This is a genomic window from Flavobacterium sp. 38 (assembly GCF_057799715.1).
In genome coordinates this window covers 1-230,686 of the sequence record NZ_JBYNWZ010000006.1, presented here as the reverse complement: position 1 = coordinate 230,686, position 230,686 = coordinate 1, and the positions used below count along the sequence as shown (strand labels likewise).

General features: G+C 33.8%; 208 protein-coding genes, 3 tRNA genes and 1 pseudogene (1 of these 212 cut by a window edge). 84 read left to right on the top strand and 128 right to left on the bottom strand.

What is annotated here, in order from left to right; genetic code table 11:
* The 3 genes from AC3E9W_RS16465 to AC3E9W_RS16455 form a co-directional block, all read left to right on the top strand.
* A protein-coding gene (locus tag AC3E9W_RS16465) for a metal-dependent hydrolase (protein WP_488769183.1) crosses the window boundary here: on the top strand, positions 1–79 show its end. It extends 599 nt beyond the left edge of the window; only the last 79 of its 678 coding nucleotides appear in the window; its start codon lies beyond the left edge, outside the window; it ends in the stop codon at positions 77–79.
* A 223-nt stretch (positions 80–302) separates the two neighbouring features.
* Positions 303–1,529, top strand: a complete 1,227-nt coding sequence (locus AC3E9W_RS16460; protein ID WP_488769182.1) for a tetratricopeptide repeat protein — start codon at positions 303–305, stop codon at positions 1,527–1,529.
* Between the two features lie 80 nt (positions 1,530–1,609).
* Positions 1,610–2,644, top strand: a complete 1,035-nt coding sequence (locus tag AC3E9W_RS16455) for an o-succinylbenzoate synthase (protein ID WP_488769181.1) — start codon at positions 1,610–1,612, stop codon at positions 2,642–2,644.
* A gap of 237 nt (positions 2,645–2,881) precedes the next feature.
* Here the strand turns inward: AC3E9W_RS16455 and AC3E9W_RS16450 are convergent, their stop codons facing one another.
* Both AC3E9W_RS16450 and AC3E9W_RS16445 read right to left on the bottom strand, forming a co-directional pair.
* Positions 2,882–3,427 carry a hypothetical protein gene (locus AC3E9W_RS16450; RefSeq protein ID WP_488769180.1) on the bottom strand — a complete coding sequence of 182 codons (546 nt, stop codon included), beginning with the start codon at positions 3,425–3,427 and terminating at the stop codon, positions 2,882–2,884.
* 21 nt (positions 3,428–3,448) lie between these two features.
* Positions 3,449–4,357 (bottom strand): OmpA family protein, encoded by a 909-nt coding sequence (locus AC3E9W_RS16445; protein ID WP_488769179.1) that lies wholly within the window; start codon positions 4,355–4,357, stop codon positions 3,449–3,451.
* A 221-nt stretch (positions 4,358–4,578) separates the two neighbouring features.
* On the opposite strand from AC3E9W_RS16445, the gene AC3E9W_RS16440 reads away from it, so the two are divergent.
* Positions 4,579–5,052 carry a CYTH domain-containing protein gene (locus tag AC3E9W_RS16440; RefSeq protein WP_456892753.1) on the top strand — a complete coding sequence of 158 codons (474 nt, stop codon included), beginning with the start codon at positions 4,579–4,581 and terminating at the stop codon, positions 5,050–5,052.
* 1 nt (position 5,053) lies between these two features.
* Positions 5,054–6,022: a YpdA family putative bacillithiol disulfide reductase gene (locus AC3E9W_RS16435; protein WP_488769177.1), complete on the top strand. Its 969-nt coding sequence runs from the start codon at positions 5,054–5,056 to the stop codon at positions 6,020–6,022.
* 201 nt (positions 6,023–6,223) lie between these two features.
* Here AC3E9W_RS16435 and AC3E9W_RS16430 read toward each other — a convergent pair whose 3' ends face one another.
* Both AC3E9W_RS16430 and msrA read right to left on the bottom strand, forming a co-directional pair.
* Positions 6,224–7,792 (bottom strand): protein adenylyltransferase SelO, encoded by a 1,569-nt coding sequence (locus AC3E9W_RS16430; RefSeq protein ID WP_488769175.1) that lies wholly within the window; start codon positions 7,790–7,792, stop codon positions 6,224–6,226.
* Positions 7,793–7,906: 114 nt separating this feature from the next.
* The gene (gene msrA, locus AC3E9W_RS16425; protein ID WP_488769174.1) at positions 7,907–8,440 is read right to left on the bottom strand and encodes a peptide-methionine (S)-S-oxide reductase MsrA; all 534 of its coding nucleotides are present in this window, start codon (positions 8,438–8,440) and stop codon (positions 7,907–7,909) included.
* Between the two features lie 185 nt (positions 8,441–8,625).
* Between msrA and AC3E9W_RS16420 the strand changes: the two genes are divergently transcribed.
* On the top strand, positions 8,626–10,113 hold the full coding sequence (locus AC3E9W_RS16420) for an aminotransferase class V-fold PLP-dependent enzyme (RefSeq protein ID WP_488769173.1): 1,488 nt from the start codon (positions 8,626–8,628) through the stop codon (positions 10,111–10,113).
* An 883-nt stretch (positions 10,114–10,996) separates the two neighbouring features.
* Here AC3E9W_RS16420 and AC3E9W_RS16415 read toward each other — a convergent pair.
* The 6 genes from AC3E9W_RS16415 to AC3E9W_RS16390 form a co-directional block, all read right to left on the bottom strand.
* Positions 10,997–12,739 (bottom strand): APC family permease, encoded by a 1,743-nt coding sequence (locus tag AC3E9W_RS16415; RefSeq protein WP_488769171.1) that lies wholly within the window; start codon positions 12,737–12,739, stop codon positions 10,997–10,999.
* Between the two features lie 108 nt (positions 12,740–12,847).
* Positions 12,848–13,318, bottom strand: a complete 471-nt coding sequence (locus AC3E9W_RS16410) for a nuclear transport factor 2 family protein (RefSeq protein WP_306154993.1) — start codon at positions 13,316–13,318, stop codon at positions 12,848–12,850.
* Between the two features lie 47 nt (positions 13,319–13,365).
* Positions 13,366–13,890: a hypothetical protein gene (locus tag AC3E9W_RS16405; RefSeq protein ID WP_306154995.1), complete on the bottom strand. Its 525-nt coding sequence runs from the start codon at positions 13,888–13,890 to the stop codon at positions 13,366–13,368.
* 12 nt (positions 13,891–13,902) lie between these two features.
* Positions 13,903–14,379: a hypothetical protein gene (locus AC3E9W_RS16400; protein WP_488769169.1), complete on the bottom strand. Its 477-nt coding sequence runs from the start codon at positions 14,377–14,379 to the stop codon at positions 13,903–13,905.
* A gap of 6 nt (positions 14,380–14,385) precedes the next feature.
* Entirely contained in the window at positions 14,386–15,063 is a 678-nt protein-coding gene (locus AC3E9W_RS16395; RefSeq protein WP_488769168.1) for a peptidoglycan DD-metalloendopeptidase family protein, read from the bottom strand.
* A 4-nt stretch (positions 15,064–15,067) separates the two neighbouring features.
* Entirely contained in the window at positions 15,068–15,733 is a 666-nt protein-coding gene (locus AC3E9W_RS16390) for a spermidine synthase (RefSeq protein WP_488769167.1), read from the bottom strand.
* Between the two features lie 64 nt (positions 15,734–15,797).
* Between AC3E9W_RS16390 and AC3E9W_RS16385 the strand changes: the two genes are divergently transcribed.
* The gene (locus AC3E9W_RS16385) at positions 15,798–16,349 is read left to right on the top strand and encodes a 1-acyl-sn-glycerol-3-phosphate acyltransferase (RefSeq protein WP_306155003.1); all 552 of its coding nucleotides are present in this window, start codon (positions 15,798–15,800) and stop codon (positions 16,347–16,349) included.
* A gap of 84 nt (positions 16,350–16,433) precedes the next feature.
* Here AC3E9W_RS16385 and AC3E9W_RS16380 read toward each other — a convergent pair whose 3' ends face one another.
* Positions 16,434–16,889 carry a helix-turn-helix domain-containing protein gene (locus AC3E9W_RS16380; protein WP_488769166.1) on the bottom strand — a complete coding sequence of 152 codons (456 nt, stop codon included), beginning with the start codon at positions 16,887–16,889 and terminating at the stop codon, positions 16,434–16,436.
* A gap of 312 nt (positions 16,890–17,201) precedes the next feature.
* Between AC3E9W_RS16380 and AC3E9W_RS16375 the strand changes: the two genes are divergently transcribed.
* From AC3E9W_RS16375 to AC3E9W_RS16360, 4 genes are all read left to right on the top strand, one after another.
* Positions 17,202–18,356, top strand: a complete 1,155-nt coding sequence (locus tag AC3E9W_RS16375) for a M14 family metallopeptidase (RefSeq protein ID WP_488769165.1) — start codon at positions 17,202–17,204, stop codon at positions 18,354–18,356.
* Positions 18,357–18,433: 77 nt separating this feature from the next.
* The gene (locus tag AC3E9W_RS16370) at positions 18,434–18,913 is read left to right on the top strand and encodes an Lrp/AsnC family transcriptional regulator (protein WP_008468989.1); all 480 of its coding nucleotides are present in this window, start codon (positions 18,434–18,436) and stop codon (positions 18,911–18,913) included.
* 92 nt (positions 18,914–19,005) lie between these two features.
* On the top strand, positions 19,006–21,591 hold the full coding sequence (locus AC3E9W_RS16365) for a phosphoenolpyruvate carboxylase (protein ID WP_306155045.1): 2,586 nt from the start codon (positions 19,006–19,008) through the stop codon (positions 21,589–21,591).
* 9 nt (positions 21,592–21,600) lie between these two features.
* On the top strand, positions 21,601–22,116 hold the full coding sequence (locus tag AC3E9W_RS16360; protein ID WP_488769164.1) for a DinB family protein: 516 nt from the start codon (positions 21,601–21,603) through the stop codon (positions 22,114–22,116).
* Between the two features lie 213 nt (positions 22,117–22,329).
* Here AC3E9W_RS16360 and recQ read toward each other — a convergent pair whose 3' ends face one another.
* The 6 genes from recQ to AC3E9W_RS16330 all read right to left on the bottom strand — a co-directional run bounded on the left by recQ (position 22,330) and on the right by AC3E9W_RS16330 (position 31,356).
* Positions 22,330–24,438 (bottom strand): DNA helicase RecQ, encoded by a 2,109-nt coding sequence (gene recQ, locus AC3E9W_RS16355; protein WP_488769163.1) that lies wholly within the window; start codon positions 24,436–24,438, stop codon positions 22,330–22,332.
* Positions 24,439–24,587: 149 nt separating this feature from the next.
* Positions 24,588–25,001, bottom strand: coding sequence for a DNA primase (locus AC3E9W_RS16350; RefSeq protein ID WP_306155051.1), 414 nt, complete (start codon positions 24,999–25,001; stop codon positions 24,588–24,590).
* An 8-nt stretch (positions 25,002–25,009) separates the two neighbouring features.
* Positions 25,010–25,978 (bottom strand): deoxyhypusine synthase family protein, encoded by a 969-nt coding sequence (locus tag AC3E9W_RS16345; protein WP_095931202.1) that lies wholly within the window; start codon positions 25,976–25,978, stop codon positions 25,010–25,012.
* A 101-nt stretch (positions 25,979–26,079) separates the two neighbouring features.
* Positions 26,080–27,483 (bottom strand): type III PLP-dependent enzyme domain-containing protein, encoded by a 1,404-nt coding sequence (locus tag AC3E9W_RS16340; protein ID WP_306155055.1) that lies wholly within the window; start codon positions 27,481–27,483, stop codon positions 26,080–26,082.
* A gap of 303 nt (positions 27,484–27,786) precedes the next feature.
* Positions 27,787–28,854, bottom strand: coding sequence for a 3-dehydroquinate synthase (gene aroB / locus AC3E9W_RS16335; RefSeq protein WP_306155057.1), 1,068 nt, complete (start codon positions 28,852–28,854; stop codon positions 27,787–27,789).
* Positions 28,855–28,980: 126 nt separating this feature from the next.
* Complete coding sequence (locus AC3E9W_RS16330) at positions 28,981–31,356, bottom strand: O-antigen ligase family protein (protein ID WP_488769162.1); 2,376 nt, start codon at positions 31,354–31,356, stop codon at positions 28,981–28,983.
* A 107-nt stretch (positions 31,357–31,463) separates the two neighbouring features.
* Between AC3E9W_RS16330 and AC3E9W_RS16325 the strand changes: the two genes are divergently transcribed.
* Positions 31,464–32,633 carry a proline dehydrogenase family protein gene (locus AC3E9W_RS16325; protein ID WP_488769161.1) on the top strand — a complete coding sequence of 390 codons (1,170 nt, stop codon included), beginning with the start codon at positions 31,464–31,466 and terminating at the stop codon, positions 32,631–32,633.
* Positions 32,634–32,798: 165 nt separating this feature from the next.
* On the opposite strand, the gene AC3E9W_RS16320 is transcribed toward AC3E9W_RS16325, so the two are convergent.
* Positions 32,799–34,589, bottom strand: a complete 1,791-nt coding sequence (locus AC3E9W_RS16320) for an ABC transporter ATP-binding protein (RefSeq protein WP_488769160.1) — start codon at positions 34,587–34,589, stop codon at positions 32,799–32,801.
* 263 nt (positions 34,590–34,852) lie between these two features.
* Here AC3E9W_RS16320 and AC3E9W_RS16315 point away from each other — a divergent pair.
* The 3 genes from AC3E9W_RS16315 (at position 34,853) to AC3E9W_RS16305 (ending at position 35,857) form a co-directional block, all read left to right on the top strand.
* Positions 34,853–34,930: transfer RNA gene (locus AC3E9W_RS16315), tRNA-Val, on the top strand.
* 63 nt (positions 34,931–34,993) lie between these two features.
* Positions 34,994–35,054 (top strand) — tRNA-Leu (locus tag AC3E9W_RS16310).
* A gap of 167 nt (positions 35,055–35,221) precedes the next feature.
* Positions 35,222–35,857, top strand: a complete 636-nt coding sequence (locus AC3E9W_RS16305; protein WP_488769159.1) for a hypothetical protein — start codon at positions 35,222–35,224, stop codon at positions 35,855–35,857.
* Positions 35,858–35,932: 75 nt separating this feature from the next.
* On the opposite strand, the gene AC3E9W_RS16300 is transcribed toward AC3E9W_RS16305, so the two are convergent.
* Entirely contained in the window at positions 35,933–36,574 is a 642-nt protein-coding gene (locus AC3E9W_RS16300) for a hypothetical protein (protein ID WP_488769158.1), read from the bottom strand.
* 21 nt (positions 36,575–36,595) lie between these two features.
* A complete protein-coding gene (locus tag AC3E9W_RS16295) occupies positions 36,596–37,525 on the bottom strand; it encodes a DUF2268 domain-containing putative Zn-dependent protease (RefSeq protein WP_488769157.1) in 930 nt (309 codons plus the stop codon).
* A gap of 151 nt (positions 37,526–37,676) precedes the next feature.
* On the opposite strand from AC3E9W_RS16295, the gene AC3E9W_RS16290 reads away from it, so the two are divergent.
* Positions 37,677–38,261 carry an HD domain-containing protein gene (locus AC3E9W_RS16290; RefSeq protein WP_488769156.1) on the top strand — a complete coding sequence of 195 codons (585 nt, stop codon included), beginning with the start codon at positions 37,677–37,679 and terminating at the stop codon, positions 38,259–38,261.
* Between the two features lie 15 nt (positions 38,262–38,276).
* On the opposite strand, the gene AC3E9W_RS16285 is transcribed toward AC3E9W_RS16290, so the two are convergent.
* Positions 38,277–38,795, bottom strand: coding sequence for an endonuclease V (locus tag AC3E9W_RS16285; RefSeq protein ID WP_488769155.1), 519 nt, complete (start codon positions 38,793–38,795; stop codon positions 38,277–38,279).
* Positions 38,796–38,810: 15 nt separating this feature from the next.
* Positions 38,811–39,383, bottom strand: coding sequence for a hypothetical protein (locus AC3E9W_RS16280; protein ID WP_488769154.1), 573 nt, complete (start codon positions 39,381–39,383; stop codon positions 38,811–38,813).
* Between the two features lie 192 nt (positions 39,384–39,575).
* Between AC3E9W_RS16280 and AC3E9W_RS16275 the strand changes: the two genes are divergently transcribed.
* A complete protein-coding gene (locus AC3E9W_RS16275; RefSeq protein ID WP_488769153.1) occupies positions 39,576–39,971 on the top strand; it encodes a VOC family protein in 396 nt (131 codons plus the stop codon).
* A 9-nt stretch (positions 39,972–39,980) separates the two neighbouring features.
* Here the strand turns inward: AC3E9W_RS16275 and AC3E9W_RS16270 are convergent, their stop codons facing one another.
* Positions 39,981–40,568, bottom strand: a complete 588-nt coding sequence (locus tag AC3E9W_RS16270) for a hypothetical protein (RefSeq protein ID WP_488769152.1) — start codon at positions 40,566–40,568, stop codon at positions 39,981–39,983.
* Between the two features lie 93 nt (positions 40,569–40,661).
* Between AC3E9W_RS16270 and AC3E9W_RS16265 the strand changes: the two genes are divergently transcribed.
* The 3 genes from AC3E9W_RS16265 to map all read left to right on the top strand — a co-directional run bounded on the left by AC3E9W_RS16265 (position 40,662) and on the right by map (position 42,929).
* Positions 40,662–41,231 (top strand): Crp/Fnr family transcriptional regulator, encoded by a 570-nt coding sequence (locus tag AC3E9W_RS16265; RefSeq protein WP_488769151.1) that lies wholly within the window; start codon positions 40,662–40,664, stop codon positions 41,229–41,231.
* Between the two features lie 79 nt (positions 41,232–41,310).
* A complete protein-coding gene (locus tag AC3E9W_RS16260; protein WP_488769150.1) occupies positions 41,311–42,048 on the top strand; it encodes an SDR family oxidoreductase in 738 nt (245 codons plus the stop codon).
* Between the two features lie 116 nt (positions 42,049–42,164).
* Positions 42,165–42,929, top strand: a complete 765-nt coding sequence (gene map, locus AC3E9W_RS16255; RefSeq protein WP_488769149.1) for a type I methionyl aminopeptidase — start codon at positions 42,165–42,167, stop codon at positions 42,927–42,929.
* Between the two features lie 53 nt (positions 42,930–42,982).
* Here map and AC3E9W_RS16250 read toward each other — a convergent pair whose 3' ends face one another.
* On the bottom strand, positions 42,983–43,378 hold the full coding sequence (locus AC3E9W_RS16250; protein ID WP_488769148.1) for a VOC family protein: 396 nt from the start codon (positions 43,376–43,378) through the stop codon (positions 42,983–42,985).
* Between the two features lie 134 nt (positions 43,379–43,512).
* On the opposite strand from AC3E9W_RS16250, the gene AC3E9W_RS16245 reads away from it, so the two are divergent.
* Positions 43,513–43,863 carry a DUF2200 domain-containing protein gene (locus AC3E9W_RS16245; protein ID WP_306155094.1) on the top strand — a complete coding sequence of 117 codons (351 nt, stop codon included), beginning with the start codon at positions 43,513–43,515 and terminating at the stop codon, positions 43,861–43,863.
* 38 nt (positions 43,864–43,901) lie between these two features.
* On the opposite strand, the gene AC3E9W_RS16240 is transcribed toward AC3E9W_RS16245, so the two are convergent.
* From AC3E9W_RS16240 to AC3E9W_RS16215, 6 genes are all read right to left on the bottom strand, one after another.
* Positions 43,902–44,459 (bottom strand): DUF4256 domain-containing protein, encoded by a 558-nt coding sequence (locus AC3E9W_RS16240; RefSeq protein WP_488769147.1) that lies wholly within the window; start codon positions 44,457–44,459, stop codon positions 43,902–43,904.
* Positions 44,460–44,470: 11 nt separating this feature from the next.
* Complete coding sequence (locus AC3E9W_RS16235; RefSeq protein ID WP_488769146.1) at positions 44,471–44,848, bottom strand: DoxX family protein; 378 nt, start codon at positions 44,846–44,848, stop codon at positions 44,471–44,473.
* A 7-nt stretch (positions 44,849–44,855) separates the two neighbouring features.
* Complete coding sequence (locus AC3E9W_RS16230; protein ID WP_306155100.1) at positions 44,856–45,323, bottom strand: SRPBCC domain-containing protein; 468 nt, start codon at positions 45,321–45,323, stop codon at positions 44,856–44,858.
* Between the two features lie 3 nt (positions 45,324–45,326).
* Positions 45,327–45,644 (bottom strand): ArsR/SmtB family transcription factor, encoded by a 318-nt coding sequence (locus AC3E9W_RS16225; RefSeq protein ID WP_488769145.1) that lies wholly within the window; start codon positions 45,642–45,644, stop codon positions 45,327–45,329.
* 143 nt (positions 45,645–45,787) lie between these two features.
* Positions 45,788–47,164, bottom strand: a complete 1,377-nt coding sequence (locus AC3E9W_RS16220) for a hypothetical protein (RefSeq protein WP_488769144.1) — start codon at positions 47,162–47,164, stop codon at positions 45,788–45,790.
* Positions 47,165–47,250: 86 nt separating this feature from the next.
* The gene (locus AC3E9W_RS16215) at positions 47,251–48,303 is read right to left on the bottom strand and encodes a linear amide C-N hydrolase (RefSeq protein ID WP_488769143.1); all 1,053 of its coding nucleotides are present in this window, start codon (positions 48,301–48,303) and stop codon (positions 47,251–47,253) included.
* A 231-nt stretch (positions 48,304–48,534) separates the two neighbouring features.
* Here AC3E9W_RS16215 and AC3E9W_RS16210 point away from each other — a divergent pair, with 231 nt between their 5' ends.
* Entirely contained in the window at positions 48,535–49,509 is a 975-nt protein-coding gene (locus tag AC3E9W_RS16210; RefSeq protein ID WP_488769142.1) for an alpha/beta fold hydrolase, read from the top strand.
* Positions 49,510–49,535: 26 nt separating this feature from the next.
* Here AC3E9W_RS16210 and abc-f read toward each other — a convergent pair whose 3' ends face one another.
* From abc-f to AC3E9W_RS16165, 9 genes are all read right to left on the bottom strand, one after another.
* Positions 49,536–51,122: a ribosomal protection-like ABC-F family protein gene (gene abc-f / locus AC3E9W_RS16205; RefSeq protein WP_488769141.1), complete on the bottom strand. Its 1,587-nt coding sequence runs from the start codon at positions 51,120–51,122 to the stop codon at positions 49,536–49,538.
* 205 nt (positions 51,123–51,327) lie between these two features.
* Complete coding sequence (locus AC3E9W_RS16200; RefSeq protein WP_306155111.1) at positions 51,328–51,696, bottom strand: hypothetical protein; 369 nt, start codon at positions 51,694–51,696, stop codon at positions 51,328–51,330.
* Between the two features lie 216 nt (positions 51,697–51,912).
* Complete coding sequence (locus AC3E9W_RS16195) at positions 51,913–52,845, bottom strand: transglutaminase-like domain-containing protein (RefSeq protein WP_306155113.1); 933 nt, start codon at positions 52,843–52,845, stop codon at positions 51,913–51,915.
* A 19-nt stretch (positions 52,846–52,864) separates the two neighbouring features.
* The gene (locus tag AC3E9W_RS16190) at positions 52,865–53,716 is read right to left on the bottom strand and encodes a substrate-binding domain-containing protein (protein ID WP_488769140.1); all 852 of its coding nucleotides are present in this window, start codon (positions 53,714–53,716) and stop codon (positions 52,865–52,867) included.
* Between the two features lie 246 nt (positions 53,717–53,962).
* Positions 53,963–54,439 (bottom strand): DUF4265 domain-containing protein, encoded by a 477-nt coding sequence (locus AC3E9W_RS16185; protein WP_306155116.1) that lies wholly within the window; start codon positions 54,437–54,439, stop codon positions 53,963–53,965.
* 3 nt (positions 54,440–54,442) lie between these two features.
* Positions 54,443–54,829 carry a VOC family protein gene (locus AC3E9W_RS16180; protein ID WP_488769139.1) on the bottom strand — a complete coding sequence of 129 codons (387 nt, stop codon included), beginning with the start codon at positions 54,827–54,829 and terminating at the stop codon, positions 54,443–54,445.
* Between the two features lie 72 nt (positions 54,830–54,901).
* Entirely contained in the window at positions 54,902–55,771 is an 870-nt protein-coding gene (locus tag AC3E9W_RS16175; protein WP_488769138.1) for a nucleoside phosphorylase, read from the bottom strand.
* Positions 55,772–55,858: 87 nt separating this feature from the next.
* Positions 55,859–56,191, bottom strand: a complete 333-nt coding sequence (locus AC3E9W_RS16170; RefSeq protein ID WP_456892844.1) for a translation initiation factor — start codon at positions 56,189–56,191, stop codon at positions 55,859–55,861.
* 102 nt (positions 56,192–56,293) lie between these two features.
* Complete coding sequence (locus AC3E9W_RS16165) at positions 56,294–57,244, bottom strand: isopenicillin N synthase family dioxygenase (RefSeq protein ID WP_488769137.1); 951 nt, start codon at positions 57,242–57,244, stop codon at positions 56,294–56,296.
* 189 nt (positions 57,245–57,433) lie between these two features.
* Here AC3E9W_RS16165 and AC3E9W_RS16160 point away from each other — a divergent pair, with 189 nt between their 5' ends.
* Positions 57,434–59,410, top strand: a complete 1,977-nt coding sequence (locus AC3E9W_RS16160) for an alpha-ketoacid dehydrogenase subunit alpha/beta (protein WP_488769136.1) — start codon at positions 57,434–57,436, stop codon at positions 59,408–59,410.
* Between the two features lie 518 nt (positions 59,411–59,928).
* Here AC3E9W_RS16160 and AC3E9W_RS16155 read toward each other — a convergent pair.
* Entirely contained in the window at positions 59,929–60,330 is a 402-nt protein-coding gene (locus tag AC3E9W_RS16155; protein WP_488769135.1) for a glyoxalase, read from the bottom strand.
* A 101-nt stretch (positions 60,331–60,431) separates the two neighbouring features.
* Here AC3E9W_RS16155 and AC3E9W_RS16150 point away from each other — a divergent pair, with 101 nt between their 5' ends.
* A complete protein-coding gene (locus AC3E9W_RS16150) occupies positions 60,432–60,851 on the top strand; it encodes a hypothetical protein (RefSeq protein WP_488769134.1) in 420 nt (139 codons plus the stop codon).
* A gap of 260 nt (positions 60,852–61,111) precedes the next feature.
* On the opposite strand, the gene AC3E9W_RS16145 is transcribed toward AC3E9W_RS16150, so the two are convergent.
* Both AC3E9W_RS16145 and AC3E9W_RS16140 read right to left on the bottom strand, forming a co-directional pair.
* Entirely contained in the window at positions 61,112–62,359 is a 1,248-nt protein-coding gene (locus AC3E9W_RS16145; RefSeq protein WP_488769133.1) for a mechanosensitive ion channel family protein, read from the bottom strand.
* Positions 62,352–62,636 carry a DUF3817 domain-containing protein gene (locus AC3E9W_RS16140; protein WP_306155133.1) on the bottom strand — a complete coding sequence of 95 codons (285 nt, stop codon included), beginning with the start codon at positions 62,634–62,636 and terminating at the stop codon, positions 62,352–62,354. The genes AC3E9W_RS16145 and AC3E9W_RS16140 overlap by 8 nt, the downstream gene beginning before the upstream one ends.
* Positions 62,637–62,833: 197 nt before the next feature.
* On the opposite strand from AC3E9W_RS16140, the gene AC3E9W_RS16135 reads away from it, so the two are divergent.
* From AC3E9W_RS16135 to AC3E9W_RS16120, 4 genes are all read left to right on the top strand, one after another.
* Entirely contained in the window at positions 62,834–63,367 is a 534-nt protein-coding gene (locus tag AC3E9W_RS16135) for a DUF6155 family protein (RefSeq protein WP_306155135.1), read from the top strand.
* A gap of 109 nt (positions 63,368–63,476) precedes the next feature.
* Entirely contained in the window at positions 63,477–65,015 is a 1,539-nt protein-coding gene (locus tag AC3E9W_RS16130) for a DEAD/DEAH box helicase (RefSeq protein WP_095929316.1), read from the top strand.
* 185 nt (positions 65,016–65,200) lie between these two features.
* Positions 65,201–66,535, top strand: a complete 1,335-nt coding sequence (locus tag AC3E9W_RS16125) for a DEAD/DEAH box helicase (protein WP_488769132.1) — start codon at positions 65,201–65,203, stop codon at positions 66,533–66,535.
* Positions 66,536–66,615: 80 nt separating this feature from the next.
* A complete protein-coding gene (locus AC3E9W_RS16120) occupies positions 66,616–67,881 on the top strand; it encodes an NAD(P)/FAD-dependent oxidoreductase (RefSeq protein ID WP_306155141.1) in 1,266 nt (421 codons plus the stop codon).
* Between the two features lie 147 nt (positions 67,882–68,028).
* Here the strand turns inward: AC3E9W_RS16120 and AC3E9W_RS16115 are convergent, their stop codons facing one another.
* A complete protein-coding gene (locus tag AC3E9W_RS16115) occupies positions 68,029–69,258 on the bottom strand; it encodes a multidrug effflux MFS transporter (protein WP_488769131.1) in 1,230 nt (409 codons plus the stop codon).
* 143 nt (positions 69,259–69,401) lie between these two features.
* On the opposite strand from AC3E9W_RS16115, the gene AC3E9W_RS16110 reads away from it, so the two are divergent.
* The 4 genes from AC3E9W_RS16110 to AC3E9W_RS16095 all read left to right on the top strand — a co-directional run bounded on the left by AC3E9W_RS16110 (position 69,402) and on the right by AC3E9W_RS16095 (position 73,363).
* The gene (locus AC3E9W_RS16110; protein WP_456892862.1) at positions 69,402–69,818 is read left to right on the top strand and encodes a hypothetical protein; all 417 of its coding nucleotides are present in this window, start codon (positions 69,402–69,404) and stop codon (positions 69,816–69,818) included.
* An 87-nt stretch (positions 69,819–69,905) separates the two neighbouring features.
* Positions 69,906–70,328, top strand: coding sequence for a hypothetical protein (locus AC3E9W_RS16105; protein ID WP_488769130.1), 423 nt, complete (start codon positions 69,906–69,908; stop codon positions 70,326–70,328).
* 521 nt (positions 70,329–70,849) lie between these two features.
* Positions 70,850–72,763: a DUF294 nucleotidyltransferase-like domain-containing protein gene (locus AC3E9W_RS16100; protein ID WP_488769129.1), complete on the top strand. Its 1,914-nt coding sequence runs from the start codon at positions 70,850–70,852 to the stop codon at positions 72,761–72,763.
* A 3-nt stretch (positions 72,764–72,766) separates the two neighbouring features.
* Entirely contained in the window at positions 72,767–73,363 is a 597-nt protein-coding gene (locus AC3E9W_RS16095) for a 3'-5' exonuclease (protein ID WP_306155151.1), read from the top strand.
* Between the two features lie 184 nt (positions 73,364–73,547).
* On the opposite strand, the gene acs is transcribed toward AC3E9W_RS16095, so the two are convergent.
* The 7 genes from acs to AC3E9W_RS16060 form a co-directional block, all read right to left on the bottom strand.
* Entirely contained in the window at positions 73,548–75,455 is a 1,908-nt protein-coding gene (gene acs, locus AC3E9W_RS16090) for an acetate--CoA ligase (protein ID WP_306155153.1), read from the bottom strand.
* Positions 75,456–75,945: 490 nt separating this feature from the next.
* On the bottom strand, positions 75,946–77,415 hold the full coding sequence (gene ilvC / locus AC3E9W_RS16085; RefSeq protein WP_306155155.1) for a ketol-acid reductoisomerase: 1,470 nt from the start codon (positions 77,413–77,415) through the stop codon (positions 75,946–75,948).
* A gap of 62 nt (positions 77,416–77,477) precedes the next feature.
* Positions 77,478–77,999 (bottom strand): acetolactate synthase small subunit, encoded by a 522-nt coding sequence (gene ilvN, locus AC3E9W_RS16080; RefSeq protein ID WP_456892883.1) that lies wholly within the window; start codon positions 77,997–77,999, stop codon positions 77,478–77,480.
* Positions 78,000–78,086: 87 nt separating this feature from the next.
* Positions 78,087–79,775 (bottom strand): biosynthetic-type acetolactate synthase large subunit, encoded by a 1,689-nt coding sequence (gene ilvB / locus AC3E9W_RS16075; RefSeq protein ID WP_488769128.1) that lies wholly within the window; start codon positions 79,773–79,775, stop codon positions 78,087–78,089.
* A 154-nt stretch (positions 79,776–79,929) separates the two neighbouring features.
* On the bottom strand, positions 79,930–81,603 hold the full coding sequence (gene ilvD / locus AC3E9W_RS16070; RefSeq protein WP_488769127.1) for a dihydroxy-acid dehydratase: 1,674 nt from the start codon (positions 81,601–81,603) through the stop codon (positions 79,930–79,932).
* Between the two features lie 270 nt (positions 81,604–81,873).
* The gene (leuB, locus tag AC3E9W_RS16065; protein WP_488769126.1) at positions 81,874–82,992 is read right to left on the bottom strand and encodes a 3-isopropylmalate dehydrogenase; all 1,119 of its coding nucleotides are present in this window, start codon (positions 82,990–82,992) and stop codon (positions 81,874–81,876) included.
* 93 nt (positions 82,993–83,085) lie between these two features.
* Positions 83,086–84,261, bottom strand: a complete 1,176-nt coding sequence (locus AC3E9W_RS16060; protein ID WP_306155165.1) for a 2-isopropylmalate synthase — start codon at positions 84,259–84,261, stop codon at positions 83,086–83,088.
* A gap of 155 nt (positions 84,262–84,416) precedes the next feature.
* Between AC3E9W_RS16060 and AC3E9W_RS16055 the strand changes: the two genes are divergently transcribed.
* Positions 84,417–85,961 (top strand): hypothetical protein, encoded by a 1,545-nt coding sequence (locus AC3E9W_RS16055; RefSeq protein WP_306155167.1) that lies wholly within the window; start codon positions 84,417–84,419, stop codon positions 85,959–85,961.
* A 316-nt stretch (positions 85,962–86,277) separates the two neighbouring features.
* On the opposite strand, the gene AC3E9W_RS16050 is transcribed toward AC3E9W_RS16055, so the two are convergent.
* On the bottom strand, positions 86,278–87,933 hold the full coding sequence (locus tag AC3E9W_RS16050) for a M1 family metallopeptidase (protein ID WP_488769125.1): 1,656 nt from the start codon (positions 87,931–87,933) through the stop codon (positions 86,278–86,280).
* A gap of 225 nt (positions 87,934–88,158) precedes the next feature.
* Complete coding sequence (locus AC3E9W_RS16045; RefSeq protein WP_488769238.1) at positions 88,159–89,814, bottom strand: M1 family metallopeptidase; 1,656 nt, start codon at positions 89,812–89,814, stop codon at positions 88,159–88,161.
* A 234-nt stretch (positions 89,815–90,048) separates the two neighbouring features.
* On the opposite strand from AC3E9W_RS16045, the gene AC3E9W_RS16040 reads away from it, so the two are divergent.
* The gene (locus AC3E9W_RS16040) at positions 90,049–90,747 is read left to right on the top strand and encodes a carbohydrate-binding family 9-like protein (protein ID WP_488769124.1); all 699 of its coding nucleotides are present in this window, start codon (positions 90,049–90,051) and stop codon (positions 90,745–90,747) included.
* 153 nt (positions 90,748–90,900) lie between these two features.
* On the opposite strand, the gene hisIE is transcribed toward AC3E9W_RS16040, so the two are convergent.
* The 11 genes from hisIE to AC3E9W_RS15985 all read right to left on the bottom strand — a co-directional run bounded on the left by hisIE (position 90,901) and on the right by AC3E9W_RS15985 (position 101,637).
* Positions 90,901–91,503 (bottom strand): bifunctional phosphoribosyl-AMP cyclohydrolase/phosphoribosyl-ATP diphosphatase HisIE, encoded by a 603-nt coding sequence (gene hisIE / locus AC3E9W_RS16035; RefSeq protein ID WP_488769237.1) that lies wholly within the window; start codon positions 91,501–91,503, stop codon positions 90,901–90,903.
* A gap of 82 nt (positions 91,504–91,585) precedes the next feature.
* Complete coding sequence (hisF, locus tag AC3E9W_RS16030; protein ID WP_488769123.1) at positions 91,586–92,341, bottom strand: imidazole glycerol phosphate synthase subunit HisF; 756 nt, start codon at positions 92,339–92,341, stop codon at positions 91,586–91,588.
* Between the two features lie 86 nt (positions 92,342–92,427).
* Positions 92,428–93,150: a 1-(5-phosphoribosyl)-5-[(5-phosphoribosylamino)methylideneamino]imidazole-4-carboxamide isomerase gene (gene hisA / locus AC3E9W_RS16025; RefSeq protein ID WP_488769122.1), complete on the bottom strand. Its 723-nt coding sequence runs from the start codon at positions 93,148–93,150 to the stop codon at positions 92,428–92,430.
* A gap of 94 nt (positions 93,151–93,244) precedes the next feature.
* A complete protein-coding gene (gene hisH, locus AC3E9W_RS16020; protein ID WP_488769121.1) occupies positions 93,245–93,835 on the bottom strand; it encodes an imidazole glycerol phosphate synthase subunit HisH in 591 nt (196 codons plus the stop codon).
* A gap of 78 nt (positions 93,836–93,913) precedes the next feature.
* Complete coding sequence (gene hisB / locus AC3E9W_RS16015) at positions 93,914–95,050, bottom strand: bifunctional histidinol-phosphatase/imidazoleglycerol-phosphate dehydratase HisB (RefSeq protein ID WP_456892901.1); 1,137 nt, start codon at positions 95,048–95,050, stop codon at positions 93,914–93,916.
* 37 nt (positions 95,051–95,087) lie between these two features.
* Positions 95,088–95,837 carry a hypothetical protein gene (locus AC3E9W_RS16010; protein ID WP_488769120.1) on the bottom strand — a complete coding sequence of 250 codons (750 nt, stop codon included), beginning with the start codon at positions 95,835–95,837 and terminating at the stop codon, positions 95,088–95,090.
* A 27-nt stretch (positions 95,838–95,864) separates the two neighbouring features.
* Positions 95,865–96,914, bottom strand: a complete 1,050-nt coding sequence (gene hisC / locus AC3E9W_RS16005; RefSeq protein WP_488769119.1) for a histidinol-phosphate transaminase — start codon at positions 96,912–96,914, stop codon at positions 95,865–95,867.
* A gap of 68 nt (positions 96,915–96,982) precedes the next feature.
* Positions 96,983–98,281, bottom strand: a complete 1,299-nt coding sequence (hisD, locus tag AC3E9W_RS16000; protein ID WP_488769118.1) for a histidinol dehydrogenase — start codon at positions 98,279–98,281, stop codon at positions 96,983–96,985.
* A gap of 118 nt (positions 98,282–98,399) precedes the next feature.
* Positions 98,400–99,257: an ATP phosphoribosyltransferase gene (gene hisG / locus AC3E9W_RS15995; RefSeq protein ID WP_306155188.1), complete on the bottom strand. Its 858-nt coding sequence runs from the start codon at positions 99,255–99,257 to the stop codon at positions 98,400–98,402.
* Positions 99,258–99,569: 312 nt separating this feature from the next.
* The gene (locus AC3E9W_RS15990) at positions 99,570–100,970 is read right to left on the bottom strand and encodes a sensor histidine kinase (protein WP_488769117.1); all 1,401 of its coding nucleotides are present in this window, start codon (positions 100,968–100,970) and stop codon (positions 99,570–99,572) included.
* A 4-nt stretch (positions 100,971–100,974) separates the two neighbouring features.
* A complete protein-coding gene (locus AC3E9W_RS15985; RefSeq protein ID WP_306155191.1) occupies positions 100,975–101,637 on the bottom strand; it encodes a response regulator transcription factor in 663 nt (220 codons plus the stop codon).
* Between the two features lie 197 nt (positions 101,638–101,834).
* Here AC3E9W_RS15985 and AC3E9W_RS15980 point away from each other — a divergent pair, with 197 nt between their 5' ends.
* Complete coding sequence (locus AC3E9W_RS15980) at positions 101,835–103,973, top strand: LTA synthase family protein (protein WP_488769116.1); 2,139 nt, start codon at positions 101,835–101,837, stop codon at positions 103,971–103,973.
* A gap of 596 nt (positions 103,974–104,569) precedes the next feature.
* Here AC3E9W_RS15980 and AC3E9W_RS15975 read toward each other — a convergent pair.
* Positions 104,570–105,568: a zinc dependent phospholipase C family protein gene (locus AC3E9W_RS15975; protein ID WP_488769115.1), complete on the bottom strand. Its 999-nt coding sequence runs from the start codon at positions 105,566–105,568 to the stop codon at positions 104,570–104,572.
* A gap of 107 nt (positions 105,569–105,675) precedes the next feature.
* On the opposite strand from AC3E9W_RS15975, the gene AC3E9W_RS15970 reads away from it, so the two are divergent.
* Positions 105,676–106,692: a hypothetical protein gene (locus AC3E9W_RS15970; protein WP_488769114.1), complete on the top strand. Its 1,017-nt coding sequence runs from the start codon at positions 105,676–105,678 to the stop codon at positions 106,690–106,692.
* A gap of 2 nt (positions 106,693–106,694) precedes the next feature.
* Here AC3E9W_RS15970 and AC3E9W_RS15965 read toward each other — a convergent pair whose 3' ends face one another.
* The 21 genes from AC3E9W_RS15965 to AC3E9W_RS15865 all read right to left on the bottom strand — a co-directional run bounded on the left by AC3E9W_RS15965 (position 106,695) and on the right by AC3E9W_RS15865 (position 131,193).
* Complete coding sequence (locus tag AC3E9W_RS15965; RefSeq protein ID WP_488769113.1) at positions 106,695–107,675, bottom strand: YeiH family protein; 981 nt, start codon at positions 107,673–107,675, stop codon at positions 106,695–106,697.
* A 59-nt stretch (positions 107,676–107,734) separates the two neighbouring features.
* Entirely contained in the window at positions 107,735–108,631 is an 897-nt protein-coding gene (locus tag AC3E9W_RS15960) for a LysR family transcriptional regulator (protein WP_488769112.1), read from the bottom strand.
* A gap of 8 nt (positions 108,632–108,639) precedes the next feature.
* Entirely contained in the window at positions 108,640–109,488 is an 849-nt protein-coding gene (locus AC3E9W_RS15955; protein ID WP_488769111.1) for a BRO-N domain-containing protein, read from the bottom strand.
* A 74-nt stretch (positions 109,489–109,562) separates the two neighbouring features.
* Entirely contained in the window at positions 109,563–111,590 is a 2,028-nt protein-coding gene (locus AC3E9W_RS15950; RefSeq protein WP_488769110.1) for a hypothetical protein, read from the bottom strand.
* Positions 111,591–111,669: 79 nt separating this feature from the next.
* Positions 111,670–112,416 (bottom strand): 3-oxoacyl-[acyl-carrier-protein] reductase, encoded by a 747-nt coding sequence (gene fabG, locus AC3E9W_RS15945; RefSeq protein ID WP_488769109.1) that lies wholly within the window; start codon positions 112,414–112,416, stop codon positions 111,670–111,672.
* Between the two features lie 203 nt (positions 112,417–112,619).
* Positions 112,620–112,802 (bottom strand): hypothetical protein, encoded by a 183-nt coding sequence (locus tag AC3E9W_RS15940; protein ID WP_488769108.1) that lies wholly within the window; start codon positions 112,800–112,802, stop codon positions 112,620–112,622.
* A gap of 103 nt (positions 112,803–112,905) precedes the next feature.
* Positions 112,906–114,267, bottom strand: coding sequence for a DUF4302 domain-containing protein (locus AC3E9W_RS15935; RefSeq protein WP_488769107.1), 1,362 nt, complete (start codon positions 114,265–114,267; stop codon positions 112,906–112,908).
* Between the two features lie 30 nt (positions 114,268–114,297).
* A complete protein-coding gene (locus tag AC3E9W_RS15930; protein WP_488769106.1) occupies positions 114,298–115,155 on the bottom strand; it encodes a zinc-binding metallopeptidase in 858 nt (285 codons plus the stop codon).
* 20 nt (positions 115,156–115,175) lie between these two features.
* Positions 115,176–116,663, bottom strand: a complete 1,488-nt coding sequence (locus AC3E9W_RS15925) for a RagB/SusD family nutrient uptake outer membrane protein (protein ID WP_488769104.1) — start codon at positions 116,661–116,663, stop codon at positions 115,176–115,178.
* 13 nt (positions 116,664–116,676) lie between these two features.
* A complete protein-coding gene (locus AC3E9W_RS15920) occupies positions 116,677–120,387 on the bottom strand; it encodes a SusC/RagA family TonB-linked outer membrane protein (RefSeq protein ID WP_306155208.1) in 3,711 nt (1,236 codons plus the stop codon).
* A 219-nt stretch (positions 120,388–120,606) separates the two neighbouring features.
* Positions 120,607–121,722 (bottom strand): FecR family protein, encoded by a 1,116-nt coding sequence (locus AC3E9W_RS15915; RefSeq protein ID WP_488769103.1) that lies wholly within the window; start codon positions 121,720–121,722, stop codon positions 120,607–120,609.
* A 90-nt stretch (positions 121,723–121,812) separates the two neighbouring features.
* A complete protein-coding gene (locus AC3E9W_RS15910) occupies positions 121,813–122,418 on the bottom strand; it encodes an RNA polymerase sigma factor (RefSeq protein ID WP_488769102.1) in 606 nt (201 codons plus the stop codon).
* 488 nt (positions 122,419–122,906) lie between these two features.
* Complete coding sequence (locus tag AC3E9W_RS15905) at positions 122,907–123,335, bottom strand: hypothetical protein (protein WP_488769101.1); 429 nt, start codon at positions 123,333–123,335, stop codon at positions 122,907–122,909.
* 153 nt (positions 123,336–123,488) lie between these two features.
* Positions 123,489–124,361 carry a succinate--CoA ligase subunit alpha gene (gene sucD / locus AC3E9W_RS15900; protein WP_057118027.1) on the bottom strand — a complete coding sequence of 291 codons (873 nt, stop codon included), beginning with the start codon at positions 124,359–124,361 and terminating at the stop codon, positions 123,489–123,491.
* 86 nt (positions 124,362–124,447) lie between these two features.
* A complete protein-coding gene (locus tag AC3E9W_RS15895) occupies positions 124,448–124,810 on the bottom strand; it encodes a nuclear transport factor 2 family protein (RefSeq protein ID WP_306155222.1) in 363 nt (120 codons plus the stop codon).
* Position 124,811: 1 nt separating this feature from the next.
* A complete protein-coding gene (locus tag AC3E9W_RS15890; protein WP_488769100.1) occupies positions 124,812–125,741 on the bottom strand; it encodes a UDP-3-O-(3-hydroxymyristoyl)glucosamine N-acyltransferase in 930 nt (309 codons plus the stop codon).
* A gap of 208 nt (positions 125,742–125,949) precedes the next feature.
* A complete protein-coding gene (gene efp / locus AC3E9W_RS15885; protein WP_306155226.1) occupies positions 125,950–126,516 on the bottom strand; it encodes an elongation factor P in 567 nt (188 codons plus the stop codon).
* 123 nt (positions 126,517–126,639) lie between these two features.
* A complete protein-coding gene (gene lpxA, locus AC3E9W_RS15880; protein WP_306155228.1) occupies positions 126,640–127,425 on the bottom strand; it encodes an acyl-ACP--UDP-N-acetylglucosamine O-acyltransferase in 786 nt (261 codons plus the stop codon).
* A gap of 74 nt (positions 127,426–127,499) precedes the next feature.
* Complete coding sequence (locus AC3E9W_RS15875; RefSeq protein ID WP_306155230.1) at positions 127,500–128,888, bottom strand: bifunctional UDP-3-O-[3-hydroxymyristoyl] N-acetylglucosamine deacetylase/3-hydroxyacyl-ACP dehydratase; 1,389 nt, start codon at positions 128,886–128,888, stop codon at positions 127,500–127,502.
* The gene (lpxD, locus tag AC3E9W_RS15870) at positions 128,881–129,924 is read right to left on the bottom strand and encodes a UDP-3-O-(3-hydroxymyristoyl)glucosamine N-acyltransferase (RefSeq protein WP_306155232.1); all 1,044 of its coding nucleotides are present in this window, start codon (positions 129,922–129,924) and stop codon (positions 128,881–128,883) included. Before lpxD ends, AC3E9W_RS15875 begins: the two co-directional genes overlap by 8 nt.
* A gap of 39 nt (positions 129,925–129,963) precedes the next feature.
* Positions 129,964–131,193: an HD domain-containing protein gene (locus tag AC3E9W_RS15865; RefSeq protein WP_488769099.1), complete on the bottom strand. Its 1,230-nt coding sequence runs from the start codon at positions 131,191–131,193 to the stop codon at positions 129,964–129,966.
* A 224-nt stretch (positions 131,194–131,417) separates the two neighbouring features.
* Between AC3E9W_RS15865 and porX the strand changes: the two genes are divergently transcribed.
* From porX to AC3E9W_RS15845, 4 genes are all read left to right on the top strand, one after another.
* The gene (gene porX / locus AC3E9W_RS15860; RefSeq protein ID WP_306155236.1) at positions 131,418–132,971 is read left to right on the top strand and encodes a T9SS response regulator signal transducer PorX; all 1,554 of its coding nucleotides are present in this window, start codon (positions 131,418–131,420) and stop codon (positions 132,969–132,971) included.
* Between the two features lie 102 nt (positions 132,972–133,073).
* On the top strand, positions 133,074–133,481 hold the full coding sequence (gene tsaE, locus AC3E9W_RS15855) for a tRNA (adenosine(37)-N6)-threonylcarbamoyltransferase complex ATPase subunit type 1 TsaE (protein WP_488769098.1): 408 nt from the start codon (positions 133,074–133,076) through the stop codon (positions 133,479–133,481).
* Between the two features lie 148 nt (positions 133,482–133,629).
* Entirely contained in the window at positions 133,630–134,829 is a 1,200-nt protein-coding gene (locus AC3E9W_RS15850) for an alanine dehydrogenase (protein ID WP_306155242.1), read from the top strand.
* Between the two features lie 36 nt (positions 134,830–134,865).
* Positions 134,866–135,240 (top strand): DUF4258 domain-containing protein, encoded by a 375-nt coding sequence (locus AC3E9W_RS15845; protein WP_456892946.1) that lies wholly within the window; start codon positions 134,866–134,868, stop codon positions 135,238–135,240.
* 131 nt (positions 135,241–135,371) lie between these two features.
* Here the strand turns inward: AC3E9W_RS15845 and AC3E9W_RS15840 are convergent, their stop codons facing one another.
* Entirely contained in the window at positions 135,372–136,037 is a 666-nt protein-coding gene (locus AC3E9W_RS15840; protein WP_488769095.1) for a uracil-DNA glycosylase, read from the bottom strand.
* Positions 136,038–136,219: 182 nt separating this feature from the next.
* Here AC3E9W_RS15840 and AC3E9W_RS15835 point away from each other — a divergent pair, with 182 nt between their 5' ends.
* The 3 genes from AC3E9W_RS15835 (at position 136,220) to AC3E9W_RS15825 (ending at position 139,441) form a co-directional block, all read left to right on the top strand.
* Complete coding sequence (locus AC3E9W_RS15835) at positions 136,220–138,385, top strand: endonuclease MutS2 (protein ID WP_488769094.1); 2,166 nt, start codon at positions 136,220–136,222, stop codon at positions 138,383–138,385.
* Positions 138,386–138,679: 294 nt separating this feature from the next.
* Positions 138,680–138,985 carry a GIY-YIG nuclease family protein gene (locus tag AC3E9W_RS15830; RefSeq protein ID WP_488769093.1) on the top strand — a complete coding sequence of 102 codons (306 nt, stop codon included), beginning with the start codon at positions 138,680–138,682 and terminating at the stop codon, positions 138,983–138,985.
* A 12-nt stretch (positions 138,986–138,997) separates the two neighbouring features.
* Positions 138,998–139,441, top strand: coding sequence for a thiol-disulfide oxidoreductase DCC family protein (locus AC3E9W_RS15825; protein ID WP_456892954.1), 444 nt, complete (start codon positions 138,998–139,000; stop codon positions 139,439–139,441).
* Between the two features lie 516 nt (positions 139,442–139,957).
* Here AC3E9W_RS15825 and ettA read toward each other — a convergent pair.
* From ettA to holA, 3 genes are read right to left on the bottom strand one after another with little or no spacing between them, the layout of a single operon-like run.
* A complete protein-coding gene (ettA, locus tag AC3E9W_RS15820; protein WP_306155250.1) occupies positions 139,958–141,649 on the bottom strand; it encodes an energy-dependent translational throttle protein EttA in 1,692 nt (563 codons plus the stop codon).
* Between the two features lie 45 nt (positions 141,650–141,694).
* Positions 141,695–141,877 (bottom strand): CAL67264 family membrane protein, encoded by a 183-nt coding sequence (locus AC3E9W_RS15815; RefSeq protein WP_125720634.1) that lies wholly within the window; start codon positions 141,875–141,877, stop codon positions 141,695–141,697.
* 60 nt (positions 141,878–141,937) lie between these two features.
* On the bottom strand, positions 141,938–142,942 hold the full coding sequence (gene holA, locus AC3E9W_RS15810; protein WP_488769090.1) for a DNA polymerase III subunit delta: 1,005 nt from the start codon (positions 142,940–142,942) through the stop codon (positions 141,938–141,940).
* A 94-nt stretch (positions 142,943–143,036) separates the two neighbouring features.
* Between holA and AC3E9W_RS15805 the strand changes: the two genes are divergently transcribed.
* The 3 genes from AC3E9W_RS15805 to AC3E9W_RS15795 are packed head-to-tail and all read left to right on the top strand — an operon-like array spanning position 143,037 to position 145,399.
* The gene (locus AC3E9W_RS15805) at positions 143,037–143,489 is read left to right on the top strand and encodes a type I restriction enzyme HsdR N-terminal domain-containing protein (RefSeq protein ID WP_456892959.1); all 453 of its coding nucleotides are present in this window, start codon (positions 143,037–143,039) and stop codon (positions 143,487–143,489) included.
* A gap of 24 nt (positions 143,490–143,513) precedes the next feature.
* Positions 143,514–144,533, top strand: coding sequence for a glycosyltransferase (locus AC3E9W_RS15800; RefSeq protein WP_488769088.1), 1,020 nt, complete (start codon positions 143,514–143,516; stop codon positions 144,531–144,533).
* 32 nt (positions 144,534–144,565) lie between these two features.
* On the top strand, positions 144,566–145,399 hold the full coding sequence (locus tag AC3E9W_RS15795; protein WP_306155254.1) for an OmpA/MotB family protein: 834 nt from the start codon (positions 144,566–144,568) through the stop codon (positions 145,397–145,399).
* Between the two features lie 188 nt (positions 145,400–145,587).
* On the opposite strand, the gene AC3E9W_RS15790 is transcribed toward AC3E9W_RS15795, so the two are convergent.
* From AC3E9W_RS15790 to AC3E9W_RS15780, 3 genes are all read right to left on the bottom strand, one after another.
* Entirely contained in the window at positions 145,588–146,208 is a 621-nt protein-coding gene (locus AC3E9W_RS15790; RefSeq protein ID WP_306155255.1) for an L-threonylcarbamoyladenylate synthase, read from the bottom strand.
* 76 nt (positions 146,209–146,284) lie between these two features.
* Entirely contained in the window at positions 146,285–148,621 is a 2,337-nt protein-coding gene (locus AC3E9W_RS15785; RefSeq protein WP_488769085.1) for an ATP-dependent helicase, read from the bottom strand.
* A 625-nt stretch (positions 148,622–149,246) separates the two neighbouring features.
* Positions 149,247–150,014 (bottom strand): sulfite exporter TauE/SafE family protein, encoded by a 768-nt coding sequence (locus AC3E9W_RS15780; protein ID WP_488769236.1) that lies wholly within the window; start codon positions 150,012–150,014, stop codon positions 149,247–149,249.
* A 124-nt stretch (positions 150,015–150,138) separates the two neighbouring features.
* Between AC3E9W_RS15780 and AC3E9W_RS15775 the strand changes: the two genes are divergently transcribed.
* Entirely contained in the window at positions 150,139–150,663 is a 525-nt protein-coding gene (locus tag AC3E9W_RS15775; RefSeq protein WP_488769084.1) for a DUF7935 family protein, read from the top strand.
* Between the two features lie 85 nt (positions 150,664–150,748).
* Here AC3E9W_RS15775 and AC3E9W_RS15770 read toward each other — a convergent pair whose 3' ends face one another.
* The 3 genes from AC3E9W_RS15770 to AC3E9W_RS15760 all read right to left on the bottom strand — a co-directional run bounded on the left by AC3E9W_RS15770 (position 150,749) and on the right by AC3E9W_RS15760 (position 154,845).
* Positions 150,749–151,657 (bottom strand): patatin-like phospholipase family protein, encoded by a 909-nt coding sequence (locus AC3E9W_RS15770; protein WP_488769083.1) that lies wholly within the window; start codon positions 151,655–151,657, stop codon positions 150,749–150,751.
* Positions 151,658–151,873: 216 nt separating this feature from the next.
* Entirely contained in the window at positions 151,874–153,934 is a 2,061-nt protein-coding gene (locus AC3E9W_RS15765) for a M1 family metallopeptidase (RefSeq protein ID WP_488769082.1), read from the bottom strand.
* An 8-nt stretch (positions 153,935–153,942) separates the two neighbouring features.
* Positions 153,943–154,845, bottom strand: a complete 903-nt coding sequence (locus AC3E9W_RS15760) for a transposase (RefSeq protein WP_488769081.1) — start codon at positions 154,843–154,845, stop codon at positions 153,943–153,945.
* A gap of 87 nt (positions 154,846–154,932) precedes the next feature.
* On the opposite strand from AC3E9W_RS15760, the gene AC3E9W_RS15755 reads away from it, so the two are divergent.
* Positions 154,933–155,676, top strand: coding sequence for a Dph6-related ATP pyrophosphatase (locus AC3E9W_RS15755; RefSeq protein ID WP_488769080.1), 744 nt, complete (start codon positions 154,933–154,935; stop codon positions 155,674–155,676).
* Positions 155,677–155,737: 61 nt separating this feature from the next.
* Here AC3E9W_RS15755 and AC3E9W_RS15750 read toward each other — a convergent pair whose 3' ends face one another.
* The 4 genes from AC3E9W_RS15750 to AC3E9W_RS15735 all read right to left on the bottom strand — a co-directional run bounded on the left by AC3E9W_RS15750 (position 155,738) and on the right by AC3E9W_RS15735 (position 159,044).
* The gene (locus AC3E9W_RS15750) at positions 155,738–156,130 is read right to left on the bottom strand and encodes a hypothetical protein (protein WP_488769079.1); all 393 of its coding nucleotides are present in this window, start codon (positions 156,128–156,130) and stop codon (positions 155,738–155,740) included.
* Positions 156,130–156,669, bottom strand: a complete 540-nt coding sequence (locus AC3E9W_RS15745) for a DUF1697 domain-containing protein (protein WP_488769078.1) — start codon at positions 156,667–156,669, stop codon at positions 156,130–156,132. The genes AC3E9W_RS15750 and AC3E9W_RS15745 overlap by 1 nt, the downstream gene beginning before the upstream one ends.
* A 33-nt stretch (positions 156,670–156,702) precedes the next feature.
* Complete coding sequence (locus tag AC3E9W_RS15740; RefSeq protein WP_488769077.1) at positions 156,703–158,469, bottom strand: hypothetical protein; 1,767 nt, start codon at positions 158,467–158,469, stop codon at positions 156,703–156,705.
* Between the two features lie 143 nt (positions 158,470–158,612).
* On the bottom strand, positions 158,613–159,044 hold the full coding sequence (locus tag AC3E9W_RS15735) for a hypothetical protein (RefSeq protein WP_488769076.1): 432 nt from the start codon (positions 159,042–159,044) through the stop codon (positions 158,613–158,615).
* Positions 159,045–159,383: 339 nt separating this feature from the next.
* Here AC3E9W_RS15735 and recG point away from each other — a divergent pair, with 339 nt between their 5' ends.
* Complete coding sequence (recG, locus tag AC3E9W_RS15730) at positions 159,384–161,492, top strand: ATP-dependent DNA helicase RecG (RefSeq protein WP_488769075.1); 2,109 nt, start codon at positions 159,384–159,386, stop codon at positions 161,490–161,492.
* 204 nt (positions 161,493–161,696) lie between these two features.
* Here the strand turns inward: recG and AC3E9W_RS15725 are convergent, their stop codons facing one another.
* The 4 genes from AC3E9W_RS15725 to AC3E9W_RS15710 all read right to left on the bottom strand — a co-directional run bounded on the left by AC3E9W_RS15725 (position 161,697) and on the right by AC3E9W_RS15710 (position 164,320).
* Positions 161,697–162,302, bottom strand: a complete 606-nt coding sequence (locus AC3E9W_RS15725) for a PAS domain-containing protein (RefSeq protein WP_306155269.1) — start codon at positions 162,300–162,302, stop codon at positions 161,697–161,699.
* A 64-nt stretch (positions 162,303–162,366) separates the two neighbouring features.
* Positions 162,367–162,711 (bottom strand): hypothetical protein, encoded by a 345-nt coding sequence (locus AC3E9W_RS15720; RefSeq protein WP_456892988.1) that lies wholly within the window; start codon positions 162,709–162,711, stop codon positions 162,367–162,369.
* Positions 162,712–162,834: 123 nt separating this feature from the next.
* Positions 162,835–163,689 (bottom strand): hypothetical protein, encoded by an 855-nt coding sequence (locus tag AC3E9W_RS15715; RefSeq protein ID WP_488769074.1) that lies wholly within the window; start codon positions 163,687–163,689, stop codon positions 162,835–162,837.
* A 31-nt stretch (positions 163,690–163,720) separates the two neighbouring features.
* Positions 163,721–164,320, bottom strand: a complete 600-nt coding sequence (locus tag AC3E9W_RS15710; RefSeq protein ID WP_488769073.1) for a TlpA family protein disulfide reductase — start codon at positions 164,318–164,320, stop codon at positions 163,721–163,723.
* A gap of 465 nt (positions 164,321–164,785) precedes the next feature.
* On the opposite strand from AC3E9W_RS15710, the gene AC3E9W_RS15705 reads away from it, so the two are divergent.
* The 6 genes from AC3E9W_RS15705 to AC3E9W_RS15680 all read left to right on the top strand — a co-directional run bounded on the left by AC3E9W_RS15705 (position 164,786) and on the right by AC3E9W_RS15680 (position 173,546).
* On the top strand, positions 164,786–165,844 hold the full coding sequence (locus tag AC3E9W_RS15705; RefSeq protein WP_306155276.1) for an efflux RND transporter periplasmic adaptor subunit: 1,059 nt from the start codon (positions 164,786–164,788) through the stop codon (positions 165,842–165,844).
* Between the two features lie 91 nt (positions 165,845–165,935).
* Positions 165,936–169,034 (top strand): efflux RND transporter permease subunit, encoded by a 3,099-nt coding sequence (locus tag AC3E9W_RS15700; RefSeq protein WP_306155278.1) that lies wholly within the window; start codon positions 165,936–165,938, stop codon positions 169,032–169,034.
* Positions 169,035–169,071: 37 nt separating this feature from the next.
* Entirely contained in the window at positions 169,072–170,382 is a 1,311-nt protein-coding gene (locus tag AC3E9W_RS15695) for a TolC family protein (RefSeq protein ID WP_306155280.1), read from the top strand.
* Between the two features lie 26 nt (positions 170,383–170,408).
* Complete coding sequence (locus tag AC3E9W_RS15690) at positions 170,409–171,272, top strand: bestrophin family protein (RefSeq protein ID WP_306155281.1); 864 nt, start codon at positions 170,409–170,411, stop codon at positions 171,270–171,272.
* 181 nt (positions 171,273–171,453) lie between these two features.
* Positions 171,454–172,446 carry a hypothetical protein gene (locus AC3E9W_RS15685; RefSeq protein ID WP_488769072.1) on the top strand — a complete coding sequence of 331 codons (993 nt, stop codon included), beginning with the start codon at positions 171,454–171,456 and terminating at the stop codon, positions 172,444–172,446.
* Positions 172,447–172,622: 176 nt separating this feature from the next.
* Positions 172,623–173,546: an AraC family transcriptional regulator gene (locus AC3E9W_RS15680; protein WP_488769071.1), complete on the top strand. Its 924-nt coding sequence runs from the start codon at positions 172,623–172,625 to the stop codon at positions 173,544–173,546.
* 99 nt (positions 173,547–173,645) lie between these two features.
* Here AC3E9W_RS15680 and AC3E9W_RS15675 read toward each other — a convergent pair whose 3' ends face one another.
* The 3 genes from AC3E9W_RS15675 to AC3E9W_RS15665 form a co-directional block, all read right to left on the bottom strand.
* Complete coding sequence (locus AC3E9W_RS15675; RefSeq protein ID WP_488769070.1) at positions 173,646–174,017, bottom strand: DUF779 domain-containing protein; 372 nt, start codon at positions 174,015–174,017, stop codon at positions 173,646–173,648.
* A 69-nt stretch (positions 174,018–174,086) separates the two neighbouring features.
* Entirely contained in the window at positions 174,087–175,121 is a 1,035-nt protein-coding gene (gene adhP / locus AC3E9W_RS15670; protein ID WP_456892996.1) for an alcohol dehydrogenase AdhP, read from the bottom strand.
* 62 nt (positions 175,122–175,183) lie between these two features.
* Positions 175,184–176,689 (bottom strand): aldehyde dehydrogenase family protein, encoded by a 1,506-nt coding sequence (locus AC3E9W_RS15665; protein ID WP_488769069.1) that lies wholly within the window; start codon positions 176,687–176,689, stop codon positions 175,184–175,186.
* A 273-nt stretch (positions 176,690–176,962) separates the two neighbouring features.
* Between AC3E9W_RS15665 and pheT the strand changes: the two genes are divergently transcribed.
* Positions 176,963–179,383, top strand: a complete 2,421-nt coding sequence (gene pheT, locus AC3E9W_RS15660; RefSeq protein WP_306155290.1) for a phenylalanine--tRNA ligase subunit beta — start codon at positions 176,963–176,965, stop codon at positions 179,381–179,383.
* A gap of 367 nt (positions 179,384–179,750) precedes the next feature.
* Here the strand turns inward: pheT and AC3E9W_RS15655 are convergent, their stop codons facing one another.
* The 3 genes from AC3E9W_RS15655 to AC3E9W_RS15645 all read right to left on the bottom strand — a co-directional run bounded on the left by AC3E9W_RS15655 (position 179,751) and on the right by AC3E9W_RS15645 (position 184,815).
* Positions 179,751–180,575, bottom strand: a complete 825-nt coding sequence (locus AC3E9W_RS15655) for an N-acetylmuramidase domain-containing protein (protein WP_488769068.1) — start codon at positions 180,573–180,575, stop codon at positions 179,751–179,753.
* On the bottom strand, positions 180,575–182,722 hold the full coding sequence (locus AC3E9W_RS15650) for a hypothetical protein (protein WP_488769067.1): 2,148 nt from the start codon (positions 182,720–182,722) through the stop codon (positions 180,575–180,577). The genes AC3E9W_RS15655 and AC3E9W_RS15650 overlap by 1 nt, the downstream gene beginning before the upstream one ends.
* A gap of 77 nt (positions 182,723–182,799) precedes the next feature.
* Positions 182,800–184,815 (bottom strand): hypothetical protein, encoded by a 2,016-nt coding sequence (locus AC3E9W_RS15645; RefSeq protein WP_488769066.1) that lies wholly within the window; start codon positions 184,813–184,815, stop codon positions 182,800–182,802.
* Positions 184,816–185,071: 256 nt separating this feature from the next.
* Here AC3E9W_RS15645 and AC3E9W_RS15640 point away from each other — a divergent pair, with 256 nt between their 5' ends.
* Genes AC3E9W_RS15640 through AC3E9W_RS15625 form a run of 4 tightly spaced genes read left to right on the top strand, consistent with a single transcriptional unit; the run spans position 185,072 to position 187,547 of the window.
* The gene (locus AC3E9W_RS15640) at positions 185,072–185,497 is read left to right on the top strand and encodes a hypothetical protein (RefSeq protein WP_306155296.1); all 426 of its coding nucleotides are present in this window, start codon (positions 185,072–185,074) and stop codon (positions 185,495–185,497) included.
* A gap of 7 nt (positions 185,498–185,504) precedes the next feature.
* Entirely contained in the window at positions 185,505–186,152 is a 648-nt protein-coding gene (locus AC3E9W_RS15635) for a hypothetical protein (RefSeq protein ID WP_488769065.1), read from the top strand.
* Positions 186,125–186,907, top strand: coding sequence for a sensor histidine kinase (locus AC3E9W_RS15630; RefSeq protein WP_488769064.1), 783 nt, complete (start codon positions 186,125–186,127; stop codon positions 186,905–186,907). Before AC3E9W_RS15635 ends, AC3E9W_RS15630 begins: the two co-directional genes overlap by 28 nt.
* Positions 186,897–187,547: a response regulator transcription factor gene (locus AC3E9W_RS15625; protein WP_306155300.1), complete on the top strand. Its 651-nt coding sequence runs from the start codon at positions 186,897–186,899 to the stop codon at positions 187,545–187,547. The genes AC3E9W_RS15630 and AC3E9W_RS15625 overlap by 11 nt, the downstream gene beginning before the upstream one ends.
* A gap of 1 nt (position 187,548) precedes the next feature.
* Here the strand turns inward: AC3E9W_RS15625 and AC3E9W_RS15620 are convergent, their stop codons facing one another.
* Complete coding sequence (locus tag AC3E9W_RS15620) at positions 187,549–188,061, bottom strand: adenine phosphoribosyltransferase (protein WP_488769063.1); 513 nt, start codon at positions 188,059–188,061, stop codon at positions 187,549–187,551.
* A gap of 116 nt (positions 188,062–188,177) precedes the next feature.
* On the opposite strand from AC3E9W_RS15620, the gene AC3E9W_RS15615 reads away from it, so the two are divergent.
* Positions 188,178–188,251: transfer RNA gene (locus tag AC3E9W_RS15615), tRNA-Arg, on the top strand.
* Between the two features lie 419 nt (positions 188,252–188,670).
* Here AC3E9W_RS15615 and AC3E9W_RS15610 read toward each other — a convergent pair.
* The 5 genes from AC3E9W_RS15610 to AC3E9W_RS15590 form a co-directional block, all read right to left on the bottom strand.
* On the bottom strand, positions 188,671–188,850 hold the full coding sequence (locus AC3E9W_RS15610; RefSeq protein ID WP_488769062.1) for a hypothetical protein: 180 nt from the start codon (positions 188,848–188,850) through the stop codon (positions 188,671–188,673).
* Positions 188,851–188,873: 23 nt separating this feature from the next.
* Positions 188,874–189,206 (bottom strand): OsmC family protein, encoded by a 333-nt coding sequence (locus AC3E9W_RS15605; RefSeq protein ID WP_488769061.1) that lies wholly within the window; start codon positions 189,204–189,206, stop codon positions 188,874–188,876.
* Positions 189,207–189,217: 11 nt separating this feature from the next.
* Positions 189,218–189,970 (bottom strand): SDR family NAD(P)-dependent oxidoreductase, encoded by a 753-nt coding sequence (locus tag AC3E9W_RS15600; RefSeq protein WP_488769060.1) that lies wholly within the window; start codon positions 189,968–189,970, stop codon positions 189,218–189,220.
* A gap of 64 nt (positions 189,971–190,034) precedes the next feature.
* Positions 190,035–190,322, bottom strand: coding sequence for a hypothetical protein (locus tag AC3E9W_RS15595; protein ID WP_488769059.1), 288 nt, complete (start codon positions 190,320–190,322; stop codon positions 190,035–190,037).
* Between the two features lie 97 nt (positions 190,323–190,419).
* A complete protein-coding gene (locus tag AC3E9W_RS15590; protein WP_488769058.1) occupies positions 190,420–191,316 on the bottom strand; it encodes a helix-turn-helix domain-containing protein in 897 nt (298 codons plus the stop codon).
* Between the two features lie 175 nt (positions 191,317–191,491).
* Here AC3E9W_RS15590 and AC3E9W_RS15585 point away from each other — a divergent pair, with 175 nt between their 5' ends.
* Both AC3E9W_RS15585 and AC3E9W_RS15580 read left to right on the top strand, forming a co-directional pair.
* Positions 191,492–192,550 (top strand): flavin monoamine oxidase family protein, encoded by a 1,059-nt coding sequence (locus AC3E9W_RS15585; protein ID WP_488769057.1) that lies wholly within the window; start codon positions 191,492–191,494, stop codon positions 192,548–192,550.
* A 973-nt stretch (positions 192,551–193,523) separates the two neighbouring features.
* Positions 193,524–194,855: a S41 family peptidase gene (locus AC3E9W_RS15580; protein WP_488769056.1), complete on the top strand. Its 1,332-nt coding sequence runs from the start codon at positions 193,524–193,526 to the stop codon at positions 194,853–194,855.
* A 154-nt stretch (positions 194,856–195,009) separates the two neighbouring features.
* Here the strand turns inward: AC3E9W_RS15580 and AC3E9W_RS15575 are convergent, their stop codons facing one another.
* The 4 genes from AC3E9W_RS15575 to AC3E9W_RS15560 form a co-directional block, all read right to left on the bottom strand.
* The gene (locus tag AC3E9W_RS15575) at positions 195,010–195,462 is read right to left on the bottom strand and encodes an Lrp/AsnC family transcriptional regulator (RefSeq protein ID WP_047775354.1); all 453 of its coding nucleotides are present in this window, start codon (positions 195,460–195,462) and stop codon (positions 195,010–195,012) included.
* 203 nt (positions 195,463–195,665) lie between these two features.
* Positions 195,666–196,658, bottom strand: coding sequence for a bile acid:sodium symporter family protein (locus AC3E9W_RS15570; RefSeq protein WP_488769055.1), 993 nt, complete (start codon positions 196,656–196,658; stop codon positions 195,666–195,668).
* 165 nt (positions 196,659–196,823) lie between these two features.
* On the bottom strand, positions 196,824–197,855 hold the full coding sequence (locus AC3E9W_RS15565) for a methionine synthase (protein ID WP_456893024.1): 1,032 nt from the start codon (positions 197,853–197,855) through the stop codon (positions 196,824–196,826).
* 30 nt (positions 197,856–197,885) lie between these two features.
* A complete protein-coding gene (locus AC3E9W_RS15560; RefSeq protein ID WP_488769054.1) occupies positions 197,886–198,938 on the bottom strand; it encodes a DUF1852 domain-containing protein in 1,053 nt (350 codons plus the stop codon).
* Positions 198,939–199,206: 268 nt separating this feature from the next.
* On the opposite strand from AC3E9W_RS15560, the gene AC3E9W_RS15555 reads away from it, so the two are divergent.
* Positions 199,207–199,836 carry a nitroreductase family protein gene (locus AC3E9W_RS15555; protein WP_488769053.1) on the top strand — a complete coding sequence of 210 codons (630 nt, stop codon included), beginning with the start codon at positions 199,207–199,209 and terminating at the stop codon, positions 199,834–199,836.
* 156 nt (positions 199,837–199,992) lie between these two features.
* Here the strand turns inward: AC3E9W_RS15555 and AC3E9W_RS15550 are convergent, their stop codons facing one another.
* Together AC3E9W_RS15550 and AC3E9W_RS15545 are read right to left on the bottom strand one after the other, a co-directional pair.
* On the bottom strand, positions 199,993–200,313 hold the full coding sequence (locus AC3E9W_RS15550) for a nuclear transport factor 2-like protein (RefSeq protein ID WP_306155424.1): 321 nt from the start codon (positions 200,311–200,313) through the stop codon (positions 199,993–199,995).
* Positions 200,314–200,356: 43 nt separating this feature from the next.
* Positions 200,357–201,151, bottom strand: coding sequence for an SDR family oxidoreductase (locus AC3E9W_RS15545; RefSeq protein WP_488769052.1), 795 nt, complete (start codon positions 201,149–201,151; stop codon positions 200,357–200,359).
* A 123-nt stretch (positions 201,152–201,274) separates the two neighbouring features.
* Between AC3E9W_RS15545 and AC3E9W_RS15540 the strand changes: the two genes are divergently transcribed.
* From AC3E9W_RS15540 to AC3E9W_RS15530, 3 genes are all read left to right on the top strand, one after another.
* Positions 201,275–201,646: a winged helix-turn-helix transcriptional regulator gene (locus tag AC3E9W_RS15540; RefSeq protein ID WP_488769051.1), complete on the top strand. Its 372-nt coding sequence runs from the start codon at positions 201,275–201,277 to the stop codon at positions 201,644–201,646.
* Between the two features lie 182 nt (positions 201,647–201,828).
* A complete protein-coding gene (locus AC3E9W_RS15535) occupies positions 201,829–202,029 on the top strand; it encodes a hypothetical protein (protein ID WP_488769050.1) in 201 nt (66 codons plus the stop codon).
* Between the two features lie 180 nt (positions 202,030–202,209).
* Entirely contained in the window at positions 202,210–203,157 is a 948-nt protein-coding gene (locus AC3E9W_RS15530; RefSeq protein WP_488769049.1) for a hypothetical protein, read from the top strand.
* Between the two features lie 17 nt (positions 203,158–203,174).
* Here the strand turns inward: AC3E9W_RS15530 and AC3E9W_RS15525 are convergent, their stop codons facing one another.
* Positions 203,175–204,206, bottom strand: coding sequence for an SDR family NAD(P)-dependent oxidoreductase (locus AC3E9W_RS15525; protein WP_488769048.1), 1,032 nt, complete (start codon positions 204,204–204,206; stop codon positions 203,175–203,177).
* 259 nt (positions 204,207–204,465) lie between these two features.
* On the opposite strand from AC3E9W_RS15525, the pseudogene AC3E9W_RS15520 reads away from it, so the two are divergent.
* From AC3E9W_RS15520 to AC3E9W_RS15505, 4 genes and pseudogenes are all read left to right on the top strand, one after another.
* Positions 204,466–205,470, top strand: a pseudogene (locus AC3E9W_RS15520) (SDR family oxidoreductase).
* Positions 205,471–205,490: 20 nt separating this feature from the next.
* Complete coding sequence (locus tag AC3E9W_RS15515) at positions 205,491–205,682, top strand: DUF2188 domain-containing protein (RefSeq protein WP_456893039.1); 192 nt, start codon at positions 205,491–205,493, stop codon at positions 205,680–205,682.
* Positions 205,683–205,684: 2 nt separating this feature from the next.
* Positions 205,685–205,927: a hypothetical protein gene (locus AC3E9W_RS15510; RefSeq protein WP_488769047.1), complete on the top strand. Its 243-nt coding sequence runs from the start codon at positions 205,685–205,687 to the stop codon at positions 205,925–205,927.
* Between the two features lie 43 nt (positions 205,928–205,970).
* Complete coding sequence (locus tag AC3E9W_RS15505; protein ID WP_488769046.1) at positions 205,971–206,342, top strand: hypothetical protein; 372 nt, start codon at positions 205,971–205,973, stop codon at positions 206,340–206,342.
* Between the two features lie 103 nt (positions 206,343–206,445).
* Here the strand turns inward: AC3E9W_RS15505 and AC3E9W_RS15500 are convergent, their stop codons facing one another.
* Together AC3E9W_RS15500 and AC3E9W_RS15495 are read right to left on the bottom strand one after the other, a co-directional pair.
* Positions 206,446–206,883, bottom strand: a complete 438-nt coding sequence (locus tag AC3E9W_RS15500; RefSeq protein WP_306155442.1) for a hypothetical protein — start codon at positions 206,881–206,883, stop codon at positions 206,446–206,448.
* 173 nt (positions 206,884–207,056) lie between these two features.
* The gene (locus AC3E9W_RS15495) at positions 207,057–207,347 is read right to left on the bottom strand and encodes a hypothetical protein (protein ID WP_456893045.1); all 291 of its coding nucleotides are present in this window, start codon (positions 207,345–207,347) and stop codon (positions 207,057–207,059) included.
* 248 nt (positions 207,348–207,595) lie between these two features.
* Between AC3E9W_RS15495 and AC3E9W_RS15490 the strand changes: the two genes are divergently transcribed.
* The 3 genes from AC3E9W_RS15490 (at position 207,596) to AC3E9W_RS15480 (ending at position 211,451) form a co-directional block, all read left to right on the top strand.
* On the top strand, positions 207,596–208,276 hold the full coding sequence (locus AC3E9W_RS15490) for an SRPBCC family protein (protein ID WP_306155448.1): 681 nt from the start codon (positions 207,596–207,598) through the stop codon (positions 208,274–208,276).
* 176 nt (positions 208,277–208,452) lie between these two features.
* Positions 208,453–209,109 carry a DUF6766 family protein gene (locus AC3E9W_RS15485; protein ID WP_488769045.1) on the top strand — a complete coding sequence of 219 codons (657 nt, stop codon included), beginning with the start codon at positions 208,453–208,455 and terminating at the stop codon, positions 209,107–209,109.
* Positions 209,110–209,270: 161 nt separating this feature from the next.
* Positions 209,271–211,451, top strand: coding sequence for a hypothetical protein (locus AC3E9W_RS15480; protein ID WP_488769044.1), 2,181 nt, complete (start codon positions 209,271–209,273; stop codon positions 211,449–211,451).
* A 61-nt stretch (positions 211,452–211,512) separates the two neighbouring features.
* Here the strand turns inward: AC3E9W_RS15480 and AC3E9W_RS15475 are convergent, their stop codons facing one another.
* Entirely contained in the window at positions 211,513–212,682 is a 1,170-nt protein-coding gene (locus AC3E9W_RS15475; protein ID WP_456893053.1) for a zinc-dependent alcohol dehydrogenase, read from the bottom strand.
* Positions 212,683–212,880: 198 nt separating this feature from the next.
* Here AC3E9W_RS15475 and AC3E9W_RS15470 point away from each other — a divergent pair, with 198 nt between their 5' ends.
* Positions 212,881–213,054 (top strand): hypothetical protein, encoded by a 174-nt coding sequence (locus AC3E9W_RS15470; RefSeq protein WP_306155456.1) that lies wholly within the window; start codon positions 212,881–212,883, stop codon positions 213,052–213,054.
* A gap of 164 nt (positions 213,055–213,218) precedes the next feature.
* Positions 213,219–216,482 (top strand): CheR family methyltransferase, encoded by a 3,264-nt coding sequence (locus AC3E9W_RS15465; RefSeq protein WP_488769043.1) that lies wholly within the window; start codon positions 213,219–213,221, stop codon positions 216,480–216,482.
* Positions 216,483–216,838: 356 nt separating this feature from the next.
* On the opposite strand, the gene AC3E9W_RS15460 is transcribed toward AC3E9W_RS15465, so the two are convergent.
* The gene (locus AC3E9W_RS15460) at positions 216,839–217,099 is read right to left on the bottom strand and encodes a hypothetical protein (protein ID WP_488769042.1); all 261 of its coding nucleotides are present in this window, start codon (positions 217,097–217,099) and stop codon (positions 216,839–216,841) included.
* A gap of 136 nt (positions 217,100–217,235) precedes the next feature.
* On the opposite strand from AC3E9W_RS15460, the gene AC3E9W_RS15455 reads away from it, so the two are divergent.
* The 5 genes from AC3E9W_RS15455 to AC3E9W_RS15435 all read left to right on the top strand — a co-directional run bounded on the left by AC3E9W_RS15455 (position 217,236) and on the right by AC3E9W_RS15435 (position 224,387).
* Positions 217,236–220,496: a CheR family methyltransferase gene (locus AC3E9W_RS15455; RefSeq protein WP_488769041.1), complete on the top strand. Its 3,261-nt coding sequence runs from the start codon at positions 217,236–217,238 to the stop codon at positions 220,494–220,496.
* Between the two features lie 455 nt (positions 220,497–220,951).
* Positions 220,952–223,096, top strand: coding sequence for a catalase (locus tag AC3E9W_RS15450; RefSeq protein WP_488769040.1), 2,145 nt, complete (start codon positions 220,952–220,954; stop codon positions 223,094–223,096).
* Positions 223,097–223,115: 19 nt separating this feature from the next.
* Complete coding sequence (locus tag AC3E9W_RS15445; RefSeq protein WP_306155466.1) at positions 223,116–223,718, top strand: YciE/YciF ferroxidase family protein; 603 nt, start codon at positions 223,116–223,118, stop codon at positions 223,716–223,718.
* A gap of 173 nt (positions 223,719–223,891) precedes the next feature.
* Positions 223,892–224,017, top strand: coding sequence for a hypothetical protein (locus AC3E9W_RS15440; RefSeq protein ID WP_488769039.1), 126 nt, complete (start codon positions 223,892–223,894; stop codon positions 224,015–224,017).
* Between the two features lie 19 nt (positions 224,018–224,036).
* Complete coding sequence (locus AC3E9W_RS15435) at positions 224,037–224,387, top strand: hypothetical protein (protein ID WP_488769038.1); 351 nt, start codon at positions 224,037–224,039, stop codon at positions 224,385–224,387.
* Between the two features lie 22 nt (positions 224,388–224,409).
* On the opposite strand, the gene AC3E9W_RS15430 is transcribed toward AC3E9W_RS15435, so the two are convergent.
* Positions 224,410–224,877: a hypothetical protein gene (locus AC3E9W_RS15430; protein ID WP_488769037.1), complete on the bottom strand. Its 468-nt coding sequence runs from the start codon at positions 224,875–224,877 to the stop codon at positions 224,410–224,412.
* A 449-nt stretch (positions 224,878–225,326) separates the two neighbouring features.
* Here AC3E9W_RS15430 and AC3E9W_RS15425 point away from each other — a divergent pair, with 449 nt between their 5' ends.
* The 3 genes from AC3E9W_RS15425 to AC3E9W_RS15415 all read left to right on the top strand — a co-directional run bounded on the left by AC3E9W_RS15425 (position 225,327) and on the right by AC3E9W_RS15415 (position 229,813).
* Positions 225,327–225,524, top strand: a complete 198-nt coding sequence (locus AC3E9W_RS15425) for a hypothetical protein (protein WP_306155475.1) — start codon at positions 225,327–225,329, stop codon at positions 225,522–225,524.
* An 835-nt stretch (positions 225,525–226,359) separates the two neighbouring features.
* Positions 226,360–229,023, top strand: coding sequence for an outer membrane beta-barrel family protein (locus AC3E9W_RS15420; protein ID WP_488769036.1), 2,664 nt, complete (start codon positions 226,360–226,362; stop codon positions 229,021–229,023).
* Between the two features lie 4 nt (positions 229,024–229,027).
* Entirely contained in the window at positions 229,028–229,813 is a 786-nt protein-coding gene (locus tag AC3E9W_RS15415) for a GLPGLI family protein (RefSeq protein ID WP_488769035.1), read from the top strand.
* Positions 229,814–229,937: 124 nt separating this feature from the next.
* Here the strand turns inward: AC3E9W_RS15415 and AC3E9W_RS15410 are convergent, their stop codons facing one another.
* A complete protein-coding gene (locus tag AC3E9W_RS15410) occupies positions 229,938–230,321 on the bottom strand; it encodes a response regulator (RefSeq protein ID WP_456893118.1) in 384 nt (127 codons plus the stop codon).
* Between the last annotated feature and the right edge of the window lie 365 nt (positions 230,322–230,686).

The window sequence follows — 230,686 nt, the reverse complement described above, 5'->3', positions numbered from 1 at the left end:
CGAAGATGCAATCCGTAAATTTTTCGATAAAGGAAAAGATTTGATGCTTTTACCAATCGGAGAATCTATAGAACTATAATATTTATTCTAAGATAAGTCTAAATTGTCATCCTGAGCGGAGTCGAAGGACTATACTCCCGATTTAGAAAAACAAGGCTTTTTAGCCGTAGTTTTTGTTAATCGGGAGATACTGCCTCTATCGGGGCTAGGGCACTCGATTTCATAAGAAAGTTATTTGGCATAATCTATGTTAATTGAATTTTGAGTTTTAAAAGTAAAAATCATTTTAATCTGTAAGATCCGTGGCACTTAAAGCATCATCACGAAATGTAACTTTCAAAATAATTTTATCCTTACTTATTACAGTTTCCTTTAATGCCTTTGCTCAAAAAGAAGGCTATTGGGACAAAGAGCGAGCGACAACCAAAGAAATTATGGTTCCTGCCCGCGATAGAATTTCTATACCAACAGAAGATTTACCCGTTGGAACTACAGAAATTGTATATCGAATTACACTTTTAGATAAAAATCAAGAAATGGCCAATAGTCTGGTCTCTTTATTAAAAGCGATTCCAGACCCGACGGGGGTAAGCCAAGGTTCTGCAGGAGCTGTTTTCCTGATGTCTAAAATCTCTGGTGATGATGAATGTACGTATTCGATTTTTACATCAAATGAAAATGCTAAAAAATACGTTGCAGATGGTAAAATTGACAAAGCGTGTTATTCTCAGGCAGAACCAGTCAGTAAAGATGCTAAACGTTTGTCTGTCAATAAATCTTCCTGTTTAAAAGAAAACATTAGTACTATTTGGTTTGGTTTCGAGAGTAAAAACTGGCTATTGAGTCAGAAAGTAGTTTTGGAAGTCGTGCCTTGGGTAGATACAAAATTAAACCGAGGATGGAACCAAGACAATAAAAACGAAATTATCAGTTTGTGCAAAACTTCTACAATGGCACAAAAAATGGCCAATTCAGATGATTTCTGCGTTTGTATTTTGAATAAAATCATGAAACAATATCGCTATGATGAGTTTCAAAAATTATTGGCTGTAGAAAAAACAAAAGTGTATAAAGACTTCGGAAACAGCTGTTACAAAGACGCAGACATTTCTAAAAATGTATTTAACGATTTAAGAACGCAAGCCGCATCTTTAATTAAAACTCAAAAATACAACGAAGCAATTCCGAAATTGAATACGATTGTAAACGAAGGCAAAGCAACAGCTCTAGATTACAGTTCGTTAGGATATTGCTACATACTTACCAAACAATATGCAAAAGCCTTAAAAGTGCTTCAAGAAGGCGAAAAAATAGATGATACAGAATTATTAGTAAAATTAAATCTGGCTCATACATATTTAGTTAGTGACAATTATAGTGCAGCCAAAGCCATCTATAAAAAATACCAAACTCAAAATGTAACAGACAGTTTAAGCTGGATTGCTAAAACAAAACTTGATTTTCAGGTTTTTGAAAAAGCTGGTTTACCATCAAAAGATTTTGAAAAAATCTTAAAATTATATAATTAAATTTCTCAGATACAAGTGCTTTAATAATCTATCTAAAACTTAGCACCTCAGAACCTTAGTAGCTTAGCTCCTTCAAAAAAATGATCGCATCTTATCAAAAATATTTACTAGAATTCAAACGCCCTTCTGGAACTTCTAGAGGAATTATGACCGAAAAAGAAACCTGGTTTATAATTCTCGAAGAAAATGGAAAAAAAGGAATAGGCGAGTGCGGAATATTACGTGGCTTAAGCGCAGATGATCGTCCAGATTATGAAGAAAAACTAAAATGGGCTTGCGATAACATTCATTTAGGAGAAACAGCACTTTGGAATGCCTTTTTAGAATTTCCATCCATACAATTCGGAATAGAAATGGCTTTTCTATCACTAAAAAGTGAGAATCCCTATGTTTTGTTTCCGTCTGATTTTACCCGAAATTCAAGTTCAATTGCCATTAATGGTTTAGTTTGGATGGGAGAAGCAGCTTTTATGAAGGAGCAAATAGAAGAGAAATTGGCTGATGGTTTTAACTGCATAAAACTTAAAATTGGAGCGATTGATTTTGCTAAAGAATTAGAACTGTTGCAATTTATAAGAAGCCATTTTTCGCCAGAAGAAATAGAAATCAGAGTTGATGCGAATGGGGCTTTTTCTTCAACAGAAGCTTTAGATAAATTAAATCAATTAAAACAATTTCAACTTCATAGTATAGAACAGCCAATAAAAAAAGGTCAAGTGGTTGAAATGGCAGAATTATGCAGACAAACTCCATTTCCGATTGCTTTAGATGAAGAACTTATTGGCGTATTTTCGTTAGAAGAAAAAGAGCAACTGTTGCAAGACATTAAACCGCAATACATCATATTAAAACCAAGTTTTATTGGTGGTTTCCGCGGTACGCAAGAATGGATCACATTAGCAGAAAAATATAATATTGGCTGGTGGATTACTTCAGCATTAGAAAGCAATATCGGACTAAATGCTATTGCACAGTGGACATTTACCTTAAATTCGGATATGCCACAAGGTTTAGGAACAGGAGCATTATATACGAATAATATAGATTGTCCTCTTGAAGTAAAAAAAGGCCAGCTTTGGTATAATGCTTCAAAAGATTGGAAATCTTTCTTTTGAAAGTGACAAAGTAACAAAGTAACAAAGTGGCAAAGAAACAAAGATTTAGAATATAAAAACTCTGCACCTTTGTCACTTTGCCACTTTGTATCAGTCTTAGAAACTTAGTATCTCAGGAGCTTAGAAGCTAACGAGGTTGAAGAAACAAAGATCTAGAATATAAAAACTCTGCATCTTTGCCACTTTGTATCTTTCTTAGCATCTCAGAACCTTAGCATCTTAGAAGCTTAAAAAAAATCACTCTTTCCCTCCTAAAAGACTTTCTTGCCAATCTTTTAATTCTTTCCATTTTCCTTGATAAGCCATTAACGCTTGTCTCGCCCAAGTACTAGGATTATGGATGGCATAATTTTCACCTCCAGCATCTAAAATAGATTGCAATTTTTCTGTAGAAGCCTCGGAAAGCTCATACCATGTTTTAATTCCAGCTTCATTAAACAAAGCTTCTATTTTTGGTCCGATTCCTTCTACTATTTTTAAATCATTTTCTTTTATTTTTCTTCCTAGCGCACTTGTAGCCAATTCACTGTCAAAAAGAAAAACAGGAGCGGCTGTAGACGCAAAAGATTGAGCTGATGCATTAACTTTTGCAGCAAGATCTGCTTCTAAAGTAGCAATTCTAGCATTTAAGTTTTTAGTGTTAGCTCTGCAGGCATCCAAATCTGCTTGAAGTGAAGCTGTTAGTGAATCATCATTTTTTGAGTTCATTTTCCCTAGTAAGTAGCCTAAAATTCCACAGATTAGCCCCACTAGTATTGGTATTAAAATACAAGGTATATTCATGATTATATGTTTTGAAATTAATTATTTAATTGTAATGACAGTTCTTCTGTTAGAAGCTTTACCCTCTTCAGTTTGATTATCTCCAATAGGTTCATCTGGACCTTTAGACATGGTCTCAATTCTTTCTGCACTAATTCCGTTTTTAGAGAGATAATTTTTAGAAAACTCAGCTCTTTTTTGCGCCAAAACGATATTAGAATCCCGATTTCCAACATTATCTGAATGCCCCACAGCCACAACAGTGGCGTCTTTTACATGCTCAGCATATTTAGCAATATCAGCAACTTTCTTTTTATCGGCGTCACTTAATGTTTGGCGTGACTGATTAGTATTAAAGTGCAGAATTAACGGATCAGCATTTATTTTCTCTTTTAGCGAGCTCCATTCATCAGTTGTCGTCGAAGTGGAATCTATGGTTTCGAAGGCATAATCTGCTGGCCCGATTAGTGTATCTGCACTCATTTTCCACTTATCTATTATTTCGCCTTTTGTCGTAAATTGATTTTCAGCCAAGCCATTCGATACAAAATAATTCATAACGTCATTTGCCCTAGCAAGACCTAGATTTTCAAAAGAAGTAGAATTGGTTTCGTCAGATGTTGCATAACCAGTTATGGTTATTTTCTGTTTCGGATTCGACGCTAAAAAGGCTTTTAGCTTTTCGATTCCAGTTGTTACAGAATCACTTACAGGCACTATAAGTTTAGCGCTGTTTTTAAGGAATTTCAAATTATCGCTGGTACGATATTCAATACCTTGACCATTTAATACAAACGGAACATCAGGCTCTTCGACAGTAGTAGAAACTGTTTTTGGAGTATCATCCGTTACTGTTTTTTCGCAGCAGTTGCAGCAGAATTTTTGGTACAAAAAGGTGCCTAAAATAATGGTTATTGCAATGCCTAATAGATAGAGTGTTTTTTTAGACATAATTTAGGTTTTAATTCCATCAAATTTAGCAAAAAAAAGAAAAGCTAATTATTTAATAATCAGATTATTGAAAATTTATTATTTTCATATCATTTTAAAAAGTAAGATTAGGATTACTTTTTAAATTAACACTTTAGCTAGCAAATAGATTTAAATTATGATAAACTTTTAAATCGCTAAATTGACTAACTTGCAGTAAATTTCAAATAAAGAAAGAAAAAATGGTCGAAATTGAAAGAAAATTTTTGGTAAAATCAGAAGAATTCAAGAATCTGGCATTTACTCAAAACAAGATCGCTCAAGGATATTTGAGTTCTGCACCTGAGCGTACGGTTAGAGTCAGAATCAAAGGGCATAAAGGCTATTTAACTATAAAAGGAATAAGCCATAGCGGCGGTATGTCCCGTTTTGAGTGGGAAAATGAAATTCCGCTTGATGAAGCGCAAGAACTTTTAAAATTATGCGAAAAAGGCAAAATTGAAAAAACGCGTTACGAAGTGAAATCTGGAAATCATGTAATTGAAGTTGATGAATTTTACGGTGAAAACGAAGGTTTGGTAATGGCTGAAATAGAATTAAATTCTGAAGATGAAGTCTTTGAAAAACCGGATTGGCTTGGCGAAGAAGTAACGAACGATGAAAGATATTACAATGCTTATTTAAGCAAAAATCCTTATAAAGACTGGCAAAAATAAAATGACAGAATCTAAATATGACCTTATTATTGTAGGTGGCGGACCAATTGGCCTTGCCTGTGCAATAGAAGCCGAAAAGAAAAAATTAAACTATTTGATTATAGAAAAAGGAGCGATCGTTAATAGTATTTTTAACTATCCATTATATATGACCTTTTTTTCTACCGCAGAAAGATTAGAAATAGGCGAAATTCCGTTTAACTGTTTGGCACCAAAACCTGGACGTCAGGAAGCTTTGGAATATTATCGAAATATCCATCGTTATTTTAAATTCAATATTAATCTGTTTGAAAAAGTTCTTGATGTTCAGAAGAATAATAGAATTTTCAAAATCAAAACTGATAAACAAAATTACGAATCTAAGAATGTCGTTATTGCCACGGGCTTTTATGATATTCCGATTGAAATGAATGTTTTAGGCGAAAATCTTCCAAAAGTTCGCCATTATTACAAAGAAGCTCACGAGTATGCTTTTAGAAAAGTTTTGGTTGTGGGAGCCAATAATTCTTCTGTAGATGCAGCTTTAGAATGTTGGAGAAAAGGAGCAGAAGTAACAATGGTGATTCGTAAAAATGAAATTAACAGCCGTGTAAAATACTGGGTAAAACCAGATATCGAAAATAGAATTGCTGAAGGAAGCATTAAAGCTTATTTTGAATCGAATATTACTGAAATTCGAGAAAATGAAGTAGAAATTCAGACCCCAAACGGTAAAATTACAATCGAAAATGATTTTGTTTTAGCTTTGACTGGCTATAAACCAGATTTGAATTTTCTTGAAAACATTGGAATTCAGCTTTCTGAAGATGAATTAAAAATTCCAGTTTATAATCCTGAAACTATGGAAACCAATGTTGAAGGTTTATTTCTTGCCGGTGTCGTTTGCGGCGGCATGCAGACGCATAAATGGTTTATCGAAAATTCTAGAATCCATGCCACTATGATTGTAGATCGTATTACGGCTAAATAGTTTATTTGCTACGAATTATGGCAATCTATATGTTTTTTATAGCCACAAATTACACAAATTTCCGCTAATTTTTTTTAAAAGATTGCTAAAATAAATTTGTGCTAATTTGTGCAATTCGTGGCAAAAAAAACTTAAGAATTATGATGCTACCGCGCACTTTTTAATTGGCGGAATTCGTGTAATTCGTGGCAAACAAAAAACTTAAGAACTACAAGACAGCATAGAACATCCTACTTTGGTTCGTGCCCAATCGGGACGTTTGGCAAACCATTTTTCAGATTCAGGCTGCTCGTCGTATGGATTTTTTAAAAGTTGAAATAATTCATCTACTAAAGTATAATCTTCTTTATCTGCGGCATCAATGGCTAATTGTGCCATATAATTTCGCAGTACATATTTTGGGTTTATTTTATTCATTTTTTCCGAACGCTCTTCATCAGATAAAGATTCAGTATTTAATCTTTTCAAATAAACCGTAAACCACTTTTGCCAAGCCTCGAGAATATTTTCTTTTATTTCTTCAGGGATGTAAAATGCATTTTCAATTTTTTCGAATGCTTGTTCTAAAGAATCTTCTTTTTTGATCGGACTTAAATTTCTAAAAAATATAGTCATATCAGTTTCCGACAACTTCAAAATTTCTTCTAAACCTTTAATGATTTTATCGTCAGCTTCGCTTGAAGTAAATAATCCTAATTTACTTAAAAACATGGTTTTATAATCATATTCAAATTCTGTAATAAATGAATCTAGGATTTTTTCTAAAGGCGCAGCCTCATTAATCAGGGGATAAAGCGCATTGGCCAATTGAAACAGATTCCATTGTGCCACCTGAGGCTGATTTCCGAAACGATATCTTCTGTTTTGGCTGTCAGTTGTATTAGGTGTCCAATCTGGATCATAGTTTTCCAGCCAACCGTACGGGCCATAATCAATCGTGATTCCATGAATCGACATATTATCGGTATTCATTACGCCGTGAACAAATCCGACGCGCTGCCAGTGCAGAATCATTTCGCGAGTTGTATCGGCAACTTTTTGAAAGAATTGTAAATATTGTTCTTTTGGCTCGCCTTTTATTTCAGGAAAATAGTGCTGAATGGTAAATTCTACAAACTGTTTCAGGTTTTTTAGCTCATTTCTAGCTGTTAGCATTTCGTAACTTCCAAAACGAATAAACGAAGGGGCAACACGACAGACCACGGCTCCCTTTTCATAAGCGGGATTTCCGTTATACAAAATATCTCTCAAAACTTGATCTCCAGAAAGAGCAAGCGAAAGTGATCGAGTAGTGGGAACACCTAGATAATGCATGGCTTCTGCGCACAAATATTCTCGTATAGATGAACGCAAAACAGCCAAACCGTCTGCAGTTCTAGAGTATGGAGTTTTACCAGCTCCTTTTAATTGCAGTGTGTAAAACTGCCCATTATTTTCAACTTCCGTTAAATTAATCGCACGTCCGTCTCCCAATTGTCCCGCCCAGTTTCCAAACTGATGTCCCGCATAACACATAGCATACGGCTGTGTCTCTGGAAGAATTTCTTTTCCAGTAACAACATTCAAAAATTCTTCTGACTGAATTTCATCTTTAGAAATCCCAACCAATTCAGCCACTTCTTCAGAAACGTGAATCAATTTCGGATTGGAAGGTTTTGTTGGATTTACATATGAAAACAGCGTATTCTTAACCTGACGAACTTCGTTTGTGAAGTCTGGATCTGCTGGTAATTCGAAAGTAAAACGATTTTTTATTTTTAGATTTTTCATTTTTTTTAGTTTTCTAGTGGCTAGTCCTTAGTCCTTAGACTTTAGCCCATCATTTGTTAGATTTTCTTGGTGCTTGCTTAGCTATTTTTTCGTAAAAGATGAAAATACTAAGTATTATTTCACCAATTTATCGGCATACATTTTTTTTAGTTTTTGAATTTTTGGATCGATTACAAGTTGGCAATATTGTGCGTCTTGATTTTCATTATAATAATTTTGATGGTCTTCTTCGGCTTTGTAAAAAACTTCAAAAGCTTTTAATTCCGTTACAATTGGATCTGGATAGGCAGGCTGCACTTCTTCAAATACTTTTTCTGCTATTTCTTTTTGTTCCTCATCATGATAGAGAACAATAGAACGATATTGTGTTCCGCTGTCAGCGCCTTGACGATTTAAAGTTGTCGGATCATGACTTGTCATAAAGATAAAAATTAAGTCATGATATGAAATTATGTCAGGGTTAAAAGCTACTTGAATCACTTCGGCATGTCCTGTTCTTCCTGTGCGCACTTCGCGATATGGTGGATTCTTTATAAATCCGCCAGCAAATCCCGATTGTATTGATTCTACACCTTTTAAACGCTGAATTACCGCTTCTATACACCAAAAACATCCGCCGCCAAAGGTAGCTATTGATATGTTCTTCATAAATAATGCTTTCTTTTACTTTACAATGCCTATTAATTCGATAGGATATTATGATAATTTATTAAAAAAAAGTTCTTTTAACTAAAAATACCAAACAGTATTCTAGTGTTTGAAGTTTAGTATTGATAAATTCGCAATTTTATAAAAAAGACTATATATTTGCAGTCAAACACAAGGCACAACTAATGGATAGCAAAAATAGTACCATGACACTGGAAACTTATTTTCAGGAATTTAGAAAGAATATTGTCGGTATAAACCAAGAATTTACTTCGCCGTATGGCAGAAAATCAATAATTTACACAGACTGGACTGCCAGCGGAAGATTGTATCGTCCGATTGAGGAAAAGTTGCTGAATGAGTTTGGTCCTTTTGTAGCCAATACGCATACTGAAACGACTGTATCTGGTACGGCGATGACAAAAGCATACCATCATGCAAGACATATTATTAAGCGTCATGTAAATGCAAATAACGACGATGTTTTGATTACTGATGGAACTGGAATGACGGGAGTTATCAATAAATTCCAACGTATTTTGGGATTAAAAGTTCCAGAAAACTTAAAGAGCTTTACGAATGTTCCTGCTGAGAAAAAACCAATTGTTTTTATTTCGCACATGGAGCACCATTCTAATCAGACTTCTTGGTTGGAGACGATTGCAGACGTGGAGATTATTCCATCTTGCGAGAAAGGGCTTTTTAATTTAGAAAATCTTGAAGTTTTATTAGAAAAATATAAAGATAGAACTATAAAAATTGCTTCTATTACGGGCTGTTCGAATGTTACGGGGCTAAGAACTCCATTTCATGAAGCAGCGAAATTGATGCATCAGTACAATGGTGTTTGTTTTGTAGATTTTGCTTGTTCAGGACCTTATATAGAAATTGACATGCATCCAGCAGATCCAGAAGCTTATTTGGATGCTATTTTTATGTCTCCACATAAATTTTTAGGCGGGCCTGGAACTTCTGGCGTTTTGATTTTTAATAAAAAATTATACAATAATATGATTCCGGATTGTCCGGGCGGAGGAACGGTAAGCTGGACAAATCCGTGGGGCGAGCATAAATATATTGATAATATTGAGGATCGTGAAGATGGAGGAACTCCTGGTTTTCTTCAGGTTATTAAAACGGCCTTGGCTATTGAACTGAAAGAGGAAATGGGAATTGAAAACATCATGGAACGTGAACATGAAATTGTTGATTATGTTTTCTCTGAGTTGGAGCCTGTTGAAAATATTAAAATTTTAGCGGGACAGCACAAAGAGCGTCTTGGTGTGGTTTCGTTTTTTATTGATGATCTTCATTTTAATCTTGGTGTTAAAATTTTAAATGATCGTTTTGGAATCCAAACTAGGGGTGGATGCAGTTGCGCGGGTACTTACGGTCATTATTTATTGCATGTAGATCAGGAAACTTCTAATAAATTGGTTAACGAAATTACAATTGGCGATTTAATCAAAAAACCGGGATGGATTAGAATGTCGATTCATCCAACTACTACTGATGAAGAAATTGCTTTTGTTTGTAATAGCATTAAAGAGTTAGCTACGAATCATAAAACGTGGGCTTTGGATTATTCTTATGACAAAATGCGTAATGAGTTTATTCATAAAGATGCGACTTCGTTTGAGGATGAGTTGGTAGAAGGGTGGTTTAAGTCTTAATATTTTTTTTAACGCAAACAGCACTAAGTTTTTTTTTAACGCAAAGAGCGCTAAGTAATTTTATAAAGCTTGTGTTTATCGTTGCGTTGAATAAGCTCGCAAAGCTGGGATAGCTAACCCTACAGGTTTTTAAAGCTTGTAGGGTTTATTTTTTATATTTTTTGTCTGGCTAACGCAATTGCCAATTGGAACACCCTTCGACTTCGCTCAGGGTGACATAGCTTTGATTGATATTTTTTTCTTAAATTTTATTAATTAACGTAGAACTTTGACTTTTTTTAACGCAAAGAACGCTGAGGAATTTTATAAAGATTGTGTTTGTTTTTGTGTTGAATAAGTTCGCAAAGCTGAACTTGATAAACCCGACAGGTTTTAAAAACCTGTCGGGTTTGTATTTTTACACTTTTTGTCTGGCTGAGCGGAGTCGAAGCCCACGTGTTAATTGGAACGCCCTTCGACTTCGCTCAGGGTGACATAGCTTTGATCGATATTTTTTTCTTAAATTTTATTAATTAACGTAGAATTGTGACTTTTTTTTAACGCAAAGTACGCTAAGGAATTTTATGAAGCTTGTGTTTGTTTTTGTGTTGAATAAGTTCACAAAGCTGGATTTGGTTAAACCCGGCTGGTTTAATGTTGACGCCTTTTGTCTGGCTGAGCGGAGTCGAAGCCTACGTGTCAATTGGAATGCCCTTCGACTTCGCTCAGGGTGACATATCGGATTGAAGATTTTTTAGTTATGTTTCTTTTGAAAAATATACTTGTGGTATAGCCCCGATAGAAGTGGAAATCCTTTTTTCTCGTTTCTTTAACGAGAAAAAAGATTGAAACGGATAGCGGGACTGATGTTCTTGAAAAAACGAAAATTTCTGCTGCTAATAAATTACATAATTAATCGAACTCCTCCAAGATCGGAAACGCGATAGGAAAATCTATTTCCTGGAGAGCCAATAAACATAAAGTTTTTAGGGATTTTCCATTTTTGGGAGAGTTCATCGATAATTTCTGGGCCGAAAACGCCTTCGACTTCAATGTATTCTATATCGAGCTTGTCGTAGGCGCGATCTAAAACTTCTAAATCTTTTTTTAGCGCTTCGTTGTCTATAGGATCTTTTTTGACATAAACAATTTTCAATTTCTTGGTTGTTTCATTGGCTTCAACATACTGCAAAACTTTGTTCAAAATGGTAATGTCGTCTCCTTTGGTAAAGAAAACAAACTCCTGTGAATTGATTTTTGAACTTAAGCTTTCTAGATAGCGATTACTTAGCACCACCATTTTTCGAAGTGGTTGGTAAAAATATTCTAAAGCTTCGATTAATAATCGTATTAAAGCGACTCGATTGAGCATAATGCCAACAAATAGTAGGGCTGGAATCATATACTGCAAAAAGGTGTAAAACGAATTGATATTCAATATCATATTTCCGAAAAAGGCTGCAATTACAAAAGCTACGGCTGCAACAACTGCAATACCTCTTGCACGTTCAGGTCTTGGAAGTTTTTTGCGTTTGTATTTTAAAAGTAAATTTCCAATTCCGAACAGTGCCATTACTGCTAGGAAAGAAAAAGTATAGACTCCTGCCAACGATTCTAAATGTCCATTGGTAGCGAAAAGTACAGAAAGACAAAGTATTAAAAAGCTTATCACGATTCTGTAATGTGAACCTCTTTTGTTTTGTTTTAAAAAATAATTGGGCAAAATTCGATCTAATGTCATTCGGTTTAAAAGTCCAGAAACACCGACAAAGGAGGTTAAAACGGCTCCACAAAGTACCATAACGGCATCTATAGAGATAAGCCAGGCGAGCCATGAGCCGCCGGTTGTTTCTCCTAAGTGCGCTAGAAGCGATTCTTTGTTTTCCCCAACTTCTGTTAACGGAATTACACTAATTAACAAAATAGCAATAACGGGATTAAAGAAGCTTACAATTCCCCACATGTTACGAAGTGTTTTAGGAAAAACGCCATGTTCTTGCTCTTCGACAAAATTGGCGGAGCTTTCAAAACCAGAAATTCCAAGCATGGCAGCAGAAAAACCGAGAAAAAGCGCAGTTCTGATGCTTCCTGAAGCTATTGGAGTTTGCCAATTAATATGAAAAGTGTCTAATCCGCTATTTAAAACGAACCAAGCTGATGCTAAAACGAGCAATGTCAAAGTTCCAATATGGGTCAAAAAGATAACCACTGCGACAAATGCCGATTCTCCAATTCCTAAAATCGCTAAACCTGTAAACAAAACTAAAACAATGACTGTTGCAATGGTAACATTCAAACCTTCGAAAATTCCGTGCAGATAATGCATACCTTCAGAAGCGGAAATTACGGCGGTTGCCATATAGGATAGTACTGTAAGGGTCGCGGCCAGAGATGCCAGGCGTTTTGTAGAAGTATTCAGCAAAACATTGTAAGCGCCTCCATTTAAAGGAATTGCCCCAACAACTTCTGCATAAATTTTTCTGAACAGAAATAAGACAACAGCGACAATTAGAAGAGAAATCCAGGCGTATTGTCCTGCGTATAAAATGGTTAAAGCTGAAACATACAGGCAGGAAGAACTAATATCGTTTCCGCAGATCGCGGTTGCCTGTAATTGATTTAATTTTTTGTGTACGATTTCTTTCATAAGCATTTAGAATTAATACTTTTAATACTGAAGCAACAAAATAATTATAATCGGTAAGAAGGCAGATATTGAATTTAAATCTAAGATATACTTTGCGTATAGCCAGATTTATTTGGCATTCTGAAATTGTTTAAGCGATAATAGGGCTTGTGTCTGTACTTTTTTCTGAAAAAATCCTGTCCAGCCTAGCAAATAACCAGTAAGTCCAAAGGCTTGTTTGGACCATTTCCAAACATCGAAATTGTCGGTATGTTTAATAATCAATCCGTCTTGAAAGATAAATTCCGCCGAAATTTTATTGACAACTTTTCTATTTGTTTTACTAAAATTATAAGTGGCAGTCCACTTTGCGCTACCGGTAGAAGCATCGGCTTTTACATCTGAGAATTCAATTTTTAAATTGCCTTTGCTTTTTAAAAGAAGCATTTCCCACATTTTAGAAACCTGTTCTTCTTTTAATAAACCAAAAGCTGGATCAATAAAATGAACTTTCGGATGATAGCACTCGCTCATTGTTTTGGCGTCTGCATTCGCGAAAGCGGTATAGAATTTTGTAATCAAGGTTTCATTTGCATTCATAAAAAAATATTTATGTTAAATATAAGATTTATTATATTAAATAATCATTATAAAACACTAATTTCTTTAGCGGTGTCAAATGTTTTTTTTGATTTGTCAAATGCTGTTGAAAAATATTTGACTTTACTGTAAGCTGTAAAATGCCCAGTAAGATTTCCTGATATATCTGGCCCGCCAGCAATAATAAATCTTACGGCATAAATGTCACTCTTTTTAAGTTTGAGCCATTCAGCAGGTGTAAAATAGTAATAAGCAGTTGTTTTACCGTCTGCAGATTCTTTTACATTTTTGTCTGTGCAGGCAATAACATCGGCATTTGTTAAATCGACGTAAACGCCGCCGGCAATTTTTGCTTTGTCGCTTGCAGTAGAAATGGTTAATTTTAAAATACCACCTTTTTCTGTTTTCGCTATTTGAACATTAATTTCGCCAGAGTAAGCATATTTATCACAGATGAAAGTATATTCTTGTGTTGCAGGATATGGTGCAGATCCTTTTACGCTAATAGTTTGCTGTGCTGAAGCAAATGTTGAAACAAATAATAAAAGAAAAAGTGGTAGTTTAAAATTCATAGGTATCTTAATTTATTGATCGGCTAATTTGGCATCAAATTTTTCATCCCAATCCATAGATTTTATGGCCGAAATGAGATTGTCTTCATTTACAAAAATGCGCAATTCTTTATTGGCTACTTTTTTGGTATACAATGCATGATAGCGGTAAATGACTTCTTGTTTGGTTTTGTAAACTCCGTCTAATTTTAAATCTATAAAACTTCCATAATACTGTCTAAATCTTTGGCAGGTCTTGGTTAAACGCTCTTCTGTAGTGTTTTCCATAACCGACTTAGTAACTTCAGTTTCGTTAAAAAGTTTAAATTTTGAAGTGTTACAAGTTTCGAGAACTCTCTTTCCTAAATCATACGCTTTTCGCTGCTGATTTGCATCTACTTCTGCTCCAGAAACTTTTTTAATTTTTAAATCTTCTGTATCTCTGCTTACTGTTTTCGATTTACATCCAATTAATAACAACAAACATATAATCAATCCTGCTTTCTTCATAACTATTTAAGTAATTTTTAATAATAAGTTTGGATCGGGACAATTTTCGATATAAAAGTTTAGGTCTTTTGTATTGCAGACACCTGGATAATCTCCCCAGTAATCACCAATATTATGGATAATCTGAAAATGGACGTGAGGTGCGTAATCGCCATTTACTGAGGCATTTCCGAGAGTCGCAATTTTTTCGCCTTTCTTAAAATGGTCTCCGATCGTTAAGTTTTCTATACTTTCTAACGACAAATGTCCGTATAAAGTATAAAATTTTTCATTTTCTACTTTGTGTTCCAATATAATTGTCGGGCCATAATCGCCCAAACCAATATTGTTTTTAAAACTATGAACTGTTCCGTCAAGTGCGGCAAGCACAGCAGTTCCGGCTTCTGCCCATAAATCTAAACCAATGTGAATATTGCGTTCTGGTTTTGAAGCATCCAAAAAAATCGGGCTTCTTTGATATAAAAATCGGCCTTCTATATAACCGCCAAAGGCCACTTTAGCGTTTTTTTCTTTTAGAAAATTTGAAATGTACTTTTCAAAATCTTCCGAAGTATCTAATTTCTGATTGACTAATTCTTGATTTGAAACCGATAAATTTAACGGCGTATATTCAGAAATAGTAATTGAGGCGTCAATAACTTTAGCAGGTGGTAAGGCATTTAAGATGGAGGCAAGGGGTTTCATAAAATTAAGCAACTTTATTAATAATTATTAATTCATTATGTAGTTCAATTCGCGGAAGCATTTTTGTTTGGAACAATTTCGGATTCACTTCTGCAACATATTTTCTATTTCGAACATTATGCGCTTCGTCTAGAATCATAGTATTAAACAGAACAAAACCATCATTATTTAAGATCGTGCAGACTCTATCGACAAAAAACTTTTCAAACAGAAAGTTTGGCATGTGCGTGTCTTCAAAAATGTCTATAATTATAAGGTCGTATTTTTCTTTTGTTTTTAGGACAAATTCGAATGCATCATCAATAACTACTTCTAGTTGTTTAATTTGATTAAGATTGAAATACTGATTAGCAATCTGAATCATATCGGGATCAATTTCAACTCCCGTTATTTTTTCTTTGTACGCAATCTCATCTACTAATGTTTTTACGACGCTCCCGCCGGCAACTCCCAATAAAAGAATGTGTTCCATTCCTAAAATTTTATCGTAACCAATATTTCGAAGTCCGTACCTTAATATACGTTGCAGACTTCCGTACGAATAATTTGTGTTTTCAGTATCCAATACTAATTCGCCATTTGCCCAAGTGACTTCGATCGTTTTGCTTCTGGCCGATTTTTTCTTAAATATTTTTATTGGAATTATATAACTGAAAATTTTTCGAATCATTTCTTATGCTTTTACTCAAATTTACCATTAAATCTTTTATTTTGCACGAAATATTGAACCTTTAATGAAAAAACTATTATACAAATTCATATTTTTTAAGCTAATGGGCTGGAAAATAGTAGGAATCGAAAATGCGGAAGTTAAAAAATGTATTCTAATGGTGATGCCTCATACGAGTAATCATGATTTTTATATCGGACTTTTCACTCGCGGAATTTCGGGACTTCAAATGAATTGGGTCGGAAAGAAAGAATTGTTCCGATTTCCGTTTGGGTATTATTTTAGAAATGTTGGAGGAGAACCTTTAGACCGTTCTGGCGGATTAAATAAGGTAGATTCAATTGCTGCAATTTTTGATCGAAAAGAAATCTTTCGTTTGGCTGTTGCTCCAGAAGGAACACGAAAAAAAGTAAACGAATTGAAAACCGGATTTTATTTTATAGCGCTTAAAGCGAAAGTGCCAATTGTTCCCGTAGCTTTTGATTGGGGTAAGAAAGAAGTAAATCTCGGCGAACCATTTTATCCAACTGGAAATTATGAAGCTGATTTCGAAATTTTGAAGAAACATTATAAAGGAGTAGTAGGCAAAATTCCAGAAAATGGAGTTAAACTCTAATTTCTGAGATTTTTTGCAAACGCGCGAGAATCGCATATTTGAAAATTTTCTGAACCAAGAGTCAAATACGCGCTAATTTTTGAATCACGGAGAATAAGCTTTAAAAGTTCCGTTTTTGTAAAACAAGACAATTTTTTCAATTTCATCATCTTCCAAATCAAAATTTACATTTTTTGGAGTTGATGATTTTTTTGTTTCTGATTTTTCTTCTTTTTCCTTTGTCTCAAAAGTTGAGAATAAATTTTGATCTGAATTTTGAATTGGCAAAATAGGAGCAGAAGGCTGAGCTATTTTCTCTTCCAATTCATCACTCGCTTTTGGAAAATTTCCTCTCCCAATTAAAATCCAATACAGATCTACATCGGGAAAAACTTCTAAAATTTTCATTACAAAATCTAAGCTTGGTTTGTTTCTGCCAGATAGGAGATGAGACATACTAGAACGCTGCACACCAATTTTATCGGCAAAAGCAGAAGCATTCAAACCATAATAATCTAATACAGTTTCAAGCCTTTTAACAAAATCATCTATGTTTACCATTGTGAATTCTTGTTTTTCATTATCTCATTTACAAATGTAAACAAAAAGATAAACTACTGCAATATTATTGTTGCGTTTTTAATACTGGGTTAGTTTTATGTTAAATTTAAAATTGAATTAGATTACGCTAATGAATTGAAATTTATATATTTATAAAGTTGTATACATTCTAATTCATTGTATTGAAATAAGTTGTATCAAATAGTAACAAATTGTCCCAAATATTGTTTACAATTCTAAATTTTCAATTTTTTTAATAGTTTACAATTGTAAAAATAAAGATGTTTACTTTTGTAAACTAATCGAAATGCAATGAATTTAGAACAGTTATTTACACAATACAAAGAACAGTCTATCTCTGGAAGATATCTTACTTTAGATCATATTAAACCTCTTTTAGATAAACTAAACACCAATGGTCAAGTACAGATTATTGGAACATCTGTTTTAGGAGAACCTATATATAGTTACCAAATTGGAACAGGAAAAACACGCGCGTACTTATGGTCGCAAATGCACGGTAACGAAAGCACTACTACAAAAGCTTTGTTCGATTTTATTAATTTATTGAATGATGATACTGATTTTGCTAAGCAAATGCTAAATACCTTCACTTTTTTATGTATTCCGATACTCAATCCAGACGGAGCAAGGCTTTATACTAGAGCAAATGCAAATGAAGTAGATTTAAATCGTGACTCACAAGACTTGACACAGCCAGAAAGTAAAGTTTTACGCGAAGTATTTGAGCAATTCAAACCTGATTTCTGTTTTAATCTTCATGACCAGCGTACTATTTTTGGAGCTGGTACAACTGGAAAACCTGCAACAGTTTCTTTTCTAGCGCCTTCTTATAATGAGGAAAGAGAAGTAAACGATAACAGATTAAAAGCCATAAATATCATTGCAGGCATTAATGAAGAGCTTCAAAAATACATTCCAGGACAAGTCGGACGCTTTGATGACTCCTTTAATATTAATTGTATAGGAGACACTTTTCAATTTTTAGGAGTTCCTACCATATTATTTGAGGCAGGACACTTTCCAGACGACTATGAGCGCGAAATTACTAGGAAATTCATATTTTTCTCGTTAATTTTAAGCTTTAAATTGATTTCCGAAAACGATTTAGTTGATAATAGATTTGGTGAATATTTGAATATTTCACAAAATAATGTCGTTTTTTATGATTTTATGTATAAAAATGTCAAAATAAATTATGATGGTATCGAAATTATTACGAATTTTGTCGCACAATACAAAGAAGAATTAATCGAAAATAAGATTCATTTTAATGCCTACATCGCAGAAGTAGGTGAATTGGAAAATTATTTTGGACATTACGAATACGATGCAAAAGGCGCAGAATATTCGGACGATTTCCAAAATCTTCCAAAAACGGGTCAAAAGGCAAATTTTTATTTAAATAAAAATGTTAAATTTGTTAACGGATTAATAAAAAGTTAATTTTTATGTGAATTTGTTGTTTTTTATATATAATTTTATACTTTGTAATAGCAATTAGTAATATTAATTAAACAATTATGAGTAAATTTCGTTTAGATGAAGTAGATCACCAGATTTTAGATATGTTAATAGACAACACGAGAGTTCCGTTTACTGACATTGCAAAAAAACTATTGATATCTGCTGGTACAGTACACGTTAGAGTTAAAAAGATGGAGGATGCCGGTATTATCATGGGATCTTCATTAGCCTTAGATTACGATAAATTAGGTTATTCATTTATTGCTTATGTAGGGGTTTTTCTTAATAATACATCTCAAACTAAATTTGTATTAGAGCGAATCAATCAAATTCCATTCGTTACTGTGGCTTCTGTAACGACAGGAAAATTCAACATCTTTTGCAAAATTAGAGCAAAAGACACTAAACACGCGAAAGAAGTTATCTTTATGATTGACGATATCGATGGTGTTTACAGAACAGAAACAATGATTTCATTAGAGGAAAGTATAAACGATAAGAAGCGTTTGATGCATACTATTTTCAAAAATATGTAAGAACTTTTCTTGAATGCTATATTAAAATATAACCTCAAGTTTATTCTTGGGGTTTTTTTATGACTAATTAACCAACCAACTATAACACAATTATGTATACGTTGCCGAAAATTGAGCGTTTTAATCAAGATGTTCTCTCAAAATACCACATTTATAATAGTGTTTTTATAACATTACCATTTGATTCTATAGATAATACGGGAGTTTTACTTCCTTTATTTACAGAAACTTGCGAAACAGGCTTTAAAAAACAAGAAACACCAAAAGAAATCGTTGATTTCTTCTCAAATAAATTCTTAAATAACACCTCTGAAGAAGAAAAAATCGATCTTATGTTTCGATTTATTCAATATATCGAACGCCAGATTGTATTATTTGATGCTATTGAAGACGCTGCTTTTCCTGAGGTTAACAACATGGAAGGACGCGGTTCTCTTCGTGACATTAAAGAGAAATCTGATGCTAAAGAGAAAGATGAAGAATTAAGCGAATTCTTAGAAAACTTCAATGTGCGAACAGTTTTAACAGCGCACCCAACTCAGTTTTATCCTGGTCCGGTTTTAGGAATTATAAATGATTTGACAGAAGCAATTCGTCAAAATGATTTGTTGCAGATTAAGCAATTATTGGCGCAGTTAGGTAAAACTCCTTTTATTCAGAAAGAAAAACCAAATCCTTACGACGAAGCAGTAAGTTTAATTTGGTATCTGGAAAATGTATTTTATGCTACAGCTGGAGAAATTGTACATTATCTGCAAAAAAATATTATGGATGGAAATCCAATCCAAAATCAATTAATTAAACTTGGTTTCTGGCCAGGAGGTGACCGTGACGGGAATCCTTTTGTAACTACAGATATTACACTTAAAGTTGCAGATCGTTTGCGTACTTCAATTTTGAAGTGCTATTACGTAGAAATGAGAAACCTAAAACGCAAGCTAACTTTCTCAGGTGTAGATACTTTAGTATCTGAACTTGAACATAAACTTTACCGTTCTGTATTCTATTCTAAAGGAGATATTTTCATCACTTTAGAAGAATTATTAACGCAATTAAACAAAGTTCGTACTATAATTATTGAAAAACATCAATCTTTATATTTGGACGAATTGGAAGCACTTTTAGTAAAAATCAACTTATTCGGATTCCATTTTGCGTCTTTAGATATTCGTCAAAATAGTAAAATTCACAATGTAGTTTTCAAAGATGTTGTAAATTATTATTTGAATTCTGGTTCTGATATTTTTCCTAAAAATTATTTCGAATTAACAGAAGATGAAAAAATCAATGTTTTATCGAAAGTTAAAGGAAATCTTGACCCAAGCAATTTTGAAAACGAAATTACTAGATATACTTTAGAATCTGTACACGCTATTAAAACTATTCAGGAAAATAATGGTGAAGAAGGAGCGAACCGCTATATTATCAGTAACAACGAAAGTGCGCTGAATGTAATGGAGACTTTCGCTATGATTCGTTTAAATAACTGGGAAAAACCTACTGTAGACATTATTCCACTTTTTGAATCTGTAGACGATTTGCAAAATGCTCACGCTGTTATGGAGCAATTGTACACGAATCCAGAATATGCAAAACATCTTAAATCGAGAGGAAACAAGCAGACTATTATGCTTGGATTCTCAGATGGAACTAAAGATGGTGGATATTTAATGGCAAACTGGAGTATTTATCAGGCTAAAATTTCGCTGACAAAAATTTCTAGAGAATACGGAGTTAAAGTCATTTTCTTTGATGGACGTGGTGGACCTCCGGCTCGTGGCGGTGGAAAAACACATAAATTCTACGCTTCTTTAGGACCAAAAATTGAGAACAACGAAATTCAGATCACAGTTCAAGGTCAGACAATTAGCTCTAATTTCGGAACTTTAGACTCTTGCCGTTACAATATCGAAAACTTATTAAGTGCTGGTGTTACCAACCAAGTATTTAGCAAAGAGAAAAACGAGCTGACTGCTGATGAAACTCAGATTCTGACAGATTTAGCTAATTTAGGCTATGAGAAATATTTGAGTTTTAAAAATCACCCAAAATTCATTCCGTACTTAGAAAAAATGAGTACGCTAAAATATTATTCTAAAACAAACATTGGAAGCCGCCCTTCTAAAAGAAGTAAATCTGAATCTTTAGATTTTGCTGATTTAAGAGCCATTCCGTTTGTGGGTTCATGGAGTCAGCTAAAACAAAACGTTCCTGGGTTCTTTGGAGTAGGTTCTGCTTTGAAACATTTTGAAGAAAGTGGACAATGGGATAAAGTAAGCGATTTATACCACAATTCATTGTTTTTCAAAACCTTACTTGAAAACAGTATGATGTCATTGGCAAAATCATTCTTACCGTTGACAGCTTATATGAGAAAAGATCCTGAGTTTGGCGAATTCTGGCAGATTATTTATGACGAATTCTCAGAAACAAAACGTCTTTTATTGAAAATTGCGGGACACAAAACCTTGATGGAAAACTATCCTGATGGTATTGCTTCAATTCAGATTAGAGAGCGCATTGTTTTACCATTATTAACCATTCAGCAATATGCTTTATTGAGAATCAATGAGTTGAACAAAGAAGAAGTTCCAAATGAAGAATTGGTGAAAGTATATGAAAAGATTGTAACAAGATCTTTATTCGGAAATACGAACGCAAGTAGAAATTCAGCTTAAAAATAAAAAATGAGAGCAGCAGAATTATTAGATAATGAATATTCAGGGCATTTTGGCAATTATGTCAAAGCGGCCGGCGACGGAATTTTAATTGAAGAATTAGAAATTTCGCTTCATGAATTTATCCGATTTGTTCAAAATATCCCGATGGATAAATTTGACTATCGTTACGCGGAAGGGAAATGGACAATAAAAGATATTATTCAGCATATTATAGATACCGAACGAATTTTTGCTTATCGCGCTTTGCGTTTTTCTAGAAATGACAAAACACCTTTGCCAAGTTTTGAAGAAAATGATTATGCAGAGAACACCGATTCAAACAAAAGAAGTATTCAAGATTTATTAACTGAACTTTCAGCTGTAAGACATTCAACTTTATTGTTTTATAAAAGCTTATCTCAAGAACAGCTTAAGAGAATCGGCACTGCATCAAACAATCCGATTTCAGTTCGCGCTTTAGGTTTTGTTATGATAGGACATCAGAGACATCATCAAAAAGTTTTTGAAGAGAGGTATTTGTAAAGTATAAATTATTCTAAATGTAAAAATCCTGTGAAAATTAATTCACAGGATTTTTTTGTTTTTTTTCATTCTGTTTGTCATCCTGACGAAGGAAGGATCTCTGTAAGTAGCTCGACAAAGATTGTAGATTATACTTGCGGAGTTTCTCGCGGAGATCCTTCCTTCGTCAGGATGACAAAATTGATGAATAAATATTTTATTAAAAAAAAGAAATTACTTATTCCTCTCCACAATAGCCAAACCTAAACGAATTTTATCATAAGATAATTTTTCTTCAAAATGATCGAAATAAGGTTTTAGTGCTGTAGGATATTCTAATTCGACTTGTGCTTTGTGCAAAAGCTTAACTTCTTCGTCAGAAATAAACGGACTCAAATCGATATCATTTCCATCACTATACAATTTAGCCAAATGTGAAATAATGGTCGAAACTCCAAGTTTTCGTCTTTCAGCAATTTCTTCTACTGAAACACCATTTTGATATAATTCTAAAGTTGCTTTATAGGTGTTGCCTTCTTTCTTTTTCTTAAAATTTTCGTTCTTTACTTTTTCATAATAAATTATGGCGTCAATAAATTCAGTTCCATACTTTTCTAATTTTGCTTTTCCGACTCCATCAATCGTAAGGAATTCCTCTTCACTCATTGGTCTTACTATTTCCATCTGCCTTAATGCAGCATCACTAAAAATTACATAAGCGGGAACTTCTTCATCTTTTGCAATTTCATAGCGTAATTTTCGAAGTATTTCAAAAAGAGAGTTTTTCGCTGGTTTAGCTTTTGCTTCTTTGATTTCGTTTTTATCAATTACTTTTTTAACGACAGTGGTTAATTTTACTTTTTCGCCTTCAAACAAAACTTTCTTTGCAAAAGGAGTAAGGAGAATTTTATTGTGTTGATGAAAAGCAATTTCGCAATAGCCTAAATTAATAAGCTGAATAAGATACTGATTCCAATCGTACCAAGAAACGTCATCGCCAATTCCGTAAGTTTTTAGCGTTTGATAATTTTTTTCGTAGATATATGCATTTTTGGAACCTCTCAAAAAATCAACAATTACTGCTAGAGGTTCAGATTCTTTTAAACGCACAATAGCAGACAAAGCTTTTTGCGCGAGAATCGTCCCATCGAAAAATGTTGGAGGATTTTTGCAAATATCGCAGTTTCCGCAATTCTCCGTAACCAGTTCACCAAAATAAGAAAGCAGAATTTTTCTGCGACAGCTCACAGCATCGGCATATTGCTTCATACGATCCAATTTTGCCAATTGAATATCAGAATTGAGTCCTTCAGAGGCAAATTTCTGCAACTGAATTACATCGGCATAACTTTCAAACATAACTGTTTCGGCTGGAAGACCATCACGGCCGGCACGTCCAATTTCCTGATAATAGCCTTCAATATTTTTAGGAAGATTGTAATGAATCACCCAACGGACATTCGATTTGTCAATTCCCATTCCGAAAGCAATTGTAGCGCAAACTACCTGGCAATCGTCATTTATAAACTGATCCTGAGTTTTAGCACGAGTTTCATTATCCAAGCCTGCGTGATAGGCTTTTGCTACAATACCGTTTTTTCTTAATTTATCAGCAAGTTCTTCTGTGGTTTTGCGACTTAAGCAATAGACTATTCCCGATTCATTAGGTTTCTTTTCAATAAAATCTATAATTTGCTTTACACGATCCAAAGCGGGACGAACTTCTAAACTCAAATTTTTTCGATCAAAAGAAGCTATAAAAGTTTTAGGATTTTTTAGCTTTAATTGTTTAGTTATATCTGTTCTTGTCGCCTTGTCGGCTGTAGCAGTTAAAGCTAAAACTGGAGTAGAAGGGAAGCGGCTTTTTAAATAACCAAGATTTGTATATGCAGGTCTAAAATCATGTCCCCAAGAAGAAATACAATGCGCTTCGTCAATGGCTATCAAACTAATATTCAATTCATTGAAAGCCACATCTAAATAAGAAAGACTTTCTGGTGCAATGTAAACTAATTTAAAATGATTTGATTTTAGGTTATCTATATAATATTGCTGCTCTTGAGAGGATTGTGTGCTATTGATATAACAGGCAGAAATCCCATTGGTTTTCAAACTATCGACTTGATCTTTCATTAAAGCGATCAAAGGCGATATTACAATGGTAATTCCGGGCAGAATTAAAGCTGGAAGCTGAAAGCATATTGATTTTCCCCCACCAGTAGGCATAATCGCTAAGGTATCTTGACCAGATAAAATAGTATTGATTATAGTTTCTTGATTTGGTCTGAATTTTTCAAAACCAAAATTTTCTTTTAACGTGGTGTGTAGTAATTCTGAATTCATTAGGCTGATAATTTATAAAATCATTAGTAAAACCGAAAATAGATATTTAAAAATAATCTTACAAATTTTAAATAGTTTTGTTATAATTTATAACAATTCATAAAAAAAGGAACTCTAAAAAGAGTTCCTTTATATTTTAAAGAAATGAATTAATCTTCATCATCTTCATCTTCTTCGTCATAATCAGTATCTGCTTTATCATCGTCGTCATCGTCATCATCACCGCCGTCAGTATCAGGTTTGTCTAGATTTTCGTCTTCATCATCGTCATCATTACTAATATCGTCATCAAGATCCATTCCTTTAACTGGTGCAATTGCATCTACATCAACATCTAAATCGTCATCTTCATCGTAGTTTTCAATTCTGTCAGCAAGTTTAGTACTAATTTTTACCAAATAAATAGTGTCTTCAGTACGAACTTCTACAGCTTCGACCAATTCGTTTTTAGCATTTCTAAAACGGATTACATCCGAATCATCATAACCATCAGGAAATTTTTCAACCAAAAGGTTTAAAATTTCGTTGGTAAGTTTGGCGTAGTCTACTATAACTCTTTTCATAAATTATCTTATAAATCTAATAAGTATGCAAAAATTAACGGAGCAACAATTGTAGCATCCGATTCAATAATAAATTTAGGGGTTTTGATGTCTAATTTACCCCAAGTGATTTTTTCATTTGGAACTGCCCCAGAGTAAGAACCATAACTAGTTGTTGAATCTGAGATTTGGCAGAAATAACTCCAAAATGGAACATCGTGCATTTCCATATCTTGGTACAGCATAGGAACAACACAAATAGGGAAGTCACCAGCGATACCACCACCGATTTGGAAGAATCCAATTCCGTTTGAACTGTTTTTAGAATACCAATCCGCAAGGAAAGTCATGTATTCGATACCAGATTTCATGGTAGATGCTTTTAATTCACCTTTAATTACGTATGAAGCAAAGATATTACCCATAGTACTATCTTCCCATCCAGGAACGATAATTGGCAAGTTTTTCTCTGCAGCTGCATACATCCAGCTATCTTTTAAGTCAATTTCGTAATATTCTTCTAAAACGCCAGACAATAACATTTTATACATAAATTCGTGTGGGAAGTAACGCTCACCTTTGTCGTCTGCGTCTTTCCAAATTTTGTAAATATGTTTTTGTAAACGACGGAAAGCTTCATGCTCAGGAATACAAGTGTCAGTAACACGGTTTAATCCTCTTTCTAGTAAAGCCCATTCGTCTTCTGGTGTCAAATCACGGTAGTTAGGAACTCTTTCGTAGTGAGAATGAGCTACTAAATTCATGATATCTTCTTCTAAGTTTGCTCCAGTACATGAAATAATATGCACTTTGTCTTGTCTGATTACTTCGGCAAAAATTTTACCAATTTCTGCTGTACTCATTGCTCCAGCCATACTTACCAGCATCTTAGCACCATCAGCTAATTGCTGCTCGTATGCTTTTGCAGCATCTACCAATGAAGCAGAGTTAAAATGCAAATAGTGTTTTTCAATAAACTGACTGATTGGTCCTTTCATTTTTTTTTGTTTTTTTTTGAATTAAAAAGTTTAACCTTTTTGGATGTTAATGCAAATTAAGAATTTTTAACAAAATTCTATCACTTAATCTGCCGTTTTTTTTACAACTTTTTTTTGTAGCCTAAAATCTTTAAAACATCGTCTGAAGTCTGCTGTTCTGAGAAAACCTCAGTTGCCAGAATTCCATTTTCATCACGATCAATTAAAATGTGTTTAGGCTGCGGAATCAAGCAGTGGTGCAGACCACCGTATCCTCCAATTGTTTCTTGATAAGCGCCAGTATTAAAGAATCCGATATATAACGGCTTTTCTTTGTTGTACTTAGGCAGGTAAATTGCATTCATGTTTTGCTCAGAGTTGTAATAGTCGTCACTATCACAAGTCAGACCTCCCAACAGTACCCGCTCGTAAGTATCATTCCAGCGGTTAATAGCCAGCATGATAAAACGTTTATTTATAGCCCAAGTATCTGGTAAAGTGGTAATGAAAGATGAGTCAATCATGTTCCATTTTTCTCTATCATTTTGCTGTTTTTGGTATAAAACCTGATAGATTGCACCACCGCTTTCACCTACAGTAAACGATCCAAATTCCGTAAATATATTTGGAACATCAACTTCGGCTTCATCACAAGCAATTTTAATCTGATTGATAATTTCATCAATCATATATTGATAATCATATTCAAAAGCAAGTGAGTTTTTAATAGGGAAACCACCGCCAATGTTCAGTCCGTCTAGTGTAGGACATTCTTTTTTAAGAGCAATGTAAACTTTAATACACTTTACAAGCTCGTTCCAATAGTATGATGTATCGTTGATTCCGGTATTGATAAAGAAGTGAAGCATTTTCAGCTCTAATTTATCGTTTTCCTGAATTTGTTTTTTATAGAAAGAAACAATGTTTTTGTAACCAATACCTAATCTAGAAGTATAAAACTCAAATTTAGGCTCTTCTTCAGCAGCAATACGGATTCCGATTTTGAATTTTCCTTTGATTTCTGCCTGAAGCAAATCCAACTCTTCGTAGTTATCAATAATCGGAATAGTATTTTTATGTCCGTTATTGATTAACCTCGCGATATTACTGATGTATTCGTCTCTTTTGAAACCGTTGCAAATTACAAACGTACTTTTGTTGATTTTTCCGTTTTCTAATAAATTCTCCACAATATTAACATCAAAAGCAGACGATGTTTCGATGTGAATGTTATTCTTGAAAGCCTCATTCATAATATATTCAAAATGAGAGCTTTTCGTGCAATAACAATAATAATATTTTGCGTCGTATTTATTCTTCTCCATTGATTTTCTGAACCAAGCTTTTGCTTTGTTGATGTTTTCAGAAATCTGAGGCAGATAAGTAAACTTTAATGGCGTACCATATTGTTCAACCAATTTCATCAAATCGATATTGTGAAACTGAAGGTTGTCTTTGTTTAGTTTAAATTCCTCTTGAGGGAAGTAGTATGTTTGGTTTATTAGATCAGAATATTTTGTATTCATTTATTTGTCAATGTTTAGAGATTGTAATTATAATTTAATTTAGGTTTTTGGGGACTAAATCTTAAATTCAAACTCTAATATTGGCGAATATAATAGGCAGTTTTTCGTGCTCCGCTTTTGTACATTGGAAAACATCGATACAAAAAGGGCTTTTGCTATTGTAGAAACGGTTCAACATTCTTAATAAAGAACTGCTGAGTCTGTTTCTGTAAGAGCTAAAGTGCCTTTGCTGCTTGTTTGTTTTCATGGGGCAAATGTAAAAAATAATATATACCAAATGCAATGCTTTTGATTAAAAAAAGTTTAAGATTTATAATCCTCAAACGCTTCTAGAATCAATTTATTTTCAACGGATTGGTTAATTTTTATTTTTCCGATTCCTTCAATTAATGCAAATTGAATTAAACCGTATTCATTTTTTTTGTCATGAATCAGCAATTCTAAGATCGGATCGATGTCTTTTTCTTCAAAAATTACATCGTCATAAATGTCTTTAATAATAGTTTTGATTTCTCTGTATTCTTCTTCAGAAATTAATCCTTTTTGAAGCGAAATATAACTTTCCAAAATCATTCCGACAGCAATCGCTTCTCCATGCAGTAAAGTCGTTTTTTCTTCACTTTCTAAGAAGTATCCTTCTATAGCGTGTCCTAAAGTATGTCCGAAATTTAAAGCTTTACGGATATTTTTCTCCGTTGGATCCTGAATAACGATTTCATTTTTAATTTCAACAGAACGATAGATCAACTGATCTAATTCATCAAAAACAATTGATTTTAAATCTGAGAACTGTCTCCAGTACGGAGCATCATATATTAAACCATGTTTTAGCATTTCTGCCAAACCAGAGCGCATTTCGCTTTGCGGTAAAGTTTCTAAATAATTGGTATCAATTAAGACCATTTGAGGCACATTGATAACTCCAATCTGATTTTTAAGATTTCCTAAATCAACTCCAGTTTTTCCTCCAACGGAAGCATCAACCATAGATAATAGAGTAGTTGGGATATTGATAAAATCGACACCTCTTTTAAATGTAGAAGCCACAAAACCTCCTAAGTCTGTAACAACGCCACCACCTAGATTAATGATAAGCGATTTTCTGTCGGCACCAAGTTCTGTCAAAATATTCCAGATCTCAATACAAGTTTCTATATTTTTATTGGCTTCACCAGCTTCAAATTCAATAATTTCAATTGCCAATTCTGTTTCTAGAAGCGGAATAAACTTAGACAAACAATACTCATTGGTCTGATCATCTACAATTATAAAAATATTCGAATATTTACTTTCTCTTAAATGTTTATTTAAAGCTTCGTAAGCATTCTCATTAAAATGCACGAGATAATTATTGGCTTGAATAGATTGCATAATTCTTTTGTTAATTGAAAGCGCAAAATACGGTATTTTTAACTAATTAATCCCCAAACTCTTTCTATATTTAAAGAAAAAAAATGTTCAAAATAAGCAAATCAGTGTCATATGTAACTTTTAGGATTAGCCGCAATTTTGAATCGCAGAATTATTTCTATCAATAAACTTTTTATCAAGCGCTATTCTATAATACTTGCATGCATTTGTTTTGTCTTTTACGAGTTGATAGCTCATACCAAGATAATATTCTGTTTTGCCATCATTCAAACCTGGTTTTCGGAGTGCTTTTGTCAAATTAAGAATAGCTTTGTCGTACTGGCCATTTTTCAAATAATAAAAACCAATATTCTGCAATACATAAATATTATCAGGATCGATTTTCAATGCACTTTGGTAAGTTTTAAGTGCCAAGTCTGATTTTGATTCAGATTCATAACGCTGGCCTTTAATCAAATAATCGGTAATGAGGAAAGCATTTTTCTGTGACAGAAGTGTACTGTCTTTCGGCATTTTTCTTAATCCAGAATCTAGGAACTCAACAAGTCTATTATATCCTGCACCTGCATTTTGCAAAGATTTTGCTGTTTTAACCCATTCTTCAGGAATATTTCTATAAGTAGAAAACAGAGCGTGATTTTTTAATAATTGAACAGTATCTTTTTTTAGAGTAGCATAAATAGAAGCGGACTTATATAAGTCGTAGTTTCTCGGGCGAGTAGAAAAAGCTTTTTGGGCATACACATAAGCACTATCTAGATTTCCTTTTTTTGATGAAATAACCTGTTTGTAAAAATCAATTCTTCCTACATATGGATTTATTTTTTCTGCTTTAGAAAAACATTGTAAGGCTTTCTCAAAATTATTTTCACGAATAAAATAAATTCCAGCATATTCATAAAAAGACTCAGAAGAACTAAAAACGTTTGGATAATCTGGCATTTGCTTCAAAACTTCATCTCCCGTCAAAACTCCTTTAGTATTGTTGTTTATATCATCAGACAAAATCATATATTGAAGGTGCGAAGCTTTGCAAATATGATAGGCTGTATAACTCGTAAGCAATGAAAGTGCTATTAATGCAATAGCAATAGTTTTGGTATTTAATCTTGTTGCATTTAAAATTTCAGAAGTCTTAGAATTATTCAAAATCGTCAATGCAAGGATTAGAGCAAAAAATATTGACATAGTTGGTCTGTACATCGGGAAATTGAAAAGAGAGTCAATTCCGTAAACCAAAACCAGCATCAAAGCTAATACAGCAATGTTTTTTGTCTGTTCTGAAGATGATTTTATTGTGTTTTTTAAATTAATAAAAAACAATATTGTCAATAAGGCAAAATAAAGCAAACCGTTTAAAATTCCAGTTTCTGAAGTGATTTCTAAAAAATCGTTATGTGTGTGCAATGAAACAGTAGTGTCATCTGAAATGTATTTCTCGTAAGGAATCGATTCTATTCGATAATTTCCTAAACCAATTCCGAGTACTGGATTTTTTTGTGCTAGTTTTAATGCATTTTCCCAATACAGCAATCTGACATTTGCAGAAGCATCATTTGTATTGATTTCTCCAATTCTATTTTGTAAAGAAACATAACGGCCACTGTCTTTCGATTTTTCAAAAATAGAGTTCGCAAATAATACTGAGATTAATGTCGGTATAATTAATAATAGGATTTTGGTAAAAGTAGTTCTGACAGCTTTGTATTCTCTTAATAAATAAATGATATACACAGTATATATTGCAAACAAATCTAAAAGTGCAGTTCTCGCGCCTGTTAAAAAAATGACAGCTGTTGCCGAAAAAAGTGCGAATAGTAAAAAATATTTTCTCAAACCATTATAATGTACAATACCGAGAAGTAAAAATGGTACTTTAATACTAAGACTCGCTGCAAGGATATTGATATTTCCAGTATTTCCTTTCATATTCGTAAGGAGATCTATTATAGAGGCTCTTTTAGGAATAATTATAAAATGACACAGTTCGTGCCAAGATTGTAAAAAGGCGAAAATACCAACTATAAAAACAATTTTGAAAAACAGCTGAAGTTTGTCTTTTAGTAATATAGAAAGGTTTAGAAACAAACAAAACACAACTAATAATTGCGTCATTTTTGTAATAACTAAAGAAGTATTTTTAGCTACAAAGAAACTAGCAGCACAGAGAACTAAAAATATAATGTAGACTTTAAGAAATTGGCTTTTTTTCCAGATTGAAAAAAATGTTGGGGGGATTAAAGCATTGTTTAAATACAAATATATCCCTGCCAATAAATTAAGAAAAGACAAATACAGAAATTGAATATTGATAATTTCTGTAGTCTTAAAATAAGGCATAAAATCTATCAACAGAAGTAAAATAATAAAAAAATAAATCAGAAAATCGGGTATATTTTTACCTGCTTTTGTTTCATCTATAATCTCATTTACTGTCATTCCTTTCATCGTGATATAGTATTTTTTGCAAAAATAATCAAAATTAGGGATATTTTCTGTCATTTTAAGCCAAACTTTCATTTTGCCAGATTGATAATTTAAAAAAATATGCTATGTTTTAGTGAACAATATTCAAAACAGTCTATATATTTGCATAAAAAATAAACTTAATGGAAAAGATATTCGATAACACGCAGGTTGCATTTTCACTTAAAAGTGACACAGAACTTGACAGAGCTTACTTTCTTTTTAAAATGATTGACAGCGAACCTCTTGTGAGAATTGGAACTGCTGTTACTAATTTTGCTATCAAAGCACATTTGCCTGTAGAAGGTTTAATACGCGCTACTGTTTTTGACCATTTTTGTGGTGGTGTAAACGAAAATGACTGTCTTACTGTGGTAGACAAAATGTTTACAAAAGGTGTTTCTTCTGTATTGGATTATTCTGTTGAAGGAAAAGAAGAAGAGGAGCAGTTTGATGCTGCTTTGGAAATGACATTAAGAACAGTAGAATTTGCTAAAGAACGTCTTGCGATTCCGTTTGCTGTTTTTAAGCCAACTGGTTTAGGCCGTTTCGAATTGTATGAGAAATTGGGCGAAAAACAAACACTTAATCCTGCTGAACAAGCGGAATGGGATAGAGTAGTAGCTCGTTTTGATAAAATCTGCAGTGAAGCTCATAAAAATGATGTTGCCTTATTAATTGATGGCGAAGAAAGCTGGATGCAGGACGCTGCTGATGATTTGGTTACTGAAATGATGCGCAAATACAACAAAAACAAAGCAATTATATTCAATACATTACAAATGTACCGTTGGGATCGTTTGGATTATTTGAAAAAGCTTCATGAAATTGCAAAATCAGAAGGTTTCTATATCGGAATGAAATTGGTTCGCGGGGCTTATATGGAAAAAGAAAACAAAAGAGCGGAAGAAAAGGGCTATGTTTCTCCAATTTGTGTTTCTAAAGAAGCTACTGACGTGAACTACGATAATGCGGTACAATATATGTTGGAGCATATCGATAAAATGGCCATTTTTGCAGGAACTCACAACGAATTAAGTTCATACAAATTAATGGAAATGATGGCACAGAAAGGAATTACTAAAAACGATTCTAGAATCTGGTTTGGTCAATTATACGGAATGAGTGATAACATTAGCTACAACTTAGCTGAAAACGGTTATAATGTTGCTAAATATTTACCATTCGGACCTGTAAAAGATGTTATGCCTTACTTGATTCGCCGTGCTGAAGAAAATACTTCGGTTGCTGGTCAAACTAGCCGTGAATTATCTATGATTAAAGCGGAGCGCAAACGCAGAAAAGGGAAATAAATCTAGATTTTAGATTTTAGATTTTAGATTTTAGATTTTAGATTTTAGATTTTAGATTTTAGATTTTAGATTTTAGATTTTAGATTTTCCATCATAAAAAAGTCCAATTGCAAAGCAATTGGACTTTTTTGTTGGAATTTGGAATTTTAAAAAATTGGAATTTATTTAAGAATTGCTAAACTGCAAATTACTTAAATTCTTGTAAATACCATTTTCTAAGTTTATTAATTCCTGGTGCGTTCCTTCTTCTGAAATTTTTCCGTTATCTAGAACTAAAATTTTATCTGCATTTCTAATGGTAGAAAGTCTGTGCGCAATAATAATGCTTGTTCTTCCTTCCATTAAAACTTCAAGAGCTTCCTGAACCAGTTTTTCGCTTTCACTATCTAAAGACGAAGTGGCTTCGTCTAAAATCAAAATACTCGGGTTTTTAAGCAATGCTCTTGCAATTGCAATACGTTGGCGCTGTCCTCCAGAAAGTTTAACGCCGCGTTCTCCCACTAAAGTTTCAAATTTCTCTGGAAATCCGTCAACAAAATTAAAAGCATTAGCTTGTTTTGCAGCAGCGATAATTTCTTCTTCTGTAGCATTTGGATTTCCGTAAGCAATATTTTCTCTAATGGTTCCTCCAAATAAAATTACATCTTGAGGAACAATACTCATATTTCCACGAAGATCTTCCAAATCATAATCTTGAATCTTTTTACCGTCTACTACTATTTCTCCAGAAGTGATGTCATAAAAACGTAAAAGAAGTGAAGAAATAGTCGATTTACCAGCGCCACTCGGACCAACGATGGCAATTTTCTGTCCGAATTCCGCATTGAAATTAACATCTTTTAAAACTTGAATTTCTTTTCTTGAGGGATAACTAAAAGCAACGTTTTTAAAAGCCACATTTCCTTTTATTTTTTCTACAGCAGTAGCTCTTGGCTTAGCATTAATTTCTTCTGGAGTTTCTTCTAATAATTCAAAAACACGTTCTGTCGCTCCAACTGCTTTTTGAATCTGAGCATACATTTCGGCAATTCCGCCAAAGGAAGCACCGATAAATGTTGTATACAATACAAAAGAGATCAGATCGCCAACGCCTTCAACTTCTCCTTTAATCGTTAAGGTGATTCCGTACCAAACTACAGCAACAACGCATCCAAAAAGGCATAGAATAATAAACGAAGCAAAGTAACCTCTGTATTGACCGCCTTTGATGGCAATTTTCACAATTTCTCTAATCTTGTTTTTGTAACGCTGAATTTCGTACCATTCGTTTGCAAAAGCCTTCACATTGCTGATTCCTTGTAGAGTTTCTTCAACAATAACTTGGCTTTCGGCTACTTTATCTTGAGTTTTTTTTCCGTATTTACGAATAAATCTTCCAAAGATTACAGCCGCAACTGCTACAAGAGGAACAATTGCCAACATCATTAAAGTCAGTTTTGGACTAATACTTCCTAAAATTACAAAACCTCCAATAATCAAGATAAATTGACGCAGAAACTCCGCTATCGTTGTACTGAAAGTATCTTGCAATTGCGAAATATCAGCACTAATTCTACTATTCAATTCACCAACACGTTTTTGAGAATAAAACGACATTGGCAACTTTATTAAGTTCTCATATAAGGCAAAACGAATATTAGAAAGAGAGTTTTCTGTAAAATTTACAAATAATGAAATTCTAAAGAAAGAGAAAACAGCTTGCAGAACCAAAATCGCCATCAAACCAAGTGCTATTTCGTTGGCTCTAGAAAGGTCTTTATTAGTAACGCAATCTACCAGCATTCCCATCAATTTAGGAAAGGCTAGGGCAGTGGCGCTGGTTAAAAAAAGGAAAATCAAACCTAGGAAAAATTTCCATTTGTGGTTTTTAGCATATTTAAAAATTCGAAGTGCTTTTTGAATGGAGTTAGAGTTTAATTTAGCTTTCGGTAAATCATTTTCTTGAAATCTTGCCATTTGAATATACAATTAAGGTACGCAAAGGTATGACTATAGCAAGTGAATACAAAAAGATTATGTCGAATTACCCTTGAAGGATATGATTTTTAACTAAATTTAAGAAAATCGTATTTTCTTTTATTTTTTAATTCCTTGATAAATAGATTTCTAAATGTTTTATCAAAATTATTTTTCACATTTTTCAAAAAAAGGCTTGGAAATATAAAATCTAGCTGTATATTTGCACTCGCAATCACAAACGATAGCAACCTAGTAAAATAGGGCGATTAGCTCAGCTGGTTCAGAGCACCTCGTTTACACCGAGGGGGTCGGGGGTTCGAACCCCTCATCGCCCACCAAGAAACTCCTTAAGAAATTAAGGAGTTTTTTTTATGTCTTTTTTTTTCAAAAACTAATATATTAGCTCAGCTGGTTCAGAGCATTCCGATTAACATCGGAAGTGGTCGGGGGTTCGAACCTTCCGATGAATCGGAACAAGCTATCATCGCCCACCAAGAAACTCCTTAAGAAATTAAGGAGTTTTTTTATGCCTAATATTTTTCAAAAACTAATATATTAGCTCAGCTATTTCAAAGCATTCCCATTAGCATCGGATTTTAAAACAACCAAAAAAAGCAACAACTAAAAAAATGAAGTATAACATCGGTAATTATTCTATTGAAAAATTTGAGAATGGAAATTTAAAAATTGATTATAGAAGAAGCCTAAATGATTATTACTATATTTTTTGTTATTTACTCATTTCAGTTGCTATTTTCTATATTTGTTACCAATTGTCAATTAATCTACTTGACAGAGAATTTAATCTAAATACAGGTTTAGCTTTTTTATTTTCAGGTATATTATTCATTGTAGGCCTATATTTTGCATCTGTTTCATTTGAGACATTCATTAAGCCAACATCGAATGTTTTTTATATAGAAAATACTAAAGAAGTTTTAAAAATAAAATTGAATCTTTTTAGGAAAATTCAAGTTCAATTTTCTGAAATAAAAAATTTTGAACTTGGAGCAAATGACATTACGATAGTTTCACATAATAACGGAAGAACATATAAAAGGCAACTATATATTAATAGGCTATATCTAAAATATACAAACAATAAAGTTGTAAAAATACACCAATTTGAAAAGCCTAATTTACTTATTTCGTTCTCTGAAAAGAAAAACAACAAATCTTTAAAAGACACAAGCAAACATATAACCGACTTGATATCAAAAGAATGTAATAAAAATTATTTTTGGACAGGGACTAAAAAAGAATAAAAATCGTGGTTCACAAATAAGAAACCTCCAAAGTCATTTGATTTTGGAGGTTTTTATGCATTTTACTTTAAGAACTTATTTTATTATGCTACCACAGCTAATTTCTTTTCCATTAATTCTATAAAAAAGATTTTGTTCTTTTAAATAAAGTTCTGTTCGTAAGGTTCCTTTGGCGCCTTCAGCCATGCATAACATTACAACATAAAAACCAGTTGATTGTTTAAGAGCTATGGTTCTTTTTAACGAAGATGGTTTACTTATATTAGTATCTAAGAAAGATTCTAAGTTTTCCAATCCATAATTAAACTTAGAAATTTTATCAAGTGTCATTTCATCTGAAGGAATTACTATTTTAAAGTATTGACCAGGCAAAGAAGGTATTTCGTATGAGTTTACAGGAATGCTAATTTTCAACTCAAAAGCATTATTTGTTTCATTTATAATTCGGGTCCAAAATACTGCATAAATATATTTTTTACCATCAGGAGCAGCATATTGCATTCCGCCTCTAGGTAAACTGTTTTGTATGGTTATTTCTCCACCTTCAGGATTGGGATATTTATACTTTGTATAAACTGATAGCTCTTTATTTTTTAATGTTTTAGCAGCATCATTTGTTGTTTTTGGTATTGATTTATCACCTTCTTTACAAGAGAAAGTTATTATTACAACCAAAAAAGATATAATCTTTCTGCTCATTTTTTTTGATAAGTTCATTTCTAACTTTTATAAGATTCATTATCTAAAAAATGCAACATAGTTTTCTTTGTTAGCTTTCTGATAGTTTGCAATATAAACATCTAAAAAACCGCTTTGTTTTAAAAATTGCAATGGATCTTTTATATTCAATATTTCATCAATTGCTTTTCGTTTGTCTTGCTGATTGTTGAAGTAGGCTTCTGTTATTTTGTAGCCAATCCAATATCCTAAATCATTGGGTCTATCGTCTTTTTTTGAGGTTCCGTACAGCCAATCTTGGTTATCTGTATTTTTCAATCTTGTTACAAACTCTTGGCATAATTTATCTTTATTCTCATTTCCATACTGGTACGAAAGCTCATTAATGGCATCTCCCGAAATAAGTTCTCCAATAAAGTCTGCACCGCCTTCTAGCAAGCACCATTTTAAGAGCATGTCTGTGCTTTGTATATTTTGCTGATAATGTATCAATTCATGTGCAATTAAACCAGAAATTCCGTCCAGATTTTGAAGTTTTTCAGTTCCAATAATAATTCCTTCGGGAGCAGAAGTTCCGCCCGAATTAAATCTTCCGTAAACAAAATAGATAGGAGGGAACTTTGCATTTGGATACCAATATTTTAATGCACTATAAATAGCTCTAACTCGCTTTTCTTTAGCAGAAATATTGTCTAACACATGTCTAGAAAGCTCATAATCAGCTTTTCTTTTCTTGACAACAGCAAAAAGAGAATCAGCGTTGATTATTCTGTTTTCTGTAAAAGCTTTGACACCTGGAGAGCCTTTTTGCATGTATTCCAAAAATGGATTTTCTTTTGATTTGTCCATTTTATCAAAAGCTATCCAGAAACTTTTTGTATCTGCTGTTTCAAAAACGGCATCCAAAGGATTTAAGGAGAAATTATTCTGCCCAAAAACAGAATTTTGAATATAAATGATGCTAAAAAGAATAATATACTTTAGTTTCATGTTTTTTTCAGATTATTAAATAAGGTTGGTAAATCTGAGTTAGATTAAATTCTCTCATAAATATATTTTAAATATAATAAAAAGCTTTAGCTCTTGTAAATCTATAGAAAAATCAATAAATTACAGTCAATAAAAAACTTAAAAAATATAGATGAAAGAGCAGAAAGATTGGTCAATAGATGAAATACAAAAAATATGGCAATTGGTTTCTAGACTGCACAATAGTCAGAAATATGGAGGGTCAAAAGATGGAGAACAAGTTGAATATATAAATCATATTGGGAGTGTTGTTTTTGAAACTATAAAAGCAATTCAATTGACGCCTTCTATAAATGCCGATTTGTCCATAAAATGCGCTATGCTGCATGATACCATTGAAGACACTGATATATCTTATGAAAAAATAAATGATCTTTTTGGAAAAGAAGTGGCAGATGGAGTTTTAGCATTGACTAAAAACAGCCAAATTGAAAGCTCATCTGAAAAAATGCTGGACAGCTTAAGAAGAATAAAACAACAGCCAAAGGAAGTTTGGGCAGTTAAAATGGCCGATAGAATATGTAATCTCTACGAACCGCCATTTTATTGGAATGATGAGAAAAAGCTCATATATATTGAAGAAGCAGAAACGATTTACCGTGAATTGAAAGATGCAAATGACTATTTAGCAGAAAGATTAAAAAACAAAATCAAAGAATATCATCGTTTTGTAGAATCGCCTAAAGTTGAATCATAGCAAAAAAACTCCTCATTAAATTGAGGAGCTTTGTTCTTCCTTCGTCAATCTATCCAATTCTTTAAGCAAAGTAGGAAATCTAAATTCTCCCGCCATGCTTTCTACTTTTTTATAAGCTTCATCCAAATCAATTCCGATAGAAGTAATGTAAAGCGCTTTTTTGCTGTCTCCTCTATAAAGTGCTTTTTTATTCTTTTCTATAGAAGCAAAATTCGTTTTGGCAACACCAATAATCGGAATTTCTTTGTTTAGTTTTTCATATAAATAACCGCCTAAACCATATTTGTTTTCATCATCTAAATAAACAAATCCGTCGACTACAATAACTTCAATAGTAGAAAGGTCAATTTGTTTTAATAAACTTAAAATGCATGGCAATTCTCTTTTATAAAATTCACCTGGAATATATTCTTCCACATTGTCTATTGTTTCAGAATGAATTTTAAAGTTTTTATCTTCATTCCATTCTGCAAATTCAAGACAGATTGTTTTTGCTTTTTGGTCAAAATAATACGTATCAAAAGCTAAGATCATGTTGTTATGGTATATTTATTTGGGATTTACTTTCTGCAATTCGGCATACATTTCATTTAAAAAGGACTGCTGCTTCATATCGTCTTTAAAATAACGCTGATTGTTGACGCTACAGTCTTCTATATCAGCAATATTCAGTTTATTAAAAGACCAATCGTCAGTGTTTCTTATTGTAATTCCTAAATCATCATTACAGCTTTTCCAAAGTTCTGAGAATTTAGTTTTTTTATCTTCACTCAATTTGCTAAAGTCAGCCGTAACGGTATAACCGTGCATTTCTGAATTGAAAAATTTATCAATAGATTTCACAGGAACACCGCCCCAAATTAATTCTTTTCGATCAGGAAATTCAATTGCAGTCAATTTTTCTTCGCTTAATTTATGTTCCATTTTTCCTTCATTAAAAAAGCTTTCTTCATAAACCAATTTTGTTCCTACTGGAACTTGAATTTTCTTTACTATTAAAGGTTCTGTGGTTATAAAAAAGGGATAATTTGGCGCTGAATTTCCACCGGTCGGATTCATGTTTCCGACGCAGCCTGTTAAGAGTATCGTAAGCAAAAAAGAAAAAGGCTTAAAAATTTTCATAGAGATCTATTTTTTCTTTCAATACAATATTGAGAGTCTAAATTTAGAAAAACCTTACAAAGAATAACGCTTTCAGCTAAAATTAATTTAAAAACTTTTATACAAGAAAATAAATCAATAGCGTAAAGATTCTCTTGCCAACATTTAAGGAATTTATTTAGTAACTTAGTTACAAATCAAAAAACTAAAATTATGATCACTAAAATGATATGGGCCAATTTGGTTTGTAACGATATACAGAAAACAATTCAATTCTATACCGCTCTAGGTTTTAAACAAAACGGAACCGAAACAAAAGAATTGGTAAGTTTTGTTTTTGGAGAAAATGATTTTGTAATTAATTTTTTCGCTCCAAAACGACTGGAAGATGCTGTAAAAGGAAAACTCTCCAACACAGCAATCGATAACGAAATTGTATTTTCTTTGTCTGCAAGCAGTGTAGAAGAAGTAGATCTTTGGTATGAAAAAATAAAAGAAATAAACGGAACGATTTACTCCGAGCCAGAAAACTTTGAAGTCGGCTATACTTTTGGCTTTGCAGATCCAGATGGACATAAATTTAATTTTTTGTATTGGCCAGGAATGTAGTTTAATCAATTATTCGTCGTCTGAACCACAATATTCATTATAGAAAAAGACCATATCTTTAATGTTTTTTTTGGTAAATTTCTTGTTGTTAATTCTTTCTATGACTTTTTTACAATCGCCAAAGTATTTTTTTGCTCTTATATTAAAACTAAACTCAATATCTGTAGCATATGGTTCATTTTTTCGTTTTACATATAATGCTTCTGTCGTAGCCCAAACAATATCTTCATCAGAAGGTAATTTTCCAATTGATATATTTGTATCTCTGCCGCTATAATAAGCTTTTGCATATCGATAAAGATTTACATTTCCTTCTTCAATAACTTGAAGTAACTTGGGTTTTGAATGTTCAAATTCAACGTATTCATACTTTTCAGAAAATCCATAGGCAGAAAAAACTAATCCTTTTGCAAAGTCATAACTCCATTTATCTGCTTTATCTTCTTGTTTTACTTTAAAATAAATGGCATTATTTTTAATTTCAGCAAAGCCCTCAATAGAACTGTTGTCATTAAAAATTATTGATGCCTCTCTATAATCCTGACTAAATCCAAGATTGATAAAAAATAAAAATAGAAGCTGTAGAATTAATTTCATTGTTTGTTTTTATATCCGCTAATATAAATATATCTATAGTATTTTTTGCCATAAGACAAATTCTCAATAAAAACTTATGACTAACTTTCGTGCATGAAAGAATTAGTAAATTACATATTACAGTTTGGCAATTTAAATCAGCAGCAGATTGATTTGATTTTGACGAAAGCCAAAGAAAAAGAAATCAAAAAAGAAGACTATTTTTCTGAGGCCGGAAAAATAGCTGCTGAAGTTGGTTTTATCGTAGATGGCATAATGCGTGTCTGCTACTACAACAACAAGGGCGAAGAAATTACAAAATACTTTATCGACGAAAATAATTTGGTTGTTGACTTAGAAAGTTTCGACAACAATATCTGCTCGTCTGCTTATGTGCAAGCCGTTACAGATTGCAAAGTTATCGTGTTTTCTAAATCCGATTGGCAAGAATTACTTAACACGATCGTAGGCTGGGACACAATTGTACATAAAATCACTTCAAAAGCTTTGATTCAGAAAGTGGCAAGAAGAAGTCCGCTGGTTTCAGAAGACGCTACAACACGTTATTTATCTTTTATGGAAATGTTTCCAAAAGTAATTAATCGAGTTCCGCTTTCATATTTGGCTTCTTATTTAGGAATTACGCAATCTTCTTTAAGCAGAATTCGAAAAAATATTCGTTAAAAATCGCTTTTTGCCATATGGCAAATGTTTTTGTTTTTAATCGATGCAACTTTGCCTCAGATAATTTAAAAAGATAAAAATGAAAACAGTATTAATTACAGGCGCAAATAGAAGCATTGGTTTAGAAACGGCTAAACAGCTTTCAGCAAAAGGATTGTTCGTTTATTTAGGAACGCGTGATCTTGCAAAAGGAGAAGAAGTTGTAAAAGAATTGAATGGAAATGGATTTCAAAACATTCAAGCCATTCAAATTGATGTTACCAATGCAGAAAGCGTTTTAGCAGCAAAAAATACAGTAGAAAAGGAGCAAGGCAAATTGGATATTCTGATTAATAATGCTGGAATTCTGGGAGATACTCCGCAAGATGCATCTACAACTTCGGTAGAAAGCATTCAAAAAGTTTTTGATACGAATTTCTTCGGGGTGATAAGCGTTACGCAGGCTTTCATGGAATTATTGAAAAAATCTGATAGTCCTAGAATCAGCAACATTACTTCGGGATTAGGTTCTCTGACTTTGCACAGCGATCCAGCTTGGAAATATTATGCCATAAAAGCCGTTTCCTATGTTTCTTCAAAAACGGCTCTAAACGCATTTACGGTTACTTTAGCTCATGAACTGAAGGATCTGAAATTCAAAGTAAATTCAATTGATCCTGGCTATACAGCAACCGATTTTAATCATCACAGTGGACCGCAAAGTGTAGAAAAAGCTGCCACTTTTATTATAAAACATACTTTGGTTGACGAAGATGGACCAACTGGAAAATTTTTCAGTCCAGATATTGAAGATGAAAGCGAGGAAAGTCCATGGTAAAAAACAAAAAACCTTTCAAAGTCATTGATTTTGGAAGGTTTTTATCATTTTAATAACTATTGTTTTACTAGAAAAGTGGTAAATTTAGCCTGTTATTAATTTCAAGATACAAAACAATGTCAATTACTACAGAAGCCGAATTAGCAGGAATGAAAAAAGCAAGTGAAGCAGTCGCTTTTACTTTAAAAGAAATGAGAAAATTTGCCCAACCCGGAATGTCTACAAAAGAATTGGACGATTATGGAGGTCAAATTTTGAATGATCTGGGAGCGAAATCTGCGCCATTTCTAACTTACGGATTTCCTGGTTGGACTTGCATTAGTGTTGATAACGAATTTTGCCACGGAATTCCATCTGAGAAAAGAATCTTGAAGGAAGGCGATTTAATTAATATTGATGTTTCTGCAGAGTTAGACGGATTTTGGTCAGATAACGGAGGATCTTTCGTAATTGGTTCTGATGTAAATGAACACCAAAAACTGGTTGAGGCTTCTAAAGATATTTTATATAAAGCAATTCATAGCATAAAAGGCGGAGTCCGTATTTCTGATATCGGATTTTTAATTGAAACTGAAGCGAAAAAACGAGGCTATAAAGTCATTAAAAATTTAACGGGACATGGAGTAGGGAGAAGTCTTCACGAAGCGCCGCACGAAATTGCGAATTACAGAGATCGCTTTAACCAAACGAGATTTAAGAAGAATTCTGTAGTGGCTATTGAAACTTTTATTTCTACGGCTTCAACTTTTGCCGAAACCTTAAAAGATGGCTGGACAATGGTTGGAAACAAAGGCGGTTTTATGGCTCAGCACGAACATACCATCGTAGTTACAGAAGGAAAACCAATTATTTTGACCGAAATGAATGAAATTTGGAATTAAAAAAAACGTATAAAACCAAAACTCCATTAGAAATAATGGAGTTTTTGATTTTATTAAACCGCTTCCCAAAGTTCAATTTTATTGCCTTCAGCGTCCATTATATGTACAAACTTACCATAATCGTAAGTTTCGATATTATCAAGAATAGTAACGCCATTTTCTTTTAATTGAGCTACAAGTCCTTCAATATTCTGAACACGGTAATTGATCATAAAATCTTTTTTGGAAGGAGAGAAGTAATCGTCTCCTTTTGGAAAAGGACTCCACTGCAATGAATTTACCTGATCAGGATTTTCTAAATCTCTCGATTCAAAAGTCGAACCCCAATCGTTTACGTCTAATCCCAAATTTTTAGAATACCAATTTTTGGTTTCACTTGGATTATCCGAAAAAAAGAAAATGCCTCCAATTCCAATTACTTTTGGTGTTTTATCATCTTGATTTTCCATAGAAATAACTATTTAAAATTTCTAAAATTGATCTTTTTTAGTTGAATCTAAGGTATTAAATAAATGCTTGCATTTTCATTTTTTATGGTTTTAAGCTATATTTACACAACCGACTTAAGTAAAATCATATTGTCATGAACACAGAAAGAATTTACAAAATACTATTTTCTAGCGTATATCCATTATACATTCAAAAAGTCGAAAAGAAAGGAAGAACGAAAGAAGAATTAGATACTGTAATTAAATGGTTAACAGGTTATAGCGACACGCAAATTAAAGAACAAATTGAAAAGAAAGTAGATTTTCAGACTTTCTTTGCTGAAGCTCCAGAACTTAATCCGAATGCTTCTAAAATTACGGGAGTTATCTGCGGCTATCGTGTAGAAGAGATTGAAGATCCATTAATTCAAAAATTACGCTATCTAGACAAATTGGTCGATGAAATTGCGAAAGGCAGAAAAATGGAAAAGATTTTAAGAGAATAAAAAAAGACCTTCAAAAATAATTTGAAGGTCTTTTACTTTTAAACTCGTAGTAAACCTCGAAAACCTCTCGCAGCGTAATAAGAATCGGCACCGTTATGATATACAAAAACGGTATTGTATCGGAAATCGGAGAATATCGCGCCTCCTAATTTTCGTATTTCTGGCGGAGTTAAAATCCAACTCGAAGTTTTGGCATCAAATTTTCCTAGCTTTTGCAATTCTTTGTATTGCTCTTCATTTAAAATTTCAATTCCCATTTCTTGTGCCATATTTATAGCGCTGTCAGCGGGTTTATGTTCTTTTCTTTTCTCGAGCGCTTCATGATCGTAGCAAATACTCCTGCGCCCTTTCGGACTCTCAGCAGAACAATCTACAAAAAGATATTCATCTGTGTTTTTATCGTAACCAATAACATCGGGTTCGCCTTCAGTTTTTTCCATTTCGTCAAGCGATCCTAATTTTGCTGGATTTGCTTTTAGTTTGGCTTCAATTTTTGCCCATTCCAGATTTTCATGGCGGTTTTTATTATTCTCAAAACGTTTTTCAAGAATACTTAAAAGTTCTTCTTGCTCGTTTGCTGTCAGTTGTTTTTTCATGTTCTTTAGTTTTAATTAGAAGTGCATTTTCTGTTCTCTGGCCTGAAATACCAAGAAGTTACAGTTAAAACAATTAATAAACTTGGACCGAAAAGGGCAGATACGCCATCTCCGACCGCTAAATGCGAAACAACCGCTCCAGACATGGCAAAAAAGAAACCGGCATAAGCCCATTCTTTTAATAAACCAAATTTCGGAATTAAAATGGCAATAACACCCAAAAGTTTCCAAACGCCTAAAAGCGTTAAAAAGTAAAGCGGGTAGCCCAAATACTGTATCATTTCAGCTTCTTCTTTTACAGGTATAAGCTGTACAATTCCGGTTGCTGTCATTCCTAGTGCCAGCCAAAGCGTGGCAATCCAATAAATAATTCTATTTCTTTTTGACATGATTATTTTATTTTAGGTTAGTTACAATTTCTTCTAGTCTGTTATGTGCCATATTTAAACCTTGAGCAAATGGCAGTTTCATTTGCGTTGTTCTGTGCTCAATCGATTTGTATATGATCTGCATCGTCAATTTGCTGGTGTCATCGGTTATTTTTTCGAACTCTAAAAACTCCAACTGAGGCGCAAAATTGATATTGTCCATTTCAAAAGTGCGTACTATTTTTTCGTTTGGAACAAAATCATGAATAACACCATTTGCTTTAAAAACGACATTTCCGTTAGCATCGCTGGTTTCAAACTCCCATCCGCCATGTTTCTTATTTTCAAGCTTCAATACTTTTGTTCCCATCCATTGTGCCACAATTTCAGGTTCAACATAAGCTTTAAATAGCAATTCTACTGGCAGATCAAATTCTCTTGTAATCACAAGATCATGCCTGTTGTCTTCTGCGTGAATTTTGGTTTTCTTTTCCATGGTTTATTTTTTATAGTTTTTCATGATAGCTTCTAACTTATTAAAACGATCGTCCCACATTTTTCTAAATGGCTCGATAAATTGGTCAATTTCTTTCATTTTTTCTGGATTTAAATGATAATAAATTTCTCTTCCGCTTTGTGTTTGATGTAATAGTTCGCATTCGTTAAGAATTTGAATATGTTTTGAAATCGTCTGTCTCGACGAATTAAAATTCTCTGCAATTGCCCCAGGAGTCATGGCCTGAACAGCAACTAAACTTAAAATAGCTCTTCGTGTAGGATCGGCTATAGCTTGAAAAACATCTCTTCTAATTTCCATTATGCAGTTATTTGACTGCAAATATAATGCAATCATTTGACTGCGCAAAATAAAAAATGGAGAAACTTCAAAAAAGAAATTCCAAACTCCAACACTAAAAGAATTGGAATTTGGAATTTCAAAAATTGGGATTTTCCTTATTTTTAAAGCTTAATTTGATAAGATTCAGTTAAATATTCATTTTCAGAATATCCATTTGTTTTCCACAACAACAAATCATTTAATAGATCTAAAGTTGGGTTTTCTGAAGGTCTATTATCGTAAACTTGCGCGTAATCTCCAATAGTCCATTCTACTTTATCTACTTCTTTATATTTAGAATGTTTTTCCAATAATGTATTAGGAATTTTGAAAGGTTTTATTGTTGAGCTTCCTGCACTTTCTTTACCATTAAAATTGAGAATGTAAGTAAAGCTATTAGCAGCATATTTGTTTTTATAAAATGAAACACAAGTTCTCGAAAGTGTTTTGTCTGGAAAAACTGAAGCATGTTTAAATGTATATTGATCTCCAGTTTTGCTTACACTTTGCCCTTGAAGTTCTTTTATTACAACAGAAGAAGGAATCTCTTTTTTATTACTTTCAGCGACGTAAGAAGTACTTCCAGCTTTTGCCGAATAAGCCAATCTCCAAAAACTCATAGGCACTTCTTGATTATTACTTATGTACCAAATGTTTTTCCCTTCATTAATATGATTAAAAGATCTAACAATATCCCTTCTATCAGCTTGTTTGTTGTAGGTATACAAAAACATGTTTTCATACGGAAGATTATTTGCATTTACTTCCACAGCTTTAATCTCTGTAGGTACAAAATCACTTTTATTTAAGGTAATAACATCATTGTCTCCAGGATAATTCTGAATAAGCGTATCTAAATCTAAATACTTCACGTACGGTTTGTTGGTGCTCTTGTCGAAGATTAATAACTGATATCCATATTTCTTTTCTTGAGCATCATTTCCTTTCGTAAGAGTAACATCAGCATAAGTGTATCCATTTTCGACTTTATTCCATTTTAGGCTGGTAAAAGTTACGTTACCGCTATAGCCAAAATAAGCCGTACTCATGAATCCATTTTCCATTGGCGCATTATCATCTCTTTTTCCAAAGTCTTCTACTTTAATCTTAAAAGTTTTACGATATGTTTCTTTATATAACTCAAAATTCTGTTTATTAGAAAAAGTTTTGCCTACAGGAACACTTTTTATATGCTGAATCGTAATACCATTAACTATCTGAAAATACAATATATCAATCTTATCTCCATTATATTTTCCTTTTAAATTCCATTTTAATGAATCACCTAAACTGCCGTAATTCAACAATTCGCCTTCAGGAGTATAGGCTGCAAGATAACCTTTGATATCGCCAGTGTAGGCATTACCAAAATCTACAGAGAATAACACCTTAGATTGCTGGTCAGGAGTTGGTGTTTCTGTCGCTTCATCATTTTGACAGCTATAAAGAAATAATGCAAAAAATGCACTTAATGCGACCTTACAGTAAAAATGTTTCATAATTAGGAAAGATTTAGGATTATTTTTCAAATATATAAATTTATCTGAATTTAATTACAAGTTAGAATAAATTGCTCTTTTCAAGATTAATCTAATCCTGCAAACTGAAAAGGCTTAGTTTCTTTGAAATTTATCAGCGAATCTCCAGAATAGTTTTCATTATTGGCTAGACTAAGTTTCTTAATTTTTCCCTTTTCGCTAAAATCAATCTTACTGAATTCGACCCAAATCACATTCGGATTCAAAACATTGTCGAAATAATACACTAGATTTTTTTGGTCTGCAACCGTTCTCCAGCGGGTAGAAGAGATGTTTGGTTCTGTTTCCGATGAAATTCCCAAAGGAACAGAGCAATTTCTTATAACACCAAAAACACTTGCCAGAGCCGTTCTAGTGTTATCAGTTTTCGGAATCGCATCTATATAGTAAGAAGCTCTTACAAAACGGTCTGCCGCGCGGTTGGTTCCAGGAAGCATAATCGTACCAGGAATTCCTTTCCAATACGCATTAATAGCCAATTGCTGATCGAAAATTGGAGAATTGGTCATTGCAACATATTTTCTATCGTGGTGAATTACTAGCTTTCCATTTATATACTCAAAAATAGCATTGTCACCGCTAGAATCAGAAATGGAAAGATGTACGGTAGCAAAAATATTGGTTCCCGGAATATGCGATGAAGTAATTACAAAATCGTTCTTTTCTAATGCCGCTACGGTTTCTGCTACTGTCGAAAAATTATCTAAAACATATTGCAGCCATAAAGAAACGGCCAAACCTTTCACTTTTCCATTCTTTTCAAATGCAGGATATTGCGATTCTACAAGCCATAGAAGATTGCCCACAAGTCCCTTTTCGTTCATTCCGTCTGAAGAAGCGATATCCCACGAACTGGTTACCACGCTTCCGTACTTAGACTTCCATTTAATAGAACTAGTTCCAACTTCTCCAGATCTTTCAATTCCTCGGGGAAAAATCCACAAATTGGCAGGAATCTCTCCGCGCCAGTCCATTGATCGTGCGGTAATAATAGTACCGTTCAATCCTTCGTAAACAATTCTTGTACAAGGCAGTACAGTTTCGGTTATTAATAATGTTAAAGCTAATAGGGCAGGAAAAAATCTGTTTTTTGGTTTCATAGTTTTAGACATTTAATTAAACGTTAAGTTCTGATTTTCAACAGTTTGTTTTGGAGGAGAAATAGCTCTCAAAAAGCCTCTCTGCAATTTACAGCTTTTATGTAAAAAATTGGCTATAAATTAAAAGTTATAAAAGTAAAAATATTATTTAGAATAATTATAAATAGTTTTGAATTTTAATAAAATAAAACTATTTTTGATGCCTTCAGAATATATTTTAAACACAATATAATGGCAAAAAAGCTACTCAGAATATTTAAAAGATTATTTATTGCACTTTTAATTCTAATTCTTATCGGATTTCTATTTGAACAAATTGCCCGTTTTTACTTTGATAATAAAAGTCCCGATGAAAAAGAATTTGTAGAAATTAACGGAAGAAAAATTCATTATAAAAAGCTAGGAAACGGTCCTTGCACCATAATTTTTGAATCTGGTTTAGGAGGAGATCATTTGCATTGGCAGGATATTCAGAAGAAACTTTCTAAAAAATACACTACTATATCTTACGATAAAGCTGGAATTTTGTGGAGCGATCCTTCTAAAGATATCTCACTAAAAAGATATTCGGATGATTTAGAAACGATTTTGAAACAAACCAATTGTCCCAAGCCGTACATTTTAATCGGACATTCTTTTGGCGGAATCACGCCAAGATTGTTTATTCGAAAAAATAATAAAGATTTGGCAGGAATTGTTTTTGTTGATGTTTCGCATCCTAAACAGCTCGAAAAATCATCAGAAGCCTTAAGAAATTCTGTTCAGCCACCGCCAAGAAAGTTTTTAAGTTTTTTAAATGAAATTGGGCTTATTAGAATTTTATATAGCAGTACTGCTTTTACAGGCGCTGTTCCAAAAGAACATTGGTTCAATCAAAACGTTAAAAACTATTTCTACCGCATTTTTGACGGAATGATGGCAGAGCTTGAAAATGACGATAAATTGATGAAAGAAGCTTCTGAAATCAATGACTTTGGTTCAATTCCGTTAACTATAATTACTGCTAAATACCCAGTTGGAGTAGAAGGTGCTAGAGACAAAAAACTGGAAAAAGAATATTTAGGTATCCATAATGCATTACAAACCGATTTATTAAAGCTATCCACAAACAGCAATCAAGTTTTTGCTTCAAAAAGTGGACACTATATCACGCTTCAAGAGCCCGATTTGATTTGCAACGAAATTGAAAAACTAGTGCCAAGATAGGTCTGACGCTAGTTTTTTCTATTTTTTTAAAGTAAAATACTTTTTTGGATATTGATTTGCTCCAGAAAGGATTGATCGTGTGAAATCACGATTAAAGTTCCCTGATATTCATTGATTGCCGCCGTCAGGATTTCAATATTTTGAATGTCTAAATTGTTTGTCGGTTCATCCAAAATTATAATCTCTGGGGAATCGTTGCTAATGGTCAGACAGCAAAGCATTAAACGCATTCTTTCGCCTCCGCTTAAAGCATTGCAAGGTTTACCCCAATCATTTCTGGAGAATAAAAAGCGATTCAATCTCATTTTTATTTCATGTTCTTCCAAACCACAATCATTAAAAACCTGAGCTTGCTCGTAAATTTTAAGATTCTGATTTAATAAAGAATAATCCTGATCGATATAAATTGCTTTTTTTGCTAATGAAGTCATTTGCCCTTTCGTTGGACTCAACTCTCCTAGAATAATTTTGATTAAAGTTGTTTTTCCCGAACCATTCAATCCTTTTATCACGAGACGATCGCCCGATAGAATTTCAAAATTGAGATTTTCATTCCAAAGAAATTTTTGATCATAATTATAATTGAGATCCGAAGCTTTAAAAAGCGTTTTCCCTTTTACAAAAGAAGCATTATTAAACCCAAACTTCATTTGATCGATTGCGGGTAGAGAAGAACGCAACTGTCTTAAATCTTCAGAAATGCCATTGATTTTTTCGGTATGAACATCTTTAAGTTTTGAACTGCTGTTTTCGGCTTTATTTCGAAGCGTATTCATCATAATTCTGGCGACACCCGATTTTTCCTGTTTCTTTTTGCCTCGAGCATCTAATTTGTTCTGACGTTCAATCGTTTCTCTTTCTTTTTCTTTGGCTTTCCGCAATGCCTTTTCTTTGCTTTGAACATCTTGTTCTAAAGCATTGTTTTCAATCTTTTTTTGTTCGCTGTAAAAATCATAACCTCCGCCATAAACCGAAATTTCATTTTTAGACATTTCTAATGTCTTATTTAAAAGATTGAGCAAAGTTCTGTCATGACTTACAATTAAAAGCGTACTTGTTGTCGATTTTATAAAATCATATAGCAATGTTCTGGCAGCGAAATCTAAATGATTGCTCGGTTCGTCTAGCAAAATTAAACTCGGTTCATGAATCATAATTCCTGCCAGAAAGACTTTTGTTTTTTGTCCACCGCTTAAGGTTTCCATTTTCTGGTTCAAATCCAAATCATGTAGTTGCCAATACGACAAAGCTTCAGTACAGCGATCTTCTATAGTCCAGTCATCATCTAATAATTGAAGATTTTCTTCGGTTACAATACCTTCAAGTATTTCTTTAAGTGAAGTTATTTTTTCTTTTATACGTAAAGCTTCAGCAACGGTAAGATCATTAAACTGACCAAACAATTGCGGAACAAAATAGGGCTTTGAATCTTGGATAATCTGCCCTGAAAAAGCAGTTAAGTCGCCTGCAATAATTTTTAATAAAGTTGATTTTCCAACACCATTATTGCCGACTAAAGCGGTTTTGTCTTGATTGTTGAGTGTAAAACTAATGTTTTGAAACAGCATGTCTTTATTCTCATGCTGATAGGAGATATTTTGAAGAATAAGCATAATTCCTTTCTTTTATAGATAAATATTCTAGCCTCCACATATTGTAGATGCTTCTAAATTTTCCTGAAAGAAATTATTTTTCACATAAAGCGCTGCTTGTTTTAAGAGTTGCAAAGGTATTTATTTTCGCTTAAAAAATCAAAAAACCATTCTCTACAATTATAAAGAATGGTTTTTTGTATCGAATTAGAATATAATTCTTCGTTTAAATTTTATCAAATGTTAGTTTGGCTTCTTTGGTATCTAAAATTAATTTATCCTCTGTTATAGTACTTTCGCAAGGATAAGGAGTACCAACTTCATCTTTAATAACAAGGCTTTTTCCTTTTTTTGTTAAAGCATAAGTTCCGTCGGTAATTTCACGAAGCAGGAATCCTGTAACATGCCCATCTTCTGTAAAAGTAAGCATTCCATTGGTTAGAATTGCGTTTTTAGCAGAATCCGAAAGAGGCATTTTAGCTTCGACAGCGCTAACTTTCCATGAATTTACTAGTTTGTTTCTTTTATTATGACATGAAACCAATAGTACGACAGCAATGGCAATTACGAGAGTAAATAATTTTGAGTTTTTCATGATTTTGAGATTAAAAGTTAAACAGGAAAAAGTTACAAAAAAAAATGATATTAAAATATTAGGTATCAAATATTTATAAAGATTTTTTTTACTTCTTAATTTGAATTGCTTTTAATTCGGAAAGTCTCTGTTTTCGGTACTTTAACTGATAACCAGCATTTTATAAACAAACCTAAAATGGAGCTAAAATTTGTCTAATATGCTTTTTAAGATGGATTAATTAAGAGTCAAAGCTCCTAAAATTTCCTCATACATGAACGGTCCTCCAGGATAAGTTGCTGTATAATCTAAATTCATCCAGACTTGACCGCGCTCGTCTATGTGATAATGCAGTTTTTTACCGTAGCTTTCTTTTGTAAAAAGAACATTTTTGATCAGATAATTGACTTTTTCCAAATCAATCATCGAACCAATTAAAATTTCTGGATAAATATGCCCTTTGGTATGAATAAGGCGCGGAGTTCCGCCGATAGAGCGTATGGCGGCGGCCATCAAGATAGAGTGATCGTCGCAATCGCCAGAGAAATACTCTAAAGATTCGCTGGCGGTTGCGATGTAATCACCTTCTTTTGGATCGTTAACATAATTCCATCTGCCGTTTATTTCTTTAAAAACAGCAAAACACTGAATAATGGTTCGATAATCTGAATAGCCTCTAATTCCTTTAAAATGTTTGGTTGTTGCCATAATAGCAAAGTTTCGCACTTTGGGATTTTGGTATTCTATAGCATTAATAATCTTTGTTTTATTGGGAAACGGAAGCAGTTTTGCTACAATAATATCTTGCGGATACGGATTGTCTGACATTGTATAAATCATCGAATTGTAATCTTCTGAGATTTCGCTAAAACCATAATTTCCAATCACAGATCCGTAAAAGAGAATTAAAAGATAAACGGCAACGCACAAAATAATTATCGTTCTGAGATACATCAGAAGAAAAAATACTGCGGTAAAAACAAAAATAAAGATGAATACGCGATCTAGATTGAATGCCCATTCTAAATCGATTAAATTTTGATGCAGTATGATGAAAATCGGTATGGTAATTAAAAGGCTCAACAGCATTATAATAATCCTGTCCCACGGTGATTTCACCTGCAGCTTGGATTTTAAATACGGTAAGTCAATTTTAGGGAATTTCATCATACGAATCAAAAAGCAGTATTTACAATGCTTTTACTGTTTCTACAAAAATACTTTTTTTATCAATAATTCCCAGATCAAATAATTGATTTTGAATTTTATTAAATGATTTTTCTGTCAAATTTTTCTGTGACCACTGCGTCAGTTTCAGCCATTCTTTAATATCTTCGGCTTTCTGGTTAAACAGCTTCGATAATTTCTTGTCAATCTCTGGAATCTCTTTAAAATCAACGGTTGTTTTGTTGATTATTTTAAGAATGGTTTCTACCGTTTTAGCATTCTTTTTTAAGAACTCATCGCGCACGACAATGATAAAAGAAGGCCAAGGAGTAGGGCAGTCGTCAATTCTTCTAAAAATGCCTTTGTCTACAAGAGGTTTCGTCATAAAACGTTCCCACATAAAATAATCGGCTTTTTTATTGGTCAAAGCATCAACAGCGCCATCGATCGTGTTTACGATTTCAAATTCAAGATCGTCCATTTGCCAGCCTTGCTCATTGGCATTTACATAAGCCATTAATTGCGATCCTGAACCAAGTCTAGAAATAGCCGCTTTTTTGTTTTTAAGATCTTTAAGTGTCTGAAAATCAGATTTTGCATCAACGTGAATTCCCCAGATTAAAGGAGATTGCACATAAATCTGAACAATTTTACTCGGATTGCCGGCCGAGATATCTTTTAGAATTCCTTCGGTCAGTATAACAGCTAGATCTGTTTCTCCGTCGCGAAGCATTTGACACATTTTTCCTGTGCCTTCAGGAACATTTGTCCATTGTAAGTCGATGTTCTCTTCTTCAAATTCGCCGTTTTCAATACAGAGATGCCACGGCAAATTGAAGTGTTCCGGAACACCCGCAATTTTGACAGTTTTCATTTATTTTAAGTTTAAGTTAAGTTGCTTGGTATGCGTATGCGTAATCTAAATATATAAGGTATGGTTAGTCTTGTTTTGTTACTCAATTTTTTTAACACATAGAAACATAGTTTTAGCAAACTGAAAAAAGGTGTTTCACTCATTTGAATGCACATAGCAAACTATGTGAAAGAAATATTTTTCTCTCTGTCTTCTTTTTTAGTAAATAGACACTATGTTTTTATGTGTTAAATTAAGCTTTTACTTTTAGTTTTTTAATAAATCTGCCCTATGTTTTTCTGAAAGGCAAGGTTCTGCAAATTCGATAATTTCTTGAGATTCATATTCGTTCAAAAGACTTCTTACCAAAGAATAATCTACATCTTTGGCTATTTCTGCAGCAAAAAAAGTTTCATTCAAACCTTCCGACAAACAATTAATTGCCTTTAATTTGTCTCGGATAATTTCTTTGTCAAACCCTTTTTCCAGAATAGCAATTTGAACAATTGAGTTTCCAGAATTCTGAATTGTTTTTCGATGCATAAAACGCTCTTCTTTTTCATCGTATTCTGCATAAAAAATGTCGTCTGTAGCAATCAAAGGCCCGAAAAATGGAATATTATCCAGTTTAAAAAGACCTTTCTCCAAATCTATAATTTCTGCCCACATGGTTTCAGATACTACTTCGTCTAGATAATCACTATAGTATTTAAATAGTATTTTTTTATGAGTTTCCTGTTCCATTCTTTAATTTAATTTTGTTGCTTTTAAAGGCGAAATTACGATGCGATAACCGTCTGGATCAAGAAACATTCTTCCATTTTCATTCCAGTAAGGATTTACAGCTTTAATAAATTCAATATTATGATCCATAATTTGAATGTACAGCAAATTGTATTTTCGAATTGTATCTGGATAAAGAACCAATAGGTCATCTTCATCAAAAACATGAACTGCCTTCGTTTCAGATTGCGTAAATTCAAAATGCCAGTCTAAATCTGGTCGCCCGATAAACACGCCGTCATAATTATTATGATTCTGAAAACCTCCTAAACGTTCAAATCCTAAAACATTGACGTAGAAATTTTCAATTTCTTTTAAATTATTTGTGTGTCGCGCAACTCTTAAATGCATTTGAATTTATCGTCGGTTTTAAAATCATTTAATTTATAATTGACTAATTTTCTAATTAACTCAATTATCTAATTATTTCTCTGCCAGTTTATTTAATGTATACGCAATCAATTCATCTACTGCTTTGTACGGATCCTCACTAAAAGTTCCGCTGGCACGATTTGCAATGATAGCATTAAGCGATAAAGCATTGTGTCCTAAAAGCGCAGAAAGCCCGTAGATTGCTGCTGTTTCCATTTCTAAATTAGTGATTTTAGTTTCATTAAAACTAAAATTATCCATTTTATTATTCAATTCTTCATCTTGAATATTCAGACGCAAAACTCTACCCTGCGGACCGTAGAATCCGCCGGCTGTTGCTGTAATTCCTTTAAAAATTCGATCAGATTCGATTAATTTTTCTAGGGTTTCAGAACATTTTATAACATAAGGTTTTCCTTTTTTAGGATCCCAATTGGTATGTTTTACAAATGCATCTTCAATTTCTGCAATAGAAACGTCATCAATTAAGTAGGAGCGAAGCATATTGTCTAATCCTAAACCAAATTTAGACATTACAAAACTATCAACTGGAATATCTTCTTGTAACGAACCCGAAGTTCCAATTCGAATAATATTCAAAGAAGTCAATTTTTCTTTTGGTTGGCGCGTTTTCAAATCAATATTGACTAATGCATCAAGTTCATTCAACACAATATCAATATTATCAGGGCCAATTCCTGTAGAAACAACAGAAATTCTTTTGCCTTTGTAAATACCGGTTTGAGTTTTAAATTCTCTTTTTTGAGCAGAATGTTCGATTGAATCGAAAAACTGAGTGATTTTTTCTACTCTATTTTGGTCACCAACAAAAATAATGTCGTGTGCTATATGTTCTGGACGAAGGTTTAAGTGGTAAACGCTTCCGTCTGGATTTAATATCAATTCTGAAGATTGTATCATTTTTTTCTTTTTAAGGTTCTGAGGTTCTAAGAAACAAATGTTCAAAGGTTTCTAATCTAAAATCTAAAATCAGAAATCTAAAATTTCTCACCCTCCGACTCTTTTGGTTTTAAATCCTTTTTCTTTTAAGATTGCCATAATTTTATCGCGGTAATCGCCTTGAATTATGATCGAAGCGTCTTTAAAAGTTCCGCCCACGCTTAATTTGGTTTTGATTTCTTTGGCTAAGATTTTGAAATCTTCGTCTGAGCCTTCATAACCTTCAATTATGGTTGTTGCTTTTCCTTTTCTTTTTTCAAATTTACAGATCATTGGCTCTTTCTGAACATAAAGAACATGTTCTTGTTCTTCAATCTGCTCAGGTTCATTCGATTCTTCGTGATCTGGAAATAAATTTTTTAATTGATCTTTTAAATCCATAAAATTTTATGCTAAAAATAAATTCGAATAAATATAAAAAATTAAATTCCAAATCCCAATACGAGTTTGGAATTTGGAATTTATAATATTGAATTAAAAAGTTTATTTTTTAATTAAACCTAATTCTACTAAACGTTCGTACAAGAATTCACCCGCAGAAATATCTTCAAATTTCTTTGGATTTTCTGCATCAATACAGTTTTCTAGACAGTCCAGACGCATATCGCTTACTGGGTGCATGAAAAACGGAATTGAATAACGTGAAGTTCCCCACAATTCTCTCGGCGGATTTACCACTTGGTGAATTGTAGATTTTAGTTTATTGTTTGTGTGTCGAGACAACATATCTCCAACATTAATTACTAATTCATCGTCTTCAGCAATAGCATCAATCCATTCACCATCGTGATTTTGAACCTGTAATCCTTTACCTTGAGCTCCCATCAGCAATGTAATCAAGTTGATATCGCCGTGAGCCGCTGCACGAATTGCATTTTCTGGCTCAGAAGTAATAGGAGGGTAGTGAATTGGTCTTAAAATAGAGTTTCCTTCTTTTGCATATTCATCAAAATAAAACTCATCCAAACCTAAATGTAAAGCCAAAGCTCTTAAAACATAAACACCCGTTTTTTCTAGTTTTTGATACGCTTCTTTACCAACTGCATTAAATCGTGGTAATTCGGTAACTTCAACATTGTCTGGGTATTCAGAAGCCCATCTTGAATCTTTGTCAACGTATTGACCAAAATGCCAAAATTCTTTCAAATCTCCTTCTTTACGGCCTTTAGCATGTTCTTTTCCAAAAGAAACATAACCTCTTTGTCCGCCAATTCCAGGGATTTCATATTTATGCTTAGTTTCTATTGGCAAGGCGAAAAAATTTCTAATTTCACCATAAAGTTCGTTCACCAATTGATCATCAAGGAAATGACCTTTTAAGGCTACGAAGCCAATGTTTTCAAATGCACTGCCGATTTCATTTACAAATTTTTGTTTACGTTTCGGGTCGTCCGAAAGGAAATCACGTAAGTCTACACTAGGAATGTTTTGCATACTTTACATTTTTTATTTAAAGAAAGAAAGGTGTCATAAGTACCTTTCGCTAACAAAGGTATAGAATATTTTAGAAAATAATCTTACGCTCAGGCATTAAAAGCTAGCTTCGAATTAAAATTTTATTTTCAAAACCAATAAAATTAACGCAAATTGTTATATTTGAAACACTAAAAAACAAAAAATTACATGATTTTTTACCGACAAAACCTCACTGACGCTCAATTATTAGATTTATATAAAAAAATATTAAAACCAAGACTGATTGAAGAAAAGATGCTCATCTTGATTCGTCAGGGAAAAGTCTCCAAATGGTTTTCAGGAATAGGGCAAGAGGCTATTGCTGTTGGTGTTACTGCTGTTTTAGACCAATCAGAATACATACTTCCAATGCATCGAAATCTTGGAGTTTTTACAACAAGAGAAATTCCGCTCCATCGTTTATTCTCGCAGTGGCAGGGAAAAGCAAATGGTTTTACAAAAGGCCGCGACAGAAGTTTTCACTTCGGAACCCAAGAATACAATATTATTGGAATGATTTCGCATTTGGGTCCGCAGCTAGGAATTGCTGATGGAATTGCTTTAGCGAATAGACTACAAGACAATAAAAAAATCACTGCCGTTTTTACGGGCGAAGGCGCAACAAGCGAGGGAGATTTTCACGAGGCTCTAAATATTGCAGCCGTTTGGAAATTGCCTGTAATGTTTATTGTTGAAAATAATGGTTACGGACTTTCGACACCAACAAACGAGCAATACGCTTGCGAAAATCTTGCTGATAAAGGAATTGGCTACGGAATTGAAAGCTGGATTATTGACGGAAATAATATTGTGGAAGTTTACAATAAACTGTCTCAGCTGAAAAAGGAAATGCAGGAAGATCCGCGTCCGGTTTTATTGGAATTTAAAACTTTTAGAATGCGAGGGCATGAAGAGGCGAGTGGTACAAAATATGTTCCTCAAGACTTAATGGATCAATGGGAACTGAGAGATCCAGTGACCAATTACAGAAAATATTTGACCGAAAACGGAATCTTAACTGCTGAGTTCGACGAACAGCTTCATGCTGAAATCAAAAAGGAAATCGATGAACATTGGGCAATGGCAAATGCCGAACCTGAAATTGAACCAACTTACAGCGGAGAACTAGATGATGTTTACAAACCTTTTGACTATGAAGAATATACTCACGGAGAAGAAGTAGAAAACATCCGTTTTATAAATGCTATTAGAAACAGTTTAGAGCAATCTATGTGGCGCCATAAAAACCTTGTGATTATGGGGCAGGATATTGCAGAATATGGCGGTGCTTTTAAAATAACGGAAGGTTTTGTAGATGCTTTTGGAAAAGACCGTGTTCGAAATACACCAATCTGTGAAAGTGCTGTCGTTTCTACCGGAATGGGATTGTCTATAAATGGATACAAAGCTATTGTAGAAATGCAATTTGCTGATTTTGTTTCTACAGGATTTAATCCGATTGTGAATCTTTTGGCGAAATCACATTACCGCTGGGGCGAAAATGCTGATGTTGTGGTTAGAATGCCTTGCGGCGGAGGAACTCAGGCGGGACCATTTCATTCGCAAACTAATGAAGCTTGGTTTACCAAAACTCCAGGTTTAAAAGTGGTTTATCCAGCATTTCCTTATGATGCAAAAGGACTTTTAAACACTTCAATTAACGATCCGAATCCGGTATTATTTTTCGAACATAAATTATTGTATCGCAGTGTTTATCAAGATGTTCCAAAAGATTATTACACTATTCCTTTAGGTAAAGCCGCTTTGGTTAAAGAAGGAAAATCGGTCACTATTATTTCGTTTGGAGCGCCAGTTCATTGGACTTTAGAAACATTGGCAAACAACCCAGAAATTGATGCCGATTTAATTGACTTAAGAACTTTACAGCCTTTGGATACTGAAACTATTTTTGCTTCGGTTAAAAAGACTGGAAAAGCGATTATCTATCAAGAAGACACCATGTTTGGTGGAATTGCAAGTGATATTTCAGCTTTAATTATGGAAAATTGTTTCGAATATTTAGATGCTCCAGTAAAACGTGTAGCGAGTTTAGATTCTCCAATTCCGTTCACTAAAGCTTTGGAAGATCAGTTTTTACCGAGAGATCGATTTAAGCAAGCTCTGCTTGAGCTTTTAAAATATTAAGCTTTTGTGTGTATTTTTTAACGCAAAGTGCGCTAAGATTTTTTTTTAAAAGCTTGCATTTATTTTTGCGTTGAATAAGTTCGCAAAGCGAGATTTGTTAAACCCGACAGGTTTTGAAACCTGTCGGGTTTATATTTTGGAATATTTTTAATATTATAACCTGTGTTTTTTTAACGGAGAGAACGCTAAGTTTTTTTTTAGCTTTTGCGTTTATCATTGCGCTGAATGAGATCGCAAAGCTGGATTTGTTAAAACCCGTCAGGTTTTTGAAACCTCTCGGATTTACATTTGAAATCCTTTAATCTTTATAATCTGTGGCTTTTTTTACGCAAAGAACGCTAAGTTTTTGCGTTTATCATTGCGCTGAGTAAGATCGCAAAGCTAGATTTTAAACCCGACAGGTTTTAGAAACCTGTCGGGTTTATATCTTGAAATCCTTTTAATCTTATAATCTATGGCTTTTTTAAACGCTAAGCATTATGATTCAGAGCAGAAAAAAGCTCAGTAGCTTAGTTCCTCTATTTAACTTCTACCTCAAAAAGCTGAACCTGACTTTTAAGTCTTTCAATAACCAAATTCATCATTCGTTTATTCAAATTAGATGAATTTTGGATATAAGTATCGTATTCATCAATCGTAAAAAGAGCCATTATGATTCCTTTTAATGAATTTCTGAATTTAATATCTTTTTGAATGGAGTTTTCAATCGTCTGGAGTTTCTTTTCTACTGAATAAGAATAAAAATCTCGTTTGTTTTTATTGATATAATTTATAAAAACGGCTATAAACAAATCGTTTTGCAATTTCAGAATAGGCCTAATCGTTTGGTTTTGAAAGATCTCATCTGGTGAAGATTGAGCACTTACGGTTCCTAAAGTTTCGCCTCTGAATTCTCTTAAAAAAGTATCTCTATCTTCCATGGGGTTTTTATTTAAATTTAGCGAAAAATAAAATACTAAAAGTCTATTTTTGTTTTAAATGTAAAATACTTATAAACCATTATTGGTTGAAAAAATATATTATGAAGGCTTATTTTATTCTCATTCTTTCCAGTTTATTCCTGATCATTTCTTGTACTTCAAAAGAGAACAGTTATAAAGAGGTGCATTATCAGTCCGTAAACGGAAAAGATAGCGCGGTTTTAGCTTTAAAAATCAGCGTAAAACGTTTTTTTGGGCGCTATGAAATTTTCTACAATAAAATTGGAAAGGATTCTGGAGATGTTCGCGGCAATATAAATGGTGATACTTTGCGAGGAGATTATCATTTTATTTCGCAAGGCGGAAGCTGGAAAAGAATTCCATTGGCATTATTAAAAAAAGACAAACAGCTCATTCAAGGAAAAGGCGCAATCGGAACGTATATGAATCTTCCTTGCTTTTATCCAGGAACATTAAACTATAACAACCCAGATTTCGTTTTTGAAGAAGTGAAAGAATAATTCAGGCTGTTGTTTGCGTAGATTTTACCGCAAAGCTCGCAAGTTTTTTTGATATACTTAATCTTATAAAAACGCAAAGTTCGCAAAGCTTTGCGCTTAATATTTGCCACAGATTATTTAGATTAAAAGGATTTAAATCTGTGTTAATCTGTGAAATCTGTGGCTAATTTTAGCGCAAAGTTCACAAAGCTTTGTCTAAAAAACTTTTCGAACTTTGCGTTCCCGATAGCTATCGGGATTGCGTCTTTGCGGTTAAAAATTTAGCCTATACTAGACGGCAATTCAAATATTTCAAGATCGAAATATCTTACTGAAGCCATAACATGATCAAAAATATCGGCCATGATATATTCATAATTGGCCCAACGTTTATCACTTGAAAAGACATAAATTTCTAACGGAACTCCATGTGCAGTCGATTGCAACTGTCGGCACATGATGTGCATATTCTTATTCAAGCCTGGATGGTCGTGCAGATATTGCATGATATATTTTCTAAACAATCCTAAATTGGTCATGTTTCGGCCATTTAGCGAAAGCGTTTTATCAATTCCTCTAAGATCATTATAGCGATCAATTTCCGCTTGACGGCTTTCAATATAAGAGCTAATAAGCTGTACTTTTTTCAATTGATGCAAATCTTCGTCATTTAAAAAACGAATTGTGCTACTTTTTATCAAAACATGTCTTTTAATACGTCTTCCGTCAGAATTCTGCATTCCGCGCCAGTTTTGGAACGAATCAGAACTTAAAGCATACGTTGGAATAGTAGTAATGGTATTGTCGAAATTTCGAACTTTTACAGTCGTCAAATTGATTTCGATAACATCTCCATCGGCACCAAATTTATCCATTGTAATCCAGTCACCAATACGAACCATGTCGTTTATGGCAACTTGAACACTTGAAACAAAACCAAGAATAGTATCTCTGAAAATTAAGATGATAATAGCCGAAAGCGTTCCTAAAATCGTTAGCAATTCGCCTTTCTTGATTCCGAATAAAGTCGAAATAATCATGGCAACACCAAAAATCCAAAGCACAATCATGATAACCTGAACGAAACTATCGATTGGTTTATCGCTGTATTCTGGTTTCTGCTTTAAATAATCGCGTAACGAGTTGAAAACCGTTCGAACAATCCATAGTCCCAACAATACAATATAGATGCCGACAATTTTTCCGAACATGGATTCCCAATATTCGTATTTATCTAAAATAACGGGAACCGCTTTATAGATAAAGAAAAACGGAATTAAATAAGCCGTATATCTGGTGGTTTTGTTTTGAATTAAATAATCGTCAAACTTGGTTTTAGTTCGCTGAGCAAAAACAGCAGTCAGTGTAACTAAAAGAAATTTGGCTGCGTAATAAATAATGTAAGCGAGCGCTATTAAAATAGCAATATTAAAGATCAGGCTGGTATAAGACGCAAAATTGCGGCTCATTCCCCAATCTCTAAATAGAGGGTATAAAAAATTGAATATTTTCTCCAAAAGCTTATGCATTTTCCAGATACTTTTTCTCTATATAAAAAGTTCCGAACGGAATAAGAGAAGCTACTAAAATGATGGCAAAAGTTTTTAAATCCCAATTCATGGATTTTTTCAATAAAAAGGCTAAAAGAATGTATCCGATAAATAGAACACCGTGTGTCATTCCTAACGGACGTAATAATGTATGGTAAAGTTCTGGATTGTTGTTTTTGATAATCAACATATTAGCAAATAACACTAAATAAGAGATTCCCTCTAAAATGGCAGTGATTTTGAAAAGCTTGAGCATGTATGTATTTTTTAAGTTTTACAGCAGCAAAATTAGGCATTATGGTTTGATTTTAGGATTTAAAAGTTGAAAATAAAATGCTTTTTTGTCCTATAAATACATTCGTAAACTTTGTCAGAGTTTTAAACTTTGACAAAGTTGGACAGTAAGCAAAATTGGAATTTGGAATTTAAAAATTTGAAAATTATCTTTACTGTATGAGCAAAAGAGATTTAAAAAAATATTTAGGAGAATTAACCAAAGAGCAGTTAGAAGAACAATTAATAGAATTGTATGAGAAATTTGCTCCTGTAAAAGTGTATTATGATTTTGTTTTTAATCCGAAAGAAGACAAATTGCTGCAGGAAGCAAAGGTTAAAATCTCGCACGAGTATTTTCCGATCAAAAAACCGGGAGCAAAATGGCGCCCGAAAGCCAAAATGCGAAGATCGGTTGCCCAGAAGTTAATTAAGCATTTTATAATGTTGGGTGTCGATTCGTATGTTGTTGCCGATATTATGCTTTACAATATCGAAATTGCGCAAACGTTTTCTTCGCAAAATTTTATCAAGCAGGAATTATTTTACAAAAGCATCCTAAATTCTTTTGAGCAAGCAGTCAATTTTATCGTTTCAAACGGAATTTTTAACGATTTTAAATTGCGAATTAATGCAATTCAGACCGAAACTGTAGAGCAAAAATGGAAAAATAAGTACGATTTTGAGGCAATTTTGGAGAAAATCGACTACTAAATGCCCTTCTCATAAAAAATCTTTATTTAAAAAAAATATTTATTTTAGGTTAAATTAAGATGAATAACTGTTTTTTCGGTGTATTTTTGCAAAAATCCAAAAATAAACAATGTCTCAAAACACTTTAGAAATACAAAGAGAAGAGAAGAAAGAACTTTATGCATACCAAAAAGGCGACATAGACGCTATTTTTGACCGTTTAGACAATGCTCCTCCAAAACATCATTTACTGTATCAGCTTCCGACAGGAGGAGGAAAAACAGTGATATTTTCTGAAATCGTTCGCCGCTATTTATCTCATAATGATAAAAAAGTGGTTGTTTTAACGCACCGTATCGAACTTTGTAAACAAACTTCAAAAATGTTAACAGGTTTTGGCGTTACAAACAAAATAATCAATAGTAAAGTAAAAGAATTGCCAGACCAGAATGATTTTTCTTGTTTTGTGGCGATGGTTGAGACTTTGAAAAACCGTATTAATGATGAAAAACTTCATTTAGATAATATCGGTTTGGTTATTATTGATGAGGCACACTATAACTCGTTTAGAAAATTATTAAACTCGTTTAAAAATGCTTTTATTCTTGGAGTAACAGCAACGCCTTTGAGTTCGAACATAAAATTGCCAATGCACCAAAGTTACAACGAACTTATTGTAGGTGATACCATTGGATCTTTGATCGAAAAAGGTTTCTTGGCAAAAGCAACGACGTATAGCTACGATGTTGGTTTAACTTCGTTGAAAGTGGGTATTAATGGTGATTATACAGTAAAATCTTCAGACGATTTATATACGAATACTTTGATGCAGGAAAAATTGCTTCATGCGTATACAGAGCGTTCTTTAGGAAAGAAAACGTTGATTTTCAACAACGGTATTCATACTTCTTTATATGTATATGAAACGTTTAGAGAAGCGGGTTACGATATTAGACACTTAGACAATACAAGCAGTTCGGAAGAGCGAAAAGATATCTTACAATGGTTTAAAAAGACTCCAGATGCTATTTTGACTTCTGTCGGAATTTTGACAACTGGTTTTGACGAACCGACTGTAGAAACGATTATTTTGAACAGAGCAACAAAATCGTTGACCCTATATTTCCAGATGATTGGCCGTGGTTCTCGTAAATTGCCTGGAAAAGATGAATTTACAGTTATCGATTTAGGTAATAATGCAGCGCGTTTTGGTTTATGGAGCGATCCTGTAAACTGGCAGCACATCTTTAAATCGCCAGAATTCTATTTAGAAAACTTGCGTGATGATCACGAAATCGAGATGTTCTTTAAATACAGCATGCCACCAGAATTGCGTGCAAAATTCAGCAAAACGGCCGATGTTAGTTTTGATGTCGATGAAGAACATAAATTAATCATCAAACAGAATCTTCGTTCTAAAGTAGTTTTAGACAAATCTTTAGACCAGCATGCGGGAATGTGTGTAGACAATACAGAAACACTTCAAGAAGCTAAAATGCTTGCAAAAGAATTGGAAGATGATATTGAAGACCGTATCAAACGCTATTCTAAATGTTTGAGCCAATGCAGTAAAAACTATCGCGAATGGCTCGTTGACGATTACAAACAGAGATTGACCTTATTAATCGGTAAAAAATATCGTGAGAAAATCATGAACGAACCAGATTGATAATTTTTAAGTTTTTTTGTTTCAGGTTTCATGTTTCAAGTTGTGATGCCCGAAAATATAAATTAATATATGATCTTTGTCAAAGTTTATAACTTTGACAAAGATTTTCCTTTTTTAAAACAACAACAAAACATTCTGATTAAAAACAATCTAAACTCTAAAATCAGAAATCTAAAATATAAAACATGTCTAAACCATTCTCAGTATTAGGAATTTCGGCTCCAATTTTAAAAGCTTTAAGCGAATTAAATATTGTTGAACCTACAGAAATTCAACAAAAAACAATTCCGTTACTTTTGGGCGAAACTCATGATATAGTAGGTTTAGCCAAAACAGGAACAGGAAAAACAGCCGCTTTCGGATTGCCATTGCTACAATTGATAAATACAGAATCAGCTGAAGTTCAAGCAGTAATCTTAGTTCCAACAAGAGAATTAGGGCAGCAGATTTTTAGAAATTTGGAAAGTTTTTCAAAATACATTCCAAATATGTCAATCGCATCTATTTGCGGGGGAACTCCAATAAAACCGCAAATCGAGAGATTAAAAGAAGGCGCGCAAATTGTTGTGGCAACGCCTGGACGCTTAATCGATTTGATTCAGCGAAAAGCCATCAAAATTAAGCAAGCGGAATATTTAGTTTTGGACGAAGCTGACGAAATGGTTTCTATCCTTAAAGAAAGTTTAGACGAAATCGTTGCTGAATTGCCTAAAAAACACCGCACTTTATTATTTTCTGCAACACTTCCTGGAACTATAAAACAGCTGATTCAGAATTATTTGAATAAAAATGTAATTCAGATTAGCGCCAATATGGAAACTGTTGGAAACGAAGGAATCGATCACGAATATATTGTAGTTGATCCTATTGAAAAACTAGAAGTTTTAATGCATTTCTTGAACTCACGAGATGGCGAAAGAGGCATTATTTTCTGTAAAACCAAAGCCGCAGTTAATAAATTAGCTAAAAATCTAGCCATTAATAAGTTTTCTTCTGGAGCGCTTCACGGTAGTTTAACGCAAGGAATTCGTGATCGAATTATGGAGCAATTCCGAGAAGGGCATATTAATATTCTAGTGGCAACCGATTTAGCAGCCAGAGGAATCGACGTAAAAGAAATTTCGTACGTCATTAATTACCACCTTCCTGACACTTACGAAAATTACGTTCACCGAAGCGGAAGAACCGCAAGGGCAGGAGCAAAAGGGCTTTCTTTGACCGTTTTACAGCAAGAAGAAGTTTTTGAAATTGCGGACTTTGAAAGAGAATTAGGAATTAAATTTTCTGAGTTTAAAAAACCTTCAGCGGCAAGTTTGGAAGAAAACAATATGCTTTTATGGGCAAAACAAATCTTCAAAACAAAACCAAATCATGAACTTTCTCAGGATTTGAAAACACGCGTAAAAACTGTTTTTCATCATTTAACGAAAGAGGAACTAATCGAGAAACTAATGGCAAGTTATGTCTTACAGAACAAAATCGATATAGTTGAAAAAACAGTTAAAAAATTCAAAAAGTAATAAATATGACAATTGTCATTGTATATTAAAGTTGTATATTTATAAGGAATTATTTTATAATCCTACTTAATACAATATATATGAAAATAGTCATTATTGGAGGAGGATTTGCAGGACTTAATCTAGCGAAAGAGCTTGTAAATCAGCCTCAAATACAAGTAACTCTTGTAGACAAGAATAATTATAACTTTTTCCCACCACTTATATATCAGGTTGCCACTGCATTTTTAGAGCCTTCGAGCATTAGTTATCCTTTTAGAAAGTTCTTTGCAGGCAAAAAAAATCTACAATTTCGTTTAGGCGAATTACTTTCTGTTTCTCCTGCTGAAAAGAAAATTACTTTGAGCAATGGAGAATTGGATTACGATTATCTGGTTTTTGCCACTGGAGCAGAAACGAGTTATTTTGGGATGGAAAACGTTATGAAAAACGCCATTCCGATGAAAACCTTAAATGATGCCATCGTAATGCGTAATACGTTGCTTAAAAATCTCGAAAAAGCTGCGATTTGCAAGGATATGCGTAAAAGACGTAAATTATTGACAATTGTAGTCGCTGGAGGTGGACCAACAGGAGTGGAAGTTTCTGGAATGTTTGCCGAAATGCGTAAAAATATCCTTTTAAAGGAATATCCAGAATTGGATACATCAGCAAGTAATGTTTATTTGGTCGACGGAGGAGATGCCTTACTGTCACCTATGAGCAAAGAATCTCAAAAAGATACGCTAGATGCTTTAACTAAACTTGGTGTTGTAGTAAAATTAAACACTAAAGTTGTGGATTACGTAGATGATACAGTAATATTTGAAAACGGCGAAACCATAAAAACCAGAAATTTAATCTGGGCCGCAGGAGTATCTGCTAAAATTTTTGAAGGAATTCCAAAAGAAAGTTACGGTCGAGGCAGACGTATGGCAACAGATCAATACAATAAAGTAAATGGTGTTGAAAACATTTACGCTATTGGTGATACAGCTATTACATCTGGCGATCAAAATTTCCCAGATGGACATCCGCAAGTTGCTCAGGTTGCCATTCAGCAAGGATTAAATTTAGCTAAGAATTTTAAAGCAATGGTTACCAATAAACCGCTTAAACCATTTGCTTACAAAGACAAAGGTTCTATGGCTATTATCGGAAAAGCAAAAGCAGTGGTAGATTTACCAAGTCCGAAATGGCATTTTAAAGGCTTTTTCGCATGGATCATTTGGCTTTTTATCCACTTAATTTCATTAATAACTTACAGAAACAGATTAAATACATTCTGGAACTGGATGGTGGCGTATTTCGCAAAAGATCAATCACTTAGAATGATCATCAGACCGGATAAGAAAACTCAAAACTAAAGGAATAAAATTCCAATTTTTTAAATTCCAAATTCCAAACTTGGAAAAATATTAAATGTAAAAAGCCAAAATCTAATGATTTTGGCTTTTTTATTGGAATTTGGAATTTAAAAGATTGGAATTTTAAAATATTTGGAATTTATTATTTTAGTGCCCGATCATAACATCATCACTATCCGACAATTCTACTTTTTGTTTAATAAAACGTTTTCCGATATTTAAAATAAGAAAGGCTGTAATAGTTGTAGTCGTCATAATGGCAACCATTGGAATTACAGAGTTTTTCACGAAAACACCAATTGCAAATGAAGCCAGAGCACCGATTCCGAGCTGAATTGCGCCCATTAAGGCAGAAGCGCTTCCAGTATTTTTAGCGAAAGGAGCAAGCGTTAATCCTGCTGTATTTGGATTTGAAATTCCTAGACAAGCTAGAAACAAGAATAACATTCCGATAGTTTGATACAATCCTAAAAGATCATTCAAAGCCAGAATCAAAAATATTATACTGATAACAGATTGCGAAATCAAAGCTCCAAAAATCATCTGTTCGCTAGAAAATCGCTTTAAAAGCATCGAATTCAACTGACTAGATCCAATAAAACTAACGGACATAAGAGCAAAAATCCATCCGTACGTTTTAGCGTCAACTTTGTAAATGTCCATAAAAACTAGAGGTGAAGCCGCTACATAAGAAAACAATCCTGAAAAAGCGATTGCTCCAGTAAAGGCGTACGTATAAAATTGCGGTTCTTTTAAAACAGAAAGAAAATTAGAAATAATCGGTTTTGGTTTTAATGAAATTGAAGTGTCTGGTTTATAAGTATCAGGAAGTCCGAATTGTGAAGCTGCCAGAATTACAATTCCCATGCACATCAGAATAAAAAATACGGCATGCCAGCCTAAATCTTCTGTAACATAACCGCCAATTGTAGGCGCCAGCATTGGAGAAAGTCCAACAACTAGCATTAAAAGAGAAAATACTTTTGGTATATCTTTTACAGGAAATAAATCTCGAACCATCGCTACAGAAGCAACTGTTGCAGCACAGCTACCAACAGCTTGTACAAATCGAAGGAATATAAAACTATCAATATCAGCTACATAAATACATCCTAAAGAAGCTAAAATATAGACTAAAAGTCCAATAAACAAAGGTTTTTTACGTCCGAAACGGTCTAATAAAGGTCCATAAAGCAATTGTCCAGCTGAAATTCCGATAAAATAGCTGGATAAACTCATAGAAACTTTGGCAACAGTGGTATTTAAATCTTTTGCAATTCCTGAGAAACCAGGCAAATACATATCAATTGAGAACGGACCAAGAGCTGTTAAAGAACCTAATATCAGGATAAGCTGAATATATTTTTTTGTTGTCATTTTCTTAAAAAAGGGCTTATAATTTTTTGCAAAGGTAAAGATTTCATATCTTGTTATAGAACTTGAAGAAGTTTATAACAATAAATTAAAGTAATTGCCAGCATTATTCGGCATAACTATTTATTAATCTTAAAATTAAAATTATGAAAAAGTATCTTTTACTATTAGCAGTTTTATGCACATCAATGTCGTTTGCACAAACCATTACATCAAAACAAGAAGAAGCTAGTACAGAACAATACGAGCTCTTGAAAAAAGTAAACCAGTATTATCCAGACATTACATTAAGCAAATCGGTTACCAATTTTTATGCAGACGGAAAAATTATCGATTCGCAACAGGATTTTGATTTAAGAGGAACAAAATTTTCAAGTTACAAATTAGGGATTGAGCCAGGAAATAAAAAGGTGAAATTTGATTATACATCAACTGAGGCAGGCCACGTGTATGGTGATGTGACCATTTTTAACGGAAATGCTTTAAGAACAACTTTTAATGAAAAAACAAACCAGATTGACGTATCATTAAACGGAAAATCGGTTTATTTGAAAAAATTATAAAATTTTATAGAATTTAGAAAAAGCATCGCAAACTTGTGATGCTTTTTTGATTTATATTTGATTCAGATTTTAATAAAACAAACTACAATGAAAAAATTTCTTTTTCTGGCATTTATAATTTCCTTGCAATCATTTGCACAGCAAAATAAATTCTCAGGAACTTGGGGAAACGAAAAATGCAAAAACTGCAAAAAAGAATTCATTTTTACGATTACCATTGCACAGTCTAATTATAAGATTTTTGGAACCGCCGAAGTTACGAGCGAACACAAAGATTTGAATTCTGGAATTCTGGAAGTTTCCGGACATGTGTATCCGCATGGCGATAAAGCTCAGATAAAATTTAAAGATAAAAACGGAGTAACATCAAGTGCCGTATTATTTGTAGAAGATAACGTAATGCAGTTCACCAAAAATGGCGGAGGCGATCGATCTAATACCAAAAGAGATGATTTTGAAGAAATTATACGAATAAGCTCCTTCTCGGAGTTATTTCAATTTGACCTATAATTTATATTATGTAAAATAGAATATTTCGAAAACCGCCCTATGATGCACTATATAGCTTTTAGTTTGAAAATTTTCATTTTGTCTGAAACTTAGTTTACCATACTTCTGTTCAGTCGCATTTTAAATTTTAAAAACTCATATATTCAAATCTCATAAATACGCTGTATGATTTTATTTTTAAAATATTTTCAAATATTGAAATTTCAGCGTATTTGCTTAAAAGATTTATAGTAATTCAAGTTGTCCATAAATGCGCTGTACAGTTTTAAAATTTAAAAATTTTCGAATATCGCAAAATCGTCAGTTTAGTTCTGAATGGTTCATTATGCAATAAATCAATTCGCCATTTTTGACAATCCGAATTATTCAATTTTTTAAAACATAAAAGCTTTTTCAGGTCTTATTACCATTATCTTTTAACATTTCTTTAAAATAATTAGTTTCTGCTAAAGATACTTTCATTGTAAGACTTTATTTTACTATTTTTACATTCGATACTTTAAAAATAAATTATCACATATATGAATACAGTTGCTGAGCATATTGCAGATTTTTTAAAAGAATACAAACCGTTTGATAATTTAACTTTCCAGGAATTATCAGATATTGCTACGAATATTCGTGTCATTAATTTAGAAAAGCATGCGGTATTATTTCAAAATAACGATCCGCTTCATGAAAACTTTTATGTTGTAGCTTCTGGTGTCATTAATCTTACGACTATTGCCGACGCTGAAGAAACCATTTTGAATAAGTGTCATGAAGGCGATATTTTTGGTTTGCGCCCGTTTTTTGCAAAAAATAACTACATGATGACGGCTAAAGCGCGTGAAGAAAGCATAATTTATGCTATTCCTATCGCTGTATTTAGACCTTTTGTAGCCAACAATTCTGATGTTTTAAATTTCTTGCTGGAAAGTTTCGCTGTAAATTCACGTCACACCAAAGACAGCATGAACTCGAATGGCAAGCTGATCTCTGATGCTGATTATATTGACCAGCAGACAGAAATGCAATATATTCAGTCACTTAACTATAATAATTCGCCTTTGACAACTCAGGCTAATTCTATAATTAAGGATGTTGCTATTTTAATGACAGATTCTATGTTAGACAACATTATAATCTGCGAAAAAAATCACCCTATTGGTATCGTTACCAATGCCGATTTATCATCAAAAATTGCAACCGGACGCTATCCTATTACCGAAACTATAGACAAAATTATGTCGTCTCCAGTTGTAACGGTTTTAGAAAATGTGTCTTTAGCTGAAGCTCAATTGTTGATGCTAAAACATAATGTTACACACTTATGCGTTACCAAAGACGGCACAAGTAAATCTGTTGTGAAAGGAATTATTTCTGAGCACGATCTTATTGTAGCACAAGCTAGTAACCCTGGTGTATTAATTAAAGAGATTAAGCGTTCTCAGCTTCCAAAAGACTTAAAACAAATACGTGATCGCCTATCTGATTTGATTCAGAATTCGATTCAAAAGAATATTCCGATTTCGCATGTAAGCAATATTGCGAGTGAAATTAACTTAGCTATTATTAAGAGAGCAGTCGAATTGTCTATTTTAGATTTAGGCTCCCCTCCTGCACGTTTTGCATGGTTAAGTATTGGAAGTCAAGGGCGTAAGGAGCAATTATTGCTTACTGACCAAGACAGTATTTTAATCTTTGAAGATGTTACTCCTGAAAAATACAGAGAAGTAAAAGATTATTTCTTAAGACTGGCCAAACGCACTACTTCTATCTTAGAAAAAGTAGGTTACGATTATTGTCCGAACGGTCATATGGGAAGCAATATGCTTTGGTGTAAATCATTGAGTGACTGGACAAAACAATACAATAGCTGGATGAATACTCCAGGTGAAAATAGTAATGATTTGAGCAGTATTTTCTTTGATTATGAAATTGTTTTTGGAGAGCCAAAAATTGAAGAAGCGATCGAAAGTGTGATTTTCAAGAATGCTGTAAACAATACTTTATTCTTTGACTTTTTAGGAAACGACGCTTTAAAGAGAAATTCTCCTTTAAGTTTCTTCAAAAAATTTATAACCGAAGAAGACGGTCCGCATAAAGATAAGTTTGACATTAAGACAAGAGCTTTAATGCCATTAATTGACGGAGCACGTTTATTGATATTAAATGCCAATATAAAAGGAATTCAGAATACCTATTTGAGATTCAAACAATTAGCGATTACAGATTCTAAAAATGCCGAAATTTATTTAAGCTGTGCAGAAGCTTTCTTAACGCTTTCTAAATTTAGAACTGTTGAAGGATTAAAAAATGACGACTCTGGCCAATATATTAATATAAGAGAAATGTCAAAATCTGACAAAGAGAAATTAAAAAATGCATTGTCCCCAATGAAAGACCTGGAGGAACTGATTAAAAGTAAATTTCAATTGACGCAATTCTCATAAAATATGCTAGACTGGCTAAAAAATATCAATAAAGACTATCCAGATTTCTGGAAAGACTATTTAACTAAATTCGAAACCAAACCTAATAAGTTTGTTGTTCTCTCGACTGAAACTTCTGGACTAAATCCGGATAAGGATGTTATATTGTCTCTTGGTGCCTTTTCGGTAATGGACAACAGCATAGTTATCAAAGAAAATTTCGAAACGGTTTTATTGCAATACAAATATCTTCAGGACAACGGACTTTCGAATGAATTTATCATAGAAAGCAAAATGATGAAAATGCCGGAGCCTGATGCTTTGGAAGCTTTTGTGAACTTTATCGGTAATTCTATTTTAGTTGGGCATCACATTAATTTTGATATCGAAATGCTTAACGCCGCTTTAGAACGCCTAGATTGCGGACGCTTGAAAAATGAAGCGCTAGATGTTGATGTTATGTACAGAAAACTTACTGATATAAATGATAAACAGTTTTCGCTTGATGATTTATGCGAAATTTATAAGATTCCAAAAAGCGACAGAAATTCTTCTTCTGAAGATGCTTATAGAATTGGACTTTTATTCTTGAAATTAAAATCTCGTTTGGGAATAAAATAGGAATTGGTTTTAACCATATAAGTTATATAAGGAATTTTAAGTTTTGTAATGTAACTTTTGAAGGAAAGAACATAGAAGAACAAAGCTGTCAGACTGAGCGAAGTCGAAGTCCGCATTATTATTATAAAACAAAAATGCCTCTTAAAATTAAGAGGCATTTTTGTTATTTGTATCAATTATTAGACTAGATTCTTTCTTTCATAATCTGCTCCACAACTTCTGGATTTAATAAAGTTGAAGTATCTCCAAAGTTAGAGAAATCTCCTTCAGCTATTTTGCGTAAAATTCTACGCATGATTTTTCCTGAGCGTGTTTTTGGCAAACCAGAAACGAATTGAATTTTATCTAATTTAGCGATTGGCCCAATGTGATCAGCAATATATTGATTGATCTCTTTAGATAAGTTTTCTTTATTTCTGACTTCTCCAGTTTCTTTTAGAATCACATATCCATAAAGAGCATTTCCTTTAATATCATGTGGGAATCCAACAATAGCAGATTCTGCAACCGCTGGGTGCTCGTTGATTGCATCTTCAATTGGTGCAGTTCCTAAATTATGTCCAGAAACAATTACAACGTCATCTACTCTACCCGTAATTCTGTAATATCCAACTTCGTCTCTTAAAGCGCCGTCTCCTGTAAAATATTTTCCAGGGAAAGCAGAGAAATACGTCTCTTTATAACGGTTATGATCTCCCCAAATAGTTCTTGCGATTCCAGGCCATGGGAATTTAATACATAAACTTCCAACTACTTGGTTTCCTTCAATTTCATTGCGTTTTTCATCCATCAAAACCGGCTGAATTCCAGGTAAAGGCAAAGTAGCATAAGTTGGTTTTGTTGGCGTAACAAAAGCAATTGGCGAAATCATAATTCCTCCAGTTTCTGTTTGCCACCAAGTATCTACAACCGGACATCTCTTATCTCCTACGTGGTCATTGAACCAGTGCCAAGCTTCCTCGTTAATTGGCTCTCCAACAGATCCAATCACTTTAAGTGATTTTAGAGGATATTTTTGAATGTAATCTAAACTTTCTTTTGCAAGCGAACGAATTGCAGTTGGTGCCGTGTAGAATTGTGTGATTTTATGTTTTTCGATAATATCCCAAAAACGGCTAAAATCTGGGTAAGAAGGAACTCCTTCAAATAATACAGTTGTACCTCCATTCAATAATGGTCCGTATAAAATATAAGAGTGACCTGTGATCCATCCAATATCTGCTGTGCACCAGAAAATGTCATTGTCTTCGTAATTGAAAACGTTTTTAAAAGTATAGGCTGTATAAACCATGTAACCCGCAGTAGTATGAACCATTCCTTTTGGTTTTCCTGTTGATCCTGAAGTATATAGAATAAACAACGGATCTTCGGCATCCATAATTTCTGCAACACTATTATCTAAAGCAGTGTCTAATAATGGCTGCAACCAAACATCACGGCCATCTTTCATTTTTACGTCAGTATTAGTTCTTTTTGCTACTAATACTTTTGAAACTGAAGGACAAGTTTCTAGCGCTTCGTCAACAATTCCTTTAAGGTCAATTGTTTTATTTCCTCTATAACCTCCGTCTGATGTGATTACCATTTTACACTCGCAATCGTTGATTCTCGCTGAAACTGCCGATGCAGAAAATCCAGCAAAAACAACAGAGTGAATTGCTCCAATTCTAGCACAAGCTAAAACCGAAACAGCCAATTCTGGAATCATTGGCAAATAAATACAAACTCTATCTCCTTTGCGAACACCTTGCTCGCGAAGGACGTTTGCCATTTTTGATACTCTTTCGTATAGTTCGTTATACGTTATATGTAAAGCCTCTTCATTTGGATCATTCGGTTCAAAAATAATTGCCGTTTTATCTCCTCTTTTGCTTAAATGTCTATCAATACAGTTTTTTGTAATGTTAACTTTCGCTTCTGTAAACCATTTTACTTCTGCGTCAGCCATATTAAAATCAACAACCTTGTCCCATTGTTGGTACCATGTGAAATTTTCTTCAGCTATTTTTCCCCAAAATTTTCTCGGCTCTCTTATTGATTTATTGTAATGCTTAAAATATTGTTCTAAATTTTCAATTTTGTAATAGCTCATCGTTTGTTGAATTTTTTTATAAATGTATTAAATCTGAACGTATCCGTAAAATAATTTAATTCATAAATTTTATTAAAAAAAACCTTTTATTTAATAAAGTATGATAATTATTGCATTTGTTTTAAAATTTATTTTTTAAACCCATTTTAGAAACTGAAAAAAAGGCATAACAGATAGATATTATGCCTTTTTTAATTTAACAAATTTCAATAACAATTAATATTGTAAACCGCACTGCGAGACTTTTCTCTATTTTGAAAATAGCAGCATCTTTATTAATTAAAACAGAAATTTCAACAAGTATATTTTTATTAAAACATACCCCATTTTAGGGATTAGCTTCACTTAACTCTCTCACTGAAGTTAAGTGAATGCAATATGCATCTATATCTTTTATCTTAATAAGTGCTTACTAATTCAAAATATTACAAATCATTGATACAGTGCAAATTCCGCAGAATCCAATTCTGCGGAAATTCCCAATTTTTTATTATCCAATTTTTTTCATTGCTGTCATAGACTCTCTCAACCAAGCTCCTACTTCTTCGATAGGGTGTTGGCGGATTTCTTTGTTTACAGCAATTAATACAGTATTATCTACTCCGTTTGAAGTTGAAAACGGTTTTCCGATAATATTAGTATCTACTTTTTTCATAAATTCAGTTAACAACGGCTTACAAGCGTGGTCGAATAAGTAACATCCGTACTCTGCTGTGTCAGAAATTACACGGTTCATTTCGAATAATTTCTTTCTAGCGATAGTGTTAGCGATCAATGGCAATTCGTGTAATGACTCGTAGTAAGCAGACTCTTCAATGATTCCAGCTTCTGTCATAGTTTCGAAAGCTAATTCAACACCAGCTTTAACCATTGCAATCATTAAAACTCCGTTGTCAAAATATTCTTGCTCTGAGATTGGAGCTTCTTGTGGAGCTGTTTTTTCGAAGTTAGTTTCTCCTGTTGCAGCTCTCCATTTCAATAAGTTCACATCGTCATTAGCCCAGTCAGCCATCATTGTTCTTGAGAATTCTCCAGAAATAATATCGTCTTGGTGCTTTTGGAATAATGGACGCATGATATCTTTCAATTCTTCAGCCAATTCATAAGCTTCGATTTTTGAAGGATTATTCAAACGATCCATCATATTTGTGATACCACCATGTTTTAAAGCCTCAGTGATAGTTTCCCATCCAAATTGGATTAATTTAGAAGCGTAAGCAGCATCGATTCCTTTTTCAACCATTTTATCGAAACATAAAATAGATCCTGTTTGCAATAATCCGCAAAGAATTGTCTGCTCACCCATTAAATCTGATTTTACTTCAGCTACGAAAGATGATCTTAAAACTCCTGCTCTGTGTCCTCCAGTTGCTACAGCGTAAGCTTTTGCTTGATCTAAACCTAATCCGTTTGGATCGTTTTCTGGGTGAACTGCGATAAGAGTTGGAACTCCAAATCCTCTTTTGTACTCTTCACGCACCTCAGAACCTGGACATTTTGGAGCACACATAATTACAGTGATGTCTTTACGAATCTGCATTCCTTCTTCTACAATGTTGAATCCGTGAGAATAAGCCAAAGTAGAATTTTGTTTCATTAATGGCATAATAGCAGTTACCACAGCTGTATGTTGTTTGTCTGGTGTAAGGTTACAAACTAAATCTGCAGTTGGAATCAATTCTTCGTAAGTTCCTACAGTGAAACCATTTTCAGTTGCATTTTTATAAGAAGCTCTTTTTTCTGCAATTGCATCTGCACGTAATGCATAAGAAATGTCTAAACCAGAATCTCTCATGTTTAAACCTTGATTCAAACCTTGTGCTCCACAACCAACAATTACAACTTTTTTTCCAGCCAAAGCTGCAATCCCGTCTGCAAATTCAGATTGCTCCATAAATTCGCAAACTCCTAATTGTTCTAATTGTAATCTAAGTGGTAATGTATTGAAATAATTTGCCATTTTTGTTTTAATATTTAATGAAATGAAATTTTAATAATTGATTATATATAACTAAGATTTTATTATTTAAAGGTTTCTAATAAGGTAGAAATCTCCATTTTTTCTTTTGAAACTGAGATTCTTCCAGAACGTACAAACTGCATAATTCCATAAGGCTTAAACTTGTTGTACAATTCTTCAATTTCCTGACGTCTTCCTGATTTTGAAATCACAAAGAAATCTCTTGAAACCGTTACAATTGTTGACTGGCTTTCTTTGATGATATTCTGAATTTGTTTTTCGTCAAACAACAAACTTGAAGCAATTTTGAATAAAGCATTTTCTAAGAAAATCGTCTCCTCGTCTGTATGATAAAATGCTTTTATAACTTCAATTTGTTTTTCAATCTGGCCTACAATATTCTGAACCCATTTTTCTGTCGTATTTACTACGATGATAAATCTTGAAACATTCTCTATTTCTGATTCTGATACATTTAGACTTAATATATTAATGTGACGCTTTAAGAATATTCCCGATATTCTATTTAATAAACCCACGTTATTTTCTGAGTATACCGATATGGTAAATGTTTTATCTTCCATGTTGTTTTTTAGTTTATTTTGTTTCAAGTTTAAAGTTTCAAGCTTTACTTAACTTGGAACATGAAACTTGAAACATGAAACTTTTTTCTAGCTTAATCTAATTTCAGAAACACAAGCTCCCGTTGGAATCATTGGGAAAACGTTATTCTCTTTTTCAATCATAACTTCTAAGAAATAAGAATCTTTTGAAGCCAGCATTTCTGCAACGGCTGCATCTAAATCTTCCCTTTGTGTTACTTTTTTAGATTTAATATGATATCCTTCTGCAATCGCAACAAAATTTGGGTTTGTCATTCTTGTAGATGCATATCTATTGTCAAAGAATAATTCCTGCCATTGACGTACCATTCCTAAAAACTCGTTGTTTAGAATAACAATTTTAACTGGTACCTGTGTCTGGAAAATAGTTCCTAATTCTTGAATAGTCATCTGGAAACCTCCATCACCAATAATGGCAACTACTTCGCGTTCTGGCTGACCCATTTTCGCTCCAATTGCTGCTGGCAATGCAAATCCCATTGTCCCTAAACCGCCAGAAGTAATATTACTTTTAGAAGAATTAAACTTCGCATATCGGCAAGCAAACATTTGGTGCTGCCCAACATCGCTTACAATAATTGCATCTCCTTTTGAATGTTTGTTGATCATTTCAATAGTTTCTCCCATCGAAATTCCTTTATCTTCACTTGGATTTAATTCGTCTTTAATTACTGTATCAAATTCTATTTTATGCAATTCTTTAAATTCATTATGCCAAGAATCGTGAGACTTTTGATCTACTAAAGGTAAAAGTGCTGCTAAAGATTCTTTTACATCTCCTAAAACAGCAATTTCTGTTTTAACGTTTTTATCGATTTCCGCAGGATCAATTTCGAAGTGAATTACTTTTGCCTGTTTTGCATAAGTGCTCAATTTACCTGTAACACGGTCGTCAAAACGCATTCCCATAGCAATTAAAACATCACATTCGTTTGTCTTTAAGTTTGGCGCATAATTTCCATGCATTCCAAGCATACCAACATTCAACGGATGATCTGTAGGAAGTGCAGAAAGCCCTAAAATAGTCCATGCTGCAGGAATTCCTGTTTTTTCAACAAACGCTTTAAACTCTGCTTCTGCCTGACCAAGAATAATTCCCTGACCAAAAACAATTAAAGGTTTTTTAGCGCTGTTAATTAAAGCCGCAGCTTCAGCAACTTTATCTTGTTTTAATTTAGGAACTGGAACGTAGCTTCTAATTCCTATACATTTTTCGTAGCTAAACTCTAAATCATCAAACTGAGCATTTTTTGTAATATCTACCAATACTGGACCTGGACGGCCAGAACGAGCGATATAGAAAGCTTTTGCCATAATTTCAGGAATCTGAGAAGCTTCAGTTACCTGAAAATTCCATTTGGTAACCGGAGTCGAAATTCCGATAATATCCGTTTCCTGAAAAGCGTCTGATCCTAATAAATGTCTTCCTACCTGCCCTGTAATACAAACTAAAGGCGTTGAGTCGATCTGAGCATCTGCAATACCAGTTACTAAGTTGGTAGCACCTGGTCCAGAAGTAGCAATTGCCACCCCTACTTTTCCTGTAGCTCTTGCATAACCTTGAGCTGCATGCGTTGCTCCTTGTTCGTGACGTACTAAAACGTGGTGCAACTGATCTTGAAATTTATATAATTCGTCGTAAACTGGCATTATAGCTCCACCTGGATAACCATAAATTAAATCTACTCCTTCTGCTAATAAACATCTTATAACGGCTTCTGCCCCTGATATTTTCATAGTATATTATTTTTATCAATTTCAATGGCAATGTCAAAAATCAATATCAAATTCAAATTTTAAATTGACTTTTGATATTTTATCCTTTATTGCAATTGAATTTTGTAATTGACATTGTTATTGAAATTGATTTTTGATATTGTTCTTTTTTAAATTAATTATCGGTTACACATCCTGTTGATGCACTCGAAACCGATCTTGCGTATTTAAGTAAAACCCCTCTGTCAACTTTTAAAGACGGCTTAACCCAAGCTGCTTTTCTTGCTGCAAATTCTTCGTCAGATATCTTTAGGTCGATTGTATTTTTCACAGCGTCGATAGCAATTAAATCTCCATCTTTAACTAGTGCAATACCACCACCATCATATGCTTCTGGTGTAACGTGTCCTACCACAAAACCGTGCGAACCGCCCGAGAATCTACCGTCTGTAATTAGTGCACAGTTGCTACCTAATCCAGCTCCGATAATGGCAGATGTAGGTTTTAGCATTTCAGGCATTCCCGGACCACCTTTTGGCCCGCAACCTCTAATGACGACTACATTACCTGGTTTAATTTTTCCGGCTTGAAGACCTGGAATTACTTCAAATTCACCTTCAAAAACTACAGCAGGACCTTCAAAATATTCTCCTTCTTTTCCGCTGATTTTTGCCACAGCACCTTCAGAAGCAAGATTTCCGTATAATACTTGGATATTTCCTGTTGGTTTTAATGCTTTTTGAATTTCATGAATTACTTCTTGTCCGTCTTGTAAATCTGGAGTTTCTGCTAAATTTTCTGCAACAGTTTTTCCTGTAACCGTTAAACAGTCTCCGTGAATCAATCCAACTTTCAATAAATATTTCATCACTGCAGGAATACCTCCCACTTCGTGAACATCTTCCATCATATACTTACCACTTGGCTTCATGTCTGCCAATACTGGTGTTCTATCGTTAATCGCTTGGAAATCATCTAAAGTGATCGTAATTCCAACAGAGTGCGCCATTGCGATTAAGTGCATAACTGCATTTGTAGAACCTCCTAAAACTGCTACAATTGTAATAGCATTCTCGAAAGCTTTGCGCGTCATGATATCTCTTGGCTTAATATCTTTTTCTAATAAAACTCTAATTGCAGCTCCAGCAGCAGCGCATTCGTCTCTTTTTTCCTGACTCATAGCCGGGTTTGAAGAACTGTATGGCAAACTCATTCCCAAAGCTTCAATTGCAGAAGACATTGTGTTTGCTGTATACATTCCGCCGCACGCACCTGGCCCAGGGCAAGAATTTTGAATAACACCTTTAAAATCTTCTGGAGTAATTTCGTTTCTAACTTTTTTACCTAAAGCTTCAAAAGCAGAAACAATATTTAAAGACTCTCCTTTCCACTTTCCAGAGTGAATAGATCCTCCGTAAACCATCATTGCTGGGCGGTTTAATCTTCCCATTGCAATTAAGGCTCCTGGCATATTTTTATCGCATCCAGGAATTGCAATTAAACTATCGTACCATTGCGCTCCCACAACTGTCTCGATAGAATCTGCAATTACATCTCTAGAAACCAGTGAGTAACGCATACCTTCAGTTCCGTTAGAAATACCGTCACTGACACCAATGGTATTAAAAATAAGTCCGACCAGATCTGCATCCCAAACACCTTTTTTAACATCTTTTGCTAAATCATTCAAGTGCATGTTGCAAGTGTTACCATCGTAACCCATGCTCACAATACCTACTTGTGCTTTTTTCAAATCTTCTTCAGTTAAACCAATTCCGTACAACATCGCTTGCGCCGCAGGCTGTGTTTGATCTTGAGTGATGGTCTTGCTGTACTTATTTAATTCCATTTATAATTTGTTTTATTTTATTTTTATTCAAAAAAAAACCTTCCAAGTATTTGGAAGGTTTGTAATATAGTCTTTCAATTATATTTATAACATTCCCGATGCAGATGTGTGAATCACATTGACAACAACGACAGAAGTAATAATAATTGAGATTTGCATCTTTCTATTTTTTTAGTGTGACAAAAGTATGAAAACTTAAGGAACTAAAAAAATAAAATCTCAACATTTTCGATACTTCTTGTTGTTATCTTCACGTTTTAACAAAAAATATTAAACAATTGTAGATTGTCCAATACTAACATTGTCATTATTAAAATACAGCAAATCGTCTTTGCTGAAAATAAAGTTGGAAACAAACTCTCCTACTTCATTTGTTCCAAATTTAGAATCTGGTTTCAAATCAACTGTAACTACCTTAAATTCAATAGCTTTTTTAACTGCAGCAAAAACTACATTTGCTTCTTTAGTTAATCCAAAATGCTCTAACAACATTCCCGCTGCTAAGATTGAAGCAATCGGATTGGCAATGTTTTTTCCTTTTGCCTGCGGATATGATCCATGAATTGGCTCAAACAAAGCATTTTTCTCTCCTAAAGATGCTGACGGCAACAAACCGATAGACCCCGTAATTACGCTAGCTTCATCAGATAATATATCTCCGAACAAATTCTCTGTCAAAATCACATCAAATTGTTTCGGATTTAAGATTAACTGCATCGCCGCATTATCAACAAATAAGAAATCAAGCGCTACATCTGGATAATTTTCGCTCACTTTCTGAACTACTTTTCTCCATAATCTTGAAGTTTCCAAAACATTTGCTTTGTCAACCAACGTTAGCTTTTTACGGCGGTTTTGTGCCGATTTAAAAGCCAAATGTGCAATTCTTGTAATTTCTTCTTCAGTATATTCACATAAATCTGAAGCGTGTGTTCCTTCTTCATTCAAAGTTTTAGCTCCGAAATAAGCACCGCCTGTTAATTCTCTGAAAATTGTAAAATCTGCTCCTTCAATAATTTCTTTTTTTAATGGAGAAGATTCAATTAAAGCCTTATAAGGTTTAATCGGACGAATATTAGCAAACAAACCAAGCTCTTTGCGAAGTTTTAACAAACCTTGCTCCGGACGAACTTTTGCATTTGGATTGTTATCATATTTAGGATCTCCAATAGCACCAAGCAAAACAGCATCTGTGTTTAAACAAAGATTTAAAGTCTGCTCCGGTAACGGATTTCCAGTTTTGTCGATCGCAACAGCTCCCATGAGTGCGTCTTCAAAAACAAATTCATGATTGTAAACTTCAGCAATAGCATATAATGCTTTTTTTGCTTGTAAAATAACCTCAGGTCCAATTCCATCTCCCGGCAAAACTGCAATTTTCAAATTCATAACGTCTCGTTCTTTATGTATTTAAATCCTTTATTCTCTTTGGTCTTTATTCTATTCTATTTTCTTTACTCTTTATTCTTTTATCTTTCTAACTTAGCTTCTAATTAAATCTCCTTGAATTTTAGAAGCTTCAATAATTTGGTGAATATCTGAGTCTACAACCTCTTTCTTGATATCAGCAAATTTCAAGAACTCAACATATACAATATCCAATTGTACTTTTGTAAGTTCGTAACCCACTTTTTTAGCACGGTAAGCCAATGCAGCTCTACCACTTCTGGCAGTTAATATAATTGACGATTCATTTACTCCAACATCTAGCGGATCCATGATTTCGTAAGTTGCTCTGTTTTTAATTACACCATCTTGGTGAATTCCTGAACTGTGCGCAAAAGCATTTGCTCCAACAATTGCTTTGTTTGGCTGCACAATCATTCCCATACTTTCAGAAACTAAACGGCTCATTGCGTTTAATTCTTTCGTATTAATGTTTGTATCTAAATTTAAGTAAGGGTGCTGTTTGAAAATCATTACCACTTCTTCAAGGGCAGTGTTTCCAGCTCTCTCACCAATACCATTAATAGTACATTCTATTTGTCTTGCTCCATTTATAGCTCCTGCGATTGAGTTTGCAGTTGCCATTCCTAAATCATTATGACAGTGGCATGAAAGGGTTACGTTTTCGATTCCTTTCACGTTTTCTTTTAAATATTTAATTTTTGCTCCGTATTCTTCAGGAAGGCAATATCCTGTAGTATCTGGAATATTTAATACCGTAGCTCCAGATTTAATTACTTCTTCGCAAACTTTTGCTAAGAAAGCGTTGTCTGTCCTACCAGCATCTTCTGCATAAAACTCAACGTCTTCTACATACGATTTTGCGTGTGCAACAGCATATTTTGCTCTTGCGATAATGTCTTCTGGCGTGGTATTTAATTTGTGGAGTATGTGAGATTCTGACGTTCCGATTCCAGTGTGGATTCTAGGTTTTTTAGCATTTTTAAGTGCTGCAGCAGCAACATCAATGTCATTTTTTACGGCTCTTGTCAATCCGCAGACGGTTGCATTTTCTACAATTTTGCAAATCTCAGAGACCGATAAAAAATCGCCTGGACTTGACACAGGAAAGCCTGCTTCGATAATGTCAACTCCCATTTGATCTAGTCGTTCTGCGATAACTAATTTTTGTTTAGTATCTAACTTACATCCTGGAACTTGTTCACCATCTCGCAATGTGGTGTCAAAAATTTGAACTTTCTCTCTATTCATATTCATTTATTTAATGTAATTTCACATCTTGATAACAAATATATATTGTACTAATACAGTATGAAATTCATTTTAATGAAATTATACTGTTTATAAAACGATTTATCCTATATTAACTAACTTATAATCAATAAGTTATATTATTATTTTTTACAATGGCTAACCATCAAAAAGATTTCTTATTTGTTCTAATCAAATCACTTTCGAAATCAGAAAAAAGGCAGTTTAAAATTTTTGCAAGCCGATTAGAAACGAGTTCAAACACAAAATTTATCGAATTATTCAACATTTTAGATAAGTCTGAGGTTTACGATGAAAAACTCATTCTGAAAAGTGGCATCATACAAAAAGTACAGTTATCTAACTTAAAATCATACTTATACAAACAAATTCTCGTAAGCATTAGATTAAATATTCCTAGCCAGAATATCCGCTACCAGCTTCGCGAGCAAATGGATTTTGCTGTTATTCTATATAATAAAGGATTATACAAGCAGAGTTTAAAAATCTTAGACAAGACCAAACAGCAGGCACTTGAAAATGACGAAAAATATATGGCGTATGAAATTGTGGAATTCGAAAAACTAATCGAATCGCAATACATTACACGAAGTATTCAAGGTCGCGCCGACGAATTGGTTGTTCAGGCAAAAGAATTGAATTATAGAAATACGATTTCTAGTAAATTATCCAATCTTTCGCTTCAGTTATACGGAATCATGCTGAAAACCGGTTACGTTAAAAGCGATGAAGAATACAAATATATAGACGATTATTTCAACAGACATATTGCAAAACTGGACGAAAGTAAGTTTGGCTTTCGCGAAAAATATTGGTTTTATAATGCCAGTCTTTGGAGAAGTTTCTTGGTACAAGATTTTCTAGCGAGTTATAAATTTGCTTATAAATGGGTTACACTGTTTTATGATAATCCGAACATGATTTATCTGAATCCTGTATTTTTCTTAAAAGGAAATCACTATTTCTTAGAATCGCTTTATATGTTAAAGTATAAATCGAATTTCAAGAAATACCTGAATCGTTTGGAAGAAACTATTGCAGATCCAAAATTTCCTGTAAATGACAATATTGCATCGCTGTCATTTCTATATGTTTACAACAATAAGCTAAATCTGCACATTTTAGAAGGAACTTTTGCTGAAAGCGAATACTTGATTCCAGAGATTTTAGATAAACTAAAACTCCACAGCGAGCATCTTGACGAGCATCACGAAATGTTGTTTTTCTATAAAATTGCTTCAATTTATTTCGGAAACGAAAAATACAACGAATGCATTAATTATCTAGATAAAATCATCAACAATAAGAATTTGACGATGCGAGAGGATTTAATGTGTTTTGCGAGATTATTGTCTCTAATTGCACATTATGAGCTTGGAAAAGATTATTATTTGGAAAATCATCTTAAAAGCACCTATAAGTTTTTATTGAAAATGAATGACTTACATGAGGTTCAAAAAGAAATTATTAAGTTTTTGAGAAACTTAAATAACTTCTACCCTGCTGATATTAAAAAGGAATTCAAAAAAATGCACACTCGTTTTGTGGAACTTGAAAAGAATACTTACGAGAAAAGAGCTTTCCTTTACCTAGATATTATTTCATGGTTGGAAAGCAAAATTGAGAATAGAAAAATTGCTGATATTATTAAGGAGAAAGCTAAATTGAACAATAGATAGTTTAAATTCCAATTTTTTAAATCCCAAATTCCAATTGCATCCTGAGAGAAGTCGAAGGGACAAATCCAATAAAAAAATGGCGTTAAGATGTTTTCTTAACGCCATTTTTGTCATTTCGACGAAGGAGAAATCTTCGCAAGCAGCTCCGTAACGAAAGTCCAATCTTTATGGAGTTTCTCGCGAAGATTTCTCCTTCGTCGAAATGACAAACTTTATGAAAAATAACAAACCCGGCAAGTTTTAAAACCTGTCGGGTTCGCTTTGCACAATCCAAAATTTGGAATTTGGGATTTAAGAAATTGAGATTTATCGAATTTTATTCAACAATATTAGAAGTAGTTACATAAAAATCCTTATCTACTTCTACTTTTCTATCTTCGCTTGTGGTTTTAATTGACTGCCATTCAGTTGTTGGTTTCAACCAAGTCTCAACGCCATTTAATTTCACCCTTACAGGCATATCAAATTTCGATACGCAGTTAGTCCAGTGATATCCGAAAGTTCCATTTTTAAACATATATTCAAAAACCGGAATCTGAGTTGTGGTTAAATATTGAGCAAAAACTCTATTGAAGTTAATTCCAGATTGTTCGTTGATATACTCCTGAATCTGTTTTCCAGTAACGGTTTGATGATAAAAAGTCTTATTCATTCCTCTTAAAATCGATTTCCATTTGGCATCGTCATTAATAACCTGACGAATCATGTGAAGCATTGTTGCTCCTTTCGGATACATATCTCCAGAACCTTCATTATTTACATCATAATGTCCGATAATTGGAGTATCATTTTTAATATTTTTTCTACAACCAATTACATATTCGGCGCCAGCTTCTTTTCCGTAATAATATTCCACAAAAAGACTTTCAGAATAATTGGTAAAACTCTCGTGAACCCACATATCCGCAATATCTTTGTACGTAATATTGTTCGCGTACCATTCGTGTCCAGATTCGTGAATGATGATAAAATCAAATTTTAATCCCCAGCCTGTACCGCTCAAATCACGTCCTAAATAACCATTTTTATATTGGTTTCCGTACGTTACAGAACTTTGGTGTTCCATTCCTAAATAGGGAACTTCAACCAATTTATAGCTGTCTTCATAAAACGGATAAGGTCCAAACCAGCTTTCAAAAGCTTTCAGCATTTTTGGAGCATCTTTAAACTGCTCTTTTGCTAAAGCCAGATTATCTCTCAAAACATAATAATTACAGTCTAAATCGCCTTTTTCTCCCTTGAAAACTTCAGAGAAATTTACATAATCGCCAATATTGATATTCACACCATAATTGTTGATCGGATTTGCAACATACCAATTGAAAGTCTTAGTTCCGTCTTTTTCCTTTTTAACGCTCTGCAATCTTCCGTTCGAAACATCTGTCAAATCTCCAGGAACATTTACGCTAATCAGCATATTTTCTACTTCATCGTACATGTGATCTTTACAAGGCCACCAAACGCTAGCACCTAAACCTTGGCAAGACGTAGCGATAAAATCTTTTCCATTTTTATCTTTTTTCCAAGAAAATCCTCCGTCCCATGGCGCTCTTACAGCTTCTTTTGGTTTTCCGCTAAAGAAAACTTTAATTTCTTTAGTGTCGCCTATTTTTTGTTTTTCTGTTAAAGTAATGAAGAAAGCATTTCCGTCTCTTTCAAACTTCAATTCCTTACCATTCTGCGTTACTTTGGTAATGTTCATTGGCTCCTGCAAATCAATCTGCATACGGTTGTTTTCTGTTAAAACAGTATAACGGACTGTATTTGAACCCGAAATAGCTTTTTCTTTCGGATTAACCTTTACATCAAGATGATAATATTTTAGATCCCACCAAGCTCTTTCTTTTGTAATGCTTCCACGTAAAGTGTCCTGATGTGTAAAAACGGTTTCTCCCTTATTAAGAAGTCCTTGAGCATTGGCACTAAAACCAATTAAAAAAGCAGTAAAAATGCTTCCGAAGTAATTTTTCATTAGTAAAATAGTATTATTTTGAAATCAATTTGAAACAAATGTAAACATTCGAATTAAGATTTTTGAAATTTTATGATTTCCTGATAAAATGAGACGCAGATCAAACGGATTCGTTATCGCGAAGACACGGAAAAAAACAGACTTTTCTTTTTGTAATAATAAAAAAATCCGCTTAAATCAGCGTTTTCGCGATAGCGAATCCGCTTTATCCGCGTCCATTTGCTCTTAATTTGTGATATTGAATTCTGTCACATAAAAGTTTTTATCCACTATCAAAGTAGATTTATCTCCCTTTACATTTTCTGCTTTCCAGTCTGTAGTTGGTTTCAGCCAAGTTTCAACACCATTTAAGCTTACTTTTACAGGAAGATCAAAATTTTCGACACAATTGATCCAATGGTAAACCAATCTCTGGTCCATAAAATAATATTCCAAAGTAGGAACCTGAGGTGTTCTCAAATATTGATCAAAAACTGGACTAAAATTAATGCCAGATTCTTTGCTTATAAAATCTTCTATTTGTTTTGTCGTAACAGTCTGATGGTAAAAAGTCTTATTCATTCCTCTTAAAATCGATTTCCATTTGGCATCATCATTTATGACCTGACGAATCGTATGGATCATATTAGCGCCTTTCGGATACATATCGCCAGAACCTTCTCTATTTACATCATAATGCCCAATGATAGGATGTTTATTCTCAATCATTTTTCTAAGTCCTCTTGCGTACTCATTTGCGGCATCTTTACCATAATAATATTCAACAAAAAGCACTTCAGAATAAGTGGTAAAACTCTCATGAATCCACATGTCTGCAATGTCTTTGTAGGTAATATTATTGGCAAACCATTCGTGACCAGATTCGTGAATAATGATGTAATCAAACTTCATTCCCCAGCCAGTTCCGCTGATATCATGACCGTTATGGCCATTCTGATAATTGTTTCCGTAAGTAACAGAACTTTGGTGCTCCATTCCTAAATATGGAACTTCGACCAATTTATAACTATCTTCGTAAAACGGATACGGTCCAAACCAGCTTTCAAAAGCTTTCAGCATTTTTGGTGCGTCTTTAAACTGCTCTTTTGCTTTTGCCAGATTATCTCTTAAAACATAATAATTACAGTCTAAATCGCCTTTTTCTCCTTTAAACTTTTCAGAAAAATTTACATAATCACCAATATTGATATTTACCCCATAATTGTTAATCGGATTGGAAACATACCAATTAAAAGTTTTTGTGCCATCTTTTTGTTTTTTAACACTTTGCAACCTTCCATTTGAAACATCAGTTAAATGTCCTGGAACATTGACGCTAATCAGCATATTTTCGACTTCATCGTACATATGATCTTTACAAGGCCACCAAACACTCGCACCTAAGCCTTGGCAAGATGAAGCAATAAAGTCTTTTCCGTTTTTGTCTTTCTGCCACGTAATTCCACCATCCCAAGGCGGGCGAATCGCTTCTTTTGGAACTCCACCAAATGAAACCACGATTTCTTTTGTTTCTCCAACTTTCTGATTTTCAGTTAACGTAATAAAGAAAGCATTTCCGTCTCTTTCAAATTTTAGTTCTTTTCCGTTTTGAGTAACTTTCGTAATATTCATTGGCTCCTGCAAATCAATCTGCATGCGATTGTATTCGGTTAAAACAGTATAACGAACCGTATTTGATCCCGAAATAGTACGATCTGATGGATTTACTTTGATATCCAAATGATAATATTTCAGATCCCACCAAGCTCTTTCTTTTGTAATGCTTCCGCGTAAGGAATCCTGATGCGTAAAAACCGCTCCAGACTTTGCCATAAGCCCCTGAGCAATACCAGAAAAACTAATAAAAAGAGCCATTACAGCACTTCCAAAGTATTTTTTCATCATTTATAAATTATGTTTTGAATTATGTTGTTATACTATTAGTATTCTTTTTTGATCAATGTTACAAAATTTGTATTCATATCCAACATTGTTTTTTATTTTAGCTGAATATAGACAATGAGATAATAAGTCAATTAGAGAATTAGATAATTAGTCGGTTAGTTAAATAATTAATTTTCTAATTGACTAATTATCTAATTTGCTAATTATCTAATTGACTAATTATTCTATTTTATGAAATTTACTCCCCTCATATCTCTTCTGACATTTTTGTTTTGTATAAATAATTACTCGCAGACAATTTCTATTCCTAAAACAAATGAAAAGATAACTATTGATGGCGATTTAACCGATTGGAAAACACCTTTTTTAGGTCCGTTTGTAATTCATAACACAGCACAAAAGGCTACACAGCAAACATTTGTTTCACTTTCGTGGAATAATGAAAATCTGTATGTCGCCTACAACTCCACAGATTCTAAGATTATTGGAACACCGCAAAAAAAAGACTCTGAAATCTTTTATACTGATGATCTAGTAGAAATATTTCTCGATCCCGATGGAGACGGTCGAAATTATATTGAAATTGGAGTAAATGCGTTTTCAACCCACTACGATTTGCTTTTAAAATGCATTTCTCCAGAATGCGGCGGATGGAAAACCACAATGGCTTTTGATATTGCAGGTTTAGAAAACGTCAGTAAAATCAATGAGAATGGCTATACTGTAGAAATAAAAATTCCTTTTTCTAGTCTTGAAAAAATTGAAAATGGCCATTTTTCAAAACCAAAAACTGGAACAAAATGGAGAGGAAATACTTTTAGAATTGATTACGGTAACACAACGGAATATCTTGCATTACAGCCGTATAAAAGCTCAAAATTTGGCTTTCATCAGCCGAAAGAGTTTGCGGTTTTTGAGTTTGTGGAGTAGTTGCTTGAAAATTTAACCGCAAAGAGCGCAAAGAATTACGCAAAGTTCGCAAAGTTTATATGTAAAGCTTTGCGAACTTTGCGTTTAGAAGGTCTAGTATATCAAATGCCTTGCGTTCTTTGCGGTTAAATCCACATAAATCTGAAACAAAATTTACTTCTGACGTTTCTTCAAAACTTCAACAACATCATTTAACTGATATCCTTTTGCTTGAAGCAGTATTAAATAATGAAATAATAAATCAGCGCTTTCGCTAAGGAATAAATCGTCGTTATCATCTTTTGCTTCAATGACCACTTCTACAGCCTCTTCTCCTACTTTTTGAGCTATTTTATTAATTCCTTTTTCGAATAAAGAAGCTACATAACTTTTCTCAGAATCTGCGTTTTCTCTTCTGGTTTTGATAGTGCTTTCTAACTGAGAAATAAATCCGTAATTAGCATCGTTCGGTTCTTGCCAGCAAGTATCTGCACCTGTGTGGCAAGTTGGCCCAACAGGTTTCGCTTGAATCAAAAGTGTATCGCCATCGCAGTCATTTTTAATGCTTACGAGGTTTAGAAAATTGCCACTCTCCTCACCTTTTGTCCAAAGCCTTTGTTTGGAACGGCTGAAGAAGGTTACTTTCTGAGTTTCTATTGTTTTTTGAAGCGATTCTTCGTTCATATAACCCAACATCAGAACATTTTTAGTTTCTGAATCCTGAATGATCGCCGGAATTAATCCGTGTGCGCTTTTGATATCGATGTTCATTTTTATTTTAGATTTTAGAGTTCAGATTTTAGATTTAATTTCTAAACTCAGTTTATTGGAATTTGGAATTTAAAATTTGGAATTTCTTCTAAATTCTAACTTCTATATTATTATTTCTAAGCTCCTGTTTCAAAGCTTTGATTTCAATTTCTTTAAAATGAAAAACACTTGCCGCTAAAGCTGCATCTGCTTTTCCTTCTTTAAACGAATCTACAAAATGTTGAATGTTTCCGGCACCTCCCGAAGCAATAATCGGAATATTTACTAATTGAGAAAGTTTAGCCAAAGCTTCGTTTGCAAAACCATTTTTAGTTCCGTCATTGTCCATTGACGTAAATAAAATTTCTCCCGCGCCACGTTCTGCCACTTCTACAGCCCAATCGAATAAGTTTAATTCTGTTGGCACTTTTCCGCCTACTAAATGCACAATCCATTGTCCGTCAATTTGTTTGGCGTCTATCGCAACAACCACGCATTGACTGCCAAATTTCTGAGCCAAATCATTAATCAATTGCGGATTTTTAACTGCCGATGAATTAATCGAAACTTTATCAGCTCCATTATTCAGCAGAATATCAACATCTTCTACAGATGAAATTCCGCCGCCAACAGTACACGGAATATTGATTTTTTCCGCGACGCTTCGCACCATATTTACAAGCGTTTTACGTCTTTCTTCGGTTGCCGAAATATCCAGAAAAACCAATTCGTCTGCACCTTCAGCCGAATAAATCTCAGCCAATTCCACAGGATCTCCAGCGTCACGTAAATCTACGAAATTAACGCCTTTTACGGTTCTTCCGTTTTTTATATCTAAGCAGGGTATTATTCTTTTTGCTAACATTTTCCTAATGTGTCAATTAGATAATTAGTCAATTAGATAATTTTATGCGCTTGCTAAAATAATTATCTAATTTTCTAATTATCACATTATCTAATTATAAAGTTTTCAAGTTGTTTTAAAGTGATTCTTCCTTCATAAATTGCTTTTCCAATTATAGTTCCCTCACAACCTAGTTCTGCAAGTTTTGGCAATTCGTCGAAAGTTGAAATTCCTCCAGAAGCAATTAACTTTACTCCTTTCGCTTCCGCTAAAATCTTCGAATACAAATCAAAACTTGGGCCTTGAAGCATTCCGTCTTTTGCAATGTCGGTACAAATAACATACTGAATTCCTGTAGATTGATAATCCTGAATAAACGGAATCAAATCTTCGTTTGATTCTTCTAACCAACCCGAAACTGCGATTTTTTCATCTTTTGCATCTGCGCCCAAAATGATTTTTTCTGTCCCGTATTCAGAAATCCATTTTTCGAAAATTGCTCTGTTTTTTACTGCAATACTTCCGCCAGTAATCTGATTGGCGCCGCTTTCAAAAGCAATTCTCAAATCATCATCCGATTTTAATCCGCCGCCGAAATCAATTTTTAAGCTCGTTTGCGATGCAATTTGTTCTAATATTTTATAATTGACAATTTTACTTGATTTTGCACCATCAAGATCTACTAAATGCAGATATTCAATTCCGTGCGCTTCAAATGATTTCGCCACTTCCAGCGGATTTTCATTGTAAATTATCTTCGTATCATAATCACCTTTGGACAAACGAACGCATTTTCCTTCAATGATATCTATGGCTGGTATTATTCTCATTTTATTTATTTTAGATTTCTGATTTTAGATTTTAGATTTTCTAAAAATTGAAATTTTTGATATTTTGATTGATATACAGTTTGGAATTTGGAATTTAAACATTTGGGATTTTAAGAAAATTATTTAGAATTTTCTCCCCAACATCACCGCTTTTTTCTGGATGAAATTGTGTTCCGTAAAAATTATCTTTTTGCAAAGCCGATGCGTATTCTACGTCGTAATTGGTGGTTGCTATTGCTTCATCGCATTTTGGCGCGTAAAAACTATGAACCAGGTACATAAATTCATTTTCAGAAATGCCTTTAAACAAATCGGTTTTTAAATCGTAAATCTGATTCCAACCCATTTGTGGCACTTTTACGTTGTTTGAAAATTTCAAAACATCAACATCAAAAATCCCTAAACCTTCCGTATTTCCTTCTTCGGTTTTGTTGCACATTAACTGCATTCCGAGACAAATTCCTAAAACAGGCTGTTTCAATTGCGGAATCAAATTGTCTAGACCGCTTTCGCGAAGTTTTGCCATCGCCGAACTCGCTTCGCCAACTCCAGGAAAAATCACTTTATCTGCAGATTTTATTTCATCCGGATTATTACTCAAAACAGCTTTAAAACCCAGTCTTTCAATAGCAAACATAATGCTCTGAATATTTCCTGCTCCGTAATTTATTATAACAATGTTCATTTTTGTTTGTTTGAAGTTTCAGGTTTCAGGTTTCAAGTTACTCAACACAACTTGAAACCTGAAACTTGAAACAAATTTTTATAACATACCTTTCGTAGAAGGCAGAATCATTTTTTCCGTATCTCTTTTTACCGCTACTTTTATCGCTTTCGCGAAAGCTTTAAAAATAGCTTCGATTTTATGATGTTCGTTGATTCCTTCTGCTTTGATATTTAAGTTGGCTTTTGCACCGTCTGTGAATGATTTAAAGAAGTGATAAAACATTTCTGTTGGCATTTTACCAACCATTTCACGTTTGAATTCAGTTTCCCAAATCAGCCAATTTCTTCCCCCAAAGTCAATTGCAGCTTGCGCTAAGCAATCGTCCATTGGCAGACAGAATCCGTAACGCTCGATTCCTAATTTATTTCCTAACGCTTTCGCGAAAACTTCACCCAAAGCAATTGCCGTATCTTCGATAGTATGGTGCTCATCAACCTCTAAATCACCTTTTACGGTGATTTCTAAGTCCATTTGACCGTGACGCGAGATTTGATCTAGCATGTGGTCGAAAAAGGCAATTCCTGTATCGATTTTGCTTTTTCCGGTTCCATCAAGATTTAAATTGATGTAAATATCAGTCTCATTTGTTTTACGAGTGATTGATGCCGAACGAGCCTCTAGTTTTAAAAACTCATAAATGGTCTTCCAATCCATTGATTGTAAAACGATTGTTTCGTTTAACTCTTCACGTTTTGACGAAATTTCATTGCTTCCAATTCCATCGGTGTTATTCATGAAAATTGCTTTTGCTCCTAAGTTTTTAGCCAATTCCACATCGGTTAAACGATCTCCTAAAACAAAAGAATTAGCCAAATCATATTCTGGATTGTTCAAATATTTGGTCAGCATTCCGGTTCTAGGCTTGCGCGTTGGCGCATTTTCTTCTGGAAAAGATCGGTCAACAAAGATTTCGTCAAACTTTACGCCTTCATTTTCAAAAGCTTTAAGAATAAAATTTTGTGTTGGCCAGAATGTATCTTCAGGAAAACTGTCTGTTCCTAATCCGTCCTGATTAGTTACCATTGCTAATTCATAATCCAATTCAGAAGCAATCTTAGCCAAATATTGAAACGCTTTTGGATAAAATTCTAATTTATCTAAGCTGTCTAATTGGTAATTTTCAGGTTCTAAAACAATCGTTCCATCACGATCGATAAAAAGTACTTTTTTCATAATATAATCTTATTGAGCTTAATCTCTATTAAAATGTTTAATATTTAAATTCCCGCTCTATGTAATTTATTTCTATTTTGTTATCAGAATTTATATCCTGAAAATATACGCCAGTCCAATTATAATCATCATATTTTTGATAAACACTTTTGTTGTACAATCTAGGTTCTTTGTCATGATTTAAAGTAATTTTTCCATAAATTTCGGTTGGAAAGTTCTTCTCATTATACTTATATGTATATACATCATTCTGAATCCCATTCAAATAAGTTTCTTTAATAATATTCTTATTCGCATCATATTCATATGAATATGTCCAGCTTGAATTAATACTCCCGTCGTCTTCCAAATATGCTTCAGTTTTCTTTACAAGCAAATTATTTTCATAATCGTACTTTATAAATTTTTCGTATTTTCCTTCACGATAAAACTTCTCTTCTATAAGATTCTTATTTAGATAGACAAATTTTGTTTTACCAACAACTTTGCCTTCATCATCATAAAAAATCGATTCAATTTTCTGATTATCTTTATTATAAATATTCTTTTTTGAATCTTTTTCTTCTGAAGGAAATTCTGAATACTCTACAAATTCATTATTTGAATCTTTAACATAAACTTTTTCATATAAAAATTCTCCTTTTATAAAACCCGTTTTTGTTTTCTTTGCTTTGTAAAACGTTTCTTTATATTCTTTCGGATTGCCTCTTATAGCACCTAAAAGCTCTTCAGTTTGTGCTGAAGCATTAATAAAAACAAAAAAGAATGCTAAATAGATTAATTTCATATGGCAGTTTTTAAATATTGTTAAAAATTATTCAAGTTTTCTTAATTCCCTAATCACAACCGCATTTTCTTCTGCCGTTCCGATTGTGAAACGAAGACAGTTTTCGCATAAAGGCTGAGTCGTTCTGTTTCTGATAACGATTCCTTTTTCTATTAACTGATCGTATCTTTTATTAGCATTATCCACTTTTGCTAAAATAAAATTAGCTTCGGTTGGATATACTTTTTCGACAAAACTTACTTCAAGTAACACTTTAAGTAATTCTTCTCTTTGTTCAATAATAGAGACTATTTCTTGTTTTATTTTTTCAGAATCCTTCAAACGCTCGATTGCTTTTTGCTGTGTTAATTCGTTTACGTTATAAGGCGGTTTGATTTTGTTTAAAATCGAAATTACAGCTTCAGAAGCGTAACAAACTCCTAAACGAATTCCTGCCAATCCATACGCTTTAGAAAGTGTTTGTGTAATGATCAGATTCGGATATTCATCAATTTCTGTAAGCCAACTTTCTTTATCAGAAAAGTCAATATAAGCTTCATCAATCACTACTAAACCTTTGAAGTTTTGAAGCAGTTTTACCACGCTTTCATCTGAAAAAGAATTTCCGGTGGGATTGTTTGGAGAACATAAAAAGATGATTTTTGTATTTTCATCAACAGCTTCTAAAATCTTTTCAACTTGTGGCTGAAAATCTCTAGAAAGCAAAACCTCTCTGTTTTCTACATTATTAATATTCGCCAAAACGCTGTACATTCCGTATGTTGGCGGCAATGAAATAATGTTATCTGTTTTCGGTTCGCAGAAAGCTCTGAAAAGCAGATCCAAAACTTCATCACTTCCATTTCCTAATAAAATCTGACTCTGTTTTACTAAATTATTTTTAGCCAAAATCGCTTTTACAGACAGCTGCTTCGGGTCTGGATAACGATTTACGCCATTCTGAAACGGATTCTCATTCGCATCCAAAAAAATCATTTCGGCTGTGTCAAAATCTTCAAATTCATCACGCGCCGATGAATATGGTTTTAAAGATTTTACGTTTTCTCGCGTTATTGTATTTATATCGAAAGTATTCATTGTATATTTTCTTTTCCTGCAAGGTTTCCAAAACCTTGTAGGTATGTTTATTTATTATCTAATTAAACCTACGAGGTTTTGGAAACCTCGCAGGAAGCTAAACGTAAGGTAACAGCATTTTTATGCGCCTGCAAACCTTCAGCTTCTGCCATTAATTCAATAGCTTTTCCTATATTTTGAATTCCTTTTTCTGAAATTTTCTGAAATGTCATCGATTTCATAAAACTATCCAAATTTACGCCACTGTAATTCTTGGCATAACCGTTTGTCGGTAAGGTGTGATTAGTTCCTGAAGCGTAATCTCCAGCACTTTCTGGCGTATAATTTCCAATAAAAACAGAACCAGCATTTACTATTCCGTTGCAATAGAAATCATCATATTCAGAACAGATTATAAAATGCTCTGGGCCATATTCATTAATTAAATCTAAAGCGATTTGGTCGTTTTCAACATAAATCAGTTTCGAATTTTCGATAGCTTTTTCTGCAATTGCCTTTCTTGGAAGCACTTCCAATTGCGATTGAACTTCTTTTTCTACTTCTGCAATCAGTTTTTTTGAAGTCGAAACTAAAATCACCTGACTGTCTGTTCCGTGTTCTGCCTGCGACAATAAATCGGAAGCTACGAAAGCTGGAACCGCAGTATCGTCGGCCACAATCAATAATTCTGAAGGGCCTGCAGGCATATCGATTGCAACACCAAATTGCGTCGCCAGTTGTTTTGCCACAGTTACGAACTGATTTCCAGGTCCGAAAATTTTATATACTTTCGGAATTGACTGTGTTCCAAAAGTCATTCCTGCAATGGCTTGAATTCCGCCCACTTTTAGAATTTTAGTTACACCGCATAAATTTGCAGCATATAAAATTGCTGGATTAATTTTTCCTTTTTTATCTGGAGGCGAACACAATACAATTTCTTTGCAACCTGCAATTTCAGCAGGAACTGCCAACATCAAAACAGTAGAAAACAAAGGCGCCGTTCCTCCTGGAATGTATAAACCAATTTTTTGGATTGGTCTTTTTTCCTGCCAACAACTTACTCCTTCAATTGTTTCAACCGAAACTCTATCTGTTTTTTGAGCATTGTGAAATTTATAAATATTCTCTTTTGCTAATTCAATAGCTTCTTTCAATTCGCTTGGAATCAAACTAATTGCCTCGTTAATTTCTTCTGGGGAAACTTGATAATTATCTAGTGAAATTCCGTCAAAAATCGAAGTGTATTTTGCTACAGCTTCATCACCTTTTTTCTGAACTTCTCTAAAAATTTCTTTTACCGTAACCTCAATATCATCAATGGTTTGAGTTGGTCTTTTTAATATTTCTGACCAGGTTTCTGGTTTTGGATTGTCTATTTTATTCATGCCTTTATTTTTTAACCGCAAAGGGCGCAAGGTTTTTTATTCTCTTTGTCTATTAAAACGCTAAGTTCGCAAAGCTGTGTTTGGAATTTGGAATTTAAAAAATTGGAAATTCTTTTTTTTACAGTACCATTTTCTCAATCGGACAAACTAAAATTCCTTCTGCCCCTACTTCTTTTAACTGATCGATTACATCCCAAAAAGTATCTTTGTCGATTACAGAGTGAACACTGCTCCAACCTTCTTGTGCCAAAGGAAGAACCGTTAAACTTCTCAAAACTGGAAGAATTTTTCCAACTGCATCAATTTTGTCATTTGGAACGTTCATTAGAATGTATTTTGAATTTCTAGCTCTTAAAACGGCTTGAATTCTGAATTTTAAAGTATCAATGTGTTTTTGGATTTCTGGAGAAACTTTTGGAGAAACCGCTAGAACAGCTTCACTTTTTAAAATCACTTCAACTTCTTTTAAGTTGTTTTTAAATAAAGTGCTTCCGCTTGAAACAATATCTACAATTGCATCTGCAAGTCCGATATTTGGCGCAATTTCTACAGAACCAGAGATTTGGTGAATATCTACGGTTAAACCGAATTGATTAAAATATTCGTTAACGGTGTTTGGATAAGAAGTTGCAATACGAAGATTAGCTAAATCTTGAACAGAATTGTATTCGAAGGTTTTAGGAACCGCTACAGAAACTTTACATTTTGAAAATCCAAGTTTTTGAACCACTTCGATGCCTTTTCCTTTTTCTACCAAAAGATTATCGCCAACGATCGCTAAATCAACCACTCCATCAATTAAATATTGAGGAATATCTGAATTTCTAAGGTATAAAACTTCAAGAGGAAAGTTTGAAGCTTCGGCTTTTAACTGATCGATTCCGTTGTTGATTGAAATACCGCAGTCTTTTAAGATTTGAATGCTGTCTTCGTTTAAACGACCAGATTTTTGAATTGCAATTTTTAAAGTACTCATTTTTTTAGTTGTTTGTTGGATTAATAGTTTGAGTACAAAGAGAGCTTGAATTAAAAAACCCGTTTGATGTACTCAAACGGGTTTTAAAATATGATGATTTACACGCATATCATTAACACATCGCTTGAGAGCAATAATGTAAATGATGATGATGTAATTGAATTGAAATCATGATTCGGTTTGTTTTTTACTTCTTTGATTCGGTTGCAAATATACTAGATAAAATAATTAAAAAGCAATTTTTATTTTAACTTAACGATAGTTTATTGTTAAAAATCGTTTTAGACAGCATTTTACTTAATGATTTTAGAATTACTTTAACGAATTATCATATTCATCAAAAACCAATAAAACCTTGGTTCCTTTTCCTATTTCGCTTTCAATTTTAAACTTAATCTGAAGCAGGTTGGTCATTCTTTTGACAATAAATAGTCCAAGCCCAGTTCCTTTAATTTCGGAATGATTAAGCGAATCTGACCTGAAAAACGGATTCAAAATAGAATCCAGATCTTTCTTTGCAATTCCGATTCCATGATCTGAGACGGTGCATACAATTTTATGGTTTTCTCTTGACAATGAAATTTTAACTTCATTATCCGGTTTTGAATATTTTACTGCATTTGAAATAATATTTCGAAGAATTGTTACCGTCAAATAATTATCAGAGTAAATATAAAATTCTTCTGAGGCATCTAAAACAACATTTATTCTTCCTGATTTAATCTTCTCTGCATTCAATTTTAAAACGTCTAAAATTGCCGCATTTAAATAGACATTTTCTTTAAGAATGTTCTGTTTCTGATTCTCAAAACGAGCCATCAAAAGCAACTGATCTACAAGCGAATTTAAATGGTCAACTTCGTTAATGCAGTAATTTATTTTTTCTTCGTATTCTTTACTATCACGAGGTTTACGTATAAGAACTTCAAGTGTTCCTTTAATTACGGTAAGCGGAGTTCTTAATTCATGAGAAGCATCAGAGGTAAACTGTTTTTCACGTTCGATGGCATCTTCAATTCGGTTTAGCAAATTATTTATCGTTTTAGAAAGTGTAAACAATTCGTCTCTCGTTTTTGGCAACGGAATTCTGGATTTCAAATTGTCTTTAGTAATGGCTTTCGAAGTATCTATAATATCGTTTATGGGTTTTATGCTCCTTCCCGCATAGAATCTCGCTAAGAAAAACAAAATCAATAGAATGATCGGAAATGTAATGAGCAAAGTATCCATCAGATTATCTAAAACTTTCGACGAATCTGAAAGCGACATAGCAATGATTAAATAACCTATTTTCTTTGATTTTAAATGAAGTGGAACTTGAATCTGACGAATTTTATTGCCTAATAATTTGGTATCAAAAAGCTGAAAATGGTCTTTATTTTCGTGATAAACCAGTTTCTCATTTTTTAAATTAGGCGATTTCTCAATGATTTTTTTATTCAAATCTAAAAATTGGACAAAAACAGGATTCACATCAACAGAGTTGTGCTCTCTTTCCTCCCATTCTTCGGCATCCATAAAGATTATTTTGCCATTTTCTTCTTTAATTTCTTTAAAATGATCTTGAATTTCGGTATTTAAATTTTCATCAATATGGTTGTAAACGGTAAGTTTTACAATGAAATAAATAGCAGAAAAGACCACTAAAACCAAAAGTCCTGTTCCTACAATATAATTTAATGCAATTCTATTTTTAAAAGATAATGATGTCATTTTGCTAATCATTGGCGATGTATCCAATGCCTCGGATGGTTTTTATATAATCTTCTTCAATTTTAAGGTTTAGTTTTTTTCGAATGGCATTCATAAAAACATCAATAACGCCCGTATCGTACTCAAAATTTATTTCCCAAACGTCTCTTAAAATTTGATTTCTAGTGCAGACTTTCCCTTTATGTTCAATCAAATAAGCCAATAATTCAAACTCTCGCTGGGTAAGCGAAATTTCCTCTTCCCCTTTTAAAACAATATGCCGAGACAAATCCATAGTAATGTTTCCAAGTGTCAAAGTTTCGGTCTTTTTTTTATTTCGAAAGTGAACTTTAATTCGCTCAACTAGTTCTTCGAAACTAAAAGGCTTTTTAATATAATCGTTTGCACCCGCTTTTAAACCTTCTATAGTTTCTTGGACGGTGTCTTTTGCAGTCAAAAAAATGATTGGCGTAACTTGGTCTTTTATACGGATCGCTTTGCACAGATCAAGACCATTGATTTTTGGAAGCATCCAATCTAAAAGAATCAAGTCAAATTTTTGCTCCTGAACCAGCTCAAAACCTTTAGAGCCATCTCCTGCAGTAGTGATTTCATAGCCTTCTTCCTGTAAGCCTTGTTTTAGAAATTGGACAATTCCTATTTCATCTTCAACTATTAAAATATGCATTACTGTATCTGATTAATTTGAATTTCATTTTGCAATTCAAAGATAGATAATTTAGTCCTCTGAAATAAATCGAATAGGCCAATAAACAAAGAAAACCAGCATCTTAAGCAAACTTTAAGTTAACGCTAAGCAAGGTAATAGCCGAACTTAATCTAGCATTAATCAATCGAAATTAATTTTGTGAAAAAATAAAACTGATGCATTTTTACAAAAAACTTTCGCCCTTTTACAATCTTGCTTTATTATACTTTATAGTAAGTTTTATATTAAGAATAGTACTGCTTCTTCATCCTATTACCCAAAGTTCATTTACGTTTACGGAGAGTTTAAAAATCTTTTCATTTGGCCTATTATCTGACTTTTTCGTCTTTACTATAGCGTCTGTTTTCCTTTGGCTGTATCTTATTTTTATTTCTAATTCAAAATACAATGCCCCTTACGGATATATTATTCTTGCGGGTTTTGTAGCACTTTTAATTTATACAGCATCTGGAAAAAGCATTTTTGATGAATATGGCGGTGCTTTACCCAAAATTGTTTTGATTTTTGTTTCTCTAAAAACACTTTTGTTTTCGCTTTTTCTTTTCCTGCCAAAACATAGAGACAAAATCAGATTTTGGCTATTTGCCTTTGTGATTTTTTTATATGTTTTATTGATTCTTCAGAATGCAATAAGTGAATTTTTCTTTTGGAATGAATTTGGCGTAAAATACAATTTTATTGCTGTTAATTATCTCATTTACACCAATGAAGTTATCGGAAATATTATGCAATCTTATCCTGTAATTCCTATATTTTCTGCTTTGTTTATCATTACAGGAACTATCACTTATTTTATTATCAAGAAATCAAGGAATTATATTGACGAAATTCCAATTTTTAATGAAAAACTAAAAATTTCAGCTCTTTATGCGGTTCTTTCTATCACTTCTTTATTAGCAATTCCGGGATTAGCGAAAACAGAGAATTCTAAAAATATTTTTGTTAATGAACTGCAATCTAACGGAATCTATAAATTCTATTTGGCTTTTCAGAACAACAAATTAGATTATTTTAAATTCTACAAAACAATTCCAAATGAAAAAGCTTTTGCTATTTTAAAACACGAATTGCCTTTAATTTCTGGAAAAAACACCATTAGAGAAATCAAGGAAGATTCTATTGAACAACATAAAAATGTAGTTTTAATTACCGTTGAAAGTTTAAGTGCCGACTTCATGAAAGTGTATGGAAACAAACAAAATATTACGCCATTTTTAGACAGCCTTGCTCAAAAAAGTTTGCTTTTCACCAATGTCTATGCCGCTGGAAACAGAACGGTGCGCGGTCTTGAAGCGGTAACTTTATGCCTTCCTCCAACAGCTGGAGAAAGTGTTGTAAAAAGAGAAGATAACAAGAATAAATTCTCAACGGGATCTGTTTTTCTTAAAAAGGGATACAATGTCAAATTCATGTATGGTGGAGATGCTTTTTTTGACAACATGCAGGATTTTTATTCTGGAAATGGTTATCAGATTATTGACAAATCGAATTTTTCTGAAAATGAAATTACATTTTCTAACGTATGGGGCGTTTGTGATGAAGATATGTATAATAAAGCAATCAAAGTCATGAACAGTGAAGCCAAAGAAAACAGACCTTTCTTCAATCATATTATGACGGTTAGCAATCACAGGCCTTTTACTTATCCGAACAATAAAATTGATATTCCTGGAAATATTAAATCTCGTGATGGCGGCGTAAAATATACTGATTACGCTTTGAAGCAGTTCTTCAAACAGGCTGAAAAACAGTCTTGGTTTAAAAATACAGTTTTTGTAATTGTAGCCGATCATTGTGCTTCGAGCGCAGGAAAAACGGAACTTCCGTTAGATAAATACCGAATTCCTGCTTTGATTTACACTCCAGACAGAAAACCCGAAAAATACACTAAACTCATGTCTCAGATTGATATTATGCCTACTTTATTCGGACTTCTAAATTTTGATTATGAAAGCAAATTCTTTGGTCAAGATGTATTTAAAACAGACTATCAGCCACGTGCTTTTATAGCTACTTATCAGGATTTAGGTTTAATAAAAGACAATGTTTTGACGATACTTTCGCCTAAACAACAAATAAAACAGTTTCAATTAAAACTTAATAATACAATGGGAATTTCTCCTGAGTTTCAAATTCATTACGATGAAATTCCGCTGAAAGCTGAAAATAACGACTTGGTTAATCAAACTATTTCTTATTATCAATCCGCTTCTTATGTTTTGAAAGAGAAAGAATATCAGTTTAAGGATTTGGCTGATAGGAATAAGAAATTGTACGCTAACGTTCGTAATTAACATATTTTTTTACCGCAGAGAACGCGGAGGTTTTACGCAGAGATCGCAGAGATTTTTTTGAGTGAATTTTATAAATAAAAAAGTTCGCAAAGCTTTATCTATAAGCTTTGCGAACTTTTATTTTATAGTTTGTCACCCTGAGCGAAGTCGAAGGGCGTCCTAATTGGTGCGTGGGCTTCGACTCCGCTCAGCCTGACAAAAACTATAAAGCACTAAACCCAGCAGGTTTTAAAAACCTATCGGGTTTCTAAGGAATTTTTCAAAGTTTGTGTTCAGGTTTAGTTTTTGATATTTTTGTCAGGCTGAGCGTCCCGAAGTTTCGGTAGTAGCCTACATGCCAATTGGAACGCCCTTCAACTTCGCTCAGGGTGACAAACTATAAAATCAAAAGAGTTCACAAAGCTTATAGATAAAGCTTTGCGAACTCTTTTATTTATAAAATTTACTCAAAAAAAAATTTGCGATCTCTGCGCAAAACCTCCGCGTACTTTGCGTTAAAAAAACAGAATCAAAAAAGCCTCAAATCCAAAAGATCTGAGGCTTTTATAGATTTCAAAGTAACTTGTAACGTTAAACCTGAAACTTGAAACAAATATTTAGTCATTCTGATTTTTCATTCCAAATAAATCTCCTTTTTGGAACATTTTTAAATCATCCTGTAAAAATTGATAATTTCTTTGAGTTACTGCTGGTGCATCCAAATCGCTTAAATCTGGTTTTCCTGCATTTACCCATGCTGTGTACCAAAAACTAGCTGTTGCAGAAATCGCTTTTCTCATTTGGCTTTCTACCATTCCGTTCAACTGTTCGTGCAGTTTTTTAGCGTATTCATCAGAGAAAACAGCCGTATTGTATTTCGTTTTCAATACGTTTCCTTCTGCATCCATCTTAAATACTTTGTCTTGTGGAGTTGCAACTCTCAGTTTTTTATCAATGTCCAATAAAGGCTGTGCTAAACTATGAGTATCATTGATCAAGTCCCAAATTGCTTTGTGAACATCTGGATAATATTGCGCCTCCGGAACATTTAATTTGTAATTTTTTAAGAATAACTCTGGCAATCTGCTTTCCCAAAGAGAATGAATTCCTTTTTGATCTGTCAACTGTCCGTCGTGATTTGCAGAAGTATGCAATGGCATGTGCGCATCACCAACATAATGACCTAAATCTGCAGCAAGAAATAAGATTTCAGCTTTATTTTTGTCTTTAAAAGCTTTAGTCAATTTTGCCATCATGTCTTCCATGTACCAAGGCAAGATTCCATTAACACTTAAAAAATTAGCATCATACTTTTGTTTTGCTTCTTCTAAAGTTTTTGGATAAGTGTCAGCAGGACCAAAGTTTTCCATATCGAAATAATGTCTTGGACCTTCTTCTTTATAATTTAAAGCATACTTACGGATATCTGGAACCGAAGCTTCTTGTGTAATAAAATCAATGTGATTGTAGAAAAATATCTGTAATTGTTTTGGTAAAGCCATTACAGCAGCTTTGTTAATACGTTCATGGCCAACATTTCCCCATGATAAAGTAATAAAGCCAATAATTAAAGCACCGAAAGCGATTAATTTTGGTCTCATTTGGATTTTTTTCATTTGTTTTTTTATTAGAGGGAGCAAATTTAGCTTTAATTAAAGAATACGCAAAAAATACGATCATTAAGATTCAACAATTTTAACTTTTATGATTTATGAGCCTAAAAATGAGAGAAGTTCATATTAACAATATTTTTCTTTGTAAGTTTGTTTCATTAACCAAAATCAATTTTATGCGCCAGATTACCTTAAATATTTTTCTATTAATTTCTGCTTTTTGCCTTGCACAAGAAACTGATTTAGAGCTAAAAAATGTTAGCGACACTATATTAAACCAAAAAAGAGCACTGAAAATTTCTGATCCGTTAAATGGTGAAAAAACAATGCAAAAACTGTTTCCTGGCAATTTATATCATCTTTCTGATAAAAATACTTTCATTAGCTGGAAATGTAAATCTTGCATGCCTTCGCCTTTCCTTGATGTAAATGGCGTAGAAGGCGATCAAATGTTTCCTTACACTGAAGGCGTCGCTACAAGACTTTTAGCAAATATTGATTATATTGATTCAAAAGGAAACCAGTTTAAAATTTTAACTTTCAATCATTCTGTTCATGATGAAGATGGACTGCAGACAGGACGTTTTTCTGGCGGTTTATTAGGTATAGCGAAATTTGCAAAAAATGATAATGTCTGGGAAATGAGATCTTTTCAGCCTGCAGTTGCTGCATTTGGGGCATTTGCACAATGTCCAACCCCTAAATTGGTTGAAATTGGGGAAGATCAATATGCCTTATCACTTGTTCATGCAAACGGTGGCGCAGGCGCTACGTACAATGGTTATTTTTATTTAATTGCTGGCTTTGACGGAAAATACCAGCCATTAATGGAAGTTGATAATTATTCACTTACCAATAGTGCTAGTTCGGAATGGTCTAGTACTTATACAGTTATTACAGATAATGGTAAAAAGTTTTTCAGAGATTTTAAAATTGTTACTAAAGGCTCGTACAAAAAGGCAAAAGGCACGGAAGATGATTTCGAAGTTGATTTGCCTACCGAACTCACAGAAATGGCAAAGACCAAAAAACAATTTAGCTTTACAATCGAGAGAAATTACTCTTTCAAAGGAAAATTTTACAAAATGATCGACAAACCAATTGTAAAATTCTCCAACGTAAAATAGCTTTAACTTAAATAAAGAATTGATACTAAAGCCAAAACTGCTATAAAGATCCATAGAAAAACGCCTTGAAGCAAGGGCTTTACTCCTACCGCTTTTAAAGTAGAAAAGTTTAAAGTCGCACCAATTAAAAATAAGGTTATCGTTAAACCGATTTTTGCAATGCCTACAATATGCGATGCAAAAATTGCTGTTGAAGGAATATATGTGTTCACAAGCATTGCTACAATAAACAAACCTATGAAATAAGGAATTTTTATTTTCGCATTTTTACTCTTAAACAAAAAAGCAGTCAAAATAGAAATCGGAATAATCCATAAAGCTCTGGCTAATTTTACGGTTGTGGCCACTTGAAGCGCTTCTGCTCCATATTTATTCGCGGCGCCGACAACAGAACTTGTATCATGAATGGCGATTGCGCACCATAAGCCAAAATCTTTTTGCGATAAATCTAATTGATGTCCGATAAACGGAAAAACAAATAAGGCAATTGAGTTGAGTATAAAAATAACTCCCAAAGCAATTGAAGTCTGATTTTCGTTTGATTTGATTACAGGAGAAATAGCAGCAATGGCACTTCCTCCACAAATTGCTGTTCCGCAAGAGATTAAATGAGAAGTTTTTTTCTCTGTTTTAAGCCATTTCCCTAATAGAAATCCAAAGAGTAAAGTACTGAAAATAGAAAAAACCGTTAAAACAAACCCTTCTTTTCCTGCTGAAACTGCGCTATTCGCATTCATTCCGAATCCTAAACCGACTACAGAAAACTGCAATAAGAAAGTGATTGCTTTATGATTGAATGCTAAAAACGGATTTCCGAACCAATTCACAATTAAAACTCCCAATAAAAGCGCAATTGGCGGAGAAATGATTGAAAATAAACATAAAAATATCACAACAAGAAAAAGGACTTGTTGCAGTGATTGATTAATTTCAAATAATTGTGCTGTTGTTTGTTCTTTTGTTTTCAAAATAAAGGTATTCATATTTACCCTGCAAAGTTCTGCCGTTTATTTTGAAATCGCCAATCGTAAATTACAATTGACTATAACTTCAAGTTATAATGAGAAGCCAAATTTTGAATAAATAGTTCTGACAATGAATCTGATTTTCCTTGTAAAGTTATAATATAAAAGTATCTTTCTATAGATAATTCTTCAACATCCAAAACTACCAATTCTTTGTTTGTCAATTCTTTACTCACAGCATGAATGGACATAAAAGCAAAACAATCAGAATTAAGCAAATATGATTTTATACTTTCTGTACTTCCTAATTGCATTTCGATTTGTAGGTCGCTAAATTTCAAATTAGCTTTTTTCAATGCAAATTCTATAACCTCAAGTGTTCCAGACCCGCGTTCTCGGGTAATGAATTTCATTGATTTTAAATCGTTTACCGAAATTTCATTTTGCTTTACTAGCGGATTCTTACTATTACAGATCAAAACCAATTCGTCTTTTAAAAACGGAATGTATTTTATAGATTGATTTTTAGATTGTCCTTCTACAATTCCAATTTCGATTTCTTTATTGAGTAAAGCATTTTCGATTTGTTCGGTATTTCCATTCAGCAAATTGACTTTTATGTCTTTTTGTTTCTGATGAAAACTTGCCAAAACTGGAGAAATAATATATTGTGAAATAGTTGTACTTGCTCCCAAACGCAGTAAACCTTGACGTTCTTTATTAAAAGAGCTCATTTCAAAGTCTATTTCGCGGTAAATATCAAAAATACTTTTAGTATACTTTAAGAGAATTTTTCCCGCTGGAGTTAAAGCAATCTTAGAACCATTTCTTTCAAAAAGTTTGGTTTTATACTGTTCTTCTAATTCTTGAATATGTTTAGAAACTGCTGGCTGTGTAATATACAATTCCGTTGCCGCTTTAGTAAAATTAAGGCGGAGCGCAACAGTGTAAAATACTTTTAGCCTGAAGTCCATCTACAACGTTATTTATTATCTAGACTTGTCTTTTTGTTCTTTTGTTCTATAACATCTTTTGCATTTAAAGAAGTTATTACTTTATTTCCTGTCTTGGATTCTAATTCTTTCAGGGCTACTTTTGCAACATTTCCTCCTTGCTGAGCTACGATTATATTATCTTCAAAACTTTCAGGGCTTGTTGCTTTAGAAATATCTGTAGTAGAAGCTTCCGCTAGCATATTTAAAATAAGCTCAGTATTAGTCATGTTGTCTCTAAGATTTTCTTTTTTAAGCCCTTTAAGTATTTTATACTCTTTTGTTGTTTTTCCAGACCAAGCTTTAGAAATAATATCAGTTAAAGTTGCAAAATGAACCCCTTCTTTTAATCCTCTGTTTTTCCATTCATTAGTCAACTCTTTTCTAATCTCTATGCTTTTCAATCGTTGATTAATCCAACTTTCAGAATATCCTAAACTTAAATATTGTTCTAATGCTCTATCTATTGAAAGTTCTGGATCTTGCATTTCATCTAGTCGCTCAGATGCAACTTGAGCAATCCACAGTTTAAAAGGCTCTGCTTTAGTTGATGGAATTGATTGAATTAAGCGAAAAAGCTGTTCAGTATCTACTACATCAGTAACACGCATTTTCCCGTCAGCCGCTTTCATTTTCAAACCGTGACAATTCGTCACGGTTTCATTTCCTTCTGCTTTTAGACGTTGTTTTAACTTACGCCAATATGTTGGTGAATCAACACTATCAGTTAGTACACTAACAATGTCCACTACTGAAAAATACCATTTTTCTTCTGCCTGATTCCAAACGGTTCTTACTTTTTTTTCTTCAAAAAACTGTATTCCTTCTACTTGTTTCATACCTTAAATTATATAAAACCCATTCACAATATATCTGTTTTTAGATTCACCCTCAAAAACTTTTGTTTCTTTAATTAAAGCAACCCATTATACTTTCTAATAAACCACTCTGCAGTCAATAAAGCAACGATTAAAATCAACAACCAAACCCAGTCGATAATTGGTGTTTTATTTGAAATATTTTTCTCTATTGATTTGTAGTCTTTATTTTCTAAAAGTGTGTTAATCAAATGATCGGCTTGGTCTTCAAAGAAAGCTTTTCCTCCCGTTTGTTGTGCCAATTGCTGTAATTTGACAACATCCGGATTTACGAATTGTTTTTCGATATCAAAGTCTAAAATTTCAAAATGACTTGCGTATGAAGTATTTGAGTTTAATTCTTTTACTGTAAAGTTATATTTTCCTGCCGGAAGCCCTTCTAGATTTGCTGAGAAAGAATTGCTCCCTTTTAGTAAATCGTAATTTTTGGTTTGTTTCGTAGCTACATTAACAACGCTGATTGTTAATCTGGCTTTTTCGTCAAACTCGTAATTTTTATTGAAATATTGCGCGTTGATTATAATCTCTTCTCCAGAATTGTAAAAACTTTCATGAGTTACAACCAAAGATTTTTTTGAAGCCGACGATGCTAAGTATTGGATGATTTTATCAATGAAAACATCATATTTTTCAAAAGACTGATTGTCAACATGACTTTGCAAACGCCATTTCCAGCTGTTTTCTCCTAAAAGAAAAGCGGTTCTTCTCCCTTGATTTTCGGCGAAAGCCAATAAAGGCGCATTGGTAGAAACGTTTCTAATTTTTGAAGAAAGCAAAACTGATATGTTTCCGTTAGTGCTAATATTTCCAAACGGATTTTGTAAAGGCGGGAAATTTTCAAAACCGATATTATCAATTGCAAACAAATTAAAAGCTGATTGGAATTCGCTAAGAAAATCTTCTCGCTGATTGCTCATTTTGAAAACCAGATTGTTTTGCTGCTGATTTAAAAAATTGAAATCGGTGTTGTTTCCAGTTATAATAAAGGTGTTTGTTCCTTTTAATTTATTATTGTCAAAAATAGCTTTAAAAGCAGTTGTTGGCTGATACAAAACTAAAACAGAAACATCTTGTAATTCGTTAATTTGATTTGGTTTAACCAATATTACTTTACGTTGTGCATTAACTTCTATCGAACGTTTTAAAGCCGCAATATCCGGATGATTTATAGCCGAAACAATTGCAATAGTCGATTTTTGATCGATAATTTCTACTGCAAAGTTTTTGATGTTATTATAGCTGTTTTTTTCTTTTGCAGAAGACTGAATGCTTGCTTTATAAATCTGCAATCCAACTTTATCTGCTGGCAGCAATAAATTTAATGAAGCTGTTTTTTTTGAAGGAGAAAAAGAAAGTTTTTCTTTTGCTATAACTGTATTTCCCTGCGAAATGGTAAATTCTGCATTTGCAGTTTTGTCTCCGGCATATTGCAGAAAAACTTCAACAGGAAATTTATTTTTATGAAACGCGTATTTATTTACGTTGAGCTGATTGATTTTCAAATCAAAAAAAGTGGTTGTATCTCCCACAACCAGAGGATAAACTTTATTGACAGGATCAAAACCGTATACATAATCGTTTCCTGTAGTTTGATTTCCGTCGGTAATAATAACAGTCGGGAAAATCAGATTTTTGTTGATGCTTTTTAGATTTTTAGCAACTTCGTCTAAATTGGTCTGACTTCCTTTGAAATCAAATTTGTCTGAAGTTTTAAAATCGTTGTCAAATTGATAGGATTGAATATCAAATTTTTCTTTTAAAGCAGGATTCGAAACCAGTTTTTGGTACAATTCAACCGCTTTTTTATCTGATTTTAAGGCAACAATAGAACTCGAATTATCGACCACAACTGCCAAAGGCGTTTTGGTAATTTCGAGCGAGTTTTTAGAAATAATCGGGTTGATCAATAAAACCAGCAGTCCGAAAATGGCTAAAAAACGTAAAAAAGCCAAAAGTATCATCACATTGGATTTACTTTTGGCTTTATAAAAATATTGAAAATACGACAAACCACCAGCAATTACTAAAGAAAGCAATAATAAAAGAATCGTGTTTGTAGTCATGTATATTTTAGTTTATTGTTTTGAGTTTATAGTTTTGAGTTGCTGAACAATAAACAAAAAACCATAAACAATTAACTTATTAAGTAAGCATTCCTCCGCAAACGTTAAGAACTTGCCCTGTAATGTAACCGCTCATGTCTGAAGCTAAGAAAAGACAAGCATTTGCAACGTCTTCTGTAGTTCCTCCACGTTTCAATGGAATACCTTCTCTCCATCCTTTTACCACATCTTCACTTAATTTTGCAGTCATTTCAGTTTCGATAAAACCTGGAGCGATTGCGTTGCAACGAATGTTACGAGAACCTAACTCAAGAGCTACAGATTTTGTAAATCCGATTGCACCTGCTTTAGACGCTGCATAATTGGTTTGACCTGCGTTTCCAGAAACTCCAACAACAGAACTAATGTTGATGATTGATCCTGCTCTTTGTTTTAAGAAAGTTTTCTGAATCGCTTTTGTCATATTAAAAACCGATTTCAAGTTTACATCAATTACTTGGTCAAAATCTGCCTCAGACATACGCATTAACAAATTGTCTTTTGTGATTCCAGCATTGTTGATTAAGATGTCAACAGTTCCAAAATCTGCTAAAACAGCGTCAACAAAAGTTTGAGCTTCGTTAAAATCTGCTGCGTTAGATTGGTATCCTTTCGCTTTTACTCCTAAACTATTTAATTCTGCTTCTAAAGCTTCTGCAGATGCTGCAGATGAGCTGTATGTAAAAGCAACGTTTGCTCCATGTTTAGCAAAAACTTCTGCAATTCCTTTTCCAATTCCACGGCTTGCACCAGTAATAATTGCAACTTTTCCTTCTAGTAATTTCATATTAAGGTATTCGTTTTATTTTTTGAATTACAAATATAGATTATTTGAGCGTTTAATAAAATTTGTAATATAAAAAATGGCTTAGAATTTTCTATCTGCTAAAAACAAAAAAACAGCCCATATAAAATGAGCTGTTTCCCCCAAAATAAAAAAACCAAAACTAAAAACTTAAATGCGAACAACAATTAAATAATTTACTGTTCTTATTCCTCTTTTTCTTCTCTATCCTCGTTAATCTTATTATAAACGATACAACCTATTTCAACTATTATTGACAGATATAGATAAGGTCTTAAATATTCATAGAAATATTGATTTATAATAAGAAGAACAATTCCCCAAAAGAAAATTGCAATAAACGCTGGCGTTAAAACTTTTTTAATCATAATTATTGATAATTTTAAAAGTTCACTAGAAATTTTGCCGAATAAAAAGCAGCTCAAAAAAAAAATGAGCTGCTTTTTCTAAAATAAATATTATCCTAACTAATTATTGGAATGCGTAAGTAGTTATTCTAAAACTGCTTGATGCTCCGGCAAAAGTGTAGATTGTGTTTGTGTAAGTTATTCTAAAGCTTTCTTTAGTAACATATAAACCTTTTGGATCCATTAATTTATCATCAAGATTTTTAACTAAAGGATCTGCAGCGATAACCGAAGTACCGTTATGCCACAATGAGTGTTTTAAAATAATTGTTTTATTAACTGCATCTTCTGTAACGGTTGCTCTATGATAGACAGTTGCTTTTCCTCCTGTAAAACTGTACATAATGTCTACAGTACGATTGTTATAAAAAGTAAATTGAACTCTATTTACTTTTGCTGCTGATGCACTGTTAATTTCATTTAGCAAATATTTACACAATTGCGAGTTTGTTGGAGCATCAACTAGATTTGCCGCAATATAGCCATAAGCTGTAGATGGAGCTCCTGCTGCTGGCAATGTTACTTTATAATCATCTGTAAGTCTCGGTGGCGCATTCGTATATTTAATTGTTGCGCTTACTCCATCTTTTCCTGTAGCAACAAAAGTATTTGTAGCACTATCATAAATGAAATCGGTAAGTTTCTGCCCTTTAACTTCTAAAGGAAGTTTTGAATACGCCCCTAAAGGATTAAATGATAATGCAAGGTCATAACTTGTATTAACACCAGTTTCTAAAGAATAGCCTGTACCAAAACGAGCACTAGGATTATAACTAAAATCATAGTTTTTAGTAGTTGCACCATCATTTATTGCTAAAATTCTAAATAGTGGACTGTTCATGTCTCCAGTAATAGCTTTGATAATTGGAATATTGCCCGACAAATCTGCCCAATCTTTTGGCGTAGCTTTTACAAAACGAAGAAAATGGCTATTTCTATTGGTTCTAAAAATAATATCCCCATTTTTTTGTCCATAGTAGTAAAACTGGAAATCTCCTAAATATCCTTTCGCAAGAAGTCCTGCTGTTGGATAATTACTCGCATCAGACAAAAGATGGATTCTATTCTGAGTAGTAAAAACTAAACTCGGAGCACTTCCAACCTGCATTTCGTATTGGCTTTGATATATTTTTGTGTCGATCTCACCGTCTTTACCTGTAAAGTCTGATGCCATATCTACTTTTCCGCCTGGCAAAAATTTAAATAAATGTGTCCAGCCTCCTAATTGTGTACTATCAGTATAATAAACAGCTTTCCAACCGTCTGCAGACGAAAGCAACAAATCGTTTAATTCTTTTTGACGCCCGCTTAATCGATCCGTAGCATTTTGATCAAATTTTGCATCTATTTCAGGGCTTGAACATGATCCTAAAAGCAAGGCTGCAAAAGCGATCATTAAGCACTTATATATATATTTTACTTTCATAATATTGATTTTTATAAAAATTTATTGTCCTTAATTGTTTATTACAGCATCGGTATTTTTTTGGGCTTCGTCTCTTAATGCGTAAAAGTCTATATTGAAAGAATCTTTATAATATTTAACCACTAAAGCTTCTTTTGCTTTAATATTAGCTTTTGCATTAGCGTCTGTTACACTTGCTAAAATTGCATCATACTCTGCTTTTGAGCTGGTTAAGATTGTCGCAGCAGTTTCTGCAAAATCTTCATATATATTTAATCTCGCATAACTAGTAATAAAACCAAGTGATCTAGAAGTCGATATTGCCTCTACATACCAGCTAGTAGTATATCCAGACGGCGTTAATTTTGCCCAAGCTTGCTCGTCAAAAGGTTTGGTCTGGTTTAAAATGTGTACATATTCGTGCTGAATGGTGTGAATGAATTGCGTTACACTTGCTCTGCTCTTTTTGTTAAGATTATCAACTTGAAAAAGAGATACTCTTTGACCAGCTTCTGCAAGTCCAAGTGTTACCGTACCATTTGTATTTAAGTTTACTCCTCCCACAAGTACAAATTCTCTTGGGGCAATTTTTTTTACGAAATCTGCTCCTCCAATAGTGCTATAGCTATCAATCCAGATTTTCTTTACCACTTCCATTGCTGGCTGTACTTTATCTCCTTTCGGAGGGTATAAATATCTATTTTCGTCTACCAAATTCTGGTTCCATTCGTAATAAACATTGATATTGTAAGGATTTAAGAAATTTGTGCCAATCCAATTGTCCAATTCTGTTTTTTCTGGTGTAGAAAAATCTAACTGGCTTTCTTTTGGCTGATCTTCTTGTGCACAAGATGCAAGCAATAAGGCGCCTGCAAGGACTACTGTTTTATATGTTTTGAATATCTTCATAATACTTTCTAATTAAAAATTTACCTAGGATTTTTTTCAATACCATTATCTGAAGCTCTAAGCGGTATTTGTAATGCTCTTCTTTTATCGTCTTTTTCTAGAACATTATTTTTTACCACTTTTCCAAATTCAAGTGTATTATGTGTAACTACAAGATTAAATCGTTTAATGTCAAACCATCTCAAGCCTTCACGGATAAAATCTCTTCTTCTTGCTTCTGCAATTGCTTTGATATACGATTTTTGAAGATCTGATAATTCATAAAATGGAGTGAACTCGTTTTCAACAACTGGGAATTTAGCTGTAATAATTGCTTCATTCAATAGATCTGTTGTCGCACTATATCCTGAAGTTCTAGTTCCTAAGAAGTATCCTAATTCTGTATTCACTTCAGCAATTCTGTTTTTCATTACTAATGCTTCAATACGATTCAAATACATTTCATCATTACTAAACAATACAGAACCAGTATAAGGCTCCCCTGTACGAGATGTCAAATTGGTGTATTTAAAATACTCATAAAGCTTCGGAACAAATACATTGACACCTCCAAAATATTGACCATTTGGTCTAATTAAATGAGGTTTTGCCCACACGTTAGTTTGCGTTCCAAATATTTCATCAGATCTATTTCCAGGAAGCGCAAACCTGTATGCTGCAGATCTGTTCGCTATTGAGTTTGGATAAGCAACCAATAAATTTGTTTCTTGTTCAACTCTTGAATATTCAATTGGCATTTGAGCAAAAGCTACAGCATTAAAAGCAACATAATTTCTAATTTTTGTCGGTTTAGAACCAAGTCCTTCAGAATATTCCAACACCTTATCCCAATCCCCTTTAATTAAGTAAAAACGACATGCAAATGCTTTAGCAGCTTCAACTGTAAAGTGATATTTTGGCTCTTTATATTCACTTGTAATGTATTTCATTCCTTCATTAATATCTTGCTCAATAAAGTCGAATACTTCTTTAACAGTGTTACGTTTATATTTTACCAATAGTTCCGTTTCTGGTTTAGTGATATATGGAACTCCCAAATCTGTACCTGCGGTTGCTGGATTATAACGATTTGACCATAATGAAACTAGCATAAAATGATTGTAAGCTCTTGCTATTAATGCTTCTCCTTTTTGCGGATTCAAACTAGCCTGACCACCTAATTTTTCAATAGCGTCTAAAGCCAGATTCGCCGCAGCAATTGATTCATATGACGCTATCCAGAATGCATTTTCGCTATCCGTCCCGATTTGGCTCTGCATTTCCCAGTTGTAACTCTCCTCATTAATGATACTCACAGATTGTTTTGATTCTGTATCATAGACATTATCCGACATTACTTCCGCAATCGGAAAATAGGATCTGTTCGGATAAGCAGTAACTAATAATTCTGATATTTTTTCTGGAGTATCTATCTGTGTTCTATTATCTGGCACTTCTGAAAGAAAATCATCACAACTGCTAATCGTAATCAGTAATAATAATGACAGTGCTATTTTTATATTTTTCATAATCAATTTAGTATTAGAATGAAATATTAATTGCAAAAGTATATTGAGCCGTAATTGGGAAAGCTACCCCTCCTGTGTTACGGAATTCAGGATCTTGTCCGTTTAATTTTTTATCTGAATAAATCAGCCAAGGATTAACCGCCGAACCTTTCAACGTAAAAGTTGATAATCCTAATTTTCTCTTATAATCACTTGGAAATTCCCAGCTTAAAGAGATGTTTTTTAAACGTACAAAATCACCACTTGCAATTCTAGCATCAGAGAAATTATAAGTATTATAAGCAATCTGTAAATCGCTTGCTCCATAATTTCTGTTCAATAATTTATCTGCAATAACAGGAACGTTGGTATAATTTTCATCTCCTGGGCTAATCCATCTGTTTGCAAAGTCTTTTGTAAATACTGTTTGATCTGTATATTTGTTGCTATACACAGGGTTTAATCTTACTTTGTTTCCTCCAGATCCTACAACAAATACATACAGCGACCAGCTTTTATAAGTAAATGTGTTAGCAAAACCAATAGATTTATTAGGCTCAACAGATCCCTCATATTTCAAATACTTGGTTACATCATTTGTATCTTGAAAATCTGCCTCTGTGATATTGTTCTCTGCTCCATCTTGTAAAATAAAAGTCGGAAGTCCTTCATTGTTCAAACCTGTAAATTGATAAGAATATAATGAGTTTCTAGGATGTCCTACTGTATTTCCTCCATTTGTAGCAATTAAATCAAAGACTGCAGGCTTGTTAGCCAATTTTGTAATTTTTTGATCGAAAACAGAAAAGTTAACCGTAGTAGACCATTTAAAATCTTTTGAAACTATGTTTTGAGTAGTAAAACCAATTTCAAGACCCTTAGTTTCCATGTCTGCATTGTTACCTTGCTTGATAGATTCTCCTCCAACTCCTGATGTAATAACATAATCGATCAAATCGAATGCTTTACGACGGTAAATATCTGTTGTAAACTGAACTCTATTTCTAAACATTCCAAGATCAACTCCAATATTGGTTTCATACTGTTTTTCCCATGTCAAATCTTTATTTTGCAAATCTTCTATACGAATCGCATTCTCTCTATCTCCAACTGCAAAACGGTCTGTGATAAAACTTTTAAAAATTGCCAATGAGTTTGTTGCTGGCCCAGCTGTTGCTGTTAAACCATAAGATGCTCTAAGTGCCAATGTGTTAATAGGCTCAACATCTTTCATGAAACTTTCTTCTTTAACATTCCATTTACCACTCACAGTATAAGTAGGCAACCATCTAGAAGAACCAGTATCTCCTTGTCTGTTAGATCCGTCATAACGGCCAGTAATAGAAGCTGTATAACGACGATCGTATGTATATCCGACTTTACCAAAGAAACCAACCGTACGCTCTCTTTCTGCTCCAAATTCGTAGTAAGAATTTCCTTCATTCACCAATTTTTCAATCAATTTAGGATCAACAAAAGAAGTAAGACCCTTTTCGAATTGAATACCTGCAGCAGTAAAGTTGTCATTATTTCTATCTACAGATCTAAACTCTGTTCCGAAGAATCCTTCTAATTCATGTTTTTCATTGAATGTATTTCTGTACGTAATACTGTTTCTAACATTGTAAGAAGTCATATCGTTAGTGAACTTTCTTAAAAACCCTCCATTTGGCAATACAGAAACTTTAGGTGCCGTTAAATCATTTGGATTTTGATATAAGAACACATTGTCTTTCTGAATTTGAGTATTTAAAGTTTCACCTACACCCGCGTTATAAGCACCTACTACATTTGAACCTTCGTAGATTTTATGCTCTCTTGATGTATTAGCATAACGCGCTGAAGCTGTCAGGTTGTAACTTAAATTTTTATTGATTTTATAATCTAAATCAGCTTGAAAACGAATATCATTCACTTTAATATCTAAAGTATTATTTTCCAATTCGTTAAGAATATTCATTGGAGCCCAGTTATTTTGGTAATATTCTAGGTTTCCGTTATCATCATAAGGTCTTAACGTTCTGCTTGTACTCAATACATAATTGAATGGGTTGATGTCAAAATCTCTGGTTACTTTACCAAATACAAGGTCATTTTTGCTATCGTAAGCACCAGGAGCATCTTGATCACGCATCGACCCCAAAGTTGATAAAGTAATATTTAATTTATCATTGATGTAGAATGTACCTTTAATGTTTGCTGATAACTGTTTTACATTATCTGCTACAGTCCATCCTGGATCTGTATAATAGCCTAGAGAAGCATAAAAAGTATTATTTTTTCCACCTCCAGAAAAGCTTAAAGAGTGATTTTGAGTAATTGATGGTCGAAACAAAACTTTAAACCAATCGGTATTAGCTAATTCATATTTTTGTAAAAATTGATTGATATATGGCTGTTCATTTCTAATTCCAAACTGGCCATTAGAAGTATCATACAAATTGATCTGTTTTGCCAAAATACCATATACACCACTAAATCTAGCTGTTAAGGAAGAACTTTGATCTAAATAACCTTTGGTTCTCATTTCTTGAAAAACACTCATAGATTCTTGAGAATTCAAAATATCAAACTGCGTATAACTTGGTACGGTTCTAACTGTATTTTCTACAGAATAGTTAATTTTTAGAGGAGAATCTCTTCGTCCTTGTTTTGTTGTAACAACTACAACTCCATTTAACGATCTTGAACCATAGATTGAAGTAGCCGATGCATCTTTAAGAATTTCAATACTTTGAATATCATTTGCATTTAAACCTGCAACTGCAGAACTCAATAATGTTGCCGAGTTTCCAGAAGCTAAATCTGCAAATGTAACATTGATAATATCTTCTTGAACAACACCATCGATAACCCATAATGGCTTGGTATCTCCAAAGATAGAAGAAGAACCACGAACGGTAATTTTTGGAGTAGCACCAAAAGATCCTGTAACGTTTTGTACAGTAACTCCCGCCGCTTTTCCTTCAATCATTCTACTCACATCTACAACACCATCAACTTTTAATTCTGCACCAGAAATTTTACTGATTGCTCCAGTAAATGTTCTTTTTGAAGTTTTTTCGTAACCCGTTGTAACTACAACTTCTTTAAGGTTTTGTCCCGCTTCTGTTAAAACTACAGTCGGCGTAGGATTATCAATTCCAATCTCTTTAGTTTCCATACCAACATAAGAAATAACCAAACGGTTTACGTTAGCAGGCATTTCGATAGAAAAGTTTCCATCAAAATCTGTCAATACAGCAGTTTTTGTACCTTTTGCCATAACCGTAGCACCAGGAAGAGGCGCTCCAGATTGATCTGTAACTTTCCCTTTGATAATTGGGCCGAAAGTTAAAATTTCGAACAAAGAATCATGATTATTAGCACTAGAAAAAGAAACAGCACTTTTTTGGAGCACAATCTGATTGCTTACTTCTGAGAAAGTAATATTAAAGGGAACCAATATTCTGCTCAAAATACTTGACAGAGTTTCTTGGGTTGCTTCTATACTAACCTTCTCTCCTAGTTGCGGAAGTCTTGAGTTATAAGAAAATTTTACATGAGCAGACTTTTCAATTTTTGATAAAGCATTGTCTAAAGTTAGGTTTTCAACTGTGATAGTTACTTTAGTATCTAATTTTTTCTGCCCATTTACATTATTTGCGAGAGTAACGCTTGAAAATACAAGCGCTAACACAAACTGAAACAGCGTTATTTTCATGATTTGGTGAAGTAATCGTTGCTTGACAACAGGTTTTTTCATAATTTTGGTTTGTTTTGATTAATACTATTCGAGTGTATTTTAAGAAACATCATAAAGTACGCTTTACAGAGCGTAATTTATTCAGATTTAAGTGTCGATAATGTTACAGCATTCTCGGCACTTTTTTTATGTATTCATTTTTTACATAGGCAGTTACAAATTATTTTTAGTTTTATTAATTAGTTAATTTTGGTTTCTATTTTAATCGAATTTCGAACTCTAGTTACAGCCAGAAGTCGTAATTACGATTTGATTTCCATTCATTTCATAATTGGTATCGTTGCCAATACTTTTACAAATTATTTTTAGCTTTTCCGCCAAAGGCTGATCGCTTAAAGAAGTGGTTAATCGGCAATCTTTCAGTTTATCGTGCGGAAAATCGATGTCTACTAAATACGCCTGCTCGATAGTTTCAAGAATTTGTTCTACCGGAATATCAGTAAATTCAAAGCTTAACTGTTCAATATTTCTAACACTATTTACTAAAATCGGATCTTCAGTAATATTGGTTATTTTATTAAACACTAATTCTTTACGAGCAAAACGCAATGCCTGATTCGGTAATAAAACAATCTCTCTGTTTTCCGAAGTACGAACTAAATCATTGGATTTTACCTTAACTTTACCGGTGCGAACTAAAACTTCAACGTTTTGCTGGTCTGGATAAGCTTTAATTCTAAAGCTTGTGCCAACAACTCGAGTTACAATTTCGTTAGCGTAAACAAAAAAAGGCTTTTTAGGATTTTTACTAATTTCAAAGAAACCTTCGCCGGATAAATACACCTTTCTTTCGTTTCCGGTAAAGATTTTAGGGTAACTTAATTTACTATTGGGCTGTAATAAAACCGAACTTCCATCAGATAAGGTAATGATCTGCGATTTTTCAGAATTGTTGGTCTGCTCCACCAAACCTTCATCATTATCATGAACCAGTTCGTTGTAGGTAACAACATTGTCAGTTGTTATAATGTTATTTTTAAAAAACCAGATAGAGAAAACACCAACGAGAATAGCCGCTGCCACCCCGCTGATCCAGTATCTCTGCAATTTTAGTTTTTTGATTTTTGAAGCTTTTAGAGAAAGCTCTTCTTTTTGTTCAATTCTGCGCCAAGTTTCCTGTAAGGCTTCATGAACTTCATTTGAAGATAAATTAGATTCTGGAACTCGCATCGCCAACAGCACAAGCCTTGCATCTTCTACAAGTTTGGCTCTTTGACGATTTTCCAAAGTCCATTCTTCCCAGCCTTGTTCATCAATTTTAGATAGAATCCATAATCGAAAAGATTCATCGGCTAAAAAGTCTTCTATTTCAGTATAATTGTTACGTTTTTGCATCACACTATTAGGGTTACAAAAACATAGAGGACAGTTTTTTTATTATATACTCACCTATTTAAGATTTTTTTTTGATATTTTCTTAAATTTTTAAAAAAGCCCTGAAGATATAAGGACTAGAAGCGGAATACTGCCTTTCCATTCTTTACGAAGACTCAGTAGCCCGCGATGCAAAAGATTACTCGCAGACTGATAATTTACGTCTAATAAATCTGCTATTTGATCTACGCTCAATCCTTGGTGGTAGCGCAAATACAAAGCTTCTTTCTGACGGCCTGGCAAATCGTTTAGTAATTTATTCAAAAGCAAAACACGTTCGGCTGTTACTTCGTCTTCAACCAAATCATTTTCTATAGAAAAATCAAAAAGAAATTCTAAAACATCGGTAGTTGTTGTTTTTCTAAACACATGATCTCTTTCATGCAGACGCGCAATTCTCTTTCTAACGCTAGAAAGCAAATAGGCCTTAACAATAACATTATCTTGCAGAGAGCCGCGATAAAGCCAGATATCTTCAAAAACATCTTGAATACAATCCTGCACTTTTTCAGCATACGGGCAAAGCGAATTACCGTAACTGATTAAGTCTCTATAGTATTTTTCAAAAAGCAGAGAGAATGATTTCTCATCACCGTTCTTCAGATTATTCCACAAAATGAAATCGTCTAAAACCTTGTTCTTTAAAATTTGGCTCATAGAAAAAGTTTTGGGGGCTTAAGTATCAAAATTTTTTAAGAGACTTCTTAAATAACATGATTCCAGCAATTAAATTATATTTCAAAATTTTGATCTTTTAATTAAATCGAATGAATGGAAACACTTAATTTAACAAAAAATAAACAAGTGTTTTACATTCCGTTTAATTTAGCTCAAGCAAAAAGATTCAAATTTTTAACATTATTTTTTGTTTTTGTGTGATAAATATAGAAAAGCAAATAATCAAAACCCAATTAATTACAAAAAATCGTAACTTTTTCTAAATTTATCAGTATTTGCCCTTCATTTTTTGATTAAACTTAAATTTACTATAATTTAAATTTTAATTAACCAATTCGAGTTTAGCTATTTTAGTTTTCCATTTAAAACATCCTATTACAAAAAAAAGTTTTTAGAAACTTAAAGTTTATCCCAATAAAAAAGCCCCACTAAAAACAGTGGGGCTTCTATTTTATTTTTGCTTTAACTTAAAAAGCAACATTCCATCTTGGCAATTTACCATTCTCATTTAAGAAATTTTGCAAAACCTGTCCTTCAACAGCAGTTGGAATTGCTTTTACATCTCCAGCAAAAGTTTCATACCATACTACTTCAAGCTCAGAAATGTTTTCTAATTTCATTTGAGCAGGCCAAGAATATTTTCTTCCTGTTTTAGCAAACTGATGTCCGTTTACGATTTTGTCGTATAGTCCGCCATTTTTGCTTTTTAAAGTTCCGTCATTCTGAACAGTTCCTGTAGAACCAACCATGATCAGTTCTTTTGCATCACCTTCAACAGCGTAAACAACAAAAATTCCTGCGCTTCCTTCTGGAGCGTTGCAAGCTTCTTCTAAACTATCGTTTACAGTAAAAGTAAAACTATTTGTTGATTTAAATTTTTCTAATTCTTTGTACATATTTCTTTTTTAAGCTTCTATCCCGATAGCTATCGGGACTGAGGTAATAGAAGCTAAGTTTTTAGTTTTTATACCTCAGTATTTTTAAATGGAAAAAAGTCTCAACAAAATATTGAGACTTTTCTGGAATTTGTTATTTTGAATATTTGGAGATTATCCTAATACTTCTTTTACTTTTTTACCAATTTCAGCTGGTGAATCAACAACGTGAATTCCGTTGTCTCTCATGATTTGTTTTTTAGCAGCAGCAGTATCATCAGAACCACCAACAATAGCACCTGCGTGTCCCATTGTTCTACCAGCAGGAGCAGTTTCTCCAGCGATAAAACCAATAACTGGTTTACGGTTACCGTCAGCTTTTACCCATCTTGCAGCATCAGCTTCAAGTTGTCCTCCGATTTCACCAATCATGATAATTGCTTCAGTCTCTGGATCGTTCATTAATAATTCAACAGCCTCTTTAGTTGTAGTTCCAATAATTGGATCTCCACCAATACCAATAGCTGTAGTGATTCCTAAACCTTGTTTTACAACTTGGTCAGCAGCTTCATAAGTTAAAGTTCCAGATTTAGAAACGATACCAACTGTTCCTTTTTTGAAAACGAAACCTGGCATAATACCAACTTTAGCTTCACCTGGAGTAATTACACCTGGACAGTTTGGACCAATTAATCTTGAATTTCTTTCTTTAACATAATTATTTGCTTTAATCATATCTGCTACAGGAATTCCTTCTGTAATAGCAATAATTACTTTAATTCCAGCATCAGCAGCTTCCATAATTGCATCAGCAGCAAAAGCTGGCGGAACAAAAATGATAGAAGTATCAGCACCAGCTTGATCAACAGCATCTTTTACTGTATTAAAAACTGGACGATCTAAATGGCTAGTACCACCTTTTCCTGGAGTTACACCTCCAACAACATTAGTACCGTACTCAATCATTTGAGAAGCGTGGAAAGTTCCTTCGCTCCCTGTAAATCCCTGAACAATTATTTTGGAATCTTTATTAACTAAAACACTCATGATATATATTTTATGTAGTTTTTAAATTTGTGTTGCAAAAATAAGGTTTTGTAATGTATTTTGCCTCTTTTATTGTCAAAAAAATATTAAGAAAATTGACTCATTTGATAACCTTTATAAAGTTTATCATCTTTTATCTGCCAGATTGTTGCAAAATGCGCCAAAAGCATTTCCTCTCGCGGATTCTCGATTGTTTTCACAAAATGAGAATAACGCACTGATACTAAATCATCTTCAGAAATAATATGACTTATTCTCACTTTAGATCTCACGTAAGCACGACTCAGATCGTTAGCCATTTCTATTATAGCATTATAGTCCATCTTAATAAAACCTTTACTGCTATTCCACTCCAATGTAACGTCAGGATGCAGATATGTTTTTAAAATTTCGCTATCAATTAGGGCATCTGACTTATAAAATTTCTGAACAAATTCTTTAATAGACATATTACTTCAATTTACTTAAAATTTCAGGAATCTTCTTGATATTGGCTAATTGTTTCAATTTTTCTCTGGATTCTTCGATCGGAGTACCAAAATAGGACTTTCCTCCTTCAACTGACTTAGTTACACCTGTCTGCCCCATTACAACGGCTTTTGCTCCAATTGTAATACCGCTTGTGGTTCCTACTTGCCCCCAAAGAGTTACTTCGTCCTCAATAATTACACAGCCCGCAATACCAGTTTGCGAAGCAATTAGACATTTTTTGCCAATTACTGTATCATGTCCAACATGCACTTGATTATCTAGTTTAGTACCTGCACCAATTGTGGTATCGCCAGTAACTCCTTTATCGATAGTGCACAAAGCACCAATACCAACATTATCTTCAATAACCACTCTTCCGCCAGAAATTAACTGATCGAAACCTTCAGGACGTTTTTTATAATAAAAAGCATCGGCTCCTAAAATGGTTCCAGCATGTATAATAACATTATCGCCAATTACAGTATGGTCGTAAATAGAAACATTAGAATGTATCAGGCAGTTTTTACCAATTTTCACATGGTTTCCAACAAAAGTATTAGGCTGTATAACTGTTCCCTCTCCTATTTGTGCAGAAGAAGCAATGGCAACATTGGCAAACTTAAACGGCTTAAAATGCTTGGTAAGAATATTGAAATCTCTAAATGGATCATCAGAAATTAAAAGCGCTTTACCCTCTGGACATTCAACTTCTTTGTTTATCAAAACAATAGTTGCAGCCGACTGCAAAGCTTTATCATAATATTTTGGATGGTCAACAAAAACAATATCTCCAGGCTCTACAACGTGTATCTCGTTCATGCCTAAAACTTGAAAGTCTTTGTCGCCAATAAATTTGCAATTAAGCAAATTGGCAATTTCTTGTAAAGAATGACTCTTTGGAAATTTCATATAGTATAATTAGAAAACTTGTAAATTAGAAAATGAGTCAATTAGAAAATTAATATCCAAAATTATGTTGATCTAAAAATTATCTAATGGACTCATTGTCCTATTATCTCAATTAGAAAATGAGTCAATTAGAATGTGAATATACAAAATTATGTCGACTCACAAATTTTCTAATTGACTCATTGTCAAATTATCTTAATTAAAATAACTATTCTTTTACACGCTCCATGTAAGAACCTGAAGCTGTATCGATTTTAATTTTATCACCTTCGTTAATGAACAACGGAACGTTAATTGTCGCTCCTGTTTCAACTGTAGCAGATTTTGTTGCGTTTGTAGCAGTATTTCCTTTTACTCCTGGCTCTGCATAAGTAACTTCAAGAATTACAGATGTTGGCATATCTACTGATAATGGCAAATCTGTTTCTGTGTTAATTTGTACCATCACATTTGTTCCTTCTTTTAACAAATCTGGAGCATCCAAAATGTTTTTGTTTAAAGAAATTTGTTCAAACGTCTCAGCATTCATAAAGTGGAATTCATCACCTTCTGGATATAAGTATTGGAAAGTATGTGTCTCAACACGAATAACATCAATTTTATGACCAGCTGAAAAAGTATTGTCTAATACTTTTCCTGAAGTTAAACTTTTAAGTTTTGTTCTTACGAAAGCTGGACCTTTTCCAGGCTTTACGTGAAGAAATTCAATAATTTTATAGATATCGTGATTAAATTTAATACACAATCCGTTTCTAATATCTGATGTAGACGCCATTTGTTTTTTATTTTAGATTTTTGAATGTAGATTTTAGATCCAAAACTTAGAATCAATCTTCATTTTTTTTATTTTTTCAACTGTAGTTTAGAACTCTAAAATCAGAAATCTAAACTCTTAAATTTAATAATTTCCTGAATAACCTTTCATGATTCCTCGAGAAGAGTTTCTAATGAAATCTAAAATTTCATCTCTTTCAGGAGTCGCTTCCATTTCAGCTTCAATAATACTTAAAGCCTGAGTTGTATTGTAATTCTTTTGGTATAAAATTCTATAGATTTCCTGAATTTCTCTAATCTTTTCAGTAGTAAATCCTCTTCTTCTTAAACCAACAGAGTTAATTCCAACATAAGACAAAGGCTCTTTTGCCGCTTTTGTAAATGGTGGAACATCTTTTCTTACCAAAGATCCTCCAGAAATCATAGCGTGATCTCCAATATGAATAAATTGGTGAATAGCAGCTAAACCACCAATAACAGCATGATTTCCAACTACTACGTGACCTGCTAAAGCAACACCATTTACGATAATAGCGTTATTTCCGATCTCACAGTCGTGTGCGATGTGAGCATAAGCCATAACTAAACAGTTGTTTCCTATTATAGTTTGGCCAGAAGCAATTGTTCCTCTATTGATAGTTACACATTCTCTAATTGTACAATTATCACCGATAATAGCAAGAGAATCTTCACCTCCGAATTTTAAATCTTGTGGCACCGCAGAAATTACAGCTCCTGGAAAAATGTTGCAATTTTTTCCAATTCTAGCCCCTTCCATGATGGTCACGTTTGAACCAATCCAAGTACCATCACCAATAACAACATTATTGTGAATTGTTGTAAATGGCTCTATTACAACGTTTTTAGCGATTTTCGCGCCTGGATGAACATATGCTAATGGTTGATTCATCTGTATGTTTTATATTTTTAATTAAAATATTCTGATTTGAAGCAACAAACCTAAACAATAAATTTGATAATTTATTATTGTTTTCTTGCTATTTGTGCCATTAATTCTGCTTCAGTTACCAATTTACCATTTGCATAAGCGTTTGCCTGCATATGACAAATTCCTCTTCTGATAGGAGAAATTAACTCACATTTAAAAATTAAAGTATCACCTGGCAATACTTTGTGTTTAAATTTAACATTATCAATTTTCATGAAATATGTCAAATAATTTTCAGGATCTGGAACTGTGCTCAACACTAAAATCCCACCTGTTTGTGCCATTGCTTCAACAATTAATACACCTGGCATAACTGGAGCTTCTGGAAAGTGACCCACAAAGAAATTCTCGTTCATCGTAACGTTTTTCAAACCTACTACGTGGCGATCAGACATTTCGATGATTCTGTCAATTAATAAAAATGGAGGTCTATGAGGAAGCATTGCCATAATTTTATGAATATCCATCAGTGGCTCCTGATTTAAGTCATAAGTTGGCACATGGTTTCTCTGCTCTATTTTGATAATTTTAGCCAATTTCTTTGCAAACTGAGTATTTACAAAGTGACCTGGTTTGTTTGCGATAATTTTTCCTTGGATACGAACTCCAATTAAAGATAAATCTCCAATTACGTCAAGCAGTTTATGTCTTGCCGCTTCATTTGGATAATGCAATGTCAGATTATCTAAAACGCCATTTGGTTTTACAGAAATCTCTTCTTTACCAAAAGCTTTCTTTAAATTTTCCATTGTAGATTCAGAGATTTCTTTATCTACATAAACTATTGCATTGTTTAAATCTCCACCTTTAATAAGTCCGTGCTCTAACAAAGACTCTAATTCGTGAAGGAAACTAAAAGTTCTAGAGCTTGCAATTTCAGATTTAAAATCGGCTAGACTTTTAAGAGTAGCATTTTGAGTACCTAAAACTTTTGTACCAAAATCTACCATAGTTGTAACCTGATATTCGTCGCTAGGCATTACAAGAATTTCACTTCCCGTAGCTTCGTCTGTAAAAGAGATAACTTCTTTTACAACATAAACGTTACGGCTTGCGTCTTGTTCTTCAATTCCTGCTTTCTCAATTGCTTCAACAAAATATTTTGATGAACCATCCATAATTGGAAGTTCAGAGGCATTCAATTCAATAATGACATTATCCAAATCACATCCAACAACTGCTGCCAAAACGTGTTCAGGAGTTTGAATTTTCACTCCAAGTTTCTCAAGATTTGTTCCTCTTTGAGTATTAACAACATAATTAGCATCAGCTTCAATAACTGGTTGACCTTGCAAATCTACTCTTACAAAAGTGAAACCATTATTAACGGGTGCAGGCTTAAAAGTCATTGTAACTTCTTTTCCAGTGTGTAAACCAACTCCTGTTAGCGAAATTTCATTTTTGATGGTCTTCTGTTTAACCATTATTTCCATTTTTTGGGTTTATTATTTGTTTTTTTAATTCTTCAACTTCAGCCACAATTTTAGGCAGATTCTTAAAATGAACATACGATTTATTAAAATCGGTATATCCAAGAGACGGAGTTCCTTGTAAAACTTCATCGTCTTTAATGTTTCTGGCTACACCTGACTGCGCTTGAAGCCTAACATTATTACCTATTGTTAAGTGGCCTGCAATACCTACTTGTCCACCAATCATACAATTTTCGCCAATTTTTGTAGAACCCGCAACACCACTTTGAGCAGCTATCACAGTATTTTTTCCAATTTCTACATTGTGCGCAATCTGAATCTGATTGTCTAGCTTCACTCCTTTTCTAATAACTGTAGAACCAAGAGTTGCTCTGTCTATCGTAGTATTAGCACCAATATCTACGTTATCTTCAATAATAACATTTCCAATTTGTGGCACTTTACTGTATTCGCCATTTTCGTTTGGAGCAAATCCGAAACCATCAGCGCCGATAATAACGCCAGAATGTACCGTACAATTGTTTCCAATGACAGTTTCTGAATAAATTTTAGCACCAGCAAAAATGAATACATTATCGCCAATAACAACGTTATCGCCAATAAAACTGTTTGGATAAATTTTTACATTATCACCTAAAACTACATTTTGTCCAACATAACTAAAACTTCCCAAATATAGATTTTCGCCATATTTAGTTCCTTCAGACATAAATGACTGTGGCTCGATGCCCGTTTTATTTAATTTGACTTGATTATAAAAGTGTAAAAGTTTAGAAAACGCTGCATAAGCATCTTCCACTTTAATTAGTGTAGTTGTAATTTCCTGTTCTGGAATAAAGCTTTCATTAACAATTGTTACTGTCGCTTTAGTAGTGTATATATAATTGATATACTTCGGATTAGCCAAAAAAGTAAGCGATCCTTCGTCTCCTTCTTCGATTTTAGAAAGCTTAGAAACTTCTGCATTGGGATTCCCAACAACTTCTCCTTCTAAAATTCCTGCTATTTGTTCTGCTGTAAATTTCATCGCGACAAAAATATAAAAAATAGGATTTAAATGTTAATTTTATATAAGTTGTTTTGGGAAACAGATATAATATTTTGTTACTAATTTAGATAACGATTTCAAATTCAGCTGGTCAGAAGCTTCAACAACATCCTCAATTGTTTTATCTTTTTTCAAAATTCGGATAGGTTCTGCTTCTTTACTATACGCCTGATTTTTAATTTTTCCTCTAAAAATAAAATATCCTGCATCCAATTGCGAAATATGATGCTTATTGGCAAACTGCTCTTTTAAAGACTGAGATTCTTCCATAGAGACTTTCTCTGCACTCATTTTAATTTTAAGTAAATCTCTATTAATAATCATTTTACTCAAAGTGCTCAAGACAAAATCATCATGTCTCTGCCAAGTTTTTAGAGCGCTAATAATATCAAAATCATCTAATTGCGAAAACAAATCTAACTTCTCGGCATCAAAATCTTCAAGTGTTACTTTATTGTGCATAAAATAAGAAAGCGGCTCGCTGCAAGGAAGATCTATTCCTTTTAAAACCAGTTCTTTTGCTCTTTTTAAGACTTTCATCAAAATTAATTCGGCAACCAAACTTGTTTTATGCAAGTAGGCCTGCCAGTACATTAATCTTCTAGAAAGCAGAAATTTCTCTACAGAGTAAATTCCTTTTTCTTCGATTACCAAAACATCATTTTCAACATTCATCATCTGAATCAAACGTTCAGAATTTACATTTCCTTCAGCAACTCCCGTATAAAAACTATCGCGTTTCAAATAATCCATTCGATCCATATCCAATTGGCTCGAAATTAATTGCAACATGAATTTTCTATGATATTCTCCTTTAAAAACCTGAATCGCCAAACTTAATCTTCCGTCAAACTCATCATTTAACTGATTCATAAACAGTAGTGAAATGGATTCGTGGTGTACATCTTCGACAATACTTTTTTCCATTGCATGCGAAAATGGTCCATGTCCTATATCGTGAAGTAAAATGGCGATTAAAAGCGCATTTTCTTCCTCTTCAGAAATGACAACATCTTTAAAACGAAGCGTATCGATCGCTTTTTTCATCAAATGCATACATCCTAAAGCGTGATGAAAACGAGTATGATTGGCTCCTGGATACACCAAATACGATAATCCCATTTGAGAAATACGGCGTAGACGCTGAAAATAAGGATGCTGAATTAAATCGTAAACCAGCTCGTTCGGAATCGTTATAAATCCATATATAGGATCGTTGAATATTTTTAATTTATTGATCTGAGTCACAGTCTGGTTATTTTTTTGGTCAACAAATATAAGTAAATAAGTATAAAGAGTCTGGTGTTTTTTACTTAAAAATCATAATCGAAATTATGATGATTATCAATAAAATACATTTAAAAATGTTAAAATGCAAAATAAATTCATGCATCTTGTTTGGCAATTTTATACTATTTTTAATACTTTTTAAGTTCTATAACTTTAAATTGCAGTAAAAATTAAATTGATTTATGGATAAGATAAAAATACTTTGGGTCGACGATGAAATCGATCTTTTAAAGCCACACATATTATTTCTAGAAAAAAAGAATTACGAAGTTACTACTTGCAATAACGGTCTTGACGCGATTGCTTTGTTTGAAGAAGATAATTTTGATATTGTTTTTCTAGATGAAAACATGCCTGGAATGAGCGGATTAGAAACGCTTTCTGAAATGAAAGAAAAAAAATCTGCTATTCCGATGATTATGATCACCAAAAGCGAGGAAGAGTATATAATGGAAGAAGCCATTGGTTCTAAAATCGCTGATTATTTGATCAAACCAGTAAATCCGAATCAGATTCTTTTGAGTTTGAAGAAAAACCTAGACGATTCGAGGTTAATTACAGAAAAAACAACTTTAGATTATCAGAAAGAATTCAGAAAAATTTCGATGGAATTGGCAATGGTCAATTCTTATGAAGACTGGATTGAATTATATAAAAAATTGCTTTTTTGGGAATTAAAACTAGAAGACATCAACGATACAGCGATGATCGAAATTTTGGAATCTCAGAAAGTCGAAGCCAATTCGCAATTCGGAAAATATATCGAAAGAAATTACGAAGACTGGTTTGAGCCAAAAGCAGAAAAACCAATTATGTCTAACACTCTTTTTAAAGAATTGGTAGTTCCTGAAATTAAAAAGAAAGACAAACCTATTCTGTTTGTGGTTATTGACAACTTGCGTTACGACCAATGGAAGTCTTTTGAAACTGTAATTTCAAACTATTATAAGCTAGAAAAAGAAGTTCCGTACTACTCTATTCTTCCAACTGCCACGCAATATGCGAGAAATTCAATTTTTTCTGGTTTAATGCCTTTAGAAATGGAAAAAAAGCATCCTGAATATTGGAAAAATGATGTTGAAGATGGCGGAAAAAACCTTTATGAAGCAGAATTTTTATCGGCTCAATTAAAACGTCTAGGTTTAAATATTAAAGAAGATTATTTTAAAATCACGAATTATTCTGGCGGAAAAAAATTAGCAGAAAACTTCAAAGCCTTAAAAGGAAACGACTTAGTAACGGTAGTTTACAACTTTGTTGATATGCTTTCGCATGCTAAAACAGAAATGGAAGTGGTAAAAGAATTGGCTTCAGACGATAAAGCCTACCGTTCTTTAACTCTAAGCTGGTTTAAAAATTCTCCATTATTAGAAATCATTCAGCAAGCACAACTTTTAGGTTTCAAACTGATTTTAACAACAGATCACGGAACAATAAATGTAAAAAATCCATCAAAAGTAGTTGGCGATAAAAACACTAGTTTAAACCTGCGTTATAAAACTGGTCGTAGTTTAACTTACGAACAAAAAGATGTTTATGTAGTTAAAGAGCCTAAAACAATTGGTTTGCCTGCGATAAACATGAGCAGTTCGTTTATTTTTGCCAAAAATGATTTCTTTCTGGCTTATGTAAACAACTACAATCATTATGTTAGTTATTACAAAAACACCTATCAGCATGGAGGAATTTCGTTAGAAGAAATGATTATTCCATTCTTGGTTTTTAATCCTAAATAATTGTTTAGCCACGAATTTCACGAATTGCACGAATTATTTTTGAATTGATAATAGTCAATTCGTGAAAATTCGTGAAATTCGTGGCAAATAAAAAATACTACAATGACGATCACTTTTACTTTAGATCAAATTCAGGAAACTGCTCAACAAATTTTGGACTCAAACCCAAATAAAATTATTCTTTTTAATGGAGAAATGGGTGTTGGAAAAACGACTTTAATCAAGCAATTATGCAAGAGTTTAGGAATTACAGACGCAACCAGCAGTCCAACTTTTTCTCTAGTAAACGAATATCAGATTCCGAACGGTAAAAAAGTCTATCATTTTGATTTTTACCGAATTAAGCAAGAAACCGAAGCACTAGATATGGGAGTTGATGATTATTTGTATTCTGGAAATTGGTGTTTTATCGAATGGTCTGAAAAAATTGAAAGCTTAATCCCAGAAGAACATTCTACAATTAATATTGAATTGCTTTCAGACGGAAAAAGAGAATTGAAATTAGTTTAATCCTTTGACGAACTTCTTAAAAAAGATATAGATACGCTTTATTGAATGTTAAAACATTTCTTAACATTCCGCTTAGAGTATTAGCAGAATTTTTGCATTAATTTTAAATCTTTTTACGTAATTTGTACCCTTAATTTTTGCACTATCCATGTCAATCACGTTAACTCCATTTACAAAACAACAATTAATACCGCAGGAAGAAAAACTTGAGGTTGGTCGTTTTAAAAGAGAACTTTTTATAGGAATTCCTAAAGAAACAAGTTATCAGGAACGCCGTATCTGTCTTACGCCCGATGCTGTGAACTCCTTAACGTACGAGGGACACCGCGTTATGATTGAATCTGGAGCCGGAGAAAGTTCGAGTTATACTGATAAAGAATATGCAGATGCCGGTGCAGAAATTACAAAAGATACTAAAAGAGTTTTTGGCTGTCCGTTTCTATTAAAGGTAGAACCGCCAACATTGGCAGAAATCGAGATGATTAATCCTGAAACTGTTATTATTTCTGCTATTCAGCTAAAAACCAAAAAGAAAGAATACTTCGAAGCATTGGCAAAAAAGAAAATTACAGCCTTAGCTTTTGAATATATTAAAGATGAAGACGGATCTTACCCAGCTGTAAAATCTTTAAGCGAAATTGCAGGAACTGCTTCAATCCTTATTGCTGCTGAATTAATGATCACGGACGAATTCGGAAAAGGCCTTTTATTTGGAAACATTACTGGTGTTCCCCCTACCGAGGTTGTCATTTTAGGAGCAGGAACAGTTGGCGAATTTGCTGCCAAAACCGCTATCGGATTGGGTGCCAACGTAAAAGTTTTTGATAATTCGATTACAAAACTACGTCGTCTTCAAAACAATTTAAACCAAAGAATTTTTACTTCAACTATACAGCAAAAAGGTTTATTAAAAGCTTTAAGACGTTGTGATGTGGCTATTGGCGCTATGCGAGGCAAAGAACGCTGCCCAATTGTCGTGAATGAAACAATGGTGGAACACATGAAAAAAGGTGCCGTAATAGTTGATGTCAGCATCGATACCGGCGGTTGTTTCGAAACTTCGGAAGTCACTACTCATGAAAAACCAACTTTTATAAAAAACAATGTACTGCATTACTGCGTACCTAATATACCTTCCCGTTATTCCAAAACTGCTTCATTATCAATCAGTAACATCTTGACACCTTATCTGCATCAGATAGCCGAAGATGGTGGTATCGAAAGTGCTATTCGTTGCAATAAAGGCCTTAAAAACGGAATCTATCTTTATCACGGAATCCTAACAAATAAAGCAATTGGCGACTGGTTCGATTTACCAGACAACGATATTAATTTACTTGTATTTTAAGGGAACTTTAATGTACCTTTGCAAAAAATTTATTTCATGAAGTTCGTACACCGTTTTGCATATTATCTGATTGGTCTCGTAATGGGATGTTTTATTGTATCAGGATTTTTTATTGGAAAAGACACCCGTTGCAATTATTTTCCAAACGCAAGAGTTTTAAATAATCTTAGAACAAAACCTTTTCAATATTCACCAAAAGCCATTCAGACTCTAAACGAAAAATGGGTGGACACAGCAGATGTCAAAAATACTTTAACTTACGGAGATGTTGATTTTGACCAAAGTAATGTTCCAACAAAAGGAGGGAAACTTTATATCATTGAAGGCAAAACAGTTAAAGATCAAGAAATTATTCTAAAAGTAGTAAACTACGAGAATAAAGCTGTTTTAGAAGAAATCGTAAAAAAATAAAATAAAAAAATCTTTTGTTTCTCGCAGATTCAAAAGATTTTTTTTAACTAAAGAATATTTCTCGCAAAGTCGCAAAGACACAAAGTTTTATACCTTTGTCCCTTTGTCACTCTGAAACTTTGCACCTTAAATTACCATTCTATTTCTTTCAATCCTTTCGATTTCAAAAATTCATTAGTTTGAGAAAAATGTTTATTTCCAAACCAAAAACCTCTATTTGCGCTTAAAGGCGAAGGATGTCCAGATTTTAAAATATGATGTTTTGAAGCGTCAATCAAAGCCGCTTTCTTTTGAGCAAAACCTCCCCAAAGTAAGAAAACCACATTTTCTTTTTCAGCCGAAATTTGTTTAATTACAGCATCGGTGAATTTTTCCCAACCTTTTCCTTGATGGCTTCCAGCTTCAGATTGTCTAACCGTTAAAGTTGCGTTTAAAAGAAAAACGCCTTGATCTGCCCAACGTTCCAAATTTCCAGTTTTAGGAAGCGGTTTTCCCAAATCAGTTTCTATTTCTTTAAAAATATTATATAAAGAAGGCGGAAAAGGAATTCCGTCATTTACAGAAAAACACAAACCATTGGCCTGATTAGGCCCGTGATACGGATCTTGCCCAATGATAACTACTTTTACTTCGTCAAAATGACAATGGTCAAAAGCTGAAAAAATCTGGTTCCCTTTTGGGTAACAAATTTTTGTAGCGTATTCTGATTTTACAAATTCAATTAAATCGTTGAAGTATGGTTTTTCGAATTCTTCATTCAAAACAGGTTTCCAAGAAGAATGCATTTTTACGTCCATAATTTTTTTTATGCGAATTTCAGAAATAATTACCTAAAATCATATTCCTAAAAGAAAAACATCAAAAATCGAAAGTAAAAAATTAAAACGACAGCAAAGAAAAAAACTCATAATTCATAACTCATAATTCACAATTGATGAATGTTTTCGTACTTTTGCTTTTGCTTTCATAAAGAAAATAAATGATCAGTATTACCGAAAAAACATTACAAGACTTACAATTTCCAACTGTTTTAGAAACCATTTCAGATGGGTGCAACACCGACATTGGAAAAGAAAAGGCTTTACAGATAAAACCATTTAGAGACAAAGAAGAATTAATGCAAGCTTTGATGCAGACATCGGAGTATGTGTCTTCTTTTCAAAACAATAACGCAATTCCGAATCACGGATTTGACGCAATCTCGCACGAAATTAAATTTCTTGCTATTGAGGACAGTTTTCTTGAAGTAGGAAGTTTTAGAAAAATTGCCAATCTTTCTGCAACAACAAATGTGTTGCTGAATTTCTTAAAAAAATTCGATGACTACTATCCAAATTTAAATGCAAGAGCTTCTCGCGTTGAATTGACCAAAGATATTATCACGGCAATTGACGCAATTGTAGACAAATACGGAGAAATTAAAGATAATGCTTCTCCCACTCTGTCTGGTATTCGCCAAAATATGAATTTGGTTCGCGGCAAAGTCAACCAAAGCTTTGGCGTGGCTTTAACTCAGTACAACAGCTTAGGTTATTTGGACGATATTAAAGAAAGTTTCGTTCAAAACCGTAGAGTTTTGGCCGTTTTAGCGATGTATCGCCGTAAGGTAAAAGGCTCTATTTTAGGAAGTTCTAAAACTGGAAGCATTGCTTATATCGAGCCTGAAGCTACTTTGAAATATTCTCGAGAATTAGCCAATTTAGAATACGAAGAGAAAGAAGAAATTACGAGAATTTTAAAGAATTTATCAAATGTAATTCGTCCATATCTTCCTTTACTGATTGAATATCAAGACTTTTTAAGTGATATCGACGTAGTTGCCGGAAAAGCAAAATATGCAAACCGAATCAACGGGATTTTACCTGCAATTACAGACGAAAGAAGATTATTTTTTAGAGAAGCGTATCATCCGATTTTGTATTTGAACAACAAGCAAAAACAAGAAGTTACGCATCCACAGACAATCGAGCTAAAACAAGAAAACAGAATTATTGTCATTTCTGGTCCAAATGCTGGAGGAAAAACCATTTCCTTAAAAACGGTTGGATTATTGCAATTAATGCTGCAATCTGGAATTTTGATTCCGGTTCACGAAAGAAGCGAAACATTCTTATTTGACAGAATATTGACAGATATTGGAGACAATCAATCTATTGAAAATCACTTAAGTACATATTCTTATCGTTTAAAAAACATGAATTATTTCTTAAAGAAATGCAACAGAAAAACCATGTTTTTAATTGACGAATTTGGTACAGGTTCTGATCCTGAATTGGGTGGAGCTTTAGCTGAAATTTTCTTAGAAGAATTTTACCATCGTGAGGCTTTCGGAATTATCACAACGCATTATTCTAATTTGAAGATTTTAGCGAATGAACTTCCGTACGCAACAAATGCGAATATGATGTTCGACGAAAAATCTTTAGAACCAATGTACAAGTTGGCTCTGGGTCAAGCAGGAAGTTCATTTACTTTTGAGGTCGCTCAGAAAAATGGAATTCCGTTTGGGTTGATTAATCGTGCGAAAAAGAAAATCGAAGTTGGAAAAGTTCGTTTTGATAAAACTATTGCAACGCTTCAAAAAGAGAGATCAAAACTGGAAAAAACTTCTTTAAATTTAAAAGAGGAAGAAACCCGTGCTCGTGAAGAAAGTAAAAAGATGGAAAACATCAATACTAGAATTCAGCAAAAATTAGAAAGCTATCAAGAACTTTACGACAGCAATCAGAAAATTATTTACATCGGACAAAAAATCGATGATATTGCTGAGAAGTATTTCAATAACAAAAATAAGAAGGAGCTAATTGGTGAGTTTTTGAAAATTGTTGAAATTGAAAATTCGAAACGTAAAAAAGCTACTCCAAAAGAAGTAAAGGCTAAAGTTGAAAAACAAAAAGAGATTATTGCTGAAGTTCAGGTAAAAGTAGAAGAAATTCGAAAAGAGAAAAAAGAGAAGAAACTCAAACCTGTTGTTGAAAAACCAAAACCAATTTTAAAAGTTGGTGACCGAGTAAGAATGCTTGACGGAAGATCTGTTGGAAGTATTGATTCTATCGAAAAAAATAAAGCAACAGTAAATTATGGCATTTTCACTTCCAAAGTAAGTTTGGATGAATTGGAGTTAGTTGAAGCTGTAAAGAAATAATTTTTCAGTTCTAAAATTGAGTTAAAATCGCCAAAATTAAAATAAAACGATTTAAAGAAAGATTTTCATTTTAACACAAAAGAAGATCAACAAATTTTAAAATTAGCTTAAAATTAATTTATAAAAGCCTTATTTGATTTGTAAAAATTATTACATATTAAAAATCAATAATAAAAAATTATAAATAATACAAATCTTACAATTATTTTATTTTCGTTAGTTTTGTCATTGCGAGGAACGAAGCAACCTCACTAAGGTTAGATAAAACTCACAATTACAAAATAAATTAAGAAAATGAAACCTGGATTTGTATACATTATAACAAATAAATACCAAACTGTTGTCTACGTCGGAGTAACATCAAATCTTCCGAAAAGAATTTTAGAACATAAAAACAAAAAATATCCAAAATCATTTTCTGCGCGATATAATGTCAATATTTTAGTTTATTATGAACAATTTCAGTGGATTGAAGAGGCAATTGGAAGAGAAAAACAAATAAAAGCAGGTTCAAGAGAAGCAAAAAACAATTTAATTCGTTCTTTAAATCCAACCTGGAAAGATCTATTTGAAGAAATAGAAAACATAATGATTCTATAATAACAAATTGTAATGGATAAACATCATGAGATTGCTTCGTTCCTCGCAATGACTGCAAAAAATAAAAAAATAATTCTTTTTGACGGAGTTTGTAATCTCTGCAGTTCTGCTGTACAGTTTATCATCAAACACGATAAAAAAGATATTTTTAGATTTGTCGCATTGCAGTCAGATTTAGGAATTTCCATTTGCAAACATTTGGGAATCAGTTTTTCTAAAATGGATAGTATTATTTTATACAATCCCGGAACAGCTTATTTTTATAAATCTTCTGCTGTTATCGAAATCGCGAAAAATTTTGGCGGGCTTTGGAAATTAACTCCAATTTTTAGAATCGTTCCGATTTTTATCAGTGATAGAATTTACGATTATGTAGCAAAAAACAGATACAATTGGTACGGCAAAAAAGAAAGCTGCATGATTCCAACTCCGGAGTTGAAGGCTAAGTTTCTTTAGACTTATCCTCATTTTTTGTCATCCCGAGGAACGAGGGATCTCCGCACGAAACTCTACAAAGATTGACGATTTTGATTGCGGAGTTACTTACGGAGATCCCTCGTTCCTCGGGATGACAAACTAGACGAAAAAACAAAACGTTTAAAAAACAAAAATACAGATTCCAACTTCGTTTTCCTTTTTTTTGTCATTTCGAACGAAGAGAGAAATCTCCGCAAGTAGCTCGACAAAGATTGGCGATTTTGATTGCGGAGTTTCTTGCGAAGATCCCTCGTTCCTCGGGATGACAAACTAAACGTAAATGTTCTTATGAAAAGAGTTTCCTAGCCCCGATAGAAGTGAAAATCCTTTTTTATTTTTTCTTTAAAAATAAAAAAGATTGTAACGGATAGCGGGATTAGCTCCTAAAAAATATTTGGTTTTGTAAGAGAAATTGAAATGACAAACAAAATAAAAAAAATCCCAAATTCACATCAATTGGAATTTGGGATTTTGTATTTTGAAATTTATTAGAAATTATCTAATCAATTTTCTGTATTTCAAACGTTTCGGAGTTAAGTCACCACCAAGGCGTTTCTTTTTGTTTTCTTCATAATCAGAGAAACTTCCTTCGAAGAAATAAACTTCAGAGTTTCCTTCAAAAGCTAGAATGTGTGTACAAATTCTATCTAAAAACCATCTGTCGTGAGAAATAATTACAGCACAACCTGCAAAATTTTCCAAACCTTCTTCTAGTGCACGAAGTGTATTTACGTCAAGGTCATTTGTAGGCTCATCCAGTAAAAGTACGTTTCCTTCTTCTTTCAAAGTCATTGCTAAGTGCAAACGGTTACGTTCTCCACCAGAAAGCATTGATACTTTTTTGTTTTGCTCACCACCGCCAAAGTTGAAACGTGATAAATAAGCTCTTGAGTTCACTTGCTTTCCTCCCATCATAATCAATTCCTGACCATCTGCAAAGTTTTCCCAGATTGATTTATTCGGATCAATATTAGAATGAGACTGGTCTACGTAAGCGATTTTTACTGTTTCTCCCACAGAAAATTCTCCGCTATCAGTAGCTTCTTCTCCCATAATCATTTTGAAAATAGTAGATTTACCAGCACCGTTTGGTCCAATAATTCCAACGATACCCGCTTGCGGCAAAGTGAAGTTCAAATTATCGTATAATAATTTATCACCAAAAGCTTTGGCAACATTTTTAGCTTCAATAACATTTGTTCCCAAACGAGGACCATTCGGAATATAGATCTCTAGTTTTTCGTCTAGCTGTTTTTGATCTTCATTTAATAATTTGTCGTAGTTCTGTAAACGTGCTTTTTGTTTTGTCTGACGTCCCTTTGCTCCCTGACGAACCCAATCCAACTCACGCTCTAAAGTTTTTCTACGTTTAGATGCCACTTTTTCTTCTTGAGCCAAACGATTTGATTTTTGATCTAACCAAGAAGAATAGTTTCCTTTCCACGGAATACCTTCTCCTCTATCTAACTCTAGAATCCATCCAGCAACATTATCAAGGAAATAACGGTCGTGTGTTACTGCAATTACAGTTCCTGAATATTGCGCTAAGTGCTGCTCCAACCAAAGAACTGACTCAGCGTCAAGGTGGTTGGTAGGCTCATCCAAAAGCAATACGTCTGGCTGTTGCAATAACAAACGACATAAAGCCACACGACGGCGCTCTCCACCAGAAAGGTTTTTAATTGGCGTATCTCCTTCTGGAGTACGCAACGCATCCATCGCAATTTCTAGTTTGGTATCGATTTCCCAAGCTCCAAGCGCATCAATTTTGTCTTGTAATGCTGCTTGGCGATCCATCAATTTATCCATTTTGTCTGGATCAGAATAGTTTTCTTCAAGACCAAACAAATCGTTGATGTCGTTATATTCTTTAAGAACAGCCATTGTTTCAGCTGCACCTTCACGAACAATTTCTATAACTGTCTTAGAATCATCAAGAATTGGTTCTTGCTCTAAATATCCTACTGTATAACCAGGTTGAAAAACGACATCACCTTGATAGTTTTTATCAACTCCTGCAATAATTTTTAAAAGCGAAGATTTTCCAGAACCGTTAAGTCCCAAAATACCAATCTTAGCACCATAAAAGAAACTTAAATAAATGTTCTTAAGAACTGGCTTATCTGCTCCTTGATAGGTTTTACTCAATTTCTGCATTGAGAAAATTACTTTCTTATCGTCTGACATTTTTTATTTTTTATTATAATTATTTATTTCTTTTTGAATTTTTATTTAAACTCTTCCTTTCAAAGCATTGAAAACCCAAGCATTAGCAAAAAAGCCAACTCCTACAGCACCAAATCCCCAGCCCGAAACATCACTGTATCTAAAGATTCCAAGACCTATAAGCAACAATCCCATAAGTACCATTATAAAAGTAGCCCATCCTAAAATGGTGTTTTTATTCATTCCCATAATTGTATAAATATTTTTAGTGCAAAATTTTAGAAAAGCAAAGATCGTGATTTTAATGTCTTAATTAAAAATTTTATACAGCATTTCTTTCAGTAAATCTGCCTGCGATAAAGCATTGGCTCCCACACCTTTACTTTTAACATCAATATCTCGCAAAGCACCAACAATCTGACTCACTTTTCGCATTGGGTAGTTTTTTACGGCTAAATCGTATTCTTTTAAGAAATACGGATTTACGCCAAGCGCCGAAGCGACATTTTTAGGACTTTTATCTTTTAATCCGTGGTATTTTAGAAGCTGAACAAAGAAACCGAATACCAAACCAGTTGTCATAACCAAAGGGTATTCTTTCGGATTGTGTGCAAAATTCTCTGCTATTTTGTATGCTTTCAACTGATTACGTTCTCCAATTGCTTTACGAAGTTCGAACACATTATAGTCTTTACTAAAACCAATATTTTCTTCAATATGCTCGGCAGTAATCATGGTCCCTTTCGGTAGAATAATCTGCAACTTTTCTAGCTCATTATTGATTTTACTTAAATCTGTTCCTAGAAATTCCACTAGCATGGCATTAGCTTTTGGATCAATAGTATATTTTTTTCCGGCTAGAACACGTTTAATCCAGTCTCCTACTTGATTTTCGTATAATTTTTTACTTTCGTAAACTACACCTTTCTGCGCCAGTAGTTTGGTAACTTTTTTACGTTTATCGAGCGTTTTATATTTATAACAAAAAACCAATACAGTGGTCTGCATCGGGTTATCTACATACGATTCTATTTTATCGATTGTTCTTGATAAATCTTGCGCCTCTTTTACGATAACAACTTGACGTTCAGCCATCATCGGATAGCGCTTGGCCGTTGAAATAATATCGTCTACAGAAACGTCTCTTCCGTACAAAACTGTCTGATTAAAACCTTTTTCTTCTTCGGCTAAAACATTACCCTCAATATATTCAGATAACTTATCTATATAATAAGGTTCTTCACCCATGAAAAAATAAATCGGTTTAATATCTCCGGCTTTAATATCATTAACAATTTTTACTACTTCGTCCATTTAATTTTGTTTCAAGTCTAAAGTTTCAAGTTTAAAGTTCCAATAACTTGAAACTTTAAACTTGAAACCTGAAACTATTTTATATTTTTGCTTTATGTTAAAGCTAAATTTTCCTTCTTATACTTTCCGATTCAAAAATAGCGAAAATAAAGTGTCTATTTTTGATGAAATCAGGAAAAAATTTATAATTCTTACGCCAGAAGAATGGGTTCGTCAGCATGTTGTTCATTATTTGATGCATGAAAAAAAATACCCCAAATCGCTCATTAATGTAGAGAAAGTTTTAACAGTCAACGGATTAAGAAAACGTTACGATGTTGTCGTATTTAACTCCAATGGTTCTATACATATATTAGTAGAGTGCAAAGCGCCAGAAGTTAAAATCTCTCAGGCAACTTTTGATCAAATTGCGCGTTACAATATGACAATGCAGGCACGGTTTTTGAATGTCACAAACGGACTAAACCATTTTTATTGTCAAATGGATTTTGAAAACGAAAAATATGAGTTTTTGAGAAACCTGCCAGACTATAAAGAAAACCATTAACAAAGAATAAATAATTAAGTACTTTTGGATAAAATAGCAGTTGTAATTTTAAATTGGAACGGAGTAAAATTGCTAGAGCAATTTTTACCATCTGTTATTCAGTTTTCAGAAGGCGCAACAATTTATGTTGCTGACAATGATTCTACGGATAATTCTGTTGCATTTGTCACAGAAAATTTTCCCACTATAAAAATTGTAAAAAATTCAGGCAATCACGGCTTCGCAAAAGGCTATAATGATGCTTTGAAACATATTGATGCAGAAATATATGCATTAGTAAACTCAGATATAGAAGTTACAGAAAACTGGCTTCAGCCTATCCTTGATACTTTCGAAAAAGAAAAACACACTGCTATTATTCAGCCTAAAATTCTTGATTTTAAAAGCAAGGAATATTTTGAATATGCAGGTGCTGCCGGCGGTTTTATTGATAAATACGGTTTTCCTTTCTGCAGAGGAAGAATATTTGAAACTATTGAAAAAGACAACGGACAATATGATGATAATGTCGAATTGTTCTGGGCTTCTGGCGCTTGCTTTTTCATCAGAAAAAATATTTATCACGAACTAGGCGGTTTTGACGAAAGCTTCTTTGCACATCAGGAAGAAATTGATTTATGCTGGCGCGCTGCAAATGAAGGGCATATTATAAAATACAACTACCAATCTGTTGTTTACCACGTAGGCGGTGCGACATTGCAACAGGGAAATCCTAAAAAAACATATCTCAATTTTAGAAATTCATTGTTAATGCTGGTCAAAAATCTGCCTTTAAGAGGATTATTTTTTGTGATTTTTTTCCGCATGATTCTAGATGGAATTGCAGGTATCCGTTTTCTTACACAGGGTAAAATCGGGCATACTTTTGCCATTTTGAAGGCACATTTCTCTTTTTATTGCTTATCTTTAAAATATTTAAAAAAGCGTAAAGATTTTCAAATACAGCAATACTATACGGTGAAAAGCATCGTTTTCCTTTATTATATCAGGAAATTGACCTTATTTAAAGAAATCTTTAACAGTATTCAAAATATTAAAAACTAAATTTGTAATCAAGTCTAATTAAAATTAAATTTATGAGAAAAATAGTTATCGCACTATCAGTATTAATGGCCCTAACATCATGTGTTTCTAAAAAGAAATATGCTGAGTTAGAAGCTAAAAACAAAGAGACTCAAGATTTGTTAAACTCATGTACTGTAAAATTAAATACGTGCTTAGAAGAAAAAGCTGGATTAGCTGCTACAGCTGAAAGCTACAAACAGCATAATCAAGATCTTATCAATAGTTCAAAAGATTTGACAATCTTAACTACTAAAGGTGCTGAAAACCTTGAAAAATCTCTTGAAAGTTTAAAAGAAAAAGATTTGAAAATCTCTAGACTTCAAGATGCGCTTACTAAAAAAGACAGTGTAACTTTAGCTTTAGTAACAAGCTTAAAAGGTGCTGTTGGAATCAACGATCCAGACATCGAAATCAATGTTGAAAAAGGAGTTGTATTTATCTCTATCGCTGATAAATTATTATTCAAAAGCGGTAGCTATGAAGTAAGCGACAAAGCAAAAACTGTTTTAGGAAAAGTTGCTAAAGTTGTAAACGATAAGCCAGATTTTGAATGTATGGTTGAAGGTCACACTGATAACGTACCATACAAAAGCAACGGAATTATCTTAGACAACTGGGATCTAAGTGTTAAGCGTTCTACTTCTATCGTTCGTGTATTAACAAACGATCTTGGTGTTAACCCAGCTAAATTAATTGCTGCTGGTAGAAGTTCTTACGTGCCATTGGTACCAAACGACACTGCAGAAGACAAAGCTCGTAACAGAAGAACTCGTATCGTAGTTATGCCAAAAATCGATCAATTCTATGATATGATTGAAAAAGAAATGAAAAAACAACAAAAATAATTAGTTGTACATCATTATAAAAACAGAAAAAGCAGGTCTTACGACCTGCTTTTATGTATCCTTAATTTTGTTTTTAATAACCAATTAAATATAAATCAAGAATAGCATTATTTTTAAGTAACTAACTAAATTTTAACAAAATAAAGTTACTCATAATTTCTGTACTTTTATACTTTTAGTGTATTTTTTTACAAAATATCAATATCACCCTTACCTTCTCTTACGATAACTGGCTCATGTTCAGAAAGATCAATAATTGTTGATCCAACATTATCTCCATAGCCTCCATCGATTACCATATCTACAAGATTCTGCCATTTCTCAAAAATCAATTCTGGATCTGTAGTATATTCTATCACATCATCTTCATCACGAATAGAAGTCGAAACAACTGGATTTCCTAACTGACGAACAATTTCTAATATGATATTATTGTCAGGAACACGAATACCTACTGTCGTTTTCTTTTTAAACTCTTTTGGGAGACTATTATTTCCAGGCAAAATAAAGGTATACGGCCCTGGTAAAGCTCTCTTCAAAATTTTGAATGTAGAAGTATTAATCTGCCTCACATAATCTGATAGATTACTTAAATCATGGCAAATAAATGAAAAGTTAGCCTTTTCTAATTTAACTCCTTTTATTTTAGCAATTTTTTCTAAAGCTCTCGAATTGGTAATATCACAGCCCAAACCATAAACAGTATCTGTCGGATAAATTACCAACCCGCCATTCTGAAGCACTTTAACTACTTTTGCAATCGCCGCTTCACTAGGTTTATCTGGGTATATTTTTATAAATTCAGCCATGTTTTTTGTTTTAAGTTTAAGGTTTTAAATTTCATGCTTATTAAAGTTACGAAATACTTCGAACTTAAATTTACATTTATCCCACTACATCAAGTTTGGCAAACCTTAACAGCAATTTCTTTAATCCGCCTACTTCAAATTTGATTTCAGCTTTTCTGTCTGCTCCTACACCTTCAAGATTAATCACTTCCCCTTTACCAAAACGTTCGTGCATTACAATATTTCCTATCGTCAATTTACTGTCAAATAAATTTGAATTTCCATTTGATGGCGCATTTCCTGAAACTGGTTTCAGCTTACGAATATTCAAATCTGGTTTTGGCTCGTTGCTAGTAATATGAGCTGGCGGAGTTCCGCCAACGGGTTTATTTAACCTTAATTTTGATTTATCTACATCGCCAAAAATATCTCCGTCAATTGGAGATTTATAACGATAATTGGTTTCTGATGGCGTCAAATATTCTAAAAATTGCCCATCAATTTCTTCTATAAAACGAGACGGTTCGCTGTCTGTCAATTTCCCCCAGCGGTAACGCGACTGAGCATACGTCAAATACGCTTGATGTTCTGCACGAGTTAATGCCACGTAAAACAATCGGCGCTCCTCTTCCAGTTCACTTCTAGTACTCATACTCATGGCAGAAGGAAACAAATCTTCTTCCATTCCCACCACAAATACATGCGGAAACTCCAATCCTTTTGCTAAGTGAATTGTCATCAGAGCCACACGATCATCATCGTTGGTATCTTTATCTAAATCTGTTGCCAAAGCCACATCTTCCATGAATTCAGAAAGTGCACCTCTTGCTCCATCAATTTCTCTCTGTCCTTCAACAAAATCTTTAAGACCGTTTAAAAGCTCTTCTATATTCTGAATTTTTGCCATTCCTTCTGGAGTAGCATCTTTTTTCAATTCCTGAACCAAGCCCGTTTTCTTGGCAACGTGATCGGTAACATAAAAAGCATCCTGATTCTGATCAATAACTTGAAAACTCTGAATCATAGTCACAAAATCCTTTAATTTGTTTTTTGTTCCCGCATTCAGTTTCAAATCGATTTTATCGATATTTACCATTACTTCCCAAATCGAACGTTTGTAATGATTGGCCGCAATAGTTAATTTTTCAACTGTCGTATCTCCAATTCCACGCGCCGGATAATTGATTACGCGAATCAAAGCCTCTTCATCTTTCGGATTCAGAACCAAACGCAAATAGCATAAAACGTCTTTAATTTCCTTACGCTGATAGAAAGACAATCCTCCATAAATTCTATACGGAATATCACGTTTTCTCAACGCATCCTCCATGGCACGCGACTGCGCGTTGGTACGGTATAAAATCGCAAAAGCGCCATTATGCAACTGGTTTTGCATTTTCTGTTCAAAAATGGTGCTTGCTACAAAACGCCCTTCTTCAGCATCTGTCAAACTTCTATGAACCTTAATTCTCGGTCCAAAATCGTTAGCTGTCCAAACTACTTTATCCAGTTTTGTTTTATTATGCTCCATCACCGTATTTGCGGCTTCAACTATGTTTCGGGTCGAACGGTAATTTTGCTCCAAACGAAACATTACTACGCCTTCATAATCTTTCTGGAAATTCAAAATATTATTGATATTCGCACCACGGAAAGCATAAATACTCTGCGCATCATCTCCAACCACACAAATATTCTGAAATTTATCAGACAAAGCTCTAACAATCAAATACTGAGAGTGGTTTGTATCTTGGTACTCATCAACCAGAATATAGCGGAAACGGTTTTGATATTTGGCCAAAACTTCTGGAAAACGAGTTAGCAATTCATTGGTTTTCAATAATAAATCATCAAAATCCATTGCTCCAGCTTTGAAACAGCGCTCTACATATTGCTGATAAATTTCTCCTAATCTTGGTCGTTTTGCCATCGCATCGGCTTCGACCAATTCAGGATTATTAAAATACGCCTTAACCGTAATCAAGCTGTTCTTATAACTAGATATACGTCCTAAAACCTGTTTTGGTTTATAAATATCACGGTCTAGTTGCATTTCTTTAATAATCGAAGAAATCAATCTAGCCGAATCCTGAGAATCGTAAATGGTAAAATTGGAAGGATATCCCAAATGATCTGATTCTGCTCGAAGAATACGGGCAAATATCGAGTGGAAAGTTCCCATCCAAAGATTTTTAGCTTCAGATGCTCCCACAATATCCGAAATTCTGTGTTTCATTTCGCGCGCCGCTTTATTGGTAAACGTCAGCGACAAAATATTAAAAGCATCAATTCCCTGATGCATCAAATAAGCAATTCTAATCGTTAAAACTCTGGTTTTTCCAGAACCTGCACCAGCGATAATAATCATTGGCCCGTCTTTCTTTAAAACAGGCGCTCTCTGCGCTTCGTTGAGCTGGTCAATATATTTTTGCATGAAATTTTCTCCTTTTAGGCAAAAATAGCAATTAAAGATGGAAAAAGAAAGCTCCTAAGATGCTAAGCTACTATCCCGAAGCTTCGGGACTAAGTTTTTTTTGAAGCCAAACAAAAGGCATTTTACTAAGCATGGTTTCCCGCTTTCGGCTATATCTCTCCTCCCGATTATCATCGAGATACGAGGATACCGCCTCAATCGGGGCTAGAAAACAAACAATTGGATCCTTTTAAAAATTTTGAACCATATAAGTCATATAAGTCCATTTAACTTCCTAAGTAAAAAACATAGCCAAAATAATGCGAAAATTGCAATTTGTGAAAATCATTAGGCGAAAACTGAAGAAGAAAAATCCAAAAGTTTTTTTTCAAAATAAAGAATCCGAAGGATTCAAATATTTATAGCACATTATTCCTCCCGCAGATATGTGACCCCGAAGGGGTCATATTTAACTTGCACCAATATAATTCTATACATATTTGAATCCTTCGGATTCATTTTTTGAACCATATCAGTCATATAAGTAAATTTTAGATTTTTTAAAATACTAAGGAAGACTTATATGATTTAGAATCATATCGAATCACAACTTAAAATATCTTATATGACTTATATGGTTTAAAATTTACTTAAAGAAAACGTCGTAGGCAAATCGAATCAAAGTCCCGACAACCACAATCAAAAAGAAAATTCGAATAAATCCGTTTCCTTTATTAATAGCCAGTTTTGCGCCAAGCCATCCTCCTAGTCCATTACTTATGGCCATCGGAATTGCAATAGTCCAAATAATTTTTCCTTTAATCATAAACAGACAAATTGAACCGAAATTGGTTGCTAGATTTACCATTTTAGCATTCGCGGAAGCGTGAAGAAAATCAAATCCCAAAAGTGCAATAAAAGCCACAACAAAAAAACTTCCTGTTCCTGGCCCGATAAATCCGTCGTAAAAACCGATTATTATACTAATTACAACTGCATAAAATATTTGTGTCGTTGCCGAATGGTCTTTAGCAACGTGCTGTCCGAAATTTTTCTTGGCATAAGTATAAATAAACAACAAGGATAAAACCACCAGCAAAAGTGGTTTCATAAAATCATTGCTGACCAACGTTAAGATTGTAGAACCTAAAAATGCTGACGGAACCGCCAGACACATCATAATAATTAAGAGTTTCCACTGAATCACTACTTTTTTCAAATACTGAAAAGCAGCAAAAGCAGTTCCGCTAAATGCTGGAATTTTCAACGTTCCAACTACAGTGGAAACAGGAAGATTAGGTAATAAAATTAATCCCATCGGAGTTTGAATCAATCCGCCGCCGCCAACAATGGCATCAATAAATCCTGCAGCAAAAGCTGCTAAACAAAGAAAAAGTATTATGTATGAATCCATTAAAAAGATATTTCGGTCTCCGTAAAAAACAAGTTGCAAAAGTACATCTTCCTTTTTGTTTATTACCATAAATTTAAAGTTGATTTTTGATCAAAAAGTATATTTTTGCTTAAAAATTATTCCAATGGATTTCAACAAAATAATAGAACTTGCGAGTTATACATTACCAGCCTTAGTTACAGGAGTTGTAGCATATCGTTTTTTTGAGCTGCACATTAAAAACAATGACAGAAAACGTGCTTTTTTATTAAACAAACAAGTGCATAAAGAGTCGCTGCCAATACGTTTACAAGCCTACGAACGCATGACTTTGTTTTTGGAACGTATTAATTTGACTAAACTTTTAATTAGAGTTGCGCCAATTTCACCGTTAAAACATGATTACGAAAATTTCTTGATCGACCAGATTGAACAAGAATTTGAACATAATTTAACGCAGCAAATTTATGTTTCTGAAGAATGCTGGACTATCATTACAACTGCAAAAAATGCAACAATACAAATGATTCGTAAAGCCGCTATGAGCGAAAAAGTCGAAAACGCTGATAAACTTCGCGAAGTTATTTTGAATGATTTATTAGAAAAACAATCACCAAGTAATGCCGCTTTGAGTTTTATTAAATCTGAAGTTGCAGACCTTTGGTATTAGAATAATTTTAGATTGTTGATTTTAGATTTTAGATTCTCAACGTTCATCAGTACAATCTAAAATCTAAAATCAACAATCTAAAATCTTATATCAATATCTTATTGTCGCTCATCGTTTCAGATTTATTCTGAGCGTATTCATAACCTTGCTCCCACCATTCTTTCATCACTACTTTATTAAAAATCAAGGCATTATCAGTCAATTTTATTGGAGTGTAATATAAATTTAATTTTACATTCTTATTATTTGCCATAAGTTTTCCTATCGCAATGTCGTGTTTTTCTACCTGATCTAAAGCAATTCGGAACAAATCGATCATTAGTGAAAACGGATTTTTACCGATAACCGTTTTAGTCGTATTTACTTCTGTTTCTAGCACAATCACATCGATTTCGGTCGCGCCACGGTTTATGGCCTCGCGAATTGGAACCAAGCTTGAAAATCCGCCGTCACCATATTCACAATTGTTTTTTTCGACTAAACTCATAAACGGAACATAATTACTCGATATCCAAGACCATTCGCAAAACTCTTCGTAGGTACAATCTTTTACCGATTTATATTCTGATTCGTTTTTGGTAAAATTGGTTACCGTAACGATAACATCGGTTTTGAGTTTTTTGAGTTTATTAAAATCAGAAATAGAAAAATTGTTCTGAATGTATTTTTTCAAGCCTTTGCTTTCTCCAAAAGTTCGTTTTCCTTTAAAAAATTGGCGTATTACATTAAAGTGATTAATTGTCACGATGTCAACTCCATCCTTAGTTTTTACAACAAACGGACAGATGTTAAAAATACTCGACATGGTTACATTAGTATATACAGAATGTATTTTTTTGATATGACCGAGAGCTAAATGCGGAATGAGCAAACTTCCTGTCGAAGTTCCTAAAAACAAATCGTATTCGTGTCTTTTTTCTTCTATTAAATACTGGGCAACACCGCCGGCAAAAGCGCCTTTACTGCCACCACCTGAAATAACCAATGCTCTCATAAATTGTAATGTAGATTTTGTTTTTGGGATTATTCTTTTTTAGAGAATAGAGATAAGAAGCAAGAAGAAAGACTTCTTTACTCTTGTTTCTTGCCTCCAATATCTATATTCTATATTCTATATTCTATATTCTATATTCTATATTCTATTCTCTTTTATCTATTTCTCAGCATTTCTTATCTTTCTTCTTGAATCTTTCTTCTACTCAAGTCTAATTTACTCTTTCAACAAGCGATTCAATTGGAACTGCTCATCGGGTGTCAAATTAGGTAAAATTCTATTAAAAGAAGCACGCATTTCAGGATTTTTTAACAGAAGTCTAATAGTATCTCTACCAAATTTCGAAAACTGCCACATATGGTGTGTCGTGGCACCAACTAAATTCTCCAAAACCTGATCGTTTATTATTTTAAAAGCAATCAGTTTTTCTAAAGCATTTTGTCTAGTTGTCGCTTCATATTTGGTAGACGAAAATGCAATTAATTCGTTTGCAAGAGCATCTTGATCACTACTGTAATTGGGGGTTGACAAAGCTAGAGAAAGCCATAAAGTTCTGAGATTATAATCGTTGAAACCAATCCAATTTTTAGATTTATCCAAATATGCTGTTCGATGATCAGGAAAATTTCTCCACAACCAATACAACGCTATTTCTTGTGTCTGATACGATTTATCATCCAAAAGTGTTTCGTAATTTGTTCTAAAATCTTCTGGAATTTTAGTCAGTGAACCCGCAAGATTTTGACGGACAACAATATTATTGGTTTGCATTGCCAAAAGCAAAAGAGCCTTTTTATCTTCGTATTTTTCATTTTCCAGCTGATCAACAACAGCTGTTTTTACAGATTCATATACATCTGATTCTAAAGTGCTTTTCAAAATAGCAGCTTTTTCAGCCAAAGGTGTTTTTTTTAGTTTATCAATTTCTAAACGCTTTTGAATCGTTTTATTTTTACTTAATAATGCATTTGCTATCGGCGTATCAAAAACGGTAGATTCCAACCAAGTTTTCTGGAACTTCTCCAAGTCAAAATCTGAGACTTTTTTAATCTCGTCAAAGAAATTCTGTGTGTTTACAGTTTGGTACGCATATTTGGCAAGATAATTTTTAATTGCTTTTTTAAACGCTTTTTCTCCAATCGATTCATGTAGAACAAACAATGCCCAAGCTCCTTTTTCGTAAAACGTCAACGAACTGGCTTTTGCGTTCAAAACTGGAATGGTGTCGGTACGAGAAGCAAATTTAATCTGTTGCGCGGTGTCGTACAGTTTAGAATAAAAGTAATCTTCGCCATAAATTTCCCTTTCTGCCAGAAGCGCAAAATAAGTTGCAAATCCTTCCTGAAGCCAATGATGCGTACTGCTTTCGGCGGTTATTAAATCGCCAAACCAATGATGCGCCAATTCATGCGCATCTACATTAGTATAATTTCTGTCGCAAAAACCAATTGAATCGACCACATAACGTGTCGCAAAAAGTGTCGAAGTCGTGTTTTCCATTCCCGCATATAGAAAATCTCTCACCGGAATCTGTCTGTTAATTTTCCAAGGATATTTTACACCAATTTCTTTTTCAAGGAAATCAAAAATTCGTTTCGAATAACGATACGTTGGCTCAAAACGATCCGCATCTTTAGGTTCGTAATAATATTCTAAAGGAATTTTGCTTTTTGATTTAAATTCTTTTTTATCAAATTTTCCGATAGCCAGCATTAACAAATAGGAACTCATTGGTTTTTCCATTTGAAATTGCCAGTGATTTAGATTTCCGTTTGTTGTTTTTTCTTTTAAAATCCCGTTTGCAACTACCTGATATGTGGCATCATAAGAAATGCCCAAATTAAAAATCAGTTTCTCGTTTACATCATCAAAACTAGGAAACCAATTGCTGGTATATCTTCCCTGCCCTTGTGTCCAAATCTGCATTTCATCATTTTCCATTTCAACAAAGTACAACGCCTGTTTTGGTTTTGCTGTGTAACTGAAAGTCAAATGATTCTGCCCTTTTTTGAAAGGAAAAATCAATTTCAATTCTTTGTTGGTATTGAGATACATGATTTCGTTATCATCGATTTTCACATTCGAAAATCCCATATTTTTTGCGTCAAGCGAAATGGTGTCAATATCCTGCAAAACCTCAAATTGAAAATCGACAGTTCCAGAAATCATTTTTTCTTTCGGATTTAATGTTAATTGACCCGAAACAGATTTAAAATCAACGAATTTGGTTTGCTGTGCAAATAGAATGCTGGTGAAGAATAGAAAAATGTATTTCATTGAAAATTTTATTTTAAAGAGTCGGCTTCCCAAGATCTCGGATTATGTTTAATGTAATCGTAAATCTTTTCAAACGTTTTGTAATTTCTAACAATATGATCGTGATAATTGGCCTGCCAAATTGATTCTGAACCGTTAATGCGTTTTGTTGTTATCGATTTAAAAATAGCAACAAATGATGAAATAGAATTGGATTTACGAGAAAAATTAGATTCAGATTTATTATCCGTTGTGGATATACTAGACGTAGACGCACTGCGGTGCGTCTCTACAGTATACGTTTCGGGTAAAATATTGGAATCCGAATTCACCACCGATTGGTTCTGTAGAGGCGCACCGCAGTGCGTCTCCGCAACGTGTGTCGACAAAGAATTATCTGAAATATTATTTATCTGTGCGGATATGCTGGACGTAGACGCACTGCGGTGCGTCTCTACGGTATGCGATTCGGATAGAAAATTAGAATCTGAATCCACCACCGATTGGTTCTGTAGAGGCGCACCGCAGTGCGTCTCACGCCCGTATGTCGACAAAGAATTATCTGAAATATTATTTATCTGTGCGGATATGCTGGACTTAGACGCACTGCGGTGCGTCTCTACAGTATACGTTTCGTGAATATTTTTATCTTGATTTTCGTTATCTTGAATTTCAACCAATAAATGAATATGATTTGGCATAATGACCCAATTATGAAAAAACCAATTTTTACGAATATTTATCGATTTTAAAAGTTCTTTTTCAACAATCTTTCCATTTTCATTCAAAATCATTTTTTCATCTTCGATACTACCAAAAATACAGTTTCTGTCTTTTGTAACTATCGTAATAAAATAGACCGCTTCACTAGAATAATCCCAGTTTTGCAGTCTATGCGAATTGGTTTTAAATTTATCTTTAAATAATGACATTTTAGGCGTGTAAGATTCCAAAGTTACAAAGGTTTCCTTTACAAATAGAATGAAATTTGTATGTTTACAATATAAAACCGTCAAATCGTGTCTCAACCTAAAAAAGCCTTATTTAACTGGAGCAGCGGAAAAGATTCTGCTCTTGCTTTATACAAAACACTACAAAATACTGATTTTAAGATCGAATGTCTACTGACGAGCGTAAACCAGCAATATCAGCGCATTTCGATGCACGGAATTCGTGTTGAATTATTGCAGGAACAAGCCGAAAGCATCGGAATTCCGTTAAAAATTCTCGAAGTTCCAGAAATGCCTACAATGGAAGTGTATGAAAAAGTAATGACCGAGACTTTGACCGAGCTCAAACAAAACGGCATAACACATTCTATTTTTGGAGATATTTTTCTAGAAGATTTACGCCAGTACCGCGAAAATCAATTGTCTAAAATTGGGTTTACAGGTGTTTTTCCGATTTGGAAAATTCCCACTCAAGATTTAATTCATGAATTTATTTCGTTGGGATTTAAAACGATTGTCGTTTGTGTCAATGAAAAATATTTGGACAAAAGCTTTGTTGGAAGAATTATCGATCAGGATTTCATAGTTGATTTGCCTGATAATGTAGATGTTTGTGGCGAAAACGGCGAATTTCATACGTTTACTTTTGACGGTCCGATTTTTTCTAAACCAATTGATTTTGAAATTGGCGAAATTGTCTATCGAAAATATGAAAAATCAGAAAAACAAGATTCATCAGATACAGCCTGCGATACCAATGACGAAACTGCATTTGATTTCGGATTTTGGTATTGTGATTTAATCAAAAAATGAAAAAGCTGAAAAAGAAAATCTTCTTTTCCAGCTTATGCTATAATGCTTCGGGATTAATAAATTAAGTAGATTGATCAACCCAAGTTTTAAGAAACCATTTATTATCTTTTAATTCGAAAATATAATCTGCGTAAATTCCGGTATCAATTCCGCGTTGTTCAATCACGGCTTTGTTTGGTTTTAGGATGATTTTTTGTCTAAACTCCATTCCTTTATCATCCAATTTTAGAATTCTATAATTCTTCTGTGTCATTGTCACCTCAATATCTTCCAAATTATCGTCGATCGTTTTTATTTTAAACGGAAACTTTACACGGCTCAATTGAAAGTTTTTATCTTCATTAAATTTCTTAAGAAAAGTATTGAAATTTTCGCTGTTTGATTTGGCTTTTTGCTGTGCGGTTGCTAATTGGCAAAAAACAGCAATAAATAAGATTGTAATTAATTTTTTCATTATTCGTTATACATTTTAAGCAAGTTCGTAACGGTATTCCAGTTTCGAATTGTGGCGGTTACATTTAATTTTTTCTCTATATATTTTTGATCAAAACGTGTTTTTCCAGCGCCGATAGCGTATTTAATAAAAATTTTATTTTCATCAATGCTTGCTTCGTCTGGCTTAAACTGACTGATTTTCAAATCGTTTATATTTTCTTTCTTTAAAGTCGTTGAAACAAAAGCAACATACAGCTTTTTAGTATCTATATCTTTTTCTTTTAAAAACGGACTATTAGCAAAACACGATTCTAAATTTTCTTTGGTAATCATGACAACAGGAACTTCATGACCGAAAACCTTAAAAATTTCCTGTTTGATCATAAAACCAACTTTCGAAGCCTCTTCTTCACTATCTACAAATACATTTCCAGATTGCAGATACGTGCGAACATTCTGAAAACCAAGGCTCTCCAGCATTGCTTTCAAAGCTTCCATTTTCATCATATTGTGCCCAGAAACATTGATTCCTCGTAAAAGCGCTAAATGTGTTTTCATTTTTTTTTTAATTTAAATTCAAAGATAAAAAAACTATTCATCATCGTCTTCTTCGCTAATTTCAATATCAAACTTCACTAAGAAATCATTGAACTTTTGTTTGTACTTTCTTTGCGCTTGTTCTACAATTTCATCTGCTTCTTCGTTTTCTTCTATTGCATCAAGATTGAATTGTTCTTTTACCCATTGCTGAAATTCTTCTTTATTTTCGCTTTCTTCATAATATTCCTCATCTTTATAGAAATACGCTTTATCAAAATCAACAGAAATTTCAGTATCTAAAGTTAAAAGCTGAATCAGTTTTTGAGTGTTTTCTGCCACAATGTGAACGCCGCCTTCATCGCCAAAAACAACAATCGGGCAATTATTTAAATCTTTATCAATAAGCCAATACGCATACGAACTTCCCGAACCGTTTGCGCCTGCAAACTCGATAAAACTGTTGTAGAATTCTTCTTCTTCAGACCATGTTTTTATGCCTGTTTTATCATCCGTTATCGTAAGTCCGAAACATTCAGAATAGCTTTCTACGCCATATTCTTGTTCGAATTCATATAACTTAACTAAATCTTGAGGAAGTTTGCAATCACCAAATTGAACGGCAAATTCTTCTAATGAAAAACTACTGTTGTAATCTGCATATTCAGTTTCTTCTTCATCATTTTCAACAACTTCAGCCGTTAGTATTTCAAACGTTTTAATTGCCGCCTGTTTCACGCAGAAAAACTCAATTCCTTGTGCATTTTCGTCATTCATCCATTGGTATTTCGGATCTCCGTCTTCATTAAGATATTCCAAAATAAGCATAATTTCTTGATCATCGTGACACCATAAAGCGCGAGATCTGATACCAAAACCATTCGCAATTTCTTCTGAAATCTGACTGTATTTCTTTCCTTCATAATCAAAAGGAATAAACAAATAAGTCGTCCCTGAAATATGTCTGACAATTTTGCCATTCTCTTTGAGTTCATCATTTTCAGATAAAACTTCAACCATATTAATAAACTGATTCCGGAAATCAGCATACATGTATTTTTCTTTTTTATCGTAATCTAAAATGGAAAGTCCGTCTTTAAAAACATCCAGATAATTATTGCCTAATATTTCACTGCCATAAGCGGAAATTTCTATAAATGCATCGTCTACAATATCAGATAATTTATGAGTTGAAGGCAGATAATTTTCGACCGTTATCACAGATCCATCTGTATCTTGAACATTACTGCAAATTAAAATATCAGGTCTTCCCGCACTAATAATAGCCTGAACATCCGTAAAACGTTCAAAATGAAACGCCATGTCATCGCTGTAAACAAGCCAAGCTTTAAGATCACCTTTTACAAAAAGTTCACCATGATTGTACTCTCCGTAAAGCGTATCGCATTGCAGACCTCCGCCTAAATAATGAACGCTCCCAAACAAATTGATGTTGACCGTCGTTGTTTTTCCGAGAACAATTAAGGCAGGAGAATTATCAGTATCATAAGAACTGATCCATTTTGCAACTGTCAGGTTTCCTTTAAAAATAAATCCGAGAATGAAAACATCAGAATGTTCTTCTGTGCTGAAATCCATTTCAAAGGAATCCATTTCGACATCGTCTTCCGCTACTAGAAAGATTGGATTTTCTTCATAATCAGGAAAACGCCAAGTGTCTTCAAAAACATTGTAGATTTTATTATTGCCGAAATCCGTTAGATCTCCAATAATAGTGTGGGCTTCGTGACGGTTAATTACTTTGAATGTAATGCCCGAAAATACCATTGTTTCAAATGGAACTTTTTCTTCTTTAATCATAATTTGAGGCTTATAATTTAAATGTTCAAACAAATCTAACAATTATCTTTTTTTATTAAAATTTTACTGACGATAAAAATTAAAAAAACTCCGTCAGAAACGGAGTTTTCAAAAAAAGAATTGAATTAGTAAGCATTATAAAATTATCTCTTCTTTTCGTATACCAATAAAGGACCGTCACAAATGCTCCAAGAACTATACAAGTTGCCGATAGTATCAATGATATATAAATTTTCTTTTACGTTTGAAGTGCAAGAACCAATGATATCGCTTTGAGCTGTATAATTTAATTCAAACTGGGTCTGATCTGCTGTTTTTGTCATAATGTAAGTTCCTGCAATAGTGGTGATTTTCCCGTCTCTTTTTCTAGTTTTAGAAAAGGTATTATTTGAATTGAAAGTATAACTTTCTTCCCACTCCATAACATCTATCGAATTTGCCGCAGGATTGCCACTACCCATTTTGGTCAACACCCATTTTCCATGGTAAGATTCAGTTGCCTTATCACCCGAATCATCGTTTGAGCAAGAAAGTAAAGAAACAAGCATTACAATTAAGAGTCCAATTTTTTTCATTTTTATAGTTTTTGATGGTTAACTATTATTAAGATTTTACTTTCTTAAAATGGTTGCGTCGTAATTTTCAAATTAATGATAAGTTAACATTCAGTTACTTGAAAGCTATAATTCATTTTCAAATTTCCCAATTAAAATCTATCTTCGCTTTTCTAAAGAAAAAAGAGAATAGAATAAAGAAAATAGAGCTACACTTTGTCTTTATTCTTTTTTCTTGGCTCTAAAAAGAATAAAATTCCAATTAAATAAATTCCAAATTCCAATTGTCATCCTGAGCGTCCCGAGGCTTCGGGAGAAGGACCAAATCTAAAATCAGCAATCTAAAATCTAAAATAATTAATGTCTAATAATCTTCTTGAAACTCCAATTGAATACCTAAAAGGTGTTGGTCCGAGCCGTGGCCAGCTGCTTCGCAAGGAATTGGGCATTCATAAATATGGGGATTTAGTTAATCTTTTTCCGAATCGATATATTGACAGGACGCGTTATTACAAGATTAATGAATTGCAGAATACGGGTTCTGAGGTTCAAATTATTGGAAAAATAATCAACATCAAAACGGTTGAATTTGCCAAAAACAAAAAACGTCTTGTGGCAAGTTTTGTTGATGATACGGGACAGATTGACTTAAACTGGTTTCAAGGCCACAAATGGATTCGTGAAAGTTTAAAGTTGAATGAACCTTTGGTAATTTTTGGAAAATGTTCTCTTTACGGAAGCCAATTCAGTATGGCGCATCCCGAAATTGAATTGCTGAGCGAGCACGAAAGAAGTTTGCGTTCGGCTATGCGGCCAGTTTATCCTTCAACAGAAGCTTTGGCTAATAAAGGAATTTCGAACCGTACCATCAATAAAATGATGGAACAGCTTTTCTTAGAAACTCAGGCGCTATTTACTGAAACTTTTCCGCCGTTTTTAATCGAAGAATTAAAGCTTATTCCGAAACGCGCCGCATTATTCAATATCCATTTTCCGAAAAGCGCTGAGATTTTAGCGAAAGCGCAATTCAGATTGAAATTTGAAGAATTGTTCTTTATTCAGTTGCAATTAATCACCAAGAATCTCATTCGAAAACATAAAATAAAAGGGCATCCATTTGACAAAGTGGGCGAACTTTTTAATGAATTTTATAAAAATCATCTGCCTTTTGATTTAACTAATGCTCAAAAAAGAGTAATTAAAGAAATCAGGTCAGATATGGGAAGCAATGCCCAAATGAATCGTTTGCTGCAAGGTGATGTGGGTTCTGGAAAAACTATTGTCGCTTTTATGAGCATGCTTTTGGCAATTGACAATGGTTTTCAGGCTTGTCTGATGGCGCCAACCGAGATTTTAGCCAATCAGCATTTTCTTGGTTTGTCTGAATTTGCTCAAACATTAAACATCAATATCCGAATTTTAACGGGTTCTACTAAAACTTCTGAAAGGAAAATTATCCATGAAGAATTGGAAAGTGGCGAACTTAAAATTCTAATTGGAACACATGCTTTGCTGGAAGATAAAGTACAGTTTCAGAATCTGGGTTTAGCTGTAATTGATGAACAGCATCGTTTTGGTGTGGAGCAACGATCAAAATTGTGGAAGAAAAATGATATTCCGCCACACGTTTTGGTTATGACCGCCACTCCTATTCCGAGAACGCTTGCAATGAGTTTATACGGCGATTTGGATATTTCTGTTATTGACGAGTTGCCTCCAGGTAGAAAACCGATTCAGACCGTTCATCGTTACGATTCCAATCGATTGAAAGTCTGGAAGTTTCTTCGTGACGAAATTGCAAAAGGCAGACAAATTTATATTGTGTATCCGTTAATTCAGGAATCTGAAAAAATGGATTATAAAGATTTGATGGACGGCTACGAAAGTATTTCACGAGATTTTCCGCTTCCTCAATATTCTATTTCTATCCTTCACGGAAAAATGAAACCAGCAGATAAAGATTCCGAAATGAAGCGTTTCTCTGAAGGAAAAACTAATATTATGGTGGCTACGACTGTAATCGAAGTTGGTGTAAATGTGCCAAACGCCAGTGTAATGATTATTGAAAGCGCCGAAAGATTTGGACTTTCGCAATTGCACCAGCTGCGCGGACGCGTGGGACGAGGCGCCGAACAGAGTTACTGTATCTTGATGACGGGACATAAATTAAGTACTGACAGCAAAACCAGAATGGAAACTATGGTGCAAACCAACGATGGTTTTGAAATTGCCGAAGTAGATTTAAAACTTCGCGGTCCCGGAGATTTAATGGGAACACAGCAAAGTGGTGTTTTAAACCTTCAAATCGCTGATATTGTAAAAGATCGTGAAATCCTTTCTCTGGCTCGAAATTACGCCATGAAAATCCTAAAAGAAGATTCAGCCCTCCAAAAACCTGAAAATGCTATTCTAAGAATGATTTTCATCGAAATGACCAAGAAGAAGAATATTTGGAATTATATTAGTTAAGTTTCAAAGGGACAGAGGGACAGAGTGGCAAAGTTATTTTAAACTAAAACTCCAAACTTTGTCTCTTTGTCTCTTTGTCCCTTTGAAACTTCAAAAAAAAACTCCATTGCGTTCTAATTATATTCTGGTGATTTTAGATTTGTTGGGGGTCAAATTCAAAGGGGGCGAATATTTTTATTAGACACAATGAAGTATTTTAGTTAGCTATTTCTTTTTTGGATCGTTTTTCTTTTCAAAAAGACCGCTAAACAAACCTTTATTGACTTTGTTTTTATCGTCTTTTCCAGTTGCGATTAAGTGGTCGATATATTCCATATACGTTTTCTTTCTTTCTTCCAGAAAACCTACCAGATATTCTTCAGACGCGTGCATGCCGCTGGTTTCTTCAATCTGTAAAAGTTTTTTGTACAAAGGCTCAATAAACTTCACAATAATCTCATTTGGAACCGATTTTCTAGTGCCAAAGAAACCCACAATCTCACCATCGGCGTCTGCGATAATTTTAAAATCGGTTACAACCCAGTAATAGCGCCCGGTTTTGGCCATGTTTTTTATAATAACATGAATGTTTTCGCTAGATTTAATACTGTCCCATAAGAATTTAAAAATAACCTTTGGCATATCTGGATGGCGAATGATATTGTGAGGCTGACCCACAAGTTCAAATTCATCATAACCAGAAACATCTATAAAGTCTTCATTGGCATATAATATGGTTCCTTTTTTATCGGTTTTACTCAGCAGCACTTTATTCTTATTCCAGTCTACTTCTCTGTCAGAAGGTGTTGGACGGTGTAATCTGGTATCCATAAATTTTACATTTAAATTAATTTACAATTCAATTAAGTACTTAAAATGAATCCTTAAACTATTTTCAATTTGACTCGATTTCTAAAACAAGCAGAATATTTCTGATTTTACGAAAAACCGTTTCCAATTCATTTTCCAGCCATTCCGGAATCTGATTGTTAACAGCAAGATTGCGATGACGTATATCGTTCATAATCTGAACTAGTTTTTTGTATTGAAAATCAAGATCGTAAACATTAGCATTATTTCTATAGCCTTTGAAAATTTCTCTCAACTCGATCTCAAATTCAGATTGAGCGCCAATTTTTTCAATTGAATTTAATGTGATGCTTTCATTCAAAAAGTCATCGATAATTTTCTTTAGATTATGCAGCGTAGGTACTGCAGTTGGCAAATCATACTTAAACATAATGGGGTTTTAAAATTAATATTGGTTTTTATTTGAGGATATTTGTTTGGGTTTCAATCGCAATTTGGCCCTTCGACTTCGCTCAGGATGACAATTGGGATTTGGAATTTAAAATTTGGAATTTTAATTTCTATTTGATGTCGATTTCACATGAATATCATTCACTAAATCATCAATTTTCTTCGCGCTTTCTCTCATCATTTCAAGATAGGTCAGCAATTTATCGTTGTCTGTATGCCCTTTTGAAACATCAATCAGTTTTAAAACAGAATTTACAGGCAGTTTTAAATCTAAAGTAGTTCTATGAATAAAATCATTGTAATCTTTTGTAGCCGACATAGAGCTGTATTTTGCAGAAGCCAGTTTCATATTTTCTAATTCATATTCATCTGAGATTTTTGAAATATGATTTTCACTGTGTTCTTTAAAATAATATGCCCAATAGCCATTCATAAAAAATACGACAGCAGCCAAAACGGTATGAATGATCAAAGTTTCCAAATCAAAATTGACTTGCGAAAAATACACCTGAAGTCCGTTGGCATCATTGTATATAAAGTTTTGCAGATAAGCCAGTCCTGCGTGGTGAAGCACAACCAATAAAGTCGATGGAATTTGAAGTTTCCAGTTTTGATAAATAATCAAAATTGTGCTGGCGATGAATACTGTAAAGTGCATTTCGAACATACCATGCATCTGATAAATATACTGTGCCATAAAAATAGCCAGAACAACAGATAAAACGTATTGGTAAAATTTGGAGTTTTTCATGAAAAACTTAGCCGAATAATATAGCAAAAGATTCAACGTTCCAACGCCGACACCAATTTCGAAAGTATCGTATTTAAAAGAAAGTCCGATACCGAGAAGAAAATATACTGCAAGTACATAATTAATAATCGTATCTGATTTTTGTGTCATAGTAGACATAAAACTGTGCAGATAATCTTGTTCGTTTAAGCTAGCTTTTGTTTTCATAGGTCAATTAGATTTAGGTTTTTGGAAATAGTTATTTGGTACATTTTGGTAAAGAGCATCCGTAAGCTTTTAGAGCCAAAGCATTAAAAGACGGATTATTTTTTCTGCTTAGAAGAGAATCAATCGCCATTTGGGCGTAATTGCTTTCTGCATCTGTACAATATCTGGTTTTATTGTAATTGCCTCTGTAATATAAATTGTGCGTCTGATCTAGCAAAACTGCTTGTGGAGTCGAGAAAACACCGCATTTTTTAGCCATTGCTTCATCAAAATAAACAGGGATTTTGGCGTCAAACTTTTGCTGTATTTCATCAATCGTAAAATTTTTCTCTTTGTTTAACACAACAATTTTAAAATTGATCTGATCTCCGTATTTTTTAATTAAACCGCTTACATGTGGCACATTGAACCGCGAACAGGGACATTCGGGGTTAAAAAAATGTATAAAAATGGGTTTATTGTCAAATGCACAGCACGGACCAAGTTCGATCTTGGATCCCATTGCAATGGCTTTATAATTCTTTGGCACTGGAGTCGGGAGACTGTATTGAAATTCATTTTGCCAAAATAAATAGCCAATTGCTGTAAGTAAAAATGTAAACCATAAACTGAGAAGTAATTTTTTCTTCATAAATCATTTTTTTATTATTCAAACAACAAAAAGAATAAACAATTGTTAATATAACTCTCTGTAAAATTTTGTAAAAAACCCAAAAAAACAACTTCTCTTAACATATTTTAACACTAAAACATTATAAATAAAGACTAGCACTAAAAATTTTCACCATTTTGTTTAACATATCAATGTTACAAATAAAATCGATAAACTGCAAAAAAAATCAGACAAATTGCAAAAAAAATATTCAATCCTAGGAAAAGTCCACTCTAATACACCATTCTTTTTGATCAGTTTAACAGTTTAAATCAAAAAAAATTAACCTTTCATTAAACCTTTTTGCCTGCTTGCAGTCTAAATGCAAACCTTTGTACATACAAATGTTAAATAAAAGCTAACGCCTTTCGATTTCGCATCAAAAAGTTAAATTTGTAAGCTTACTAAAAACAGAAACCCAAAATATATATTCACCTCAATTTTATGAAAGTAAAACACCTCATTTACACCCTTTTAATTGTTACAATTGGAGGCTTTATTACCTACAGAATTATTTCTAATAAAGGTAAAAATGAAGATTCTAAAAAGTTCAATGACAAAAAATCTCCAACAACTGTTAATGGAGTCGTAATAAAAACTGCCACTTTTGACAATAATTTAGCATTATCAGGATCTATTGAGGCAAACGAACAAGTAGAAATTCATAGTGAGGTTTCAGGAATTGTTGAAGGAATATTTTTTAGCGAAGGCAGCAATGTTACAAAAGGTCAAGTGCTTCTTAAAGTAAACGATATTGAACTAAAAGCACAATTAAGACAGGCTCAAACCAGAGAAGGATTGGCTGCTGAAAACGAAAGAAGAGCAAAATTATTGCTGCAAAAAGAAGCCATCAGCCAAGAAGAAGCAGACGTTGCCAAAGCCGACCACGCTTCTGCACAAGCACAAACACAATTAATAAGAGCACAAATTTCTAAAACTTCTGTGAGAGCGCCTTTTTCAGGAAAAATCGGTTTGCGTTCTATCTCTCCAGGAACTTATATTACCCCAACTGTTTTAGTAGCAAAATTGGTTAATACAAGTAAATTAAAAATCACTTTTTCAATTCCAGAAAAATATGCTGCTGAAGTGCGATCTGGATCTGTAATCGATTTTAAAGTTTCTGGTTCAGACAAAACTTATAATGCCAAAATTTATGCAATAGAACCAGAAGTTGCCGTTGCGACGCGTACACTTCAAATTCGTGCTCTTGCAGATAATAACGACGGAAAACTTTTCCCTGGAACTTTCGCAGACATCAAATTGCCTTTAAATATTATTAAAGATGCAATCGTGGTTCCTTCTCAGGCAATTGTACCAATTCAAGACGGTAAAAAGGTATTTATTGCTAACAAAGGCCAGGCAAAAGAAGTAATGGTTGATGCAACAACAAGAACAGATTCTTCAATTTTAATTTTAGCAGGATTAAAACCTGGAGACACTTTAATCACAAGCGGTGTAATGTCATTAAAAGACGAAGCGCCAATAAAAGTTAAAGTAAAATAATTGTAGATTTTAGATTTTAAATTTCAGATTAACCTCTGAAATCTAAAGTCAACAATCTATCCCGATAGTTATCGGGACTAAAATAATAATTATGAGTTTATCAACTACAAGTATAAAAAGACCTGTTTTAACAATAGTACTGAATCTATTAATTATATTATTCGGTTTTATTGGTTACACTTTTTTAGGAGTCAGAGAGTTCCCTTCTATCGACCCTGCGCAGGTTTCTATCCGCACCAACTATACGGGTGCAAACGCCGACATTATTGAATCGCAAATTACAGAACCTCTTGAAAAAGCTGTAAATGCAATTGACGGAATTAGAAATATCACTTCTTCAAGTAATCAAGGAAGCAGTAATATTACCATAGAATTTAATCTGGACAAAGATTTAGAAGAAGCGGCAAACGATGTTCGTGACAAAGTTTCGCAAGCCATTCGAAATCTACCGCAAGATATTGATGCTCCGCCGGTTGTATCAAAAGCAGATGCCGACAGTGATGCGATTATTTCGATGACGGTACAAAGTGATTCTAGAAGTTCTTTAGAATTAAGTGATTACGCAGAAAATGTTATTTCGCAACGTCTAGAAACTATTCCTGGCGTGAGTGGCGTACAGATTTGGGGACAAAAACGTTACGCCATGCGTTTATGGATCGATCCTGTAAAACTGACTGCATACGGCTGTACGGTTGCTGATGTGCGTGCAGCGTTAAACGCTCAAAATGTTGAACTTCCATCAGGAAAATTGACTGGAAACAACACCGAACTTACCGTAAAAACAATCGGAAATCTTTCTAAAGCAGAAGAATTCAATAATATCATTATTCGTACAGACGGAGATAAAATTGTTCGTTTAAGCGATGTTGGAGGCGCAGAATTAGGTCCAGAAAACATCGAAACCAAATTGAGCCAGTCTGGTTTGCCAATGATTGGTTTGGCGATTGTGCCAATGCCTGGAGCCAATTACTTGGATATTTCAGCTGAATTTTATAAAAAATACGAAGCTTTAAAAAAGGATCTTCCAAAAGATATTAAACTAAATATTGCGCTTGACAATACGATTTTCGTAAAGAAATCGGTTCTTGAAGTTGCTGAAACCTTGGGGATTTCGGTAATTCTGGTAATTATTATCATCTATTTATTCTTTAGAGATTGGGCGATTGCTTTCCGACCTTTAATTGATATTCCCGTTTCCTTGATTGCTACATTTTTCATTATGTGGTTGTTTGGATTCTCTATCAACGTATTAACGTTATTAGCGATTGTACTGGCAACCGGACTTGTGGTAGATGACGGTATTGTGGTAACGGAAAATATCTTCAAAAAAGTGGAAGAAGGAATGTCGCCAATTGAGGCCGCAATTAAAGGTTCTAACGAGATTTTTTATGCCGTAATTTCGATTTCGGTAACCTTGGCGGCTGTATTCTTGCCTGTAATTTTCTTGGAAGGTTTCGTTGGACGATTATTTAGGGAATTTGGAGTTGTAATTGGTGCCGCAGTATTAATTTCAGCATTTGTTTCGCTGACTTTAACGCCAATGCTGAATGCTTATTTAATGAAAGGCGGAGAACAGAAAAAATCTAAATTCTATATTAAAACAGAACCGTTTTTTGAAAAAATGAACAGCAGTTATGCTGAAGCGCTTTCGAAATTTATGGATAGAAAATGGATCAGCTTCCCTATTCTTATTGCTTGTTTTGGATTGATTTATTTGTTTTTCACTATTCTTCCAAAAGAAACAGCACCTTATGACGATAGAAGTTCTGTAACCATGCGTATGACAACTCCTGAGGGTTCTTCATACGAATACACAGATCGTTTTATGCAGGAAATTTCACAATTGGTTGATGATTCTATTCCTGAAAAAAAGGTGAGTTTGGTTATTACGGCACCTGGTTTTGGAGCTTCGGCAACAAATACCGGTTTTATAAGGCTTTCTTTGAAAGAACCAGATGAAAGAGAAGCTTCTCAAAAAGATATCGCCGACAAATTAACCAAATGGACGAAAAAATATCCAGATGCTAAAACCTCTGTAATACAGCAGCCTACAATTGCCGTAAACAGACGTGGTGGTTTGCCGATACAATACATTATTCAGGCTCCAAATTTTGATAAATTGAGAGAAAAAATTCCTTTGTTTATGAATGAAGTTGGAAAAAGCGATGTATTTTCTACAACAGACGTAAACTTGAAATTTAATAAACCTGAAATCAACGTTACAATTGACCGCGAAAAAGCAGAAAGTTTAGGAATTTCAATCATTGATATCGCACAAACTTTGCAGCTTTCTTTAAGCGGACAGCGTTTTGGGTATTTTATTAGAAATGGAAAACAATATCAGGTAATTGGACAATTTGACCAGAAAGACAGATCTAAACCTTTGGATTTGACTTCGATGTTTGTAAAAAACAGAAATGGCGAATTGATTCAGATGGATAACGTGGTTAAGGTTTACGAACAAAGTAATCCACCGCAATTGTTTCATAATAACCGTTATATGTCAGCAACAGTTTCGGCTGGTCTGGCACCTGGAAAAAGTATTAGTGACGGTATTCAGGAAATGGACAGAATTAAAGCAAAAGTTTTGGACGAAAGTTTCACAACCGATTTAGCTGGAGAATCTCGAGATTTCGTAGAAAGTAGCTCGAATACTTCTTTCGCCTTCGGATTAGCTTTATTGCTTATCTTCTTGATCTTAGCTGCGCAGTTTGAAAGTTTTATCGATCCGTTTATTATCATTTTAACGGTTCCAATGGCGGTTGCGGGAGCTTTATTCTCTTTGTGGCTATTCAACCAAACTTGGAATATTTTCAGCCAGATTGGTACGGTAATGTTGATTGGTCTGGTAACCAAAAACGGTATTTTGATTGTAGAATTTGCCAATCAGTTGCGAGAACAGGGCAAACCAAAACTAGAAGCTATTTTAGAGGCTTCAGAAGCACGTTTACGTCCAATTTTAATGACGAGTTTAGCCATTGCATTAGGAGCGCTTCCAATTGCAATGTCGCTTGGTGCTGCGTCTACAAGTAGAATTGGTATGGGGGTAGTAATTGTGGGCGGAACTATTTTCTCATTGGCTTTAACGCTTTTTGTAATTCCTGCCATTTATTTAATGTGGTCGAAAGCCAGAAAACATTATCCTGAGTTTGACCATATTGACGAATACGAAAGAGAAAGCATTAAATAGAAACCAATAAATATATTTTTGGTTAAAGAAAAAGAATATGAATATCAAAAAAATATACTGTACAGCAATTATCCTGTTCTTTTGCATGGTTCAGACCAAGGCGCAGGAAGTTCTTACTATTGAACAGGCTATGACTATAGCGCTGGAGAATAATTTTGAAATTAAAATTGCTAAAAATAATTCCAAAATAAGCGAAACCAACGTAACGATTGGAAACGCTGGAATGCTGCCAACAGCAACGGCCAATGTTACCGACAATAATAGCATTATGAATTCGTCTCAGACACGTCAGGACGGGACAAGCACATCGCTGGATAATGCTAAAAACAACAGTTTAAGTTATGGTGTGAGTTTAGGATGGACAGTTTTTGACGGAATGAAAATGTTTGCCAGACTGGATCAGCTAAAAGAACTTCAGAAATTGGGCGATGCAGAATTGAAAAGAACTATTTTAGTTAAAATTGCTCAGGTAAATTCGGCATATTATGATTTAGTGCAGATGCAGCAGCAATTAGCGGCGTTGGACACTACAATTGTAATTTCGAATCAGCGACTGACTTTGGCTAAAAACCGTTTCAGCATTGGAAAAGCTTCAAAATTGGAAGTTTTAAATGCACAGGTTGACTTAAATTCCGATCAGGTTGCTTTGCTAAGACAAAAAGAAGCTTACGCTAATGGCAAAATCTTATTGAACCAGCATTTGGCACGCGATCCTAAAATTGATTTTAAGGTTACCGATGAAGTTGTGGTAGACAATAAATTAGTTTTAGCCGATTTAATGGATTTGGCGCAAAAACAAAATCCGGCTTTAGAAGCACAAATCATTAACAAACGTATAGCCGAATTACAGCTCAAACAGGTAAAAGCAGACCGCTACCCTACACTACGATTAACTACAGGTTATAATTTTAATGAAAGTCAGTCGAGTTTGGGTTTTACCAGCGAAACATCTTCTAGAGGTTTAAACTATGGTTTTAATGCTTCTATGAATATTTTTGACGGTTTCAACCAGCATCGTAATGAAAAAGTAGCGAAACTTCAGATTGAAAATTCTACGCTTGCCATAGAACAGCAAAATACAGTTTTGAGCACACAGTTGAGTACTGCCTTTCAAACGTATTTAACCAATTTAGAATTAATTGATTTGGAACAGGATAATGAAGCCATTGCCAAACAAAATTTAGACATTACATTGGATAAATTTAGAATCGGAACGATTACAACGCTTGATTTTAGAACCGCTCAGCTGAATTATGTCAATGCCAAAGTACGTTACAGCAACGCGCAATACGAAGCAAAATTATCTGAAATTGCCTTAAAAGAATTAGCTGGAAATATCAATTTTTAAGTAAATTTGTTTCAAAATCCACTTAAATGATTTCGTACAACACCAAAGACTGGTTTGCTTTTATTTTTCATTTCCATAAATCTGATACGGTTCGAAAACTGTTTACGATTATGATTGCAATTGGAATTTATGCCACAGCCGTCTGTTATCTCGAACTTCATTATTTTAAAGTAACCAAAAACGATTATATCCACAACATTCCAATTATGCATGGAATGCTCGGATTTGTAATTTCGCTTTTGCTGGTTTTTAGAACCAATACGGCTTATGACAGATGGTGGGAAGGTCGTAAACTTTGGGGCGGACTGGTGAATAACAGCCGTAATCTGGCTATCAAACTTTCAGCAATTTTAAAAGACGAAAACGACAAAAAGTTTTTTAGAAAATACATTCCGATGTATGCAGAAATACTTCATCAGCATTTGAAAGATGAAGACACAGGAAAAATGCTGTTTGAAGATGTTGAACTCGAAATCGATCAGCACAAACACAAGCCTAATCAATTAAAAAAAATAATGTATCATAAAATCAATGATTTGTATGATGCGAAAAAAATATCTGGAGAGCAGCTAATTACGCTAAATGACGAATTAGTTGCTTTTACAGACATTTGCGGAGCGTGCGAGCGTATTAAGAACACTCCTATTCCCTACTCTTACAGCGCTTTTATAAAGAAATTCATCTTCTTTTACACCATGACGCTTCCGTTTGGATATTCTGTAAGTCTAGGCTATCTAGTTGCGCCTGTGGTAGTTTTTATATTTTATGTTTTGGCAAGTTTAGAACTTATTGCCGAAGAAATTGAAGACCCGTTCGGAAATGATGAAAACGATCTTCCTACCAAAAAAATATCAGAAAATATCAAAAAACATATTGAAGAATTGATATAAATTCAAAAAAAGGTTCTGAAAATTAAAAAATAAACAATTTAGCGGTAAAATCATTCGTTAGACGACTATTTTTTGAAATCTGATAAATAAGTAATAAAATTTGTAACAGCAATTTAAATTTCCCTCATTTAAAGCTGCATTTGATTTTTTCTTTGTTACTAATTTTTAACTACTTATTACGATGAAAAAAATTATTACACTTGTAGTTTTCGCTTTTCTGACTGTCAATTGTACCGACGAGCCTGTGAGTACTGACATTCAAACTGAGGCCAAACAATTGGATAGTTCTACTGCCACCGCAAAAGGAACTTATTCAGAATGCGATCCAATATCAATTAACATTATGGCTGGACAGTTTACCAATGCTGGAAAAGTTTTAATTGAAAATGACGCTACAAATCTTTACGTAACCTACACTGCAATTCAAGACTGGTATTTTAGTGAACTTCATTTATATGTAGGTCCTTATGCCAATATACCCGCAAAAAATGGAAATCCAATTCCTGGGCAATTTCCTTATAAAAAATCTTTTAACCCTTTAGTTCAGAGCTACACTTTTACAATTCCGCTTTCGTCTATAACGTTAGATGCTAACAGATGTTTGTTTATTGCGGCACATTCTAGCATGAAAAATATTGTAAACGGAACCGTTATCAGAACAGAAACCGGCTGGGCTGGTGATGTCAATTTTCCTGGCAAAAACTGGGCGACGTATTTTAACTACTGCTTAAGAACGTGCGACACGCCTCCGCCTCCAGTTACAACATGCGATACTGCATATATGTTTGGAAATTACACTTTCAACGGATTAGAAATCTCCGAAAAATGGGGCTGGGCTACGTATTACGATAATGCAGTTGATGGAACTTATACTTACAATTTATACGCAGGAGCTGGACAGAATAATATCAATAATGGATATTTGGCTGGAACTGTAACAGTTGTTATTCAAGGAAGTAATGTTCAAGTTACTATAAATGCTACTCATCCTGGAACTGTATTTACAGAAACTCATGTTTACTTGTCAGATGAGAGACCAGAAACAGCCGCTCCTGGCCAGTTTGGCAATCAGCACACTTTAAACAATGCTACCACAGATAGCTATAATTTAAGCTATAGTGGAGATGGAAATTTCTGGCTCATCGTTCATGCTTCAGTATGCACCACAGAATAATTGAAATGAAAACAGAAATGAAAAAAGAGAGAGCCAAAATTCTCTCTTTTTTTATTGAAAGCTTTCAAGCTTTTATAACTTAATCTATTCTTACACAAAGCATAAAAAAGGCTTAAATATCTAGATATTACATATATTTTTATTAAATTTAAAGTCTTCACCAAAAATTAAATTTAATGAATAATCAACGATTTTTAGTCAATCCGCTCCAATTATCGCAAGAAAAATCATTAAAAACTCTTGTAGAAAACAGAACTATTTACAATTTAAACCATTGCGAATTGAATCTGTTTGAAACCTACGAGTCGACCAATAAAGTTCCGTTGAAGTTTAATGATTTGGTGGTAACCAGTATGCTGAGAGGCAAAAAAATCATGCACCTTTTTGATGATCCAGAATTCGTTTATCTTCCTGGTGAAACAGTTATTGTGCCTTCGAATGTGGAAATGAAAATTGATTTTCCTGAAGCATCCAAAAATAATCCGACGCAATGTCTGGCGTTGGCAATTGACCAAGATAAAATTGCTGAAATCTTAAACTTTTTAAACGAGCAATATCCGAAAGAAGGAACTAATATGTACTGGCAGCTGAACTATCAGAATTATTTCTTTTACAATAATGTTGAAATGGCAGCGACAATCAATAAACTCATAAAAGAATGTATGAGCACTTCGATTACCAAAGATATTTTTGCCGATCTGACTTTAAAAGAATTGCTGATTAGAATTATTCAGACGCAAACTGTAAAATCTCTAGATCAAGGAAAATTTCTTGAAGACAATAATCCAATTAAAGAAGTTACAGAATATATCAAACAGAATTTGAAAGAAAACATGAGCTTAAAAATGTTGAGCGAAAAAGCTTGTATGAGCACTACTTCTTTCTACCGTTTCTTTAAGCGCGAACTCGGTATGAGTCCGATTGAATATATTTTGAATGAAAAAATAAAATGTGCCAAAAATCTCTTGAAAAATCCAACACTTCAAATTAATGAAGTTTGTTATTTAGCGGGTTTTGAAGATGCGAATTATTTTATTCGATTGTTTAAGAAATATGAAGGGATAACGCCGAAGCAGTATCAGTTGCTTTACGTTTGTTGATTTTTTTTGTGACAAAGATACAAAGTGACAAAGTGGCAAAGTTTTTTTTAGGGATCAAGCTTAGACCTCTGCACCTTTGCAACTCTGTCTCTTTGAACCTTAAAAAAAAGTGACAGGTTCTAAATTCTTTTCTTCTTCTGGAGTAAAAATTCTGTACTCAATTTGAAATGTTTTCTTTAAAGGTGTTTCTAATGAAAAACCGCCTACTCCAAAGGCATCAATTACCGTTAAGGTAAAATGGGCGTGTTTCCAGTATTCAAATAAATCTTTGTCTACCCAAAATTCGGTGTCTTCGACAACGCCTATGCAAACGTCGCCAGTGCGTTGGTAATAACCTCCTTTTTCAAAACATTGCGGTTGCGTACCTTCGCAGCATCCTCCTGCTTGGTAAAACATCAGATCACCGTGTTTTTCTTTGAGAATTTTAATCAATTCTATTGCTTTTTCTGCAGCGTCAATTCGTTTTATCATAACTTTTAAAATTAAAAAAAGCAGTAAATATCAATTAAGAATTTACTGCTTCGAAACATAACCAACTATTTAAGACTGTGCTATGTCGAGCACAATCCTTCCTTCTATTTCACCTTTTTTCATTTTATCGAAAACAGTATTGACATCTTCTAATTTTGAAGTGGTTACTGTGGCTTTGACTTTTCCATCAACTGCAAATTCGATTGCTTCTTTCATGTCTTTTCTGGTTCCAACAATAGAACCTCTTATGGTAATTCTATTTAAAACAGTATCAAAAATAGACAAATCAAAATTACCTGGAGGAAGTCCGTTTAATGCCATTGTACCTTTTCTTCTCAATGTTTCAAGCCCTTGTTTGAAAGCTATTGGAGAAACTGCGGTAACCAATGCCCCATGCATTCCACCGACTTCTTTCTTTAAGAATTCTCCAGGATTTTGATTCTTTGCATTAACCACCAAATCGGCACCTAATTTTTTTGCCAAATCCAATTTATCATCTCCAATATCAATTGCTGCAACATTCATTCCCATAGCTTTTGCATATTGCACAGCAACGTGCCCTAAACCACCGATTCCAGAAATTGCGACCCATTCTCCAGGTTTCACTTCCGTTTCTTTCAATCCTTTGTAAACCGTAACTCCAGCGCATAAAATAGGAGCCATTTCAATAAAATTGACATTAGAAGGCAAAATTCCAACATATCTGGCATCTGCAATTACATATTCTGCAAATCCGCCGTCTACGCTGTAACCGCCATTCTGCTGGCTTTCGCATAAAGTTTCCCAACCCGTAATGCAATGATCACAGCCACCGCAAGCGCTATAAAGCCAAGGCACGCCGACAGCATCTCCTTCTTTTACGTTTTTCACATCCTGCCCAACTGCGACAACATAGCCAACAGCTTCGTGTCCCGGAATTAAAGGCATTTTAGGTTTAACCGGCCAATCGCCTTCTACAGCATGTAAATCGGTATGACACACTCCGCTTGCAATTACTTTTACAAGAATTTCGTTTCTGCCTGGACGTTTTACTTCGACCTCTTCAATTTTCAAAAGAGATCCGAATTCTCGAACGACCGCAGCTTTCATTGTTTTTGGAAGCATAATTCTATAGTTTTAAGAGAATAGAAAACCTATCGAATTTTCCATTCTCAAGTTTATATTCTTTAAAAGAATCCTAATTTCTTTTTGTCATAAGAAATCAGCATATTTTTGGTTTGGCGGTATTGGCTCAACATCATTTTATGGTTTTCACGGCCAATTCCAGATTGTTTGTAACCGCCAAACGGAGCACCAGCAGGATAAGAATGATATTGATTAATCCAAACACGGCCAGACTGAATTGCTCTCGGAACCTGATAAATTTCGTGCGCGTCTCTTGTCCAAACCCCCGCTCCTAGTCCGTACATGGTATCGTTGGCAATTTCGATTGCTTCCTCAGTAGTTTTGAAAGTAGTAACCGCCAATACAGGTCCGAAAATCTCTTCCTGAAAGATTCTCATTTTGTTATGCCCTTTAAACAAAGTCGGTTTGATATAATAACCTTCAGCTAAATCTCCTCCGAGTTTATTTTCATCACCTCCTGTTAGCAACTCTGCGCCTTCTTCTTTTCCTAATTTGATGTAAGACATAATTTTTTCTTTCTGAACAATCGAAGTTTGCGCACCAATCATAGTCGATTTATCCAGCGGATTTCCAGCTACAATAGCTTCTGTTCTTTCGATTACTTTTTTGATAAACTTGTCGTAAATGTCTTCGTGAATTAATAATCTGGAAGGACAAGTACAGATTTCACCTTGATTTAAAGCAAATAAAACCGCACCTTCCACCGCTTTATCAAAGAAATCATCATCATGATCTGCTACAGAAGGGAAGAAAATATTTGGAGATTTACCTCCTAATTCTAAAGTTACCGGAATAATGTTTTCTGTTGCGTACTGCATTACCAAACGTCCTGTAGTGGTAGAACCCGTAAATGCCGCTTTTGATACTTTTTTATTGGTTACTAACGGACGGCCTAATTCGGCACCAAAACCGTTTACAATATTTAAAACTCCCGGAGGAAGAATATCTCCTATTACTTCCATTAAAACCATAATAGAAACTGGCGTGCTTTCCGCTGGTTTTAAAACGATTGTATTTCCTGCTGCAAGAGCTGGAGCGATTTTCCAAACTGCCATTAAAATCGGGAAATTCCACGGAATAATTTGCGCTACAACACCTAATGGTTCGCTTAAAGCGATAGAAACGGTTTGAGAATCCAGTTCAGCAATCGAACTTTCTTCTGCACGAATTACACCTGCAAAATATCTAAAATGGTCAATTGCCAGCGGAATATCTGCAGCTAGCGTTTCACGAATTGGTTTTCCGTTGTCTACCGTTTCGACTGCCGCGATATATTCTAGATTGTCTTCAATTCTTTGTGCAATCTTATTTAATAAAATACTTCTTTCGGTTGCAGAAGTTTTTCCCCAAGTCTTAAACGCTTCATAGGCTTTATCTACAGCCAATTCTAAATCTGCTTTTCCAGAATGCGCTGCTTTTGTAAATACTTTTCCGTCTATTGGAGAAAGCACGTCAAAGTATTCTCCTGAAATTGGTGGAGTAAATTTTCCGCCAATATAATTATCATACTTTGCCTTAAATTCAGGTCTTTTTACTGAGGTACTCATAATATTCTTTTTTTGATTTACTCCAAATTTAGTTTCATAAAAAGAAACAGAATAGCACTTTTCATTCATCTTGTAGCACAAAAATTACACAATCCGTTTTTTTAGTCATTTACACTATTCATTCGCTAAAATTTTGACCTATAAATTAGTAAAAGCTTAAAGCATAGCATTTTCTATTCAATAAAAAACAAAGAGAAAAAACCACATAATTTTTTCTTACTCCAAAGCGCAATCCTTATATTTGTAACCTTATTCAAGAATTAAATAGCTACAATGAAAATATCTTACAACTGGTTAAAACAATTTATTAAAACAGATTGGACATCTGAACAGACTTCTGAATTACTAACAGATTTAGGTTTAGAAGTAGAAGTTGTCGAAAAATACGAATCAATTAAAGGAGGTTTAGCAGGAGTTGTTGTTGGACATGTTCTGACTTGCGAAAAGCATCCTGATGCTGATAGATTGAAAGTTACTACAGTTGATGTCGGTTTAGAAGCTCCAGTTCAAATTGTGTGCGGTGCTGCAAACGTTGCTGCGGGACAAAAAGTGCCAGTTGCTACAATTGGAACCGTTTTATACGATAAAGAAGGTGCTGAATTTACCATTAAAAAAGGAAAAATCCGCGGACAGGAAAGTCACGGAATGATCTGTGCTGAAGATGAATTAGGTTTAGGAACAAGCCATGACGGAATTATGGTTCTGGCAGAAGATTTGGTTCCTGGAACTCCTGCATCTGAAGTTTTCCAAATTGCAAATGATGAAGTTTTCGAAATCGGATTGACGCCAAACCGTGCCGATGCGATGAGCCATTTTGGAACTGCTCGTGATTTAAGAGCGGGAATGTTACAGCGCGGTGTAAACGTAGAATTGATTACGCCTTCTGTAAGCAATTTTAGAGTTGATATGCGTACGCTTAAAATTGACGTAAATGTTGAAGATACTCATTTGGCTCCAAGATATTGCGGTGTAACTATTTCTGGAATTTCGGTTCACGAATCTCCAAGCTGGCTGCAAGACCGTTTAAAAGCTATTGGATTAACTCCAAAAAATAACATTGTTGACGTTACTAATTATGTTTTACACGAATTAGGACAGCCTTTACACGCTTTTGATGCTGCGAAAATCAACGGAAAAGTGATTGTAAAAACAGTTGAAGAAGGGACAAAATTTGTTACGCTAGACGACGTAGAAAGAACCTTAAGCAAAGAAGATTTAATGATTTGCGACGAAAAAGGTCCGCTTTGTATTGCGGGAGTTTTTGGAGGAAAAAAATCTGGCGTTTCTGACGGAACTACTTCTATCTTCTTAGAAAGTGCTTATTTTGATCCGGTTAGCATTCGTAAAACAGCTAAAAGACACCAATTAAGTACAGATGCTTCTTTTAGATTTGAAAGAGGAATTGATCCAACGATTACAGAATACGCTTTAAAACGTGCAGCACTTTTAATTCAAGAAGTTGCAGGCGGAAAAATCACTTCTGATGTTGTGGAAGTATACCCTAAAAAAGTAGAAGATTTTTCTGTTTTATTGAATTTCAGCCATGTATCTAAAATTATTGGGCAGGAAATTTCGAAAGACACGATTAAGAAAATCTTAGTTTCACTAGACATTAAAGTAAACAGCGTTTCTGATTCTGGTTTAGGTTTAACTATTCCTGCTTATCGTGTAGACGTTCAGCGTGAAATTGACGTAATCGAAGAAATCTTGAGAGTTTACGGTTATAATAACATCAATTTCTCTAAGAAATTTAATGCTACAGTAGCCAATTCGCCAAGAACAGAAGATTACAAAGTACAGAATGTAATTGCATCTCAATTGAATTCGCAAGGTTTTCACGAAATGATGGCAAATTCACTGACAACGGCAGCTTACGCGAAATTATCTACTTCGTTAAAAGAAGAACATAACGTTTCGATGCTGAACCCTTTGAGCAGTGATTTAGCAACACTTCGCCAGTCTTTATTGTTTTCTGGTTTAGAAGCGGTTTCATACAATATCAACAGAAGAAATTCGGATTTAAAGTTATTTGAATTCGGAAAAACCTATCATAAATATCTTAACGGATACGAAGAGCACAAACACCTTTCTCTTTTAATTTCTGGAAACAGAAACAAAGAAAGCTGGACAAACCCACAAAAAACAACAGATTTTTTCTTGTTGAAAGGATATGTAAAAGCGATTCTATCTCGTTTAGGAATTGAAAAGATTTCGAATGCCCCAGTTCAGTCAGATATTTATTCTGAAGGAACTGCGATTACTTACAACAATGATATTTTGGTTGAAATGGGTGTAATTAAAAAACCTATTTTGAAGCATTTCGGCATCAAACAAGACGTTTATTACGCTGATTTTAATTGGGATTTGGTTTTAAAAATCATCACAGGAAAAATTAAGTATACTGAAATCCCTAAATATCCTGAAGTTCGTAGAGATTTAGCTTTATTAATTGACGAAAAAACGACTTACGAAAGCATTTTCAACTTGGCAAAACAAACAGAGAAAGCACTTTTAAAAGACGTTAATCTTTTTGATGTTTACCAAGGAAATAAATTACCAGAAGGCAAAAAATCATACGCTTTGAGTTTTACTATTCAAGACAATACTAAAACTTTAACCGACGCTCAGATCGATAAAATCATGTCTAAATTACAGCAGACTTTCGAAACCGAACTTGGAGCAACATTGAGATAGATTTTTTTGTTTCATGTTTTGAAAACGTTGCGTTTATTTTTTACCGCAAAGGACGCTAAGAATTTTACACATTGTGTTTCGTTTATAAATTAAAAAGTTCGCAAAGCTATATCTACAAAGCTTTGCGAACTTTTCTTTTTTAATAAAACCACAAAAAACTTAGCGACTTAGCGACTTTGCGCGATTAAAAATTACTTTGCACAAAGCTTTGCGAACTTTGCGTAAATCTTATAGCGCACCTTGCGGTTAAGAAACTTTACGACTTTGCGCGATTAAAAATTACTTTACACAAAACTTTGCGAACTTTGCGTAAACCTAGCGCACCTTGCGGTTAAGAAACTTGCGCCTTTGCGCGGTTAAAAACAAACTATCTAGCATACTTAGCATAAGCACGCGCCAACTTCTCATCATATTTATTGGTTTTATACGCTGGTCCATTATATTTCAAAGCAAAAGAAGCCCAGTTTTTACTTCTCAGCAATCCAATCAAATTGTTCTTTTCTAGAAACATTCCGAACGCTTTGAGATGCTCGCCTTCATTCAGATTCATTTTTTCTACATATTCGTCAATGCTTTTATAACCGATAGAAATCGCATTAAAGCCCATAATTTGAAAAAGTCCCCAAGAAGCCGAACTATTTGCCGCATCAGCTATTCTTTTGTCCTGACCTAGATTACGTGCTTTTTCTAAACGCGCATATTCGGCTGTTCCGCCAACGTAATGTTTTTTAGTATAATTTTCGAACAAAACATCTTGCGTATTTGCATTCGCGTAAGCTCTAGGATCTATGTTTCTTTTCTCCAATTCGCGCCAGAAAATATGTCCTTCAAACAAAATCTTCGGGCGGCCATCAATCAAAAAACCTTTTCCGTTGCTTTCCACTTCATTCACCGCCTTTACAACTGCGAGTTCTAAATTAAACTGATTCGAAAAATCAATTAAATCCTGTTCTGATAATAATTTAGTGTTGGTCGAAAAACCATTCTTATTTTTTTCTAAAAGTGCCGACCACGTTTTAAGTCCCACTACCCCATCAACCACAAGATTATTCTTTAGCTGAAAATCTTTGATTGCTTTATCGGTTTCACTTCCAAAATAATCGGAAACGACAACGCCGTAATTTAATTTGGACAAAAGCTCGTTTAAATAATAAACTTCTGGAGATTTTGTGCCTGCTTTTATGGTTCTCATTATTTTTTATTTATGGTGATAATTGATGCTTTAGAGAAATCAAAAACATCATTTTTAGAACCTGTTAGATTGTCATTTTTATCAAAATAATTGACTTTGTATGAAATCAAAGTATTATTGTTCGCCGTATTTTTTACAATAAAATTGAACAATATGGGGGTCGAGAATTCTGATTTTAAGCGTTCGATGGCAAACTTACTTCCTGTTTCCTGAACAGTTAATTCCAAAGTAATTCTGCTGGTTGCCGCCGCCTGACTTTTAACCTGAACTTGAATGTATCTATTATAAGCTGTTGATTGCGAAACTACCTGACTAAATTCGGAAGTGATATTTTCAATGTTTTCAAAATCAAAAAATACATTTTTAATTTCGCCTAAAGCGGTTGGATTGATTGACGAAAAATCTAAAAACTTTATATCGTTGCTGATTAACTGCGGATAATTTTTAAAGAAAATACTATTCAAATACGTTGCATTCTGATTGTAAAGCAGTAGAATTGAATTGAGCTTGCAATTTGAAATCGACTGATTATTTACTTGGATTTTCTTTGCCGTATTATCAATCAAACTATCTACTATTTCTCCAATTGTCTGTTCTAAGTTTAGTTCTACAACGCTGGTATCTTTTATTTCTTTGTACTTAAAATTGATGTTGGCGTATTGCGAAATGGTGTTATTGAGAGCGTTAATCAAGATGCTGGCTTCAGAAAGGTTTTCGGTTGAAATTTTAAATATAAAATGTTTGCCATCAGTAGTAATTTGTGCTTGCTGAAGAAAATGATTGCCGTTTACTTCATACTCGGCGCCCAAATCATTAGGAAACAAGAATTGTACTTTATCAAAATAATCTGCCGGATCTCCGTCTATAAAATTGTTTTGCAAAAGCGCAATTTTCAATTTAGCTAGATCAAAACTGGAAAGATTCGGACCAATAACAAATTCGAAAGTAATCTGCGAAATCTCTTCAGATGTTCCTGTATCTTCTTCGTGTGCATGAAAAATAGTAGTCACACAGGGTTTCATCGTATTTAAATCTTTTGAAAGGCTATACGTTTTTGAAATCAGCAAGAAAGTATTGGGCTGAACCATTGACTTATAAATCGACAGTTTACTAAAATTATATCCTGAAACGAAAATCTGTTTAAACTCCGAAAAATCTTCATTTAGATTAAAAGGATTATTCGCAAATGGTCCATCATCATTTTGATACAGCTTTGGATCATTGCCAGGCAAACGAGGATAATTTACCGTTTTATTGATTTTGAGTAAAAAAGTGCTTTTTACATATTCTTCCTGAACTTCAGCCTGTATATTATTGTCTCTCCTAATTTCTGAAATAGCTATTTTGGGCGCAACAGTTCCTGCCGTTGTCGTTTTCACCATCAGCGGACTACTTATAAGCGTTGCTTTTGGCTGTAAAGTTGTTCTAGCGGTTAGATCCTTTTTTGTTGTAATCTGACTTCTTAAAATAGCCACATCTCTTGCGTACAAAAAATTGCGCTTTACTTTAGAATAGCCTTTAAAATCAAAAAACAAATCGACATTGCACATCAAATCGCTTATTTTGGAAACTAAATTGGAATAGGCAATTTTCACCGCTTCATCGATCAAATCAAACTGAATTTCCTGAGTGGCGGTATTTATGATTCCGTTTATTTTAACAGTATCATTTTTCACTTTTAAGTTTAAAACTGCTTCTCTCAAGTTTAGAACAATATTTTTCTGATTGGCCTGCAACGGTTTGTTCTTGATGCTGTATTTCAAAGTTACCCTTCCCATAAGTCCGTCCTCCTTTGCAGATTTTCCAGGTACTTCTTCATAATAAAACAGTGCTCCATTATTGGGTTCTATTTCTACTTGAGGAAAAAAAAGAATAATTTCATTCTTAAAATAATCCTTAAAGGAATCGTTCTCTGTAATCGCTTTATCTCCTTCAATTAGAGGGAAATAATTTTCAAAAATGGGAAGAATTAAAATGGGCTGAATCTCTATAGAATGAATTACAGGATGTTCGATTACCTTAAACTCCGTTTCTTTTACCACTGCTCTTGCAGTAAATACGGTGCTCGGTTTGGCAGGCTCGAGATTGAATCTATTTACGGGAACCAACTTGGTTCCGTCGAGCTTAAATGTATTTAAATCTGGCATAATCTTTAGGTTTAATGAATGGTGAGTTAAGAAACAAAAGGGACTTTACGTCCCTTTTGCAAAATGTCTCAAAAAAATTATTCCATAAATGGAGCTCTGATTTTCTCGATATCGGCATTTTGAGCTGCTGTTCCTGTTGGAATTTCAAACAACACATCGCCTTCCTGATAATCAAGTTTGATGTAATCTGTTGAAACAGAAACTTTTTTCGATTTCTTGCCAATTTTACCGTTGCAAGTATATTTTACTTTGTATTCTGTCGGTTTAACCGTATAATCTGCTTCATACCAAGCTCTATACGGAATGGCATCTTCAAAATTATCTACTGTAAACTTGTACTTTTTAGAAGACATTTTATCTGCTTTCAAAGTCACTTCAAGCGTATCGCAATCATACAATTCTTCTGTAGATAAAGTATAATTGATCATGTTCTGAATTGGAAGCGGCACAAATATCTTAGTTCCTTCAAATTCATACTCTCTTACAGTATCTTTTAGTTTGACTCTCTTGTCTTTCTCATACATTACTTCTTGTTTCACTTTAATTTTAGAAGAACCGTTGTTTTTCACAAAATCAAATACAAAAGCATTTTTTTCTTTCGATTTATCGTTCCAAGTAGCAGGGAAAATAGCATCGATTTCTTTGCCCGATTTGCTCGTATTTTTTACATACGGAGTTCCTTCTGGCGCAATCATTCTGCCTGAGCTTTTCCAGATCATTTTGCCTTTAGAATCTGGATACCCTACTTCAATAGAAACTTGGCTCACCGGATTATCATTCACAATATCACTGTCTTTGTCCAGTTTAATTAAACCTCCGTTTAAAGAAGCAATTACCTGCACTTTTGAGAAGTCTTCGTCTAATTGGATTTCAGTAATGTATTTTTTCAATTCAGTTTTGGCTTCAGGACCAGATTTTAAAGTCAGCGGAGTTAGATTTCCGCTTATTTTTGAATCTAAAACTTCGATTGCAGAGAATTTGATTTCGTCTGTGAATTTTACTTCTCTAGTTTGGCTTCCGTGTTTCAAACTTACGCCCACGCTTCCCCAACCAAAAAGAATTCTAAAAAATCCTCCCGGTTTTTCTGGTGTTGTTGCTGGTGTAAATTGTTTTTCTGGTGCATCAAAAATCTGTTTTTGAACCATTTGAAAAGCAAAATCTCTCTGTTTGGTAAAAAGCGCTTCTTCTACTTTTTTTCTTTCTTCATTAGAAAACTGATTATCTGTAATGATTTCGCTTACAATACCGCCCTGAGTTAGGATTTTCTCGTATTCGCTTTCCCAGTTTACATCTACAAATGACCAGCTTGCATTCGCTTTAGCAGAAAAATAAGTATGTACTTTTTTAACATCAATCGTCGTTTTGATGGTTGTAGTCGGCATGTAGCCTTTGTATTTGATGTTGTTTTCAACTACCAAATTATTAGCACCAGATTCTAACGCATTTTTCACCAAAGAAGCACTGTTGCGCCCCATAAGCACAGAAAGTGCATTATCTCCTAATCCGAAAGTAGTTCCAGCGCCTTCTCCCTGAATATTAAATGTCCACGGATTGGCTCCTCCAAAAGGATTATTTGGCGATTTTTCGCCTACAATATGCATCGTAATCGTATTTTCTGTCAGCTGAATTGGTCTAACATTGGTTTCATTAAAATCGCGATCGACACCTTTTAGATAAGAAAACAGTCCAAAAAGTTTAGATTGTCTCTGATTATTATAACTGGTGTGCAATTTTGTTTTCAGCTTGTCAATCGCTTTTTTTAATAATGCTTCTGGCAGATCAATAGTACTAGTTAAAGTAGTGTATGCTCCTGCTTCTTCTTCTAATCCTTCGGCACCGATTACGGTTGAAGAATCTCCTTCTGATTTGAAAACCTGCATCGCAAATTTAAATCTTCCATCTGGGTGCTTGGCTAGACGTGGTGCTTTTGGATAATAATAAAACTGCATTGGCAGACCAGCATCTCTTAATAATATGTTATTAGGATCTGGTGAAAAAAGTACTGCATAATCTGCTCCATCTTCTTTTTCTAAAAGAATTTCTACTGTTCCGGCTCCTGCGTGAGGATAACCTAGAGGTGTTGGTTGTGACATAATTTAAAAAATTTAATTAATTATTAATAGGTTACATTTTTGATTGCCCGTTTTTACCTTAAAACTGACGATGTAAAATTCTATCTTTACAAATAATTATGTAACAGCACTTTAACCCAAATTTTTAAATATTTTCACCTAAACAAAAAAGGGTATATTTCCCCTTGTCGGAATTTCTTGTTTCAGATAATTTTGCCTTGTTCAACAACTCAAAAAGCTGTTAACTAAAACTTTAACCAATTAATATCAAATAACTATGAAAAATCCACCCGCAAAACCGAGTCAGTTAATCACAAAAGAGTTTGCACGACAATTAAATGTGAATTACAATAATAAAAGAGCTTCTCTTTCTGCAAAAAGAGAGCAAAAAGAAGATGCCAATGCAATCTGGTATTCTCTTGAAGAGTTAGAAAATTATATTCATTACATAAAAACAAATGGCGCAAAAGAGGGTTATAATGTAGACGGAATCCGTTTTTACTTTGGAGTTTATCCAGATGATGAAAAACACGGAGAAAAAGCCGGACTGACCACTTTATTCCTTGTTCCGACTGGTAAAAAAGCAAAAGACAGCAGCCAAATTCAAGGTTTTGCGATGATGCAAGAAGCTTCTGTTGACATACAAAGCCTTGAACCAATGAATTACGGAAACATCGGAAGACCGCCAAGCTTATTATACTAAAAAAATTATGTTCGAATTTTTAAGATCTTATATTATCTATATGGCTTTATTGTCAGGAACGATTGGTTTGTTTGCACTGCCAAAACTTCCTGGTAATAAAGCCAAATTTTTAGTACTTTTAATCTGGTTTTCTGTAGTGATTGAAGTTGTAGGCTATTATTTTACCTTTTGGACAGGTTTGCTCAACTTTCATGTGTACAATTTCTATATGCTTACCAGCTTCTCTGCCTATATTTTACTTCTAAGAGCCCTGCTTACCAAAAAAGATCATAGAATTTCGGCTGTTCTTTTTCTAATACTGTTTATTGTGTCGTTTTTCTTAAATATTTTATATTTCAAAGAAGACATGAACCGTTCTTTTACCTATAGTTTTGCAATTGGTGTATTATTAATTTTAATATTATCCTGCCTGTATCTGATTGAGATTTTTAATTCGGAAAAAATACTGAATTTTAAGAAATCGGTTTTTTTCTGGTATATTCTCGGCATCCTCGTTTTTCATGTTCCTTTTACACCTTTTATGCTGGCTCTCAATTGGTTTTTAATCAAGCAAGACGAATCTATTTTTAGTTTGGTCGTGTTCATTTTAAATTTTCTGGCACATAGCTGTTTTATAATCGGATTTTTATGGAGCGAAAAGAGATACAATTATTAGTTATTTCGTTAGGTATTGTTTTCTTTACCCTAATAGTCATTCTGCTTGTTATCTTCTTTTATTTTTTAAAGAAGAGAAATAAATTCTTAGTAGAAAAAATGGAAGCTGATTTGTATTTCCAGTCCGAATTGGTTAAAACAAGAATTGAAATAAAAGACCAGACTTTATCTGAAATCAGTAAAGAATTGCATGACAATATAGGACAGATTATTTCGGTTGCCATAATGCAGCTTAATATCGGAATCAGCAATAAAAACATCCAAATAGAAGAACTTAAAGATTTGAAAGCTGTTTTGGCAAAATCTTTAGACGAACTGCGCATTCTCTCACGCATTATAAACAAGGACAATCTTCTGCATAATAATTTTATCGAAGCCATTCAGCAGGATTTGGAAAGAATTAAAAAGCTTAAAAAAATTAAATTCAATTTTAAACAAATTGGAACTGTCCCTGCAATAAACGAAGAACACGAACTTATTATTTACAGAATTTTTCAAGAAGCGCTCCATAACAGTTTAAAACATTCTAGAAGCGATTTGTTTGATGTTCATATTGAAACTACCGATTCTTTTTTCATATTAAATTTAAAAGATTTCGGAATTGGCTATGACATTAAAAAGTCAAATTCAGGAATCGGATTGAATAATATGAAATTAAGAGCTAAGCTTATTGGTGCTCAGTTAATCTTAAATTCTGACACCTCTGGAACCAGTGTAACCATCAAATACCCATTAACCCAAGGCTATGAAAACTAACTCTAAACGAAAAATAATAATTGTAGATGATCATTTGCTTTTTTCGCAATCTCTCGAACTGCTGATTAAAAGTTTTGGCGATTATGAAGTGATAAACCGCTTTGAAAATGGAAAAGTCTTCATCGACTATATCGAACAAAACAACGAGGCTGAAATCGATCTTATTCTGCTTGATGTTAATATGCCTGTACTCGACGGATTAAGTACAATGAAATGGCTTAAAGACAATCGGCCAGATTTGAAAGTAATTGCTTTATCGGTAAACGACGATGAAGAAATTATCATAAAAATGATCACAAATGGCGCAAAAGGTTATCTGCTGAAAGATACTTCTCCAGAAATCTTTAAAGAAGCAATTGAATGCGTCATCGAAAAGGGTTTTTATTTTACAGAACTTGTTTCTGGAATGCTAATTAATAAAGTTGGTGGCGATAACAAAAAGATTTCTCTAAAAGAAAAAGAAATTGTTTTTATCAAACATGCCTGCACCGAAATGACTTATAAAGAAATTGCATCAGAAATGTGTTTAAGTCCCAAAACCATTGATGGCTATAGAGAATCACTTTTTGACAAACTTGAAATAAAAACCCGAATCGGACTTGTGCTTTATGCGATTAAGCATAAAATTGTTTTTGTTTAATCTAGTACGTTAACGCTGCAAAAACAGGATATTCCTTAATTTTCTCTCTTCCGTTAAGAAAAGTCAGTTCCATTAAGAAATTACATTGTACAATTTCGCCACCCAGTTTTTCGACCAATTCGCAAACTGCTTTTGCCGTTCCGCCAGTAGCCAAGACATCATCGTGAATTAACACGCGATCGCCTTTTTTGATAGCATCTGTGTGCATTTCTAAACTATCAGAGCCATATTCCAATTCGTAAGAAGCAGAAACCGTATCAAACGGAAGCTTCTTTGGTTTTCTCACAGGCACAAATCCAGCATTTAATTCCTGAGCTAGTAACATTCCGAAGAAAAAACCTCGAGATTCAGCTCCAACCACTTTATCAATTTTTTGTCCATTTAAAGAATCCAGCAAAATTTTTAGGCAATTGGTACGCGCTTCTGGGTTACCAAGCAAAGGTGTGATATCTTTAAATAAAATTCCTTCTTTTGGAAATCCCTGAATATCACGTATATACTTTTCAATCTTCATTTTTTTTTAATTTTCTGTTATTTTTTCCTTGTTTATCTCACATTTATGTCTATCTTTGCACCCGCAATAAGCAATCAACAAAGCTACAAAAAAAATAGCTAATTGATAATAAAAAAGGCCTCGTGGCGCAACTGAATAGCGCATCTGATTACGGCTCAGAAGGTTACTGGTTTGAATCCAGTCGAGGTCACAAAAGCCAAATGGCGCCAATTGAAGACAATTGGCGCCATTTTTTTATTCTTCCCAAAAACAAATGAGTTTGACTCGTTTTTGCATTATTTTCTTTTTCTAAAATCATATCAATGCAGAGAAACAAACTGCAAAAAAACATAAATTTACCTGAAAAATAATAGATTCACATTCTAGCTCTCGATAACTTAACAGGATTCGAACACAAAAATAAAGTTCAAATTAAGTTTAAAATTCTCTAACCAAATAATTTGTGCAAGTGGCACTTGCACAATTGGAAAATTCGGATAATCTCTAAAAAAAATTCCATATAGTTAACATTTTTGAAAAGAAAATCCCCATTGTCATGGAAATTAGTACTTAAATCTACACTAAAAGTAGTCTAAAGGAATATACCAATGAAATTGGAATATTGCCATGCTAAAGTATTCTATTAGCAGATATTTTTACCGTATCACTTATAGTTCGGTAATTTGGAGATATTCTTTGAACATGTTCAATAATCTCGTCATACTCCTGCTGCGTCCCCGAGCCCGTCACTTCAAATTGAAAATTCAATTCTTCAAAACCAACTGATACATCAGGATCTAACTCCAGCATACCGCGCAAATTTAGATCGCCAACTATTTTAAGTTCGACTTTTCCAGCTTGATACCCTTGCTTGTGGCAAGTATAACAAAACCAACCATCATACATCCAGCCATCCCTCCAAGTAGGTAATCCTGAGGAGTAGGATTTTGATTGTTTCCCAAAAGCTCTTCCGGTTCGCCAATGGTATAAGAGAAATTTTTAGCAATCTCCTTCGAACCAACTTTTTGATTCAAAGTTTTGATTTCCGTTTCTACACCGCCCTTCCAGGAAGCGATAATTCCATACGAAGAAATTGCTTCAAGAGGTTTCTCGGTAATAACATTGGTGTATTCTTCCAATGCCTTTAAATTAATATTATTTAGCATACTGTTTTTTTCTAGTTTCTTCCTGCCATTACACCTCCATCAACATCCCACACTGCACCAGTAACCCAGCTGCTTTCATCTGAAAGTAAGAATGCAATCGTTTTTGCAATATCCTGAGGTGTTCCTACCCTGCCTATTGGGTGAAATGAATTAAATCCCTGAAGCGTTTCTTCGATTTTATCTTTATCGATAAACGAACCGTAAATAGGCGTTACCACAACTGCGGGAGAAACGGCATTTACCCTGATATTATAGTCTGCCAATTCCATTGCCAGATGCTGTGTCAAACTGTGCAGTCCTGCTTTTGCCATTGAATAAGCAGATGAAGGTGTTGCTTTAACAGCCTGTTTTCCCCACATTGATCCAATATTAACTATAGAACCGCCTCCGTTAGCTTTCATAACTTCTGCAGCCGCCTGCGTAATAAAAAAGAAAGCTTTATTAAATGCATGATAAATTTCGTAATCCTCCTCTGTATGCTCTAAAAATGTCTTCGGTTTAAAATAACCTGCAGCATTTACAAGATATTTTAAGTTTGGAAATTCAACTGCTACTTTTTTACTAAATGATTTTACATCCTGGTCGTTTGATAGATCTAAAGCGTAAATCTGAACTTTACCTTTTTTTGACAACTCTTTCTCTGTATCAGCTAAATTTTCACCTTGTCTTGCAACAACTGCTACTTCATGTCCCTGTTCTAAAAGTATTTCTGCGACAGCTCTACCCATTCCTGTTGATCCGCCAATAATTAATGCTTGTTTCATAATGTTTTTTTTAAGCGAACATTTATAATGTCCTGTGAAAAGATTTTTTTTAAAAATTTTAAAATTATGCGACTGTGTAAATTCTAACCTCCGGATTCTCCTTTAAAAAAGGTTTTAAAGCAGTAACTACATCATTGTTGAATAATTCCGTAGATAGATATGCCTTAGCATCTTGCTCAGAATCAAAGCCATGCAAAACCTGCACATCTTCGTCTCTAATTAAAAGCTCTTTAGATACTGCACCTTTAATATCGTTAAGAAATGGTGCTTTATATTTAGTGTAAACACCTGCAGCATTTTCTCTATCAGCATTATCAATTTTTAAACTGATTTGTAAATAAGATTTTGTCATTGTTATTTGTTTTAAAATTATAATGCAAATTTCAACACAAACACAATGTCGCTCGGTGGACATAAACGAAAAGGAATGGTACTTTTAGGAAGGAGAATTACAGAATAGATTTTCTGAATTCTGAAGGAGAAGTGTTGGCGTGCTTTTTAAAGTATTTCACAAAATATGAAGGATCATCAAAACCTAGTCTGTAACCGATCTGATTTACATTTAATTCTGAATGCAACAATAGTCTCTTTGCCTCAAGTATAATGCGCTCCTGAATCATTTGCGAAGGCGTTTTATTAAGATTCAAGCTGATAAGATCTGATAGAGTTCTGGACGAAATATGCATTTGCTGTGCGTATTCTGAAACCGAAAGCCCTTTATTGTAATTTTCGTCTACAAGATTGACAAATTTTATAAGCTGTATTTTTTTATCATTTGGAAGTATCGATTTATCGTTTAGGTTATGCTCTAATTCATTTTTTCTTCTTTGCACCTGAATAAGCATTGCTTTTAAATAGGTTCTCAATAATTCTTCTTTCCCAAAATCATTTTGATTAAGCAGTTCTCTTTTAATCTGAGTAACATATTCATCTAAGATTTGATCGCTCCCGTCATTGACACAGCAGGATGGTTCCTGATAAGGACTTTTAAAAAGATTGTATTTAAGGAAAAAATCAACTTCAGAATCTTTCTGTACCAGAAACGATTCATTAAAATGTATCAGAATTCCATGGTAATCCAAATTATCATCAAAATAATGAACTTGGTTTTTATCAATAAAAAACATGGCATTATCAATAACATCATATTCTTTAAAATCAACAAAGTGTTTGCCAATCCCTTTTTTAAACCAAATGATTTGGTAATAGCTATGAATATGCGGTCTTGTCGTATCACCTTTATGTCTGGATACATATTCATTTAAATCATGAATTACAAACTGCGGTTTTTCAGGTTGATTATGATTCAGATGATATTCGTTGATGATATTTTTTTCCTTTGCCATAATTTATAAATCATTTATTCCTATGAAATCAGGATTTACATTATTTACGCTAATTTACAAAAGCCATACAATAATGAAACCATTCCGCATTAGTTTTAGGGAAAATTGCCGATAATTACCATCTTTTTTCTCATTTCTCCACTAAATATAAAATCTTAAAACGGAATTTCGCATTATGAAAAAGAATGAAAAAATTATTATAATCGGTGCAGGCTTAAGCGGTCTGACATTGGGCTATTTATTATCAAAAGAAAATGCAGATGTAACTATTCTGGAAGCTTCAAACAGAATTGGAGGACGAATCCAGACCATAAAAGGAAACTTGGATACCCCTTTAGAACTAGGAGCAACATGGTTTTCGGATTTACATGTTAATTTACTTTCATTACTTGAAGAATTGGGCTTACATAAATATCCGCAGTTTTCTGAGGGAACTTCTCTTTTTCAAACCAAATCTTTTGAGCCTCCACAGAAATTCTTTGTACCCAAATCAGAAGCGCCATCTTACAGACTGGAAAACGGAACACAGACTTTAACTGATATACTGGCTCAAAAATTAGGCACAAAAAACATTCTTTTAAACGAACGAGTTGTAGAAATTATTGATCATAATAATTCTTTAGTAGTTAATACTTCAAAGGGAAATTCTTTTGCAGCCGACAAGGTAATTTTATGTTTACCACCTCAATTGGCCTCGCAAATTAGTTTTTTACCTGAATTAATTGATCCAGTCACTGAAATCCTGCCTACTGTACAAACATGGATGGCTGGCGCTATTAAATTTGTATTAGAATATGACGAGCCATTTTGGAGAAATGAAGGATATTCCGGTATGTTATACAGCCATGCAGGTATTATTATTGAAATGTATGATCACACCAATTTTAAAGAAGACAAATTTGGTTTCACCGGATTTCTAAATGGCGGCGCCGTTGCCTATCAGCAAGATGTTAGAAAGGAATTTGTATTAAAACAATTAAGTGAATTACTAGGCGAAAAAACTTTAAACCCTCGTTTTTACGAAGACAAAATCTGGAATGACGAATATCTAATTACCGGAAATCCTTTAATACATCGTCCGCACCAGAATAACGGACATCCTTTATTACAGGAAATTTATATGAATGGAAAACTTTTATTCTGCGGAACCGAATCATCTGAGGAATTTGGCGGTTATATGGAAGGGGCGATCATTGCTTCTCAAAATATATTTGGAAAAATAAGGAAAGATTAAGAAGCTTATTTTATCTGTAAACCAGATTGGGATTTGATATCTTTTCTTGCACCAAAAATTCATGATCACATAAAAAAATATAGCAACATTAAAAATGGACTTGCTACTATTATTCAAATAAAGACTCTGCCTTAAGCATAACAATCTTTTTAAATACTTTATAATAATTGTAAAATTGTATATTAGTTTGATACCAAAAACCCAACTAAGTTTTTATATTTTTTTTGCACCAATTCCCAACAGGACATCTAAACCAAATTTACAAAGCCAATGAAAGACAGTCGCTACATATGGTAAGCCAATTTCTTCAAATCATCTAAAAAAGATGTTGAAATTTGTCCTGTTCTTGTCACTACTCGGGACAAAAGATAAGTATCATCTTTTGTCCCGATTTTTTTACTCATAATCCAGTATCTACCAAACATATGCGGTTTACCACTTCGTTAATTCAGTTTCTATCTGCATACCCATCCCGCGTTTGTCTTAAAAAATAAAGAGACTGCATATTTTTTGATTGCTCAATTTTACGCCTTTAAAGAATCGGTTCGGGGATATCATAAAAAACAACGTAATAGTTTGTAATTACGCACTAGATTAATTACCATTGTATCAGAAAATTACGGAGAAGATAGAGAATATTATTTTATACCCTTGAGTATGATAAAGAAGCTGCAGCCAATACTCCCAACACAGTATATAAAGCTGTTGTCTATACAACGATTCAGCAATGGTTGCTTCTAAAGGCATGCATGAAAACTCTAGGGCCAGCAAAATGAACCTATAAGAACTGCCATAAAATATTACTTCTGTCCACCTCAAAACTGGACTGCTGGTAAGCAATTTCCTGTTCGGAATATTAGCAGCAACAAAAGCGAAAATTGGCTTTACAGACGAGGGGCTGGCACTATTTCTCTTTAAAAAATAAAGCATAATTGTTTATTTGAAATACGGCAAAAAAGTAAATCCACAAACTATGAAAAGCAACACAGCACTATTTTTAATGTTCCTGTTCCTGACCATGCATACTGGAGCCGCAGCTCAGCAGCAGCCGCAACTTTCGAGAGACCAAGTCCGTGAGACTGTTCAAGAGCTGAGCAGCTCTCTACTGGCCAATTATGTTTTTCCGGAAAAAGCAGCAAATGCATCAGTGCTTTTACATTCCGGCATTGATGGCGGTCTGTATGATAAAATACTTGATCCAAACTTACTTGCAAGCACTCTTTTCAAGGAATTGCAGCCTGTGCTTAATGATAAGCATTTTCGTATTGTTTACAATCCTGCGCTGGAAAAAGAAGTACTGAGCTACAATAGCAGGCCCGTGCAGTTGTCAGCTGATGTACAAAGTGAAAAGAACAAGAACTTTTACTTCAGGAAGATCGAAATTCTGCCAGGAAACGTCGGTTTCCTTGAGTTTAACGGATTTGCACTTCCCAATAAAGATTTTCGCAGAACTCTTGGTTTTGTGATGGGCTATCTTGCTAATTGCGAGGCACTGATTATTGATCTGCGTTCGAATCGCGGCGGCAATGGAAAAAGTTCAGAAGAGATACTTTCTTATTTTTTTGAACGCAATACATACATTGGCCGATCTTATAATAGGATCAGTGATCAATGGAGCAGCAGCTATGTTAAGGGATATAAATCTAATCGTAACAGTATACATCTTAATATGCCCATGTATCTGCTCACTGGAAAAAATACCTACTCGGCTGGCGAAGGATTTGCTTATGCATTACAGCAGCAGCGAGGTTCCAAAGTTGTGGGAACCCAAACTAGCGGAGCAGCACATCTTACCCGCAGCTTTAGTTTAGGCAATGGCTTCGTAGGGTATATACCTTACCAGAGAACAGAAAATGTGAAAACTGGAACTGACTGGGAAGGGACTGGAGTAATTCCTGATGTTACGACAATGGAGAACGCACTGATTATCGCTCACAATTTGATACTCGCAGATAAAATTGCTAAAACCACTGGAAAAGAAAAAGATGTTTTTCTATGGATGATCAACTACAACAAATCGATGCTTTCTTCGGGTAAGCTCACGGATACTAATTTAAGCTGCTTTACAGGCAGGTTTGCCGAATTTGAAATTACTGGTAAAGATGGACAACTTTTTTTCAGAGATGTAAATCAGAAGAATAATGTTCCAGCTGTTATGGTGCCTATTGATCAGGATTTTTATCAAGTAAAGAAAGACTACCAAGTGCGATTTGAATCGCTCAAAAACGGACAGTACCAGGACCTAAGGGTATATTGGAGTGATGGATATTCTGAAAAGATCGAGCGGTTGCATACTTTAGAATGAATAGTATTGATTTTTTAAGCCTTTACAGCCTAACATTTTATGGTTAGAAATTCGTAGTTTTTGATGTTAAATATAAAATAATTCCAAAATGGACTTCATACATTTTCTTTCACAAAAGCTAAGGTGAAATTTAAATAAATAAGCCATTCTGGAACTATCCATACATATTTTTTATCTCTGACATAACAAAGGTACTTTGGGTACTCCCTATACTTTCAACTGATCCTAATTTATTAAACACAAAATCTTGATAATGCTTCATGTCTTTGGCAGAAACTTTCATCAAAAAATCGTAATCTCCTGAAATATTATAACATTCCACAACTTCTTCGATTTTCATAATATCGCTAACAAACTGATTCCCGATATTACGATCGTGCTGTTTAAGTTTGATATTACAGAAAACGATAAATCCTCGATTTAATTTTTCTGCATCCAGAAGGGCTATATATTTCTTAATATAACCGTTATTTTCCAATCTTTTAATACGCTCAAAAACAGGCGATGCCGAAAGATTTACCATCTTAGCAAGCTCTTTTACAGTGTATTTAGAATTATCATGAAGTATATTTAATAATTGAAGATCAATATCGTCTATCTGTTCCATAAAATATTTTGCTTTGAATTTTGTTTTAATTTATTTCTAAATTAGAATAAAATTCTTCAAATACAATTAAAAACAATATAAAAATCTTGTTTTAAACAAATTTCAAACATAACAATCTGTAAAACTTACTTTATAGTATAAAAATCCTAAATATAATATTTATAGAATGACACAGAATAAATCTACTAAATTGACTTTTAAAACTATTCTTCTTTTCTTCGAGCCATACCCTGAGCAATAATGCTGGCGGCAATCAATTGCAAGGCATGGTACAGCATGAGCGGCAACAATACGATTCCAGTGATAGTACTGTGCTGAAAAAGTACTTTTGACATAACGGTGCCGTGCACCAATGACTTTTTAGACCCACAGAATAAGACGGTAATACGGTCTTCATCTGAAAAACCAAGCAGGCGGCTCAGTAGTGCGACACAAAAGAATACGGTAAAAAACAACGCCATCATCCCTGCAGCGAGTCCAACAAGTTCAAGGGCGGTGAAGCCTTCAAAAAGATGTTCGGAAAATGACTTGCAAAACGATGTGTAAATAATTGTTAGAATAACTGTCTGATCGAAATATTTAAGCTGTTTCTTGTATTTTTCGGCAATGGCGCCGAAACGGGAATTTAGGCTTATGCCGATGATGACAGGCAGCAAGACTTGCAGAATTAACTTTATGCCGATTTGAGTGACATCAAAATCGCCTGTTGCAGAAGCTATAAACAGCCCAACCCATAGTGGCGTAACCACTACTCCGATCAAACTGGAAATACTCGCATTGAAAATGGCTGCGGGAATATTTCCTTTGGCAATGGAAACCATAACTACGGAAGAGGATACTGTAGATGGTAAAGCTGCGAGAAAAAATACACCCAGCCAAAGCAACTCGAAGCCGTTATTAACAAACAACGGGCGAAATGCCAAAACAATGAGCGGAAAAAATAAAAAGGTTGTCAGCTGGACGACAATGTGCATTTTCCAGTTAGAAAGTCCGGCTTTTAGTTTCTCAACACTCAGTCGCATGCCATAAAACAAGAAAATTAAGGAAACGCCTGCATTGGCAATCTCCTCCAGCGAAACAGGTTCTTTGACCATGCCTGGCTTTGGTAAAAAATATGCCATCAGAATCATGGTGGCTATCATTAACAGGAAACCGTCGAAACCTGCTTTTTTTAATACTTCTAATAATTTTTTCAATGTGTTTTAAATATTATTTCTCCGTAGAGTCAAGATTACAAAAATACCTTACGCGGATAAACGTAGATTTTCCAGATTCATTAGTCTGTCCGCAGAGTCGTTCTGTTAAATTCTACGGACAGCAGCTTCAAACAATGAAACTATATTCTAATTAATAGATTGAGACTAAATCCCAAGTTCTTTACGTATAATTTCTGCTCCTGCGCTTAAAGCACTTAACTTGCCTCTAGCTACGTTTCGAGATAGCGGGGCCATACCGCAGTTTGTAGAAGGGTAAAGATTTTCGGCATCTACAAACTCAAGAGCTTTACGCAGGGTATCAGCTACTTCTTCTGGTGTTTCGATAGTATTTGTTGCAACATCAATAGCACCGACCATTACTTTTTTACCGCGAACAAGTTCCATTAAATTTAAAGGCACATTGGAGTTGTGACATTCTAAAGACACCACATCAATTTTAGATTTTTGAATTTTCGGGAAAATTTCTTCATACTGTCGCCACTCAGAGCCTAATGTCTTTTTCCAGTCAGTATTTGCCTGTATTCCATAACCATAGCAAATATGAACCGCAGTTTGACAGTGTAAGCCTTCAATAGCTCTTTCTAATGCAGCCATTCCCCAATCGTTTACTTCATCAAAAAACACATTAAATGCAGGTTCATCAAACTGGATAATATCTACCCCTGCATCTTGAAGTTCTCTTGCTTCTTCATTGAGTGCTTTCGCAAATTCCCAAGCCAATTTTTCTCGGCTTTTATAATGGTCGTCATACAAGGTGTCTACCATTGTCAGCGGGCCTGGCAATGCCCATTTTATAGGTTTATTAGTCTGTTTACGTAAAAATTTAGCATCTTCAACAAAAACTGCTTTTTGACGTGCAACCTCACCTACCACCACTGGAACACTCGCGTCATAACGGTTACGGATTTTTACTGTTTTACGATTTTCAAAATCTACACCACTTAAATGTTCGATAAAAGTCGTTACAAAATGCTGGCGTGTCTGCTCGCCGTCACAAATGATATCTAGATCTGCCAATTGTTGTTCATGCAGAGAAATGCGCAACGCATCTTGTTTCCCTTCAAGCAGCTGATCGCCTTCTAATTTCCATGGTGACCAAAGTTTTTCGGGTGGTGCAAGCCAAGCAGGTTTAGGCAAACTTCCAACAATAGAGGTAGGTAATAATAATTTCTTCATAATAGTATAATATTAATGCATTGTAATCAATTAAAGGGTAAAATTAGCAGACCATTGATCCAGGAGACTTTTGTAAGGCTTAATGAAATGCTCTTCTGCATATTTACCCTGTTCAATAGCCAGTCGGCTGCGCTCTTCGCGGTCATAAACCACGCGAGTTAGCGAATAATCTTCGTGTTTAAGACTAGGTTGATAGATTTTCCCAGCCACTGAATTTGCATTGTAAATTTCAGGGCGATAAATCTTCTGAAAAGTTTCCATCGTACTGATTGAGCTGATTAATCCAAGATCAGTATAATCAGCAAGCAGATCGCCGGAATGATAAAAAGCCATGGGTGCCACACTATTCGGAGGCATGAAAAAACGAACTTTTAAGCCCATTTTAGAGAAATATTCATCAGTGAGAGAATACTGATCCTGCAGATACTCAAAACCCAGAACCGGGTGCTGATACTCAGTGCGAGTATAAGTTTTGTTGCTCGATACACTTAAACAAATGATCGGTGACATCTTAAAGTGCTCTTTATAAGTAGCTGAACTGACAAAGCACTTATAAAGTTTTCCGTGCAAATCACCAAAATTTTCAGGAATAGAAAAATCAGATTTATTTTTGTTGTGCTCGATCAATAAAATACTGAAATCATAATCACGAACATAGGAAGAAAAATTATTTCCAGCAATACCTTCAATACGCTGACCCGTTTTACGGTCAAAAATATTTGTTTTTAAAACTTCAATCAATGGCAGATTGTTACTACCATTCTTATCATCAATACTCATCGTTACTGTGATGATTTCAAGTTCTACAAGGTAACGATCAGCTTTTGGATTATCTAGATGAGCCAATGCATTGAATCGATTGTTAATCATATTTAATGCATTACGTAAGTTTTGTTGGCGATTACCTCCTCTAGCCAAGTTTGCAAAATTGGTTGTCAGACGCGTTTCACTTGAAGGATGATAGTTTTCATCTAAACAGGTGCTCTTTAGTGTGAATGCAAAATCATTCTTGATTGTATTCTGGGTATTTTCAATATTCTGCTTTTCATTTATTCCTCTATCTTCTCGTATGTTCGTTTTCATCTGGTGATACTATTTAGATTTTTTACCTTGCAAATTTGAAAATAAAAGATTAAATATTTTTATTTACACTAAAAATCAGATAATAATTCTTTTTATACCTATTTATAAAGAATTTTAATCTTTAAACAAATATAAAATGCAAGAAAAACAGATAATTATTCTGTAGTGAACTGAAATGATTGATTTGAGCTCTTCCTAGAGCACTCCAAAAACTCGAAAAAGAAAACAATATAATTTATCTTTGGCAAAATTTAAGATAGACATAGTAATGAATTTGATAGAAAATTTAAAATGGCGCTATGCCACAAAAGCTTACAATAACATTAAAGTAGCAGAAGAAAAGGTCGATCAGATCTTGGAAGCCATAAATCTTTCAGCATCTTCTTGTGGTCTGCAGTCTTACCGTGTTTTTGTTGTAAGCAATCCAGAAATCCAAAAGAAACTAGGTGCTAATTCGTATAATGGACAGATTAGCTCTTGCTCTCATTTGTTAGTTTTCGCTGCATTTACTGACATGGCTTCGAGTTACATTGACGATTACATAGCAATGACAGAAAAACAAAGAGGCCTTGATACTGGTGCCTTATCAGGATTTAAAAATGGACTTCATTCGTATTTCAGCGCTATAAACGCAGAACAAAAAGACATTTGGGCTTCCAAACAAGCCTATATTGCACTAGGAACTGCACTTATTGCTGCGGCAGAATTGAAAGTAGACGCCACTCCTATCGAAGGATTTAATGCCGCCACTATCGATGAGGTTTTGGGTTTGAAAGAAAAAGGGTTGCATTCTACAGTTATCCTCGCTTTAGGATATCGCGATTCGGAGAAAGACTATATGGCAGCTGCGAAAAAAGTTCGTTTGCCTATAGAGGAAATGATAACTAAAGTTTATTAGTACAAAAGGCTCAAGCTTAAAATAATTATGTTACAAGTTTACTTGAAGACAAGCCAATTTCTTTAAATGGTTTGTAAATTATTCAGTAGCCGTCACTAAAAAAGCTCATTTCAAAAAGAAATGAGCTTTTTTATACCTTAGAATAACGTTCTAATTTTAATTAATATCCAATGACTGAATATATTCTGCTTCAAACTTAAAATTATAAGTCAAAACTAAAGGACTTCCCGGAAAAGTCCCAGATACTTCCGCTTTTAAACTTCCTTTTTCCGCATCTCCTTCAAAGCTAATAGGATTCATTACCGCATTGTATTCTTTTGAAGATTTTTCAATCCATTTTTGTATTGCTTTTTTTCCCGTATAATTTTTCCCTTCATCAAATACTATAGCATTTTCTGAAAAACAATCAGCAAAATGAGCACTATTAAAATTATTCTGTGCATTTACTAAGTCTTGTACTACTACTGGTAAGTTCATAATTTTCTATTTTAGTATTAATAAATAAGTATTGCTTTATAATTTAAATTGTCGGGATGGTTCCGCCGTCGATTACATATTCAGTTCCCGTGAGATAGCCTCCTCTTGGTGAAACGAGAAAACCTACCAATTCAGCCACTTCTTCGGGCTTTGCAGCTCTTCCGTATGGAATTCCTCCTAAAGCATTCATGACACTTTTTTCTGCCTCTTCGAGAGATACATTACTACTTTCAGAAATACGTTCCATCATTCTTACTGATGCTTCAGTCATAATCCATCCAGGAGAAACCGTCAGAACACGTACGCCTTTTGACGAAACCTCTTTAGATAAGCCCTTACTGTAATTGATCAGCCCTGCTTTCGCCGCGGCATACGGAAGAGTAGAATCATATAAAGGCAATTTTCCTTGAATCGATGCGATATGGATAATAACGCCGTTTTTGTTTTCTAGCATTTGAGGCAAAAATGCGCGATCCAATCGAACTGGAGCTAATAAATTTGCCTGAAGTGTTTCTTCCCAGTCTTTATTAGTCAATGCAGCAAATCCGCCTCCAGGAGTTTCTGATGCTCCAAGGTTATTTACGAGAATATCAAGTCTGCCAAATTTCTCCACTACTTCGGATGCAACTTTAGCTGCGGCTTCGGGCTTACTCAAATCTGCTGAGATAAAATGCAAAGCGGCATCGGGTATTTCCGGTTGGTTTCTTGCACTGATGATCACTACAGCACCTGCCTCTTTTAAACGTAGGGCTATTGCTCTGCCCGCTCCTTTTGTTCCTCCTGTTACCAGAGCAATTTTGCCCGATAACTCATTCTGATAACTTATTTTTTGTTCCATATTAATTTCTTTTGTACAAATTTCAGAACTACGGAACTTTCTCACAAGTACGGAATTACGATTCACATAGGGATAAATTTCTCCCCTATTGTAAAAATCAATACATACTAGTATTTTTACAATATGTATGAGAGAAAAACAATGCCCAACTTAAATTGCGGACTTGACCTAATAGGTGAAGTATTATACGGCAAATGGAAAATACGCCTCCTTTGGTTTATTAATGAAGGACATAAGAGACCAAGCGAGTTACAGCGCAAAATTCCTGATGCTTCGCGCAGAGTCTTGAATATTCAGCTTAATGAACTGGAAGAGCATCAACTTTTGGTTAAAAAAATATATCCTGTGGTGCCTCCAAAAGTAGAATACACCTTAACAGAATTTGGCGAGAGTTTAATTCCTGTTATCGGAGCTTTAGGCCAATGGGGAGACAAAAATCAAGAAAGATTAAAGGCATTGATCGTTAAAAAATTTAACGACTTTCCGAATCTTTAAATTCATTATTTTCTCAAACTCAAATATATTCTTCTTGCATATTATTAGAATTTAATAAATGATAATTCAGCAATTTTTAAAAAAAATCATATAAAAAACATGAACCCGTAGATTGTAATTTTAGTATAAGCTAATTGAGATAATTAGACATATCGATATTATTTACTAAAAAATTATGCAACATGATATCTGAAAATTTTTATAAAGAAAATCAGGAGCAGTGGAGTGATTTTACCTCAGAAGAAGAGCTGTTACTGAGTTATGAAGATTATCTGGCGGAAAGCTCCTCTTATTCGCTTAAAGCCGAAAATCACTACGATGTTGAACTCGATGATCTTAATGCGGAATATGATGAAAATGATTGGGAAGAAGAAGAAGAATAAAATAATGATTATCATACTTGCTCCAAAATTTTGGGCTAGTAGTGAAATACAACATTGCGGATTGTTAAAATCTCTGCACTTCTGAAAGCATCATTCTTTCAGACCATTTTAAATTATTAGAAATTACTTTCTCAGATCTAGAGATTTGAAACTTAAAATGAACTAAACTTTCTAAATGTGATGCGAAAAATTTTACATATTCTGATTCTGCTGTTTTCGTGTGTATGTTTTCCACAGAAATACGATGCAAAAGTAGTATTTGCCATAGAAACGTATGCTTACATTCGAGGACAGAATGCCGCGCTTCAGAAAGTGGCGCGAGAGTTTCCGCATCTTAAGCCCAAAATATCTGAAACGCAAAAAGACTTAAAAAATGTTTTTGGACGAACTGAAAAAAATCTTAACCAATTTTTTAAAGAAGAACTCAGCCGTTCGCAGATCGATTCGATACAGATACGTATTGATTCACTTCTTAACCAACAGCTTTCAAATCCTATAGAAAAAGAACAGTATGCGCACGATTTTCTTTTAAATGTAAAAAATAGATCACATCACAGCAATCATGCGCTGCTTCCAAAGGGAATTCTTTCGTTTAAATATCATGATGCTCCTCATCAAGAAATTACCGATGGACATATTGACGTTTTTTCTTCAGAAAATCATCCAAAAGCAGAGAATACTTCTATAAAGATTCCTGTTCCAAAAAGCTGGCTTGCTCAAGAAGCTGAGATGCCAGAAACTATTCAGCAGTTTACTAGTTGTCATGGAAACGGAATGGAAAAAATGCTTATCGTAGTATATGATTTGCCCAAAGAACTACATGAAATTGAACTAAATGAAAAATCTGTTGCCACTTTTCTGTCACCGCAAACTAAATTGATTCGCACAGAAAACATAACTATTGATGACATTCCGGGTTTGATGATCGAAGTTGAGGAATTGATAAATTATCAAAACGAAAATATGAAAATAAGAATGCTGCAATTCATGTTTTTAGATCAACAGAAATTGTACTGCTTGCAAGGCAGTATCGGACCTACGGATACTGACGAAGATCTTGGCATCCAGATAAAAAAATATGAACCGCTTTTCCGTCTTATTGCTTCTAGAGCAGAACTGGACGATTAATCACTTTGCATTTTTAATTAGTCTTTGCTCTTCTTGCTCTTTTTGTATGCTTTCATTCTTTCGTCTGCTCCATCGTCAATGCCACGCCCTTCCGGCATTGGCTTATATATGGAACCTTCTGTATTTGGAGTTGAAGGTCCTGTCTCGATCATGTATTTCTCAACCATATTGCCTCCGAGCCGTTCCGAGAAACGAGGAAATACATTAGCGCTAAATGATGAAACCTGAGCCTTCCAACCTACTGGCACTATTTTCTTTGGCCTAAGGGATTTTCTTAAAACAGCATTAACAACTTTTTCAGGCTCATCCATCATAGCCATTTTCGGTTCTACGCCTGTATAATTCGCAGCGTGTTTCCATATAGGAGTATCGACCGCCCAAGGTTCGATTGTAACCACTTTAATTTTGTCGTAGCCATTGAGACGCAATTCCTGTGAGAGAGCCAGATCTAAACTTCTTATGCCAGCTTTGGTTGCAGAATAACCACTCTGATAAGCAAGCGGAATCTCTCCCATAACTGATGCTACATTTATAAGCACACCTTCTTTTTGTTGTATAAACTGCTCAACCGCTATTCTGCTGGCATAGAAAAAACCTTTTAAATTAACATCTATCACTCGCATTTGATCCTCAATCGGAACTTCCCAAAACCGACCTATTGCCGTAATTCCAGCCATATTGATCCAAATATCAATTTTAGAATACTCTTTTAAGGCTGCTTCTTTTACTCTTTGCACATCTTCCAGCTTGCTAATATCCATTGTAACAACAACTGCATGACCGCCAGATTTACGTATGGTTTCGGCAACTTCTTCTAAGAGGTCTGTTCGTCTCGCCGCAAGCACAACATTGGCTTTGTATTTTCCGAGCTGTTCTGCTATGCCTCGTCCCATTCCGCTTGAAGCGCCAATAACAACATACGTTTTATTAGAAATTTTCTCTTGTCCAGAACTCCCTACTTTCCAAGTAGAACAGCTTGCCATCAGAATAGAAAATAAAAACAAAATTATAAGCGATTGTAGTATCTTAAAAATAGTATGGATTTTCATAAGCGTACGATGTTTAATTTTAAACTCTTTCTTGGTTCAGTTCTTACTATGAAAATATTACTTGTTTTTCATTTTTATGTTATATGATTCAATTCATTAGTTTGCAAGATTTCAATTCTTTACATCGTATGGAGAATCTTTAAAACACCTTCCAATAAGGCATATTATATAAAACTGCATTAACAATAATATAAATTACTGATATTCAAGTTCATTAATTTTAAATTCATTAAGAATCAAATCTTTAAATGAATTAATTATGAGCGACAAAAAGAAAATATCAAGACGCACTGCTATAACAGGATTAGGAGCAATTTGTCTCACCACTGCCTTTACCCCTGTTTTAGGTGCCGATTTTAAAATCGATGAAAGCGATTCTTCAACAATTCCTGAAGATCCTCAAACCAAATATCCTCGTCCGCCTTTTAAAGAACAAAAACAGCCTTGGCCGGGACTCGTTAGCAAAATGGATCCGAGACCCGACCATGGTGAAAAAAGCTATAAAGGCTCGGGCAGACTTAAAGGCCGTAAAGCACTTATAACTGGAGGCGATTCTGGTATGGGTAGAGCGGCTGCGATTGCTTATGCCAGAGAAGGCGCAGATGTAGCCATAAACTATTATCCTACTGAGGAAGAAGATGCGAAAGAAGTCATCCAACTTATTAAAGCCGAAGGAAGAAAAGCGGTGGCTATTCCTGGAGATTTGCGAGATGAAAAATTCTGCATTTCATTGGTAGAACAAGCTGTAAAAGCACTTGGAGGTTTAGACATTTTAGTAAACAATGCAGCAAGACAGCAGACACACGATTCTATTCTGGATATTACTACCGAAGAATTTGATGCTACAATGAAAACCAATATTTATGCTCCGTTTTGAACTATAAAAGCAGCTCTGCCGCATCTTAAACCAGGTTCTTCAATCATTGGAACAAGTTCGGTTCAAGCATACGCTCCTACAGAAGATTTATACGATTATGCACAGACCAAAGCGGCAACGACCAATTATATAAAATCACTTGCGAAACAATTGGCTCCAAAAGGAATCAGAGTAAATGGAGTTGCGCCAGGTCCCGTATGGACACCGCTTCAAGTTAGTGGCGGTGCCACGATGGAAAAACTGAAACAATTTGGAGGACAAACACCTTTGGGCAGACCTGGACAGCCTGTCGAACTGGCTTCTATTTATGTACAGCTGGCTGCTGAAGACGCAAGTTACGCGACTGGACAAATCTATGGTTCTAGCGGCGGTGAAGGAAATCCTTAATCAATTAAAACAATAAAGTCATGCCTTGGTACAATGGAGATTATCCGCCCTCTTACAAAAACCAGCCGAAACCGCTTAGAGAAAAAGCGGTTGAAATAGCCAATGCGCTGCTTTTGGATGGCGCCGAAGAAGGAATTGCAATTGCAACGGGACTTAAACAAGCCCGCGAGCTTTTGAAAAATCATAAAGAGAAAACAACTAAAAAAAATTAGTCATGGAAAATAATCAAAATGAATTAGAAAACGACGGTAACAAAAATACCAATCAAAATGCAAATAGTGCCTATAGCGGTTCTGGAAGCATGCAGCCTGGAGGCAGTACAGGTGAAGCTGGGCGCCTCAATGATTATCCTGAAGAAGAAGCTGATAACAAAACAGCTAAAGACGATACCAGTAAAAACACGGAAGGAAAAAGTATAGAAGAAGCAACAGATCCTTCTAAACTAAGTAAACTTTAAAATATTGTAAATCAATTCTATTAACCCACTAAATTAAATAGTTATGTCAAGACAAGATTATGATAACTACGATCAGGAAGATTTTACTTATCACGCCGCAGATCACTCGGCGAGCGACTCAATAAATTCTGAAACTATGGAGAAAAAAGATCCAGCTATCAATCAGCATGAGGATAGTTCGCAAAGACACAAGTATTCAGAAGATCATTTTGAAAGTGATAATGATACTGTAAATAATCATTCAGAAGAAAATACAAATGACACTTCAGATCCTTTTTTTCAAAAAAACGCTCCAATAGCACAGGATCTTGATGAAGAATTAAAAAATGAAAAGGATGATGATTTTGACAATGATGCCAACAGAAGGACTTTAGATGAAGAAAAAGCAGATGAAGATGATGATGACGATTATTAAATCATTTCTTGTTTTTGAATTTTTAGTACTAAAGTTCCAAAAATAAAACCTGAAAGGAAGCTATCTTCTTTTCAGGTTTTATTTTATAATTTGATTCAAATAATTAATCTGCAACATATTTGTTATTCCAATACAGCATTAATAAAAATGAAACGATAATGCAGGATGCCGTTCCTTCAAAAAACAAAGAAAGACAATAAGAAGTTACAGAAGGTTCTCCTCCAAACATGAAAGCTTCAGATAAAGATTTTACATATTGGTCGCCGCCTTTAGCATAACTATAAATCATTAGCGCTACAATACTTACTACAACAGCTGTAAAGGAAGTTACCATTGCTGATATAAAGTTTGGAACAAACTCGTTTTTTCCTTCGGCAAGATTCATTTGAAGGGTTCTGTTGACACCATAAAAGATGAAAAGAACATTTAAAAGTCTTAAATAAAATAGATTGGAAAGATTTAAAAGTTCCATTAGAACAAAGAACACTGCAATTCCTGCAAAAATCAAAAAGCCGTTTATTATTTCTTTGGGTAATTTCATAATTGTATTTTTAGTTAAACAAATAATCTTTTGTATTACAAACAATTACAAAATAACTAAACATAAAATAAGTACAATTTTACGATTGTGTTTATTCCTTATAAAATGCCCATTTTTAAAGCAAAAAACTCTCAACACAAAGTCAAGAGTTTTTTTAAATGTGGTTTGGAATATTATTTAATAGAGTCAGTTTTAATATTCTGATTCCCTTTTTGAGTAGATCCTGCTGTTCCAGAACCCGTAGATCCCTCACCTGTTGCACCTGTAGTTCCGTTTTTGCCATTTTCATCTGAATTTAAAGTAGCAGACGAATCTAAAGCTGGACCAATTGTATCTACAGACATATTCATGGTATCTGTTTCTGTACCATTTGGATCTACAGTATTATTTTCATTCTTCTTGCACGAATACACAATTGCTGTTAGCATAAGCAGCATTGCTAATGTTTTCCAAAGCTTTTTCATAATTTAAAATATTTCGGTTTATAATATTTCAAAAATAAAATACTGATTTACAGCATCCTTACATAATTTATTGAAGTATTTACAGAAATCAGAGAATGCAACTTTTTTCATTCATGTAAAATCTGTAAATCAAATAGTTAATCCTGTAAAAAATAATTATAAGACTGTCGGAAATTTGTTAACGAGCTAAAAATCAGCAAAAATTGATATCAAATTCTAACAAATTATACTATTTTAAATCAACAGCTATGAACACAACCGTATCAACAAAACAAAATCAGGCATCAAAACCTTTTTTGAAAAACAATGTATCAACTTTAGAAAGGGTTTTAATGGTAACAAGCGGTGCTTACCTGCTTTACAACGCTTTATCTAAAGAAAATAAAAGTATCACTCAAGCAGGCGCTGGAGGTGCAATGCTTTTAAGAGGAATCTCAGGATATTGTCCTGTATATGATGCTGCAGATCATTTGATGAATGACAAATCTTCAAACGTAAATATTAGAGTTACAAGTGTTATTGATAAACCAGTTGGTGAGGTTTATGATTTTTGGAGAAATCTGGAAAACTTACCAAAGTTTATGAATCATTTGGATTCTGTACGTACAATAAGCTCTACAATATCAGAGTGGACAGCAAAAGGTCCAGCTGGAATTGGAAAAGTATCTTGGAACGCCGAAATTGTCAGAGACGAGAAAAATCAGCTTTTGAGCTGGAATTCTATTGAAGAGTCTTCTATTAAAAATGCTGGAAAAGTAGTTTTTAAATCGAAAGGAAGAGCTACAGAAATCGATGTTACTATCTCTTATCACGCTCCGCTGGGAATTGCCGGTGAAAGTGCTGCCAAACTTTTAAATCCTTATTTTGAAAAAATGGTTAAGGATGATATTTCTAACTTAAAAGTATATCTGGAAACAGGACAAGCATAAAATATATACTCTCATTTTTTTGTATTTTTTTTTAGATAAGACGTCTTCATTTATGGAGGCGTTTTTATTTAACCAATTATGAAACTGATCTTCAATGCAAAACCTATAAAAACGGAAGAAAATCTTATAAAAAACACAAGGTTATTTTTTTGAACTTTGATATAAATAATAAAAATATGAAGGCATTTTTTAAAAATAATGGTCTGGGTATTTGTTTTTTGACTTTGTTTATCGCGTCTTTAGCAGGACAAATTTTATTAGGTTTTCGGGAACATAATAAAGAACTTATTGATGAAGGAGCTGCCGTAATCTCTTTGGCTTCTTATTTTACCTCTGGACATTTTTTTCAATCGACTTTTGAAAACTGGGAAAGCGAGTTTTTACAAATGGCCTTGTTTGTTGTTTTTACGATTTTCCTAAAACAAAAAGGTTCCTCCGAATCTAAAAAAATAGATGAACCAGAAGAAGTCGACCGCGAACCAGATCCAACCAAAAAGGATGCTCCGTGGCCTGTTAAAAAAGGTGGATTTATACTCAAAATATACAAACACTCTCTTACTATTGCTTTATTAGCACTTTTTATCATATCTTTTATTATCCATTTTTATGGAAGTCTTAAAGACGAAAACGAACAGCTTTTAAGAAAAGGAGAACCATTGGAAACCGTGTCTACTTACATCGGAAATTCAAGGTTTTGGTTTGAATCCTTTCAAAATTGGCAAAGCGAATTTCTTTCTGTTTTCGCCATCATTATGTTATCAATTTACCTTCGCCAGATTGGCTCTTCACAATCCAAACCTGTAGACGCACCACATATGGAAACTGGAGAGTAATTTTTTTAGTGGTCAGTGGTCAGCTTTTTAGTGATCAGTTATCTTCTAAATAACTTGATTACTTATAATCTCACCATTGATTACCACAAAAAACTGAACGCTAAAAACTCTGAATACTGAACACTAAAAATTGAACACTAAAAATCTGAACACTGAACACTATGAACACAATTTCACCATGGACTGCAACAGTGCAAACTGATATAGACAACAGTAAACCGCTGATTACAAAACAGAAATCAGGATATACTTTTGAATTTTACAGCATCAGAGATTCTTTTTGGGTTGTTGCTTTGGGAACAAAAAAAGAACGAATTGCTTTTCGCATGGCGTATGCATTAAACAGTTTTTTTGAAATTAATTCTATTACCGATTCAGAAAAAGAAATTAATATTAAACTTCAGACAGAATTAGGAAAATATGAAATCACGTTCGATTTTCCAGAATCAGAATCGCATCTGTTTCATTATAAAACTTCGTTTGAAGCTTATCTCCCGCTTACAATTCCGTTTTGGCCGCGTGACATACTTCTTCTTACACAAAATGGAAATATAGAAAACACAGTTGGAAAAATCCATGTTAAACAAGTCGGCACGAGATCTGGATTGCTGTTTGCAAGTATTACAAAACCGAAAAAGTGTACGCTGTTTTACTTTCAAAACCTTACCGCACTTTCAGACTATTGCGAAGCAACGAAGACAACGGTAAATGAATCCGTAAACGGAGATTGGCCAGAAATAGGATTTCAGCTCCCACAAGCACTTGAAGAACCGCTTCCAGCTGGAAAAAAATTTATTATTTCTGATGCTTATGTTTTGCTTGGAGATGAGACAAAAGAGGATCCTTCCAAATTGTGTATGGATTATTTAGAAAGTCTGGCACAGATTTACAAACTCATTCCACGTCCCGAAACAGAATATCATGACTGGCTCGAAATTACGCAGAAAACCTTATCGCATTTAGAATACAATAAAGGCTGCTGGACACAAACCAATGGTATTCCGTATCTCAATGCCTATTTATGCGATTACGAAACACCAGCCGAAAGTATGGTGCAATTGGCTGTTTTAACACCGCTTAAAGAATACGAAAAATGGAAGTCTGAAACCTACCGCTTATCTGAAGATTTACGTAGCGGTCTTTCTACTTTTTATGATGAAAAAATAAAAAGCATTACCCGCTGGCTTCCTGCACTTCATAACAAACTAGATCAATCTGAAGAGCAGAAGAAAGACACGACAATGGATTCTTGGTACCTGCATCATCCGCTAATTAATTTGGCTAGACTTGCTATTTCTGGAGATAAAAATGCAGAAAAACTAGTTTTGGATTCTATTGATTTTGTTATAAAAGCGACACACCATTTCGATTATCAATGGCCTGTTTTCTATAACGTTGAAACTTTTGAAGTTATAAAAGAAGAAACTCAACCGGGAAAAGGAGGCGAAAAAGATGTTCCAGGCGCTTATGCTCATTTAATGCTTTTAGTCTATCATTTGACAAAAGAAAAACGTTATTTAAATGAGGCAGAAAAGTCAGCGAAACAGCTTAGCCAGTGCGGATTTGATATTTTCTATCAGGCTAATAATACGGCTTTCTCTGCCAATGCTTTATTAGAACTATATAAAATCACGAATAAAAGAATTTACCTCGAAACGAGTTATATGTGTCTTGCTGGACTCTTCAAAAATGTGCAGCTTTGGGAATGCAATTACGGTTTCGGAAAATTCTATAATAATTTCTTTTCTATTTTTCCTTTAAATGATGCGCCATATACGGCAGCTTACGAAGAAATGGAAGTTTATACCGCTTTAAGAGAATACATCATTCAGGCGAAAGACGTAGATATTCTGCCTGGTCTTAGAATTCTGCTTCCTGAATTTGTAAAATATGCTGTAAACAGAATTCCGTATTATTATCCTTCTATGCTGCCCAAAGAAATGCTTTCAGAAGAGGTCAAAACAGGAGAAATCCAGCCTGATTTATATGCTCCTCTTGAAGACTTATATGTGGGCTGGGAACAAAGCGGACAAGTTGGTCAGGAAGTTTATGGCGCTGGTGCTGCTTTTGCGGTCGTGCCGAGACAATATTTTAAAGTAGATGATAATCTGACGATTTTTACAGATTATCCGGTCAGCAGTTTTACAAAGAGAAAAAATGCTGTTTTTCTAAAAATAGACGGCAATGAAGAAATGCAATGCAGTTTAAAAATTATTTTAAAACAAAATATAAAAACACTGCAGGTATTTCAGAATGACGTACAGCTTTTGTATCTCAATAAAAATGCTAAAATGCAGGAATACAAAATTAAGGGAAAAGCTAAGATTAGAATAAACTGGTAATTGTGCAGATAGAAAAATAAAGGCAAAGTTCTTTTTCATGATCAGAACTTTGCCTTAATGATTATTTCCAAGGATCTAAAACTACTTTTACACAGTTGTCTTCTTTCTTTTTGAAAATGTCATAAGCATGTGCAATTTCAGATAGCGGAAGTCGGTGCGTAATAATATCGTCCAATTTTACTTTTCCCTGAACAACATATTCCAAAAGCTTATCAATATGTTTGTGCGCAGGAGCCTGACCTCCTTTCAAAACAATACCTTTATCAAAAAATTGCCCCAAAGGAAAATTATCATAATTCACAGGATATACTCCTAGTACAGATACGATTCCATTTCTTCTTACTGCACTCATACAAGCTTCAAGGACTTTAATTGAACCTTTTTCAAAATTGATGGTAGCTTTAATGCGATCTCCTAAATTTCGGTCTGGCTCAAAACCTACCGCATCTATGCAGACATCAGCACCGCGTCCGTTCGTCATCGCTCTAATTTGTTCGATCACTTCTTTTGGACCATCTTCCCAAAGTAAGGTAACAGAATCTGTGGTGGCTTTTGCTTTGTCTAATCGGTATTGCAGTGTATCTACAATAATAACCAATCCTGCACCGCGAAGCCACGCACTTTTGGCAGCCATAATTCCTACTGGACCAGCTCCAAAAATAGCCACTGTTTCTCCGCCTTTTACCTCTCCCCAATCGACTCCTGTATAACCTGTTGGAAAAATATCGGTCAAGAACAGCACCTGCTCGTCTGATAAATCTTCAGGTACCATTCTCGGACCATAATTGGCATACGGAACTCGCACATATTGCGCTTGTCCTCCATCATAACCGCCGTACAAATCGGTGTAGCCAAAAAGAGCACCACCTTTTTGAGTAGCAATGCCGCCTTCTGGCCCGTAATGTTCTGGATTACTATGTTCGCAATTTCCTGGAGAATCATGCTCACAGAAAAAACAGTTTCCGCAGGCAATCGGAAATGGCACTACAACCCTATCGCCTCGTTTTAAGTGTGTAACTGTTGATCCCGTTTCTTCTACGATTCCCATAAACTCATGGCCTAAAACCATGGGACGTGGCTGCGGAAATCCTCCTGAATAAATATGAAGATCAGAACCACAAATGGCCGTAGAAGTTACTTTTAAAATTATATCGTCTTTTTCTTTTAATATCGGATCGTCGACTGTATCATATTTGATCGAGCCTGGTCCGTGTATCACTGCTGCTTTCATAAATAAATATTTTAAATTACGATCACTAAATAACTATATATTAAAAAGTTATGCTTATAATACTTTAATCCATAATTACATAAATCAAACGCTGATCGCAAATCTCAGTTCCATTAAATCCTGTAAGTTCTGTCTAAAAAAGTATAATACTTTTAAATGCCTATTTTATGAATTTTGTGATAAATCGTATAATCAATTATGGAAACAAAATTTAAGAAAGGACAAAATGTCAAACAGGAGTTTGGCGGTCCAATAATGACGGTAATTGGTTTTGAACCAGAACTTATCGAAAATATTATTACCCAATGGGAAGATGAAGAAGGAACTATTATTACAGGAAAGTTTATGGATTCTGTTTTAGTAAAAGCTTGAAACTTATATTATCAACTCAGAAACTAATAAAAAGCCTTTAAGGAAATCGAATGAATTGAATGGAAAAGTTAAAAATAATAGTATCTTTAAACATATGAATTACAAATTTTAGAGGCATTTTTTATCCCTATATTTGTAATGCATACTTTTTTCAATGCTAATGTATGATCTTGCAAAATAAATTTCAAACCGAAGATATTTCTCAAAATTTAATAATAACGGCTATAGCTGTTTCTACAGGAGATTTAGATGTTTTAAAAAAAATAACAGCGCAAATACCTAAAGATTCGGATATGGCTTTTGTCATTATTCCGCAGCTATCCTCCTATCCGTCAGCTGAACTAGTTGAAGCAATAAGTCAAAATGCAAAAATTCCAGTTTCAGAAATTATAAGCGGAATCCATTTTCAGCCAAATACTATTTCTATCGTACCAGAGAATAATTATCTGTCTGCGGAAGATGGAATTTTGAAAATGCAGCATATAACTCGTATTGATAAAATTACGACGCCCATCGATATTTCCTTTGAAGCTTTAGCCAAAATATACAAGGAGTTTTCAATTGGTATTTTGCTTTCGGGAACATCGTCTGACGGCACGCACGGATTAAAGAAAATAAAAGAATTTGGCGGCACCGCCATAGTGCAAAATCCAGAAACCGCTGTTCATAAAACAACGGTTCAAAATGCTATGGAAGCCGATGCGGTCGACTTTGCTCTCACTCCAGAAAATATCATACCGCATTTAACAAGCATTCGTAAAAGTTATCTTTATAGCGATGAGGTAGATATTCCTAAAAAAGAAGATGGGGTTCTAAAGCAGATTTTAAATCTTATTTTGCAAAAAACAGGAAATGATTTCCTTCATTATAAAAAACCAACTATTTTAAGGCGCATTAACCGCAGAATGGTGGCTTTAAAAAAAGAAAATATTACTGATTATTATGACATTCTCCGCAATGATAAAAATGAACAGGAACTGTTAGCCAACGATTTAATAATTCCTGTGACTTACTTTTTTAGAGACGAAGATTCTTTCGATTCGCTTTCTAAAACAATTCTGCCTCAATTAATAGAAAACTGTACCGATAATACATTACGTATATGGACAGCAGCGTGTTCAACGGGAGAAGAAGCCTATTCGCTTGCTATAATTATCTGCGAATATTTCTCTCAGCATAACATCAAAGATATAAAAGTCCAGATTTTTGCTTCAGACATATCAGAGAAATCCATTGCCAAGGCGAGATCTGCCGTTTATTCTGCGCAAGATGTTCGCGATATTTCTGAAACTAGATTAGAAAATTATTTTACCAAACGCGAAGGACATTATCATATCAATAAAGTAATTCGCGATATGTGCGTTTTTGCGAGGCATAATTTTATAAAAGATCCGCCTTTTGCTAAAATCGATTTGGTTTCCTGCCGAAATGTGATGATTTATCTGGATTCGTTTTTACAGGAAAAAGTGTTGGGTTCTTTTCATTATTCTTTAAAAGAAAAAGGATTTCTTTTTCTTGGCAAGTCAGAGTCGGCAAATACGGCTTCTCATTTGTTTGAAACGATTGTCAAACAGGATAAAATTTACGCTAAAAAATTTACTCCTGCCCGTTATGTTCCGCAGCCATTTAAACCGATTTATAATACTATAAACCGCCAGACAGCAGTTGAAAGCGGTGATGAAATCGATTTTAGAAAAATAGCCGACGATATTCTATTTTCAAAATATACACCGGCCAGTGTTATTATTAATGAACATTTAGAAATTGTTCATTTTCATGGCGATACTTCTCCGTTTTTATTACCTGCACCAGGAAGGCCTAATTTTAATGTTTTAAAAATGGCTCGCGAAGGAATTGGTTTTGAGCTTCGCAATGCGATTTCTGAAATTAAAAAAAATAGAGAAAATATACTCCACGAAAACCTTACGGTAAAAGACCAGAATTATCAGGCTTCTTTTGAAATCCTTACACTTTCTAGTGACCAAGATCATCTTATGATTCTGTTTCATAAATGTCCGCTTCCTGAAACGGATTTGGATGCTAAACCGAACAAAAAAAATGCAGATCAGCTTCGAATTGCCGAACTCGAAAAGGAATTATCGCAATTGCGTGACGATATCAAAAAGGTTACCGAAGAACAGCAGATTGCTTTTGAGGAACTTCAGACAACCAATGAAGAGCTTTTAAGCAGCTCGGAAGAACTTCAGGCGCTTAATGAAGAACTGCAGACTTCAACTGAAGAGCTTCAGTCCAATAATCAGGAATTGATGTGCACCAATGACGAACTTTTGGATCGCCAAGAACAACTGCTTTCTATGCGCGATTATGCAGAATCTATCGTTCAGACTATTCGAGAACCTTTAATTATTATTGATAAAGATTATACCGTAAAAAGTGCCAATCCTGCTTTTTACAAATATTTTGGCACAACTGATAAAGAGACGGAAGGATTTTCTTTTTTTGAAATTGGAAACTCTCAGTGGGATATTCCTGATTTTAAGAATCTGATCTTACAAATGGCAGTTCAAAAACAGGCGATTGAAGAATATAAATTACAGATTTCCTGTCATGAAACAGATAAGAAAACCTTAATGGTGAATGCCCGTTTGCTTCAAAATACGAAACAGGACGGAATGGTTCTTTTGGCATTTGAAGATATTACAGATTTACTAGAATCAAATGAATTGCTGAACAATAGAAATACAGAATTGCAGGTTTACAACGAGCAGTTAGAAAACTTTACCTCTGCGGCAAGCCATGATCTGCAAGAGCCTCTCAATAAAATTTACATGCTTTGCGAGAGGATTTTTGATAAAGAAAAAAGTTTATCAGAAAACGGAAAACACAATCTGCAGCGTGCGATGTATTCGGTAAAAAATATGAGTCAGTTGATTACTGATCTTATCAATTATTCGAGAATAAGTTTTAACGAAAAAAAATCAAAAAAAACCGATTTTACGCTCCTTCTCAAAAAAACGCTCAATGATATCAAAGATTCTATTGAAGAAAAAGAAGCTGTAATTGAGCTTGCTATTGAAGAAAATAGCATACACGCCATTAATTTTCAAATACAGCAATTGCTAACCAATTTGATTTTAAATTCAATAAAATACTCTAAAGAAGATGTTGCGCCTCAAATTAAGATTGAATCTGTAAAAGCAACGTCGGAAGAGATAACAAAATTAGCAGGAAATCCAGAAATCGAATACGTCAAAATTACTGTTAGCGATAATGGCATCGGAATCGGCAAAGATTTTGAAAATCGTATTTTTGAGCCGTTCTACAGACTCCACAGTAAAGATGAATATTCAGGAAGCGGTCTAGGACTTACTTTGGTCAAAAAAATTGTTTCCAATCACAATGGTTTTATTCAAGTTGATAGCACCGTAGATGTGGGCACTGCTATAAGTATTTTTCTTCCTTCTTAGTACTAGCTTTAGAGTCTGTAGTCTTTAGTCCCCTAGTCCTTAGTTCCCAGTCCTTAGTTTTTTTTAGCATTAGCGTTAGCCTAAAACTAAGGACTAGGGACTATTGACTAAAAAAACTAACAGGAAAATGGGAATTATGAAAATCTTTATCATAAAAATACAAGAAGCTCTCCAAAAGTAAGATTATATTTACTTGAAAAGATATCAAATCAATCTTATAAAACGATCTAATATAGAGTGCTGTAATCAACCTCATAAATAAGTCCTGAGTGTGCATTTACAGTATCTATGACAGCAATTGAAAAATCAATAAAGTCTACTTTTAATAAAAATAGACTTTATTGACGAAAAATCCATTACGGTCTTGTTCTAATAGAATCTTGATTTTGTGGGGTCTTGTTTACAGTTCCAGACTTGACCGTTTTTCCTTTTTTATCAGTACGCTGTCTGTTGATTGTATCTCCCTTTTTAGTAGTGGAGCTTTTTTGTGTTTTTGTAGGATGTTTACTTTTCGTGTGAGTAGTATCCGTACTTTGTTTTTTCTGTGCAGGAGTTTCCTGAGCTGATGCAAATCCGAAAAATAGGATCATACAAAGGCATGCAATTACATTTTTCATAGTTCGATTATTTAATTAATAATTTGATTTTCAAAACAATAACTTTTGTTTGTTGCAAATTTTAAAGTTTTAGAAGTCTGTTTTTTACACCAAACAACATTTTAAATTATAAGATTGCCATAAACCTTGTAAACAAATGAAAACTAATGAAGTAACATCAGAAAAAATTACTCAACATAATTTTCCCGTTGTAGCCGTTGGAGCAGCAGCAAAAGAAATAGACTTACTAAAAAATGTGCTTTCTCATTTTCCAGCAGATTCGGGAATGGCTTATATTATTTTTGAAGATTTGTCTTCGCCCCAATCAGAAAATCTTGCAGCGACACTTTCTGCAGATTCAAAAATGCCAGTTGTTGAAATTATTCATGATATTAATATTCAGCCCAATACTATTTATCTTATTCCTGAAAATAATCTCCTAGTTGTAGAAAACGGGACATTGCAACTAAAATATACCAACCGAAGCAACAAAACCAACAATTGTTTCGATATCTTTTTTGAAGCAATAGGCGAAACTTATCAGAAATACAGTGTAGGTTTAATGCTCGCTTGGACTCCTTTTGACGGATCTACAGGTCTTAAAAAACTAAAAGAAGCGGGCGGCACTACGGTAGCCGTTGTTTCTAAAGGCGGATTTGTGCAAAATGAAACCACAACGGCCTATATCGATCATTTTGTTTCTCCTCATGAGGTTACAAGCCAATTACGAGACATTCATAAAAGTAAAATACTGACGTACTCTTATGAAGAAAAGGAAGCTATACCAGACGAACAGGAATTGTTTGAACAGATTGTTTCTATACTGCTGCAAAAAACAGGAACCGATTTTCAGCATTATAAACACACTACTTTGCGCCGAAGAATTGCAAAAAGAATGGTGGCAACTAAACAGGAAACTATAGAGCGGTATTTGAATGTATTGAAAAATAATGAAGCTGAGCAAGATTTGCTTTTTAATGATTTATTAATTCCTGTAACGTACTTTTTTCGCGATCAGGAAGCTTTTGACAATTTATGCAAAAATACATTTCCATCACTAATAGATAATATCACGAGTGGAACAATACGTATCTGGTGCGCCGGATGTTCTACAGGAGAAGAAGCTTATTCTATTGCGATTTGCATTCACGATTATTTGGAGTCTGTAAACAAAACAGCTGTAAAAGTTCAGATTATTGCCTCCGATTTATCTAAAAAATGCATTTCAAAAGCTCGTGCAGGAGTTTATAGTTTACAGGACGTAAAAAATATAAGCGATGCCAGGCTCGAAAAATATTTTAATAAAAAAGACAACAGTTTTCATGTAAACAAAGTTATTCGCGATATGTGCATTTTTGCCGTTCATGATGTGACCAAAGATGCTCCTTTTGCAAAAATTGACTTTATTTCTTGCAGAAATGTATTAATATACTTTGATGCAGATTTGCAAAATGATGTCTTGGCGTCGTTTCATTATGCACTTAGAGATAACGGAATTCTTTTTCTGGGAAAATCTGAATGGGCGCATCACGTTCCGCATTTGTTTACAGCAATTGACAAAACTGATAAAATATACTCCCGCAAGAAAGTACCGCAGCTTCAGCCTAAAGAAAAATTTCATTCAGAATATCCTGTGAATATTAGCATTAAACAGCCTATTCAGACAGATTCAAATGAAAAAGATTATAAAAAAATCGCTTCAGATATACTTTTAGAGCAGTTTTCTCCTGCGACAGTAGTCATTAATGAAGATTTGGAAATTGTTTATTTTCACGGTGATACCAGCCCATTTTTACAGCCTGCTTCGGGAAAACCAAGTTTTAATATTATAAACATGGTGCGTGACGAACTCAAATTTGAACTGCGCAATTATATTTTGAAAGCCCGAAATGAGAAAAAGAATTTTTCTGGTGAATTTACAGCTATAAAAAATCAATCTTTTATGACCTCTTTTGAGGTTATTTATCTTCCTAATCATCCAGAATTGCTGCTGATTATATTCTGCAGAAAAATCAATAATCTAGACAAAACTGAACGGACGCAAGGCGTAGATCCAGATTATACCAAACAGATTGAAAAGGAATTAACACAGCTTAGAGGTGATTTTAAAAAAGTAACTGAAGAACAGCAGATTTATTTTGAGGAACTTCAGACTGCTAATGAAGAATTATTGAGCAGTACAGAAGAATTGCAAATCATCAATTATCAGCTTGAAAATTCGACTGTCGAACTTCGATCCAACAATGCAGAACTGTCTTGCATTAATGATGAATTGAAAGAACATAGAGAAGAACTGGCTTCTATGCGTAATTTTTATGAATCGATTGTAAAAACCATAAGAGAACCTTTGATTATTATTGATAAAAATTATGTCGTAAAAAGTGCCAATCCCGCTTTCTACGAGTATTTTAAAACAACAGAAGAGCATACGGAAGGTTTTTCGATTTTAGAAATAGGAAAGTCACATTGGAATATTCCTTCCTTTAAAGAATCCATATTAAAAAAAACGACACAAAATGAAATTTTAAAAAGTTTAAAATTGCAGTTTGATTTTGATATAATAGGGAAAAAAACAATTTTAATCAATGCCTCGCCTATTGTAAATTCTGCTCCAGCGGGAATGATTTTAATTGCACTGGAAGACATTACCGAATTAGAGCAGAGCAATGAATCTTTAAAAATAAAAAACGCTGAACTGCAAGCGTACAATAAACAATTAGAGTCTTTTACTTCTGCGGCAAGCGAAAGTCTGCTGGAACCTATCCGAAAAATTTATATGTTCGGAAAAAAGGTTTTAGACAGCGAAAAAACAATATCTGAAACTGGAAAATACAATTTGAACCGTCTCTTAAGTTCGGCCAATAATATGAATCAGCTTATTGTAGATGTTATCGAATATTCGAAAATAAACTTTAACCGAAAAGACAAAGACTTTAAAAGAACCGATTTAAATGTGGTACTGAAGAAAACCGTTAATGATCTAAAAACAGTCATAAACGAAAAGAAACCAGTTATAAATCTAGAGCCCTTGCCTACTCTTCACGTTATTCCTTTACAAATGCAGCAGCTTTTTTCGCATTTGATCATCAATTCTATTAAATATGCCAAAGAAGGTGCTGTTTCAGAAATTACAGTTGGAGCAGAAAATGTGGCTCCAGAAGAGATAGTAGATTTTGGAGCTAATCCAGAAGTAAATTATGTAAAGCTATTTGTAAGCGATAATGGCATTGGTTTTAACAAAGATTTTGAAGCACTAATTTTTAATCCTTTTTATAAACTTCAAAGCAATGACGCACAATACGGAAGCGGACTCGGATTGACTTTGGTTCAAAAGATTGTCTATAATCATAAAGGATATATAAGAGTCTGGAGCGAACCCAATAAAGGAACAACAGTCTCTATTTATTTGCCTTCGTAAAAGCATTTTAAAAGATAATAATAAATCTGTTGGATAAAATTCAAGCCATTTGAAATTTACCCAAAAGAATCCGAAGGATTAAAATATTTATAGAATTTGTGTTACATCGCGAATATACCCCCTTCGGGGTCACATTGTACAGGCAAGCTTTTTTGCTATAAATATTTGAATCCTTCGGATTCCTAATTTCTAAAAACTTTTTGATTTTTTATATCTATCATTTTCAGCACGCAAATTTATACAGAATGCATTTCAGCATAATTCTAAAATCTTCACTTCTGAAGATTTTTTGTTTTGTGGCAATTGTAGAATAATGGTTTAAAATTCTATAAAAACGGCTCAATCTTAAAATTTAAATTTGAAATACCTGATAATTTACAGCCTGCAACTACCTACAAACCTGAAAGATAAGACTGTATTTTATTGTAAAGTTTTTAACTAATTCTAGAAACAACATGAAAAATTTTCAAGACGAAAAACAACGAGATTTATCCATCAATACCTCCGATGGAACAAACAAATTTTTAACCACAGATCAAGGTGTTCGAATTAACGATGATAATAATTCGCTTAAAGCTGGAGACCGCGGACCTTCTTTATTAGAAGATTTTATTTTAAGAGAAAAAATTACACATTTTGATCACGAAAGAATTCCAGAACGTATTGTACACGCCCGCGGATCTGGAGCGCATGGATTTTTTGAAGTAACAAATCCGATTCCAGAATTGACAAAAGCAGGATTTTTACAGGAAAAAGGACAAATAACACCTGTTTTTGCTCGATTTTCTACCGTTGCAGGATCACGAGGCTCTACAGATCTTGCTAGAGATGCTCGAGGATTTGCGGTAAAGTTTTATACTCAGGAAGGAATTTATGATTTGGTAGCCAATAATATTCCGGTATTTTTTATTCAAGATGCGGCTAAATTTCCAGATTTAATTCATGCCGTAAAACCAGAACCTCATAACGAAATTCCTCAAGCTGCATCGGCACACGACACTTTTTGGGACTTTATTTCTTTAATGCCAGAATCCATGCACATGATTATGTGGGTCATGTCTGATCGTGCGATACCGAGAAGTTACAGAATGATGGAAGGTTTTGGCGTGCATACTTTTAGACTGGTAAATGCACAGGAAGAATCGGTTTTTGTAAAATTCCATTGGAAACCAAAATTAGGAACACATGCCGTTGCTTGGGACGAAGCGCAGAAAATTTCAGGAAAAAACCCAGATTTTCACAGACAAGATTTATGGGAAGCCATTGAAATGGGAAATTTCCCAGAATGGGAATTAGGCGTTCAGATTATTCCAACAGAAGACGAACATAAATATAATTTTGATCTTTTGGATCCAACCAAAATTGTTCCCGAAGAATTAGTTCCGGTAACTATAGTAGGAAGAATGGTTTTGAACAAAAATCCTGAAAATTTCTTTGCAGAAACAGAACAGATCGCTTTCCATCCGGGACACGTTGTACCAGGAATTGATTTTACCAATGATCCGCTTTTACAGGGACGATTATTTTCTTATACCGATACGCAATTATCAAGATTAGGAAGTCCGAATTTTCATGAAATTCCGATCAACAGAAGCGTTGCGCCAGTCCATAACAATCAGCGTGACGGGCACATGCGTCAGGAAATTAATAAAGGACGTGTAAGCTATCACCCCAATTCATTAGGCGGCGGATGTCCGTATCAGGCAAAAATTGCAGAAGGCGGTTTTGCTAGCTTTAACGAACGTGTAGATGCACATAAAGTACGAGCAAGAAGCGAAAGTTTTACAGATCATTTCGGACAGGCAAAACTGTTTTTTAACAGCCAGACACCAGAAGAAAAAAGCCATATCGTAAAAGCATTGCGTTTTGAACTTGGAAAAGTAGAAACTACTGCCATTAGAGTACGAATGCTAGCTTTATTGTCTCAAGTTGATACAGAACTTGCCGAAAAAGTAGCTGTTGGACTTGGCGCTACTGTGCCACCGATTTTAGAAACTCCAATTAACAAAGGTGTTTCTCCAGAAACAGAAGAAGCAGGAACTCAGGAACCGCATCCAAATACTTCTGAAGTAGAATCTTCGCAGGCGTTAAGCATGGTTAATAATCCAACCAACTCGCCTACTATAGAATCTAGAAAAGTAGCCATTTTAGTTTCTGACGGCGTTTCTGAAGCGTCTGTTATGAATATCAAAAATGCACTCAAAAAAGCAGGTGCCAAAGGCTGTGTTATTGCACCGCACTTAGGTTCTGTTTTAACCGATTCTGATGGAGCGCTTGCTGCAGAGTTCAGTTTCCTTACTGCATCATCGGTTTTGTTTGATGCCGTTTATGTGCCACATGGTTTAGGCTTAAATGTACTAGCAGAAAATGATGATGTGATGGAATACTTGAATGACGCTTACAAACACTGCAAAGTAATCGGTGCCGATGGAGAAGCTTCTGAAATTATCAGCGGAGCACCATTTGCTTCAAAAATCACCAATGAAGATGAAGGTATAATCCTTACGAGCGAAATCGCAACTGAAGCCTTTGCTCAGGATTTCATAAACGCAATGAGCAAACATCGTTTTTGGCAGCGTGAACCAAACTTATATATCTAATATCAAAAAAAAAACAAAAATGAAAAATTCAGAAAAACAAGGTCAGAAAAATGCGGCTCAGCCAAAAGCGAGCCAAACAAAAGATATAAAAAATAATACTGCAAAAAATATTGTAGAGCCAGCAGCAGATGCGGCTACAGAATTGAAAGATTTATTTATTGACAGTTTAAAAGATATTTACTGGGCCGAAAATGCCTTGGTAGGTGCTTTGCCTAAAATGGCGGCTAATGCATCTGCTGCGGGACTTGCAGGTGCTGTTTTAGAACATCTTGCTATCACTCAAAACCAAGTTTCAAGATTGGAACAGGTTTTTGATTTATTAGGTGAGAAAGCCGAAGGAAAAAAATGCGAAGCTATGGCTGGTCTGCTAAAAGAAGGAGACAGCATTTTAGAAGAGACGGCTCCAGGCCCTGTTAGAGATGCTGGAATTATAGCAGCTTCACAAAAAATCGAGCATTATGAAATTGCTTCTTATGGAACATTGGTTGCTTTTGCAAAGGCAATTGGTGAAAATGATGCCGCAAAATTATTGACTCAGACGCTTGCAGAAGAGAAAGAAGCAGATTGCATCTTAAATGATGTCGCGCTCAATCTAGTGAATTTTGCTGCAGTTGCTGAATAAGAATTTACTGTTACTACTTCTTACTTTGAAAACACCTGTGATTTTTTGCAGGTGTTTTTTTTAATGAAAATCTCGAAACTGATAATTATACAACTTGAAGTCAATCTATATGTAAAATAATGATTTATAGACGCTTTACATTTGACTTATTAACAAATTTAAAGAATTATATTATGGCAACTTCAAACAAAAAAAGTGCTGATAGTGTTAAAGCATCAGACAAAAAAATGGATAAAAAAGAAAGCGGTTCTAAAGCTTCTTCAGGTTCTAAAAAAGAATCAGGGTCATCTAAAAAATAACATTTAAAAAAATTGTATTATGAGTTTAGAAGAAAAAGAAAATTATACTCTGAGAGAGGAGAATTTTCAAAATAAAGAAAACTATCAAGATCCAGATATTGACACACCCCCAGATCACTCTATATCTGACAATGCAGAGCCGGATTATGGAAACGATTTGGACACAAATGAATTGGGCAGTCAAGAATTTGGCAATGAAAAACTTGGCAATGAAGAAAGTTACACAGACGAATTTGATGATGAGGATTTAGAAAGTGACGAACTGGATGATGAATTTGACAATGAAGACATCAGTAATGAAGATTTAGACAATGAAGATCTTGGAGATTTAAATAACGAAGATGGTACAAATCCTAATCGAAATTTATAAAAACTAAAACCCATCTAGTTTTTTAGATGGGTTTGTTTTTTAGAAGTTTAAATTTTGCTTTTCGTTCTTTATCTTCTTTCGATTGGTCATTTTTTGCAGTCCAAAATTGAATGATAGTATACAATACTTGTTTGAATTTTTCTTCACTGTAAGGACTTATGAAATAACTCTTTGCAGGAACAGAATACGTATCTATAATAAAGCAGTTTGGAAACAAAACTGAAAAAAACAAACAAGGACAATCTAGTTTTTGGCTGGTCATAGTATGATTTTCCAAATTCTTATGCTTGTTTTTTTCTTCAAATTGAAGAATATTGGCAAAAATCAGAAAAGGTTTTACTTTATGTGACAGTAATTCCTCGTATGATTCTTGAAGTGTATCAAAATATAATATTTTATTGCCTATCGTTAATTCCAAAAAAATCTGGGCAAATAAACGGCGATCTTCTATATTTTCTTCTATAATTATGATTGGCCCTCTTTTATCCATGATATTTCATTTTTGGGATTACACTTGAGAATCTTACAAAGATCAATAGAATTGAAGGGGCGATTTGTATAATTACCATTTCAATGTTACATAATTCCCATGTTTGGTTATTTTATAAGCATTTAAAGCACAAATTAGCTTCTAAATTCAGTAAGAAAACAACAATAATCACCTCAATAAGTGGGAATTATATAAAATATAGAATATAATTCTGTAAGATATACGCAAGCTTGAATTTATCTTTGTAAAAACAAATCAATCATAAAAATTACATGAAAAAGTTTAAGATTCTATTTATCATTATTGTAGTTCTTACATCAGTTTTAAATTATGGCTGTGAACATCTTTGCGAAGATGAAAGTTCAAGTGCTACCCACAAAGAAGCATTCTTACACAAAACAGATACACTTAACGTATCTAAAATTGATTAATTCTTAAAATACTCAGTTATGGAAACCACCAAATCAACTCTTAGTAAAAATAAATGCAGTCTCTCTAGTACACGCATATTGCAGGGAGAAAATAATGAAATGATCTGCTTAAAGATCTATAATGGAGATTGGGGCGATTGGGATGAAAAACCATCAAACAACATTCAGCATATTAATCTTGAATCTGATACTACTATTATAGAAGCTCAATTTTAATGAGCCATAATTCTCACACCTTTACATTAAAAGGTATTGCATTAGAATTTTATATCATCGATTTCAAATTAAACTCTCACAATATATACAACTGCTTCTCGATAAAAGAATTATTTTATCTGAATCAATTGAAAAATAGACCGATTTCTTAATTATTTATAAAATGATTTTTAAATTGTAAACTACAGGTCACAAAGCCAAATGGCGCCAATTGTCTTCAATTGGCGCCATTTTTTTATTACACCCCCAATTTAATATGTAAACCTATTTATTTTTTTGCTCCACTAAATTATAAATACAACTTGGTTTTTAATTTACATTTCTCCAAAGATAAAATTGGGATTCCTACAATCCGTAATTGTTAATAAAAAGCAAAGGCCTTTGTTACATTGTAGTATTTTTACATACATTTGAAACGTATCAATATTTAACTATTTTATTAAACATTATCATTATAAATAGTTAAAACTCACAAAACTAACAATCATAACCTTATTAAAAAATTATGAATTTCACAAAACCACATCAATCTACTTCTGCAAAACTGTATAAAAAGGTTCTATTTCAATTTCTCTTGTAGCATCTACAATCTTCTTACTAAATAAACCACTCACAAAACAAATGCATTTTATTTCTATTTCTCAAAAAATAGAATAGAACTATTATTGCCTTTTTTCAAAAAACCACAAACCAATTAATGAGACAAACAATTCTATTATTATTATGTTGCTTTCTTTTTTTATCAAATAATTTACAAGCACAAATATCCGGTACAGTCAAAGGATATGTAACAGATACCATAAACAAGTCTAATTTAGCGAAAGCATCAGTCTCTTTGTTAAGAGCACAAGATTCTATTTTAGTAAAATTTACACGAGCTAAAGAAAATGGCTCTTTTGAGTTGAATAATATTAAAGCCGGTAAATTTATTTTACTGGTTTCTTATCCCAAATATGCCGATTTTGTAGATCAATTTTCAGTAGATTCTACAAACTTAATCAAAGATTATGGCAAAATTAATTTGGCCGATAAGGGAAGATTACTAACCGAAGTAATTATAAAAGGCAATAGAGCCGCCATGAAAATCAAAGGAGATACATTAGAATTTGATCCTAAGGCATTTAAAATAGAACCTAATGCAAAGGTGGAAGATCTGATTAAACAATTCCCTGGAATACAAATTGATAAGGATGGGAAAATTACCGCTCAAGGCGAAACTGTAACCAAAGTTTTGGTTGATGGTGAAGAATTTTTTGGCGATGATCCCACTTTAGTTACAAAAAATCTACGTGCAGACATGGTTGATAAAGTACAATTGTACGACAAAAAAAGTGATCAAGCGGCTTTTACAGGAATTGATGATGGCCAGAAAACCAAAACGCTAAATGTTAAACTTAAAGAAGACAAAAAAAATGGCCATTTCGGGAAAGTAGAACTCGGAGGAGGAACTGATAATTATTACAAAGGCCAAGCCATGTTTAATAAGTTTTGGGATAAGAAAAAATTAGCTGCTTATGGCATTTTAGGCAACACTGGACAAGTAGGATTAGGATGGGGAGATAAAGATAAATATGGCCAAACCAGTTATCAGGTAACTGATGACGGCGGTATTTATTTTACGAACAGTGGTAATGATGAATTTGAAAGTTGGGATGGACAATTTAATGGTGAAGGGATTCCGGTAGTGCAAACTGGCGGAATACATTTTGACAATAAATGGAACGAAGATAAAGAATCGATCAATGCAAATTATAAAATTGGCGATATCAAACTTTCAGGAAATCGAAATGATATTAACCAGCAAAATTTAAGTTCTAGCAGCATTTATAATACTTCAGACAAGAGTTTTGAAAAAAACATGACTAAAAACAAACTCGATCTGGCTTATGAAATTAAAATTGATACTACTTTGACTTTAAAATTAAATGTTGATGGGTTATTTAAAAAAAGCAATTCAAGTGAAGCAGAGATGCGAAAAGGTACTGACGAACAAGGTAACCAATTGAACAATTTGAAACAGACAACTACAAACGATGCTGATGATAAAACATTTAATATAAATACTTTATTAACCAAAAGGCTTAAGAAAAAAGGTCGAACATTATCTCTTAATTTAAGCCAATCAAGCACCGATAGCAAAAGTGATGGTTATTTAAATTCTAGGGCTGAATTTTTTACAGCATCCGTAATTAGTCCAGATAGCACCAAAGTAGTCGATCAAAAGAAAGTCAACAATATTAGCAATACTGCTTTTAAATCAAATTTAATCTATACCGAACCCCTATCCAAAAGTCTATCTGTAATTCTTAATTATGGATTCAACATTAGCAACGGAAAAGCGGATCGTAAATCTTTTAATCAGTCTCCAAATGGCGATTATAATGTTTTGGATTCTATTTTTAGCAATAATTATGAATTAGACCAAACGATAAACCAAATTGGAGCGATTTTTAATTACAAAAAGAATAAAACTGTTTTTTCTTTTGGTTCAAAATTTAGTGGTGTAAACTTTAAACAATATGATGTTTATACGGATAGTTCTTTTACGCAAAAATTTATCAACTACATGCCTCAGATGAGCTATCAATATAATTTTAAACAAAGAGAAGTATTGCGTTTGTCGTATAACGGAAACACGGAGCAGCCGACACTAGATCAAATACAGCCAATACGAAATAATCAAAACCCATTAAATACGATTGTGGGTAATCCAAATTTAGATCCTTCTTTTAAAAATACTTTTAGAGGAAATTATTATTCGTATAAAGTACTAAGCAATCAATATTTTTCGGTTAATGGATCATATAATATTACGCTAAATCCGATAATAAGCAATGTGGTTACAAATGATAGAGGACAAAGTATTTCTCAATTTGTAAACCTAAAAAACAAAGCTGCAACAAGTTATTTTCTGAATGGTAATTTCGGCCAAACAATCAAAGCCATAGACATGACAGCAGGAATTGGTTTCAGCGCTAACAAAAATGTAAACTACAATTACATCAATACGCAACTGAATCAAACTAAAAATTCAACGTATTCTCTTAATTTAAACTTATCAAAGAATAAAGAAAAAAAATATAATTTTAATACTAGTTTCGGACCTACTTACAACGTGGCTGATGCAAGCATCAACGAAAATAGTGATAGTAATGGCTGGGGTTTTAATGGGAATTTCTGGGCCAGTATACAATTACCTTTCAAACTAGAAATTAGCACAGATGGTAATTATCAATATAATGGAAAAACGCAAGTGATTCAGGAGAGTTTTGAACGTTTTCTTTGGAATGCATCGATCACCAAAAAATTCTTAAAATCAGATAATTTAAGAGTTTCTATAACCGGAAGAGATCTTTTAAACCAAAATGTAGGATTTAATCGTTCTGCATTTAATGGAAATATCAATCAAAGCACTTACACCACTATTCAAAGATACTTTATGTTCTCTGTAAGCTGGGATTTCAGCAAAATGGGCGGAGGAGAAATTAAACAAAACTAAAACCATGAAAACAATACTAAATCGCATTTTAATTATAATAACTGTATTGGCAAGCTGCAATACTTTTGCACAAAATGACCACTTTGTAGAAAATGGCGTAATCGAATTTGAGAAAAAATCGAATATGTATGCTTTGATTACAAAAAAAATAAAAGGAGAAACGGACAGTTACTATAAATTAGCTTTCGAAGGTTATAAAAAAAACAATCCACAATTTAAAACTGTAAAAAGCACACTTAGCTTTTCCAAAAACAAAAGTTTGTATAAATGGAATGAAAGCACTGAATCGACTAGCAACAACAGTTGGATTGCAGATGACGCAATGGCTAATTTAAAAAATGTTATCGCCACAGATCTGGATACGAAAACCAGTATTACACAAAAAAATGTTTATGATGATTTATACTTAGTTAAAGACAGTTTGCGCAAAATTGATTGGAAAATTACCGATGAGACCAGAGAAATTGCGGGTTATGAATGCCGCAGAGCAAATGCTATAGTTCTCGATTCTGTTTATGTTGTTGCCTATTACACGATTCAAATTCCGTTTTCTGGCGGCCCTGAATCTTTTACAGGATTGCCCGGAACAATTTTAGGATTGGCCATGCCACATGAAAACATGACGTGGTTTGCTACAAAGGTTACCGAAATTCCAGTTTCTGACAAAGATTTAGCACCACCAATCAAAGGTAAACCTACTGACAATAAAGGACTAAACAAAATACTTCTAGATGCTTTGAAAGACTGGGGAAAATGGGCAAAAAAAACATTACAAGCTTATTCTTTATAAAGACTAATCTAAATGGTTCCTGAGAATTTTAGAATATAGTAATGGCGTCGGCGATAGTAAAGAAATTAAAGGCTACAAAACAAACTTTTATCTTTGATGTGTGATTTAGTTCAATAGAATTTGTTTATTTCACAAATCTACTGAACATCTCTTTAATTTCATCAAAATTATCTGGTTTCGAAATGTATTCAACAGAGATATCATTTTTTTTAAGCCAGGCATACATGAATTCTTCAGGAGGAGTAGAAATTAAAACTACTTCTATCTGCTCAAATTTCTTTTCTGATTTCATCTGCTTTAGAAAATCGAGTCCGTTTATCATAGGCATATTATAATCCAAAAAGATAAGATCAGGAAGCTGTTCTGCATTTCTTAATTCTGCTAGAGCGGTTTTAGGATTTGATACGGTACGATATACAGCATTTGTCTGCATTGAATTCAGAGCTTCTAAAAACAATTCGGTATCATCAATGTCATCATCCACAAGAAGGATATTTTTGTAACGCATTTTATTCTTTTTATATTCTATAAAACTTATAATCAGCTTATTTACGTTTGTTTTTGTATAATGGTTTTTATTCTTATCCGAAAATTTTGTTAATCTTTTGGGTTTTGGTTGTTTGCGTATTTAGTGTTGTTAGCGTATCGCTGTCATCTATTATGCTAGCGCGAGCGTCCCGCTCGTGCCCGCAACGATGTCTCGTCCTGAAAAAAGTTTACATATTTATACTTAATCCTAAAATAGATTTACCGTTGAGTTTTAGTCCTATTATAGGTTTACAATGATAGGATTTTTTACGTAATAATTCTTCCATAATTTTTCTGTCTTTAAATTATATTTATGCACTTGATTTGGTGTAAGATTGCCGATGC

Excerpts from the sequence above, each read along its gene's own strand:
- AC3E9W_RS16455 (WP_488769181.1), top strand. The coding sequence starts at position 1,610 with ATGATCGCATCTTATCAAAAATATTTACTAGAATTCAAACGCCCTTCT.
- AC3E9W_RS16450 (WP_488769180.1), bottom strand. The coding sequence starts at position 3,427 with ATGAATATACCTTGTATTTTAATACCAATACTAGTGGGGCTAATCTGT.
- AC3E9W_RS16445 (WP_488769179.1), bottom strand. The coding sequence starts at position 4,357 with ATGTCTAAAAAAACACTCTATCTATTAGGCATTGCAATAACCATTATT.
- AC3E9W_RS16440 (WP_456892753.1), top strand. The coding sequence starts at position 4,579 with ATGGTCGAAATTGAAAGAAAATTTTTGGTAAAATCAGAAGAATTCAAG.
- AC3E9W_RS16435 (WP_488769177.1), top strand. The coding sequence starts at position 5,054 with ATGACAGAATCTAAATATGACCTTATTATTGTAGGTGGCGGACCAATT.
- AC3E9W_RS16430 (WP_488769175.1), bottom strand. The coding sequence starts at position 7,792 with ATGAAAAATCTAAAAATAAAAAATCGTTTTACTTTCGAATTACCAGCA.
- msrA (WP_488769174.1), bottom strand. The coding sequence starts at position 8,440 with ATGAAGAACATATCAATAGCTACCTTTGGCGGCGGATGTTTTTGGTGT.
- AC3E9W_RS16420 (WP_488769173.1), top strand. The coding sequence starts at position 8,626 with ATGGATAGCAAAAATAGTACCATGACACTGGAAACTTATTTTCAGGAA.
- AC3E9W_RS16415 (WP_488769171.1), bottom strand. The coding sequence starts at position 12,739 with ATGAAAGAAATCGTACACAAAAAATTAAATCAATTACAGGCAACCGCG.
- AC3E9W_RS16410 (WP_306154993.1), bottom strand. The coding sequence starts at position 13,318 with ATGAATGCAAATGAAACCTTGATTACAAAATTCTATACCGCTTTCGCG.
- AC3E9W_RS16405 (WP_306154995.1), bottom strand. The coding sequence starts at position 13,890 with ATGAATTTTAAACTACCACTTTTTCTTTTATTATTTGTTTCAACATTT.
- AC3E9W_RS16400 (WP_488769169.1), bottom strand. The coding sequence starts at position 14,379 with ATGAAGAAAGCAGGATTGATTATATGTTTGTTGTTATTAATTGGATGT.
- AC3E9W_RS16395 (WP_488769168.1), bottom strand. The coding sequence starts at position 15,063 with ATGAAACCCCTTGCCTCCATCTTAAATGCCTTACCACCTGCTAAAGTT.
- AC3E9W_RS16390 (WP_488769167.1), bottom strand. The coding sequence starts at position 15,733 with ATGATTCGAAAAATTTTCAGTTATATAATTCCAATAAAAATATTTAAG.
- AC3E9W_RS16385 (WP_306155003.1), top strand. The coding sequence starts at position 15,798 with ATGAAAAAACTATTATACAAATTCATATTTTTTAAGCTAATGGGCTGG.
- AC3E9W_RS16380 (WP_488769166.1), bottom strand. The coding sequence starts at position 16,889 with ATGGTAAACATAGATGATTTTGTTAAAAGGCTTGAAACTGTATTAGAT.
- AC3E9W_RS16375 (WP_488769165.1), top strand. The coding sequence starts at position 17,202 with ATGAATTTAGAACAGTTATTTACACAATACAAAGAACAGTCTATCTCT.
- AC3E9W_RS16370 (WP_008468989.1), top strand. The coding sequence starts at position 18,434 with ATGAGTAAATTTCGTTTAGATGAAGTAGATCACCAGATTTTAGATATG.
- AC3E9W_RS16365 (WP_306155045.1), top strand. The coding sequence starts at position 19,006 with ATGTATACGTTGCCGAAAATTGAGCGTTTTAATCAAGATGTTCTCTCA.
- AC3E9W_RS16360 (WP_488769164.1), top strand. The coding sequence starts at position 21,601 with ATGAGAGCAGCAGAATTATTAGATAATGAATATTCAGGGCATTTTGGC.
- recQ (WP_488769163.1), bottom strand. The coding sequence starts at position 24,438 with ATGAATTCAGAATTACTACACACCACGTTAAAAGAAAATTTTGGTTTT.
- AC3E9W_RS16350 (WP_306155051.1), bottom strand. The coding sequence starts at position 25,001 with ATGAAAAGAGTTATAGTAGACTACGCCAAACTTACCAACGAAATTTTA.
- AC3E9W_RS16345 (WP_095931202.1), bottom strand. The coding sequence starts at position 25,978 with ATGAAAGGACCAATCAGTCAGTTTATTGAAAAACACTATTTGCATTTT.
- AC3E9W_RS16340 (WP_306155055.1), bottom strand. The coding sequence starts at position 27,483 with ATGAATACAAAATATTCTGATCTAATAAACCAAACATACTACTTCCCT.
- aroB (WP_306155057.1), bottom strand. The coding sequence starts at position 28,854 with ATGCAATCTATTCAAGCCAATAATTATCTCGTGCATTTTAATGAGAAT.
- AC3E9W_RS16330 (WP_488769162.1), bottom strand. The coding sequence starts at position 31,356 with ATGACAGAAAATATCCCTAATTTTGATTATTTTTGCAAAAAATACTAT.
- AC3E9W_RS16325 (WP_488769161.1), top strand. The coding sequence starts at position 31,464 with ATGGAAAAGATATTCGATAACACGCAGGTTGCATTTTCACTTAAAAGT.
- AC3E9W_RS16320 (WP_488769160.1), bottom strand. The coding sequence starts at position 34,589 with ATGGCAAGATTTCAAGAAAATGATTTACCGAAAGCTAAATTAAACTCT.
- AC3E9W_RS16305 (WP_488769159.1), top strand. The coding sequence starts at position 35,222 with ATGAAGTATAACATCGGTAATTATTCTATTGAAAAATTTGAGAATGGA.
- AC3E9W_RS16300 (WP_488769158.1), bottom strand. The coding sequence starts at position 36,574 with ATGAACTTATCAAAAAAAATGAGCAGAAAGATTATATCTTTTTTGGTT.
- AC3E9W_RS16295 (WP_488769157.1), bottom strand. The coding sequence starts at position 37,525 with ATGAAACTAAAGTATATTATTCTTTTTAGCATCATTTATATTCAAAAT.
- AC3E9W_RS16290 (WP_488769156.1), top strand. The coding sequence starts at position 37,677 with ATGAAAGAGCAGAAAGATTGGTCAATAGATGAAATACAAAAAATATGG.
- AC3E9W_RS16285 (WP_488769155.1), bottom strand. The coding sequence starts at position 38,795 with ATGATCTTAGCTTTTGATACGTATTATTTTGACCAAAAAGCAAAAACA.
- AC3E9W_RS16280 (WP_488769154.1), bottom strand. The coding sequence starts at position 39,383 with ATGAAAATTTTTAAGCCTTTTTCTTTTTTGCTTACGATACTCTTAACA.
- AC3E9W_RS16275 (WP_488769153.1), top strand. The coding sequence starts at position 39,576 with ATGATCACTAAAATGATATGGGCCAATTTGGTTTGTAACGATATACAG.
- AC3E9W_RS16270 (WP_488769152.1), bottom strand. The coding sequence starts at position 40,568 with ATGAAATTAATTCTACAGCTTCTATTTTTATTTTTTATCAATCTTGGA.
- AC3E9W_RS16265 (WP_488769151.1), top strand. The coding sequence starts at position 40,662 with ATGAAAGAATTAGTAAATTACATATTACAGTTTGGCAATTTAAATCAG.
- AC3E9W_RS16260 (WP_488769150.1), top strand. The coding sequence starts at position 41,311 with ATGAAAACAGTATTAATTACAGGCGCAAATAGAAGCATTGGTTTAGAA.
- map (WP_488769149.1), top strand. The coding sequence starts at position 42,165 with ATGTCAATTACTACAGAAGCCGAATTAGCAGGAATGAAAAAAGCAAGT.
- AC3E9W_RS16250 (WP_488769148.1), bottom strand. The coding sequence starts at position 43,378 with ATGGAAAATCAAGATGATAAAACACCAAAAGTAATTGGAATTGGAGGC.
- AC3E9W_RS16245 (WP_306155094.1), top strand. The coding sequence starts at position 43,513 with ATGAACACAGAAAGAATTTACAAAATACTATTTTCTAGCGTATATCCA.
- AC3E9W_RS16240 (WP_488769147.1), bottom strand. The coding sequence starts at position 44,459 with ATGAAAAAACAACTGACAGCAAACGAGCAAGAAGAACTTTTAAGTATT.
- AC3E9W_RS16235 (WP_488769146.1), bottom strand. The coding sequence starts at position 44,848 with ATGTCAAAAAGAAATAGAATTATTTATTGGATTGCCACGCTTTGGCTG.
- AC3E9W_RS16230 (WP_306155100.1), bottom strand. The coding sequence starts at position 45,323 with ATGGAAAAGAAAACCAAAATTCACGCAGAAGACAACAGGCATGATCTT.
- AC3E9W_RS16225 (WP_488769145.1), bottom strand. The coding sequence starts at position 45,644 with ATGGAAATTAGAAGAGATGTTTTTCAAGCTATAGCCGATCCTACACGA.
- AC3E9W_RS16220 (WP_488769144.1), bottom strand. The coding sequence starts at position 47,164 with ATGAAACATTTTTACTGTAAGGTCGCATTAAGTGCATTTTTTGCATTA.
- AC3E9W_RS16215 (WP_488769143.1), bottom strand. The coding sequence starts at position 48,303 with ATGAAACCAAAAAACAGATTTTTTCCTGCCCTATTAGCTTTAACATTA.
- AC3E9W_RS16210 (WP_488769142.1), top strand. The coding sequence starts at position 48,535 with ATGGCAAAAAAGCTACTCAGAATATTTAAAAGATTATTTATTGCACTT.
- abc-f (WP_488769141.1), bottom strand. The coding sequence starts at position 51,122 with ATGCTTATTCTTCAAAATATCTCCTATCAGCATGAGAATAAAGACATG.
- AC3E9W_RS16200 (WP_306155111.1), bottom strand. The coding sequence starts at position 51,696 with ATGAAAAACTCAAAATTATTTACTCTCGTAATTGCCATTGCTGTCGTA.
- AC3E9W_RS16195 (WP_306155113.1), bottom strand. The coding sequence starts at position 52,845 with ATGATGAAATTCCCTAAAATTGACTTACCGTATTTAAAATCCAAGCTG.
- AC3E9W_RS16190 (WP_488769140.1), bottom strand. The coding sequence starts at position 53,716 with ATGAAAACTGTCAAAATTGCGGGTGTTCCGGAACACTTCAATTTGCCG.
- AC3E9W_RS16185 (WP_306155116.1), bottom strand. The coding sequence starts at position 54,439 with ATGGAACAGGAAACTCATAAAAAAATACTATTTAAATACTATAGTGAT.
- AC3E9W_RS16180 (WP_488769139.1), bottom strand. The coding sequence starts at position 54,829 with ATGCATTTAAGAGTTGCGCGACACACAAATAATTTAAAAGAAATTGAA.
- AC3E9W_RS16175 (WP_488769138.1), bottom strand. The coding sequence starts at position 55,771 with ATGATACAATCTTCAGAATTGATATTAAATCCAGACGGAAGCGTTTAC.
- AC3E9W_RS16170 (WP_456892844.1), bottom strand. The coding sequence starts at position 56,191 with ATGGATTTAAAAGATCAATTAAAAAATTTATTTCCAGATCACGAAGAA.
- AC3E9W_RS16165 (WP_488769137.1), bottom strand. The coding sequence starts at position 57,244 with ATGCAAAACATTCCTAGTGTAGACTTACGTGATTTCCTTTCGGACGAC.
- AC3E9W_RS16160 (WP_488769136.1), top strand. The coding sequence starts at position 57,434 with ATGATTTTTTACCGACAAAACCTCACTGACGCTCAATTATTAGATTTA.
- AC3E9W_RS16155 (WP_488769135.1), bottom strand. The coding sequence starts at position 60,330 with ATGGAAGATAGAGATACTTTTTTAAGAGAATTCAGAGGCGAAACTTTA.
- AC3E9W_RS16150 (WP_488769134.1), top strand. The coding sequence starts at position 60,432 with ATGAAGGCTTATTTTATTCTCATTCTTTCCAGTTTATTCCTGATCATT.
- AC3E9W_RS16145 (WP_488769133.1), bottom strand. The coding sequence starts at position 62,359 with ATGCATAAGCTTTTGGAGAAAATATTCAATTTTTTATACCCTCTATTT.
- AC3E9W_RS16140 (WP_306155133.1), bottom strand. The coding sequence starts at position 62,636 with ATGCTCAAGCTTTTCAAAATCACTGCCATTTTAGAGGGAATCTCTTAT.
- AC3E9W_RS16135 (WP_306155135.1), top strand. The coding sequence starts at position 62,834 with ATGAGCAAAAGAGATTTAAAAAAATATTTAGGAGAATTAACCAAAGAG.
- AC3E9W_RS16130 (WP_095929316.1), top strand. The coding sequence starts at position 63,477 with ATGTCTCAAAACACTTTAGAAATACAAAGAGAAGAGAAGAAAGAACTT.
- AC3E9W_RS16125 (WP_488769132.1), top strand. The coding sequence starts at position 65,201 with ATGTCTAAACCATTCTCAGTATTAGGAATTTCGGCTCCAATTTTAAAA.
- AC3E9W_RS16120 (WP_306155141.1), top strand. The coding sequence starts at position 66,616 with ATGAAAATAGTCATTATTGGAGGAGGATTTGCAGGACTTAATCTAGCG.
- AC3E9W_RS16115 (WP_488769131.1), bottom strand. The coding sequence starts at position 69,258 with ATGACAACAAAAAAATATATTCAGCTTATCCTGATATTAGGTTCTTTA.
- AC3E9W_RS16110 (WP_456892862.1), top strand. The coding sequence starts at position 69,402 with ATGAAAAAGTATCTTTTACTATTAGCAGTTTTATGCACATCAATGTCG.
- AC3E9W_RS16105 (WP_488769130.1), top strand. The coding sequence starts at position 69,906 with ATGAAAAAATTTCTTTTTCTGGCATTTATAATTTCCTTGCAATCATTT.
- AC3E9W_RS16100 (WP_488769129.1), top strand. The coding sequence starts at position 70,850 with ATGAATACAGTTGCTGAGCATATTGCAGATTTTTTAAAAGAATACAAA.
- AC3E9W_RS16095 (WP_306155151.1), top strand. The coding sequence starts at position 72,767 with ATGCTAGACTGGCTAAAAAATATCAATAAAGACTATCCAGATTTCTGG.
- acs (WP_306155153.1), bottom strand. The coding sequence starts at position 75,455 with ATGAGCTATTACAAAATTGAAAATTTAGAACAATATTTTAAGCATTAC.
- ilvC (WP_306155155.1), bottom strand. The coding sequence starts at position 77,415 with ATGGCAAATTATTTCAATACATTACCACTTAGATTACAATTAGAACAA.
- ilvN (WP_456892883.1), bottom strand. The coding sequence starts at position 77,999 with ATGGAAGATAAAACATTTACCATATCGGTATACTCAGAAAATAACGTG.
- ilvB (WP_488769128.1), bottom strand. The coding sequence starts at position 79,775 with ATGAAAATATCAGGGGCAGAAGCCGTTATAAGATGTTTATTAGCAGAA.
- ilvD (WP_488769127.1), bottom strand. The coding sequence starts at position 81,603 with ATGGAATTAAATAAGTACAGCAAGACCATCACTCAAGATCAAACACAG.
- leuB (WP_488769126.1), bottom strand. The coding sequence starts at position 82,992 with ATGAATTTGAAAATTGCAGTTTTGCCGGGAGATGGAATTGGACCTGAG.
- AC3E9W_RS16060 (WP_306155165.1), bottom strand. The coding sequence starts at position 84,261 with ATGAATAGAGAGAAAGTTCAAATTTTTGACACCACATTGCGAGATGGT.
- AC3E9W_RS16055 (WP_306155167.1), top strand. The coding sequence starts at position 84,417 with ATGGCTAACCATCAAAAAGATTTCTTATTTGTTCTAATCAAATCACTT.
- AC3E9W_RS16050 (WP_488769125.1), bottom strand. The coding sequence starts at position 87,933 with ATGAAAAATTACTTCGGAAGCATTTTTACTGCTTTTTTAATTGGTTTT.
- AC3E9W_RS16045 (WP_488769238.1), bottom strand. The coding sequence starts at position 89,814 with ATGAAAAAATACTTTGGAAGTGCTGTAATGGCTCTTTTTATTAGTTTT.
- AC3E9W_RS16040 (WP_488769124.1), top strand. The coding sequence starts at position 90,049 with ATGAAATTTACTCCCCTCATATCTCTTCTGACATTTTTGTTTTGTATA.
- hisF (WP_488769123.1), bottom strand. The coding sequence starts at position 92,341 with ATGTTAGCAAAAAGAATAATACCCTGCTTAGATATAAAAAACGGAAGA.
- hisA (WP_488769122.1), bottom strand. The coding sequence starts at position 93,150 with ATGAGAATAATACCAGCCATAGATATCATTGAAGGAAAATGCGTTCGT.
- hisH (WP_488769121.1), bottom strand. The coding sequence starts at position 93,835 with ATGAACATTGTTATAATAAATTACGGAGCAGGAAATATTCAGAGCATT.
- hisB (WP_456892901.1), bottom strand. The coding sequence starts at position 95,050 with ATGAAAAAAGTACTTTTTATCGATCGTGATGGAACGATTGTTTTAGAA.
- AC3E9W_RS16010 (WP_488769120.1), bottom strand. The coding sequence starts at position 95,837 with ATGAAATTAATCTATTTAGCATTCTTTTTTGTTTTTATTAATGCTTCA.
- hisC (WP_488769119.1), bottom strand. The coding sequence starts at position 96,914 with ATGAATACTTTCGATATAAATACAATAACGCGAGAAAACGTAAAATCT.
- hisD (WP_488769118.1), bottom strand. The coding sequence starts at position 98,281 with ATGAATAAAATAGACAATCCAAAACCAGAAACCTGGTCAGAAATATTA.
- hisG (WP_306155188.1), bottom strand. The coding sequence starts at position 99,257 with ATGAGTACTTTAAAAATTGCAATTCAAAAATCTGGTCGTTTAAACGAA.
- AC3E9W_RS15990 (WP_488769117.1), bottom strand. The coding sequence starts at position 100,970 with ATGACATCATTATCTTTTAAAAATAGAATTGCATTAAATTATATTGTA.
- AC3E9W_RS15985 (WP_306155191.1), bottom strand. The coding sequence starts at position 101,637 with ATGCATATTTTAATAGTTGAAGATGAAATAGGAATTGTCCAATTTCTA.
- AC3E9W_RS15980 (WP_488769116.1), top strand. The coding sequence starts at position 101,835 with ATGCATTTTTACAAAAAACTTTCGCCCTTTTACAATCTTGCTTTATTA.
- AC3E9W_RS15975 (WP_488769115.1), bottom strand. The coding sequence starts at position 105,568 with ATGAAAAAAATCCAAATGAGACCAAAATTAATCGCTTTCGGTGCTTTA.
- AC3E9W_RS15970 (WP_488769114.1), top strand. The coding sequence starts at position 105,676 with ATGAGAGAAGTTCATATTAACAATATTTTTCTTTGTAAGTTTGTTTCA.
- AC3E9W_RS15965 (WP_488769113.1), bottom strand. The coding sequence starts at position 107,675 with ATGAATACCTTTATTTTGAAAACAAAAGAACAAACAACAGCACAATTA.
- AC3E9W_RS15960 (WP_488769112.1), bottom strand. The coding sequence starts at position 108,631 with ATGGACTTCAGGCTAAAAGTATTTTACACTGTTGCGCTCCGCCTTAAT.
- AC3E9W_RS15955 (WP_488769111.1), bottom strand. The coding sequence starts at position 109,488 with ATGAAACAAGTAGAAGGAATACAGTTTTTTGAAGAAAAAAAAGTAAGA.
- AC3E9W_RS15950 (WP_488769110.1), bottom strand. The coding sequence starts at position 111,590 with ATGACTACAAACACGATTCTTTTATTATTGCTTTCTTTAGTAATTGCT.
- fabG (WP_488769109.1), bottom strand. The coding sequence starts at position 112,416 with ATGAAATTACTAGAAGGAAAAGTTGCAATTATTACTGGTGCAAGCCGT.
- AC3E9W_RS15940 (WP_488769108.1), bottom strand. The coding sequence starts at position 112,802 with ATGATTAAAAAAGTTTTAACGCCAGCGTTTATTGCAATTTTCTTTTGG.
- AC3E9W_RS15935 (WP_488769107.1), bottom strand. The coding sequence starts at position 114,267 with ATGAAAGTAAAATATATATATAAGTGCTTAATGATCGCTTTTGCAGCC.
- AC3E9W_RS15930 (WP_488769106.1), bottom strand. The coding sequence starts at position 115,155 with ATGAAGATATTCAAAACATATAAAACAGTAGTCCTTGCAGGCGCCTTA.
- AC3E9W_RS15925 (WP_488769104.1), bottom strand. The coding sequence starts at position 116,663 with ATGAAAAATATAAAAATAGCACTGTCATTATTATTACTGATTACGATT.
- AC3E9W_RS15920 (WP_306155208.1), bottom strand. The coding sequence starts at position 120,387 with ATGAAAAAACCTGTTGTCAAGCAACGATTACTTCACCAAATCATGAAA.
- AC3E9W_RS15915 (WP_488769103.1), bottom strand. The coding sequence starts at position 121,722 with ATGCAAAAACGTAACAATTATACTGAAATAGAAGACTTTTTAGCCGAT.
- AC3E9W_RS15910 (WP_488769102.1), bottom strand. The coding sequence starts at position 122,418 with ATGAGCCAAATTTTAAAGAACAAGGTTTTAGACGATTTCATTTTGTGG.
- AC3E9W_RS15905 (WP_488769101.1), bottom strand. The coding sequence starts at position 123,335 with ATGTACAAAGAATTAGAAAAATTTAAATCAACAAATAGTTTTACTTTT.
- sucD (WP_057118027.1), bottom strand. The coding sequence starts at position 124,361 with ATGAGTGTTTTAGTTAATAAAGATTCCAAAATAATTGTTCAGGGATTT.
- AC3E9W_RS15895 (WP_306155222.1), bottom strand. The coding sequence starts at position 124,810 with ATGTCTATTAAAGAATTTGTTCAGAAATTTTATAAGTCAGATGCCCTA.
- AC3E9W_RS15890 (WP_488769100.1), bottom strand. The coding sequence starts at position 125,741 with ATGAAATTTCCAAAGAGTCATTCTTTACAAGAAATTGCCAATTTGCTT.
- efp (WP_306155226.1), bottom strand. The coding sequence starts at position 126,516 with ATGGCGTCTACATCAGATATTAGAAACGGATTGTGTATTAAATTTAAT.
- lpxA (WP_306155228.1), bottom strand. The coding sequence starts at position 127,425 with ATGAATCAACCATTAGCATATGTTCATCCAGGCGCGAAAATCGCTAAA.
- AC3E9W_RS15875 (WP_306155230.1), bottom strand. The coding sequence starts at position 128,888 with ATGGTTAAACAGAAGACCATCAAAAATGAAATTTCGCTAACAGGAGTT.
- lpxD (WP_306155232.1), bottom strand. The coding sequence starts at position 129,924 with ATGAAATTTACAGCAGAACAAATAGCAGGAATTTTAGAAGGAGAAGTT.
- porX (WP_306155236.1), top strand. The coding sequence starts at position 131,418 with ATGGATAAGATAAAAATACTTTGGGTCGACGATGAAATCGATCTTTTA.
- tsaE (WP_488769098.1), top strand. The coding sequence starts at position 133,074 with ATGACGATCACTTTTACTTTAGATCAAATTCAGGAAACTGCTCAACAA.
- AC3E9W_RS15850 (WP_306155242.1), top strand. The coding sequence starts at position 133,630 with ATGTCAATCACGTTAACTCCATTTACAAAACAACAATTAATACCGCAG.
- AC3E9W_RS15845 (WP_456892946.1), top strand. The coding sequence starts at position 134,866 with ATGAAGTTCGTACACCGTTTTGCATATTATCTGATTGGTCTCGTAATG.
- AC3E9W_RS15840 (WP_488769095.1), bottom strand. The coding sequence starts at position 136,037 with ATGGACGTAAAAATGCATTCTTCTTGGAAACCTGTTTTGAATGAAGAA.
- AC3E9W_RS15835 (WP_488769094.1), top strand. The coding sequence starts at position 136,220 with ATGATCAGTATTACCGAAAAAACATTACAAGACTTACAATTTCCAACT.
- AC3E9W_RS15830 (WP_488769093.1), top strand. The coding sequence starts at position 138,680 with ATGAAACCTGGATTTGTATACATTATAACAAATAAATACCAAACTGTT.
- AC3E9W_RS15825 (WP_456892954.1), top strand. The coding sequence starts at position 138,998 with ATGGATAAACATCATGAGATTGCTTCGTTCCTCGCAATGACTGCAAAA.
- ettA (WP_306155250.1), bottom strand. The coding sequence starts at position 141,649 with ATGTCAGACGATAAGAAAGTAATTTTCTCAATGCAGAAATTGAGTAAA.
- AC3E9W_RS15815 (WP_125720634.1), bottom strand. The coding sequence starts at position 141,877 with ATGGGAATGAATAAAAACACCATTTTAGGATGGGCTACTTTTATAATG.
- holA (WP_488769090.1), bottom strand. The coding sequence starts at position 142,942 with ATGGACGAAGTAGTAAAAATTGTTAATGATATTAAAGCCGGAGATATT.
- AC3E9W_RS15805 (WP_456892959.1), top strand. The coding sequence starts at position 143,037 with ATGTTAAAGCTAAATTTTCCTTCTTATACTTTCCGATTCAAAAATAGC.
- AC3E9W_RS15795 (WP_306155254.1), top strand. The coding sequence starts at position 144,566 with ATGAGAAAAATAGTTATCGCACTATCAGTATTAATGGCCCTAACATCA.
- AC3E9W_RS15790 (WP_306155255.1), bottom strand. The coding sequence starts at position 146,208 with ATGGCTGAATTTATAAAAATATACCCAGATAAACCTAGTGAAGCGGCG.
- AC3E9W_RS15785 (WP_488769085.1), bottom strand. The coding sequence starts at position 148,621 with ATGCAAAAATATATTGACCAGCTCAACGAAGCGCAGAGAGCGCCTGTT.
- AC3E9W_RS15780 (WP_488769236.1), bottom strand. The coding sequence starts at position 150,014 with ATGGATTCATACATAATACTTTTTCTTTGTTTAGCAGCTTTTGCTGCA.
- AC3E9W_RS15775 (WP_488769084.1), top strand. The coding sequence starts at position 150,139 with ATGGATTTCAACAAAATAATAGAACTTGCGAGTTATACATTACCAGCC.
- AC3E9W_RS15770 (WP_488769083.1), bottom strand. The coding sequence starts at position 151,657 with ATGAGAGCATTGGTTATTTCAGGTGGTGGCAGTAAAGGCGCTTTTGCC.
- AC3E9W_RS15765 (WP_488769082.1), bottom strand. The coding sequence starts at position 153,934 with ATGAAATACATTTTTCTATTCTTCACCAGCATTCTATTTGCACAGCAA.
- AC3E9W_RS15760 (WP_488769081.1), bottom strand. The coding sequence starts at position 154,845 with ATGTCATTATTTAAAGATAAATTTAAAACCAATTCGCATAGACTGCAA.
- AC3E9W_RS15750 (WP_488769079.1), bottom strand. The coding sequence starts at position 156,130 with ATGAAAAAATTAATTACAATCTTATTTATTGCTGTTTTTTGCCAATTA.
- AC3E9W_RS15745 (WP_488769078.1), bottom strand. The coding sequence starts at position 156,669 with ATGAAAACACATTTAGCGCTTTTACGAGGAATCAATGTTTCTGGGCAC.
- AC3E9W_RS15740 (WP_488769077.1), bottom strand. The coding sequence starts at position 158,469 with ATGATTAAAGAAGAAAAAGTTCCATTTGAAACAATGGTATTTTCGGGC.
- AC3E9W_RS15735 (WP_488769076.1), bottom strand. The coding sequence starts at position 159,044 with ATGAAAAAAATTGGACTCTTAATTGTAATGCTTGTTTCTTTACTTTCT.
- recG (WP_488769075.1), top strand. The coding sequence starts at position 159,384 with ATGTCTAATAATCTTCTTGAAACTCCAATTGAATACCTAAAAGGTGTT.
- AC3E9W_RS15725 (WP_306155269.1), bottom strand. The coding sequence starts at position 162,302 with ATGGATACCAGATTACACCGTCCAACACCTTCTGACAGAGAAGTAGAC.
- AC3E9W_RS15720 (WP_456892988.1), bottom strand. The coding sequence starts at position 162,711 with ATGTTTAAGTATGATTTGCCAACTGCAGTACCTACGCTGCATAATCTA.
- AC3E9W_RS15715 (WP_488769074.1), bottom strand. The coding sequence starts at position 163,689 with ATGAAAACAAAAGCTAGCTTAAACGAACAAGATTATCTGCACAGTTTT.
- AC3E9W_RS15710 (WP_488769073.1), bottom strand. The coding sequence starts at position 164,320 with ATGAAGAAAAAATTACTTCTCAGTTTATGGTTTACATTTTTACTTACA.
- AC3E9W_RS15705 (WP_306155276.1), top strand. The coding sequence starts at position 164,786 with ATGAAAGTAAAACACCTCATTTACACCCTTTTAATTGTTACAATTGGA.
- AC3E9W_RS15700 (WP_306155278.1), top strand. The coding sequence starts at position 165,936 with ATGAGTTTATCAACTACAAGTATAAAAAGACCTGTTTTAACAATAGTA.
- AC3E9W_RS15695 (WP_306155280.1), top strand. The coding sequence starts at position 169,072 with ATGAATATCAAAAAAATATACTGTACAGCAATTATCCTGTTCTTTTGC.
- AC3E9W_RS15690 (WP_306155281.1), top strand. The coding sequence starts at position 170,409 with ATGATTTCGTACAACACCAAAGACTGGTTTGCTTTTATTTTTCATTTC.
- AC3E9W_RS15685 (WP_488769072.1), top strand. The coding sequence starts at position 171,454 with ATGAAAAAAATTATTACACTTGTAGTTTTCGCTTTTCTGACTGTCAAT.
- AC3E9W_RS15680 (WP_488769071.1), top strand. The coding sequence starts at position 172,623 with ATGAATAATCAACGATTTTTAGTCAATCCGCTCCAATTATCGCAAGAA.
- AC3E9W_RS15675 (WP_488769070.1), bottom strand. The coding sequence starts at position 174,017 with ATGATAAAACGAATTGACGCTGCAGAAAAAGCAATAGAATTGATTAAA.
- adhP (WP_456892996.1), bottom strand. The coding sequence starts at position 175,121 with ATGCTTCCAAAAACAATGAAAGCTGCGGTCGTTCGAGAATTCGGATCT.
- AC3E9W_RS15665 (WP_488769069.1), bottom strand. The coding sequence starts at position 176,689 with ATGAGTACCTCAGTAAAAAGACCTGAATTTAAGGCAAAGTATGATAAT.
- pheT (WP_306155290.1), top strand. The coding sequence starts at position 176,963 with ATGAAAATATCTTACAACTGGTTAAAACAATTTATTAAAACAGATTGG.
- AC3E9W_RS15655 (WP_488769068.1), bottom strand. The coding sequence starts at position 180,575 with ATGAGAACCATAAAAGCAGGCACAAAATCTCCAGAAGTTTATTATTTA.
- AC3E9W_RS15650 (WP_488769067.1), bottom strand. The coding sequence starts at position 182,722 with ATGCCAGATTTAAATACATTTAAGCTCGACGGAACCAAGTTGGTTCCC.
- AC3E9W_RS15645 (WP_488769066.1), bottom strand. The coding sequence starts at position 184,815 with ATGTCACAACCAACACCTCTAGGTTATCCTCACGCAGGAGCCGGAACA.
- AC3E9W_RS15640 (WP_306155296.1), top strand. The coding sequence starts at position 185,072 with ATGAAAAATCCACCCGCAAAACCGAGTCAGTTAATCACAAAAGAGTTT.
- AC3E9W_RS15635 (WP_488769065.1), top strand. The coding sequence starts at position 185,505 with ATGTTCGAATTTTTAAGATCTTATATTATCTATATGGCTTTATTGTCA.
- AC3E9W_RS15630 (WP_488769064.1), top strand. The coding sequence starts at position 186,125 with ATGGAGCGAAAAGAGATACAATTATTAGTTATTTCGTTAGGTATTGTT.
- AC3E9W_RS15625 (WP_306155300.1), top strand. The coding sequence starts at position 186,897 with ATGAAAACTAACTCTAAACGAAAAATAATAATTGTAGATGATCATTTG.
- AC3E9W_RS15620 (WP_488769063.1), bottom strand. The coding sequence starts at position 188,061 with ATGAAGATTGAAAAGTATATACGTGATATTCAGGGATTTCCAAAAGAA.
- AC3E9W_RS15610 (WP_488769062.1), bottom strand. The coding sequence starts at position 188,850 with ATGCTGGAGTTAGATCCTGATGTATCAGTTGGTTTTGAAGAATTGAAT.
- AC3E9W_RS15605 (WP_488769061.1), bottom strand. The coding sequence starts at position 189,206 with ATGCTAAATAATATTAATTTAAAGGCATTGGAAGAATACACCAATGTT.
- AC3E9W_RS15600 (WP_488769060.1), bottom strand. The coding sequence starts at position 189,970 with ATGAAACAAGCATTAATTATTGGCGGATCAACAGGAATGGGTAGAGCT.
- AC3E9W_RS15595 (WP_488769059.1), bottom strand. The coding sequence starts at position 190,322 with ATGACAAAATCTTATTTACAAATCAGTTTAAAAATTGATAATGCTGAT.
- AC3E9W_RS15590 (WP_488769058.1), bottom strand. The coding sequence starts at position 191,316 with ATGGCAAAGGAAAAAAATATCATCAACGAATATCATCTGAATCATAAT.
- AC3E9W_RS15585 (WP_488769057.1), top strand. The coding sequence starts at position 191,492 with ATGAAAAAGAATGAAAAAATTATTATAATCGGTGCAGGCTTAAGCGGT.
- AC3E9W_RS15580 (WP_488769056.1), top strand. The coding sequence starts at position 193,524 with ATGAAAAGCAACACAGCACTATTTTTAATGTTCCTGTTCCTGACCATG.
- AC3E9W_RS15575 (WP_047775354.1), bottom strand. The coding sequence starts at position 195,462 with ATGGAACAGATAGACGATATTGATCTTCAATTATTAAATATACTTCAT.
- AC3E9W_RS15565 (WP_456893024.1), bottom strand. The coding sequence starts at position 197,855 with ATGAAGAAATTATTATTACCTACCTCTATTGTTGGAAGTTTGCCTAAA.
- AC3E9W_RS15560 (WP_488769054.1), bottom strand. The coding sequence starts at position 198,938 with ATGAAAACGAACATACGAGAAGATAGAGGAATAAATGAAAAGCAGAAT.
- AC3E9W_RS15555 (WP_488769053.1), top strand. The coding sequence starts at position 199,207 with ATGAATTTGATAGAAAATTTAAAATGGCGCTATGCCACAAAAGCTTAC.
- AC3E9W_RS15550 (WP_306155424.1), bottom strand. The coding sequence starts at position 200,313 with ATGAACTTACCAGTAGTAGTACAAGACTTAGTAAATGCACAGAATAAT.
- AC3E9W_RS15545 (WP_488769052.1), bottom strand. The coding sequence starts at position 201,151 with ATGGAACAAAAAATAAGTTATCAGAATGAGTTATCGGGCAAAATTGCT.
- AC3E9W_RS15540 (WP_488769051.1), top strand. The coding sequence starts at position 201,275 with ATGTATGAGAGAAAAACAATGCCCAACTTAAATTGCGGACTTGACCTA.
- AC3E9W_RS15535 (WP_488769050.1), top strand. The coding sequence starts at position 201,829 with ATGATATCTGAAAATTTTTATAAAGAAAATCAGGAGCAGTGGAGTGAT.
- AC3E9W_RS15530 (WP_488769049.1), top strand. The coding sequence starts at position 202,210 with ATGCGAAAAATTTTACATATTCTGATTCTGCTGTTTTCGTGTGTATGT.
- AC3E9W_RS15525 (WP_488769048.1), bottom strand. The coding sequence starts at position 204,206 with ATGAAAATCCATACTATTTTTAAGATACTACAATCGCTTATAATTTTG.
- AC3E9W_RS15515 (WP_456893039.1), top strand. The coding sequence starts at position 205,491 with ATGCCTTGGTACAATGGAGATTATCCGCCCTCTTACAAAAACCAGCCG.
- AC3E9W_RS15510 (WP_488769047.1), top strand. The coding sequence starts at position 205,685 with ATGGAAAATAATCAAAATGAATTAGAAAACGACGGTAACAAAAATACC.
- AC3E9W_RS15505 (WP_488769046.1), top strand. The coding sequence starts at position 205,971 with ATGTCAAGACAAGATTATGATAACTACGATCAGGAAGATTTTACTTAT.
- AC3E9W_RS15500 (WP_306155442.1), bottom strand. The coding sequence starts at position 206,883 with ATGAAATTACCCAAAGAAATAATAAACGGCTTTTTGATTTTTGCAGGA.
- AC3E9W_RS15495 (WP_456893045.1), bottom strand. The coding sequence starts at position 207,347 with ATGAAAAAGCTTTGGAAAACATTAGCAATGCTGCTTATGCTAACAGCA.
- AC3E9W_RS15490 (WP_306155448.1), top strand. The coding sequence starts at position 207,596 with ATGAACACAACCGTATCAACAAAACAAAATCAGGCATCAAAACCTTTT.
- AC3E9W_RS15485 (WP_488769045.1), top strand. The coding sequence starts at position 208,453 with ATGAAGGCATTTTTTAAAAATAATGGTCTGGGTATTTGTTTTTTGACT.
- AC3E9W_RS15480 (WP_488769044.1), top strand. The coding sequence starts at position 209,271 with ATGAACACAATTTCACCATGGACTGCAACAGTGCAAACTGATATAGAC.
- AC3E9W_RS15475 (WP_456893053.1), bottom strand. The coding sequence starts at position 212,682 with ATGAAAGCAGCAGTGATACACGGACCAGGCTCGATCAAATATGATACA.
- AC3E9W_RS15470 (WP_306155456.1), top strand. The coding sequence starts at position 212,881 with ATGGAAACAAAATTTAAGAAAGGACAAAATGTCAAACAGGAGTTTGGC.
- AC3E9W_RS15465 (WP_488769043.1), top strand. The coding sequence starts at position 213,219 with ATGATCTTGCAAAATAAATTTCAAACCGAAGATATTTCTCAAAATTTA.
- AC3E9W_RS15460 (WP_488769042.1), bottom strand. The coding sequence starts at position 217,099 with ATGAAAAATGTAATTGCATGCCTTTGTATGATCCTATTTTTCGGATTT.
- AC3E9W_RS15455 (WP_488769041.1), top strand. The coding sequence starts at position 217,236 with ATGAAAACTAATGAAGTAACATCAGAAAAAATTACTCAACATAATTTT.
- AC3E9W_RS15450 (WP_488769040.1), top strand. The coding sequence starts at position 220,952 with ATGAAAAATTTTCAAGACGAAAAACAACGAGATTTATCCATCAATACC.
- AC3E9W_RS15445 (WP_306155466.1), top strand. The coding sequence starts at position 223,116 with ATGAAAAATTCAGAAAAACAAGGTCAGAAAAATGCGGCTCAGCCAAAA.
- AC3E9W_RS15440 (WP_488769039.1), top strand. The coding sequence starts at position 223,892 with ATGGCAACTTCAAACAAAAAAAGTGCTGATAGTGTTAAAGCATCAGAC.
- AC3E9W_RS15435 (WP_488769038.1), top strand. The coding sequence starts at position 224,037 with ATGAGTTTAGAAGAAAAAGAAAATTATACTCTGAGAGAGGAGAATTTT.
- AC3E9W_RS15430 (WP_488769037.1), bottom strand. The coding sequence starts at position 224,877 with ATGGATAAAAGAGGGCCAATCATAATTATAGAAGAAAATATAGAAGAT.
- AC3E9W_RS15425 (WP_306155475.1), top strand. The coding sequence starts at position 225,327 with ATGGAAACCACCAAATCAACTCTTAGTAAAAATAAATGCAGTCTCTCT.
- AC3E9W_RS15415 (WP_488769035.1), top strand. The coding sequence starts at position 229,028 with ATGAAAACAATACTAAATCGCATTTTAATTATAATAACTGTATTGGCA.
- AC3E9W_RS15410 (WP_456893118.1), bottom strand. The coding sequence starts at position 230,321 with ATGCGTTACAAAAATATCCTTCTTGTGGATGATGACATTGATGATACC.